Annotated in this window: 193 protein-coding genes and 3 tRNA genes (2 of these 196 running past the window's edge); 121 read left to right on the top strand and 75 right to left on the bottom strand. The window is 67.9% G+C overall.

Annotated features, from left to right (window positions below; all coding sequences use genetic code 11):
- The 12 genes from ACFQ9V_RS01225 to msuE form a co-directional block, all read left to right on the top strand.
- On the top strand, positions 1-332 hold the end of the coding sequence (locus ACFQ9V_RS01225; protein ID WP_382457364.1) for a malate:quinone oxidoreductase. 1,171 nt of this gene lie to the left of the window's left edge; 332 of the gene's 1,503 nt are visible here — the last part of the coding sequence; the start codon falls outside the window, past its left edge; its stop codon occupies positions 330-332.
- Between the two features lie 259 nt (positions 333-591).
- Positions 592-2,226 carry an ABC-F family ATP-binding cassette domain-containing protein gene (locus ACFQ9V_RS01220; RefSeq protein ID WP_382457363.1) on the top strand — a complete coding sequence of 545 codons (1,635 nt, stop codon included), beginning with the start codon at positions 592-594 and terminating at the stop codon, positions 2,224-2,226.
- Positions 2,227-2,257: 31 nt separating this feature from the next.
- Positions 2,258-3,367, top strand: a complete 1,110-nt coding sequence (locus tag ACFQ9V_RS01215) for an Rv2578c family radical SAM protein (protein WP_382457362.1) — start codon at positions 2,258-2,260, stop codon at positions 3,365-3,367.
- 152 nt (positions 3,368-3,519) lie between these two features.
- Positions 3,520-4,710, top strand: coding sequence for a sensor histidine kinase (locus tag ACFQ9V_RS01210; RefSeq protein ID WP_382457361.1), 1,191 nt, complete (start codon positions 3,520-3,522; stop codon positions 4,708-4,710).
- On the top strand, positions 4,707-5,918 hold the full coding sequence (locus ACFQ9V_RS01205) for a hypothetical protein (protein WP_382457360.1): 1,212 nt from the start codon (positions 4,707-4,709) through the stop codon (positions 5,916-5,918). The genes ACFQ9V_RS01210 and ACFQ9V_RS01205 overlap by 4 nt, the downstream gene beginning before the upstream one ends.
- Complete coding sequence (locus ACFQ9V_RS01200) at positions 5,915-6,595, top strand: response regulator (RefSeq protein ID WP_382457359.1); 681 nt, start codon at positions 5,915-5,917, stop codon at positions 6,593-6,595. Before ACFQ9V_RS01205 ends, ACFQ9V_RS01200 begins: the two co-directional genes overlap by 4 nt.
- A 28-nt stretch (positions 6,596-6,623) precedes the next feature.
- On the top strand, positions 6,624-7,298 hold the full coding sequence (locus ACFQ9V_RS01195; RefSeq protein ID WP_345836861.1) for a thymidine kinase: 675 nt from the start codon (positions 6,624-6,626) through the stop codon (positions 7,296-7,298).
- Complete coding sequence (locus tag ACFQ9V_RS01190) at positions 7,298-8,605, top strand: UDP-glucose dehydrogenase family protein (protein ID WP_382457358.1); 1,308 nt, start codon at positions 7,298-7,300, stop codon at positions 8,603-8,605. Before ACFQ9V_RS01195 ends, ACFQ9V_RS01190 begins: the two co-directional genes overlap by 1 nt.
- Before the next feature lie 74 nt (positions 8,606-8,679).
- Positions 8,680-10,557 (top strand): DUF4012 domain-containing protein, encoded by a 1,878-nt coding sequence (locus tag ACFQ9V_RS01185; RefSeq protein ID WP_382457357.1) that lies wholly within the window; start codon positions 8,680-8,682, stop codon positions 10,555-10,557.
- A 54-nt stretch (positions 10,558-10,611) separates the two neighbouring features.
- Entirely contained in the window at positions 10,612-11,157 is a 546-nt protein-coding gene (locus tag ACFQ9V_RS01180) for a hypothetical protein (protein ID WP_382457356.1), read from the top strand.
- A 66-nt stretch (positions 11,158-11,223) separates the two neighbouring features.
- Positions 11,224-12,240, top strand: coding sequence for an LLM class flavin-dependent oxidoreductase (locus ACFQ9V_RS01175; protein ID WP_382457355.1), 1,017 nt, complete (start codon positions 11,224-11,226; stop codon positions 12,238-12,240).
- A 168-nt stretch (positions 12,241-12,408) separates the two neighbouring features.
- Positions 12,409-13,002, top strand: coding sequence for an FMN reductase (msuE, locus tag ACFQ9V_RS01170; RefSeq protein WP_382457354.1), 594 nt, complete (start codon positions 12,409-12,411; stop codon positions 13,000-13,002).
- A 52-nt stretch (positions 13,003-13,054) separates the two neighbouring features.
- Here the strand turns inward: msuE and ACFQ9V_RS01165 are convergent.
- The 3 genes from ACFQ9V_RS01165 to ACFQ9V_RS01155 form a co-directional block, all read right to left on the bottom strand.
- Positions 13,055-13,128 (bottom strand) — tRNA-Pro (locus ACFQ9V_RS01165).
- Positions 13,129-13,187: 59 nt separating this feature from the next.
- On the bottom strand, positions 13,188-14,144 hold the full coding sequence (locus ACFQ9V_RS01160) for a metallophosphoesterase (protein WP_382457353.1): 957 nt from the start codon (positions 14,142-14,144) through the stop codon (positions 13,188-13,190).
- Positions 14,145-14,170: 26 nt separating this feature from the next.
- Positions 14,171-16,696, bottom strand: coding sequence for a transglycosylase domain-containing protein (locus ACFQ9V_RS01155; RefSeq protein WP_382457352.1), 2,526 nt, complete (start codon positions 16,694-16,696; stop codon positions 14,171-14,173).
- An 82-nt stretch (positions 16,697-16,778) separates the two neighbouring features.
- Between ACFQ9V_RS01155 and ACFQ9V_RS01150 the strand changes: the two genes are divergently transcribed.
- The gene (locus ACFQ9V_RS01150) at positions 16,779-16,946 is read left to right on the top strand and encodes a DUF4177 domain-containing protein (RefSeq protein WP_219732693.1); all 168 of its coding nucleotides are present in this window, start codon (positions 16,779-16,781) and stop codon (positions 16,944-16,946) included.
- Entirely contained in the window at positions 16,946-17,416 is a 471-nt protein-coding gene (locus ACFQ9V_RS01145) for a RidA family protein (protein WP_382457351.1), read from the top strand. The genes ACFQ9V_RS01150 and ACFQ9V_RS01145 overlap by 1 nt, the downstream gene beginning before the upstream one ends.
- A gap of 78 nt (positions 17,417-17,494) precedes the next feature.
- Here ACFQ9V_RS01145 and acs read toward each other — a convergent pair whose 3' ends face one another.
- On the bottom strand, positions 17,495-19,444 hold the full coding sequence (acs, locus tag ACFQ9V_RS01140) for an acetate--CoA ligase (RefSeq protein WP_382457350.1): 1,950 nt from the start codon (positions 19,442-19,444) through the stop codon (positions 17,495-17,497).
- 359 nt (positions 19,445-19,803) lie between these two features.
- Between acs and ACFQ9V_RS01135 the strand changes: the two genes are divergently transcribed.
- The 5 genes from ACFQ9V_RS01135 (at position 19,804) to ACFQ9V_RS01115 (ending at position 22,957) form a co-directional block, all read left to right on the top strand.
- Positions 19,804-20,850, top strand: a complete 1,047-nt coding sequence (locus tag ACFQ9V_RS01135) for a TadA family conjugal transfer-associated ATPase (protein WP_382457349.1) — start codon at positions 19,804-19,806, stop codon at positions 20,848-20,850.
- Positions 20,843-21,838, top strand: a complete 996-nt coding sequence (locus ACFQ9V_RS01130) for a type II secretion system F family protein (RefSeq protein WP_382457348.1) — start codon at positions 20,843-20,845, stop codon at positions 21,836-21,838. The genes ACFQ9V_RS01135 and ACFQ9V_RS01130 overlap by 8 nt, the downstream gene beginning before the upstream one ends.
- Before the next feature lie 117 nt (positions 21,839-21,955).
- Positions 21,956-22,135 (top strand): DUF4244 domain-containing protein, encoded by a 180-nt coding sequence (locus ACFQ9V_RS01125; RefSeq protein WP_382457347.1) that lies wholly within the window; start codon positions 21,956-21,958, stop codon positions 22,133-22,135.
- Between the two features lie 133 nt (positions 22,136-22,268).
- Positions 22,269-22,571: a hypothetical protein gene (locus tag ACFQ9V_RS01120; RefSeq protein ID WP_382457346.1), complete on the top strand. Its 303-nt coding sequence runs from the start codon at positions 22,269-22,271 to the stop codon at positions 22,569-22,571.
- Positions 22,568-22,957: an Rv3654c family TadE-like protein gene (locus tag ACFQ9V_RS01115; protein ID WP_382457345.1), complete on the top strand. Its 390-nt coding sequence runs from the start codon at positions 22,568-22,570 to the stop codon at positions 22,955-22,957. The genes ACFQ9V_RS01120 and ACFQ9V_RS01115 overlap by 4 nt, the downstream gene beginning before the upstream one ends.
- A 29-nt stretch (positions 22,958-22,986) precedes the next feature.
- Here the strand turns inward: ACFQ9V_RS01115 and ACFQ9V_RS01110 are convergent, their stop codons facing one another.
- Positions 22,987-23,238: a hypothetical protein gene (locus ACFQ9V_RS01110; RefSeq protein ID WP_382457344.1), complete on the bottom strand. Its 252-nt coding sequence runs from the start codon at positions 23,236-23,238 to the stop codon at positions 22,987-22,989.
- A 229-nt stretch (positions 23,239-23,467) separates the two neighbouring features.
- Here ACFQ9V_RS01110 and topA point away from each other — a divergent pair, with 229 nt between their 5' ends.
- The 8 genes from topA (at position 23,468) to ACFQ9V_RS01070 (ending at position 32,764) form a co-directional block, all read left to right on the top strand.
- Positions 23,468-26,299, top strand: coding sequence for a type I DNA topoisomerase (gene topA, locus ACFQ9V_RS01105; RefSeq protein ID WP_382457343.1), 2,832 nt, complete (start codon positions 23,468-23,470; stop codon positions 26,297-26,299).
- The gene (gene tmk / locus ACFQ9V_RS01100) at positions 26,296-26,925 is read left to right on the top strand and encodes a dTMP kinase (RefSeq protein ID WP_382457342.1); all 630 of its coding nucleotides are present in this window, start codon (positions 26,296-26,298) and stop codon (positions 26,923-26,925) included. Before topA ends, tmk begins: the two co-directional genes overlap by 4 nt.
- A gap of 68 nt (positions 26,926-26,993) precedes the next feature.
- Positions 26,994-28,184, top strand: a complete 1,191-nt coding sequence (locus tag ACFQ9V_RS01095; protein WP_382457341.1) for a DNA polymerase III subunit delta' — start codon at positions 26,994-26,996, stop codon at positions 28,182-28,184.
- Entirely contained in the window at positions 28,181-29,737 is a 1,557-nt protein-coding gene (locus tag ACFQ9V_RS01090; protein WP_382457340.1) for an alpha/beta hydrolase, read from the top strand. Before ACFQ9V_RS01095 ends, ACFQ9V_RS01090 begins: the two co-directional genes overlap by 4 nt.
- 75 nt (positions 29,738-29,812) lie before the next feature.
- On the top strand, positions 29,813-30,511 hold the full coding sequence (locus tag ACFQ9V_RS01085) for a TetR family transcriptional regulator (protein ID WP_382457339.1): 699 nt from the start codon (positions 29,813-29,815) through the stop codon (positions 30,509-30,511).
- Between the two features lie 87 nt (positions 30,512-30,598).
- Positions 30,599-30,674: transfer RNA gene (locus tag ACFQ9V_RS01080), tRNA-Thr, on the top strand.
- Positions 30,675-30,789: 115 nt separating this feature from the next.
- The gene (locus tag ACFQ9V_RS01075; protein WP_382457338.1) at positions 30,790-32,058 is read left to right on the top strand and encodes a tyrosine-type recombinase/integrase; all 1,269 of its coding nucleotides are present in this window, start codon (positions 30,790-30,792) and stop codon (positions 32,056-32,058) included.
- 109 nt (positions 32,059-32,167) lie between these two features.
- Entirely contained in the window at positions 32,168-32,764 is a 597-nt protein-coding gene (locus ACFQ9V_RS01070) for a hypothetical protein (RefSeq protein ID WP_382457337.1), read from the top strand.
- Positions 32,765-32,989: 225 nt separating this feature from the next.
- On the opposite strand, the gene ACFQ9V_RS01065 is transcribed toward ACFQ9V_RS01070, so the two are convergent.
- The 7 genes from ACFQ9V_RS01065 to ACFQ9V_RS01035 all read right to left on the bottom strand — a co-directional run bounded on the left by ACFQ9V_RS01065 (position 32,990) and on the right by ACFQ9V_RS01035 (position 36,829).
- Complete coding sequence (locus tag ACFQ9V_RS01065) at positions 32,990-33,199, bottom strand: hypothetical protein (protein WP_382457336.1); 210 nt, start codon at positions 33,197-33,199, stop codon at positions 32,990-32,992.
- 37 nt (positions 33,200-33,236) lie between these two features.
- The gene (locus tag ACFQ9V_RS01060; protein ID WP_382457335.1) at positions 33,237-33,839 is read right to left on the bottom strand and encodes a hypothetical protein; all 603 of its coding nucleotides are present in this window, start codon (positions 33,837-33,839) and stop codon (positions 33,237-33,239) included.
- 327 nt (positions 33,840-34,166) lie between these two features.
- Complete coding sequence (locus ACFQ9V_RS01055) at positions 34,167-34,556, bottom strand: hypothetical protein (RefSeq protein WP_382457334.1); 390 nt, start codon at positions 34,554-34,556, stop codon at positions 34,167-34,169.
- A 2-nt stretch (positions 34,557-34,558) separates the two neighbouring features.
- Entirely contained in the window at positions 34,559-35,080 is a 522-nt protein-coding gene (locus ACFQ9V_RS01050; protein ID WP_382457333.1) for a hypothetical protein, read from the bottom strand.
- Between the two features lie 12 nt (positions 35,081-35,092).
- Positions 35,093-35,299 carry a ribbon-helix-helix protein, CopG family gene (locus ACFQ9V_RS01045; protein WP_382457332.1) on the bottom strand — a complete coding sequence of 69 codons (207 nt, stop codon included), beginning with the start codon at positions 35,297-35,299 and terminating at the stop codon, positions 35,093-35,095.
- A gap of 25 nt (positions 35,300-35,324) precedes the next feature.
- The gene (locus tag ACFQ9V_RS01040; protein WP_382457331.1) at positions 35,325-35,474 is read right to left on the bottom strand and encodes a helix-turn-helix domain-containing protein; all 150 of its coding nucleotides are present in this window, start codon (positions 35,472-35,474) and stop codon (positions 35,325-35,327) included.
- A gap of 32 nt (positions 35,475-35,506) precedes the next feature.
- A complete protein-coding gene (locus ACFQ9V_RS01035; protein ID WP_382457330.1) occupies positions 35,507-36,829 on the bottom strand; it encodes a hypothetical protein in 1,323 nt (440 codons plus the stop codon).
- A 1,639-nt stretch (positions 36,830-38,468) separates the two neighbouring features.
- Between ACFQ9V_RS01035 and ACFQ9V_RS01030 the strand changes: the two genes are divergently transcribed.
- Entirely contained in the window at positions 38,469-38,954 is a 486-nt protein-coding gene (locus tag ACFQ9V_RS01030) for a hypothetical protein (RefSeq protein WP_382457329.1), read from the top strand.
- A gap of 259 nt (positions 38,955-39,213) precedes the next feature.
- A complete protein-coding gene (locus ACFQ9V_RS01025; RefSeq protein WP_382457328.1) occupies positions 39,214-40,230 on the top strand; it encodes a TIR domain-containing protein in 1,017 nt (338 codons plus the stop codon).
- Positions 40,231-40,436: 206 nt separating this feature from the next.
- Here ACFQ9V_RS01025 and ACFQ9V_RS01020 read toward each other — a convergent pair whose 3' ends face one another.
- The 3 genes from ACFQ9V_RS01020 to ACFQ9V_RS01010 all read right to left on the bottom strand — a co-directional run bounded on the left by ACFQ9V_RS01020 (position 40,437) and on the right by ACFQ9V_RS01010 (position 43,031).
- On the bottom strand, positions 40,437-41,081 hold the full coding sequence (locus tag ACFQ9V_RS01020; RefSeq protein ID WP_382457327.1) for a hypothetical protein: 645 nt from the start codon (positions 41,079-41,081) through the stop codon (positions 40,437-40,439).
- 595 nt (positions 41,082-41,676) lie between these two features.
- Positions 41,677-42,150, bottom strand: coding sequence for a hypothetical protein (locus ACFQ9V_RS01015; protein WP_382457326.1), 474 nt, complete (start codon positions 42,148-42,150; stop codon positions 41,677-41,679).
- Positions 42,151-42,224: 74 nt separating this feature from the next.
- Positions 42,225-43,031 (bottom strand): hypothetical protein, encoded by an 807-nt coding sequence (locus tag ACFQ9V_RS01010; protein ID WP_382457325.1) that lies wholly within the window; start codon positions 43,029-43,031, stop codon positions 42,225-42,227.
- A 183-nt stretch (positions 43,032-43,214) separates the two neighbouring features.
- On the opposite strand from ACFQ9V_RS01010, the gene ACFQ9V_RS01005 reads away from it, so the two are divergent.
- From ACFQ9V_RS01005 to ACFQ9V_RS00980, 6 genes are all read left to right on the top strand, one after another.
- Entirely contained in the window at positions 43,215-44,801 is a 1,587-nt protein-coding gene (locus tag ACFQ9V_RS01005) for a type I restriction-modification system subunit M (RefSeq protein ID WP_382457324.1), read from the top strand.
- Between the two features lie 185 nt (positions 44,802-44,986).
- On the top strand, positions 44,987-46,012 hold the full coding sequence (locus tag ACFQ9V_RS01000; RefSeq protein WP_382457323.1) for a restriction endonuclease subunit S: 1,026 nt from the start codon (positions 44,987-44,989) through the stop codon (positions 46,010-46,012).
- Positions 46,009-46,743 (top strand): TIGR02391 family protein, encoded by a 735-nt coding sequence (locus tag ACFQ9V_RS00995; protein WP_382457322.1) that lies wholly within the window; start codon positions 46,009-46,011, stop codon positions 46,741-46,743. Before ACFQ9V_RS01000 ends, ACFQ9V_RS00995 begins: the two co-directional genes overlap by 4 nt.
- Positions 46,740-49,877: a type I restriction endonuclease subunit R gene (locus ACFQ9V_RS00990; protein WP_382457321.1), complete on the top strand. Its 3,138-nt coding sequence runs from the start codon at positions 46,740-46,742 to the stop codon at positions 49,875-49,877. The genes ACFQ9V_RS00995 and ACFQ9V_RS00990 overlap by 4 nt, the downstream gene beginning before the upstream one ends.
- Entirely contained in the window at positions 49,874-51,484 is a 1,611-nt protein-coding gene (locus tag ACFQ9V_RS00985) for an ATP-dependent endonuclease (RefSeq protein ID WP_382457320.1), read from the top strand. Before ACFQ9V_RS00990 ends, ACFQ9V_RS00985 begins: the two co-directional genes overlap by 4 nt.
- A complete protein-coding gene (locus ACFQ9V_RS00980) occupies positions 51,485-53,167 on the top strand; it encodes a UvrD-helicase domain-containing protein (RefSeq protein WP_382457319.1) in 1,683 nt (560 codons plus the stop codon).
- A gap of 468 nt (positions 53,168-53,635) precedes the next feature.
- Here the strand turns inward: ACFQ9V_RS00980 and ACFQ9V_RS00975 are convergent, their stop codons facing one another.
- A complete protein-coding gene (locus tag ACFQ9V_RS00975; RefSeq protein WP_382457318.1) occupies positions 53,636-53,851 on the bottom strand; it encodes a hypothetical protein in 216 nt (71 codons plus the stop codon).
- Between the two features lie 399 nt (positions 53,852-54,250).
- Between ACFQ9V_RS00975 and ACFQ9V_RS00970 the strand changes: the two genes are divergently transcribed.
- Positions 54,251-54,601 carry a hypothetical protein gene (locus ACFQ9V_RS00970; protein WP_382457317.1) on the top strand — a complete coding sequence of 117 codons (351 nt, stop codon included), beginning with the start codon at positions 54,251-54,253 and terminating at the stop codon, positions 54,599-54,601.
- A 658-nt stretch (positions 54,602-55,259) separates the two neighbouring features.
- Here the strand turns inward: ACFQ9V_RS00970 and ACFQ9V_RS00965 are convergent.
- The 6 genes from ACFQ9V_RS00965 to ACFQ9V_RS00940 all read right to left on the bottom strand — a co-directional run bounded on the left by ACFQ9V_RS00965 (position 55,260) and on the right by ACFQ9V_RS00940 (position 65,362).
- Complete coding sequence (locus ACFQ9V_RS00965; RefSeq protein ID WP_382457316.1) at positions 55,260-56,174, bottom strand: hypothetical protein; 915 nt, start codon at positions 56,172-56,174, stop codon at positions 55,260-55,262.
- A gap of 64 nt (positions 56,175-56,238) precedes the next feature.
- The gene (locus tag ACFQ9V_RS00960) at positions 56,239-56,946 is read right to left on the bottom strand and encodes a hypothetical protein (RefSeq protein WP_382457315.1); all 708 of its coding nucleotides are present in this window, start codon (positions 56,944-56,946) and stop codon (positions 56,239-56,241) included.
- Positions 56,894-57,367 carry a hypothetical protein gene (locus ACFQ9V_RS00955; protein WP_382457314.1) on the bottom strand — a complete coding sequence of 158 codons (474 nt, stop codon included), beginning with the start codon at positions 57,365-57,367 and terminating at the stop codon, positions 56,894-56,896. Before ACFQ9V_RS00955 ends, ACFQ9V_RS00960 begins: the two co-directional genes overlap by 53 nt.
- A 117-nt stretch (positions 57,368-57,484) precedes the next feature.
- Positions 57,485-58,984: a restriction endonuclease gene (locus ACFQ9V_RS00950; protein ID WP_382457313.1), complete on the bottom strand. Its 1,500-nt coding sequence runs from the start codon at positions 58,982-58,984 to the stop codon at positions 57,485-57,487.
- A 25-nt stretch (positions 58,985-59,009) separates the two neighbouring features.
- Positions 59,010-63,263, bottom strand: a complete 4,254-nt coding sequence (locus ACFQ9V_RS00945; protein ID WP_382457312.1) for a DEAD/DEAH box helicase — start codon at positions 63,261-63,263, stop codon at positions 59,010-59,012.
- 98 nt (positions 63,264-63,361) lie between these two features.
- Positions 63,362-65,362 (bottom strand): hypothetical protein, encoded by a 2,001-nt coding sequence (locus tag ACFQ9V_RS00940; RefSeq protein ID WP_382457311.1) that lies wholly within the window; start codon positions 65,360-65,362, stop codon positions 63,362-63,364.
- Between the two features lie 113 nt (positions 65,363-65,475).
- Between ACFQ9V_RS00940 and ACFQ9V_RS00935 the strand changes: the two genes are divergently transcribed.
- The 10 genes from ACFQ9V_RS00935 (at position 65,476) to ACFQ9V_RS00890 (ending at position 77,125) form a co-directional block, all read left to right on the top strand.
- Positions 65,476-66,561: a hypothetical protein gene (locus ACFQ9V_RS00935; protein WP_382457310.1), complete on the top strand. Its 1,086-nt coding sequence runs from the start codon at positions 65,476-65,478 to the stop codon at positions 66,559-66,561.
- A 1,186-nt stretch (positions 66,562-67,747) separates the two neighbouring features.
- A complete protein-coding gene (locus tag ACFQ9V_RS00930) occupies positions 67,748-68,278 on the top strand; it encodes a hypothetical protein (protein WP_382457309.1) in 531 nt (176 codons plus the stop codon).
- A gap of 786 nt (positions 68,279-69,064) precedes the next feature.
- Positions 69,065-71,629, top strand: a complete 2,565-nt coding sequence (locus ACFQ9V_RS00925) for a hypothetical protein (RefSeq protein ID WP_382457308.1) — start codon at positions 69,065-69,067, stop codon at positions 71,627-71,629.
- A 58-nt stretch (positions 71,630-71,687) separates the two neighbouring features.
- On the top strand, positions 71,688-73,346 hold the full coding sequence (locus ACFQ9V_RS00920) for a DNA polymerase (protein ID WP_382457307.1): 1,659 nt from the start codon (positions 71,688-71,690) through the stop codon (positions 73,344-73,346).
- Between the two features lie 140 nt (positions 73,347-73,486).
- On the top strand, positions 73,487-74,101 hold the full coding sequence (locus tag ACFQ9V_RS00915) for a hypothetical protein (RefSeq protein ID WP_382457306.1): 615 nt from the start codon (positions 73,487-73,489) through the stop codon (positions 74,099-74,101).
- Positions 74,102-74,112: 11 nt separating this feature from the next.
- On the top strand, positions 74,113-74,274 hold the full coding sequence (locus ACFQ9V_RS00910) for a hypothetical protein (protein ID WP_382457305.1): 162 nt from the start codon (positions 74,113-74,115) through the stop codon (positions 74,272-74,274).
- Positions 74,275-74,375: 101 nt separating this feature from the next.
- Entirely contained in the window at positions 74,376-74,633 is a 258-nt protein-coding gene (locus ACFQ9V_RS00905; RefSeq protein WP_382457304.1) for a hypothetical protein, read from the top strand.
- Positions 74,634-74,645: 12 nt separating this feature from the next.
- A complete protein-coding gene (locus tag ACFQ9V_RS00900; RefSeq protein WP_382457546.1) occupies positions 74,646-75,086 on the top strand; it encodes a PhzF family phenazine biosynthesis protein in 441 nt (146 codons plus the stop codon).
- Between the two features lie 435 nt (positions 75,087-75,521).
- Positions 75,522-75,974 (top strand): hypothetical protein, encoded by a 453-nt coding sequence (locus ACFQ9V_RS00895; RefSeq protein WP_382457303.1) that lies wholly within the window; start codon positions 75,522-75,524, stop codon positions 75,972-75,974.
- Positions 75,975-76,423: 449 nt separating this feature from the next.
- Complete coding sequence (locus ACFQ9V_RS00890) at positions 76,424-77,125, top strand: hypothetical protein (protein ID WP_382457302.1); 702 nt, start codon at positions 76,424-76,426, stop codon at positions 77,123-77,125.
- A gap of 552 nt (positions 77,126-77,677) precedes the next feature.
- Here the strand turns inward: ACFQ9V_RS00890 and ACFQ9V_RS00885 are convergent.
- Positions 77,678-78,514: an alpha/beta hydrolase gene (locus tag ACFQ9V_RS00885; protein WP_382457301.1), complete on the bottom strand. Its 837-nt coding sequence runs from the start codon at positions 78,512-78,514 to the stop codon at positions 77,678-77,680.
- Between the two features lie 344 nt (positions 78,515-78,858).
- Between ACFQ9V_RS00885 and ACFQ9V_RS00880 the strand changes: the two genes are divergently transcribed.
- Together ACFQ9V_RS00880 and ACFQ9V_RS00875 are read left to right on the top strand one after the other, a co-directional pair.
- Positions 78,859-79,464 (top strand): TetR/AcrR family transcriptional regulator, encoded by a 606-nt coding sequence (locus ACFQ9V_RS00880; RefSeq protein WP_382457300.1) that lies wholly within the window; start codon positions 78,859-78,861, stop codon positions 79,462-79,464.
- Between the two features lie 36 nt (positions 79,465-79,500).
- Positions 79,501-81,174 carry an MDR family MFS transporter gene (locus ACFQ9V_RS00875; protein ID WP_382457299.1) on the top strand — a complete coding sequence of 558 codons (1,674 nt, stop codon included), beginning with the start codon at positions 79,501-79,503 and terminating at the stop codon, positions 81,172-81,174.
- 343 nt (positions 81,175-81,517) lie between these two features.
- On the opposite strand, the gene ACFQ9V_RS00870 is transcribed toward ACFQ9V_RS00875, so the two are convergent.
- Positions 81,518-82,243, bottom strand: a complete 726-nt coding sequence (locus ACFQ9V_RS00870) for an NADPH-dependent F420 reductase (protein ID WP_382457298.1) — start codon at positions 82,241-82,243, stop codon at positions 81,518-81,520.
- 203 nt (positions 82,244-82,446) lie between these two features.
- On the opposite strand from ACFQ9V_RS00870, the gene ACFQ9V_RS00865 reads away from it, so the two are divergent.
- Together ACFQ9V_RS00865 and ACFQ9V_RS00860 are read left to right on the top strand one after the other, a co-directional pair.
- Complete coding sequence (locus ACFQ9V_RS00865) at positions 82,447-83,775, top strand: glycoside hydrolase family 32 protein (RefSeq protein ID WP_382457297.1); 1,329 nt, start codon at positions 82,447-82,449, stop codon at positions 83,773-83,775.
- Between the two features lie 651 nt (positions 83,776-84,426).
- On the top strand, positions 84,427-84,564 hold the full coding sequence (locus tag ACFQ9V_RS00860; RefSeq protein ID WP_382457296.1) for a hypothetical protein: 138 nt from the start codon (positions 84,427-84,429) through the stop codon (positions 84,562-84,564).
- A gap of 339 nt (positions 84,565-84,903) precedes the next feature.
- On the opposite strand, the gene ACFQ9V_RS00855 is transcribed toward ACFQ9V_RS00860, so the two are convergent.
- The 3 genes from ACFQ9V_RS00855 to ACFQ9V_RS00845 form a co-directional block, all read right to left on the bottom strand.
- A complete protein-coding gene (locus tag ACFQ9V_RS00855; protein WP_382457295.1) occupies positions 84,904-85,491 on the bottom strand; it encodes a TetR/AcrR family transcriptional regulator in 588 nt (195 codons plus the stop codon).
- 93 nt (positions 85,492-85,584) lie between these two features.
- Positions 85,585-88,017, bottom strand: a complete 2,433-nt coding sequence (locus ACFQ9V_RS00850) for a beta-glucosidase (RefSeq protein WP_382457294.1) — start codon at positions 88,015-88,017, stop codon at positions 85,585-85,587.
- Between the two features lie 28 nt (positions 88,018-88,045).
- Positions 88,046-90,724, bottom strand: coding sequence for a family 78 glycoside hydrolase catalytic domain (locus ACFQ9V_RS00845; RefSeq protein WP_382457293.1), 2,679 nt, complete (start codon positions 90,722-90,724; stop codon positions 88,046-88,048).
- A gap of 292 nt (positions 90,725-91,016) precedes the next feature.
- Here ACFQ9V_RS00845 and ACFQ9V_RS00840 point away from each other — a divergent pair, with 292 nt between their 5' ends.
- The 4 genes from ACFQ9V_RS00840 to ACFQ9V_RS00825 all read left to right on the top strand — a co-directional run bounded on the left by ACFQ9V_RS00840 (position 91,017) and on the right by ACFQ9V_RS00825 (position 95,635).
- On the top strand, positions 91,017-92,327 hold the full coding sequence (locus ACFQ9V_RS00840; protein ID WP_382457292.1) for an MFS transporter: 1,311 nt from the start codon (positions 91,017-91,019) through the stop codon (positions 92,325-92,327).
- Positions 92,328-92,394: 67 nt separating this feature from the next.
- Positions 92,395-93,327 carry an alpha/beta hydrolase fold domain-containing protein gene (locus tag ACFQ9V_RS00835; protein ID WP_382457291.1) on the top strand — a complete coding sequence of 311 codons (933 nt, stop codon included), beginning with the start codon at positions 92,395-92,397 and terminating at the stop codon, positions 93,325-93,327.
- Positions 93,320-94,327, top strand: coding sequence for an alpha/beta hydrolase (locus tag ACFQ9V_RS00830; RefSeq protein ID WP_382457290.1), 1,008 nt, complete (start codon positions 93,320-93,322; stop codon positions 94,325-94,327). The genes ACFQ9V_RS00835 and ACFQ9V_RS00830 overlap by 8 nt, the downstream gene beginning before the upstream one ends.
- Before the next feature lie 18 nt (positions 94,328-94,345).
- Positions 94,346-95,635 carry a glycoside hydrolase family 1 protein gene (locus ACFQ9V_RS00825; RefSeq protein WP_382457289.1) on the top strand — a complete coding sequence of 430 codons (1,290 nt, stop codon included), beginning with the start codon at positions 94,346-94,348 and terminating at the stop codon, positions 95,633-95,635.
- Between the two features lie 435 nt (positions 95,636-96,070).
- On the opposite strand, the gene ACFQ9V_RS00820 is transcribed toward ACFQ9V_RS00825, so the two are convergent.
- From ACFQ9V_RS00820 to ACFQ9V_RS00805, 4 genes are all read right to left on the bottom strand, one after another.
- Positions 96,071-96,691: a GDSL-type esterase/lipase family protein gene (locus tag ACFQ9V_RS00820; protein WP_382457288.1), complete on the bottom strand. Its 621-nt coding sequence runs from the start codon at positions 96,689-96,691 to the stop codon at positions 96,071-96,073.
- Between the two features lie 8 nt (positions 96,692-96,699).
- A complete protein-coding gene (locus ACFQ9V_RS00815) occupies positions 96,700-98,148 on the bottom strand; it encodes an NAD-dependent epimerase/dehydratase family protein (RefSeq protein ID WP_382457287.1) in 1,449 nt (482 codons plus the stop codon).
- A 339-nt stretch (positions 98,149-98,487) separates the two neighbouring features.
- Positions 98,488-98,877 carry a nuclear transport factor 2 family protein gene (locus ACFQ9V_RS00810; protein ID WP_382457286.1) on the bottom strand — a complete coding sequence of 130 codons (390 nt, stop codon included), beginning with the start codon at positions 98,875-98,877 and terminating at the stop codon, positions 98,488-98,490.
- Complete coding sequence (locus tag ACFQ9V_RS00805; RefSeq protein WP_382457285.1) at positions 98,878-99,660, bottom strand: SDR family NAD(P)-dependent oxidoreductase; 783 nt, start codon at positions 99,658-99,660, stop codon at positions 98,878-98,880. It lies immediately after the preceding gene.
- Positions 99,661-100,062: 402 nt separating this feature from the next.
- Between ACFQ9V_RS00805 and ACFQ9V_RS00800 the strand changes: the two genes are divergently transcribed.
- Genes ACFQ9V_RS00800 through ACFQ9V_RS00785 form a run of 4 tightly spaced genes read left to right on the top strand, consistent with a single transcriptional unit; the run spans position 100,063 to position 105,219 of the window.
- A complete protein-coding gene (locus ACFQ9V_RS00800; protein ID WP_382457284.1) occupies positions 100,063-101,583 on the top strand; it encodes an ABC transporter substrate-binding protein in 1,521 nt (506 codons plus the stop codon).
- Positions 101,584-101,643: 60 nt separating this feature from the next.
- Positions 101,644-102,582: an ABC transporter permease gene (locus ACFQ9V_RS00795; RefSeq protein WP_382457283.1), complete on the top strand. Its 939-nt coding sequence runs from the start codon at positions 101,644-101,646 to the stop codon at positions 102,580-102,582.
- Positions 102,579-104,345, top strand: coding sequence for a dipeptide/oligopeptide/nickel ABC transporter permease/ATP-binding protein (locus tag ACFQ9V_RS00790; protein WP_382457282.1), 1,767 nt, complete (start codon positions 102,579-102,581; stop codon positions 104,343-104,345). The genes ACFQ9V_RS00795 and ACFQ9V_RS00790 overlap by 4 nt, the downstream gene beginning before the upstream one ends.
- Entirely contained in the window at positions 104,338-105,219 is an 882-nt protein-coding gene (locus tag ACFQ9V_RS00785) for an ATP-binding cassette domain-containing protein (protein ID WP_382457281.1), read from the top strand. The genes ACFQ9V_RS00790 and ACFQ9V_RS00785 overlap by 8 nt, the downstream gene beginning before the upstream one ends.
- A 216-nt stretch (positions 105,220-105,435) precedes the next feature.
- Here ACFQ9V_RS00785 and ACFQ9V_RS00780 read toward each other — a convergent pair whose 3' ends face one another.
- Genes ACFQ9V_RS00780 through rhaI form a run of 5 tightly spaced genes read right to left on the bottom strand, consistent with a single transcriptional unit; the run spans position 105,436 to position 111,781 of the window.
- Positions 105,436-106,686 (bottom strand): alpha-hydroxy-acid oxidizing protein, encoded by a 1,251-nt coding sequence (locus ACFQ9V_RS00780; RefSeq protein WP_382457280.1) that lies wholly within the window; start codon positions 106,684-106,686, stop codon positions 105,436-105,438.
- Complete coding sequence (locus tag ACFQ9V_RS00775) at positions 106,680-108,134, bottom strand: rhamnulokinase family protein (protein WP_382457279.1); 1,455 nt, start codon at positions 108,132-108,134, stop codon at positions 106,680-106,682. Before ACFQ9V_RS00775 ends, ACFQ9V_RS00780 begins: the two co-directional genes overlap by 7 nt.
- Positions 108,131-110,167: a bifunctional aldolase/short-chain dehydrogenase gene (locus ACFQ9V_RS00770; protein ID WP_382457278.1), complete on the bottom strand. Its 2,037-nt coding sequence runs from the start codon at positions 110,165-110,167 to the stop codon at positions 108,131-108,133. Before ACFQ9V_RS00770 ends, ACFQ9V_RS00775 begins: the two co-directional genes overlap by 4 nt.
- Positions 110,164-110,580 carry a hypothetical protein gene (locus ACFQ9V_RS00765; protein WP_382457277.1) on the bottom strand — a complete coding sequence of 139 codons (417 nt, stop codon included), beginning with the start codon at positions 110,578-110,580 and terminating at the stop codon, positions 110,164-110,166. Before ACFQ9V_RS00765 ends, ACFQ9V_RS00770 begins: the two co-directional genes overlap by 4 nt.
- Positions 110,581-110,617: 37 nt before the next feature.
- Positions 110,618-111,781 carry an L-rhamnose isomerase gene (rhaI, locus tag ACFQ9V_RS00760; RefSeq protein ID WP_382457276.1) on the bottom strand — a complete coding sequence of 388 codons (1,164 nt, stop codon included), beginning with the start codon at positions 111,779-111,781 and terminating at the stop codon, positions 110,618-110,620.
- 1 nt (position 111,782) lies between these two features.
- On the opposite strand from rhaI, the gene ACFQ9V_RS00755 reads away from it, so the two are divergent.
- From ACFQ9V_RS00755 to ACFQ9V_RS00745, 3 genes are read left to right on the top strand one after another with little or no spacing between them, the layout of a single operon-like run.
- Positions 111,783-112,898 carry a LacI family DNA-binding transcriptional regulator gene (locus ACFQ9V_RS00755; protein WP_382457275.1) on the top strand — a complete coding sequence of 372 codons (1,116 nt, stop codon included), beginning with the start codon at positions 111,783-111,785 and terminating at the stop codon, positions 112,896-112,898.
- Positions 112,895-113,071, top strand: a complete 177-nt coding sequence (locus ACFQ9V_RS00750; RefSeq protein ID WP_382457274.1) for an FCD domain-containing protein — start codon at positions 112,895-112,897, stop codon at positions 113,069-113,071. Before ACFQ9V_RS00755 ends, ACFQ9V_RS00750 begins: the two co-directional genes overlap by 4 nt.
- A 38-nt stretch (positions 113,072-113,109) precedes the next feature.
- The gene (locus ACFQ9V_RS00745; protein WP_382457273.1) at positions 113,110-113,841 is read left to right on the top strand and encodes a haloacid dehalogenase type II; all 732 of its coding nucleotides are present in this window, start codon (positions 113,110-113,112) and stop codon (positions 113,839-113,841) included.
- Between the two features lie 366 nt (positions 113,842-114,207).
- Here the strand turns inward: ACFQ9V_RS00745 and ACFQ9V_RS00740 are convergent, their stop codons facing one another.
- Positions 114,208-114,411, bottom strand: a complete 204-nt coding sequence (locus ACFQ9V_RS00740; protein ID WP_382457272.1) for a hypothetical protein — start codon at positions 114,409-114,411, stop codon at positions 114,208-114,210.
- Positions 114,412-114,714: 303 nt separating this feature from the next.
- Here ACFQ9V_RS00740 and ACFQ9V_RS00735 point away from each other — a divergent pair.
- The 11 genes from ACFQ9V_RS00735 to ACFQ9V_RS00685 all read left to right on the top strand — a co-directional run bounded on the left by ACFQ9V_RS00735 (position 114,715) and on the right by ACFQ9V_RS00685 (position 128,256).
- A tRNA-Thr gene (locus ACFQ9V_RS00735) sits at positions 114,715-114,784 on the top strand.
- A 173-nt stretch (positions 114,785-114,957) separates the two neighbouring features.
- Entirely contained in the window at positions 114,958-117,474 is a 2,517-nt protein-coding gene (locus ACFQ9V_RS00730; RefSeq protein WP_382457271.1) for a PKD domain-containing protein, read from the top strand.
- A 129-nt stretch (positions 117,475-117,603) separates the two neighbouring features.
- A complete protein-coding gene (locus ACFQ9V_RS00725) occupies positions 117,604-119,238 on the top strand; it encodes a D-alanyl-D-alanine carboxypeptidase/D-alanyl-D-alanine-endopeptidase (protein ID WP_382457270.1) in 1,635 nt (544 codons plus the stop codon).
- Positions 119,239-119,269: 31 nt separating this feature from the next.
- The gene (locus ACFQ9V_RS00720; RefSeq protein ID WP_382457269.1) at positions 119,270-119,842 is read left to right on the top strand and encodes an isochorismatase family protein; all 573 of its coding nucleotides are present in this window, start codon (positions 119,270-119,272) and stop codon (positions 119,840-119,842) included.
- 520 nt (positions 119,843-120,362) lie between these two features.
- A complete protein-coding gene (locus ACFQ9V_RS00715; protein ID WP_382457268.1) occupies positions 120,363-122,558 on the top strand; it encodes an MMPL family transporter in 2,196 nt (731 codons plus the stop codon).
- A gap of 93 nt (positions 122,559-122,651) precedes the next feature.
- Positions 122,652-123,440: a thiamine pyrophosphate-dependent enzyme gene (locus tag ACFQ9V_RS00710; RefSeq protein WP_382457267.1), complete on the top strand. Its 789-nt coding sequence runs from the start codon at positions 122,652-122,654 to the stop codon at positions 123,438-123,440.
- A 29-nt stretch (positions 123,441-123,469) separates the two neighbouring features.
- The gene (locus ACFQ9V_RS00705) at positions 123,470-124,195 is read left to right on the top strand and encodes an alpha/beta fold hydrolase (protein WP_382457266.1); all 726 of its coding nucleotides are present in this window, start codon (positions 123,470-123,472) and stop codon (positions 124,193-124,195) included.
- A 51-nt stretch (positions 124,196-124,246) separates the two neighbouring features.
- Entirely contained in the window at positions 124,247-124,708 is a 462-nt protein-coding gene (locus tag ACFQ9V_RS00700; RefSeq protein WP_382457265.1) for an Lrp/AsnC family transcriptional regulator, read from the top strand.
- A gap of 49 nt (positions 124,709-124,757) precedes the next feature.
- On the top strand, positions 124,758-126,221 hold the full coding sequence (locus ACFQ9V_RS00695) for an NAD-dependent succinate-semialdehyde dehydrogenase (protein WP_382457264.1): 1,464 nt from the start codon (positions 124,758-124,760) through the stop codon (positions 126,219-126,221).
- 48 nt (positions 126,222-126,269) lie between these two features.
- Positions 126,270-127,454 (top strand): thiolase family protein, encoded by a 1,185-nt coding sequence (locus tag ACFQ9V_RS00690; protein ID WP_382457263.1) that lies wholly within the window; start codon positions 126,270-126,272, stop codon positions 127,452-127,454.
- A gap of 22 nt (positions 127,455-127,476) precedes the next feature.
- Positions 127,477-128,256, top strand: a complete 780-nt coding sequence (locus ACFQ9V_RS00685; RefSeq protein WP_382457262.1) for a 3-hydroxyacyl-CoA dehydrogenase — start codon at positions 127,477-127,479, stop codon at positions 128,254-128,256.
- A gap of 107 nt (positions 128,257-128,363) precedes the next feature.
- Here ACFQ9V_RS00685 and ACFQ9V_RS00680 read toward each other — a convergent pair whose 3' ends face one another.
- On the bottom strand, positions 128,364-129,821 hold the full coding sequence (locus ACFQ9V_RS00680; RefSeq protein WP_382457261.1) for a helix-turn-helix domain-containing protein: 1,458 nt from the start codon (positions 129,819-129,821) through the stop codon (positions 128,364-128,366).
- 116 nt (positions 129,822-129,937) lie between these two features.
- Here ACFQ9V_RS00680 and ACFQ9V_RS00675 point away from each other — a divergent pair, with 116 nt between their 5' ends.
- A complete protein-coding gene (locus ACFQ9V_RS00675; protein ID WP_382457260.1) occupies positions 129,938-131,863 on the top strand; it encodes a phosphoenolpyruvate carboxykinase (GTP) in 1,926 nt (641 codons plus the stop codon).
- 76 nt (positions 131,864-131,939) lie between these two features.
- Here the strand turns inward: ACFQ9V_RS00675 and ACFQ9V_RS00670 are convergent, their stop codons facing one another.
- Complete coding sequence (locus ACFQ9V_RS00670; protein ID WP_382457259.1) at positions 131,940-133,901, bottom strand: ABC transporter ATP-binding protein; 1,962 nt, start codon at positions 133,899-133,901, stop codon at positions 131,940-131,942.
- 27 nt (positions 133,902-133,928) lie between these two features.
- Here ACFQ9V_RS00670 and ACFQ9V_RS00665 point away from each other — a divergent pair, with 27 nt between their 5' ends.
- A complete protein-coding gene (locus ACFQ9V_RS00665) occupies positions 133,929-134,099 on the top strand; it encodes a hypothetical protein (protein WP_382457258.1) in 171 nt (56 codons plus the stop codon).
- Between the two features lie 127 nt (positions 134,100-134,226).
- Positions 134,227-134,673 (top strand): DUF2269 family protein, encoded by a 447-nt coding sequence (locus ACFQ9V_RS00660; protein WP_382457257.1) that lies wholly within the window; start codon positions 134,227-134,229, stop codon positions 134,671-134,673.
- A gap of 16 nt (positions 134,674-134,689) precedes the next feature.
- Here ACFQ9V_RS00660 and ribH read toward each other — a convergent pair whose 3' ends face one another.
- Genes ribH through ribD form a run of 4 tightly spaced genes read right to left on the bottom strand, consistent with a single transcriptional unit; the run spans position 134,690 to position 138,139 of the window.
- A complete protein-coding gene (gene ribH / locus ACFQ9V_RS00655; protein WP_382457256.1) occupies positions 134,690-135,166 on the bottom strand; it encodes a 6,7-dimethyl-8-ribityllumazine synthase in 477 nt (158 codons plus the stop codon).
- Positions 135,163-136,458 (bottom strand): GTP cyclohydrolase II, encoded by a 1,296-nt coding sequence (gene ribA, locus ACFQ9V_RS00650; protein ID WP_382457255.1) that lies wholly within the window; start codon positions 136,456-136,458, stop codon positions 135,163-135,165. Before ribA ends, ribH begins: the two co-directional genes overlap by 4 nt.
- Positions 136,455-137,129, bottom strand: a complete 675-nt coding sequence (locus ACFQ9V_RS00645) for a riboflavin synthase (RefSeq protein ID WP_382457254.1) — start codon at positions 137,127-137,129, stop codon at positions 136,455-136,457. Before ACFQ9V_RS00645 ends, ribA begins: the two co-directional genes overlap by 4 nt.
- Positions 137,130-137,131: 2 nt before the next feature.
- A complete protein-coding gene (gene ribD, locus ACFQ9V_RS00640) occupies positions 137,132-138,139 on the bottom strand; it encodes a bifunctional diaminohydroxyphosphoribosylaminopyrimidine deaminase/5-amino-6-(5-phosphoribosylamino)uracil reductase RibD (protein ID WP_382457253.1) in 1,008 nt (335 codons plus the stop codon).
- Positions 138,140-139,506: 1,367 nt separating this feature from the next.
- Here ribD and ACFQ9V_RS00635 point away from each other — a divergent pair.
- On the top strand, positions 139,507-139,833 hold the full coding sequence (locus ACFQ9V_RS00635; RefSeq protein WP_382457252.1) for a hypothetical protein: 327 nt from the start codon (positions 139,507-139,509) through the stop codon (positions 139,831-139,833).
- A 46-nt stretch (positions 139,834-139,879) separates the two neighbouring features.
- On the opposite strand, the gene ACFQ9V_RS00630 is transcribed toward ACFQ9V_RS00635, so the two are convergent.
- Complete coding sequence (locus ACFQ9V_RS00630) at positions 139,880-140,887, bottom strand: sugar-binding transcriptional regulator (RefSeq protein WP_382457251.1); 1,008 nt, start codon at positions 140,885-140,887, stop codon at positions 139,880-139,882.
- Positions 140,888-141,025: 138 nt separating this feature from the next.
- Between ACFQ9V_RS00630 and ACFQ9V_RS00625 the strand changes: the two genes are divergently transcribed.
- The 4 genes from ACFQ9V_RS00625 (at position 141,026) to ACFQ9V_RS00610 (ending at position 146,674) form a co-directional block, all read left to right on the top strand.
- Positions 141,026-142,765: a glycerol-3-phosphate dehydrogenase/oxidase gene (locus ACFQ9V_RS00625; RefSeq protein WP_382457250.1), complete on the top strand. Its 1,740-nt coding sequence runs from the start codon at positions 141,026-141,028 to the stop codon at positions 142,763-142,765.
- A 129-nt stretch (positions 142,766-142,894) separates the two neighbouring features.
- Positions 142,895-143,674, top strand: a complete 780-nt coding sequence (locus ACFQ9V_RS00620; RefSeq protein ID WP_382457249.1) for an MIP/aquaporin family protein — start codon at positions 142,895-142,897, stop codon at positions 143,672-143,674.
- Between the two features lie 71 nt (positions 143,675-143,745).
- Entirely contained in the window at positions 143,746-145,260 is a 1,515-nt protein-coding gene (gene glpK / locus ACFQ9V_RS00615) for a glycerol kinase GlpK (protein WP_382457248.1), read from the top strand.
- A gap of 130 nt (positions 145,261-145,390) precedes the next feature.
- Positions 145,391-146,674: an LCP family protein gene (locus tag ACFQ9V_RS00610; RefSeq protein WP_382457247.1), complete on the top strand. Its 1,284-nt coding sequence runs from the start codon at positions 145,391-145,393 to the stop codon at positions 146,672-146,674.
- Between the two features lie 55 nt (positions 146,675-146,729).
- On the opposite strand, the gene ACFQ9V_RS00605 is transcribed toward ACFQ9V_RS00610, so the two are convergent.
- The 4 genes from ACFQ9V_RS00605 to ACFQ9V_RS00590 are packed head-to-tail and all read right to left on the bottom strand — an operon-like array spanning position 146,730 to position 149,952.
- Positions 146,730-147,473: an HAD family hydrolase gene (locus tag ACFQ9V_RS00605; protein WP_382457246.1), complete on the bottom strand. Its 744-nt coding sequence runs from the start codon at positions 147,471-147,473 to the stop codon at positions 146,730-146,732.
- Entirely contained in the window at positions 147,470-148,069 is a 600-nt protein-coding gene (locus ACFQ9V_RS00600) for a GNAT family N-acetyltransferase (protein WP_382457245.1), read from the bottom strand. Before ACFQ9V_RS00600 ends, ACFQ9V_RS00605 begins: the two co-directional genes overlap by 4 nt.
- On the bottom strand, positions 148,069-149,079 hold the full coding sequence (trpS, locus tag ACFQ9V_RS00595) for a tryptophan--tRNA ligase (protein ID WP_382457244.1): 1,011 nt from the start codon (positions 149,077-149,079) through the stop codon (positions 148,069-148,071). Before trpS ends, ACFQ9V_RS00600 begins: the two co-directional genes overlap by 1 nt.
- A gap of 33 nt (positions 149,080-149,112) precedes the next feature.
- Positions 149,113-149,952 carry an exodeoxyribonuclease III gene (locus ACFQ9V_RS00590; protein WP_382457243.1) on the bottom strand — a complete coding sequence of 280 codons (840 nt, stop codon included), beginning with the start codon at positions 149,950-149,952 and terminating at the stop codon, positions 149,113-149,115.
- Positions 149,953-150,101: 149 nt separating this feature from the next.
- Here ACFQ9V_RS00590 and ACFQ9V_RS00585 point away from each other — a divergent pair, with 149 nt between their 5' ends.
- Positions 150,102-151,709: an RCC1 domain-containing protein gene (locus ACFQ9V_RS00585; RefSeq protein WP_382457242.1), complete on the top strand. Its 1,608-nt coding sequence runs from the start codon at positions 150,102-150,104 to the stop codon at positions 151,707-151,709.
- A 37-nt stretch (positions 151,710-151,746) separates the two neighbouring features.
- On the opposite strand, the gene ACFQ9V_RS00580 is transcribed toward ACFQ9V_RS00585, so the two are convergent.
- A complete protein-coding gene (locus ACFQ9V_RS00580) occupies positions 151,747-152,991 on the bottom strand; it encodes a YihY/virulence factor BrkB family protein (RefSeq protein ID WP_382457241.1) in 1,245 nt (414 codons plus the stop codon).
- A 152-nt stretch (positions 152,992-153,143) separates the two neighbouring features.
- On the opposite strand from ACFQ9V_RS00580, the gene ACFQ9V_RS00575 reads away from it, so the two are divergent.
- Both ACFQ9V_RS00575 and ACFQ9V_RS00570 read left to right on the top strand, forming a co-directional pair.
- Entirely contained in the window at positions 153,144-154,475 is a 1,332-nt protein-coding gene (locus tag ACFQ9V_RS00575; protein ID WP_382457240.1) for a hypothetical protein, read from the top strand.
- Between the two features lie 122 nt (positions 154,476-154,597).
- Entirely contained in the window at positions 154,598-155,632 is a 1,035-nt protein-coding gene (locus tag ACFQ9V_RS00570) for a hypothetical protein (protein ID WP_382457239.1), read from the top strand.
- 75 nt (positions 155,633-155,707) lie between these two features.
- On the opposite strand, the gene ACFQ9V_RS00565 is transcribed toward ACFQ9V_RS00570, so the two are convergent.
- The 5 genes from ACFQ9V_RS00565 to ACFQ9V_RS00545 form a co-directional block, all read right to left on the bottom strand.
- Positions 155,708-156,469: a succinate dehydrogenase iron-sulfur subunit gene (locus ACFQ9V_RS00565; RefSeq protein WP_345836804.1), complete on the bottom strand. Its 762-nt coding sequence runs from the start codon at positions 156,467-156,469 to the stop codon at positions 155,708-155,710.
- Positions 156,469-158,289, bottom strand: a complete 1,821-nt coding sequence (gene sdhA / locus ACFQ9V_RS00560; protein ID WP_382457238.1) for a succinate dehydrogenase flavoprotein subunit — start codon at positions 158,287-158,289, stop codon at positions 156,469-156,471. The genes ACFQ9V_RS00565 and sdhA overlap by 1 nt, the downstream gene beginning before the upstream one ends.
- Before the next feature lie 18 nt (positions 158,290-158,307).
- The gene (locus ACFQ9V_RS00555; protein ID WP_370056507.1) at positions 158,308-158,751 is read right to left on the bottom strand and encodes a succinate dehydrogenase hydrophobic membrane anchor subunit; all 444 of its coding nucleotides are present in this window, start codon (positions 158,749-158,751) and stop codon (positions 158,308-158,310) included.
- 1 nt (position 158,752) lies between these two features.
- The gene (gene sdhC, locus ACFQ9V_RS00550) at positions 158,753-159,169 is read right to left on the bottom strand and encodes a succinate dehydrogenase, cytochrome b556 subunit (protein ID WP_179607700.1); all 417 of its coding nucleotides are present in this window, start codon (positions 159,167-159,169) and stop codon (positions 158,753-158,755) included.
- A gap of 137 nt (positions 159,170-159,306) precedes the next feature.
- On the bottom strand, positions 159,307-160,428 hold the full coding sequence (locus ACFQ9V_RS00545) for a mannose-1-phosphate guanylyltransferase (RefSeq protein WP_382457237.1): 1,122 nt from the start codon (positions 160,426-160,428) through the stop codon (positions 159,307-159,309).
- Positions 160,429-160,502: 74 nt separating this feature from the next.
- Here ACFQ9V_RS00545 and ACFQ9V_RS00540 point away from each other — a divergent pair, with 74 nt between their 5' ends.
- From ACFQ9V_RS00540 to ACFQ9V_RS00490, 11 genes are all read left to right on the top strand, one after another.
- On the top strand, positions 160,503-161,672 hold the full coding sequence (locus tag ACFQ9V_RS00540; RefSeq protein ID WP_382457236.1) for a glycosyltransferase family 4 protein: 1,170 nt from the start codon (positions 160,503-160,505) through the stop codon (positions 161,670-161,672).
- Between the two features lie 72 nt (positions 161,673-161,744).
- Entirely contained in the window at positions 161,745-162,878 is a 1,134-nt protein-coding gene (locus ACFQ9V_RS00535) for a magnesium and cobalt transport protein CorA (RefSeq protein WP_382457235.1), read from the top strand.
- A 207-nt stretch (positions 162,879-163,085) separates the two neighbouring features.
- Positions 163,086-164,168, top strand: coding sequence for a BMP family protein (locus ACFQ9V_RS00530; protein WP_382457234.1), 1,083 nt, complete (start codon positions 163,086-163,088; stop codon positions 164,166-164,168).
- A 110-nt stretch (positions 164,169-164,278) separates the two neighbouring features.
- Positions 164,279-165,817: an ABC transporter ATP-binding protein gene (locus tag ACFQ9V_RS00525; protein WP_382457233.1), complete on the top strand. Its 1,539-nt coding sequence runs from the start codon at positions 164,279-164,281 to the stop codon at positions 165,815-165,817.
- Positions 165,814-167,142, top strand: a complete 1,329-nt coding sequence (locus ACFQ9V_RS00520; RefSeq protein WP_382457232.1) for an ABC transporter permease — start codon at positions 165,814-165,816, stop codon at positions 167,140-167,142. Before ACFQ9V_RS00525 ends, ACFQ9V_RS00520 begins: the two co-directional genes overlap by 4 nt.
- On the top strand, positions 167,139-168,434 hold the full coding sequence (locus ACFQ9V_RS00515; protein WP_382457231.1) for an ABC transporter permease: 1,296 nt from the start codon (positions 167,139-167,141) through the stop codon (positions 168,432-168,434). Before ACFQ9V_RS00520 ends, ACFQ9V_RS00515 begins: the two co-directional genes overlap by 4 nt.
- Positions 168,431-168,865: a cytidine deaminase gene (locus ACFQ9V_RS00510; protein WP_382457230.1), complete on the top strand. Its 435-nt coding sequence runs from the start codon at positions 168,431-168,433 to the stop codon at positions 168,863-168,865. Before ACFQ9V_RS00515 ends, ACFQ9V_RS00510 begins: the two co-directional genes overlap by 4 nt.
- 64 nt (positions 168,866-168,929) lie before the next feature.
- The gene (locus tag ACFQ9V_RS00505) at positions 168,930-170,234 is read left to right on the top strand and encodes a thymidine phosphorylase (protein ID WP_382457229.1); all 1,305 of its coding nucleotides are present in this window, start codon (positions 168,930-168,932) and stop codon (positions 170,232-170,234) included.
- Positions 170,235-170,334: 100 nt separating this feature from the next.
- Positions 170,335-171,456, top strand: coding sequence for an adenosine deaminase (locus tag ACFQ9V_RS00500; RefSeq protein ID WP_382457228.1), 1,122 nt, complete (start codon positions 170,335-170,337; stop codon positions 171,454-171,456).
- A 24-nt stretch (positions 171,457-171,480) separates the two neighbouring features.
- Positions 171,481-171,942 carry a PTS sugar transporter subunit IIA gene (locus tag ACFQ9V_RS00495; RefSeq protein WP_382457227.1) on the top strand — a complete coding sequence of 154 codons (462 nt, stop codon included), beginning with the start codon at positions 171,481-171,483 and terminating at the stop codon, positions 171,940-171,942.
- A 13-nt stretch (positions 171,943-171,955) separates the two neighbouring features.
- The gene (locus ACFQ9V_RS00490; RefSeq protein WP_382457226.1) at positions 171,956-172,228 is read left to right on the top strand and encodes a PTS sugar transporter subunit IIB; all 273 of its coding nucleotides are present in this window, start codon (positions 171,956-171,958) and stop codon (positions 172,226-172,228) included.
- Positions 172,229-172,236: 8 nt separating this feature from the next.
- Here the strand turns inward: ACFQ9V_RS00490 and ACFQ9V_RS00485 are convergent, their stop codons facing one another.
- Positions 172,237-173,937 carry a phospho-sugar mutase gene (locus ACFQ9V_RS00485; protein ID WP_382457225.1) on the bottom strand — a complete coding sequence of 567 codons (1,701 nt, stop codon included), beginning with the start codon at positions 173,935-173,937 and terminating at the stop codon, positions 172,237-172,239.
- A complete protein-coding gene (locus ACFQ9V_RS00480; protein WP_382457224.1) occupies positions 173,934-174,767 on the bottom strand; it encodes a purine-nucleoside phosphorylase in 834 nt (277 codons plus the stop codon). Before ACFQ9V_RS00480 ends, ACFQ9V_RS00485 begins: the two co-directional genes overlap by 4 nt.
- A gap of 84 nt (positions 174,768-174,851) precedes the next feature.
- On the opposite strand from ACFQ9V_RS00480, the gene ACFQ9V_RS00475 reads away from it, so the two are divergent.
- From ACFQ9V_RS00475 to ACFQ9V_RS00460, 4 genes are all read left to right on the top strand, one after another.
- A complete protein-coding gene (locus ACFQ9V_RS00475) occupies positions 174,852-176,288 on the top strand; it encodes an NAD(P)H-quinone dehydrogenase (RefSeq protein ID WP_382457223.1) in 1,437 nt (478 codons plus the stop codon).
- A gap of 15 nt (positions 176,289-176,303) precedes the next feature.
- A complete protein-coding gene (locus ACFQ9V_RS00470; RefSeq protein WP_382457222.1) occupies positions 176,304-178,178 on the top strand; it encodes a cation:proton antiporter in 1,875 nt (624 codons plus the stop codon).
- 115 nt (positions 178,179-178,293) lie between these two features.
- Positions 178,294-179,628 carry a hypothetical protein gene (locus ACFQ9V_RS00465; RefSeq protein WP_382457221.1) on the top strand — a complete coding sequence of 445 codons (1,335 nt, stop codon included), beginning with the start codon at positions 178,294-178,296 and terminating at the stop codon, positions 179,626-179,628.
- A 196-nt stretch (positions 179,629-179,824) separates the two neighbouring features.
- Complete coding sequence (locus ACFQ9V_RS00460) at positions 179,825-180,652, top strand: type IV toxin-antitoxin system AbiEi family antitoxin domain-containing protein (protein ID WP_382457220.1); 828 nt, start codon at positions 179,825-179,827, stop codon at positions 180,650-180,652.
- 91 nt (positions 180,653-180,743) lie between these two features.
- Here ACFQ9V_RS00460 and ACFQ9V_RS00455 read toward each other — a convergent pair whose 3' ends face one another.
- Together ACFQ9V_RS00455 and ACFQ9V_RS00450 are read right to left on the bottom strand one after the other, a co-directional pair.
- Positions 180,744-182,504: an acetyl/propionyl/methylcrotonyl-CoA carboxylase subunit alpha gene (locus ACFQ9V_RS00455; protein WP_382457219.1), complete on the bottom strand. Its 1,761-nt coding sequence runs from the start codon at positions 182,502-182,504 to the stop codon at positions 180,744-180,746.
- Positions 182,505-182,602: 98 nt separating this feature from the next.
- A complete protein-coding gene (locus tag ACFQ9V_RS00450) occupies positions 182,603-183,238 on the bottom strand; it encodes a Maf family protein (protein WP_382457545.1) in 636 nt (211 codons plus the stop codon).
- Between the two features lie 24 nt (positions 183,239-183,262).
- Here ACFQ9V_RS00450 and ACFQ9V_RS00445 point away from each other — a divergent pair, with 24 nt between their 5' ends.
- Genes ACFQ9V_RS00445 through ACFQ9V_RS00430 form a run of 4 tightly spaced genes read left to right on the top strand, consistent with a single transcriptional unit; the run spans position 183,263 to position 187,551 of the window.
- Entirely contained in the window at positions 183,263-184,552 is a 1,290-nt protein-coding gene (locus tag ACFQ9V_RS00445) for a class I SAM-dependent RNA methyltransferase (RefSeq protein WP_382457218.1), read from the top strand.
- A 41-nt stretch (positions 184,553-184,593) separates the two neighbouring features.
- Positions 184,594-185,253 carry a response regulator transcription factor gene (locus ACFQ9V_RS00440; protein WP_345836774.1) on the top strand — a complete coding sequence of 220 codons (660 nt, stop codon included), beginning with the start codon at positions 184,594-184,596 and terminating at the stop codon, positions 185,251-185,253.
- Positions 185,240-186,520 carry a sensor histidine kinase gene (locus tag ACFQ9V_RS00435; RefSeq protein ID WP_382457217.1) on the top strand — a complete coding sequence of 427 codons (1,281 nt, stop codon included), beginning with the start codon at positions 185,240-185,242 and terminating at the stop codon, positions 186,518-186,520. Before ACFQ9V_RS00440 ends, ACFQ9V_RS00435 begins: the two co-directional genes overlap by 14 nt.
- Positions 186,517-187,551 carry a hypothetical protein gene (locus ACFQ9V_RS00430; RefSeq protein WP_382457216.1) on the top strand — a complete coding sequence of 345 codons (1,035 nt, stop codon included), beginning with the start codon at positions 186,517-186,519 and terminating at the stop codon, positions 187,549-187,551. The genes ACFQ9V_RS00435 and ACFQ9V_RS00430 overlap by 4 nt, the downstream gene beginning before the upstream one ends.
- A gap of 443 nt (positions 187,552-187,994) precedes the next feature.
- On the opposite strand, the gene ACFQ9V_RS00425 is transcribed toward ACFQ9V_RS00430, so the two are convergent.
- Together ACFQ9V_RS00425 and ACFQ9V_RS00420 are read right to left on the bottom strand one after the other, a co-directional pair.
- Positions 187,995-188,249 carry an acyl-CoA carboxylase epsilon subunit gene (locus tag ACFQ9V_RS00425; protein ID WP_382457215.1) on the bottom strand — a complete coding sequence of 85 codons (255 nt, stop codon included), beginning with the start codon at positions 188,247-188,249 and terminating at the stop codon, positions 187,995-187,997.
- Positions 188,246-189,859, bottom strand: a complete 1,614-nt coding sequence (locus ACFQ9V_RS00420) for an acyl-CoA carboxylase subunit beta (protein WP_382457214.1) — start codon at positions 189,857-189,859, stop codon at positions 188,246-188,248. Before ACFQ9V_RS00420 ends, ACFQ9V_RS00425 begins: the two co-directional genes overlap by 4 nt.
- A 76-nt stretch (positions 189,860-189,935) precedes the next feature.
- Between ACFQ9V_RS00420 and ACFQ9V_RS00415 the strand changes: the two genes are divergently transcribed.
- Positions 189,936-190,697 (top strand): biotin--[acetyl-CoA-carboxylase] ligase, encoded by a 762-nt coding sequence (locus tag ACFQ9V_RS00415; protein ID WP_382457213.1) that lies wholly within the window; start codon positions 189,936-189,938, stop codon positions 190,695-190,697.
- Between the two features lie 8 nt (positions 190,698-190,705).
- Complete coding sequence (locus ACFQ9V_RS00410) at positions 190,706-191,254, top strand: PH domain-containing protein (protein ID WP_382457212.1); 549 nt, start codon at positions 190,706-190,708, stop codon at positions 191,252-191,254.
- Here ACFQ9V_RS00410 and ACFQ9V_RS00405 read toward each other — a convergent pair.
- Entirely contained in the window at positions 191,216-191,785 is a 570-nt protein-coding gene (locus ACFQ9V_RS00405; protein ID WP_382457211.1) for a GtrA family protein, read from the bottom strand. The two genes, ACFQ9V_RS00410 and ACFQ9V_RS00405, sit on opposite strands and share 39 nt — an antisense overlap.
- 69 nt (positions 191,786-191,854) lie before the next feature.
- Between ACFQ9V_RS00405 and ACFQ9V_RS00400 the strand changes: the two genes are divergently transcribed.
- From ACFQ9V_RS00400 to ACFQ9V_RS00390, 3 genes are all read left to right on the top strand, one after another.
- Positions 191,855-193,045, top strand: coding sequence for a 5-(carboxyamino)imidazole ribonucleotide synthase (locus ACFQ9V_RS00400; protein ID WP_382457544.1), 1,191 nt, complete (start codon positions 191,855-191,857; stop codon positions 193,043-193,045).
- Between the two features lie 77 nt (positions 193,046-193,122).
- Positions 193,123-193,626: a 5-(carboxyamino)imidazole ribonucleotide mutase gene (purE, locus tag ACFQ9V_RS00395; protein ID WP_382457210.1), complete on the top strand. Its 504-nt coding sequence runs from the start codon at positions 193,123-193,125 to the stop codon at positions 193,624-193,626.
- A complete protein-coding gene (locus ACFQ9V_RS00390; RefSeq protein WP_382457209.1) occupies positions 193,623-194,981 on the top strand; it encodes an LCP family protein in 1,359 nt (452 codons plus the stop codon). The genes purE and ACFQ9V_RS00390 overlap by 4 nt, the downstream gene beginning before the upstream one ends.
- A 36-nt stretch (positions 194,982-195,017) precedes the next feature.
- Here the strand turns inward: ACFQ9V_RS00390 and ACFQ9V_RS00385 are convergent, their stop codons facing one another.
- Together ACFQ9V_RS00385 and ACFQ9V_RS00380 are read right to left on the bottom strand one after the other, a co-directional pair.
- The gene (locus ACFQ9V_RS00385) at positions 195,018-195,623 is read right to left on the bottom strand and encodes a hypothetical protein (RefSeq protein ID WP_382457208.1); all 606 of its coding nucleotides are present in this window, start codon (positions 195,621-195,623) and stop codon (positions 195,018-195,020) included.
- Positions 195,620-196,261, bottom strand: coding sequence for an RNA polymerase sigma factor (locus ACFQ9V_RS00380; RefSeq protein WP_382457207.1), 642 nt, complete (start codon positions 196,259-196,261; stop codon positions 195,620-195,622). The genes ACFQ9V_RS00385 and ACFQ9V_RS00380 overlap by 4 nt, the downstream gene beginning before the upstream one ends.
- A 114-nt stretch (positions 196,262-196,375) precedes the next feature.
- Between ACFQ9V_RS00380 and ACFQ9V_RS00375 the strand changes: the two genes are divergently transcribed.
- Together ACFQ9V_RS00375 and ACFQ9V_RS00370 are read left to right on the top strand one after the other, a co-directional pair.
- On the top strand, positions 196,376-198,424 hold the full coding sequence (locus tag ACFQ9V_RS00375) for an acyltransferase family protein (RefSeq protein ID WP_382457206.1): 2,049 nt from the start codon (positions 196,376-196,378) through the stop codon (positions 198,422-198,424).
- A 91-nt stretch (positions 198,425-198,515) separates the two neighbouring features.
- Entirely contained in the window at positions 198,516-199,736 is a 1,221-nt protein-coding gene (locus tag ACFQ9V_RS00370; RefSeq protein WP_382457205.1) for an acyltransferase family protein, read from the top strand.
- A gap of 20 nt (positions 199,737-199,756) precedes the next feature.
- Here ACFQ9V_RS00370 and ACFQ9V_RS00365 read toward each other — a convergent pair whose 3' ends face one another.
- Genes ACFQ9V_RS00365 through rfbB form a run of 3 tightly spaced genes read right to left on the bottom strand, consistent with a single transcriptional unit; the run spans position 199,757 to position 202,753 of the window.
- Positions 199,757-200,905, bottom strand: coding sequence for a glycosyltransferase family 4 protein (locus tag ACFQ9V_RS00365; RefSeq protein WP_382457204.1), 1,149 nt, complete (start codon positions 200,903-200,905; stop codon positions 199,757-199,759).
- Positions 200,877-201,764, bottom strand: coding sequence for a dTDP-4-dehydrorhamnose reductase (gene rfbD, locus ACFQ9V_RS00360; RefSeq protein ID WP_382457203.1), 888 nt, complete (start codon positions 201,762-201,764; stop codon positions 200,877-200,879). Before rfbD ends, ACFQ9V_RS00365 begins: the two co-directional genes overlap by 29 nt.
- Positions 201,764-202,753 (bottom strand): dTDP-glucose 4,6-dehydratase, encoded by a 990-nt coding sequence (gene rfbB / locus ACFQ9V_RS00355; RefSeq protein ID WP_382457202.1) that lies wholly within the window; start codon positions 202,751-202,753, stop codon positions 201,764-201,766. Before rfbB ends, rfbD begins: the two co-directional genes overlap by 1 nt.
- A gap of 96 nt (positions 202,754-202,849) precedes the next feature.
- Between rfbB and ACFQ9V_RS00350 the strand changes: the two genes are divergently transcribed.
- The 5 genes from ACFQ9V_RS00350 to ACFQ9V_RS00330 all read left to right on the top strand — a co-directional run bounded on the left by ACFQ9V_RS00350 (position 202,850) and on the right by ACFQ9V_RS00330 (position 210,741).
- Entirely contained in the window at positions 202,850-204,712 is a 1,863-nt protein-coding gene (locus tag ACFQ9V_RS00350; RefSeq protein WP_382457201.1) for a cell wall-binding repeat-containing protein, read from the top strand.
- Positions 204,713-204,721: 9 nt separating this feature from the next.
- The gene (locus tag ACFQ9V_RS00345; RefSeq protein WP_382457200.1) at positions 204,722-205,327 is read left to right on the top strand and encodes a dTDP-4-dehydrorhamnose 3,5-epimerase family protein; all 606 of its coding nucleotides are present in this window, start codon (positions 204,722-204,724) and stop codon (positions 205,325-205,327) included.
- 16 nt (positions 205,328-205,343) lie between these two features.
- Positions 205,344-206,207, top strand: coding sequence for a glucose-1-phosphate thymidylyltransferase RfbA (gene rfbA, locus ACFQ9V_RS00340; protein ID WP_382457199.1), 864 nt, complete (start codon positions 205,344-205,346; stop codon positions 206,205-206,207).
- 104 nt (positions 206,208-206,311) lie between these two features.
- Positions 206,312-208,621 carry a cell wall-binding repeat-containing protein gene (locus ACFQ9V_RS00335; protein ID WP_382457198.1) on the top strand — a complete coding sequence of 770 codons (2,310 nt, stop codon included), beginning with the start codon at positions 206,312-206,314 and terminating at the stop codon, positions 208,619-208,621.
- An 11-nt stretch (positions 208,622-208,632) separates the two neighbouring features.
- Positions 208,633-210,741 carry a cell wall-binding repeat-containing protein gene (locus ACFQ9V_RS00330; protein WP_382457197.1) on the top strand — a complete coding sequence of 703 codons (2,109 nt, stop codon included), beginning with the start codon at positions 208,633-208,635 and terminating at the stop codon, positions 210,739-210,741.
- A 21-nt stretch (positions 210,742-210,762) separates the two neighbouring features.
- Here ACFQ9V_RS00330 and ACFQ9V_RS00325 read toward each other — a convergent pair whose 3' ends face one another.
- Positions 210,763-211,605 (bottom strand): glycosyltransferase, encoded by an 843-nt coding sequence (locus ACFQ9V_RS00325; protein ID WP_382457196.1) that lies wholly within the window; start codon positions 211,603-211,605, stop codon positions 210,763-210,765.
- Between the two features lie 4 nt (positions 211,606-211,609).
- Positions 211,610-214,105 (bottom strand): glycosyltransferase, encoded by a 2,496-nt coding sequence (locus tag ACFQ9V_RS00320; protein WP_382457195.1) that lies wholly within the window; start codon positions 214,103-214,105, stop codon positions 211,610-211,612.
- A 136-nt stretch (positions 214,106-214,241) separates the two neighbouring features.
- Here ACFQ9V_RS00320 and ACFQ9V_RS00315 point away from each other — a divergent pair, with 136 nt between their 5' ends.
- From ACFQ9V_RS00315 to ACFQ9V_RS00290, 6 genes are all read left to right on the top strand, one after another.
- Positions 214,242-215,369: a glycosyltransferase family 2 protein gene (locus ACFQ9V_RS00315; RefSeq protein ID WP_382457194.1), complete on the top strand. Its 1,128-nt coding sequence runs from the start codon at positions 214,242-214,244 to the stop codon at positions 215,367-215,369.
- 77 nt (positions 215,370-215,446) lie between these two features.
- Positions 215,447-216,373, top strand: coding sequence for an ABC transporter permease (locus ACFQ9V_RS00310; RefSeq protein ID WP_382457193.1), 927 nt, complete (start codon positions 215,447-215,449; stop codon positions 216,371-216,373).
- Between the two features lie 22 nt (positions 216,374-216,395).
- Entirely contained in the window at positions 216,396-217,640 is a 1,245-nt protein-coding gene (locus tag ACFQ9V_RS00305; RefSeq protein WP_382457192.1) for an ABC transporter ATP-binding protein, read from the top strand.
- A 19-nt stretch (positions 217,641-217,659) separates the two neighbouring features.
- A complete protein-coding gene (locus ACFQ9V_RS00300; protein ID WP_382457191.1) occupies positions 217,660-219,336 on the top strand; it encodes a hypothetical protein in 1,677 nt (558 codons plus the stop codon).
- Positions 219,333-220,304: a glycosyltransferase family 2 protein gene (locus ACFQ9V_RS00295; protein ID WP_382457190.1), complete on the top strand. Its 972-nt coding sequence runs from the start codon at positions 219,333-219,335 to the stop codon at positions 220,302-220,304. The genes ACFQ9V_RS00300 and ACFQ9V_RS00295 overlap by 4 nt, the downstream gene beginning before the upstream one ends.
- Positions 220,305-220,388: 84 nt before the next feature.
- Positions 220,389-222,509 (top strand): hypothetical protein, encoded by a 2,121-nt coding sequence (locus ACFQ9V_RS00290; protein WP_382457189.1) that lies wholly within the window; start codon positions 220,389-220,391, stop codon positions 222,507-222,509.
- Positions 222,510-222,594: 85 nt separating this feature from the next.
- Here ACFQ9V_RS00290 and ACFQ9V_RS00285 read toward each other — a convergent pair whose 3' ends face one another.
- The 4 genes from ACFQ9V_RS00285 to ACFQ9V_RS00270 are packed head-to-tail and all read right to left on the bottom strand — an operon-like array spanning position 222,595 to position 226,093.
- Positions 222,595-223,569 carry a glycosyltransferase family 2 protein gene (locus tag ACFQ9V_RS00285; RefSeq protein WP_382457188.1) on the bottom strand — a complete coding sequence of 325 codons (975 nt, stop codon included), beginning with the start codon at positions 223,567-223,569 and terminating at the stop codon, positions 222,595-222,597.
- Positions 223,570-223,572: 3 nt separating this feature from the next.
- On the bottom strand, positions 223,573-224,025 hold the full coding sequence (locus ACFQ9V_RS00280; protein ID WP_382457187.1) for a GtrA family protein: 453 nt from the start codon (positions 224,023-224,025) through the stop codon (positions 223,573-223,575).
- Positions 224,022-224,990, bottom strand: a complete 969-nt coding sequence (locus tag ACFQ9V_RS00275; RefSeq protein ID WP_382457186.1) for a Gfo/Idh/MocA family protein — start codon at positions 224,988-224,990, stop codon at positions 224,022-224,024. The genes ACFQ9V_RS00280 and ACFQ9V_RS00275 overlap by 4 nt, the downstream gene beginning before the upstream one ends.
- On the bottom strand, positions 224,987-226,093 hold the full coding sequence (locus ACFQ9V_RS00270; RefSeq protein ID WP_382457185.1) for a DegT/DnrJ/EryC1/StrS family aminotransferase: 1,107 nt from the start codon (positions 226,091-226,093) through the stop codon (positions 224,987-224,989). The genes ACFQ9V_RS00275 and ACFQ9V_RS00270 overlap by 4 nt, the downstream gene beginning before the upstream one ends.
- An 85-nt stretch (positions 226,094-226,178) precedes the next feature.
- Between ACFQ9V_RS00270 and ACFQ9V_RS00265 the strand changes: the two genes are divergently transcribed.
- A complete protein-coding gene (locus ACFQ9V_RS00265) occupies positions 226,179-226,889 on the top strand; it encodes a UDP-N-acetylglucosamine acyltransferase (RefSeq protein WP_382457184.1) in 711 nt (236 codons plus the stop codon).
- A gap of 22 nt (positions 226,890-226,911) precedes the next feature.
- Here ACFQ9V_RS00265 and ACFQ9V_RS00260 read toward each other — a convergent pair whose 3' ends face one another.
- The 3 genes in view from ACFQ9V_RS00260 to manA are tightly spaced (at most 14 nt apart) and all read right to left on the bottom strand, a layout consistent with a single transcriptional unit that may run on beyond the window.
- Positions 226,912-228,201 (bottom strand): O-antigen ligase family protein, encoded by a 1,290-nt coding sequence (locus ACFQ9V_RS00260; RefSeq protein ID WP_382457183.1) that lies wholly within the window; start codon positions 228,199-228,201, stop codon positions 226,912-226,914.
- Between the two features lie 10 nt (positions 228,202-228,211).
- The gene (locus ACFQ9V_RS00255; RefSeq protein WP_382457182.1) at positions 228,212-229,561 is read right to left on the bottom strand and encodes an O-antigen ligase family protein; all 1,350 of its coding nucleotides are present in this window, start codon (positions 229,559-229,561) and stop codon (positions 228,212-228,214) included.
- A 14-nt stretch (positions 229,562-229,575) separates the two neighbouring features.
- Positions 229,576-230,686: the 3' portion of a mannose-6-phosphate isomerase, class I gene (gene manA / locus ACFQ9V_RS00250; protein WP_382457181.1), read on the bottom strand. The gene runs 47 nt beyond the window's last position; only the last 1,111 of its 1,158 coding nucleotides appear in the window; the start codon falls outside the window, past its right edge — the gene reads right to left on this strand; its stop codon occupies positions 229,576-229,578.

Below are 230,686 nucleotides of genomic sequence, written 5' to 3'. Positions count from 1 at the left end.
CCGGCCAGCGCGTGCAGGTGATGAAGAAGGACCCGAAGAAGGGCGGCGTGCTGCAGTTCGGCACCGAGGTGATCGCCTCCGCCGACGGCTCGATCGCCGGTCTGCTCGGTGCGTCCCCTGGCGCGTCGACGGCTGTGCCGATCATGGTCGACCTCCTGAAGCGCTGCTTCCCCGACCGCTACGAGGGCTGGCTGCCGACGCTGAAGCAGCTCATCCCGACGGTCGGCACCACGCTCAACGACCGCCCGAAGGAGGCCGAGCGCGTGCTCGCCGAGACCGCGGCGGTGCTCGACCTGGCGGAGAGCCCCGCCGGTCAGGTCGTCCGGGCCTGACCCCTGATCGTCCGCAGCCGATCCGTACCCTTCGGTACGGATCGGCTGGACAGTCGCGGGCGCGACCTGTTATCGTCGTCCTCGCTATGAAGTGATCACCTCCTCTCGTCCCGCGCCCGAGGCGCCGTCGATCGAGTGAGCGACCCCATAGGTCCTGCGCCGCCTGGTCATCCAGCACCGGGCGCTCCGGCGCACTCATCGCGGAAGTCCGCCCGGCGGGAGCCTGCTCCGTGATGGAGCGCCCGGAAGGTGGTCCACTTTGCCAACACTCACTCTCACTCCACTGCGCGCCGACGGTGTCTCCGTCAGCTACGGCGACCGGCGCGTGCTCTCGGATGTTTCCCTCACCGTGCCTCCCGGCGCCCGCCTCGGCCTGATCGGCGAGAACGGCGCGGGAAAGTCCACGCTGCTGCGTGTGCTCGCCGGCGCCGAGACCCCGGACTCCGGCGTCGTCCAGCGGCCGAAGCGGGTCGGCTTCCTCTGGCAGGAGGTCCGCTTCCGGCCCGACGAGACGCTCGCCACGCTGATCGAGGACGCCCTCACCGAGGTGCGCGCCATCGAGCGCGAGCTGGAGGCCGCGGCGGCGGCGCTCGCGGGGGACGACCCCGCTGCGCACACGCGGTACGACGCCGCCCTCGCGGCGGCCGAGCTCGCCGAGGTGTGGTCGATCGAGTCACGTCGCGACGCGCTCCTCGACGGTCTCGGGGTCGGCGCCATCCCGCTGGCCCGGCGACTGGACGAGGTCTCGGGAGGGCAACGCAGCCGGTTCGCGCTGGCCGCGCTGCTGCTCGGGCGGCCGGAGGCGCTGCTGCTCGACGAGCCGACGAACCACCTGGACGACGCGGCAGCGGCGTTCCTGGAGTCCCAGCTCCTCGGCTGGCACGGTCCGGTGCTCTTCGCGAGCCACGACCGCGCGTTCCTCGACTCGGCGGCCACCGGCCTCCTCGACCTGGACCCGACGCGCACCGGCACGACGGTGTTCGGCGGCGGCTACAGCGCGTACCTCGCCGAGAAGACGGCCGAGCGGCACCGCTGGGAGAAGCAGTACGCCGACGAGCAGGCCGAGCTCGCTGCGCTGAAGCACGCGGTCGACGTGACCGCGCGCTCCATCGCCTGGTCGGGCAAGGTCCGCGACAACGACAAGTTCGTGAAGTCGTACAAGGGCAACACCCTGGACCGCCAGATCAGCCGGCGCGTGCGCAACGCGGACGGGCGGCTGGAGGAGCTGACCAGCTCGCAGGTCCGCAAGCCGCCCAAACCGCTCGGCTTCTCCGGCATCCCCGCGGGGTTCCAGCCCGTCGGCGGGGAGGCCGGGTCGCTGCTGCAGGCGGACGACCTCCATGTTCCCGGCCGGCTGAGGCTCGACCGGTTCGCGGTGGAGGCGCAGTCGCGCGTGCTCGTGACCGGGGCCAACGGTGCCGGGAAGTCGACGCTGCTCTCGGTGCTCGCCGGGCGGATCGTGCCGCTCGTCGGGACGGTGCAGCGCCGGCGCGGCCTGCGAGTGGAGCTCCTGGAGCAGGACGTGCGTTTCGCGGATCCGACGCAGACTCCGCGGCGGATCTACGAGCTGGCGCTGGGGGAGCGGCGCGCGGAGGCCGTCCCGCTCTCGGGGCTCGGCCTGATCGCGCCGCGCGACCTCGACCGGGATGTCGGCGCGCTGTCCGTCGGGCAGCAGCGCCGACTGGCGCTGGCGCTGATCATGGCGCGGCCTCCGCACGTGTTCCTGCTGGACGAGCCGACCAACCACCTCTCGCTCACGCTGGCGACCGAGCTGGAGGCCGCCCTCGGCGGATACCCCGCCGCTGTCGTGGTGGCGAGCCACGACCGGTGGCTGCGCGAGCGCTGGACGGGGGAGGTGGTGTCGCTGCGGAGCGCCACGCTGCGCGACGCTTGACGAAGTTTCGAACATATGTTCGAATAGTCCCATGAGGTGGAGCGGGCAGGAGCTGGCGGTGGAGACGCCGTCGGCCCTGCCCGGTCTCGCCCGGCTGAACAACCTGGTGCGGTCGGTGCGCACGCCGGAGTTCGCGGGCATCACGTTCCACGAGATCCTCGCCAAGTCGGCGCTCAACAAGATCCCGGGCGGGGGAGGGCCGATGCCCTTCGGGTGGACGATCAACCCGTACCGCGGCTGCTCGCACGCCTGCGTGTACTGCTTCGCGCGTCCCACACACAGCTATCTGGAGCTCGACCAGGGCAAGGACTTCGACCAGGAGATCATCGTCAAGGTCAACGTGGCCGACGTGCTGCGCACGGAGCTGACGAAGCCGAGCTGGGGCCACCACCCGGTGGCGCTCGGCACCAACACCGACCCGTACCAGCGGGCGGAGGGGCGCTATGCGCTCATGCCCGGCATCATCGACGCGCTGACCGACTCCGGCACGCCGTTCAGCATCCTCACCAAGGGGTCGCTGCTCCGGCGCGACCTCGACCGGCTGGCGGAGGCGGCGAAGCGGGTCCCCGTCGACCTCGCGATGTCGATCGCTGTCTACGACGACGAGCTCCAGCAGTCGGTCGAACCGGGAACGCCCACGACCAAGGCGCGGCTGGCGACCGTCACCGCCGTCCGCGAGCACGGCCTCGACTGCGGGGTGTTCCTGATGCCGATCCTGCCGTACCTCACGGACACGCGGGCGCATCTGGACGATGCGCTGCGCCAGGCGAAGGAGGCCGGAGCCACCAGTGTCCTTTACACCGCGCTGCACCTGAAGCCCGGGGTCAAGGAGTGGTACTACCTGTGGCTGGGGCGGGAACATCCGGAGCTGCTGCCCCAGTACCGCAGCATGTACGGCCGAGGCACGTACGCGCCCAAGGAGTACCGCACGTGGCTTGCGGCGCGGATCAAGCCGCTCATCCGAGCACACCGGCTCGAGCGCGGGCGGGAGGATCCGCTGACCGGGGGCGTGCGGTCGTCGGCGCTCGGGATGCTGCGCGACGGCGAAGGGGAGCGGCGCGTGGCGGATCGGGTGGCGCCCGAGGAGGTCGCGCCCGAGTCGGCGCTGGTGACGCTCGGGGTGCAGCCGACGTTGTTCTGAGGGGTCACGCACTCCCACGGGGTACAACACGCCGATCCGCCCGGGGTACACAGCGGGCAGGGTTGCTGCCATAATCCCCACTGGGAGGCCGCCGACGCGCGATTTCCCACCGACGCCTCCACCGTCGGTCCCTCTCGCGCCGAAGGAGTCCGGTGTCGCTCGGCCTTCCCAGCCACCTCTCCAGGCAGGCGAACTCCCGCGCGCTGGCCACGGCGGCGCGCTGGGCCGCGCTGGTCTGCCTGGTGATGGCCGCGATCAACGTCGCCGTGTCGACGGTCGGCGGGACCACCGGCGCCGCCTCCTGGATCAGCACCCTCGTGCTGCTGCCGATGATCGCGCTGCTCCTCCTGCTGTCGCGCGGCCGGACCGTCCTGCTCACCCTCGTCTACCTGCTCGTCGGCGCGGTCTGCACCTACTTCTACGTCTACCTGATCTTCGACAGCACCCCGGCGTATCAGGACACCAACCTGCTCGTCGTCGCACTCCCCGTCGTCGCGATGACCCTGGTCGGCGGGACCGGCACCGGCTCGCTCATCGGCGTGCTGTGGGCCACTCTCGGGTTCGCGCTCGCGGAGACCGCCGTGTTCCTCGGGGCGACAGCGGCCGGGCGGGTCTTCCGGCCAGACGCTATCTCGCTGAGCGCCTACCTGCTGCTGGTCGGCGTGCTCGCCTTCGACGGGCTCACCCGCGGCTCGCGCTCGCGGACGCAGGGCGCCATCCACCGCGCCGTCCGCGACGCGCGGCTCGTCGACCTGCGGCGCGAGCTGCTCGCGGAGTCCACGGCCGACCTCCACGACACTGTGCTCAGCGAGCTCGTCGCCGTCGCCGCCGCGGAGCCGGGGGAGCTGCCCGCGCGGCTCCGGCAGCGCATCGAGTCCGACCTCCACCGGCTCGGCGGCGCCGGGATGCCCGCCGACGACCAGACGCCCACCGATGAGGACCCCTGGTACGACAGCGAACTGCGCCGGGCCATTGAGGACGCGCGCGACGAGGGCATCGCCATCGACGTCTCCGGAGAGCGGGAGGCCGTCGCGCTCCTGACCGTCGACGCCCGCCGTGCGGTGGGCCTCGCCGTCCGCCAGTGCCTGGTCAACGTGCTGAGGCACTCCGGCAGCGCGACCGCCGAGGTCGCGTTCTCCTGCGGCGACGCCTCCGTCTCGGTCATGGTCGTCGACGGCGGTCGCGGCTTCGCGGCGGCCGGCGTCCAGGGCGGCGACCGGCTGGGCCTGCGCCAGTCGGTGCACGACCGGATCAGCAAGGTCGGCGGCTCGGTCACCGTCTACTCCGCCGAGGACGTCGGGACGACCGTGATCATGACGCTCCCGGTCTCGGAGGCGGCATGAACCAGGTGCTGTCCGAGACCATCGTCCACTACCGGTCGCTGCCCGTCGAGCGCACGCCGCAACGCCTGGACCCGCTCGGCGTGCAGTCCGCCTGGCTCCTCGTCCCGCTGCTCGGCGCCGTCGCGGTCGCCTACGCGGTGTTCTCCACATTCCTTCACCACGCCCAGTTCCGCAGTCCCGCCCTCGCGGTCTGGGCCATCGCCGTGCTGCTCCTGGCCGTCGTCGTCGCGACGATCCGCACGCACCCCGGCCTCGCGCCGGTGGGGCTGTGGTCGCACCTGGCGATCATCGGCGTCGCCGTCGCCGCAGCCTGTCTCTTCGCCGCGTCGGTCTGGGGCCACAACCAGCGCATCCAGGACGACTGGGGTCAGATCGCTGTCGCCCTCCTGCTGACGGCGATGCCGCTGTACCGTCCCGTCGGCGAAGTGCTCACCGTCGCCGCCGTCGCCGCCCTCGTGCTCGGCGCGCTCGCCGCCGCGCAGGGGAGGTCGCTGCTCATCACGAACCACCCGCTCGTCTACGCGACCGTCGCCGCGACGCCGGTGCTCGCCCTGGCGTTCGGCGGCGCGGGCTACGCGTGGACGATGACCGGCGAGACGCTCCGCTGGCGGGAGGTCGCCAGGGCGGGTCAGCTCCGCCTCGAGGCGGAGCTGCGGCAGGTCGCCGCGCGGATGGTCGCGCAGGAGCGCGCGACGGCGCTGAACGCCGAGGCTGTCCCGTTCCTGACCGCACTGGCCGCCCGCGGTGTCATCACCGAGGAGGACAGGCAGCTCGCGCGCAGCATCGCTGAGCGGCTCCGCGCGTCAGCCGTGGAGGCCGTCGACCGCAGCTGGCTGGCCGAGACCGTCGCGCTCGCCCTCTCCCGGCGAGGCGCGGGCGCAGAGGCGGACCGCCGCTCCCGCGTGCACGACCCCGACCGGCTCGAACAGGTGCTGAGCGAGGAGCAGCGCGCGGTCGTCGGCGCGCTCATCGGGACCGTCGCCGACCTCCCAGGACTCGACGCCGACAGCCTGGCCGTGACGGTGGAGCAGCCAGGCGCCCCGGTCTTCCTCCTCACCGCCCAGGTCGCCGAGCCGCGGCGCCTGCTCCGCTCCGCCCTCGTCCCATACCTCAGCGCGCTGCAGTCGGTGTCGATGGTGGCGTCCATGCGCGTTCGCGCAGGCGGGCTCACCGTCCGCTTCGCCTATCCTGAGAGGCGAGCACCATGAGCACCAGCACAGCACATCCCGGATCCGCGGCGACCCCGATCCGGCTCGCCATCCTCGACGACCACGAGATCCTCCTCGACAGCCTCGCCGCCTGGATCGACCGGAACGCCCCCGACTTCGACCTGGTCGTGCGCGCGGGGAGCTGGCTGGAGCTCGTCCACAGCGACGCGTTCCCGACCGATCTGGTCATCATGGACCTCCAGCTCCGCGAGTCCGTGTCGATCGGCGCGCGCGTGCGCACCTGCCGGGCGGCCGGCGCGAAGGTGGTCGTTTTGAGCGCCGTCGACACGCAGGAGGACCGCGACGCCGCGCTCGCCGCAGGCGCGGTCGCCTACGTCACGAAGACGCAGCCGATGGCCGAGCTCATCGGCGCAGCTCTCTCCGCGATGGGCCGCGACAGCGCGTCGGGGCGGCAGGAGCCCGCGCCCGCCTGGCGTCCGCGCCCGACGGTCCCTGAGGCCTCCCGCCCCAAGCTCAGCGACGGCGAGCGGCAGGCGCTCGTGCTCTACGCCGACGGCCGCACGACCTCCGAGGTGGCCCGCGCGATGAACGTGCAGTACGAGACGGCCAAGACGTACTTGCGCCGCGTCCGCGAGAAGTACGGCAAGGTCGGGAGGCCCACGAGCTCGCGCGCGGACCTCATCCGCCGCGCCGCGGAGGACGGCTACCTCACCTGAGGCTCCGGCGCCCGCATAGGATTGCTCCGTGGCAAAACTGTATTTCCGCTACGGCGCGATGAACAGCGGCAAGAGCACCGCGATGCTGCAGGCGGCGTACAACTACGAGGAGCGCGGGCACAGGGTGCTGCTAGCCAAGCCGGCGATCGACACCAAGGGCGACATGGGCATCCTGTCGCGGCTCGGGGTGACCAGGCAGGTGGACTACCTGATCGCGCCGGAGACCGACGCGTACGGACGCTTCCAGCAGCACCGCGAGCGCACGCTCAAGCGCTTCGGCCGCGACGTCAGCGCGCTCCTGGTCGACGAGGCGCAGTTCCTCACCGAGGCGCAGATCGACGACCTGCTCCGGATCGCGCTGCTGGACGACGTGCCGGTGCTCGCCTACGGCATCCGCACCGACTTCCAGACGGTCGCATTCCCCGGCAGCAGGCGCCTCCTGGAGGTCGCCCACAGCCTCGAGGAGCTGAAGACCATCTGCCGCTGCGGCCGCAAGGCGATCTTCAACGCCCGCAAGATCGACGGCGTCTTCGTCTTCGACGGCGACCAGGTCGCCATCGACGGCGCCTCGGTCAGCTACGAGGCGCTGTGCGGCAACTGCTACCTCGACGAGAGCCAGGGCGTGCTGAACAACGGCCGCCGGCACTGGCCCGCCTCCACACCGACCGCCTACGACACCGAACCGGACCCGGACTTCACCTGATGCGCATCTCCGTCATCGGCGTCGGCTACCTCGGAGCCGTCCACGCCGCAGCCATGGCCGACCTCGGCCACACCGTCGTCGGCGTCGACGTGGACGAGGCGAAGATCGCCGCCCTCTCCGAAGCGCGCGCGCCGTTCTTCGAGCCGGGCCTTCCGGACGTCCTCGCCTCCGCCACCGCGAGCGGGCGGCTGCGGTTCACCACCGACTTCGCCGCCATCGCCGACTCCGACGTGCACTTCGTCGCCGTCGGCACGCCGCAGTCCGCGGAGGGCGACGCCGCCGACCTCCGATTCGTGGACGCCGCCTTCGACTCCCTCCTGGAGCACGTCTCGCCCGGCGACGTGATCGTCGGCAAGAGCACCGTCCCGGTCGGCACGGCCTCCCGGCTCGCGGAGCTCGTCGCCGAGCGCGTGCCCGGCGCGACGCTCGCCTGGAACCCGGAGTTCCTCCGCGAGGGCTTCGCCGTCAAGGACACCGTGAGTCCCGACCGGCTCGTCTACGGCGTGCCGGAGGGCGAGCAGGGCGCGCGGGCCGCACGGATCCTCGACGAGGTGTACGCGGCAGCGGTGGCGAACGGCACGCCGGTCATCGTCACCGACTACGCGACGGCGGAGTTGGTGAAGGTCGCGGCGAACGCGTTCCTGGCCACGAAGATCTCGTTCATCAACGCGATGGCCGAGATCGCGGAGGCCACCGGCGCCGATGTGACGCAGCTCGCGGACGCGATCGGTCACGATGCGAGGATCGGGCGGCGCTTCCTCAACGCGGGCGTCGGCTTCGGCGGCGGCTGCCTGCCGAAGGACATCCGTGCGTTCAGCGCCCGCGCCCGGGAGCTCGGCCGCGGCGACTCGGTCAAGTTCCTGGACGAGGTGGACAAGATCAACCTGCGCCGCCGCGAACGCGTTGTCGAGCTGGTGCGCGAGGAGACCGGCGCCCTCGACGGCGTTCGCGTCGCCGTGCTGGGCCTGGCCTTCAAGCCGCACTCGGACGACATCCGCGACTCGCCGGCCCTGGACATCGCCGTGCGGCTCGCCGAGGGCGGCGCGATCGTCACGGCGACCGATCCGGAGGCCAACGCGAACGCACGCCGCCGCGCTCCGCAGCTCACCTACGTGGGGTCGGCGGCCGAGGCCGCAGCGGATGCGGACATCGTCGTGCTGATCACCGAGTGGCCGGAGTTCACCGGGATCGACCCGGAGGAGCTGGGCGCGCTGGTCTCGCATCGCCGGGTCATCGACGGCCGCAACGCGCTCGACGCGGAGCGGTGGCGCGCTGCCGGCTGGCAGTTCCGCGGACTCGGACGCTGACACCGCCGACGTGCCCCCATTTGGGGTACGAAAGGGGCTGCTGAATAAACTGAGGATTTGTTACCTTTATCCTCATGGCGACTGGTCTCTCGCACCAAGACGCGCCGCCGCGACCCGCGGCCCCGCCGTTCGAGGCGCGCCGCCGCCGCCGGAGCCGCCGCGGTCGCAGCCTCATCCTCGCCCTGATCGTCGTCGCCGGCCTGGTCCTCCTCGCCATCGCGTGGATCGGCCTGAGGGGATTCCTGGCCCAGCAGGAGCTCAATGCCGCCGTGCCGGACGTGAAGGCCGTCCGTGCCGCCGTCGCGGAGAGCGACACCGCCGGGGCCGCGTCGGCCGCCGCCGAGCTGCAGAAGCACGCGCACGCCGCGGTGTCGCTCACCAGCGACCCCGTCTGGCAGCTCGCGGAGGGCATCCCGTGGGTGGGCGCGAACCTGTCGGCGGTGAGCACCATCTCCCGGGCCACCGACGCCGTGGCGTCCGAGGTCATCAAGCCCCTCGTCTCGATCGCGGGCTCGGTGGACCCGCGCACACTGCACCTGTCGAACGGCAAGCTGGACCTCGCGCCCATCGTGGCCGCCCAGCCCGTGATGGCCAAGGCGCAGACGGCCTTCGACACGGCCAGGAGCGACATCGGGTCGATCGACCGGAGCAGTGTGATCAGCCCGATCGGGTCGGCCGTCACCAAGATGCGCACCCTGATGGCGGAGGTCGCCCCCGACCTGCAGGCCGTCGACAACACCGTCCGGCTCCTGCCGGGGATGCTCGGAGCGGACGGCCCCCGGTCGTACCTGATCGTCGCGCAGAACCCCGCCGAGCTCCGTGCCACCGGCGGTCTCATCGGCTCGATCGCGCTCGTCAACGCGGACAAGGGCGCTGCGGCGCTGTCCACCGAGGTGGCCGGGACCTCCATCGGGCCGTGGCCGACGCCCGTCTTCGATGTGCCGGAAGCGACCTCCGGCCTCTACGGCCCGCTGGTCGGCCGGTACCTCCAGGACGTCAACTTCACCCCCGACTTCCCGCTCGCGGCGCGGACGGCCGCAGCGATGTGGGTGAAAACGCACGGCGGAGTGGTCGACGGCGTCATCACCGTCGACCCGGTCGTCCTGAGCGCGATGCTGAAGGCGACCGGGCCCGTCGCGCTGCCCTCCGGCGACGTGCTGACCTCCGCCAACGCCGTGCCGCTCCTCCTCAGCGGCATCTACGCGCGCTATCCCGACGCTCCGCAGAAGCAGGACGCCTTCTTCAGCAAGGCGGCGACGGCCGTGTTCGACCGCGTCATGAGCGGGGTCGACGGCGCGGCGCTGGTGAAGGCGCTCGCGGCCTCCGGGACCTCGCAGCGCATCCAGATCTGGAGCTCGCACCCGTCGGAGCAGTCGATCCTGCAGACCACGACGCTCGCCGGCGCCCTGCCGGTGTCGACGCCGGAGACCGCCGCCCTCGGCGTCTACTTCAACGACGCCACCGGCTCGAAGATGGACTACTACCTCCGTACGTCGGTGGGCGCGGGCGCCGCGGTGTGCCGTGCCGACGGGAAGGTGACCTCGATGCTGGAGGTCACCCTCACCAACAGCGCGCCGGCGAACGCCGCGACCGCTCTTCCGGCCTATGTCACGGGAGCCGGGTCCTATGGCGTCCCGCCCGGCGAGATCAAGACGCGGATCGCCTTCTACGGGCCCGATCAGGGGCTCCTCGCAGAGGTGAAGAGCAAGGGCGTGGACATTCCGTCCGTCGCGGGCACGGACAGCGGGCGCCCGGTCGCGGTCGTGGAGGTGCTGCTCGCGCCTGGCCAGTCGAAGACGGTCGACGTGCAGTTCCTCGGCACCGCGCAGTGGGCTCCCGGCTATACGGTCGACGTCACCCCGACGCTGAAGGGGGACGGCTCGACCCCCGATGTGGGGGCACGGCCCGCGGTCGCAAGGATTGCCGTGCCATGTTCCTCCGTCGTAAAGTGAGCATTAATCATTAATGCCCGACGCACTCGCCGGGCGAGGGGAAGGCGTACCCGAATGTTGAAGAAGATCCTGGCGGCGGCAGCCGTCACCGCGGCGCTGCTCCTCGCGGCGCCCGCGGCCGCGAATGCCGTGTCGTACCCGAGCGGCGCACCCTGCACGTTCGACGTGAGCGTCACCCAGGCCGGACACACCGCGACCCTCACGTGCATCCCGGGCACCTGGGCGGACGGGGAGAGCATCACCTGGGTCGGCAGCGGCTCGAACGGCTCCGGCATCGTCATGGCGAGCTCGGTGACGTTCAGCAAGCACTCCAACTCGGACGGCAGCGACGTGCTCCACGTCACTCTCCCCTCCGACGCGACGGGCGTGTACACGATCACCGGCACCGGCGCCACGAGCGGCCACGTCTGCTCCGCGTCGCTCACGGTGACGCCGGCCGACGCGACCTCCTCGACCATCAACGATCCGGGCAGCTCGGGCCTCGCCGACACCGGCTCCGTGATCGCCGAGTGGTCGATCTGGGTCGGCGGCGGCCTCCTGGTCATCGGCCTGGTGAGCGTCGCAGTCGCGGCGTGGATGCGGAAGGTGCGATCGTCCTGACCTGACCGGGCCCGTCCGTGACGGGCCCGCCGGAATGGCGGGAGGGCGGCAGCGGTTGCCCTCCCTGTGACCTCCACCAGCATCCCCCTCAACGTCCTCGACCTCGCCAGCAGGCCCGCCGGCGGCAGCAACGCCGACGCAGTAGCCGGGACGGTCCGCCTCGCACAGCAGGCGGAGCGTCTCGGCTATCGGCGTTTCTGGGTGGCGGAGCACCACGGGATGCCGGCGATCGCCTCAAGCGCGCCGGCCGTCCTGATCGCGGGCGTCGCAGCGGCCACCGAGCGCATCCGGGTCGGCTCGGGCGGAGTGATGCTCCCCAATCACGCCCCGCTCGTCGTCGCGGAGCAGTTCGGCACCCTCCGCGCGCTGTACGGCGACCGCATCGACCTCGGCATCGGCCGCGCGCCCGGCACCGACGGCGCGACCGCGATGGCCCTGCGCCGCAGCACGGAAGGCCTCGGGGTGGACGACTTCCCCCAGCAGCTCCTCGACCTGTTCGGCTTCTTCTACGGCGGCATGAGCGACGCGAACCCGCTGCACGGCATCACCGCTGTGCCGGGCCTCGGCGACGCCCCGCAGGTCTGGCTGCTCGGCTCCAGCGGCTACAGCGCCCAGGTCGCAGCGGCCCTCGGCCTCCCGTTCGCGTTCGCCCACCACTTCGCGGGAGAGAACACGGAGGCCGCCTTGGACCTCTACCGCTCGCGCTTCGAGCCGGGGGAGCAGCTCGCCGAGCCGCACGCCATGATCGCCGTGAACGTGGTGTCGGACGACGACCCGGAGCAGGTGCGAGCGCTGTCCCTGCCCGGCCAGCTCTCGTTCCTGCGGATGCGCCGCGGCCTCAAGCCGCAGCCGGTGAGCGTCGAGGAGGCTCTCGCCTACGAGTTCAGTCCCGCCGAGGAGGAGTTCATCGCCGCCCGCAACGCCCGCCAGGCGATCGGGACTCCGGACCACGTGAAGGTACGCCTCGACGCGCTGGTCGCCTCGACCGGGGCTGACGAGCTGATGGTCTCCTCGGGAGCAGCGACGGTGGAGGGCCGCATCCGCTCCCTGGAGATCGTGGCGGGGCTGTACCCGGCCGCGTGACGGCCTCCATGACCGCCTCCATGGCGGACCGTGACGGACCATGACGGCCCGAGGGGCGCTCTGGAAGGGCCGGGGGTAGCGTTGGGCCCGTTCCTGACCTACACAGCCCCGACCGACAGAGCCCCGACCCACACGGTCCCGACCCCACCCAGCGAAGGCGGTACCCCAATGGCACGCACACCCCACGTCGTCGGCGTGAGCGGCAGCCCCACCGCGCCCTCCCGCACGACGGTCCTCGTGGACGAGGTCACACGCTCGTTCGCGGAGGCGACCGGCGGGACCGCCACGACCATCGAGCTGGCGCCCCTGCTCGGCGAGCTGGGCGCCGCCCCGTTCCGCAGCGGCCTGAGCCCGCGGGTTCAGGAGGCGCTGCAGACGGTGGAGGCCGCCGACGTCATCGTGGTGGGCTCACCGGCCTACCGTGCCACCTACACGGGCCTCTTCAAGCTCTTCTTCGACCACATCGGCCAGTACGCGCTGGTCGACAAGCCGATCGTCCTCACCGCGACCGGCGGCAGCGACCGCCACGCCCTGCTGGTGGAGCACCAGATGCGCCCGCTGTTCGGCTTCTTCCAGTCGCTGACGCTGCCGCTGGGCATCTACGCGAGCGAGTCCGACTTCACGGACTACACGATCTCCTCCGAGGATCTCCGCGGACGCATCAACACGACGGTGTCGCGCACGCTGCCCCTGATCCGCTCGCACATCGACCCGGAGTCGCTGTACGCGACGGTGGATTTCGCGCGGCCTGACGCGTTTTGACCTACGGACGACAAGAGCCGGTTCGAATCATCGAACCGGCTCTTGTTTTGGGTCGGGGTGACAGGATTTGAACCTGCGGCCTCTTCGTCCCGAACGAAGCGCGCTACCAAGCTGCGCCACACCCCGGTGGCCCGAAGGCCTCATCTAGGATACACGAGCGCGGGGGGTGCGAATGACCACGAGGCTCACTCCGACGCCGTCAGTGTGACCAGCGTCGCCTCCGGCCGGCATGCGAAGCGCACCGGCGCGTAGATCGACGTCCCGAGCCCCGCCGACACGTTGAGGTAGGCCGCCCGGAACGCGTGCCGCCAGATGCTCAGCCCCTTGACCTGGGAACGCGGGATGTCGCAGTTCGTGACGAGCGCGCCGAAGCCGGGGACGCACACCTGACCGCCGTGCGTGTGGCCCGCGAAGATCATCGAGGCGCCGTACGTGACGAACGCGTCGAGCACCCGCCGGTACGGGGCGTGCACCACCCCGAGCGTGACCGTGGGGCGCTCCGTGCGCGGCTCGTCCGCCGGCCACATGGCGTCGTCGGAGTACGGGTCGTCCTCGCGCAGCTCGTCCAGGGCGCCGGGGATGGCCTCCACGCGGTCGGCCTGGATGTGCGGGTCGTTGACGCCGAAGAACTCGAGGTGCGTCCCGCGGATGTCGAGGGCGCCGGCGGCGTTGTTGAGGTTCAGCCAGCCGAGGCTCCGGAAGTACTCGGTGAGCGCCTTGTCGTCGAGGCGGGGAGCCGTCGACGAGTGCCGCTTCGACGGGCCCAGGAAGTACTTGAACGGGTTCTTGAGCTGCGGGCCGTAGTAGTCGTTCGAGCCGTGAACGAAGACGCCGGGGATGCCGTGGAACGCGTCGAACGCGGCGCGGATGCCCTCCAGGCCGTTCTCGTGGCTCAGGTTGTCGCCCGTGTCCACGATGAGGTCCGGCTGGAATCGCGCGAGCCGGCGCAGCCACTCCTGCTTGTCGGTCTGCCACGGCGCCATGTGCAGGTCGGACAGGTGCAGCACCCGGATCGGCTCGGCGCCCGCCGGCAGCACCGGGACGCTCACCTCGCGCAGCGTGAACGCGCGACGCTCCACAAGCGAGCCGTACGCGAACGCGGCTGCGCCCGCGCCGGCGAGCACCGCGAGTGCGGTGCCCACCGGCCGGAAGCGTGAAGCGCCGGGCACTAGCCGCCCGCTCCCGGTCCGGGAGTGGGGGTGCTCTTCTGCAGCGTGAGGGTGACCTGGGTGCCGGCCTTCGCGGCCGTTCCCGCACCGGGGTCCATCGCCTGGACGACGTCGTCGGGGGAGGCCCCGCCGCCGACCTTCGCGACGAAACCGGCCGCCGCCAGGGCCGCCTGCGCCGCCGACAGCTTCTGACCGATGACGTTCGGGATGGCGACGAGCGACCCGTTGCTGGTGTAGATCGTGATGACGGTTCCCTTGCCGACCTGGGAGCCCGCGGGCGGGTTGGTCGACGCGACCGTCCCTGCAGGTGCGGCGGAATCCTGCGGGCCGCCGTCCGCGCTATCCAGGCCAAGGCCGGTCAGGATGGTCTTCGCCTCGTCGGGCGACTTGCCGGTGAGGTCGGGGACTGCGACCTGGACGCCCTGCACGAGCTTGCTCGGCGGCGCCTTGAACGGGTCGCCGCCGTACTTGCCCACCGCGGCCGACATCATCAGCTTCATCACGGTCGAACGCAGTTCTGCGGGAGTCTTCCCGTGGGTCGGACGCGTGGCTCGCATGTCCTGGTGACCGGTGACGTTGCCAACCCAGTAGGCGCCTGCGACCTTGGTGGTGGCTGCGACAAGCCAGAGCTGCTCGTTGTTCTCCGTCGTACCGGTCTTGCCGAGCATGTCCTTACCGGTGACGTTCATTCCGCTCGCGGTGCCGCCGCCCTGAAGCGGTCCCTGGAGGCCCTTCGCCATCGCGTTGGCGATAGCCGGGTCGATCGACTGCGTGCACTTGCTCGCCGGCGCCGCGATCTCCTTGCCGTCGCCGCTCACGATCTTGTCGATCGCGATCGGTGTGCAGGTCATCCCGTTGTTCGCGATTCCGGCGAACGCCGTGGCCATCGTCAGCGGCGCGATGTTGTTGGTGCCGAGCACCGACGCGGGCGTGGTGCCCAGCGGTGTGCCGGTCGCGGTGTGGACGCCGAAGGCCTCCGCTTCATTTCGGATCTGGCAGAGGTCGAGCTGAGACGCCATCGCGATGAACGCCGTGTTGATGGAGTTCGTCGTCGCGTTCTGGACGGTGCGGATACCCTCCTCGCCCTGGGAGTCATTGGTCGGACGGTAGGTGCCGGTCCAGTCACCGTCGCACGTGTCCTTGAACTTCGTGTAGGTGCGGATGTTCGCGTTCACGGTCTCGTTGAGCGAGTGCCCCTGCTTGAGCCACTCGGCGAGCGTGAACACCTTGTAAGTCGATCCCACCTGGAATCCGCCCGAGCCGCCATAGGCGTAGTCGGTGGCGTAGTTGATGCTGGTGTACTGCGCGCCGGAGTTGAGGACCTCCGGGTCCTGGCTGTACTGCTTGTTCTGCGCCATGTAGAGCACGCGGCCGGTGCCCGGCTGGACGCCGACCAGCACGCCGCCGATGTCGACCTTGTAGACCTGCGGCACGTACGACGCGAGCGTGTCCTCCGCGACCTTCTGCAGGTCCATGTCGAGCGACGTGTAGATCTTGTAGCCGCCGCGGTTGAAGTTCGCCGTGCGGGTGTCCAGGTCCTTGCCGAACGACGGGTCGTTGAGGATGATCCTCTGCACGTAGTCGCAGAAGTACGCCGCCCCTCCCGCGGTCTGGCAGCCGCGCGCCGAGGGCGTGATCACCGGCTGGATCGGGGTCTTGAGCGCGACGTCGTACTGCGCCTTGGTCAGCTTCTTGTACTCGTACATCTTGCCGAGGATGTAGTCGCGACGCTCTTTGTTCTTGGCGTAGCCGTCCTTGGCGCCGTTCGTCTCGGAGTCGGGGTTGTCGATCTTCAGGCCGGTCGGCTCGTTGACGATCGCGACCAGGCTCGCGGCCTGCGCGGGGGTCAGCGCGGCGGCCGTGGTGTTGTAGTAGTAGCGGGCCGCGGCCTCGATGCCGTAGACCGAGCCGCCGAAGCCGGCGATGTTGAGGTAGCCCTCGAGGATCTGGTCCTTGGTATACTTCTTCTCCAGGCCGATCGCGAACTTCATCTCCTTGACCTTGCGGTCGGGGGTGACGCCCGTCGAGTCGTCGACGCAGGACTGGTACGCCTTCTTCTCCGCGTCGGTCTTGACCGGGAGGGCCTCGCACTTCTGCAGCAGCACGTTCTTGACGTACTGCTGGGTGATCGAGGAGCCGCCCTGCACTCCGCCGCCGGAGACCGTCGACAGCACACCGCGCATGGTGCCCTGGATGTCGACGCCGCCGTGGCTGTAGAACCGCGGGTCCTCACCGGCGATGGCGGCGTCCTTGACCGCCTGCGACATCTGGTCGAAGCCGACCGGCAGGCGGTTCTGGGAGTAGAAGGTCGCGAGTGCGACGTCGGAGCCGTCCGACGCCTTTGCGTAAATCGTGGTCGGCTGGGCGAGCTGACCGATCTGGAGGTACTCGGGAAGACTCTCGAACACACCGATACCGTTGTTGGCGGCCATGCCGGTCACGGCGATGGCGGGGGTGACGGCAGCGGTGACCAGAAGACCGGCCACGGCACTCATGCCGACGAACGCGCCGACTGCTCCGAGCACACCTCTAGCCTGTGGTTTTTGCGCAGACATAGGATCAGAGTAGGCGATGAAGCTGATAAACCCCCCGAATGAAAAGAGCACCATGCTGCGCTGGGAATACCTTACGACTCCTCTCATGATCCATAACACGGCCGCCATCCTCAACAACTGGGGTTCGGAGGGGTGGGAGTTGGTGCAGGTGGTGACCGGCCCCGAGGGTGGTCTGGTCGCCTACCTCAAGCGTCCAGTGCCGGCCGAGGACGCCGCCTGATGGGCGCCGTCGAGGCACGCCTGGCCGAGCTCGGGATCGACCTCCCGGACGTCGTGCCGCCCGTCGCCGCCTACACGCCGGCCGTCGTCGACGCCGGCCACGTCTACACCTCGGGTCAGCTCCCGATGGTCTCCGGCGCCCTCCCGGCGACCGGCAAGGTCGGCGACGGCCACGGCCTCGTCCCGGCCGACGACGCCAAGGAGTACGCCCGCATCTGCGCGCTCAACGCGCTCGCCGCGGTCAAGAGCGTCATCGGCTCGCTCGACCGCGTGACCCGGGTCGTGAAGGTCGTGGGCTTCGTCGCCTCCGACCCGTCGTTCACCGGCCAGCCCGGCGTGATCAACGGCGCGTCCGAGGTGCTCGGCGAGATCTTCGGCGACGCCGGCGTCCACGCCCGCTCCGCGGTCGGCGTCGCGGTCCTGCCGCTCGACGCGCCCGTCGAGGTCGAGATCATCGTCGCGTTCGAGTAGAAGCCGCGCAAACGGGAACCGCCGCGGATCGCACTGGTCCGCGGCGGTTCTTCGTGTCTGGTTCTGAGGCGGCGGCTCCTAGGTGAGCTTCGCCTGGATGGAGCTCATCACGGCCGTGTCGGCGAGCGTGGTCGTGTCGCCGACCTCCCGGCCCTCCGCGACGTCCTTCAGCAGGCGGCGCATGATCTTTCCGGAGCGGGTCTTGGGCAGCTCCGTCACGATGAAGATGTCGCGCGGGCGGGCGATCGCGCCGATCTGCTCGGAGACGTGCTTGCGCAGCTCCGCCGCGACGTCGATCGACTCGGCGGTCTCGAGCTGGTTCTGCTTGATGATGACGAACGCGACCACGGCCTGGCCGGTCGTCTCGTCCGCCGCGCCGACCACCGCGGCCTCCGCCGTGAGCGGGTGCGCGACCAGCGCGGACTCGATCTCGGCCGTGGAGAGGCGGTGGCCCGAGACGTTCATCACGTCGTCCACGCGGCCCATGAGCCAGATCTCGCCGTCCATGTCGTAGCGGGCTCCGTCGCCGGCGAAGTACTTGTCGCCGAACTTCGACCAGTACGTCTCCACGAAGCGGTCCGGGTCGCCCCAGATGCCGCGCAGCATGCTCGGCCACGGCTCGGTGACGACGAGGAGGCCGCCCTGATCCTTGCCGACCGGCACGCCCGCCTCGTCGAGGATGTCGATCGAGATGCCCGGCAGCGGAACCTGCGCGCTGCCCGGCTTGAGCGTGGTCACGCCGGGGAGCGCGGAGACCATGATCGCCCCGGTCTCGGTCTGCCACCAGGTGTCGACGACCGGGGTGGAGCCGCCGCCGATGACGTCGCGGTACCACATCCACGCCTCGGGGTTGATCGGCTCGCCCACCGAGCCGAGCACGCGCAGGCTCGACAGGTCGAACTTCTGCGGGTGCTGGCGCCCGATCTTCATGAAGGAGCGGATGGCGGTCGGCGCCGTGTAGAAGATCGAGACCTTGTACTTCTCGATGATCTCCCACCAGCGGCCGGGGTGCGGCGTCTCCGGGGTGCCCTCGTACAGCACCTGGGTGGCTCCGTTGGCGAGCGGACCGTAGACGACGTACGTGTGGCCGGTGATCCAGCCGACGTCGGCGCTGCACCAGTAGACGTCGGACTCCGGGTGGAGGTCGAAGACGTTCTTGTGCGTGAACGCGGCCTGGGTCAGGTAGCCGCCCGAGGTGTGCAGGATGCCCTTCGGCTTCCCGGTCGTGCCGGACGTGTAGAGGATGAAGAGCGGGTTCTCGGCGGGGAAGGCCTTGGCGACGTGGTCGGCGTCGACGAGTGCGATCTCGTCCTGCCACCACAGGTCGCGGCCCTCGGTCCAGGCGACCTCGTTCTCGCCACGCTTGACGACGAGCACGTGCTCGACCGTCGACTCGCCGTTCGCGAGCGCCGCGTCGACGGCGTCCTTGAGCGGGAAGACCCGGCCCTTGCGCCAGCCGCCGTCGGCGGTGATCACGAGCTTGGCGGAGGCGTCGTCGATGCGCGACCGGAGGGATTCGGCGCTGAAGCCGCCGAAGACGACGGAGTGGACCGCGCCGATGCGTGCGACGGCCAGCATCGCGATGACGGCCTCCGGGATCATCGGCAGGTAGATCGCGACGCGGTCCCCGGCCCGGATGCCCAGGCTCGTGAGCAGGTTGGCCGCCTTCTTGACCTCCGCGGTCAGCTCGGCGTACGTGATCGAGCGGGTGTCGCCCGGCTCGCCCTCCCAGTGGATGGCGACGCGGTCGCCGTTGCCGGCGATGACGTGGCGGTCGAGGCAGTTGTAGGCCACGTTGAGCTCTCCGTCGTCGAACCACTTCGCGAAGGGAGGGTTCGTCCAGTCGAGAGTGCGCGTGAAGGGGGTGTGCCAGTGCAGGAGGTCGCGCGACTGGTCGGCCCAGAATCCGAGCCTGTCGTCCGAGGCGCGTTCGTAGAGATCGGCCGTCGCCACCGCGTTCGCGGCGAACTCCTCGCTGGGCGCGAACCGCCGGGCTTCGTGCAGCAGATTGTCGATTGTGTTGCTCATGGGGAGTCTTTTCGCTCCTTCGCGATGCTGGTGTTCGAGTCGTGGCGCGACAATCCCTGACTCTACAACCAGCGGGTGACGGCCTCCGAGCAGACTTGCGTTTGCATTGATTCTGCGTAAACTAGGCAGCGGCCGAATGACAAATTCTGGCGTGCGGCGCAATCGATTCCCCCCAATCATGCGCCGCAGTGGCCGCACCTGTTCCCCCCAATAGGTGCGGCCCCCCTTTTTTTTAACCTGGCGACTCACGCTTGGTTCTTCTCGTGGACTTGTCCACGACCGGCTGTGGACGACGCGGGTTCTCCACCAATCTGCGGCGCCGGCCCCGGATGTTCTTCGGGCTTCGTAGCGTCGAGGTCATGAGGAATTCAAGCCAGTGGATCACGCCGTCGATCGCGACGGTCCCGCAGCCGTCACAGCTCGCCCCGCCCGTGCCGAGGACATCGCCGCCTCCCGTGCGCGCGGCGCCCGCCCCCGACATCTGGGACACGTTCGGCCCCCTCGCTCCGTACCTGATGCGCGAGGGCGTCACCGACCTCTTCGTCACCGGCGACGGCGTCCTCTGGTCCGACGGCGGCCCGCGCGGCCTCCACCGGGTCGACGGCTGGACGGTCGACGCGCACGCCGCACGCCGGCTGGCCACGCGGCTGATCGCCACCGGCGGCAGGCACATCGACGAGGCCACGCCGTTCGTCGACGTGAGGCTCTCCGGCGGGGTCCGCGTCCACGCAGTGCTCCCGCCCATCTCGACGGGAGGGACCCTGTTGTCGATCCGCGTCCCCGCACCCGCTGCTCTCACGATGGACGACCTGGTCCGGGCCGGTTCGCTGACCGCCGATGGCGCGACGCTGCTCCGAACGGCGGTGTCCGCCCGGACGAACATCCTGGTGACCGGCGCCGGTGGTGCGGGCAAGACGACACTGCTGGCGGCCGTCCTGGCGAACGCGCCGCCCGCCGAGCGCATCGTGCTCATCGAGGACGTCGCCGAACTCCGCGTCGCGCACCCGCACGTCGTCGGCCTGCAGACCCGCCAGCCGAACCTCGAAGGCGCCGGCGGCGTCGGACTCCGCAGACTGGTGCGGGAGGCGCTGCGGATGCGGCCGGACCGGCTCGTCCTCGGCGAGTGCCGCGGCGAGGAGGTCGCCGACCTGCTGTCCGCCCTGAACACCGGACACGACGGCGGCGCCGGCACCCTCCACGCCAACTCGCTGGGCGACGTCCCCGCCCGGATGGAGGCCTTGGGCGCGCTGGCCGGCCTGGACGACATTGCGACAGCGCGCCAGACGATCAGCGCGATCGGACTGATCGTCCACCTCGAGCGCTCGGGAGACCGCCGCCAGGTCGCCGGCTTCGGCCGGTTCACGACGACCCCGGACGGACGACTAGCGGTGCTGCCGCATGAGTGAGCGACGCCGGGCCGCCCGCGATCGAGCCGGCCGCCCCGCCGACGACCTCCTGTCGGGCTCGGTGGAGGCGCTCGCCGTGCTCCTCGACGCAGGCATCTCGCCCCGGTCGGCGTGGGAATACGTGGCCGCGGAGGCGACGCATCCCGCTGTCGTCCGGGCGGCGACGCTCGTCGCGGCGGGAGTCCCGCCGTCCGAGGCGCTGGCCGCGGCGGCCCGTCGGGGCCGGATGGGCGCTGGGACAGACGGGAAGGCTGAGATCGGCCCGGCCGGCGGCGGAGATGCCGGGGTAGCAGCCGTCGCGGCGGCGTGGGCCGTCGCGGAACACGCGGGCGCCTCGCTCGCGCCTGCGTTGCGCGGCGCGGCCGAGGCCCTGCGCGATCGGGCCGGAGCGGAACGCGACATCGCCACCGCGCTGGCCGGCCCGCGCGCGACGGCACGGCTGATGTCGTGGCTGCCGGTCGTCGGGGTCGTCATGGCCTACGCGATCGGCGTCGACGTGATCGGCACGCTGGTCACCGGACCGCTCGGCTGGATCGCGGCCGGGTCCGGGTGCGGTCTGCTCATCGCCGGGCGGTCCTGGACGCGCACGCTGGTCCGGTCGGCTTCGCGGGCCGGGCCGGTCTCGGGCATCCAGCACGACCTGACGGCGATCGCGCTCGCCGGGGGCATGTCGGTACCGGCCGCACGGGAGACGATCGAGCAGGTCGCGCGACGCATCGGCCTCGACGCGGTGGTGGACGACGACGCGTCCGTCGACAGGGTGCTCCGCATCGCGGAGCGGGCTGGAGCGCCGGCGATCGAACTCCTGTCCGCCGAAGCCCGGCAGCAGCGGCGGACCGCTCGCGCGGAGGGCCGGCGCCGGGCGGAACTGCTCGCCGTGCGGCTGCTGCTCCCGCTCGGCGTGTGCGTGCTGCCCGCCTTCGTGCTCCTGGGGGTGGTGCCCGTCGTCCTCGGGATGATGTCCTCCACCTTCGGCGGCCTCACCTGAGTTGTCCACAGATTCGGGAGCGCCGCCCACCCCGGAGACGCCGGACGAGACGATCGAGATGTGCCGCCGGAAGGCGGCGGGAACGACAGAAGAAGAACGAAAGAGAAGGGACCACACATGCGGGAGATCATCCACAGGCTGCGCTGGGAGGAACGGGGAGCGAGCACGGCGGAGTACGCCGTCACGACGATGGCCGCGGTGGCATTCGCCGGCGCGCTGCTGATGCTGATGCGGGGCGATGAGGTGAAGTCCATCCTCACCGACCTCGTCAGACGGGCCCTGACGGTCGATGGCTGAGGTTGCGAGAGGGAGCCGAACGCGCGGGGGGAGCTGGCAATCCGCGGTCGTCTCGAAGGCACGGAGCCGGCCGGGCGACGTTCTGACCTGGCCGGGCGGCATCGGGCTGGTCTCGACCGGCGAACGGGGGAGCGTGACGGCCGAGTTCGCGGCGGCCCTTCCCGCTGTGCTCGTGTGCCTGGCGCTCTGCGTCGGGGCGATCCAGGCGGGCGCCCAGCAGGCGCGGCTGCTCGATCATGCGGCGGCTGCTGCTCGGCTCATCGGTCGGGGGGACGTGGCACCCCCTCCGCCGGAGGGTGTGTCCCGTCTGGTCGGGTCCGGCGACGGGTTGCTGTGCGTGACCGTCACGGCGCCCAGCCGTGCGGGCGGCCTCGGCGCTCTCGGGCTCACCGTGTCGGCTCGCTCGTGCGTGCTGGACGACACGGAGGAGGGATGAACGCGGGTCAGCGCTCTGGCGTCACGCGCGATGCGTCCGCGCTTCCGCGGCGGCGGGAGCGCGGGGCCGGGACGGTGCTCGCGCTCGCCGTCGTCGCGGTCACGGTCACGCTCACGACCGCAGCGATCGGTGTGACGGGAGCCTGGGGCGCGCGTCAGAAGGCAGCGGTGGCCGCCGACGCCACCGCGCTCGCCGCGGCGGACGTGGCAGCGGGCAGGGCCAGCGGCGAGCCGTGCGCCCGGGCCGACATCGTGGCGCGAGCGAACGGCGCCTCCGTGACGGGATGCGTCGTCGCGGCGGTCGTCGTCAGCGTCGAGGTCTCCGTCCCGTACCTCGGGTGGGAGGCCTCCGCGGCCGCCCGCGCAGGGCCGCCGGGATCACGGTGATGCCGCTACCAGCGGCGCCCGGTTCCGCCTCAGTCGAAGACCGTCTCCACGTACCGGTACGCCACCGCGCTCGGGAGCGAGCCGCTCGGGTCGTCGGACGCGTACTCCGTCTCCGACGCGGAGCCGCGGACGTACAGGTAGTGCTTGCCGCCCGCCGCCGCGCGGAGTTCGAGGCGGGGTCGCGGGTCGCCCGAGTCGAGGAAGGAGGTCGAGATCGTCTTGCCTTCCAGAGGGCCGTCGATGAGCTTGGCGGTGTACGTCGTCATTGAGGTCGTTGCCATGTTCACATTGTCCTCCCGGGGCTCGGCGAGCAACAGGCCCCGCCGAACGAGCCGTCCGCCCGCGGCGAACGGGGCGGCCGCCGATTAGGCACACGAACGGCCTAGGTGTGTATGGTTTGCCTGTTGGGCCGTGCGGCCCACGCTCGCCGCCCTCTGCGCGGCGCTCGGGGGAGCGCGCTTCGGACCAGTGCGGTCCCCGCGAACACAGTTGCTATATAAGAGGAGTCACGTGTCTGGCACCAAGAAGCTCGTCATCGTCGAGTCTCCGAACAAGGTGAAGTCCATCGCCCAGTACCTGGGCGACGGCTACGAGGTCATGGCATCCGTCGGACACATCCGCGATCTGATCGAGCCCAAGAACCTCCCTCCGGAGCTGAAGAAGGGGTCGCTCGGCAAGTTCTCCGTCGACGTCGAGAACGAGTTCGCCCCCTACTACGTGGTGTCCGACCAGAAGAAGAAGACCGTCGCCGACCTCAAGCGCGCCCTCAAGGACGCCGACGAGCTCCTGCTCGCGACTGATGAGGACCGCGAAGGGGAGGCCATCGCGTGGCACCTGGTCGAGGTCCTCAAGCCCAAGGTGCCCGTCAAGCGCATGGTGTTCCACGAGATCACCCGGGAGGCCATCGAGAAGGCGCGGGACAACACCCGCGACATCGACACGGCCCTGGTGGACGCGCAGGAGACCCGCCGCATCCTCGATCGGCTCTACGGCTACGAGGTGTCGCCTGTGCTGTGGCGCAAGGTCGGTCCAGGGCTCTCGGCCGGACGCGTGCAGTCCGCGGCGACCCGGCTCGTGGTGGACCGCGAGCGCGAACGGCTCGCGTTCGTCGCGGCCTCCTACTGGGGGCTCACCGCGCAGCTCCTCCCGGAGGACGCCGCAGCCTTCGAGGCGCGGCTCGCCCGCCTGAACGGCGAGCGCGTCGCGACCGGACGCGATTTCGACGACCACGGCCTGCTGACCTCCGGCGCCACGATCCTCGACGAGACGTCCGCGCAGGCGCTCGCCGACGCCGTGCGGCAGCAGAGCACGGCTATCACCGTCGCGAAGGTCGACTCCAAGCCCTACTCGCGTCGACCGGCGGCGCCGTTCACGACCTCCACGATGCAGCAGGAGGCCGCCCGCAAGCTGCGCTTCTCCGCCCGCCAGACGATGAGCGTCGCCCAGACGCTCTACGAGAACGGGTACATCACCTATATGCGCACCGACTCCGCGTCGCTGTCGCAGCAGGCGACCAACGCGGCCCGCACCCAGGCGGCGAAGCTGTACGGCACCGAGACGGTACCGGACAAGCCGCGCACCTACGCCTCCAAGAGCAAGAACGCGCAGGAGGCGCACGAAGCGATCCGTCCCGCCGGCGAGGTCTTCCGCACGCCGGCCGAGCTCGAGAAGTCCCTGCGCGGACCCGAGCTGCGGCTCTACGACCTGATCTGGAAGCGGACCGTCGCCTCCCAGATGGCCGACGCGAAGGGCCAGACCGCCTCGGTCACGGTCGAGACGCGGATCGGCGAAGGAGAGCTGAGTGGCACGGTCGCCGAGTTCACCGCGAGCGGCACCGTGATCACCTTCCGGGGCTTCCTCAACGCCTACGAAGAAGGACGCGACGAAGAGCGGAACGCCGACGCCGCCGACGCGAAGCTGCCGGTGCTCACGCAGGGCCAGGCGCTCGGCGTCCAGGACGTCGCCGCGGACGGCCACGAGACCACCCCGCCGCCGCGCTACACCGAGGCGAGCCTCGTGAAGGCGCTGGAGGAGCTCGGCATCGGACGTCCGTCGACGTTCGCGAGCATCATCTCCACGATCATGGACCGCGGCTACGTCACGCAGCGCGGGCAGGCGCTCGTGCCGAGCTGGGTCGCCTTCTCCGTCGTACGTCTGCTGGAGGACTACTTCGGCGACCTCGTGCAGTACGACTTCACCGCCGAGATGGAGGACGACCTCGACCGCATCGCCGACGGTGAGGCCGAGCGCGTCGACTGGCTGAACAGCTTCTACTTCGGCAGCGACAAGCACAAAGGCCTGCGCCGGGTGATCGACAACCTCGGCGAGATCGACGCGCGCAGCATCAACTCGATCGCGATCGACGACGACGTGACGCTGCGTATCGGCAAGTACGGCCCGTACCTGGAGGTCCAGGAGGAGGGAGCCGCCGAGGACGCGACGCCCCGCCGGGTCAACCTGCCGCCGGACCTCGCCCCCGACGAGCTCACGCCCGCCAAGGCGAGGGAGCTCATCGAAGCGCCGGTCCAGACCGACCGCGAGCTCGGCACGAACCCCGAGAGCGGCAAGCTGGTTCTGGCCAAGGACGGCCGTTTCGGCCCGTACGTGACCGAGGCCGACCCCGAGCCGGAGCCCGAGGTGGACCCGCAGACCGGTGAGGTCGTCGAGCCGAAGAAGACCGCCAAGAAGACGGCGGCGAAGCCGCGCACGGCGTCGCTGTTCAAGTCGATGGACCTGTCCACCATCGAGCTCGACGCCGCGCTGCAACTGCTCGACCTGCCGCGCACCGTCGGGGCCGACCCGGAGACGGGCGCGGAGATCCAGGCGGCGAACGGCCGCTACGGCCCGTACCTGAAGAAGGGCACGGACACGCGTTCGCTCCCGAGCGAGGACGACATCTTCGGGATCGACCTCGCCGGCGCCCTCGAGCTCTTCGCGCAGCCGAAGTACGGCAACCGCCGGGCCTCCAGCGCGCTCAAGGAGTTCGACGCCGACCCGGTCAGCGGCAAAGCGATCAAGATCAAGGACGGCCGGTTCGGCGCGTACGTGACCGACGGCGAGACGAACGCGACCATCCCGCGGGGTGAGACGGTGGATGAGGTCGACTTCGCCCGCGCCGTGCAGCTGCTGGCGGACAAGCGCGCGAAGGGACCGGCCAAGAAGCCGGCCGCGAAGCGCACGACCTCGCGGGCGAGCACGACGAAGACGACGGCGGCCAAGAAGACGACGGCGAAGACGACCGCGGCCAAGACGACCGCGGCCAAGACGACCGCCGCCAAGACCAAGGCCGCCCCCAAGACCGGCACGTCGACCCGCGCGGCGGCGAAGAAGTCCGCCGAGTGAGCGAGTCCCGGACGGGCCTGTTCATCACTCTGGAGGGCGGCGACGGTGTCGGGAAGTCGACGCAGGCCGCCCTCCTGGAGGAGTGGCTGCGCGACCGCGGCCGCACCGTCGTGCGCACCAGGGAGCCCGGCGGCACCGCGGCCGGGGTGGAGATCCGCGAGATCGTCCTCCACCACCGCGGCGACATCGCGCCGCGCGCGGAGGCGCTGCTCTACGCGGCCGACCGTGCCCACCACATCGCGACCGTCGTCCGTCCGGCCCTGGAGCGCGGCGAGGTCGTCGTGCAGGACCGCTACATCGACTCGTCCGTCGCCTACCAGGGCGCCGGCCGCGTGCTCGACGCGGACCAGGTGCGCGACCTCTCGCTGTGGGCGGCCGAAGGGCTGCTCCCGGACCTGACGATCCTCCTCGACCTCGACGAGACCGCGGCGCGCGCCCGGCTGGACACGTCCCGCACGCGCTACGACCGGCTGGAGGCCGAGCGCTCCGAGTTCCACGCACGCGTCCGCGCGGCGTACCTCGGGCTGGCCGAGGCGGAGCCGCAGCGGTTCCTCGTGGTGGACGCCGCCCTCCCGGTCGAGGAGATCGCCGCCGACATCCGCCGCCGGCTCGAGGACCGCGTCTGACCGCCGCAGCAGCAGCCGTGGCCGCTCCCGCGCCCGCGCTGTCCTCCGTGCCCACTAGCCTGGAACGCATGGCGGTGTGGGACGACCTGACGGGTCAGGACGAGGCGATCGCCGTCGTCCGCTCCGCCGCCGAGGCGGCCACCGCCACCGGCCCCGCCGCCGAGGCGGCCCGCGGCATGACGCACTCGTGGCTCATCACCGGCCCTCCGGGGTCCGGCCGCTCCAACCTCGCCTACGCGTTCGCCACCGCCCTGCTCAGCCCGGGGAACCCGGAGGGCGACCTCGCGGCGCAGCGCCAGGTGGAGGCCCGCACGCATCCCGACCTCGCCGTCCTCAGCACCGAGCGCGTCATCATCTCCATAGAGGAGGTGCGGTCGCTGGTCGCGAGCTCCCAGTTCTCGCCGTCGGTCGGCCGCTTCCGGGTGATGGTCATCGAGGACGCCGACCGGATGACGGAGCGCACCTCCAACGTGCTGCTCAAGGCGCTGGAGGAGCCGCCCGAGCGGACCGTCTGGATCCTCTGCGCGCCGAGCGACGCCGACCTGCTTCCGACGATCCGCTCGCGCGTCCGCACCGTGCGCCTCAAGGTCCCCGGCGTCGCGGACGTCGCGCGCCTGATCGAGCGCCGCGACGGCGTGGACAGCGTCGTCGCCGAGCGCGCGGCGCGCCACGCGCAGAGCCACATCGGGATGGCGCACCGGCTCGCCACCAACGAGGAGGCCCGTCGCCGGCGCGCGCAGACCCTCGACCTCGCGCTCGGCATCCGCTCCGTCTCCGGGGCCGTGCTCGCCGCCGCCACACTGCTGGAGGTGGCCGGCGCCGACGCGAAGGCCATCACGGAGGAGCGCGACGCCGAGGAGCGGGAGCACGCCCTCCGCTCGCTCGGGATCGAGCCGGGCGGGGCCATCCCGCCCGCGCTGCGCGGCCAGCTCCGCCAGCTCGAGGAGGACCAGAAGCGCCGCGCGACCCGCAGCCTCCGCGACGGGATCGACCGCATCCTCACTGACCTGCTCTCGCTGTACCGCGACGTGATGATGCTGCAGCTCGGCAGCGGCAGCGAGCTCGTGAACGTCGAGCTGGGCGAGCGACTGACCGCTCTCAGCGCGCACACGAGTCCTGCGGCTACGCTCGCCGCGATGGATGCCATCACGGCCGCGCGCGAGCGGATCGACGGCAACGTCGCTCCCGCCCTGGCGCTGGAGGCCATGCTCACGACGATCCTGCGCGGGGGAGCCGCGCGAAAGGGGACAGACCTGTGACCATCCGAGAGGGCCGTCCGGCCCGCCGGCGGGCCGCTCGCACCGTCTTCGTCGCGATCGCCGCCGTTGTCGCGCTGACGCTGACCGGCTGCGTCACCTGGTTCATTCCTGCGAAGTCGTCCACCATCTCCACGCCGGCGCCCGAGAAGGTGGCCGCGGCCCTGCAGCCGTACTACCAGCAGAAGCTGGTCTGGTCCGACTGCTCCAGCGGCAAGCAGTGCGCGACTGCCAAGGCGCCGCTGACCTGGAACGACCCCTCCGCCGGCCAAGTCTCCCTCGCGCTCATCCGCCAGCAGGCGAAGGGCGCCAAGCAGGGCTCCCTCCTGGTCAATCCCGGAGGCCCCGGCGGCTCCGGTTACGACTTCGTCAAGGACTCGGTCGACTACGCGACCGACAAGACGCTGCAGAGCCACTTCGACATCGTGGGCTTCGACCCGCGCGGAGTCGGCCACTCAAGCGCAGTCAAGTGCTTCGACCCGAAGCAGATGGACGACTACCTCTACGGGATCACGCCGGGACAGCGCGCGTCCGACCAGTGGATCGCCGAGAACACGGCCATCTCCCAGCAGTTCGGCGCCGCGTGCGCCAAGAACACCGGCGCTCTGCTCGATCACGTCGACACGGTGAGCGCGGCGCGCGACCTCGACCTCCTGCGCGCGGTGCTCGGCGACAAGAAGCTCAACTACCTCGGCTACTCGTACGGCACCTACCTGGGCGCGGTGTACGCCGGCCTCTACCCCGGCAAGACCGGCCGGCTCGTCCTGGACGGCGCGCTCGACCCTGCGGCGAGCAACGACGAGGTGACGAAGGTGCAGGCCGTGGGCTTCGAGAGCGCCCTCCGCGCGTACCTGAAGAACTGCCTCACCCAGAAGAACTGCCCGTTCAGCGGCACGGTCGACGACGGGATGAAGACCATCTCCGAGCTGCTCGCGGCCGTGGAGCACAGTCCGATCCGCAACGCGGACGGTCGCGAGCTCGGCGCCAACACGCTCGTCACGGCGATCATCTACCCGCTCTACGACGCCACAGCGTGGTCGTACCTGAGCAGCATGTTCGCCAGCGTGATGAAGGGCAACGCCTCGGTCGCCTTCACCCTCGCCGACGGCTACAACAGCCGCAACAGCGACGGCACCTACTCGGACAACTCCACCGAGGCGTTCACGGCCATCAACTGCCTCGACTACGGCTACGACGCCGACCCGGCCGCGATGCGGGCGCAGGCCGCCCAGCTCGCGGTCGCGGCGCCCGTGATCGGCCCGTACATGGCGTACGGCGACATCGGCTGCGCCACCTGGCCGTACAAGAGCACGGTCCAGCGCGGCCCGATCGCGGCGAAGGGCTCAGCGCCCATCCTCGTCGTCGGCACCACGAACGACCCGGCCACCCCGTACGTGTGGGCGAGGAACATGGCGTCCGAGCTGGAGAACGGCCACCTGCTCACCTACAAGGGCGAAGGCCACACGGCATACAACAAGTCCAACTCGTGCGTGAACAACACGGTGGACGACTTCCTCGTGGGCGGCACGGTGCCGCCCAAGGGCAAGACCTGCTGACGCCGGAGCCCGGGATGCCGACGACACTGCCGCGGTGAGTGGTGCAATTTTGCAGACAGTGAAATAATCGAACTCGTGACTGTAGAAATCGGGACCGCGGAGAGCGAGCTGGGCCTCCGTGAGCGCAAGCGCATCGCGACGAGACGCGCCATCCAGCTCGCCGCGCTCGAGCTCGCCAGCGAGCGGGGCTTCGACCACGTCACGGTCGACGAGATCAGCCATGCGGCGAACGTCTCGCCGCGCACCTTCTTCAACTACTTCCCGTCGAAGGAGTCCGCGATCATCGGCGAGCTGCCGGAGCTCCCGGACGAGGCCAGCATCGAGCGGTTCATCGAGGCGGGCCCGGCCGAGCCGATCCTGGACGGGATGGGCACCCTCCTCATCGCCGCGATCGAGACCGGCGACCTGGACGGCGACCTCGGCGGTGGCGCCCACGCCGGCGAGAACGCGGCCAGCGCGAAGGAACTGCACGCCCTCCGCCGCGCGCTCCTGAAGGGCAACCCCGAGCTGTTCGCCCAGCGGATGGCGAGCATGCACAAGTTCGAGGACGCCCTGAGCGCCGTCGTGCAGCGCAGGCTCGCGCACGACGACCAGGAGCTCGCCGCCGACGAGGAGGCCCTCCACCAGCAGGCGCGCCTGGTCACCTACGTCGCCTTCGCCGGCATGCGGCACGCCTGGTCGTGCTGGGCCGATCACGGCGGCGTCGAGCCTCTCGCCGACCGCCTCCGCAGCTCGTTCGCCCAGCTCCAGGCACTGGGCGGGCAGCTCAACTGAGCCGCCGCGGCGACCTCGGCCGTGGTCGATAGCACCCTGCGGGATCGGGTAAGCTATCTGACTGTGCCCGGGCGCGAGCCCGGCCACGCCGCCCTAGCTCAGTCGGCAGAGCATCTCACTCGTAATGAGAAGGTCGTGGGTTCGATTCCCACGGGCGGCTCCATAAAACTCCTGGTCAGAGCCGTTTTCCCGTCCTCTCGTTCTGTGCCATTCACACCCTATGACACGCCTTGATATCGGGTGCATGTGGGCAGTGATGTGGGTAGTACGATCCGCTTATGCCAAAGAAGCGTCAGCACGGTGAAGGTGGACTGTACTTCAGCCAGTCCAAAAACCTGTGGATTGGTCGTGTTGACGATGGATTCCACCCTGATGGGCGCCGCAGGCAACGTGAAGTTACGAGCACCAAAAAAGAAATCGCCATCGGCAAGCTCCGACGGCTGCAAGCGCAGATCGACGCCGGCGAGACTCCAGCGAGCCGGATGACCTTCGCCCAGTGGGTGGAAGAGTGGTGGAAGGCCGGGCCGGACCTGAGCCCACATGCGGAACGTGATTACAGGAGCACTCTCAAGGTTCACATCCTCCCTGTCATCGGGAAGATCCCGCTAAAGGAGATCCAGCCGAACGACATCAAACGGGTGCGCAACGAGATTTACAGGCGGAAGCTCGGGTACGACACCGCCCTCAAGGCTCATCGCGTCATGGGATCGATCTGGACCGACGCAATCATCAACCAGAAAGTCAAAAGGGACATCTTCACTCTGGCGAAGATGCCGAAAAGGCCAGAAGGAAGCGTCTCTAACCCGAAGCGGCGTGCGTTCACTCCGGACCAGGCAATCGCCGTCCTCGACGCAGCTATGGCACGTGAGGACTACGCTAGGTGGCTTCTGGGGTTCATCTATGGGGCGCGACCAGCTGAGGTCTTCGGCTGTGTTCTGGAAAACCTGGAACCCGACCTCACCGGGCTCACCCTGGAATGGTCGGTGACAGAAGCAAATTTCACCCACGGGTGCGGCGCCGATGGAGGGCAGCCCACGTGCGGGTACGCCAGGACAGGCAACTGCCCCGACAAGGAGTACAAGCTCCCAGCTGGTTTCGAATACCGACCGCTATCGGGCCGGTTTCTGTTGAAACGCCCCAAGAACGGAGCGACTCGGTATGTCACGCTGATCGAGCCAGTGGCGCTCGCCGTCCAGGAACAGCTCGGGCGGCTCGAGTCTCTGCCGAATCCGGACGGCCTGCTGTTCCCGATGTCCAACGGGTGGCCTCGGTTCCACAAAGCCGACAACGAGGCCTGGCAGGACATCATGCTCTCCGCCGGCGTGCTGACACCTGAGCAGCTAGCGGATCCGAAAAAGCGGCCTACCCCCTACTGGATGCGGCACTCGAGCGTGACGCTGATGCGGCGACTCGGCGTACCTGACACCACCATCGGTGCCATCGTCGGCCACAGCGCATCCCGTGTCACCGACATCTACGACGACCAACTCGACCTCAGAGGTCGCGCTGAAGCAGCTGAGAAGCTCGGCGCGTCCTTGTCGCGGTAAGCCACCCCCCGTCACTGTGCCCGGTTCTGGGGTGCCTGCCCAACACGGTGGTTGGCCCGGCGGCTACTAGCCTCGACGAGGCAACACCGCCGGAAGAAAGAACTGACTGATGACCAACCCAACCCCCACGACCCCCGAGCTTCGCGCCGCAGCCGAGGCGTACTTCTGCCACCAGAGCCGACTGCAGTATCGGCTGGGCCGCGATGAGGTCACTGGGCTGCCGGTCGTTGTCCGATCCCCTCGTAGCCGCGCCCGGTCCCGAGGTGCACAGCTGGTCGCATCGAAACTCAAGGCGTTTGACGCGCTACAGGCCGACACGGACGCCGCCCGTCGGGACCTGGTCGATCAGTGGGCGCGGGATGTTGAGGCGGCAGAAGCGGACCCGTCCGCTGACCGGCTTCTTCGCATCAACGGGTTGCAAGACGCTTGGTGGCTTGAGGAGACGGAACGGGTCCGAGTGAACCTGCCGTTGTTCGCAGCGATCGTGGAGGCGTGGCGGGAGGCGGACGGGGAACTTTACCCGGAAGAGGTCGTGGAGATCTGCCTCGAACGTGGGACGGAGTACCCGGAGGACGACGACATCGCCGCTGTCCGAGCGACATTCCGACCGGTCCTAGAGACTGTGTGGGACATCACCCGACGCGCGGCTGCGCTCTGGGACACGTTTGAGCGCCCCGGTGCCGCTGCTGAGGTTGCTTCCAACTAACCAGCCACCGCCTGCAGCTCACCCCCGGCGTCCCGTCACGATGGCGGGACGTCAGCCGGCGGGCTGGTCAACATGGCGGGGCTCTGCGTCGACGCCGGCCGAAGGTCGGGGGGAGGAGAAGCGTGACGGTGAGCGATCGGACGCGTAAAGCCCTTGAGCCGCGCGTTGGGTCGTCTTGCCACCTCCGCTGTCCGCTGGCTGGGGTTGTAACCGCCAGGCCTCCGCTTACTCGGTGTTGGGGCGGGTGGCAGATTCGAGTGCGACGACAGCCCCGACAATCGCTGTCACGGCGTCGCCCAGATCCAAGATGTTGCCGGGGGTGACCTCCATCGCTGCGAGTAGATCTTGGACGAGGTTGCGGCTGATCGGCTGCGTGCGGTCCAAGCGGCGAAGGATGCCTTGGAGATCGGCTCTGAGCTCGTCGTCGTACGTCATGGGCCGAGTGTAGGGCCGCCGACCCGCCGCTGAGGTCCTATCGAGAGAACCCGAAGACGTGGACGCGATCTGTCTCCAACTCGCTCATAATGCAAACCAGCAACTCGTCACGGTCAGCTAGGCGGACCGAGTGATGGTTCAAAAGGGTCGTCAGCTTCCCTATGACTTCGCGTCCAAAGTTGGCTCCTTCGACAGGCGTCGGCATGGCCTTGAAGGGGTTAGTCGCGTGAAGCCATGCGCTAAGCCGGCCCCAGGTCGGCTTGTATTCGTCTTCTGTGAGGTAACCCGTCGTGATCGGCCACATTCGCATCAGATTCGTCTCGGTGTCTAGGCGCTGTTCGCTTGGTTGGGGCCAAAAACTGGGGTTTGCCTCCTTAGCGAGCGCGAGCGCCTTTTTATAGTCCTTCTGAGCAAACGAGGACGTGACGCGCTCGATGGCACTCCGGTTGGATACGAGCGATGACATGACCACGGTTTCAAGCGCCAATCGAAGTTGCAGCAGGCCGGCCTCAACGGATGGGTAGGCAGGCGGCAGCGCGAAGAACCCTAGCGCCGCGTTTACGCGCGCCTTCACTTGCTCCATTTGTGCCGCGTACAGTTCGAAATCGTCCTGGGAAAGCGACACAAATTCGGCGGCCATGCCCTAAGCATGCACCACGAGCGCTCCCCGGTCGGATGACTTCGCTGCCGGCGTGTGCGTGGCCGTACCGACATGGTTCGCCTGTCTGTTCGCCCGTCTGTACGTCCGTACGTCCGTACGTCCATCTGTCTGTCTGGACAGATTTATCCGGAGGAAGGAAACGGCCTCGGATTCACGCTGTCACCGACGCCACGCACTATCAAGCCGGGACCGTGTTTGCTGTCCGAGCGGACCGTTCACGTGTCGCCGCCGTTGCGGTGTCGAGCACTGCTTCGGGTACACCGGCGACAGAAGCTGGGCGCCCGGCTCAGGTCGAGCCCAGTGCACTTACCCGATATAGGCGAAGTCCGTCGCCGCGGCGAGCACCTTTCGGCCAGCCTCCGTCGGGTCACCCTCGCGGAGCAGTTGCGCCGGGGCCACATCGTCGAGCGACGCGTTCCGGCCCTTGAACCAGGTCTGGACGGTCACGGCGTCGTAGCGGTCCCGTAGCAGCTCGGTCACCTGATACGCACAGCGCAGCCGTTCCTGAACCGCGTCTCCGGGTGTGCTGTGGCCGTCAGCCCAACTCGACACCTCGCTCGCCGTCGTCACATTACCGATAAGCCCGACGAGCCTTACGCCCAGGCTGTGGCGGAGGCGCGTCGTGAGCTCGTCGAACGGCAGCCGGAGCGAGTCCTCATGAGCGCGAAAGCCCGGCCGCTGATCGGAATCGGACATGGTCAGTGGGCCAGCCGGTTCGCGTCGTCGCGCGCCGCCGCGAGCACGGGTTCCGGGTCGCCGGCGAACAGCACCTGCGCGGCGGTCCGTCCATGGAACCGGCTTGGGCTGGGCGTGTTCAGCCACCTGGCGACGGTCAGCGGGTTGGGCAGCGCCGGGTCGAGGACGCTCCGGACCTCCGCGAGGTGAGGGAGAGGCTTCCCCGAAGGCGAGATCTGAAAAGCGGGAAAAAGCCGTCGGCCGGCGTCTGTTGTGACCGAGAGCAGGTCGCCGGCTGCCTCCATCCGGTCGATCTCGTCCGCATCCGCGTTGAGCCACGCGCTGAGGCCACCAGACTCGTAGAAAGGCCCTGCCTTGGCATCCCAGTCTCGGTAGTGAGACCAGCGGGCGGCGAGCATGCGCGCGGCGACGTGTGCGGCCGGTTCGTCTGGGGTCAGGCGAAGATCGTCGTCCTCGATATCGGATAGCAGCCGCCGGAGCTCCTCCAGCACCTGCTCGAAGTACGGCGACAATTTATGCGCCACGCTCAGCCTCCCTTACGCGTCCTCTAGCCGAGCAAACAGAGTCTTGTCGCGGGCAAGTACGTCGTTGACGACACGGTCCACAGCAGCCTGCCGCGTGTAACGGGCGACGAGAATCTCCGCCGCCTCCACCATCAACGCGGCCTTGGACGTGTGCATCCTCTCGGCGAGCTCAGCAATCTGCGCATCGAGCTGCTCTGGCAAACGCACCGTCATGGCCATACTCCGGATGGTACCGCCTACGCGCTCATCTCACCCGGCGAACCGTGCGCGGGGAGCAGCCGAAGAGTTCCGCTATCTCCGCGGCGGTTCGCCCTTCCGCGCGGAGTCTGATCGCCTCGCGACGCTGAGCAGGGGATAGGGCGGGTGGTCGCCCGGCTTTTGCGGCACTTACCAAAATCTGCTGGTCAGGTGGATAGCCCTCCCGAGTTACCGCTGGCCCAGCGGTAACCCCAGCCGGCGAGGTGGACGCGCAGCGCCAGCGACGCCTTTAGCTGCGCCGAGCTGCAGTCCCACCGCGGAGTTCGGGCGGGCAGGCTTGGGGGCCGGGATGCCCTTGTAACCGGCAGCCGAGACCGCTATCTGCCACAGCTCGGGGCCGAGACCGGTCCGCAGCCAGTGGGGCACACCACCGAGGGCGTTGGCGTTGTCCAGGATCGCCAGCGCGCGTCCCGGCTCACCCGGTTGGAACGGCATGCTGAAGATGTCCAATGCAGAAGCGGTCTCCCAGAGCGCCCCATACGGTCCAGTGGGACGGACGGCGTCAAGGCTCAGGAAAGTCGGCGACACCACGCCGGGGGCCGGAAACCAGTCCGCCCAATCGGCGACGAGAATACGTTCAGCAGTCCGGTCGAAGGACACCCCCGGATAGCTGGATACCGCTCGAGCGATAGTCTGTAGGACCTTGGTGCGCAAAGCGCCACGGTTGGTTTTCCGGTCTGGGCGTTGAGCAATCACGAACATCACCGTTAGGCCGCTGTCCGCCAGTCGCAGTCGGGAAAGGTCGGCTGCCCACCGGCGTACCTTCGCCTCGAATCTCTCCCCGACGCTCGCGGTCAATTCGACCGCGATACGCAGCCCATCTGTGCGGACGAGGGTCGCGTCGGCGGCGCGGGTGGTTCCCTTGACCGGCGGTCGGCCGATACCGGTCCCCGTGAGTAAGTCCGCGGCGGAGAGCTTCTCACCGAGGACGGTGCCGACCTCGCACCACTCCGCCACTCGCAGCGCGAGTTCGGCGGCAAGGACATTGTGGCGGTCGTACTGCGACGCGGCGGAGAATGGCCGGCCGCCGGTGACTGCAACCCATTCCGGGTAGGTGAGGTGCGGTGACACCTGGGTACGGAAAACATCTGTTGGGCTTGGCCGGTACAGGGTGGCGCGCGCCGCTTTTGCGGTCGAACGAAGCGCCGTCCGAACCTGGCCGACATCCGCGAGACCAAGCGCGAACTGCGCGGCCAACTGCGTCGACCGACCAGTCCTGATCGGTGAGATGCCGGTGAGCGCTGCAAGCTGTTCAGCGGTTAGAGTGCGCCACATGTCCATCGCCCCGAGCACCCGAAGGTGTTGGGGGAGACGCGAAGGTGTGGTCAGGTCATGCCAGGCGTCATCGGCGGACATCGACAGGTGTTGCGGGACGGTTGAAAGGCCGGCGGCGGACTGCCTGTCCGCAGCGTCGCGGGACACCCAGGACGCGCTCGCTCCGGACTCCCACAGTCCGTCCCAGAACGGGTCGAACCGGTGCGCAGCGGACACGGACCAATCTGGGCACGCGGACGGCACGTCCGCGAAGCGTCGGACGGACAACGTTGGGGGAGGTACGGACATAGCTTTAGCGTTCCAATCGGTTGTAGGCAGAAACTGCGTCCGGCAGGCGCGAACTGAAGCAGTTGCTCTACTCAATTAACATGCGGCGAAAACGTTCGATATCTGCGTCGTTCGTCAGTCGGCAATAGGGCGTTTATCGCCCGTGACGTCCGCCGCGGGCCGGCTCACCTCCTGCATGCAATTGGTGGGCCTGGTGGCTGAGTGAGTAAGAGTTTCCGTGGGGGCCCCGTTTCGGGGCATGCCACGGCGTACGGACATCCGCTGAGGACCTCCGCATTCCTGCCCCTGACCGACGACCTGAGTGAGTCGATGAAACGGTCACGAAGTCTTCATCGGACGCGGCCTGCGGAAAACCGGAGGTGCGCACCGCTGTGCGGCGAGGGAAGAAGGGCGAACGCGGCTGTCGTGCCACGACGGACGCGGAAACAAGCGTCGAGGTATTCGGGGCAGGCGAGTTGACGATCCCAGCGCTGCTCCATCAACTGCCGTTTGTCACAAGACGAAGGAAGGTGGACTTCGTCCGCCGACCCCGTCGCGCCGGTTGGACGTGAACGAACCGGGGTCGAGATGGGGGCCTGGAAACGTGACGTGGACAACTCGCCAACACCCCGGTGACGTCGGTTCGATCACCGGGTGAAGGGTGACCAGACCATTCCACACGTCCGGGCCGGACCCGCGACACACCCGCCGCGACGAGGACGAAGTCCGGCCTCGCCGCCCAGCACCTGACGGGTCCCAGGCGACGCTCCGTCAACGACATGAGGATGCGACGTGGACACGTGCTTCTTGAAGCAGGCGTACCCTCAACAAGCCAGTGGACACCGCGGAGCGCACGCGAGTGCCGACGAAGGAGGCGCGAGCTCTTAAGATGCGCGGCTACCGCCGGACCTCGAATCTCGCGTCGCGTCAGCCTTAGCCGGTGTTGATGTCGTCGAGCGTTCCGGCTTCGTCAAGCAGCACATCCCAGATTGCATCGATTTCCCGTTGCAGGTCGCCTAGCGTTTCTCGGCCGCCCTTCGTGGCTATCTCTCGAAGGTGCTCGCAAGGGCAGCGAACTTCGGCAGCAAAGGGGATCACAACGGTGCTACCTTGCGAGCCATGAAGGACCCGGACTACTTCCTACCTGCCGCTGCAGCGTTGCACGCCGTGTCCCTGAGCTCGCAATACACGAAGCGATCGACAAAGGGGAACTACGCACGGTCGTCTACCGCGGACAAATTCGGATTCCGGCAACGTCATTGTGGGAACTGCAACGGATGCGGGAACTGCGGCGCAAGCTACCTGAGCCGCCGTTCGCTGACGAATAGTGTCCGGCCACTTCGCTGGCCTCGGCTGCTCTTGCCGGGGTTCCACGGAGACGACATGCTGATGCTCGCAGCGGGCCAGTCGCGGAGAAGGGTTTCTCATGGGGATTGAGGATCAAGTCGAGCGCTTCTAGCGTGAGAAGCGTCAGGCGGCCCAGGACGCCGTCGATCGTCGCAACAAAGCCCGGCAGATGGCTCACGAAGGGCAGAAGCGCCTCGACGCGCTAGGTCGGGAGATGGTCGGGGAACTCTCCACTTCTGGTGTGCCCACACTGGTTCGGGTGACTTTTACCCCGAAGCGGACCAAGAAAGGGCAGTTCCACGTGCATCTCTCTGACGAGCGAGTGTGGGACATCGGGACGGTCGTCGTCACGATGGAGGGGAATATCTGCTGGGCCCAAAACGTGTGGCGCCCCGGCGGGATCGCGCCATACTCACCCCAGTCGCGGATGAGGACCGCAACGTGGCAGGAGCATCAGCGGCAGACCGAGGAGATCATGGAACTTCGAGGTCTGCTCCGACGAGCGCAAGCGGCCGGCATCTACCGCAGTCTCATAGCTGTGACTGTGTCCGGCACTCGACCGTCCGGCATGGTGAACCGCGACGACGAGCGATACGGCATTTGGTACGACGGGACGGGCATCCGTCACGGCAGAGGGCCACACGACACCTCATACAGCGAACACCTCACGACCGCCGCGGCAAACGCCATCGTCGAGGCGGCCAACCGGCCACGGCGGAGCCGCTAACGCCCTGGGCTGCCGTCGTTCAGGTTCGCGAATGGGCGCCGGCAGCAGTCGGTGGGCTGGTCTGCCCACCCGAAGTAAAAGCTCCTCGCAAGGCTGGCGCGCTTCAAACTGAGGGAGGTTGGATGCGGCCGGCGCACTTTGGCCATGTCTTGTCACACGAATGAGACCGATGGCGCGAGACAGAACTGACCGATGTCTCGACCCATCCCGGATGGTGGAGCGTGTGTGGGGAGGGGCCGGGGGGACTAACGCTCGTTTCATGTATCCACTCAGCGAGGCGCTATTTCAGCTCGTTCCATTGATGCCGACAGGCTTTGTGCGCCGCTACCTTTGGTGCATGCGGTTCGCCAAGGTCTTCTCCGGTCACGTGGTCATCGTCGAAGCGGGTCCCGATGGCCGTGACGCCGTCGAGTACTTCATCGAACGGCCGGAGTCGAAATGGCCGGTATCACTTGCGCTCAACAATGACGTCATAACCATTGCAGTTGGCGACTATTCACTCAGCGCAGCTTGGTTCGACGCTTGCGGCGGCTATAAGGGAACTGAGTCCGGGCCATTTGGAAAACAAGAGGCCTACGTCTTCGAGTTGGCAGAGGGTGAAATTGACTCGATCGACTTCGTCCGGCCCGTCTGGTTGTACGTGCCGAGCTCGGATGCGGGGGCGACTTCAAGCTCCTTCATTCGGCCTAACGCGTTACCGCTTTTCCGACAGGAAGGTACGCCGCAGTTAGTGGACCGTTTAGGTCACGGCACGTCGGAGCACGTCGTCACTGCGGAAGGCGACTTCTTCTTGTTGCTCCCGGCTCGTAGAGCTCACCGTGGCACGGGCTTCCAGAAAGACATATTCCTCGTTCACGGCCACGATGACGCCTCTCGAAACGAAGTTGAGAACTTCATTACGCGCTCGACCGGCGTTGTCCCCACGGTCCTAATGCTTGAAGCGAGTCGTGGGAGGACCATCATCGAGAAGTTTGAAAAGTATGCGGAGCATTCAGCGTTCGCGGTGGTGCTTATGACGGCGGACGACTATGGGGCTGCTATTGATCGACCGTCAGCTCCAAGGGCCCGACAGAATGTGGTATTTGAATTTGGCTACTTTGTAGCTGCCTTGACTCGCAGCAACGTCGTCGCGTTAGTCGCGGCAGGTGTGGAGAAGCCGTCCGATCTTGCTGGCCTCGTCTACGTCGATTTTGGAAAGGCAACGAACTGGAAATCGGAGCTGCGTCAGGAAATGCAGGCAGCTGGAATTCCCCTTCTGCAGCAGGGAGCTAATTAAACTGGTGCGGAAGGTATTCGCCGCCACAGCATGACGGCGGAATCACAACTGAAGTCGGAACGGCTGAACCCGCAGATCTAGCTGGCTCGGATCGGACCTCATTCGCGCGGGCTAGATCAAGAGCCGGCACGGGTGGAGCACCCCGCCCGAAGTGAATGTCACGGGCCTCTGACGAATACTCTCGTCACCCTCGGTGAAGCCTGATCCTAGGGATCAACGCGGTCAGGGTCTTCGCGCGATAGCATCGACCGCCGTATGACCGCGGGATCGATGGGCGGCGGATTCTCGGCCGGCCCATGCAGCGTGTCTGGACTCGATCGTCGACCCTCAAGCGCGTCGAAGAAGAAGGCTAGCGCGGCGGTGAAGCGATTGCGCACGTCGCGACCGGCGAGGTGCTCCTCGTATGCCGTGATCTGGTCTGTCACGCGCAGTATCGGTTTTTCCTGATGAATCTCCTCTGGTCGCTGAGGGAGGAAGCGCAGCCAGCGAAGCTGCAGTAAGGGGCTGGCTTCGGCATAGCTGCCCGTGTGCACCCCCCTTCCCCCTTCCACCTTGTAGACCGACATGGCAACCGGTACAAAGCCGACGACGCGGCGAAGACCGTGATGAGACGCGTTCCGCGCACCGATCAGGCCTTCGACGTAGTTCCCGAGATCTTCGTCGAGATCCGAGGGCCGACCATACCTGCCGTCGCTTCGAAGATGATCGTGGAGACTGTGCACCCACTCCAGTGCGTCAAAGACCGCAACGATTGCCTGCGCCGTAGGAGTCTCACTCGGTTTGAGGTTGTTCTCGTCTGGAAGTGTTGCCGGGAGGGCGCCCAACACGCGAAAGAGTCGGTCAATTGCCACCCAGAGTCCGTTGCGTCCGATCGCAAGGGGGTTCTCATCAGCGACGTGGCCGACCGGTGGATATATACGGGCTCTCCATCGACCCCAGCCCTGGTATATATCTGGTTCGAGGGCTCCACCCTCCCTGATTTCGGGCTCGATCCACTCCGGATCCCACTCTCGTCGAACTCCGGTCCGTGGCTGTAGCTCATATGGTGACACTAGGCCCGCACGGTTCGAAGCGACGACATGTCGTGGATGCTATGGGATTGAGACCGCAATACTAAGGCTGTCTGGGATGTGACCAAGCTCTCCGTCTGCGCAATCGTTGCGCAGACAAATTGTGCGGCTCAGATTAGTGCGAGTAGATAGGCGATAACGGCGCCAGCCGCCGCCCCAAATCCCGAGATTGTCATGTCGCGTGCGAACTTGCGGACTCTGGCCTGCTTTTTCTCCGTCGAATCTGAAGACCGGATGAAGCCTTCCACAGTCACAAATTCCGCTCTAAACGGAGCCGGTACTTGTTCGACGGAGAAGGGTTGGGAGCCAATGTTCACATCCCTTCCAGCCACGATATTGCCGTCACCTCGGACCGTGATCTGCGACGCGTCTTTCGCTACCACTGGGTCACATCCCGGCCGCCGATGGTGTTGTCGTTTCCGTAGTTGACGATCTTGGTTCCCGCCTGGCCTTTCTGTCCCGTCCACTCATCGAATGACATTGGGTCGCCTTGAAGAGCACGCCGAAGCACGTTCTCGATGGTGTGCCAGTTGAAATCTGAGTAGCCGATGAGTAAGTCTTCGAAGCTGCACCTGGACTTGGACGTTCCCACTCCCTGCATGGAAACTCCCAACACGCATCGATTGGAACTGTTCATGCCCATAAACCCGCCCGACGCTGAGGCGAAGATCACAGGGTAATAGAGGTCCCTACCCTGTTCGAATCGCATTGTCTCGAGACCCTGGGCGTTCGGAAATCGGCGGCAGATCTCTGCGATTTTCAACCGCAATTCGCGGTTGGACTTTTCCTGTCCACGCATATGGAACGCCGTGTCGTTGATGGCCTCGTACACTTCGATTGAGAAACTCATCGATCGACTCCTTGTTAGTTGAGGCAACGTCATGTTTTGGAGGAGTATATCGGCCCCGGCTACCTTGACGGGCGCTACCGTGCGAACAGCTTCCGAGCTTGTTTGAACGACAGGTCCTCGACCGGGATCGGCGCGCCCATCCGTAGCGCTTCCAGATGGGTATTTGTCTTCCCCCGGTAGAGATAGGGGAACGCTGCGACTGCCACGACCCCAACGTGTTGAGCTATGACGTCCAATAGGCGCCATGTCTGCAGCTGCGTCAAGACGACACCGTGAGCCATGTACGGCCGGTGTTCCACGAGGCCCAGCGTCGTCTCTTCATCGGTGAGTGGCGTGTTCAGGTTGAGCGCGTCAATGTGATCCTTGAGGTCCTTCCGTCCTTCGTCGGTCCGGAGGTCGTCGCGAAGATGAGCTAGTTTGTTGCGGATCCAGAGCACGGCTTCCATCCGGGGCGGTGCAACGTCAACGCCGACGTAGTGCGTGTAGAAGGCACGGCATTCGGGCCACCGCCATGAATCTTCCGTGTTCAGCGTTGCAAGTCGATGACCGGCACGGCCGAGCACATGGCTGGCGAGCATCTCCAGGAACACCTCGTACAGTGCGACCGCATCCTTGATGACCGCAGCCGACAACTGCCAGAAGTAGTCCGCGGGCCAAATGCCGATCTGATGCTGGTACAGCTCGGCGACGAGCCACTCAGCGTGGTACTTCGGATTGAAGACCTCAGCGGCGTTCTCTTCCGCAGCGTCCCACTGTTCGCGAAGCCAAAAATCCATGCCGCGGTTAGTTGTCCGCAAGAACGCTCGGATCTTCTCATCCTCCTGCTGCCAGAAGACGTAGTCCGCGGAGACCGACTGTGAGTCAAGGTAGGTGATCATCACCGTCATCCTGGCGTACCGACAGTTGCCGCGCCTTCTATGCGTCGTACCCAGGCCGCGCGCCAAGCCCCCCTCGGGCGAGTCCTCATCAGATGTCGCCTCTGCTGGCTACTCTGAGAGAGACGCCCAGGGGGAAGTCAATAACACGTTCGCGCGCACCGGCGCGCAGGAGGATCCGCTACGCCGATGGCACGACCCGCGAAACCGAAGCCACAAAAGACCCTTGAGCAGCGGCTCTGGGATGCCGCAGACGCCCTGCGCGGCAACCAAGAGCCGAGCGAGTACAAGCACGTCGTGCTGGGCCTGGTGTTCCTCAAGTACATCTCTGACCGCTTCGAGGAGCGGCGTCACGCGATCGATGTCTCGCTCGCCGATCCCGAATCGGACGAATACATCCCGAACCCGGATCGGCGTCCGAAATACTTGGAGGATCGCGGCGAATACACCCGCGCGAACGTCTTCTGGGTGCCGGCGGAGGCCCGGTGGGGAGCGATCCAGTCCCGGGCAAAGCTACCCAGCATCGGCCAGGACATCGACCAGGCGATGGACCTCATCGAGAAGGAGAACCCGAGCGTACGCGGTGTGCTCCCTCGGAACTACGGGCGGGAAGGGCTCGACAAAGGCAGACTCGGGCAGCTCGTCGACCTCATCGGCTCGATCGGCTTCACGGAGAGCGACGACCACGGCTCGGACGATGTCCTCGGGCGCGTGTACGAGTATTTCCTCGGCCAGTTCGCCGGCAAGGAGACCGGCAAGGACGCTGGAGCGTTCTACACGCCGCGATCAGTGGTGAAAACGCTGGTCGAGATGCTCGAACCGTACAAGGGCCGCGTCTACGACCCCGCTTGTGGCTCGGGCGGCATGTTCGTTCAGTCCGCCGAGTTTGTGAAAGCCCACGGCGGCAAGCGCAACGACATCTCCGTCTTCGGCCAGGAGTACACCGACACGACTTGGAAGCTCGCCAAAATGAACCTCGCGCTGCGAGGCATTGAGGCAGACCTCGGAAAAGGCTCGGGCGACTCGTTCACCAACGACCTACACCCGGACCTTCGCGCAGACTTCATAATCGCCAACCCGCCCTTCAACATCAGCAACTGGTGGGATGCGAAGCTCGCCGACGATCCGCGCTGGAAGTACGGCACGCCGCCCGAGAGAAACGCCAATTTTGCCTGGGTGCAGCACTTCATCCATCACCTTCGTCCTAATGGAACGGCGGGCTTTGTTCTGGCGAACGGGTCGCTCAGCTCGACTCAGAACGGAGAAGGCGTGATCCGTCGGAAGCTTGTCGAGGCCGATCTGGTGGATTGCATCGTGGCGATGCCCGACAAGCTCTTCTTCAACACTGGGATACCTGTCTCTCTCTGGTTCGTATCGAAGGGGCGGCATGGGAACGGACATCGCGACCGCCGTGGCGAGGTTCTCTTTATCGATGCGAGGAAGCTCGGCTCGATGGAGTCTCGCAAGCTTCGTGTCTTGACCGATGGTCAAGATGGCGATATCCAAAAAATCGCCGGGGTCTACCATGCTTGGCGTAATCACGGCGGTGGTTATGAGGACGTGCCCGGCTTCGCCAAGTCAGCAGCAATTCAGGAGATTGAGCGGCACAGCTTCGTCCTGTCGCCGGGGCGGTATGTCGGCACTCAGGAGGCCGACGTCGACGACGAGCCCATCGACGAAAAGATCATGCGACTCAGTGACGAACTGCTTGCGGCGTTCGATCACGGAGCCCAACTCGAGCAACTCATCCGTCGTCATCTGGAGGCAAAGCGTTGAGTGCCCTCGCACTCCTCGAGGTGCCCACTACTTGGTCCTGGCATCCGCTCGAAGACCTCTCGGTGGGCGTGTTTGATTGCCCGCACTCCACCCCGAAGTTGGATCCAGAAGGCCCCGCCTATCTCGCGCGAACCCCCGACGTCGCGGACGGAGTTTTTCGGTATGAGTCGGCTTCGCGTGTCTCGATGGAAACGTACGCGGCGCGGATATCCCGTGTCCAGCCCGCCTTCGGAGATCTGCTGTATAGCCGGGAGGGAACGTACTTCGGCTCAGCGGCAGAAGTGCCAAGCGGGTTGCCCGTTTGTCTCGGTCAGAGGATGGTACTCATTCGCCCCAACTCGGACATGATCAACCATCGTTTCCTCCGCTTCTGGCTAAATTCAGGCGCTATGGCGAGCTACGTTCAGGCGCACAAGGATGGTTCGGTGGCGCAAAGGCTGAACCTGCCGGTTATCCGGTCGATACCCGTTCCCCTTCCTCCGCGCGACGAGCAGGACGACATAGCGGAAACGCTTGGGGCTCTCGATGACAAGATTGAATCCAACCTGCGCCAGCGCGCCCTCCTACGGGCACTTGGCCTGGCAAGGCTCGATGCCGCACGTGCCGCCAGCCCGTCTGTGAGCAAGACGCTCTCGGAAGTGTCGCTCTCGATAGTGCGAGGAGTTACACCGAAGTACGCCGACGGCGACCAGTCTGCCCCGGTCGTCGTGAACCAGAAGTGCATACGTGGCGGTTTGGTGACCTTGGCATCTGCCAGGCGAATGGTTGACCGTGAAGTGGCCGCCACTAAGAAAGCTGAGTCAGGAGATGTTCTTGTCAACTCGACAGGTGTGGGCACACTGGGGCGGGTAGGTCGTTGGCATCGGGGCTCGCTATTCGTGGATGGTCACATCTCTGTCGTGAAACCCAACCGCGAAGCAATCGAGCCAACGGTTCTTGCGTATGCGATGTTCGAGCGAGAGGGAAACATCGAGAGCCTTGCTACGGGAAGCACGGGTCAGACGGAGCTGAGCCCGGCACGCCTGGGCTCACTCGTTCTGGAATTGCCGGGTAAGGAACAAGCGGCAGTCCTGGAGCCAGTCCTGCTCGCAATCGAGGATCGAATTGATCAGCTCGGGCGCGAGGTCCCCAGGCTGAAAGCGCTTCGGGATGCCCTTCTACCCGAACTGTTGTCCGGACGAATCCGCCGGCCCGTGGAGGCCGTCGCATGACTGGCCTCAATACTGAGTGGGCGATTGCCCAGCTCGACGACTTCGTCAGAGCTACCACCGTCACCTGCGTGCCTTCCCCGCCCGGCTCGATCGGTCTCCACAGCTATGAGACGGCCGAGTCTAAAGACGAGATCGTCAAGCGCGCCCAGGTCGTGGAGCATATTCTGGACCGAGTCATACCGGGCTGGCGCGAGGCGATCAAGGAGAAGGGCCGTCAGAAGTGGTCAATCCACTACGAGGCAGCTGTTCGGGCTCGGGAAGCGCTCGTTCGTGCTGATGAAATCCGGCAGAACCTTGGAGAGGATGCCCCTGAGATCTCGGCGGCGCATCTCCATCCCTGGGTTTGGAGTGGAGCTCGCTCGCTGTGGCAGTCTGGGCATTTCCGCTCGGCTGTTGAAGACGCGGCCAAGAAGGTGAACGCCGAGACGCAAAACAAGCTCGGACGCCGCGACCTCGGCGAGACCAAGCTCTTTCAAGAGGCGTTCACCGACAAGCCAGCCGAAGCAGGCAAGCCACGGCTTCGTCGAATGACCCCGGATTCCAGCGACACGTACAAGTCGATGCAGCGAGGAGCGATGGCGCTTGCAGAGGGCATCTACGCGGGAATTCGGAACCCGTTCAACCATGAGAGTCCCGAGGACATCGACCAACAGATTGCCCTGGAGTACCTCGCGGCGTTGAGCGTGCTTGCTCGCTGGGTCGATAGCGCAACGGTCGAGGTTCCGTCATGAGCGGCAACATGAACGAGAACATCGTGGAGCTCGCAGCCCTCGACTATTTCCGCCAGCTTGGCTATCACACCGGCTATGGACCGATGATGGCTCCCGGTGAGCTCGGGGAGGAGCGTGAGTCCTTCGAGCAGGTGTACCTGTACGAACGGCTCCGGGACGCTGCCCGCCGGATCAACCCCGGAACCGATCGAACACTAATCGACGAGGCCGTCAAACGCCTGGAGCGTGCCGAGTCCCAAAGCCCGGTCGACGAGAACGCCCGTGTCCACAAGCTTCTGACTGAGGGAGTGCCGGTCGAGTACCGCGACCGAGGCGGCGCAGTACGCACGACGCGCATTTGGCTGGTCGACTTCGATGAGCCCACCAACAACGACTGGCTGGCCGTCAACCAGTTCACGATCATTGAGAACTCCAAGAACCGCCGGCCCGATGTCCTGGTGTTCGTCAACGGACTCCCGCTCGGCTTGCTCGAGCTAAAGAACCCTGCCAGCGAGAACGCCACGCTCAAAAGCGCTTGGAACCAGATTCAGACCTATCGCGCAGACATCCCATCTGTATTCACTGCGAACGCGGTCGCCGTCATCTCCGACGGAACCTCTGCAGCCATGAGTTCGTTCACGGGCGGCTTCGAGCATTACGCTCCGTGGAAGACGATCGAAGGACGCGAGGTCGTGACGAACCGTCCGGCACTCGAGACCGCGATCAAAGGCGTATTCGATCAGGCACGGTTCCTCGATATTGTCCGAAACTTCGTCGTCTTTAGCGAGGAGACAGTCACCGATATGGCGACTGGCCAGCCGACCAAGGTCCTCGTCAAGCGTGTCGCCAAGTACCACCAGTACTGGGCCGTCAATGCCGCCGTAGAGTCGACCGTCGTGGCATCGAGCCCCGGTGGCGATCGCCGGGGCGGTGTCGTCTGGCACACCCAGGGATCCGGCAAGAGCTTCGAGATGGTCTTCTATGCCGCGAAGATCATGCGTGATCCGCGGATGAGTAACCCGACGCTCGTCTTCATCACCGACCGAAACGACCTCGACGACCAGATTTTCGGCGAAGTCTTCGCCCCAGCACGCATCCTGCCCGAGCGGCCGGTACAAGCTGACACCCGGATCGAGCTGCGCGAGCTGCTGCATCGTGCATCAGGCGGCATCGTATTCACTACGCTGCAGAAGTTCCGTCCCGGCGAGGACGGCGACCGTATGCCAGTCCTTACGGATCGTCGGAACGTGGTCGTCGTCGCCGACGAGGCGCATCGCTCGCAGTACGGCTTCGGCGAAAAGCTCGACTCCAAGGGTCAACTGCGTGCGGGCCTGGCCAAGCATCTTCGCGACGCGCTGCCCGGTGCGACCTATCTCGGGTTCACCGGCACGCCGATCGAATCGAACGACAAGTCCACTCGGGCGGTGTTCGGTGACTACATCGACGTCTATGACCTCACCCGTGCGGTTGAGGACGGCGCGACCGTCAAGATCTACTACGAGTCCCGCCTCGCCAAGGTCGAGCTCAGCACCCGCGACTACGAGGCTCTCGATGAGCTTGCCGACGAGATCACCGAGCAGGTCGAGGAATCCGAGGCGCTCAAGGCAAAGTCTCGCTGGTCGCGTCTCGAGGCGATCGTGGGCGCCGAGGAGCGTCTCGATATGGTGGCCCGCGACATCGTCGACCACTGGGAGAAGCGCCGAGACGCACTCTTGGGTAAGGGCATGATTGTCGTCATGAGCCGCCGCATCGCGGTACGCCTCTACGAAAAGATCGTCGCGCTGCGACCCGACTGGCATTCCGATGACCCTGCTGAAGGCAAGATCAAGGTCGTTATGACGGGCTCGGCCGCTGACCCGGCCAGCTTCCAGCCCCACATTCATTCCAAGGATGTGCGCAAGGAGTTGAAGGCGCGCGCGAAGAACCCAGACGACCCGCTCGAGCTGGTGATCGTCCGCGACATGTGGCTCACTGGCTTCGACGCACCGTCGATGCACACCATGTACGTCGACAAAACGATGCAAGGCGCCGGCCTCATGCAGGCCATCGCTCGGGTGAACCGCACCTTCCGCGACAAGCCTGGCGGTCTCATCGTCGACTACATCGGCGTCTTCTCAAACCTGCAGGAAGCGCTGCAAGAGTACTCGCCGTCAGACCGCGATCAGGCAGGCGTACCGATCGAAGAGCTCGTGGACGCGATGCTGGAAAAGCATGACGTCGTCCGCGGCATTCTTCATGGCTGCGAATACGACCCGTCGCCTGAACTCTCGCCTGCTGAGCGGCTGGCCCAGCACGCCAAGGTCCTCGACTACGTCATGGCTGACCCAGACCGGACGCCTCGCTTCAATGACCAGGTGCTCGCGCTGGCGAAGGTCTTCGCGCTCTGCGGCGCACGGGACGAAGCAGCCGCCATCCGGAACGACGTCCGCATGTTCAGCGACGTCCGCTCAGCCATTCTCAAGATCCTGAATCCGGACGCAGGTCGCGGGGGAGTTGGCGCCGTCGAGATCGACACCGCTATCGGACAGCTCGTCAACGAGGCTGTGGCCGCGGACCAAGTGATGGACATCTACGCCCTGGCCGGAGTCGAGACGCCTGAGCTTTCGATCCTCTCCGACGACTTCCTCGACTCGCTCGCTGGGAAGGACAAGCCGAACCTCCAGATGGGATTGCTCCGACGTCTGATCAACGACCAGATCCGCTCCATCCAGCAAACCAACCTCGTGCAGTCTCGGAAGTTCTCCGAACAACTCGAGGAGGCGATCAACCGTTACACAAACCGGTCGCTTACAACCGCCGAGATCATTGCCGAGCTGGTCAAACTCGCCAAACAGATGCGAGACAGCACAAAGCGCTACGAGGCGCTCGGGCTCCGCGAAGATGAGGTCGCTTTCTACGACGCCGTCGCTCAGAACGATTCCGCCGTGATGGAACTTGGGGATGAAGTGCTGAAGGAGATCGCACGAAAGCTTGTCGTGGCTGTGCGTCAGAGCGCGACGATCGACTGGAACCTGAAGGAGAGCGTTCAGGCCGAGATGCGCTCCAAAATCCGCAAGTTGCTCGATCGATACGACTACCCGCCGGACCAGGAAGAGAACGTGATCGAGCTCGTACTTCAACAGGCGGAGTTGTTTGCAACCGGGGAAGCCGCATGAAACTGACACGAATCAAGATCGAGAACTACCGCAGGCTCGAGGACAGAGAGATTTCGGTTCGCGACCACTTGGTACTCGTGGGCGCTAATGACGTCGGCAAGTCGTCACTTCTTCGGGCCCTCGACTTGGTACTTGGCGCTAGCACGGCTCAGCTGTACGCGAATCTCAGCGTCGACGATTTCCGCGATTCGACGCAGGAGCTCAGATTCGAGGTTGAGCTCGCTGAATTCTCTACGGAGGAAAAGGCGCTTTTCGCCGATGAGATATTCGTCGACCCTGCGACCAACGAGAGGTCGCTGACGATCCAGCTCACTGCCTCCGTCGATGCCAGCGAGTCACTCAGCATCACTCGCACGGGCCCTCACGCGGGGACAGGCCGCCAGCTATCTCGAGATCAGATCGGGGGGCTCGGCTGGAAGTTCCTGAGCGCCACGGCGCAAACTCGTGATCTCCGCGAAGATCGCCGCTCCGCACTCGATGACATGCTGCGTGCCGTAGACCTTGGCGCGGAGAAGGCAACCTTCGATGCAATCGCGACTGGCTTTCAAGATGCCCTCAACGCATCGAACACGCTCGGCGACCTCCGCAAGCAGCTAGCCGGCCAACTCTCAAGGGCGCTGCCCGAAAAGCTGCGGAAGAAGGATCTGTCCTTCGTGAGTGGCGCGTCTGCCGACGACGACGTCCTTAGCGACGTCCGGCTGCGTGTATCCAAGGGCGGCGTCGACCACGAGCTATCACAGCAGTCCGACGGCACACGGGCCCTGTACGCGATCGCGCTCTACGACCTCATGAGCGCGGGCGCGAATGTCGTGGGGATCGACGAGCCCGAAATTCATCTCCACCCCACCTCCCAGCGCAGTCTTGCTCGTCTCCTGCGCACAAGTAGTAACCAGAAGGTCCTTGCGACTCACTCATCGGACATTGTCGGCGCGTTCGACGCCGACTCCATCGTCGTCGTCCGGCCCGGCGGCAAGATCGTCCAGCCAGATGCAGGGTTTCTCGCAGCCGACGAACGAATGTTCGTGAAGTGGTGGGTAAGAGACAAGCTGGAACCGCTCACCGCTACGCGAGTCGTCACGGTGGAAGGACTTTCGGACCGCATCCTCCTGGAACGCGTCGCGGACCTCACCGACCGCAATCTCGACCGCCTCGGCGTTTCCATCATCGAGACCGATGGTGCAAGCGAGATCCTTCCCATCGCCAAGCTCTTCGGGGCTACCGGCTTCAAGCTCACCGTCACTCGCCTCATCGACGACGATAAGGCCAAGCAGGACGTAGCGAACGCACTCGGAATCTCGGTGGCCGACCTTCAGGCCAATTCTGTGTTTGTCTCGCAGCGGGATCTCGAAGACGAGTATGTTCGAGCACTTGGCGCCGCTGACGTCCACAAGGCGTTGGTGGCAGGCGGACATTTCTCGAAGAACGAGCTCACCAACTGTGTCGGAACTGGTCCGGGTGGGACACTGACCGACGACGATGTCGCTGAGTTCTGCCGCCACAACAAACGGAAGATCAGAGCAGCTCTGTCAGTGCTCCCAATCTTGACGGAATCAAACGCATCGGCGATCACCAGTATCAACGACCTACTCACGGAGATCGCCGGTTAAATGATTACGCCCACACCGTCGCAGGCTGCGATTCGTGATGCCGCCGCGCGCGATCTCCTTGTCATCGCTCCGGCAGGCTGCGGCAAGACCGAGGCGTTAGCGCTGCGCATTCAAGGGCTGCTCCAGCGCGGGGACGTGAGAGCCCCTCAGAAGGTCCTCGTTACAACCTTCTCAAACCGCGCCCGCGACAACATTCGCGAGCGACTCGGGGACTATCTCTCGTCGACAACGCTTCGGGAGCGTGTTTCCATCACGAATTTCCACGGACTTGCTGCGCGCCTGTTTCGAGCGCACGCCAATGTGATTGAACTCGACCCGGCCATGATTATCCCTGACGGCGACTGGGTCGGCGCCCAGTGCCGGGCGCAGGCGTTCGACTTCAATACCTCTGCCGCGGTGCAGAAGACACTACGCGTAGCTAAGCAGGAACCGCGGACGGACGAGGAGGTGGATGCGTATCTCAGCGCACCTGGGCGGGAAGCCGCTCTCGCAATCGAACGCCTGCGCCTCACCGAAGGACGACTGACCTACGATGATCTTCCGCGCCTGGCCGAACTCATCCTTGCAAATGATGCCGTCGCTGATCTTTATCGGGCGCACTTCGGAAGCGTGATTGTTGACGAATTCCAGGACCTCACGCCGCAGCAACTCCGGATCGTGAATCGCATCGGGTACAAGCAGACGACCTTCGCTGGAGACCTCGCGCAAGGCATCTATGGCTTCGCAGGAGCTAAGCCTGTGGAGATCTATGCTGCCATCCGCTCCGAGTGCACCGAAGTGATCAAGTTTTCGGAATCGCATCGGTCGTCACCTGCGGTGCTCGCGATGGTCAACGCTATGGCGCCGCTCACAGCCGGTACGGTGCTGACTTGCGCCGCCCCCTCCACTTGGCCCGGTGGAGGATTGGCCGTTTCCGTCGCACACCAAACCGCGGTTGCGGAAGGCGAGTGGGTGGCCAAAGTCGCCCAGACGCTAGTTGCGCACGTTCCCGGCCAACGGATCGGTATTGTCGCTCGGACGCTTGGTCGACGGCGTTTCGTGGAAGCCGGCTTGGCGGCAGAGGGTTTGTCTTTCTTTCGATGGGACGACGGTGTGCTGGACACCGATACTGCTAGTGCGATGAAGTCAATGCTCGCGCGCTTCGACACTCGGGGCCACGAAGCTGCACCGGACAAGCTGGTCTTCCTGCGCGAGGCGTCCGGTTTCGACTCCATTTCGGAGCCCAGCGGTCGCGAGAGCCTTCTCGATGCCCTGCATTGGTGCCACGACCTACTTAGGGCTGGCACGAGCGCCGCTGAGATCCGTTCGCGGATTCAGATCGGCGACGCCACCACGCTGATCTCGGCACCAGGCGTGCACTTGCTCACCGGGCATGTTGGCAAGGGGCAGCAGTTCGATTGGGTAGTCGTGGTCGGCCTCGAGGATGGCGTCGTTCCCGACTTTCGTGCGACCACAGCCGAGGAGAAGACGGAAGAAGCGAGGGTCTTGTCGGTCATGCTCTCCCGCGCGCGCCATGGCGTAATTGTGAGCCGGGCGGCCTCGGTCCCCACCAACGCCGGGAGTCCCATGAACCGTGCGGCATCGCCGTTCCTGACGCGGCTTGCATCCGCGAAACCCACGGACGCTCACGGTCTCGTCGAATGGTTCAAGTCGGCTGACTGGGCGGCAATCGCCGCGCGATAAACACCGCGAGTGAGGGATGTGCTTTGAGGGTAACGCTTCGTCGACTTCTCATTGAGCGGGTATCAATCCATCAGACGTGCTAGTGATCCGTCATGCCTACGTGCGTGAGCAGGAAGAGAGCCGTCGGGCCAGCGCCGCCGATGCGGGCCCCAGATCACCGTGGGTCGAGCCGCCCGCACCCCGGTGCGGAAGGCAGTTTGATCGGGAAAGAGCGAAGCGCCGCAGCCGAGGCCTTCGCCGACCACTCGTAGTGACTCCGGATTAACCGCTGCGAGCTCGGGTGTGCCAGCTCAGCGGGCTCGCCTGGTCTCCCTGTGGCCTCGCTGAAGCTGCGCCCTGAGCGTCTTCCGTTTGTCGGGCTATTCCGGTTAGGACCGGTCTCCGAACGATGGTCGCTTTAAGGCCAGACCGGATGCAGGAAGGATTGGGTCTTCGCTCGACCGGCTGGAGGCCGCGGACGTCCGCCCATTACCAGGGCACAGACACCCAGTACCGGTACAGGGCCATGGACATCGCCTCCCGGACTTTGCTGGCTGATTTACCGTGGTTGTCGATGGCGGCTTGCTCGGCGACGCGGCGCCCCTCGGCGAGTACGTCAAGCTGGTCGTAGATGGACGGCGGTGGTGGAGCTTCAAGGTCGTCGAAGAATGCGAGGTGGTGGTCGGCGGTCTCGGGGTCGGACATTTCGGTGTTCTCCTTTAGGTTTCGGATCCACTTGCTCCACCTGTTCATGCGCGGCACACCATCGGACCGCGAATATGTGCCTCAGGTCGACGTCGTCCGCGCTTAGCCGTGAGGAGGTCGGTGACGGCGCTGGTCGTCTATCGCGGATCCATGTCCGAGGCCGGGAGCCCCGACGGCGTCACCACATTCCTGCCATCCGTCGAAAGCCACGAGACACGATGCGGATTCTGGCGCGGCGGGCGCCCGGTCGACTCTGCTGTCGATGCCATGCCGGGGCGCACGACCGCGTCCCGTTACTGCCAGCGACGCGGCCGCGGCGATGCTTGACACCACGCACAGCGGTCGGCGCATAGAGAGTGAGGCGGCCGTCCGGGCTTCCAATCTCGAAAGTAAAGAGCCATGACCAGTCGCACAGTGGAGCCCATCGCTGTTTCGCCCCACGACTTCGATGCTGCGAAAGCGCAACTCACTAGTCGTTCCCACAAGGAGTTCGGCGGCGTCCCGTTCCGGTTTGACGGCGCGCAGCCGGTGGAGGAGTTCACGCGGCGATTCGGCTGGGGACGCCAGCCCACCCCGCTCGAGTATCAGGACCTTATCTACGCACTGCTGTGGCAGCTCGGGCGGGACGAGGACGCAATCGACATCATCCTCACCCGGTTCGACTGGCTCATCGCCGCCCTCGAGGCTGGAGCGGAACCCTTGCCAGACGCGGTGCACCTCGCCGCGGCATACGTCGAAGCCGGACTCTGACCTGCGGGGCCGAATACGGGCATACGGTGCGTCACCGCACGGCAACGCGGGTTGATTGCAAAACCATCAACGGCTCGCCCATCCCGCGTGAGTAGTGGGCTCTGAGCGGCCGATTTTGCGAGTAATTCTCGCATCCTCCACGGGTTTGCCAAGGATCCTCTACTTTTCCCGACCTTCTTCGGGTCCCAGATTTCCTCGCCGAGGTTCTCGGCAGGGCTTCCATGGGCCCGTTCAGTGCCGACTTAGCAGAGAGGAGACATGATGTCTCACGCACCATCCGTTACACCACTCGAGGCGCCCGTCGCGCTGACGCCTGAACAGGAGCGGTTCTTCCGCGAGGTGTCGGATCCGTCCGCGTCGACGAACCTCACAGAGCATCAGCGACGCAACATGGCGACTCTCCAGCGGTTCGGCGACTACTCGACCTGGTACCTTCGTCTGAATCGGCAACGCGGTACCGACCCATCTCCGCCTCGTCGGAGTGCGGCTCCGCCCAGAAGACTGGGCGTCTACCAGATCACTGTTGAGCTCGCCCGGGTTCTATGGGGCTTGGCCGCGCCGGCGGACTCTGCGGCTGCGGTCGTCTGGGATCTGTCTGGTGGCGGCGTGCTTCAGCCGGTAGCGACAACGCAGTTCGGACGGGCACCCGCTTCGTTCGTTAGACGGCGCGCAAATCCAGCAAGGTCTTCACCTGAGTTAGAGCTAGCTCGTGAAGTTTCGCACGGCCATCGGCGTGCCAGGCTGAGTCGTCGCGATGCAACCGCCGAAGCGCTGGCAGCACCTTCACCCAGATGTCATCAATCATTTTCGGGCCGAGATCACCTGAGTCCACGGCAAGGTTTTCGTAGTGCGTTGTCCGGAACGGCTGGAAGCCCCCGTCGGTGTGCAGTTCCACTTCGAACAGCGCATCGGGCGCGGTCGAGGTGATGCCCGTTTTCGCTGGCCCGAATGACGCTTTGCCGAGCGCGATCAGCGCCGCTAGCTCGATTCGGTCGATCGTTGCTTCCTTCGAGAATTTGGCGTTTCGGAACTGGCGGTCCTGCGATGAGAGCTCGTGCATAGCGTTGATGAGCAGGCCGCTTCCTACGTTCGCGGAGGTCTGGAACCGGTAGAAGAGCCAGAGGAAGAAGTCTTCGCTGAGGGCTTCTGCGAGCGTCTCCACGCGGAGTAGGACGCGGTCGTCGACCGATTTGGTGAGCGCCCTAAGCGCATTCGTCGCCATTCGGAACTGGGTGCCTTCTCGCGCTGTTGCGAGCCCGGTGTACACGCCGGGCCGCTCTTCATAGAGGAGGAGATCTGCGGCGAGGAGGACGCTGATGTCCTTCCAGTTGGCGCCGGTGCCAAAACGCCGCTTGGCTCGCGGGTCCGTCGCCTCCCAGTAGTAGCGCAAGCGCAGCCGGCGAGGCAGGCCATCCTCCGGCTCGAGGATGAGGGGGTCGTGGACGGTGAACTTGAGGACCGGCGCGAGGCCGACCACCATTCCCTCGTCAAGTGGGCTCCCCCAGCCGGGCTTGTCCTTGGAGGAATCGGGAACATATTTGTTCCGTTTGGCATGGGCGACCAGGTCCTCCATGGTCCCCCGGAACTCAAGGCGAAACGGCCGCGTCGCGATCTGACCGCTCGTCAATACCCCCACATCAACTCCTGACGTCTAACCCATCGATGCCACTAGTCATAGCAGCACGGCGCGGGTGAAAGCGATTCGACTGGTCACGCAGAGACAGAGCGAACTGGACCGCGTCGCGGCCACCCACAATTCCGACCGGTTGGAACGAACCAATCATTCTCGCCTGCCTCCAGCCGTGCTTTGTCTTGGTCAGCTGCAGCTGAATCGCCTCCGAACCATGGATCATTGCCACGCTTGCCGCGCCGGCGCGCTGCTGCTTGATGTTCACGATCCCGGGGGGCCCGAATTCCACGCAGGCGACCCAACCGTTTTTCACCATGCTGCGCAGGCTCAGCAGCCCGGCGAGGGAACGGTATTCGGCTACAAGGTCGACCTTGAATGCGATCTCTGGCCCGTTGAAGAGTGGATTCGGTTTTGTCAGGTCGACGAACGCCCACCCTTCTGTAAAGTCGTTCCCTTCGATCTGCCAGTTGAGCGTGAGGAGGGGCCTACCGAACAGCAACGATGGGAGGAACACTGCGGCGATGAAAGACAGCGCGACGCCAACGATCCAGGCGAGCACGTCGGCTCCGGGGATCAAGGAAGTGATGCCAAGACCCGCGGCGAAGACGAGGATCTCTACCAGCAGGTTCGCCGCGTCAAGCGCCTTGGCGACCCACTCCTCTTTAGTTCTCAGCAAGGATTGCCTTCCCGAGAATTTGGGTGAAGTCGCTGACATGGCCGGCTGCTGCATCGCCGAGGACGCGGACCTGTCCGTTCTGCGCGAGTCGGAACGCACCGAAGTCGTGGCTGACCATCGTGACTGCGAGAACTAGGAAGTCCGAGGGGTCGGCCGCAAGAAACTCTTCCGCCTCGGCGGTTCCTGCGTTCACGGCTTCCAGCAGGTCGGCGGTGAACTGTTCTGCTTCGTCGTCCTCGTCGGCGGAGGGGCTGAAGGCGTCAGCGACGGTTGCGTCTGTGGCGTGGAAGCCTTTGCTGACGAGGGCTGTGGCAAGGACAACCAGGTCGTGACTACCCCAGCGCGGGACGTAGGTGTGGTCCGCGGAATTGTCTGTGTAGGAGGCGCCTTCAGGTATCGGAACGGCGTCAATGTGCGCGCCGTCGTCGTCCCTGCGCTCCACAACCTGCAAGAGGGACATGCCTGCATTATGTGCCACGCGACCGACTTCCGTTAGTACCGCCGGGCGAACACCGTAACGGCGCGACGGCAGCAGAAGCGTTCCACGCCCGACGACTTGCCCAGACGTCGATAGTGACTACCCCAAGAGCCATGTGAACTCCGGCGGGACCCCAAACCTCGTGGCGCGAACTCCCGCGTCGTACACGGTGAACAGCGGCCATTCCGTTTCCGGGTGCAGCGCTCCCTCCTCGATGAGCTCCATCGCGACCCGGCGTGGCGGGCGGGTGAATCCGCGCAGCATTCGCGTTGCCGGGAAGTTGAAGATCTCATACGCCGTGTCGCGGGTGATGTATCCGTCGTTTCTCGCCGCTTCCGTAATCGTCTGTTTGTAAGCATCGGGAAGCCGGTTGAAGAGCTCTTCGATCGCCGCGCGTGTCCAGTACTCGGTGACCTCCTCGGAGTGCTGAGGCCGGTCGTCCTTCTCCGCCCGGAACGCCAGCCGTTTGTCGACGTTCCAGGCTCGAACGTCTTTCTCAGTGGTGCCGCGGGTACGTATTACGGGTTCGAAGTCGACCTCGAGCAGGTCGTCCTCGACGGCGATAACGACCGTGTTCTGCTGCTTTTTCCGTCGCCGAGGCTGGTCATCGCTGTCGCCGGTCAACAGGGTGTTGATCGCTGGGGAGTTCGCGAATCTGATTTGGGACCCGCGACCAGGGCCCGGGTCTGTTGTGACCAGCGTCCATTCACCAGCGGCTTCGTCGTCGCCGGCGAACGCGAGACGCGCATCGGCTCGTCCACCGGGCGCCACCCGCGGGTAGGCGCGTGCGCCGGGGATGTCGTCCTCGTCGGCTTGAAGGTCGTCGGAACGACCGACGAAGACAAACGCGGTGTCGTTGAACACGAAATAGAGTCGTTCGCTGAGCCTCTCACCAATCTCGGATGCGTCGGCGGCTATCGCCGCGAGAGCGTTAGCCGGTAGCTGCGAAGCGGTTTGCAGGCGGGCCGCACGGTCCTTCGCGTCGTCGAAGTAGCTGGGTGCGGCGCGCGGGTCGGTCGTCCACGTTCCGAACGCCTTCCGGAAAGCTTCCCTCATTTGGTTCACCGGGAACGAATCGACGTCATTCTTCTTCGCGAGATAGAGAAGCTGGTCAGCGATCCGGGAGACAAGTTTGATCAGGGGTTGGAACGCGGGCGCCCCGAGGTCGACCAGCGAGATCCGCTGGGCGAGCGCGTACCTTTCGGCGTCGCCGGTGAAGCCGGAAGTCGAGAAGAGGACGTAACGGTAGTCGTGGCGTCGCATTCCCGTGCTCGCGTGGACACCGGTGTAGTACTCGTTGACATCGTTAATCACCCCGAGAGCGTTACGCAGCTCTAGTAGTCCGATGGATCGTTTACGGCACTTCGCTTCGACAAACAGCCGAAGCGGATAGGTAAACGTTGGTCGCACCCGCAGTTCGCCTAGCACATCAGCCTGGTGCTGGGCGCCGCGACCATGAATCCGCAACCCGTTCGACCCGTTGATAAGCATCTCGGGGTCCTGGCTTGCGTCGACGAGGAGGTCATAGCCGCTGCCTTGGAGCAGTTTCGCGAGGACCTCCTCCAGCACGTATCCGCGGAGCGCGCCAATGCTGATCACTTCTTCTCCCAGGTGTTGATTCGTTCTAGCGCCAGCGCATGTCGACGGTGACCGTCTTCACCTGGCCGTCGAACTCATGAACGAACTCGACAGGTTGCTCGTACGCGCAGAACACGTCGACGAAATCCTTCAACATCTCGCTGGACCGGATGGTTTCCAGGTCCGAGCTGAGGTGAGCGATCAGTTCGCGGCTGGCGATAACGATCAGTTTCGCCCGCGGTCGAGTGGCGAGGACGTTGAACCTGTTCAGGTTGTGGAGGAACTCTTCCTCCTCGGCGACAGTGTCGGGGTCACCGACCGCGTAGGTGGCGATGATGATGTCCCGTTCCTGTCCTTGGAAACGTTCGACGGTGTCGACCGCTGCTGCGATCCAGTCGGCGGTTGCCGGGTCGGCGTTGGCTGTAGCGAACAGGGCGACCAATGTGTGAACGATGCGCGCGCGTTGCGCGCGGTGAACGGTGACGATGCCGACGCCTTCGGTCCAGAAGTACTTCCAGTCGATCGGGTCGTCGGGGCCGCCGTCGACACCTTGAGCGAGGGACAGCGCGTACCAGGTGACGAGTCGGACGACGACGTCGACCTCGAACGGGTTCCACTGACCGGACACACCTTCGGGGTACGTCAGCGACACCACGGGGCGGCCCGGATCTGCAACAGTGGGGATGGCGTCGGTGAACGGCAGATTCGCGGGCCAGTGCTGCGGGCGGGACACGGCGTCGCAACCAGTCCGGTAGCGGATCCGTCGGCCCGTGTGTTCGGCGACGAGTTGCGCAGGATAACCTGCGGTGGTTCCCAGCGCGACGATCTCCGCGTTCGACCGGTAATTCCGCAGCAGCGGCTTCTGCGCGACCCCGTGTTCGAGGTGGAAGAACTCGTAGATTGAACCGACAACGGCGGCGAGGTCGCGTGGTGGTTCCGCGTTGTGGATAGGGGGAAGCTGTTTCGGGTCACCGGCGACGATGACCTGGGCGCCTGGTCGGACGCCGGCCAAGGGAAGGACCGCGTGAGCGACATCGAGCTGTCCAGCCTCGTCGATGATGACGACATCGAACACGGCACCGGCAGGGCTGCCGGTCGCCGCGTTGACGACCTTGTGCAGCTGCTCGGACGGGCCAGCGAGGAGGAAGACCCCACCATGGGTGAGCTCGCCAGCCAGCCCGACCAAATCGTTGGAGTCGACATCCATTTGAGGTGCCGGCAACCAATCCGGGGTTTCCCGGGCGGAGGAACGCACGCGCCTGACCTGAACATGCGGGGCATGGGTCAACACTTCCGGGATCAGGGCCCTCAAGACGTTGTCGACCGCCGTATACGTTTGAGCGGTCACCGCGACGCACAGCGGTTGGAATGGCTCCGCCGTCAACGCTGCCAAGATCGCCCGAAGCGTCTGCGTCTTCCCTGTACCCGGTGGACCCCAGATCAGTGACAGGCGTTTCGATAGCGCCTGCTCCCACGCGGCCCATTGGCTGTCGTTGAGGGAATGCTTTCGGCCCTCAACGAGAGTCCGGAGACGGCCGAGGTCGCGCGGAATCGTTGCCGGAGCGGCAGCAGTGTTCGGCGCGTCCCACAGGAAATCCTGGACGGGGTGCGGTGCGCCGCTCTGTGGTTTACGGGTGACACCAGTGGCGTGCTGGATGCGGGGATCCCGGTTGGCCAAGGGAGGGTTCTTGATCGCTTTGACGGTGTCTGCGAGCTTCTTGACGAAGAACTCGACCGCGACTGGTTCCATCACCAGGTTCCGGTCAAGTTGAACAAGCCCCGCGTCAATGAGGGACTTGCGCTGTACCGGATGGTTCGGTCGGTAATGGGCGAAGTCGACCGTCATAAGCCCAGACGCCCGGTCGATATGCTGCACCGTCGCACCGAAGACGTCGTAGAGCTTTGCACGCGCCGCCCAGAAGTCGCCGGCCCACCGGTCCGCCAACTGGCCGCGGCCGACCGACTCGACGAAGCTCTTGAACGGGTAGTCGAGTTTCACCACCAGTTCCTCGGGGACGATCGTCCACCCGAAGTCTCCTGGCTTCGCGACCACGTCGATACTGCCCGGCGCCAGCTGGAACACGACCCGGTTCGGGTCAACAGTGAGGCCAGCAGTTTGCAAAGCCGCAGCCTCGGCTGCTCCGGTCAGCCGGTGGGTGATCCGTGCGGCACGGAACTTCGCCTCCTGCTCCTCCACGGGAAGGGCACGCAGCTGAGTCACCTCCAACGAGTCCAGAGCCCCGTTCAGTTTCGCGTGAGCGTGCAGGAGCACACCGAGCAGGCTGACACCACTGAGGTCCTCGGGTGGCCGCAGTTGGCTGATCTTTGGGGCGCGGCGGGTCAGTCGGCCGCGCAGCTCATCGGTGAGATGCCCTGTGACCTGTCCGAGAGCCCACAGTTTCGTCTTCACGGTGCGTTCAAGTGAGGCTACGAGTTCCGTTTGGGTCGGCGCTGCAGGTGAGCGTCGGGTTCGCCAGACCTGGTGTGCCCGCTCCGGAGGGATCTGATCAGTGAAAGGGTCCTCCCAGAACAGCGGAACTTTGAACTCGGAGTAGGCATAGTCGTCCTGATGGAACCGGCGCGCGGTCGCTAGGAGCGTGTAGGTGTGTGCGAGGTCCAAGCTCAGCAGCGCTTTCGCCGCGTCGCGTACGACACTCACCGCGGGGGTTGCCGCGAGAACTGCGCTGCCGACGACGTCGTCCGGTGGGAACAGCCATGCCAGTCGCTTCAACTTGTTCGTGCCAATGATCCTCGGGAGGTGGCGACCGATCACCCGGCTGAGGTGCTCAAGCGTGATCGAATCCCACACGTACACCTGGAACGTCGCGTCGGGGTCCTTCCGGGACGCTTCCTGGATGACCGCGTCGATGTCGTCGAGGAGCGCAGCGAGCGCGTCCCATTCTGCGTCGAACGTCTTCGTCTGGGTGTGGTGGACGCGGGTGCGGTTCGAGCTGACAGCGGTGAGCTTGTCACCTTTCACCATCCACGCCCAGTTCAGACCGAACGCGAGAGTGATCGCACTGCCAGGGTCAAAGTCAGCGGTGATGTGTAGGCGAAGCTTCGCGAAATTGGGGATCGCGGCGGAGGTGGCGTTGTCGCGCAACGCCGGAACGGTCTGACCGGACAACGCACGAGCGCGAGCGCCGACGATCTGGCGTTGCCCGCGAAGTCGGTGGTGGGCGTCGAACGACGGGTCTGTCGGTGCCAGCCCAGCCACCGACGGAACAGTCCCGTGTCCTTTCTCTTTCAGGATTTGGAATGCGCCACGGGATAAAAAGGGCAGGCGGGAAAGATGCTGCTCCCGTTTGGCTGTCGGCAGGCAATGCCGTGGATCCCAGTCGGAAGGGTTTGCTCCGGGCTGCGGGTTGAACTCCTGGCCGAGGTTGTCGCAACCCTGGCAGCCCGTCGTCACCGTCCACGGAAGGTCGTTGAACGGCGTCGAGAGTACCCGCGGGATCAGTGTGCGGAGTACACGCAGTGTCTCAGAGATGAAAACTCGTAGCGGTGCCACTTCGAGATCTTCATGGAACGCGCCGAGTTTCGTGGCCGTGTCCTGACCGGCGCGGGTCGCCGCGACCAGCAGCGACTCGTCTTCGCTTCCCGGCCACACCGCCGGGAACGCTGAGACCGCGAACCGGTCACTCAGGCTCCGGTCTTCGAGGAATGCTGCAAGGGTGAGGACGTAATAGGACAGTTCGGCGAAATAGTTCGGGCCGGGTTCGCTGGTCAACTTCACGTCGATCACCCGCAGAACCATGCGGCGGTCGCGGTTGTCTACAGCGACAATCGCACCGTCAGACAGGACGATACGGTCGCTGAGGTTCGGCACTCCGGCGGAGACAACTTCGATGACGTCAGGGCGGACCCGGGCAAGATCGAGGGGACCGTCAACGTCGGCGAACACGATCGCATCAAGGTTGTGGATGCGTCGAAACGCTGCGGTGTCCGCGTCGAATTCCGCCTCGATGAGGAACTGTCCCGGGTTCACTCCGGAGCGGAGCTTCTCCTCCAATTCGCAGGCGGCGAAGTCGAGGCCGGGCGCGGTTTCCCCTCCGGTGACTTTGCGGCCGCCGCCGATCAGGTTCGCGCCGCCGAACGCGGCATCCAGGTCATGAACTTTCTGATGACCCCATTCGTCACCGGCCCGGGTGATCTCGTTCAGCGCCGGGCGCACTTGCCGATGGGGTAGATTCAACCGTTCCCGCTCCGCTGCGTACTTGCCCGAGGTTGGATGCATCGAGAGACGCAGCTGCTTCTCACACCCGCTGGCAGCGAATTGAGTGATGCTGGTCTTTTCCACGCGCGGCATAGCGAATCTCCGGTCGGGCCCCGACTCCCCTTATCGGCGGCGTCGAAATCACCCTATTCGGGCCGATTGCGCTCAACTATCAAAAAGTCTCAACTGCCCCGAACTGGGGTCAACAGGTCGTCCGATGCCGCAGCGACACGTGCGGCAGCGATGTAAGCACGGCGAAGGTTTCCACGGTCAGCGTCGCCCAGCTGCGCCGCGTCGGCGACCAGATCTGCCGCTTCCGCTGCTGCACCATCAGTCACGGGGAAAGGGTGCGGTTGCTTTGCGAGCACGAACACCGCATCCCAGGTGATCGATCCTGGGCGACGGTGGAGACTCATGTCGCTGTCGCCACGCAAGGGGAACACCGTCACGACGTGCAACCCGGTGGAGATCAACGCATCAGCAAGCGCGTCCCACGCGGACATGGACTGATGTTGGAAGGTGAAAACCAGTCGGCCATCCGGTCTGAGGATGCGCGCCGCCTCGCGAAAGCACTCCGCAAGCCCCTCCATAAACGTCGCGGCATGAGTGTCCCGTCGGCCCTTCGCGGCCAGAGATCGTTCGGAGGGCCCGCCCGGATCAGTGATGATGCCCGCTGCGGCCAGCCAAGGGACGAAGAAGTCGGACAGTTCGCTGTAGTCGATGTTGTCCATATACGGCGGGTCAGTCAGGACGATGTCCGCAGAGGAGTCGGCAATCGTCGGCTGGTGGCGGCTATCGCCCTGCAGAACAGTGAAGGAACCCTCGGGCGGTAGCGCAACCGTTTGGAAGCCCGTTCCGGTCAGGGTCAACTCTTTTGGCGCTTTCGCGAAATTGATCGCGTTGGCGACCCGACGAAGCGCGTTCGGGAACGTGCCACGCCCGGTTCCCCGCAACCACGGGTTCAATTCCACCGGCCTGGCCGAGTGCGCGAACGCCCGCAGGGAGAACAGCGGGGTCACCTGCCGCCACCGTTCGGTGTACCTGGTGAGTACACAGTTCGACGTCAGATGATTCGACAGCGCGAGGGCATAGGACAGCTGCTGCGCTTCCGGGAGAGACGCGATCGTGTTCAGCAGCCATGTGGCGTGCAGCAGCTGGCGTGGGTTCAGAAGTTGTGAATATTCGCTGTACCCGTAACCGAGGATGCGGTTGTCGGATCGATTCTCGTTAGGGATTGCGCGGTTCGGGATGAAGCCGGCGAGCGGCCGCTGCAAGAGCTCAGCCCTATGAAGCGCATCAAGGTCGGCGGACGTCGGCCGGTGGAAGACCCGGGCCGTCATCGGTGCTGGGCGGGTGCTCGTGGAGACCGGGATCGATTCGATCGCGAACATCCGGAACTGGGGACGTTCGCCGGTTCGCCGTGCATAATGAATGAGGGCTTCCACATGACCGCAGTCGGGGCAGGTGGCTTTCCCACGCGCGAGCGGGGCGGCTCCAACCGCCGTCGCGCAGCCGCATTCGCACACGAACTCCCGCGCGCGGCCGCTAACGATCTGAACCTGGCCGCATCCACGGTCGGAGCACACCACCCACTGTTCATTGCCAGCCAGGGCGAGCCGGTAGCTAGGATGCGCGTCGAACGTTGCAGCGCAGCTCCCGCAACGGAGTTGCTGCACGTAAAAGAAGTGCAACCCGTCTCGGGTGTCACCGTCGGGCCCGATTGTCCGGTAAAGATTTCGCAGCGGCTCCGCTGTCTCGAACACCTCCGGGAAAACATCGAACGGATCGGGAAGATCACGGGCCCGCAATTCGAACTCGGTCACTGCGACGGCAACAGGGTCGATGTCCACCCCAGTGACGTCAGCACCGAGCCGTGACGCTTCATAGAGGCTGGTTCCTCCTCCGATGAACAGGTCCACAACGTGCTTGCCTGCCAACAGGTCGGAACTCAGAAACCCTGACCAGAAGTCGGCGCCGTTCTCCACCTGAGCACCGACCAAAAGCGCGCGCATCGCAGTTCCGTACCGGCGGGCGAACCATTTGTGGGCGGCGTACACCGGACGCGGACGATGCGACTCGCGGCGGGCAAGTTCGGCGAGCTCCTGAACCGGGAGGGTCCCGGCGTCGAGCACCGACAATGAGAGCTGTGCGCCGGCATCGGAAGTGCGGGGCTCGTCGCTCATTTGGTCGCTTCCATCGGTGCACGGTTGATACCGTTCATTGTCCGTCATGCTCCTCATATGCGCGGACCAGCCGTCTATTTGGTTCTCGCCGGCCCGCAGCGTAGGGAGACCAGATGCCAAACTCGCCCGTCCCCGAGCTTCCTCTCCCGCTCGGGCCGGATCCGCAGACCCAACTGCTCGCAGATGCTACCGATAGGTACCTGGCGGAGTGGCCGGACGCGCAGTTGACGATGTTCGAGGACAACAGCGTGGCTTTCCTCTTTGATGCGACGCCCGGCATCGACAGAACAGTTCTAGCCGTCGGAAACCCCCAAGGGCCGATCGTGCCACGGGACATCAACTACCAACGAGGCTACCCGCTCGCCAACCATGGGCCGCGGCGACTGGATCGCGGCCATTTTCTTCCCTACTCCGGCGGTGGCGGCTTCGGTCCGAACCTGTTCCCTCAAGACACCGCCCTCAACCGAGGTTGGTCGAAAGACGGCCGCGCGTATCGCGCGTTCGAACGGCGGGCCGTCATCGCCGGGCCCGATGGCCTCATGTTCTCGTACCCAACGTACATCGACGACACAACCACACCGGCGTTCATCCAACTTGGCCTCCTGGCCCGAACCGGAAACGAGACGCAGATCTTCCGGAATAGGTACGACGATGCCGCGCTGCTTGGGCAGGACCGCCTGACAGTCGAGCTGCACGGCGCCACCGATCATCAAATCGGTGGCCTCGGTGAAGAAACCGTCGGAGTCTTCCTCGAACGGGAGATGGGCGCACAAATCATCACGATGGGTGAAGCCGGGATGGAACGAACCGAAGGGCGGCAGGATCTTGACATCGTCGCAGAACTCGACGGCGTACTCATCGCGTACGAAGTGAAGACGATGTACACCTCCCGGCGTGCGGGGAAACTCAGCCGGGCAGGAAACCTGTCGCGACCGCGGCTGCGATACACGCAAGCCGGGGTCAGACAAGCGAGCCAAGCGTACGCGACCGACCGGCTCAGCAACACGATCGACACTTGCGGCGACTACCAGGGGATCGATGTCCAAATCGCCGTCGTCGATTTCGAATTGATGGCGCTACAGTTCTTCGACGTCGACGACTTCGGACGACGAATCACCCGTGCCGGACCAATCACGCCGTGCCGGAAATCCGCGGAAGAAGCGCTTCGCAACATTCTGAGCAACCGCGGACACCTCTGAACTCGCTATCGCGTGCAAGCCGCATCCACGCTCTCGCGAGAGGGAGGACTGAATCAACCTCATTCAGCGCCGAAAAATCGTCGCGCCCAACTCCTCGGGTGACTATAATTATCGCCAAGCGGGTGTAGGGCGTGCCTCAAAACGGTGGACTGGGATGCACTGACCGCGCGCGTCTCCTCTGGGATGAGCTCATGGCAAGCGGTCACCAGACGATCCTGGCTGCAAGGTAGTGGTCGGCGGCAGCCGAGAAAAATACGCAGGCGATTGTTGCCGAGATCGCTACTCGTTTCACCCGTCGACGCCGGCTGAACGATTGGTTCGGTGGTTCTCGGTCTGGAACGTTCACACTGCCCCCTCGGCATTTGCTGCCTGCCTTTTTTGTGAGCCCGAGTGGCCCAAAGGCAGGCGTCTTGACCTCAAGGTATGAGACGCAGAAAGACCCCGTAAATGCACCTAACGTCACATATCTTTGCCCGCAGCACCGACCGGCTCAGCTGGTCGCCTCTAGAGGAATTCGTCGGACGCCAGCAGCACCTTCACCTGGTCGAGGTCGGCTCTGATCCCGTCGACCAGCTCAGCCACCATCAGGACGCGCGCTCGAGAAGTTCCGCGACGAACTCGTCAACCCCGACACTGACGACGAACTTGAAACCTACTTCGACAAGAAGCACGCGACGAAGATGAAGCGCAAGTCCGAGGCAAAAATGCGCATCGGCTCGTGGAACAACTTCGCCGAACGAGAAGCCGAAGAAGACGCCGAGCTAGCCGCGGCCGGGCCACCAAGAACCTAGCCCGCAGGGCCGCCATCTGACACCAGTACCCGCAACACCAGGCGCTTCAGCCTGCCCCGAATCGCAAGAACCGGGCAGCTGAGGCGCCTTTCGCGTTGTCTGCGGCGAGCGCCGTTCGTCAGAACCGATCGTAAGAGGGCGGAAACGACTCAGGCGCCCGATTTCTCGGGCGCCTGATCTGTTCGCCAAGGGTATTGCAAACAATTCCGCCAGGAACTGCAACCAACCCAACGCGCCCCGTCCCGCGCACAACCCCTTCCGACGCTCGCAATCACATCCGAGCGTCGGACGGGACACTATCCCGCTTAGTCCAGTCGCTTCAGGCCCAAACCCGACGCCGCGAGTATTGCGTCCTCGCTAGCCCGGCTTGAGGCGACCAGACTCCCCACATCCGCGTGGATCGCGACCAGAGTCCCAATGCGAGATCTCGCGTCGCGCTCCAGTGCTACCGCTTCGGCGCTTTCGACTTCGTCGGCGGGTCGCGCCTCCTGGGGGTGGAGGCGCAAGCATTCGAGCTGCTCGAGGTCGTGGTTCCAGCGAACGCCGACCCGAACGATTCGATGATCCTGGTCTCGGTACCACAACATGCCGGATGGCCGGCCCTGATCCAGAATCAGGTCGGCGCCGGTGAGCGTGAACCCGGGGGCGCGCTTGCTGGGGTCCCACGCTTGGACGGTCATCGCGCCGCGGCCCATCTGCAGGCCGGGAATCAATTTTCTATCCGTGCGGTGCGCGAGGAACACGGTGCATTGTTGCCTGCTGTCATCCTCGCCAGTGTCAACGGTTGGAAGGTCAGCCGGTCAAGCCGTGGTGGGCTGGCTGCGCTGGGGGTCCTCGTCGCCGTGTTGCATGTGCTCGTGTTTCGTCATTCTTCTCCTCGGCGTGGAGCCCGCTGCTCTGCGCGCGCTTCAGTGCTGTTTCCGTGATCACCTTCTTCATGCGCGGCATGGCGCAACTTCGGTGTGACGCTGGGCCGGCCGCCGATCACGGATCGCGACTCTTGCCCGCGAGGGGAGGAACCCGCCCGCTGGCGGCCCAGGTCGCCGCCAGAGCCGAAATGAGTTTGGACGAGCTGGCTGTGGCAGTCACCCGGTGAGATCGGCTTGCCCGTGAGCGTCCTGGGGAGTGCTGGTCATGCCGCGGACGGTGATGCTGTTCCGCAAGCCCGCGTCCGGCTGCGTCTCACGCTCCGCCAGCGCGGATTCCGGCGCGGCCGCTGCGATCGGGGCGGGTTCGCTAGGCCGCCGGTCCTTCCGGGACACCATTGGCACTGCGTCATGGCCCGCTCCATCCACCACAGAGACCTCCTGCTTCCACCGGTGGAAGTAGAGAACTGCTCTGGATCCCAATGAAATAGCGGGTCTTGTCTGTGTTGCTTCCTTACTTCCTTGTTTCCAACCGATCACTGCTCTTAAGGGCGATGCACTCCAGAGCATCGGGCCACTCTTTCCCAACCCGTGCATATGCGTGTTCGTCGGCCACACGCACTCACCGTCTGGAAACAGGGAAATAGCGGAAGTACCGCGGCGGACCGCCAGATTGCGCGGATTTCGGGGGCGGCGTTACTTCCAGGCGTGGAAGTAGGGGAAGTTACGCCGCGGATCGGCGTGGCCAGGGACGGTCGCAAGGTCCGGTGCATTCTTCGCCGCATGTCTTTTCGGCGGACGCGGAACCCCGCGTTGCGACACAGTCCGGAAAGGCGACCACAGCACATGAACACCACCCACCCCCACGACGACACCCCACAGAGCGACCGAAAATTCGCCCCTGTCCCCGGCGCCGTGCCGACACCGCCACCGTCCGCCGGCGAAGGAACCGAAAGCGTCCCGGCGACGGCCAGTACCGGCAGCCGACAGCCGACAGCCGGAGGGGAGATGGTGGGGTCGCCGGGCGCGACGCCGCTCCATATCACCGAGGCCCACATCGCACTCAGCGGTTCAGGCCAAGCCGCCCATGCTGTGCTGTTCACCGGCGGAGCCGACGTCGCGATGATCAGTGCGATCGCTCCTGACGGTGTGGTGGTGGCAGCGCTTGACACCATCTTCGCCTGGCACGCCGGGGGCGAGCGGGCACTGAAGGAATTGAAGCTGGTGGCTAGGGCCGGCGAGGTCAAGCTCGCGCTCGAAGCCCCGATAACCTCCGGCGAGGACTGGGATGCGGTGACGGCACTGATCGGCGCTATCAGACTGCGGGGTGCAACGAAGGTGACCGTGCTGGAGGCTAAGGATCTGGCTCGCCTGATTGCCGAGGAAGACGCAGAAGACCGGGCCGAGCTCTTCGTTAACGCGCTCCGCGACGCGAAGCTGCTCACTGGGCGGCGGCCGGCGAACGCGGTGGACCGGAAGGCGGAGCTGGCGAAGAAGCGCGCGGCGTTTGACGTTGCCGGGGCGAAGGTCGATTTGGAGAAGCGGCTGATCGGTGTCCCGATCTTTAACGAGGATGGCAGCGAGCAGCTGCGCCCGCTGATGAGCGCGGCCGCTTACCGCAGGGTCACCCGCACCACGTTCGATGACCGTAATGGCGGCGAGGACGTGGCGGTGTCCCAGGACCACGACATCGAGGTCAGCTGGTTCGACCACCAGGGGATCCCGCGTTCGGCGGTGATCAAGCACGTCTCGGAGGATGACCTTCCGTACCCGCGGAGGTGGCTGAAGAGGCTCCCAGGCGGGCACGGAGCGAACATCATTGTCAACGACCCGCGGCGCAACGGCGCCACGATCGCGGAAGCGATCCGGGCCACCGACCAGGAGTTGCTGGAAATGCGGCAGGGCCGCAAGCGTACCGGCTGGATCGAATTGGAGAACACGCAGGACGGGTTTACCGGTACCGAGGTGGGGTATCTGCATGTCGGCGGCGCGATCACCGAGAACGGCAACACACAGTTCGCCAGCTCCGTCCTCCCTGGCCAGGAGGGAACCGTCTACCCGGACCCGTGGGACGTTACGCCGGAGCGTGAGCGCATGGTGGCTCGCAACGTGTTCGAGGCGGTGATGGAGATGCAGCGGCCGATCCAGTTCGGAGCAGCGCTCGGCGGGGCCGTGCACTCGTTGGCGGGCCTCGGGGTGCGCGGGATGCTGAACATGTGGGGGCCGCCGGGTTCGGGGAAGACCACCTGTGTGGCCGGGATTGCCGGGTTCGCCGGCATCGGGTACGGGTTCGGCGGCCAGCTGATGAGCAAGTTCGATGGCTCCCCGGCCTCGCTGCGCCGTATCGGTCGCGGCCGTCACGACAACCTCGTCACAGTCGACGACCAGCGCCCTAAGGAGGACCCGAAGCGGCAGCTGGATGTCCTTGCCGCGGTCGACGACATGAGTCGTCGAGGCTACGAGGGAGGAGCCGCCGGTTTCCAGGTTTCGGTCAAGGTCGATGACGAGTGGACGAACTCCCCACCGGATAACTCCGATGTCTTCTTCATCAGCGCGGGCGAGGGCCGGCTGCCGGGCTCGTTAAGTACCAAGGAGCGGGTCTTCGAGGTCGAACTTCCGGCCAAGGTCGCGTACCGCTCCGGTGACGCGAGGCGGTTCAAGGAGCTGCTCGGGAAGGAGGTCACCCCGTATCACGCCGCATGCCTAATCCGCTGGCTGGCGGGCATGATCAACGCTGCCGGCGGACTGGCCCCGTGGAGGGCTTTTCAACTGGCCGCCCGAGAACAGATCGAACTGGAGCTGCGCCCGCTGGTGAACTCCACCCGCTTCGCCGAGGTCGGGTCCGTGTTCGTGTTGGGTTTCAGGATCTGGCTGGACTATGTCGAGTCGATACACGCAATCACTGCCGAGGAGCGCTCAGAGCTCGAGGCGGCGTTCCGTACCCACCTGGAGGAGAACATCGTCGAGAACGAGAAGGCGGCAGAGGCAGGCGACGTGACCTGGGGCGACGTCATCACCACCCTGAAGCAGGTGCTCGCTTCAGGAGAGACCTACCTGATTGGGGACCCCCGCGTCAACGTGAGTCTCGAGCTCCCCGTGGGGGCGGACCGCCGCCCGCCGATGGGCAGGTGCTGCGAGGGACGCGGCGGACGCGAAAACTACGTCTTCATTAACCCGGTCGTCGCACTCGATGCCCTCCGCAAGAGGTTCGGCAACCGGATCGCTGACACAACGGCACTCGCGAAACTGTTTTCCCCGATCTCCTACCGAAGGGAGAACCGGCTCACCCTGCAGTCAAAGATTCACGGAAACACGATCGAGGGCATCGCCATCCCAGTCAGTTACTGGGAACACAACGCAGCTGAGGCCGCCGACGACTCCGAGTTCCTTGGCCTCGAGGCCAACACATGATCGGGGCGAGCACAGTCGGATCACCGCGAGCATCGTCATCACCACCAGGAGAACGCTCATGAACACCATCACCGAACAGACGCTGACCGAGTTTTCGCAGTGGCTGGCGGACAGGCGTGTCATCGGGGCCAGCATCGCTGGCGAGGCACTGTACCTGGCTGACGGCACCCCAACAGCCACCTGGATCATTGATCTGCGAAACCGGGCCGTCACGGCCGCCGCATTCAAGGTCCTCGCCGACTCGGGAAGGAAAGTATGGTGTGGCCGGGTCACGAGCACGCGCTACACCGGCACGCACCGCACGGTTCGTGCAGAGCATGCCGGCCCATACGCCATGAGGCTGACCGGTCAGCGGGCCGAGGCGCATTCCTGGCTGTGGGACGCGTCAACACTGCTGCACACGTTGCGCCCGTTCTCCACCACCGATAACCGGTGGGAACGCGACCCGCGCATTGACCCGCTCGGGTTCACCGCGACAAGCCCAGCGGATGCAGCAGTCCTCACCGCCCGGCTGGTGACCGAACTGCACACCGGCTCCCCGGCGGCTGCGCGGAAGGTCGCATTGCACTCCTGCCAGCAGCAGGCGATGTGGCGTCACCGGGAACAGATCGGCTGGCGCGTCGACGTGGACAAGCTGCGGGCGGAGATCGAGAGTTGCTACACCAGCAAGCGGCAACTGACTGACGAATTCGGTATCGACCTTGTCACCGCGGCCACGGCCGCTGACCGTGCCCGCATTCACAACTGGCTCGCCGGCTACGGGATCGAGATCCGAGACCAGCACGGCGACCCCACCCTCGCCCGCAACGCCATCGACGAGGTGAATCTGACCGACCTGACGAGCGAAGCCCGGGACGCCTGGTGGAAGTTCCGCCGGGCCCGGTCGAACTACTCGCGGATGGCAAAGCTTTTGGAGATCAAGTCCGCGCTGCAGAACGGGCGGATCTACACCCACCTGCAACTGCGAGCCACGATCACCGGGCGTTCCACCTCCGCCAGGCCGGCGCTGCAAAACATCCATCGCGACCTGCGCGGTCTGCTGATTGCCGACCGCGGCAAAGTGCTGGTCAGCCTAGACCTCAGCACAATCGAGCCTCGCATCGCTGCCGCGCTCTCCGGCGACCAACGCCTCGCAGCGGACATCGCCAGCGGTGACCTATACACCAGCTTCGCGCGCCGGCTCTGGGGCGCCAGCGCGTCCGACGAGGCAGGCGGGATCATCCAGGAACATCGAGACATCGCCAAGACCGCAATGCTTCAAACCTTCTACGGATCCGGCAGCGCCACTCTGGCGCAGCGGCTCGGGCCAGACACCACCGTCGCGACCGCCCAGCAGCTGATCGACGGGTTGTGGGCCGCATACCCTCAACTCAGGTCGTTCAGGGATCAACTGAACGCCGCCGCCCGCCGCCGCCGACCCGATCCCTACGCCAGCGGCCGTCCATCCGCCTACTCACCGCGCGGGGACCACGCCGCCCTCAACATCCGCATACAGGGCGAAGCGGCCGACGCGTTCCTGGAGCTGAGCTCCGCGGCACTACACCGGCTCGGCCCCCGCGCCGCATGGCTGAGCGTGTTCGACGAACTCGTCGTCGAAGTTCCCGAGGCGCACGCTGAACAGGCTAGACAGATCCTTCAAGAGACGATGTGCGCCCAAATCAACGGGATCCCGCTAACTGGGCAAGCACAGATCCTTGGCGCTGCCTGGCGGAAATAACAGCGCTAGAGCCGCGCAATCCGCCGAACGCATCCGCACCACCTCGCCGGCGAGAAGGCCGCGGAACCGGCTGCGAGTTTTCGCCGCATGTCGATAAGTAACGACGCCAAGCCTTGGCGCTCTAAACCGAAGGGAAAGAGATGGACACAGACATCCAGAACGACGCGAGCACCGCTTCCGGAGGTTCCGGGGGCGAATGGGGGAGTGGGGCAGGTGTGCTGCTCCTGCGGGCGTTGGCCAGCACAGACGGGTACGTGCCCCGCGTCGACACCGACGGGCTCATCATCATTGAGACCCCCGGCGCCCTCACCTGCCTGGAGACCGGTCACCCGTTCAGTCGGGCAGACCTGGAGCGGCCCGACCCGTACCGGGAACTGTTCGACGCGGCACGCCGTGAGCATCAGTCAGCGCTCGAGGAGCGCTTGGAAACGCTGATGTTCAGCCTGGACGCCTCCGGCAGCGACCTCCTCATCCGGTTCTACAAGGAGCCAGAGGCGTGCTACTGCGCCAACCACGCGCCCTCCTACTGCGCCCCACCGCCGAGTGACTCGCGCAGCGCGGCGACGGAGGAGAAGAGCGGCTGGGCGGGACGCGTCACAGTCCGCATCTCCGAATCGGACGGACACACGCTCATCCGGGCCAACGATGCGCGCGCAAATGTCGATCTCGCCGACACCACCGTGGACCTCACCGACTGGATGGATGAGCTCATCAGCGCGGTCCAATCAGCCAGAGACCATGTGGACTTCTCCTAACTGGGCTGTGGATGAACGAGACGTGGGCGTTTCTCGACGAGCCGTCCGCTGCCAAATACGGAAGGGGCTTGACCGCGCTTCTGCGCCCGCTGACCGCCAGTATGGTCATTGGTACCTGCAACTGGACCAGCAACACTGAGCACTTCGTCGGACTCGTCGAAGTCAAGCGGTGACTCGAGCGCACTCGGCAAAGATTCCGCCGGACGTAATGCGAGCGTGCGGCGGATCGTACGACCGCCCACGGTAAAATGCTCGCAGGGAATCGGAGGTGGGAATGGCTGCTCGCACCACGACGACCGCGGGCCGCCGCCGGCCGGACACCGACTTCTCCGGGGTCCAGACGGCCTTGGGCGACCTCGGCTACCGCCTAAGCGTCGACGAGGTCAGACGTGTCGTGGATCTCGTTCTGAAGGAACGGGCGGAGCGGTTGGGTGCCGCTGGCGGCCACGCCGAGCACGAGGCCGACGCGGAGAGTGCGCGCTTCGAGACACGTCGAGGCGCTCTCGACGATGACGAGGAGTCGCCGACATAGGCTGGCCGGCTCCTGCGTGCGCTTGGCCTGACCCGGGCGGACCTCGACCCCTATCTGCCGCCGGCTCTCATACGGGTCGGCAATCCTTATCCCGTCCTCCGGGTGACCGCGGACGCTTTGGAACGGCTCGACCACGACGCCGACGAGGTCCTCCGGAGCCAGGATCAAGGGGGTTGGGACGGGACAGTCCCCGTCGTGCACCGCGTGTCGCGGGCGCTCTTCGGCAGCAGGAGCCCGTTCTCGCGCGGAGCCATCCGGGAAGACCCCGCGACAGGGTCGGCCGCAGCCGACCTCGGCGCATACCGTCGGTGGGGAGGCCATATCGCCACCCCTGCTACGGTCGCGATCAAGCAGGGGGGCGACGGGGGTGGCCCTGCCTCCTCAGCGTCAGTGTCCCGCCGCAGGGGAGGGGTTCGTGTGAGCGGGACGGTGGCGCGCTTTGACTCCGATTGAGCCTGACGGAGCTGTACTCAAACGGCGGCGCGAGCTCAGGCGGTGAGCCGCGCGGGCATCGCGGAACGGTCGTTGCTCGTGGTCCTCGGGATCATCTACGTCGCGACGTTGCCCCACTAATTCGGCCGGTCGCATCACCGGAGGGCGATCGCTGGTCACACGGCGACGTCGTCCTCCCGCCGTTCCTCCTACTCTTGCGTGGTCCAGCTCGCGCGAGGGGGCCGGCTCAGCCGACTCCGGGTCTTCTGGCGCGCCCGGCGTCGCGCCGCCGGTGGTACGCGCAGGCCCCTGCTTCGCGGGGTAGCCATCTGTGATGCCGGCTGGGTGGAGGTGCAGATCGCGCAGCGCTTCGCGAACACCAGGCCGAGTCGCCGCCGCATAGAGCGAATGTCGGCGGGATTCCGACGGCAAACCCAACAGGGCCTAAGTCCCAGAATGGAAGAGAACACCGTGAAGAGTTTCAAACTGTATAACGAGCCGGTGCTCGCCGACCTGCAGACCCGTATCGAAGAGGTGGAGGGGCGTGCCCGGGAGCGAACCCTGCAGGCAACCGACCTTCTCCGGTTCGCCACGAGGGTGGAGGCTACCTTCACCGCGCTGGGAATCCCTCTCGCGGCGCGGGTCGGGGCGGTCGTCGAGGTCAGCGGGATGACCAATCGAGTAGCCAACTCGTATCGAGGAGTCCCCTATGCGACCGAGGCGCGGCTGCAGCGGAACACGCGCGGCTGGCTGGTCACAGACATCGACCGGGCGCCTGGCCGCGCATTCGCAGACGGATATCGCATCACCCTCGCGAACGTCGACCCGCAAGGACTGCTGAACTCCATCCTCACCAGCCAACGAATCACCCTCGAATGCCATCGAGGCGCCGCGGGGCGGCTTGGGTAAAGGACAGGCACGGTAGCTCAACAGAGCAGCCCACCGTTTTGAACCCACCGTTGGCCGGCGGGCCACCGCAGCAAAGGTTTACACCGGGCGCGGCCGAATCAACGCTCGGTGCCCGCCCGCCGACGATTGTTCCAGCGCGGGTACTGGTCGCGCCCGAGTACGGTAGCGACCCAGCCGTGGCCCCCGACGGCGGTCGATGGCTAGCCAGATGTGAGGCGGCTGAGCCTGCCCCGTCGGCCGGGCGGGAGGTTTTCAGCGAGGGAAGAGGTGTGGTCGAGCGCGGTTGTTGGTTCCTGCCGCGCATAGACGCGGAGAAGGGAGCGATACCAATGACTACACCATCGCCAAAGCCTGATTCCGAATCGAAGCCGCCCGCACGAACCGGCGCTAGAAACAAACGTCCCCGGCGGCCCGGAGAAGTAACGCCCCGTCCTGCGCTGTACCGGGAGATGAGTCGAGCCATACGAGAACGTGACCTCGACGGCATCCTTGCCGTTGTCGACAGCCGAAGTGAACGAGACGAGGCCTCGGGTTGCCTGATCTGGAAGGGCAACTCGAACCGCAACGGTTACGCGTACGTATTACGTAACCCGGGCGTCTACGTGCATCGCGTCGTCTGCTGGGCAAGCAACGGCTTCCCCGGAGACCTCAGTAGCTTCCCTCCCGTGCATCATCTTTGCGGCAACACAATGTGCGTGAACGGTCCGCATCTCGCGCCCGCCACAGCGCTCACCAACACCATCGAGGCCTCCGCGCGGACCACGCTTCTGCGACGGATCAAGGCCTTGGAGGCAGAAATCAATCGCTTGGACCCGAACAACCCTGTAGTTCGGGACTGGCCGGCCATCGAGGGCGGAGTTCCCGCCGGCCAGATTCGCGTGTGGCGACAGAAGAACATGTCCATGGGGGAGTCCCTGCGTCTGCAGCGGCGAAGGGAAGCCCACGCTGCATCCATCCGAGAGCGCAAGCAGATGCGATTCGAGCAGGTTCTCCAAGTGCGGCGACTGCTCGCGAAGGGACTAACCAAGAAAGACGCGACGAATCGCGTCGGGATCTCTTACAGCACATACGACGACTGGAACCGTAGATACCAAGATGAAATTGAAGCTGCACCCCACAAGTTTGTGAAGCCGCGAACCGAGCCCGATTGAACACCTGGGCGCCCGCTTAGACGTTTACCCAGGAGCGCGCACGCGCGCCGCGAGCAACGGCTCGTTGAAACGCATTTGGGCTCCGGGACGCATTTTGTCGACCTCGATCAGCGCAGCCGCCTGGTCCAAGGTCAGCTGGTGCTCCTGGATTGCGGAGGCTGCCACCTGGTCCTCGGCGACCGTCGACCAACTCCGAAGTGGGCGACGCCAAATCGTGGGACGTGGCTTGTGCCTGGATCCTAGTTTCGGCCCTGGCGGGTTTTGGAAGTGTTCGAAGGAAGGCCGGGGAGGGTTTCGACTTCGGTACAGCTGAGCCGTCGGCTGTGAGGTCGTGTGCCGATCAGGTACAGCGGTCCGGGAACCGTGCGGAACGGCGACCCAGCCGACCCCGTCAAAGGCCTGCGTGCAGGCCAGGCGAGGAGAAACCGTCGCAGCGTGAACGCCGTGCGCGGTTTTCGAACGGACAGCCTTTTGAACCGGTATTCGACAAGTGTCCTGAGTTTTTGATCAGCGCGCCGGATCTCCAGGACGCCCATGGTCGTGAGTGGCTACTCAGGCCCTGCGGTGCCCGTGAATGAACCGCCTGATCTCCTCTTGCAGTTGCAGGTCTTCCGGTGTCCCACCGCTGAAGCCAGCGTGCGGCATCGCCTCGAACACCACTAGGTCCGCTAGCACTCCTGCATCACGTAGCTTGCAATGCATGCGCACAGTGGTGGAGAGGAAGATATCGCGCGTGCCGGAGGACAGCAACGTGGGCGGGAAGCCTGAGACGTCGCCGAATAGCGGGGAGAGGTACGGATGTGTGAGATCCTGCCCGGCGGCATAAAGCTGGTTGACGTGTTTCAGGCTTGCAAGCGCTCGGTCGGCGTCAGCGAGGGTCTGGAAGGTGTCACCGGACTCTGTCAGGTCGAGCTCGGGGGTTCCGAGGTAGAGCGCAGCTGGCATCGGAAGCCCCTCGTCCTTGGCCAGCAACAGTGTCGCCGCTGCGATGTTGCCACCGGCCGAGACGCCGGAGACGAAGATGTCCTCAGGGTCCTTGGTCGCGACTAGATGCCGATAGACGGCAACGCTGTCGTCGAGCCCGGCAGGGAACGGGTGGATCGGCGGCATTCTGTAGTCAACGCTCCACACTTCCATACCCATCGACAAAGCGCTTAGAGCGCCGATCCGTCGACAAACCTCGCCTCCCATGTTGATGAGCCCGCCCGGATGGAGGCTCAGGTAGATCGGGCCGCCTTCAACAACGTCGGGAGCGCGGTGAACGTAGACCGTGGCACCCTCGATTTCGAGAACTTCCTCGTCGACACTCTCAGGAACCGACGGAATGAATGCCAGGGACGCGTCATCGCCTGCCTTGATGTATTCAAGCCAACTGGTGGTATCGCTCACCGGCGGATAGGTCGGCCGAGTCACTGGTGCAGCGAGAATCGCTTGTGCCTCGAGGCTCACACTGGTCGGAACAGGGAAGGGCGTCGTTGCGGAGTCCGTCACTTCGTCAGACTCTCACGCGGGGCACTTGCTGTGCAACATGTGTTGTATTGAGGTCTCGTGAAGGAGGGTCGTTTCGCCGAGGCGACGTGGGTCGTCATCGAAATTGGCAAGACTCGGTTCCCGTAGCTGCATTGACCTAGCTGGTCCTTCACCGGCGTCGGCCGGCGGAAATGGGCGTCAGTATCGTCCGCGCAAGAATACTCACATTGCACTTTCAGCTCAGCAGTGCAAACTTGCACTCTATGACCTCAGGTGCAATCTCTACCCGGGAGCGGCGCAAAGCCGAGACAGCCCAGGGACTCAAGGACGCGGCCCGCCGGCTCACCATCGAGCACGGCCTCACCGGCTTCACGATCGAGGAGCTGTGCGACGAGGTTGGCGTCTCGCGGCGCACCTTCTTCAATTACTTTGCGTCCAAGGAGAATGCGGTCATCGGCGTCTCGGTCGACCTCGACGAGTCCGGCGCGGCCGAGCGGTTCGCGGCGGCAGGCGCCCGCGGCATCCCGCGCCTCGTCGACGACCTGATCGCGCTGCACCTCGAGCGCTGGTCGTTCGGCGGTATCACGGCGGCGGAGGTCGCGCAGCTTATCCAGGCGTTCGAGCGCGAGCCGCGGCTGATCGGGCACATGCTCCAGCTCGCGGGGCAGGGCGAGCGCGGCGACATCGAGCTCGTCGAGCGCCGGGAGGGCCTCCCGGTCGGTGACCTCCGGGCGGCGGCCGCCGTGCAGCTCGTCGGCGCGGTCATGCGCACGAGCATGGAGCAGTACTTCAAGCACGACGCCGACTCCAGCGACGACTTCCCGACTATCGTGCAGGGCCGTCTCGCGGCCGTCCGCGAACTCTTCTAGTCAGCACCCGACAACCCCCAGGAAGGAACGGACACCATGACTACCGCTACCGCCGCCCCGCCAGCTCCGATGCTGCTCACCAAGCGCCGCATCTGGATCATCTTCAGCGCCCTGATCGCCGGGATGCTGCTCTCCAGCCTCGACCAGACCATCGTCTCCACGGCCATGCCGACCATCGTCGGCGACCTGGGCGGCGTCTCGCACCAGGTCTGGATCACCACCGCGTACATCCTCGCTACCACGATCGTGATGCCGGTCTACGGCAAGCTCGGCGATGTGCTCGGGAGGCGGTGGCTGTTCATCGGCGCCATTGCGATCTTCACGGCGGCCTCCGTCGGCTGCGCTTTCGCCGGCGACTTCTGGACGTTCGTGGTGTTCCGCGCGCTGCAGGGTCTCGGCGGCGGCGGGCTGATGATCCTGTCGCAGGCGATCATCGCCGACATCGTGCCCGCCAACGAGCGCGGCAAGTACCTCGGCCCGCTCGGCGCGATCTTCGGCCTCTCGGCCGTCGCCGGCCCGCTGCTCGGCGGGTTCTTCGTCGACCACCTCACCTGGCAGTGGGCGTTCTACATCAACATCCCGGTCGGGATCGCCGCGCTCGTCATCGCGATCTTCGCGCTGACGCTGCCGACCAAGAAGGCGACGCAGCCGATCGACATCCTCGGCATCGTGTTCCTCTCGATCGCGACGACCTGCCTGGTCTTCTTCGCCGACTTCGGCGGCGACAAGGCCTACGGTTGGGGGTCGCTCGCGACCTGGGCGTGGGGCGTCGGGATGCTGGCGGCGGCGGTCGCGTTCGTGATTGCGGAGGCGAAGGCGAAGGACCCGATCGTCCCGCTGAGCCTGTTCAGGAACCCGATCTTCATCAACGCGACCGCGATCGGGCTCGCGCTCGGCATCGGCATGTTCGCGGCGATCGGCTTCGTGCCGACCTTCCTGCAGATGTCGTCGGGCACCTCCGCCGCGGCCTCCGGCCTGCTGATGATCCCGATGATGGTCGGCCTGATCGGCACGTCCATCCTGTCGGGCGCCCTGATCACCCGCACCGGTCGGTACAAGCTGTTCCCCATCGTCGGCACGATCCTCACCGGTATCGCGATGGTGTGCATGACGACGCTCGCGGCCTCCACCGCGATCTGGCTGATCTGCGTGTACCTGTTCGTGTTCGGCGCCGGCCTCGGCCTGATCATGCAGGTCGTCGTGCTGGTCGTGCAGAACGCCGTGCCTGCAGCCCAGCTCGGCACCGCGACGTCCACGAACAACTACTTCCGCGAGGTGGGCGCCGCTCTAGGTACCGCGGTGTTCGGGACGCTGTTCACTGCGCGCCTCACCGACAACCTGGCGGCGGTGTTCACGAAGGCGGGTGCCTCGGCGTCCGACGCGGTGGGCGCGACATCCACGCTGAGCCCGGAGGCGCTGAACAAGCTCCCGGAGGCCATCCACACGGGCGTCGTGAACGCCTACGCGGACGCGCTCGCGCCGGTGTTCTGGTATCTGCTGCCGTTCATCGCGGTCGCGTTCCTGCTGGCTCTGTTCCTCAAGCAGATCCCGCTGTCGGACCAGTCGGGCTTGGTGGCCCGCGGCGAGGCGATCGGCGGCGAGGAGGCCGAGCGCCTGGAGGCCGAGCAGCGCGGAAAGGCTCCTCGCAAAGCCGCCGCCCCAGACCTCGACGTCGACACGTTCCGCGACGCGGACCCGGTCGGACGATGAGGAAACCCGCGGGAGACGGGCGACACCCCGCCTCCCGCGGGTGCGAGCGTCCACAGCACCTGAAGGACTCGCGCAGGGTCGGCCTCGCAAAAGACGCAGTATCTGCTCAGTGACTCGAGCCGGCCAGCCAACTGGCCGCGCGCCTCTTAGCGCACGATTGAGAGCCGGTTGGGCTACGCGAAAAGGTGCCCGATTCTCTGATCAGATATTGAAGATCTTCGTCGCGGGCTCTTGTGACGATCGGCCAAGTTCTCGAACGCCTCCGGCACGGGCCGTAGAGGAAGGGCTGCCGGCATCGACCTCGGCCTGCGGCCCTCACCAGCCAGGACTGACTTGCGCGTGATTACGACTGGACGGGATTCGTCCGTTCCGCGTCGGCGAGTAGCGATCGCAGCAGCGACCTGGACACAGGAACAGGCCTCGCCCCGATAAGACGCTCGTAGAAATTCTCAGCCTCGCCTTCGAAGCTCATGTATGGCTCAACGTAAGCAGGGGAACCTGGCTCAATTCGCCAGCTCTCGCTCAGATCGCCAATATATTCGGGATCGAACCCGATCTTCTCCATGAAGGCGCCAACTGTTCCGACTCCCTCCTCGGTATCTCCCGCCACGGGAAGGGCTGTTCGCTCAGGGTGGCCGTCGGGGCGCGCAAGTGCGCTAAGCCGGAGAAAGTCGATGTTGTTGAATGCCTTTACTACGACCGATTCGCTGAGGTGGCTCTGAACGAGCGCGGTCGCAGTGGTCTCACCTGAGTCAAGCGCTGGCATCTGCCCATCCCGTGATGCGAAGTAATTCATTGCGTCCACCACGACTTTGCCCGAGAGTGCTGAGGGGGGCAGGCTCGCATACTTGCCGAAGGGGATGGCAACTACGACGAGGTCGGACTCTTGACCGACCGCCGTGATGTCCGCGGCGGAAGCGCGAGACCCGAGTTCTTCGACGATGGGGGTCAATGATTCGGGACCTCTGGAGTTCGCTAGGAGGACGTCAGCCCCCGCAGCGACACAGAGCCTGGCCAGATTCGAGCCAAGGTATCCGACGCCGACGATTCCCACGCGAGTCGTTGTCATCGAGCGCTCCAAGAAAGCGTAAGCCTACCGATCGGCCCCTCTGCAACAGTTGTCACTTAGTCATCATCTCACAGCTCGACTCTGAAACCTTCGCTGAGCGGAATAGCAATGCGACAGGTGTTGTATAGTCTGGTTGGCGAATGGATGCTACCGATCCGACAAATCGGCTCGATGTCCTTCGTTCACTTGTTCAAGGAGGAACGATGTCCGAAATTCTCGAGCCGGTGGCGATTCCGAGCGCGGGCGCGCGAGCGGCCAATAGTCATCTTCCGGCACCGAAACAACTGAGCGAGCTCCTGAGGCCGAAGCTGCATTTCACGCCACGGGCAGGATGGATCAACGATCCGCACGGAGTGACCTTCCATGAAGGTGCGTATCACGCGTTTTACCAGTACGTGCCCGAGAAGACTGTTTGGTCGGTCGAATGCCACTGGGGGCACGCGGTTGGGCGTGATCTGCTCAGCCTCACCGAGGTCGAGCCGGCGGTTTTCCCCGGAGACGGGGATGACGGTATCTGGAGCGGGTCGCTGGTTGTGGCCGACGGTCAAGCGACGATCTTCTATACCACTGCCACCGCACCTGACTTCTCGCAGGCTCGGATACGGAGCGCCCAGCCCGCTGACGAAGACTGGATGCAGTGGCAGAAGGGCCCCGTCCTTGTGGAGGCGCCTCGGTCGCTCGACTTGGTCGGCTTCCGTGATCCGTACGTCCACCGCGACACAGACGGATGGAGGATGGTAGTAGGGGCCGGAAGGAGTGATGGGACCGCGATGGCCATCTCGTATACGTCGGCGGACTTGGCGAGCTGGGAGTACGACGGCATCGTTCTGGAGCGGTCAGGCAACGAGAAAGATCCGGTCTGGACGGGCGCTCTGTGGGAATGCCCCCAAGTTTTCGAAGTCGACGGCCGCGCGGTAATCCTCACGTCCGCTTGGCAGGACAACCGCCCCTTCCACGTCGTGTACGCGATTGGGAGCTATCAATCAGGGGTGTTCGAGCCGGAAACTTGGGGACGGCTCACGTATGGCGACAGCTACTACGCCCCGACGTTCTTCCTCGACGCCGCAGCACGGCCCTGCGTGACCTTCTGGTTGCGCGAGAACCAGGAGCCGGAAGAGGGGTGGGCCGGAGCTCACAGTGTGCCGTTCGTGCTTTCCCTTGAGAACGACCGACTGGTCGCCGCGCCGCATCCGGATGTCGCGGCGCACCGAAGTGAGTCGACTCCTAGCGGGATGCTGCCCGAGTTCGCAGCGGATGTACTGTGGGACGTCGACGACGATGACGAACTTGTCGTTACCTCTGGGACCGAGCAGATCATCTCGCTCGTCCGGAAGAGAGGGGAGGTACAAGTGACTGTCGGCAGTAATGTCAGGGTGGTGCCTGCCGCAGGGCCGATTCGCGTGATTCTCGATGGTCCGATCGTCGAGATGGCAAGTTCGGCTGGGTTGTTCTCCACGCGCATTTACCCGAATGGTCAGCCAACGCGAGTGCAGACGCGGAGCGAACAAGCGGTGGTGTACCCGCTCGTGTGATGTCCCCAGCGGCTGCAACGGCCGACGCGCCTCTTCTCTGGTGTGAGCGCTAGCTTCCGTTGCGTACACGAACGGCCGATTGGACGTCATCCCGACACGCCCGCGTGAACGTGCCGCGACGACCCGGACTCCGGCGTGTGGAAAACGGACTCCGTAAGAACTTCACTGAAGCCCACCGCTCGGGCCCGGGGTGCCGCCGGTACGAATCTGCCTGCGCTCGTGACCGGCCAAACCGAGCCGCTTACAGGCGAGACGCGAGCGTGACTCAACCACCTTCTATTCCCAAGTGGTGCGTGCTCCGATCAAGAACGCCTCTGCTGCCTCGACGGCTAGCGTCGATATCCATACGGCAGCGGAGCTGGACTCCATGTCGATTTGAGCTCTGCCGATGGAAGTCGTCATCAAACGAGTCATCGCGCGATGTAGCAGGCAGGACGTCGCAGCTGAGACCGCCCGCCGCCACGATGACGGGCCGCCCGTACCGGCGCCGGTACCGCGGACGATCGCGAAGCGATTCAGCTTGAGCGAGGTGCTAGTGGCCGATTCACCGGTAGTCACCCCCGTCTCCGTTACGCGCAGCGTGGTCGCGCCGTCGTCTTCCTCCGCGTCGGCGGATACGTGCACCCCGTCTCGACTGCGCAATGGAACGCCGTGACGCAGTGCGCGATTGCTGCCGAGATCGACGCGGTCGTCCCGCTCTACGAGGTCGCCTCCTTTGGAGACGCCACCCGCGCACCGGCATTCGTGGCGAAGGTCCTCGCCGAGACGATCGCCCAGCGAGGTGCATAGGAGATCTCCTGCTGGCTCAAACGCTGGACGCCTACCGTCGCCTGCGACGGGCAGGCAACAGCGGCCGCTTCACCTACGCCCCCGATGCGATTCACGCCGTGAGGTTCAGCCCGCGGCCACCCCGGAAGCGAGACGAGTACACGACGAGTTCGTCCGCATCCTGCGATCCTGATCACAAAGAAGGTACGCGTGCAGGCCAATCCTGCAACAGACCCAGGGCACCGCCGCCCTCGACTGCGTGGGCCGATCACGGCCTGGACCCTTTCGTCGTTGGCGGCGCCTGCCATTCACCTTCGTGGCGAAGGTGACACTCCAGTTGCGCCGCGTGCGCAGCAATTCCTAAGCCACGATGCGGTGGAGACGCTGGTCAGAGATGTCGAGGATGCGCGCGGCCAACTCCTCGGCTGAAATTGACGGCTTGTCGGTCGAGAGCCAGTGAACGCAAGCGCCGAGGATACCCCCTGACGCGAACGACGCTCTGAACGCCACCTCTTCTTCGGACAGGGTCGGATCTAGCTTATGGAGCTCAAATGCCACCCCGATTGCGGAGCGTTCCAGCAGCGCGTGAAGCGTTTTGGCGCTGCCGTTGGGACCGAGCGCCCATCGATAGAGCGCCCAGTTCTCCTCAACATGCTTCAGATAGATCACAAAGATAGCGGTCGACTCGTCTAGCTGACTCCCGCTGCCGGTCGAGGTCGCCTCCCATTGACGGTTCGCCTGATCGGCGAGGTCTCCCAAGGCGTCCGCGATGAGGTCGTCCATGGTCGCGAAATGCCGATAGAAGGTCGCCCGGTCGATCCCAGTCCGCTCGCAGATCGCGGAAACAGTGAGCGTTTCGGGGTCCTCGTGAGCAAGCTCGAGGAACGCCGCACGCAATTTGAGGCGCGAGCGAACATATCGCGGATCGGTGTTCTCAATCTGACTCATCGCGGACATCTCGCTTCTTTTGTGCATGCCACCCTATGTCGGCACGCGATCAACGCTACTGCAACGAACGCTGAATAGGGTGGCATGCCGATCTCACCGCCGCGTGATCGTGGGAAACAACGGTCGACTCTTCGACCAGTCCGCCGCCGTGCCGATGACCTCGATGATTTCCCGCAGCCGAATGTCCTCGGAGGTCGACCCCACGCTGAGTTCGAGCTCGCCCGGGTCGAAGATGAACTCGCCGTCGCGGCCGAGGTAAGCCAACTGTCCGGTCGAGAATGAGAATTCGACGGTCGCCGATTCACCCGCGGCCAGCTCGAGTCGATAGAAGCCGACCAGTTCCTGCACCGGCCGCGTTACAAGCTCGGCTCGGTGCGAGGCATAGAACTGGACGATCTCCGTGCCATCGCGGTCGCCCACGTTGGTGATGGTCACACTTGCGGCGATTGAATCGCTCGTGCTGATCAGGTGGTCGGCAACGACCAGATCCGAGTACTCGAACTGGGTGTAGCTGAGTCCGTGTCCGAACGGGAAGAGCGGAGTGGAAGGCATGTCGGTGTACGCCTTATGTGCGTCCGTGGCCGTACGCCGGTACCCGGTTCCGAGGTGCTGCCCGTGGTGGAGCGGAACCTGACCCGAGTGTCGCGGCAGACTCAACGGCAGCTTGCCAGATGGGTTCACGTCACCGAAGAGGACTTCTGCGACTGCCTGCATTCCCGCCTGACCGCCGTAGAAGGGGTAGACAAGGGTTGGTAGCACTTCGGCGAGCTCGCCCAGCGCGAACGGGCGGCCCGTGAAGACGACGCCGACGGTAGGTGTGCCGGTCGCTGCGATCGCCCGCGCGAGTTGGACCTGAATCGCTGGCAGATCGATATTGGCCCGGTCGCTTCCTTCGCCTTCTGTCACTCGAGACCCGAACCAACCGGGCCGGCCCCCGAGTGCCAGGATCACGACGTCGGCTCGCCGGGCAGCCGCCGCGGCAGCGTCGATGTCCGCCGGCTCGTCGTCGAGGATCCCGCAGCCGGCCGTGACTGTGATCTCCGCGTCAGGGCTGACGACTCTGAGTGCGTCGGTCAACGACATGGCGCCGTAGGTCTTTCGCGCGAACGTGTCGAGTCCGTCGGCGAGGATCGGTCCGAGCTGTGCGCCGAGCGCTGCCATTGTGTCGGGGTTGAGGGCTGCCTCGCCGGAATCCTCCGCGCCGGCCATGTTGGACTGCTCGCCGGCAGCAGCGCCTGCCATCATGGCGAGGGCTGCGAAGTAGGTGTAGCCGGGGAAACTGACGTCGATCGTTTCGGCGTGCGGGCCGACGACGACGATCCGCTGCTTTGTCTTCGCGAGCGGGAGGACGCTCCTGTCGTCGCGCAGGAGCGTGACCGACTCACGTGCCAGCTGCGCTGCGAGCTCGCCACCTTCGGTCGCAACCGCGTTGATCACTTCAGGATCTTCGGAGACGAACGGGTTGTCGAACAGGCCGAGCGCGAACTTGTCGCGGAGCACGCGAAGCACGGACCGGTCAACGAGCTCTTCGGATACAAGGCCCTCGCGGACCGCCTCGACGAGGGTGGGGCCGTACGCCTTGGTGTCCGGCAGCTCGACGTCGAGGCCTGCTTCGAGCGCGAGTCGTCCGGCGTCCTTCAGGTCCTTGGCGACGCCCTGTCGGTCGGCGAGGTTGGCGATGGTGCCATAGTCGGAGACCACTGTGCCCTCGAAGCCCAGGTCGTCACGCAACAGTTGCTCCAGGATGCCGCGGTTCGCGCCGACCGGAATGCCGTCGACGGTGGAGTAAGAGTTCATGATCGAGCCCAGCTCCGCTTCGCGGATTGCTGCTTCGAACGGGCGCGCATACACCTCGCGCAATTCCCGGCCCCCGACAGTGGTCGCCGCCATGTGCTGGCCGCCGTCCGTCATTCCGAAGCCGAGGAAGTGCTTGCCGGTGGCCAGGGCGCCCGTGGTCAGGTCGTCTCCTTGGAGGCCACGCGTGTATGCCACGGAGAAGGCTGAGACCAGGTACGGGTCCTCGCCATAGGACTCGTGGACGCGGCCCCAACGAGGATCGCGGGCAACGTCCATGACGGGGGAGAGCGCCTGCGCATGCCCCACGGCGCGCATCTGCTTGGCGAGAATCTGTGCCATCTGCTCGACACCGGCCGGGTTCCACGTCGCCGCAAGCCCCAGCGCTGTGGGGAAGGTGGTGAATCCCCGCGCCACGAGACCATTCAGCGCCTCGAGGTGGATGATCGCGGGGATGCCCAGCCTGGTGTTCTCCACCAGGTAGCGCTGGATGGTGTTCGCCGTGCGAGCAAGCTCCAGAGGAGGAAGATGGCTCATCATCGAGAACATGCTGATCTGGCCGATCCCGCCGGCCAGCTCGTTCTGGAGCTGTTCCGGGGTCGGTCCGGCCACATTCAGCAGGCCGAACGGCATGATCGCTGTTAGCTGCTGAGCCTTCTCTTCGAGGGTCATCTGGGCGAGGAGTTCGGTCGCCCGCTCAAGTGCGGTGGCGGTCGTCGGGGTGGAAGTCATCGGCGGTTCCTCTTCGTCGATAGGTCTGTCAGATGGAAATGGTGTCGGAGACGCGCGAAGCGCGGAGTTTGTGGGTTCCAGGACCCACGTCAACGCGCTGATCGCCCCAGACGAGGGTCGCGCTGCTGCCACCGGGGACCTCGACGCGCAGCGCGCCGTCCTCGTCGCCAAGTTCCCAGGCGATGTCGATGCGACCCTGCGGGCTGTCGAAGTAGCCCGATGCCCAGGTCATTCCTTCCGGGATGACGGGCTGGACGGTGAACGACTCCCATGCGATCGAGTCCTCGTTGGCCTGCAGGCCGAGGATGTGCGAGTGGAGATAGCGGATCACTGCGCCTTTGCTGTAGTGATTCAGGGAGGCGTGAGCGTTGCCATTGCGGTCCACGCCTTCCCATTCCTCCCAGATGGTCGTCGCGCCGCGGTCGATCATGCCGAGCCACGACGGCGAGGTGCGCTGCTGAAGCAACTGGTGGGCAAGGTCGGCGTGACCATTGTCGGCGAGAACCGGAAGTAGATCGGCGGTGGAAAGGAATCCGGTGCCGAGGTGCACGTCGGCCGCTTCGATCAGCTCGACAAGCCGCTCTACCGCTTGCGTCTTGACGTGCTCGGGCACCAGGTCGAACGCGAGCGCGCGGACGTAGCTGGCCTGCTTGTCATCCGGTGTGCGACCGTCACTGTTAATGAATTCGAGTTGCCACGCGTTGCGGATCTTCTCGGCAAGATCGCGGTAATGGGCGGCGTCATCATCGCGGCCAAGGATCTGCGCGGCCTTGGCAAGGACCGAGACCGACCGGAAGAGGTACGCGGTGCCGACCTCGCCCTTGTCCGCCATCGCCCAGGCGATGGGGTCCGGCATGGTGGAGCCAGGAGTGCCGTCCTCGGCGATCGGCGTCGGCTCGAGCCACTCGCCGAAGTGGAAGGTCCCGTCCCAGACGTACTTCTCGTGGGGCTGCGGCTCAGCGGAGCGCGCGACGCGAGAAGGATGGCGGTTTTCCGCTGCAGCCTTCAGCGCGAATGCGACCCATCGGGTCATGGCTTCCCAGCTCTCGGCGAGTACCGCGGTGTCGCCGTACGCCTTGTAGAGCTCCCAGGGGACGATGGTGATCGCATCGCCCCAACCTGCGGATCCGGTGGCGAAATCGACGCCCGGGTCCGGGATCGTGCGCAGTCGTGAGTTGTCGGGGGAGATGTTTACGATGCGACCATCGTCCATCTGATCGTCACGCACAGACTGAAGCCATTTCCTGCTGAAACCATCGACGTCGTACAGCCGAACTGCGGTGGGAAGGAAGATCTGATAATCGCCAGTCCAGCCGGCGCGCTCCCTTGTCGGGCAGTCAGTCGGGATGTCGACAGCGTTGCCGCGGAAGCTCCACTTGGCCACGTCCCAGAGCCGGTTCAGGGCGGTATCGCTGCTGGCAAATCCGCCCACCTCACGTAGGTCACTGTGAAGGACCTGCATCTTGATGTCTGCTTCGTTGAGCTTCAGGCCCTCGCGGTGGATCTGGGCGTACTGGAAGCCGTGCACTGTGTGATGCGGTTCGAACCGAGAGCTGCTTCCATCGGATATCACGGAGTCCTGCTGGATGAACTCGACGAATTCACCGTCGGGTGCGTTGGTGCCGAGGTGCTTTAAGGTCAGCTTTCCATCCTGGCCAACGTGCTCGCCGAATTCGAGGGTCGTCTTAGAGCCTGCCTCACCGAGGGACGCCAACGAAACGCGTCCAGAAGCGTTCTGACCGAAATCGACAACGATGTCGTCGTCTCCGACTTGGGCAATCGACACCGGCTTCAGCTCGGCGACCACGCGCACAGGCGGGGCGGGAGACCAGCTGATCGAAGGCGGGAGCTCAGACGACGGTACGGCCAGGCCGAGCTGCCGCGGGGGAGTGAGGAAGTCGTTGACCTGCCCGTCCATCAGATCGGCCTGCCGAACAGGGCTCTCGAACACCGACCAACCCGTGCTGGTGCGTGCGACCACGCTTGTCACTCCATCAGCGTCCAGATGAAGCTCCGCCCGGATGGCCGTTTCGGTGCCCCACAGGGCCTCTTTGCGGAAGGCGCCGGCGCGACCGCGGAACCAACCGTCCGATAGTCGGATGGTGAGGGTGTTTTCTCCGCGAAGCGCATCTGTCACGTCGATGGCCTGGGCGTAGAGAGTTCGGTCATAAGACTGTGTACCAGGGGCGAGCTCCGTAGTCCCGACGCGCACCCCGTTGACGAATGCCTCGTACACGCCGAGAGCTGCAACGTAAAGGCGAGCACGGACGGCGTGGCCTTCCAGCTCGAAGCGGGTGGAGAAGTCGAAGGCCGGGCGGTTACCGACCGATGCCTCAGCCCCACCGGGTGCCGAGATCCACTGCCCGCTCCAGTCCGCCTCGAACAGACCGGCCTCAAAATAGGCCGTCTCCGACCATGGGCTCATCCCGCCAGAGTGACGCACTCGGACCCGCCATCTCACCGGTTCGGTGCTGGCCAAGGCTCGCCACGGCCAGGTGATGAAGCGATGCTGGGCACCTTTGCTCGCGTAGGAGAGCGCCTCATCACCAATTGTCGCCTCCAGCTCGAAGCCGAGTTGCTCCCGGACGTACTGCGGCACCTTCCACGACAGCTCAGGGCGTGCCTCGGAGACGGGGAAGGTGTCTCCGCCGGTCTCGACCACCAGGTCATAGGGAGCGGCTTGGTTCGTGCGAGCGACGTCGTTCATTGAAGTCTCCTGTTTCAGGCCCAGCGGCTTGGGGCGCTCTAAGAGCGGCCGTTTCTCGGAGGCTGCCAGCGCCGGACGCCGAACGGCTCACCCTCGAACCCACCTAAGTTTCACGTTCGCTCGAACTGTACAACAGGTGCAGCATAGATTGCTGGAGGTACACCGAGAATGCAGCAGCCGTCGCATTGCGACTGTGCAACGATCGTTGTATAGTTCTCAACTAGCGCGCACCAGAGCGCTCAATGACGCAGCCGACAACGACTGTCGAGACCTGTTCGAGGAGGAACAACCCGTGTCAGAAGTAATCCGCCCGGTCGCCGGCGCAGCCCTCCCGGAGGAGCCCGTGGTGGAACACGAGCTTCCCGCTCCCACGAAGCTGCGTGCGCGCGTCGTCGTCGCCCTGGCCATCAGCCAATTCGGTTCGGCTATCCCCGCTGTCTCAATGGTCCTTGTCTCGTGGCCGTACACCATCGGCGCCCTAGACGCTGCGAACAAGGCGTTCTTCCTGAGCCTGCTGACCGGTCTATTCGCGGTCGTGGGAATTGTCGTGGCGCCAGTGGCCGGTGTGCTCAGTGACCGCTGCACCTCCCGGTTGGGAATGCGCAGGCCGTTCCTACTCGTCGGCGCCGCGATTGGCGTAGTCGCGATGGGGGTCATGGGTCTCGCGCCCAACATTCTTGTTCTGATCCTCGGTGCAATGCTCTACGCGGTTGGTACAGGAATCTACACTGGCGGCAACTCGCCGCTGGTTCCAGATCAGATCCCCGAGAAGCACCGCGGGCGCGTGATGGGTCTGATCCAGGTGATGCTGGTCCTGGCTGGGCTGATCGCCGCGATCATCCTGCCCCAGTACCTCGGGCACCAGTTCATCGTGTTCGCTATCCCCGGCGCCGCCTTCGGCATCGCCGCGCTGATCACGGTGTTCATGATCAAGGACCGTCACCAGACCAAAGCGGAGGTGGGCGGACGCCTCTCGGTCGTCGGCATCTTTGCCCAGTTCAAGGTGAACCCTCGAACGATCCCCGACTACTCCTGGGCCTGGATCGGGAAGGCGATCACCACGCTCGGCACCGTCCTGACGACCGTATACGGCTTCTACTACATCACCGATCACCTCAAAGTCACGCCCGCTCAGCTTCCGGCCGTCGTGTCGCTCACCGGCATCGTCGGTCTGGCCACCGCGATTCTCGGTGCGGCGCTCGGATCGTGGATCAGTGACAAGTTCCGCATCCGCAAGAAGATGGTGCTCTACACCTCAACGATGATCCTGATCGGCGCTGTCATCGCTGCCTTCGCCCCGAGCGTGAGCGTGTACATCGTTGCGCTCGTGATCATGGGCCTTGGGACCGGCGCCTACTTCCCCGTCGATGGTGCCGTCATGATCGACGTCCTCCCCGGTGAGGGCCGCGAGACGGGCAAGTATATGGGTCTCATGACGCTTGCCGACCAGGCTCCTCGATCCCTTGGCCCGTTCCTGGCCGCAGGCGTGCTTGCACTCGGAAACCTGATCCCCAACGGCGGTTACCCAGCCGTGTTCATCACCGGTGGCATCATCGCCGTCATCGGAGCGCTGCTGATCCGCAAGGTCAAGGGCAGCGTCTGACAAGCAGCGCGCGGTCGGACCCGGCGCGATCCGGCCGCGCGCTTCCACCCTGCGCCGAAGGAAAGCCATGCCTCTCGACCCCTACCTCGCCAGCAAGCTTCACTTGATGGAGAACATGAACTTCCATCAGATGGACGAGGACATGATCGCCCGGATGACCGAGTTCTACCAGGACTCCGAGCCGTGGCGGCTGCCAGCATCCCTCGACATCGTCGACGCGAGCATCCCCGGCCCTCATGGCCCGGTTCCGTATCGTCGCTACGTCCCAGAGAGCCCCACCGGGACCGCGCTCGTGTGGGCCCACGGCGGCGGGTTCGCCACCGGCGACCTGGACATGCTCGAGGCCCACCTTGTCGCAGCCGAACTTGCCGTGCGCGCCCAGGCCATCGTATTCAGCGTCGACTACCGGCTCGCTCAAAACGATGTCCGATACCCGGTCCCTGTCGACGATGTGCACGCCGTCCTCATCGCCGCACTACAGGGCGAAGTGGAGACTCCGAAGCCGCTGAGCAAAGTGGCGATCGGCGGCGCCAGCGCCGGCGCAGCCCTTGCCCTCGCCGCGGCGCTGCGGGCCAAGAGTGACGGAGCGCCCGCGGTATCGGCGATCCTCCTGGCGTACCCGCTGGCCCATTTCCCGTCTCCCGGTCTTAGCACTGAGATCAGTGCCGAGCTTGCGGTACTGCCGGAGTCGTTGCGGATACCTGCCGGCAATGTCGAGTGGATGGTCCAGAATTACCTCGGCCGCATTACGTGCGTTCCCGCGGATGCGATTCCCGGCGCGGCTCAGCTCGCTGGTCTTCCCCCCGTTTCGGTCGTGGCCGCCGAATACGACGACCTCCGCGCTTCGGCTGAATTGCTCGATCGTCAGCTTGAAGCGAGCGCCGTGCCCGTGAGATTTTATCTGGCGGCGGGGATGGTGCACGGGTATCTGAACCGGTCTACGAGTTTGTCCGAAGTCGTGAAGTCGTTGGATTTCTTCGCGGAGGCGCTCAATGGTTGAACGGCTCGTCGGACCCAAGCCGGCACTCGATCCGGAGCTTGCGGGGCCGCTGCGTGCGATGCGAGAGGCGATTCCCGGCGGCATTCCGTCGCTCAGCGCGGAAATCCTTCAGATGGTCCGCGGCGGATTCCCTGGCATACCTGCGCCCGCGCAAGAACACTTCAGCCGCAACGGGCGATTCACCGTGGAGGAAGTTGTCGTCCCAGCGGGAGGCGGCCAACCTGACGTGCCGCTGCTCATCTGCCGTCCAGGCGGGGGCCCCGTTCGAGGGCTAATCTACTACATCCACGGCGGCGGGATGGTGCTCGGCAGCAACGTTAACGGCGTCGACGAGATGCTCGACTATGCCGACAGTCTTCACCTGGTGGTGGTGTCGGTTGACTACCGTCTCGCACCGGAGAACCGGCATCCCGCGCCTGTCAGCGATTGCTACGCGGGCCTTACCTGGGTTGAGACACACGCCGTTGAGGTCGGCGCTCCCGCGTCTCCGCTGATCATCGCCGGGGAGAGCGCAGGGGGTGGCCTGGCCGCCGGAACCGCGCTCATCGCTCGGGACCGGGGAAACCCTCGACTCGCCGGCCTGCTCCTCATCGCTCCGATGCTTGATCATCGCAGCGACACGCCCTCAATACATCTCCTCCGCGATGGCGGGATGTGGGATCGGGAGTCGAACATTTTCGGCTGGTCCGCTCTGTTGGGCGACACACCTCAAGACGACGTCTCCCCGTACGCGTCCGCGGCACTCGCGACTGACCTGTCTGCCATGCCCACCACCTACATCGATGTCGGGGGTGCCGACGCGTTCCGTGACGAAGCCTTGACCTATGCGAGTCGGCTCAGTGAGGCCGGCAACCTCGTCGACCTCCATCTGTGGGGCGGCGCATACCACGGCTTCGACGGCATCGCCCCAGACGCAACCGTGTCCAAGACCGCCCGAGCAACCCGCCATGCCTGGCTTTCGCGCGTGATCAACCAGGCCGAGAAGTTCACCAACGAGTAAGAACCGCAAGGAGCCACCATGCCCACCTTCCCCGATAATTTCCTCTGGGGCGCCGCGACCGCCGGCCACCAGATCGAAGGCAACAACCTCAATTCGGACATTTGGGCGATGGAGCACGTTTCCAACGCCCCGTTCGCTGAGCCTTCCGGCGACGCATGCGACAGCTACCACCGCTACGAGGAGGACATCCAACTTCTCGCGAACTCCGGCCTGGACAGCTACCGGTTCAGCATCGAATGGTCTCGCATCGAACCGGAGCGCGGCCAGTTCTCCCGCGCAGAGCTCGAGCACTATCGCCGCGTCATCCTCGCCTGCCGTCAGCGTGAGGTCACTCCGATCGTGACACTGAACCACTTCACCGTCCCGGCGTGGTTCTCCCGCGATGGGGCCTGGGGTCAGGAAGGCGCTGCCGAGCTCTTCGAGCGCTTCACGCGGTATGTCGTCGGCGAGCTTCACGCGCTGGTGGACTGGTGGATCACCTTCAACGAACCGAACGCGGGAGCCTTGCTGCTCTCGACAGGGGCACTCCCGCTCGGTGCATCGGCGGACGATCTCGCCGCCGCACAGGCGGTGCTGATGGAGCAGTTCGCTGCCCGGGTCGGCGGAGTTCCCGGTGTGGCCTCGATGGCTATCCCTGTCCTTGCGCCGCATGCGGTCGAGAACGTCTTCGCGGCGCATCGATTCGCTCGCGCCGCGATCAAGGAAATCGCTCCCGCTGCAAAGGTCGGCTGGTCGATCGCAGTGCACGACTTCCAGGCCGAATCCGGCGGCGAAGCACAGCGCGAGGCCATCCTCGCGCAGGCGATCCACCCGTTCTGGGCCGCGGCGCGCGAAGACGACTTCATCGGCGTGCAGACCTACACCCGCGAGGTGTACGGCCCCGAAGGCCGGATCTACGCCCCGGAGACTCCTGACACCATGCTTACCGGGTGGGAGTTCTACCCGCCCGCACTGCCGCACACCGTCGCCCAGGCGCACGCCTATACCGGTGTTCCCGTGCTGGTCACCGAGAACGGCGTGGCCACCTCCGACGACGAAGCGCGGATCCGCTACACCCGCGAAGCCCTACTGGGATTGGCAGAGCTGATCGCCGACGGCGTACCCGTTCTCGGCTACATGCACTGGTCACTCATCGACAACTGGGAGTGGCACTCGGGGTTTGCGATGACGTTTGGCCTCATCGCTTTCGACGCGCGCACGTTTGAGCGGACCGCGAAGCCGAGCCTGGGCTGGCTAGGACGGGTCGCCGTCACCAACGGGGACAGCCTGGACGACGAGCTCGTTCCAGCCTTCGCCGGCCAGGACTGAAAGCCACCCGTGCAGAAGAGGCGGGACACGGCTCTCGCTTCTCCTGTACGGCGACTCTTCTGAAGGAGCGGTCATGTTCGACCTCAACCGCTCTCCTCGACGATGATCCTGTGTATCGGGTGCTCGGCGCCGCGTGTATCACCCCGACCCCCACTGCTCCGGCCGGCGCAGCTCAGCCTGATGGGCCAGCCTTTGGCCTGTGTTCCTGGGGTGACGGCGCTGCTCAGGGACGCTCGAGCGAGGTGCCACTGAGGGAACGCGCGTCCGGAGATCCGTAGAAGGCTCGTTCAGCTCCAGATGTCGGCAGTGTCATCACGCAAAGCTCGACCCAGATGAGCCCAAGGCCGGCCCAGGCCGTTGGGGACAGACTCTCACCGACGACTGCGACCGCGAGCACGGCCGCCACCGCCGGCTCGCAGAGCGGAGGGCTGCTGTCTATGTCGAAGGACCGTTGGTCGCGCTCAACGCCTCAGCAAGCGCGGGTCGTAGTACCTTGAGCCAGCGCTGGTAGCCGGCGCCGGTTAGATGGATCCGGTCACGGGTGAACTCCGGACGCAGCTGATCGTGAGTGCCTCGGAGCTGAGACCAGGCGTCCACATAGTGCATCCCTGCAGCAGCCGCCATCTCGGAGATCCGAACGTTGAGCTCTCGGACTCGGCCCGCCATCAACCGATCGCGAGGCAAGATACTGTTCAGCAGCACTGGCGCATCGGGGAGCGCGTGACGTATGGCCGCGACCAGCTCCTCGTAGTGTTCGACGATGTCGGCGACCTTGCGTGAACGTCCGAATCCGGTGAGATCGTTAGTGCCAACCAGCACAGAGACGGCTCTCGCGCCGGGAAGCGTTCGGGGCACTCGGGCGGTGACCTCTTCGACTGTTTCGCCTCCTACTCCGCGGTTCAGCAAACGCAGCTCAGGAAACCATTCGTCCCATAACCCATGCTCGGTAATGCTGTCGCCGAGAAAAATGACATGGTCAGCTGGTGCTTCCCCAACCTCAAACCGCGAACGCCGCATCTCCTGAGCCGGGCGCATGGTCCGGCCGATCAGCCTCATGATTCCCATCAGAGTGCGTCAACCCGGGACGCGTTCGCGAACTCGATCTGCGCGAGAAGTTGGTTCTTCTCTGCCTGGCGTTTGTAGTTCTTCGAATCGCGCACGCACTCCGGGCACCAATGTCCTGCGCTTAGTACCAGACGTGGACTGCCATTGAAGGTGTGGCCATATTGGCAGTCCCAGTGAAGGGACGTTGCCACATCGCCCGTGCGCACATCCTTCGAAAGCAGCCTGCCGCCTCGGAAGTCTGCGGCTGCTCGGTAGTCGTCCGCGGCCCAGGATGTTCTCGGCTTCGATTCGTCGAAGCCGAGATCGAGTTCCAGGGGCGTTCGGCTCGGTCGTGGTGGCCAGAAGGTGCTCCAGTCTCCGATCTCGTGCCACTGCTCGTGCGAGCCGAAGAAGGCGTTGATGCCGTCTTCGTCGTGATCGCGGAGGTAGGCCATCGTGCCGCGGGGCTTACGGGTGAGGGGTTCGATGACAAGCTTCTTGATCAGCGCGGCCGGGACTCGGCCGGCCATCTTGAGGCCCGGGTTGGCGCGAATTGCGCGGTCAAGCGCGCCTTCGAAGGTGTCCCTACGAAACGGGACCAGTTGCTCGAGTCTGTCGGAGTCGGTGTACCACATGCCATGGAAGTTGCGGGTGGCAAACCAGTTGCGGTCGTACCCCTTGCGGACGTCCTTGACGCCGAGCGCACCGGTCATCCGGATCTGAAGATCCCAGTTCGTCAGACGCCAGCTCTCGCCTCCGCCGATGTTGTAGACCTCGTTCCAGAACTCCTCTGGAACTTCCGGCTCGCAGATGCTCACCATCAGGCGCGCTGCATCTTCTACCGAGACCCACTCCATGACGCCCTCGAACGGAGAGTGCGTCATGATCGGGTCTCGGATCTCCAGCACTCCCGGGTGGAAGATGCCCGTCTGGCGCAACCACGCCCAGCGTGGCAGACCCGAGTCGACGAGCTCCTTCTCAGCGATGACCTTGCTCTGCCCGTACTCGTCGAAGACTGAGACTCGGAGCGGATCACCGACACGGCCCCAGTGATTCGGCGGGTTGCGGTCACCGGACTCGGCAATCGTTCCGATCCCGACAACGCTGATCTTTGACGGATCGGGCTGCGACTTGACCGCGCGAACGATGTTGCGGATGCTGCCCACGTTCACACGCATCGCGAGACCGGGGTTATCGTCGGTCGCCGGCGAGACGGCGGCCCCGACGTGCAGGATGTAGTCGGCGCCGCGCACGCAGCGCTCCACGGCGGCGTAGTCCGTCAGATCGCCGAACACCACCTCCAGATTCGACATGTCCTCGTACCGGCGGATCGCCGCGACGTCCCGAGGGTTCGGTAGCACCAGCGCAACTACGTCGAACCGGTCGGATCGATCCCGGAACTCATCGAGGATCCGCGTCCCCCAACTGCCGGCTGCTCCGGTCAAGAACACGCGTGCGCGATCAGTCATCTTGTGCTTCCTCTCCGCGGACCCTTTGCCGCAGCCGAGGATCATCATGGCTTCGCGAGGCGTTCTATGCAACACACGACGCATATCGTCCGACGATTTGGAGCAAGTCAGAAGGTTGGCGCTCTCGTAGCTGGAGGCCCTAGACGCCGGTCGCGGAGCTATCTTTCGTCCGCAAGCACCTGTTCCATGCCGAGAGTGAAGACTCTTGGGCTCAGTTCCAGCTGGCTGTCGCCGAGTGCGTAACCGCAAATTGTATGAACGGGTCGACCGAACATACGGAAGAAGGGCCGGACGAATCGCCGGGCCCTTCTTCCGTGAGATTGCCGGCTGCCTAGTACTTCATGCTCGGGCGGCGATACCCGTCATTACGATGTCCTCATTTGACCAAACTGCTCGCATGCTTGTGATCAGGCCGTCCTGGCTGAATGTCATCACATCGATCGGTTCGACCACAATCGTCAGGGCGTCGCTCGTGGTTGTGACACGGAAGTGGAAGGCAGCGGTGTTCGCCGCGACTCGAAGTGTTAGCAACTCGATTGTTCTGCGATCGGCACGTAGGGAGTCGTAGAAGGCCGCAATATCCTCAGCACCGCGACGCACCAAGGAGCCAGCCGGGTCTTCCACTGTGGCGTTTGGCGAGAAAAGGCTCGCAATCTGCGCTCCTGTTCCTTGCGCGGCCAGTCCGAGGTACTTCTCGACGGTTGCCCGTATGACATCAGACTTGCTCATTCAGACCTCGGGAGATCCAGGAAGCCCTGAATGGTAGTGGCCGGAGCTCCATCCGCCGTCGACCGCGATTTCGGCCCCTGTCATGTAGCTCGCGTCGTCGCAGGCGACGAATGCAGTCACGCGGGCGATTTCGGCTGGTTCGCCAATGCGACGCAATGGGACTCGGGCGTAGCCGGCGTTCACTTCCTCCTCGCCAGCGCCGGTTGGGTTGCCCATTGGTGTATTGACCCCGCCGGGATGGATGGACACAACGCGGATGGCCGGCCCGAGCTCGAGTGCTTGCGCCTTTGTGACACCGCGCACAGCCCACTTGCTGGCGACGTAGGGACTCATGCCGTTGACTCCGCGTAGGCCGTCCAAGGATGAGATGTTAATGATGACGCCGGCTCCAGCTTCCCTCATCGCAGGGGCCAGGGTCTTCACCCCGAGCATGCCACCCAAGATGTTGATGGAGAACAGCCGCATAACCTTGTCTGCTTCGATTTGATCGACGCCCACGAAGTATCCGACGGCGGCGTTATTGACGAGCACATCTATCCGTCCAAACTTGTCGAGTGTGCGCCCACGCACGTCGCGCCAGTCATCCTCGCTACTGACATCCAGCGGAACGAAGATGGCTCGGTCCTCGCCGAGCTCGTGCTCCAGCGCCCGCCCTGCCTCGTGGGCGACATCTGCGAGAACTACCCTCGCTCCTTGCGAGACGAACTCGCGCGCGGTGGCGGCGCCCATACCCTGCGCGGCGCCCGTGATGACAGCTACCTTGTTCTCCAGTCTTCCCGTCATGAGGGCGCCACTTCCAACCTAACGGGCCGCCGGAAGTTCGGCTTATCAGGCTTCCTCACTTGATTTCCTCCGTGTCGTCTCTCATCCCGGGTGTCGACGTCTCTTTCGGCTGGGCAAGACCCCGTCGTCGTACTTGACTGGTCGCGTCTGGCCCGATGCCGACTGGCGCACTTCCGCACAGAGTCGACGCTGTCCGCTTCACGGATCATTTGGGGCGACAAAGAGCGGCCGTTCGGCTCTCCGGGATCAGTTGCGCTGTCTGCGCAACAGTTGTAGCATACCGTTTACACCCCAACTATGCGACAGATGGCGCATAGTGTTTGCCGCTGAGGCTTCCGGGAGGTGTAGGTCAGAGCCTGCGCCGCTTCGGATCCTCAATCAACGAAGATAAAGGGAAACAAAATGAAACGACTCAGTGCAGCATTGGTGGGTGGAGTAAGCGTTCTCGCGCTCGCCCTCACGGGCTGCAGCGCTGCCGCATCGCCGAAGGCCTCATCCGGGGGGACCCTTACGGTTGCGACGTCGTATGGCCCGAACTCGCTCGCTCCGGGCGACCTATCCGGCGGTGGCGAGGGCACCTATTACTGGACGCCCGTTTTCGACACGCTGCTGAAGACTCAGCCGGATGGCACGCCGACCCCTGGTCTGGCGACCAAGTGGAGCTACAACAAGTCGCTGACCCAGCTGACGCTGACCCTGCGCAAAGGCATCAAGTTCAGCGACGGAGAGGTGCTGGACGCCGCGGCGGTCGAAGCGAACATCAAGCACACACAGAGCGGATCCGGATCTGACGTTTCCGAGCTGGCAGCGGTCAGCCAGGTCCATGTTCCGGACAGCGACACCGTCGTCCTCGACCTCAAGACTCAGGATCCCGGGCTCCTCCGTTCCTTGGGTGGCCCTGCAGGAGCGATCGGAAGCCCGCGCTCACTCACGAGCAAAGATGTGGCAACCAGTCCTGTTGGATCGGGCCCGTACGTTCTGGACAAGTCACGTACGACCAACGATGCAGAATACGTCTACACTCGCCGCCCTGGCGCCTACTGGGATGCAGCCTCCTGGAAGTACGACACGATCGTATTGAAGGTCACCACTGACGAGACTGCTCGCGTGAATGCCCTCAACTCCGGTCAGGTCAACGCCGCCTACATTCTCCCGCCAGAGGCAAAGCAGGTGACGAACGCCGGCAACAAGATCCTCGCTAGCCCGAACGGGTTCTCTGGTCTCGGCATCTTCGACCGCGAAGGCAAGATCCAGCCAGCGTTCAAGGACGTGCGCGTGCGTCAGGCCATCAACTACGCCATCGATCGCAAGCAGATCCTTCAAGCCACGGCGCTTGGTTATGGAAAGCTGAGCCAGCAGTTCTTCGCGGATGGCCAGCTCGGACATGTCGATTCGCTCGATAAGACGTATAGCTATGACGTCAAGAAGGCCCGCAGCCTGATGGCGGCCGCTGGATATGCCAACGGTTTCGACATCACCATCCCGTTGATTGGCTCCGGTAACGCGACTACCGCGCTGATCCAGGAGGCGCTCGGCAAGATCAATATCAGGGCCACCTACAAGACGATTGCCCCGACCGACATCTACAGCGCGCTGTTCGGCGGTACCTATCCCATGTTCCTGATGGGCGGCGGCGGGGGCTCATGGCAGCTCATCAAGGGTGACCTGATGCCGGACTCGATCTGGAACATGCTCCACGCATCCGATCCAGAACTCACCGCTCTGATCGCGACTGCTCGGAAGGCGCCGGCCGACCAGCAGCAGGAGGCCTTCGCCGCGGTGAACAAATGGGTCGTGAAGAACGCCTGGTTCGACATCATGTGGCAGGCCGAATCCCTCTACGCCGTCGATTCCAAGACCACCGCCAAGACGGGGGGCGCGCTCGACACCCCACCGCTCTGGACATTCGCTCCCGCGAAGTAATTCTGGGCGCCGGGGGCGGCAGAGAACCGCCGCCCCCGATCTTATTTTCGTGGAGAAGTCATGACCTTATTCTTGCTACGTCGCCTGGGCTCGGGTGTGGTGCTCGTTGTTGTGGTGACAGCAATCACAGCGCTGCTGATGTTCAGCAGCGGAAACAACATCGCACGCAATATCCTCGGCGTCACGGCCACACAGGCCCAGGTGACCCAACGGGCACACGAACTGGGTCTCGACCAGGCGCCCCTCATCCAGTACTTCAACTGGTTCAGCGGCGCCATTAGAGGAGACCTCGGGCGTTCCTTTCTCAACGGCGCGCCAGTCGTCGAAGCCCTGAGCAATCGGGTACCAGTCACCCTCTCGATCGTCATCGGCGCAGTGTTCTTCACCGCCGTCCTCAGCTTGCTCCTTGGAGTCCTCGCCGCAGTGCGCCGAGGCTGGATCGATCGACTGGTGCAGGTTTTCAACGTCGTCGGTGGAGCTCTGCCAACCTTCTGGGTCGGATTGGTGCTGGTCGAGCTGTTCGCCCTTAACCTCAGAATCTTCCCCGCGACCGGTTACACGCCACCGACCGTCGACCCGGGGCAATGGGCGGTCGGGCTGGTCTTGCCGGTGGCCGCCCTGGTGATCGGCGCCCTGGGCGCGGCCTCGATCGTTCGGTCCAGCGTGATCGACGTTCTCAGACTCGATTTCGTTAGGACTCTGCGCGCACACGGGCTCTCCGAGCGCGAAATTCTATTCAGGCACGTACTTCGGAACGCGTCGGGCCCCTTTCTGACGATCATCTCCCTCCAGTTCATCGGGCTGATGGGAGGCGCCGTGGTGATCGAACGGGTCTTCGCCATTCCGGGCATGGGGCTCCTTGCGACGCAGGCGACCCAGACGGGTGATGTTCCGACAGTGCTCGGCGTAGTCACGGTGGCTGTGATCGTCATCGTCATAGTCAATCTGATCGTGGACATCCTCAACGGATGGCTCAACCCGAAAGCGAGACTCCAGTGACCATCGAGGCGGCGCCCGTAAACGCGCGCGCGACCCGTCCCCACGTGGTGCGACGCTTCCTTCGCAACCCGTTGGGAGTGATCGCCGCGTCCGTACTGGTCGTGATCATCGTGGCAGCGATCCTCTCCCCGTGGATCATGCCGCACAACCCCGTGACTCCGGTCTTCAATCAGATCAATCGCGGGCCAAATGCAGCGTTCTGGCTCGGTGGTGACGGAAGCGGCCGAGACATCCTGAGCCGTCTTCTGTCCGCCAGCCGGCTTACACTCCTGGGCACGGCTGCGGTCGCGATCGTCGCCATCGTGGTCGGCGTCAGCTCTGGCCTGCTCGCGGGGTTCGTCGGCAAAGGTGTCGATGGAGCCCTCAGCTGGGTGAACAACGTGATCATGGCCGTACCAGCCATCATCATCCTTGTGGCGATGTACTCGGTGATCGGCCCGAACACCATCGTCACGATGGCGGCTTTCGGCGTGTTGCTTTCCCCATTCCTCTTCAGGCTGGTTCGAGGGCTGGTCATATCGGTACGGCAAGAGTTGTACGTCGATGCCGCTCGTGTATCCGGGCTGTCTGAGACACGAATTTTGCTCCGTCATGTGCTTGGGGCGATTCGCGGTCCGATCATCTTGCTGGTTGCCGGCATCGCCGGTGCGGGCATCCTGATCCAGGCAGGGTTGGAGTTCCTCGGACTCGGAAGTCCCACCCAGCCGACGTGGGGAGGAATCCTGCAGGATGCGTTCCAGAACGTGTATCAGTCGCCGATCGCAGTCCTGTGGCCGGGGCTGGCCATCGGCCTGACTACCGGCAGTCTTGCTCTTATCGCCAACGCCCTTCGGGACGCCCTCGAAGAGACGGCACCCACAGTCTCGCGCCGGACCCGGCTCGAGGCGTCCCGCGCGGCGACAAGACAACCGGCGTCGCCCCAGCTGGTCGACGACAAATCGCTGTTGCGCGTCGACGGGGTGACGATCAGCTATCCGACGTTCGATGGTTCGCTGAAACCGGTCGTTGAATCCGTCAGCCTGGCGATCCGGCGAGGTGAGATCCTAGGCCTGGTCGGCGAGAGCGGCTCTGGGAAGACGCAAACGGCGTATTCGATTCTCGGACTCCTTCCCCCGGAAGCCACACTTGCATCCGGTCAGATCCAGTTCGACGGGATGGATCTCGCGCACGCTACCGGCCAGCAGATGACTCAGGTTCGCGGGCGTCGGATCGCCTACGTCCCCCAGGAGCCGATGTCCAACCTGGATCCGACCTTCACCATCGGCTACCAGCTGACACGCCCCATGGTCCGTATGCTCGGTATCTCCAAGAATGACGCGCAAGATCGAGCGCTTCGCTTGCTCGCGCGGGTGGGGATCGTCGACCCGGTGCGGACGATGCGCAGCTACCCGCACGAGGTCTCTGGAGGGATGGCGCAACGAGTACTGATCGCCTGCGCAGTCTCCGGAGACCCCGAACTGATCATCGCGGACGAGCCGACCACTGCACTCGATGTGACCGTCCAGGCCGAGATTCTGGATCTGCTGCGCGAGCTGCAGGCTGAGCGGAACATGTCGATGCTGCTGGTCACCCACAACTTCGGTGTTGTCGCGGATCTCTGCGATCGTGTCGCCGTCATGCAGCGCGGAAAAGTGGTCGAGGTGGGCGACGTGGAAGACATCTTCGATCACCCTGAGCATCCCTACACCCAGATGCTCCTCTCCTCGACGCTTGAGGATATGGCTTCACGCACTACTCGAGACAGGAGCTACTCCGTTGTCTGAACCGCTCCTCTCTATCAAAAACCTCTATGTCGAGTACGGGGCCCGCAGTTTTCGCCGGCGCCCCAACCAAGTCCTGAGGGACGTCTCCCTCGACCTGCAGCAGGGAACCACCCTTGGACTGGTCGGCGAAAGCGGCTCGGGCAAGACCACGCTGGGACGTGCAGTACTCGGGCTGGTTCAGCCTGCCGCGGGCACGATCAAATTCGACGGGAAGGACATCACGAATACGCGGGGTAGGGCTCGCCGGGGTCTCGCTCGGGATATCCAGGTCGTGTTCCAGGACCCCTATTCGTCCCTGAACCCGTCGATGACGATCGAGAACATCCTCAGCGAACCGCTCCTGGCTGTAGGAGTAGCGCGTAGCGAAGGTCGCCAGCGGGTCCGCGGGCTACTGGAGAAGGTCGGCCTGCCCGCCGACGCCGCCAATAGGCTCCCTCGCGAGTTCAGTGGGGGGCAGCGTCAACGTATCGCGATCGCCCGCGCAGTGGCGTTGGACCCTAAGTTGATCATCTGCGACGAACCGGTCAGCGCATTGGACCTGTCGACACAGTCGACGGTTCTGGACCTCCTCATCGACCTCCAGCGGACTACAGGCGTGACCTATCTCTTCATCTCGCACGACCTCTCCGTCGTTCGCTACATCTCGCATCGCGTTGCGGTGATGCGCGGTGGAGAGATCGTCGAGAACGGTCCCGCGGAAGAGGTCACGGAGAATCCTGAACACCCGTACACGCGCAAGCTGCTGCTCGCGGCGCCGGTCCCGAACCCGCTCAAGCAGGCCCAGCGGCGTGCCGACCGCCTTCGGTTCCAGGAGTCACTTGAGGAGATGAACCGTCAGGCGCTGCTTGAGCCGCAGAGCCAAGCAATCGTCTGATTTGGACACCAGACTGCGACCGCCGGCGCCCCCCACGCCGGCGGTCGCTTTGTCTACCGGCTATGTTCGCCGATTGACGAATTGCGATGACAACGGAAAAGGACCTCCCTGCGCGCATCTCGGTAGTTTTCGCGACGGCGGGGGCCGCGCACGCCTGGGGAGACAGATGGCGGGCGGCTCCGATGCAACACCTACGCGCATCGAAGCAGTGTGAGATCACGGAGCGAACTGGCCACTCGGCATGGGTACCAATCGCTGCAGCTGGGTGACGTGCGCGGGGGTGAGGTCGGCGAGGGTCGGCACCTCCAGCAGTTTCATGGTGCGGACGACCTGGTCGCCGAGGATCTGGATGGTGCGGTCCACGCCGGCGCGGCCGCCCGCCATCAGCCCGTAGAGGTAGGCGCGGCCGATCAGGGTGAACTTCGCGCCGAGCGCGTAGGCGGCGACGATGTCGGCGCCGTTCATGATGCCGGTGTCGATCGCGACCTCGGTGCGGTCGCCGACGGCCTCCACCACCTTCGGCAGCAGGTGGAAGGGGATCGGTGCGCGGTCGAGCTGGCGGCCGCCGTGGTTGGAGAGCACGATGCCGTCGACGCCGAGGTCGACGAGCTTCTTCGAGTCCTCGACGTTCTGCACGCCCTTGACCACGATCTTGCCGGGCCACATGCTCCGGATGACATCGAGGTCGGCGAAGCTGATCGACGGGTCCATCGCGGCGTCGAGCAGCTCGCCGACGGTGCCTCCGGTGGAGGACAGCGACGCGAACTCCAGCTTGGGCGTGGTGAGGAAGTCGTACCACCACCACGGCCGCGGGATCGCGTTGATCACGGTGCCGAGGGTGAGCTGTGGCGGGATGGAGAAGCCGTTGCGCTTGTCGCGCAGCCGCGCACCGGCGACCGGGGTGTCGACCGTGAAGAACAGGGTGTCGAAGCCGTTGGCCGCGGCACGCCGGACGAGCTCGTAGGAGATCTCGCGATCCCGCATGACATACAGCTGGAACCAGTTGCGACCCGTCGGGTTGGCCGCCTTGACACCCTCGATGGAGGTCGTGCCCAGTGTCGACAGCGTGAACGGGATGCCCGCGGCGCCCGCGGCTCCCGCACCCGCGGTCTCGCCCTCCGTCTGCATCAGCCGGGTGAAACCGGTCGGTGCGATGCCGAAAGGCATCGCGGAAGGTCCGCCCCAGATCTCGCACGAGGTGTCGACGGCGGAGACGTCGCGCAGGATCGACGGATGGAACTCGATGTCCTGGAACGCCTGCCGGGCGCGGGCCAGCGACAGCTCGCCCTCCGCCGCGCCCTCGGTGTAATCGAAGGCGGCCTTCGGCGTGCGTCGCTTCGCGATCGCGCGGAGGTCCTCGATCGTGAACGCCGACTGCAAGCGGCGCTTCTTCCCGTTGAGTTCGGGCTTCTTGAACTGCATCAGCTCCAGCAGCTCAGCCGGCCTTGGGAATTGACGATTCAACATGAGGGCGTTCCTAACGAAGGGTTGTACCGGACGATCTGAGAGGTGCGGGCCACCAGGGCGCGAAGCGTCTCCAGGTCGCCCGAGAGGAGACCGACGGCGCGCGCCTGTACCAGTACGTTGCCGATGGCGGTGGCCTCGACGGGACCGGCGAGCACGGGAAGTCCGATGCGGTCGGCAGTTGCCTGGCACAGCAGGGCATTCCGAGCGCCGCCGCCGACGATGTGGATGGCCTCGACGCCGACGCCTGTCAGCTGTGCGGCAGTGCGCACGGTCTGCGCGAACGCGGCGGCGAGGCTCTCGACGATAATGCGGACGACGCCGGCGGGGGAGGCCGGCACACGCAAGCCGCGTTCTGAGAACCAGGCACCGATGCGGGAGGGCATGTCTCCCGGCGCGAGGAAGCGCGGGTCCTCCGCGTCGAACACGTCGCTCGGGCGCGGAAGCTCCGCCGCCTCCGCAAGCAATCCTTCGAGATCTACGTGGAGACCGCGCCGCTGCCATTCGCGTATGGACTCGCTGAGCAGCCACAGACCCATGACGTTGTGCAGGTAACGGACGCGACCGTCGACACCGCCCTCATTGGTGAAGTTCGCCTCGCGCCCTTCGTCCGTGACCACGCGGTGCTCCAGTTCGACGCCGACGAGGCCCCAGGTGCCACAGGAGATGTACGCCGCTCGGGACGCGTCCATCGGTACAGCGACCACAGCGGAGGCGGTATCGTGCGATCCCACGGCGGTGACCGTTGGGCCACTGGCTGCGAATCGGAGGTCCGTGGCGAGCGACGGAAGCAACGGGCTGATGGCAGTACCGGCGTCCACCAGCTCCGGGAACACCGAGCGGTTGAGTCCGAGGCGGGCGATCAAGCCGTCATTCCATGATCCGTCGCTGGAGAGGAGACCGGTCGTCGACGCGTTGGTGCGCTCGGCCCTCTGCCGCCCCGTCAGCCAGTACGTGATGAGATCCGGGATGAGGAGGAAGCCGTCGCCTGTCTCCAGCGCCCCGTCAGCGGCGTCGGCGGCCAGCTGGTACAGCGAGTTGAACGGGAGGAACTGGAGGCCCCCCTCGCGGTACAGCTCGCTCGGCTCGACCACGGCATGCACCAGCTCGACACCGCGCTGGGTGCGCTCGTCGCGATAGTGGTACGGCTCGCCGCGCAGCCGGCCACGTTCAAGGAGCCCGTAGTCGACCGCCCAGGAGTCCACGCCAATGCTCGCAAGGCCCGGTTCACTGCGGGCAACCGAGCCGAGGCCCTCAAGCACTCTGGTCCAGAGGCCCGCGACGTTCCAATGCAGCGCGGCGCGCTCACCTTCCCATAAGCGCACAGGCGTGTTGAGGAAGCGTGCGACCTCGCTCAGCTCGAGCGTGTTCGCGCCGATGCGGGCGTGCATGACCCGGCCGCTCGTCGCGCCGAGGTCGACGGCCGCGACCGCGCCTGCCGTCGCGCTCATCGCAGGAACGCCGCCGCGACGCCCGCATCGACCGGGATGTGCAGGCCCGTGGTGTGGTCGAGGTCGCTGCTGCACAGCACGAACACCGCGTTCGCGACGTGTTCCGGCAGCACCTCCCGCTTGAGGAGGGTGCGCTGGGCGTAGTACTGGCCCAGCTCCTCCTCGGGCACGCCGTAGACCGCGGCCCGCTTGGCGCCCCAGCCACCTGCGAAGATTCCGGAGCCGCGGACCACGCCGTCCGGGTTGATGCCGTTGACGCGGATGCCGTGGTCGCCGAGCTCGGCGGCCAGCAGGCGCACCTGGTGGGCCTGGTCGGCCTTCGTCGCCGAGTAGGCGATGTTGTTCGGCCCGGCGAAAACCGAGTTCTTGGACGAGATGTAGACGATGTCGCCGCCGAGCTTCTGGTCGATCAGCACCTTCGCGGCAGCTCGGGAGACCAGGAACGAGCCCTTGGCCATGACGTCGTGCTGGAGGTCCCAGTCGGCCGTCGTCGTCTCCAGCAGCGGCTTGGAGATGGACAGGCCAGCATTGTTGACGACGAGGTCCAAGCCGCCGAACGCGAGCAACGCGTCCTGGATCGCTGCGCCGATGGCCCTCTCGTCGGTGACGTTCGCGGCGACGCCGATCGCGACGTCCGCGTTGCCGATTTCCGCGGCGGCAGCCTGCGCCTTCTCGAGGTCGAGGTCGGCGATGACGACGCACGCGCCCTCCGCCGCGAGCCGGGTCGCGATGGCCTTACCGATCCCGGAGGCCGCACCGGTGACGAGCGCGATGCGGCCGGCGAGCGGTTTGGGCTTGGGTAGCCGTTGCAGCTTGGCCTCCTCCAGCGACCAGTACTCGATGTTGAACTTCTCGGCGTCCGAGATGGGCGCGTAGGTCGAGACCGCCTCGGCGCCGCGCATCACGTTGATGGCGTTGATGTAGAACTCGCCGGCAACTCGGGCGGTCTGCTTGTCCTTGCCGTAGGAGAACATCCCGACGCCCGGGATGAGCACGATGGCCGGGTCGGCGCCGCGGATCGCGGGGGAGTCGGCGGTCGCGTGTCGGTCGTAGTAGGCCTGGTAGTCGGCGCGGTACTGCTCGTGTAGCTCTCCGAGCCGCGCGACCGAGTCCTCAATGGACGCGTCAGCGGGAAGATCGAGCACGAGTGGCTTGACCTTCGTGCGCAGGAAGTGGTCGGGGCAGCTCGTGCCTAGGCCGGCGAGTCGCGGGTGCTCGGAGGACGCGAGGAAGTCGAGCACCACTTCGTCGTCGGTGAACGAGCCAACCTGCGCCCGGTCGGTAGAGGCGATGGCACGCAGGTTCGGAGCGAGAGCCGCGGCCTTCGCCCGGCGCTCCTTCTCAGGAAGAGGCTCGTATCCGGCCAATGATGGCCCGAACGGCTCCGGGCGGCCGTGAGCCTCGATGTAGTCGGCGGCGGTCTGGATGATCCACAGCGAGTTGGCCTCGGCCTCCTGGCTGGTGTCGCCCCACGCGGTGATGCCGTGGCCGCCGAGTACGGTGCCGATCGCGTCCGGGTTCGCCGCCTTGATCGCCGCGATGTCGAGGCCGAGCTGGAAGCCGGGGCGACGCCACGGCACCCACACCACGCGACCTCCGAAGATCGTCGACGTCAGCGCCTCCCCGTCCGCGGCGGTCGCGATGGCGATGCCGGAGTCCGGGTGCAGGTGGTCGACGTGCGCCGCGTCCACCAGGCCGTGCATGGCCGTGTCGATCGAGGGGGCCGCGCCGCCCTTGCCGTGCAGCGTGTAGTCGAACGCCGCGACCATCTCGTCCTCACGGTCCACACCCGCGTACACGTTCTGCAACGCGCGCAGCCGGTCCAGCCGCAGCACTGCCAGCCCCTGCTCGGTCAGGGTGCCGAGGTCGCCGCCGGAGCCCTTCACCCACAGCAGCTCGACCGGCTCCCCGGTCACCGGGTCGGTCTCCACGCCCTTCGCGGACGTGTTGCCCCCGGCGTAGTTCGTGTTCTTCGGGTCGGCGCCCAGGCGGTTCGACCGGGCCAGGAGGGCCGCGACGGTCTCGTTCGTCATTCGTCGATCGCTTTCTTCGTTGGTTCGAATAGGTTGATGATGAGGGTTCGCAAGCCCCCACGAGTTGCCAGGTTCAGGTTGCGAGCAAGCTCGGCTCGCGATGCGACGAGCAGCTCGAAGCTAAGCGCGTCCATGCAATGCACCCTCATCGTCGTCAGCCAGAAAGCGTTGTCTCGAATAACGGTGCTGAAGAAGCTCACGAGCACGGTACGGAGCTGCTTTTCCGAGATGGACTCGACGGTCTTGAGGTCCCAACAGGTCACATCCGTCGCCGCATCTAGCTGTATCTGACGTGCCGTGTCATCCCACGACGCGAGTATGTCAAGTTGAGCGGCCCGAGCGTTCGCACCTGCACGCTGCCTCGCCCAGATTCCTTCCCGCCTTCCGGCCGGAACGTAGTGGAGCTGCACCACCGGGTTTGGGTCTCGTTCACGGGTGCGATTGCCTAGACTAAGCCGCCCAGCTCGCCTGGGTGCCGCCGACACGTTCGGTCTCGATCTTCTGCTGGTAGCCGGAGGCCTTGTAGGCGGCCATCGGGTCGGCGGGGAGGCCGCGGGTCTCGCGCCAGGCGGCCAGGTCGGCGCGGACGTCCGTGTTGAAGGCGTCCATGAACACCGTGTTGGCCGCGAGCACGTCGCCTGCGGTCTGCGCGGCGGCGAGCGCCTCGGTGTCGACCAGCAGCGCCTTGGCGGTGGCCTCCTGCACGTTCAGCACCGAGCGGATCTGGCCCGGGATCTTCGCCTCCAGGTTGTGGCACTGGTCGAGCATGAACGCGACGTCCGGGTTGGCGTAGCCGCCGCCGCGGATGACCTCGAACACGATCCGGAACAGCTGGAACGGGTCGGCGGCGCCCACGATCAGGTCGTCGTCGGCGTAGAACCGGCTGTTGAAGTCGAACGAGCCGAGCTTCCCGAGGCGCAGGAGCTGCATCACGATGAACTCGATGTTCGTCCCCGGCGCGTGGTGGCCGGTGTCCAGGCACACCAGCGCCCGCTCGCCGAGCGCCGCGGTCTGCACGTAGCTGGTGCCCCAGTCCGGAACATCCGTGTGGTAGAACGACGGCTCGAAGAACTTGTACTCCAGCACCAGTCGCTGGCCCTCGCCGATGCGCTCGTAGATCTTCTGGAGGCTGTCCGCCAGCCGGTCCTGCCGGGCACGCAGCGAGTCCTGACCCGGATAGTTCGTGCCGTCCGCGAGCCAGATCTTCAGGTCACGCGACCCGGTCTCGTCCATGATGTCGATGCACTCGAAGTGGTGATCGATCGCCTTCTGCCGGATCCGGTCGTCCCAGTGCGTGACCGACCCGAACTTGTAGTCGTCGTCCTGGAACGTGTTCGAGTTCACCGTGCCGAGCTCCACGCCGTTGTCCTCGGCGTGCGAGCGGAGGTCGGAGTACGACGAGACCTTGTCCCACGGGATGTGCAAGGCGACCGTCGGCGCGAGACCGGTGTGCTTGTTCACCTGCGCCGCGTCCGAGATCTTCTCGAACGGGTCGCGAGCCGTGCCCGGAGTGCCGAACACGCGGAAGCGCGTGCCCGAGTTGCCGAACGCCCACGAAGGAAGCTCGATCGCCTGCAGCGCCAGCTGATTCTGAATTGTCGCGAAGTCGGCCACGATGTCAAACCTCTCGGAAGCGCCGATGAATAGGCTATTGAAACGATACAAGAACTATGCCACAATTGTTGCGTATCGTCAAACTCGGTTTGGATTGAACACCGCGAGGAGCCTCATGCCATCGGTAAGCATTCGAGAGGTTGCGGCGACCGCACGTGTATCGGTCGGGACGGTATCGAATGTCCTTAACCGGCCTGAACGAGTCTCGGAAGCGGCTTTAATGAGAGTTCGCCAGGCAATCGATGACCTGGGCTTCGTGCGGAACAATGCGGCTCGACAGCTCAGAGTGGGTCGCAGTGCCGGGGTCGGGATGGTTGTCCTCGATGTGGGGAACCCATTCTTCGCTTCTCTCATCCGAGGCGCCGAGGACCGGGCAGCCGAGGATGGGCTCTCTGTGTTGATCGGCAACTCGGACGAGAACGAGGAACGCGAGCGTGCTTACTTGACCATGTTCGAGCAAGAGCGCCTTCGTGGAGTACTCATCTCGCCGGTGGGAGAAGCCGCTTCACGGCTACATCGTCTGGCCGAGCGCGGCATTCCGGCCGTGCTCGTCGACAGGACGAGCTTTGATCCGTCATTCAATTCCGTCACCGTTGATGATCGAGCGGGTGGCCGGCTCGCCGCTGAGCATCTGGCAGGCCAGGGGCGCCGTCGCGTTGCCTTTGCGGGCGGACCTTTCAGCATCGCCCAGGTCGCTGACCGCTACGACGGAGCGAGCGAGATTCTCGGCCCAGGCAAGGTCGAGCGACTGCAGACCGAGAACCTCACGATCGAAGCGGGCAGCAAAGTTGGCTCCTTGCTGGCCGACCGATTGCCACAGGATCGCCCGGATGCCGTCTTCGCGGCGAATGACCTCATCGGTATCGGGCTGTTGCAGAGCCTCGCACACGCCGGCATCCGCGTCCCGGATGACATCGCGCTGATCGGATACGACGATATCGAGTTCGCTTCGGCAGCAATGGTCCCCCTTTCCTCCATCAGGCAACCAAGTCGCGAGATCGGCTTCACTGCGATGGACCTGCTCCTGCGGCTAGAGACCGATCCCGACGGTCCTGCTGTGCACAAGAAGTTCCAGCCCGCACTGGTAGCGCGAGCGAGCAGCCTCGTCCACTCATGATCGGGCTGCTCCGATCGCGCTACGCCAGCCTCACCGAGCTATACGAGGAGCACGCGGCGCTGCTGGGTGCACTTCAGTCCGGCGACACCGAGGAGGCGCTCTCCCTCTGGCGAGACCACATCGACGACGCCGAGCGCTACCTCGTCGCGTCGCTCTCAGAGGAACCCTCCTGAGCGCGACCATCCCGCACTCATATCAACGAAGGAACACCATGACCATCAACCTGACCGATTACGACGCACTCAGCTTCGATTGCTACGGGACGCTCATCGACTGGGAAGCGGGGATCGCCGCTGTGCTGGGTCCGTGGGCGCGAAGCTTCGACCCATCGATCACCGATGAGGATGTCCTCGTGGCCTACTCCGAGCACGAAGCCGCCGTTGAGGAGGAGGCGCCGACGACGCTCTACCCCGACGTCCTCCGGAAAGCGTTCCGCCGCACCGGTCGAGCGCTCAGATTCGAAGTGACCGCCGCCGATGCCGACGCGCTCGGAAACTCGGTGCCCGACTGGCCCGCGTTCCCTGATTCCGCAGAGGCGCTGGCGCGGCTGAAGAAGCACTACAAGCTCATCATCCTCTCCAACGTGAACCGGGACGGGTTCGCCGGCAGCAATCGCAGGCTGGGCGTCGAGTTCGACGAGATCCTCACCGCCCAGGACATCGGAACCTACAAGCCGAACCCGGCGAATTTCGACGCTCTCCTCAAGCGCGTCGATGAGATCGGCGCCACCGGGAGGCTGCTCCACGTGGCACAGTCACTCTTCCACGACCACGTCCCCGCACGAGAAAAGGGGATCCCCGGTGTCTGGATCAACCGGCGCCACAACCAGCCCGGCTGGGGCGCAACCCCCGACCCTCGCGTGGCCGTGAAGCCCGACCTGGAGTTCCCGTCCCTGGCCGCATTCGCTGACGCCGTCGACGCTGCGTTCGCGAAAGCCGCCTGACACCGACCGGTCGCCCCTGCCGACCCTCAATCGTGGCGAGACACGGTAGGGGTGACCATCCGAAGTGGGGCACCCGCAGTCATGCCATACGACCACACGACCCACAATCCTGGTGGCGCGAGGCTTGAGCCCCGCTCAAACCGAAACGGCCCTCGCTACATAGGATCTGCGCGTCCGAGGGCTCGTCGGTGGACGCACCTTAAGGCTGTCCAAGTGAACTCGGCCGCGGTCTGCAGTTCGGCCCCCGGAGTGAGCGCAGGATAGCCGCCGTCCACCATGGGGGCATTGTCGGCGCAAAAGATGCGCGCGGGTGACGAGGCCCGCATCCAAAGATGGAGCGTGCTCGCCGCCCGCGCCCTGGGTTCGTTAGAGCGCGCGTCCCCGCGTGGGGAGGTTTGAGAAGAACGTTCTCAGGTCCTCAAGGGCGAAGAGAGGCTTCGTGCCGGAGAAGCGCGGGGTGATGTCTCCGCGGCGCACGTGGAGCCGAAACATCGACACCGACATGCCGAGCAGGCGCGCGGCGGTGTCGGTGTCGACGCCAATCGGCTGCACGCAGAGTGAGACGTTCACGTGCGGTGCGAGAGTGGCTTCGATGGCGGGGCTAGTTGAAGTCATGGGATTCTCCGCCGGCGATGCTGCGCCGACAACCAGACCTGGGCGTTTATGCCCTGGCCAGAGTTCTATGCGGAGACTTGGAGGGCTGATGTGAGAACACGGCCGACGCCGCTTCAACGCGGAACGTCGAGGCGGCAGAACCGCCGCGGGTGGCCCAATAGCCTCCCGGAACGGGCGTATGGCGTCAGGGGAATGTGGGGAGTTATGTGGGGAGTAACCCCTAGTTTGACCATTTGGCCCGGAAATCCAGGGGTTTCTGCCGCGTTCTCGCTTGTAATATTTCTCACTCGTAATGAGAAGGTCAAGGGTTCGATTCCCTTGGGCGGCTCCGTTTCGGTCCTTCTTTCTTCCGTGTTTCTGCAAGTCTGCGGAGACAGGTCGTTCCTCTGTGCGCGCGGGGGTCGTCCGGCGTAGACTCAACGGCAAATTGAGGATTAGTCAGTTTGCCTTGGGGATGTCATGGAAACGACACGGGGACCTCGTCGGGCGCGTGTGCTCGGCATGTTGACTGCAGCGGCGAGCGCGCTGCTGCTGATCGGGGGAGGGGTGTCGCTGGCCGCGCCGGCCTCGGCCGACACGATGCCGCCGAATCCCAGCGACCCGGCCTCGCCGCCGACAGTGGGCGCGACGGCGCTCCCGACCACCCAGATGGACGGCGTCGCCTGGGACCAGTGGGTCGTCGGCGACAACGTGTACGTCGCGGGCAAGTTCAACAACGCCCGGCCGGCCGGGTCGCCCGCCGGATCGAACAACACGCCGCGCAGCAACTTCCTCGTCTACAACGTCACCACCGGCGTGCTGAACACGAGCATCAACGTGCCGCTCAACGCCCAGGCGCTCGCGGTCGCGCCGTCGCCTGACGGGTCCCGCGTCTACCTCGCCGGCGACTTCACCACGGCGGGGGGAGCCAGCTACTACCGGATCGTGGCCATCAGCACCGCCACCGGCCAGGTCATCAGCTCGTTCCGCCCCGCGATGGCGAGCCAGGTGCGCGCGCTGGCCGTGACCAACACAGCCGTCTACGCAGGCGGGACCTTCACCAGCGTCAACGGCACCGCCACGGGCTACATGGCGAAGCTCGACCCGACCAACGGCTCGCTGATCACTGCCTGGAAGGCGTCCGCCGACTATGTGGTCGACGCGATGGCGGTCAGCCCGGACGGGAGCAGGGTTTACGCCGGCGGCCGGTTCCAGCATGTCAACGGCGAGAACCACTACGGCCTCGTCATGCTGGACGGCACCACGGGCGCGACCATGCCGTTCCCGGCGAACAACATCATCAAGGATGCCGGGATCAACGCCGGGATCACCGCCCTCTCCGCCACCTCGACCAACGTCTACGGCTCGGGCTACGTGTTCGGCTCCGGCGGCAACTTCGAGGGGAGCTTCTCCGCCGACGCGGTGACCGGCGCCCTGTACTGGATGGAGGACTGCCACGGCGACACCTACACGGTGCAGCCCCTGGGCGGCGCGCTCTACGTCGCGGGCCATCCGCACGACTGCACCAACGTCGGTGGCTTCCCTGAGACGAATCCGCGCTCGTACCACCACACCCTCGCATTCTCGCTCGCCGAGACCCACCTGCTGACCAACAACGGCAACCGCTCGTACGCGAACTTCAAGGGCCAGCCGGCCCCGACGCAGCAGACCTGGTTCCCGGCCTGGACCACCGGGTCGTTCACCGGGCAAGGGCAGGCGGTGTGGAGCCTGGCGGGCGACAGCCGCTATCTGGTGGCGGGCGGCGAGTTCCCGTCGGTGAACGGCCAGGCGCAGTACGGCCTCACCCGCTTCGCGTTCGACAGCGTCCAGCGCAGCACCACCGGACCGAACAACAACACCGCGCTGACGCCGACGGCGACCTCCTCGACGTCCGGGCAGGCCAAGATCGCGTGGACGTCGACGTTCGATCAGGACAACATCCAGCTCACCTACGCGCTGTCCCGCGACGGCGACACCGCCCACCCGGTCTACACCGCCGTGAAGAGCAACAACTTCTGGAACACCGGTCCGATGGGCTTCACGGACAGCGGCCTGGCGCCGGGCAGCGCGCACACCTACACGCTGACCGTGACCGATCCGGACGGGAACTCGATCGCGCGGGTCGGCAACAGAGTGGTGATCGCCGGAGGCGGAACGAACCAGCCGCCGGTCGCTTCGTTCAGCTACGGGACGAACGGTCTGACGGTGAGCGTCGACGGGACGGCCTCCAGTGATCCGGACGGCACCATCGCCTCCTACGCCTGGACCTTCGGCGACGGCGCGACGGCGACGGGCTCGACCGCCAACCACTCCTACGCGTCAGCGGGCACCTACACGGTGACCCTCACCGTGACCGACAACCAGGGCGCGACGAACTCCCAGTCGAAGTCGGTGACGGTGACGGCGAGCACCGGCAACACGCTCGCGCAGGACAACTTCGCCCGCACGTCGGCGAGCGGCTGGGGCGCGGCGCAGACCGGAGGGTCGTGGACGGTCTCCGGCACCGCAGGCTCGTATACGGTCGGGTCCGGCACCGGCAACATGAACGACCCGGCGGGCACCACCCGCACGGCGACGCTGAACTCCGTCTCGTCCAGCCGCACGGACAACACCGTCACGTTCACGAGCGACATCGCTCCGACCGGAGGGGGCCTCTACGTCTCGGCGCTCGCGCGGCAGGTCGGCTCGGTCGCGTATGAGGGCCGGGCGTGGATCAACTCCAGCGGCGCCGTGCAGGTCCAGCTCTTGCAGAGCGGAACGACGCTGACCTCCGCGGTCGTGAGCGGAGTCGCCTACACCCCCGGCATGCAGCTGAACCTGCGCGTCCAGGCGGTCGGCACCTCGCCGACGACGCTGCAGGCCAAGGTCTGGGCGGCCACCCAGACCGAGCCTGCGTCGTGGCAGGTGAGCCTCACCGACTCCACCGCCGCCCTGCAGTCGTTCGGCAGCGTCGGGCTGCGAGCCTACCTCTCGGGAGCGGCGACCGTGTCGCCGATCACCGTGAAGTTCGCCAACTACCAGGTGCTCGCCGTGCCGTGAGCCGCCATCGCTTCCTCGACTCCTCCCGCGACGCGCCGGGTGCGTGCGGGAGGAGCGCGGGAGTGATGGCCCCAGGCGCTGCGGAACCCGCGGACTGGCGCTCTCAGGGAACGCCGGTACGATACCCGGATGCGCGAACCGGACCAGCGCGACTCCGGTGCAACCGACGGCACCGGGTCTGAATCGACGAACCCCTCGAACTCTGTTCTCCCCACCGGGGACTCCTCTGCGACGAGCGAGCCCGGGGCGGGAGCGACCCCTTCCGGCCGTCGCTCGGCCGCCGGGGCGGGTGCGGGCGCCGCGGTGATGGGCGCTGTCAGCGGCGCCGTCGCGGGGGTCATGTCCGCCATCCGCACGCACCCGAAGGCCTGGATCGTCGCCGGCGCCACCGTCGCGTTCGTGCTCCTCGGCGCGGGCAGCGTGGCTCTCGGTGCGACGGTCGGGTTGGCGCCGGCCGGGGCCGCGGCCGCCGCGCCGCCGACCCATTCCGCGACCCGCACGCCCACCCCGACACCCACCCCCACCGCCGACCCGGCGCGCCCGGTTCCTGCCGCGCAGCCGGCCGCGAGCCGCATCCGCACCTGCTCGGTGGCCTCCCTGGCCCAGGACGGCCGGCTCGGCAACCTGGAGGCTCAGGTCGTCGACGCCAAGACCGGTCAGGTGCTGTTCGACCGGAACGGCGGCAAGCCCGGCCCGACCGCGTCCGTGCTCAAGACGCTGACCTCCGCCGCCGCCCTCGCGACCCTCGGCCCGGACTACCGCGTCCAGACCACGGTCGTCGCGGGCAGCGTGCCCGGCCAGGTCGTCATCGTCGGCGGCGGAGACGTGACCCTGTCGCGCCTCCCGGGAGGCCAGGGCGCCTTCTACACGAACGCGCCCTCCATCCAGGACCTCGCCGCCCAGACCAAGCAGGCGCTCGGCGGAGCGCCCGTGACCTCGATCGTGGTGGACGCGTCGCTGTTCGGCGGCCCGCTGTGGCAGCCGAGCTGGGACGAGCACGAGGAGCGCGTCGTCGAGGGCTCGACGCCGTACATGTCCGCGTTGATGGTGGACGGCGACCGCAACGACCCCGGCGCCGTCGAGTCGCCGCGCAGCACCGACCCGGTCGGCCGCGCGGTGCAGTACTTCCAGCAGTACCTCGGCACCAACGTCCCTGTCACTTCCGGCACCGCCCCGGCGGGAGCCCGCCAGCTCGCGGCGGTCCAGTCGCAGCCGGTGACCACGCTGATCGACCAGGCGATGACGTACTCCGACAACACGATCATGGAGGAGCTCGCCCGGCTCGTCGCCATCAAGACCGGCGCGGGCAACACCTTCGCCGCCGAGAACGCGGGCGTGCTGGCCGGGCTGAAGACCTACGGCATCGACACCACCGGCATCCACATCGCCGACGGCTCCGGGCTGAGCGGCGACAACGCCGTGCCGCCGTCGTATCTGACGCAGCTCTTCATCAAGGTGCTCAACCGGCAGAACGGGCTCGGCGTGGTCTACGACGGGCTGCCGATCTCCGGCCGGACCGGGACGCTCGGGCCGGGCTACAGCCGGTTCACCGGGGCGAGCTCGGTCGCGGACGGGTCCGTGCACGCCAAGACCGGCTGGATCAACAACGGCTACACGCTCTCGGGGATCATCGACGCGGCGGACGGAACGCAGCTCACGTTCGCTGTGTACGCGCTCGGCCCGGTGAGCGACAATGCCAAGCAGGCGATCGACACGCTGACGACCGGCTTCTACAAGTGCGGGGACAACCTCACCAACGGCTGAGCCGGGCGTCGGCCGAGCAGGGGAGGCGGCGATGGGCAAGGCGCTGTTCATCATCGACGTGCAGAACGACTTCACCGAGGGCGGAGCGCTCGGCGTAGATGGGGGAGCGGCGGTGGCGGCGGCCATCACCGAGCACCTCCGCGCGCACTCCGACGAGTACGCGATCATCCTCGCGAGCCGCGACTGGCACGACCGCGACAACGACAACGGCGGCCACTTCGCGACCGACGCCGAGCCGGACTTCGTGAACACCTGGCCCGCGCACTGCGTCGCGGGCACGGACGGCGCGGAGTACCATCCCGCGTTCGACACGTCCCGCGTCGGCTACCACATCCGCAAGGGGCAGGGCGTCCCGGCCTACTCGATCTTCGAGGGGCGCACGGACGCCGGCTCGACGGTCCACAACCTCCTGGACGAGCACGGGATCGACACGGTCGACGTGGTGGGGATCGCGACCGACTACTGCGTGCGGGCGTCCGCGCTGGACGCGCTGAGCCACGGCCAGCGCGTGCGCGTGCTGACCGAGCTCGTGGCGGGGGTCGCGGCGGAGTCGTCGGAGGCGGCTCTGGCGGAGCTGGCGCACGCGGGGGCGGAAGTCGTCTAGCTGGAGTGCCCAAGGATGCCGGTCTGGCATGAGCAGCCAAAGACCACCGGCGAAGCTTCAGCACGTTGGACGCGTAAGCCCTCGGCATGGGGTTGGGCGTCTCCGTCTTCTCTCGTAAACAAAGCGGGCGTACGGTTTGCAGCGGGTAATGACGCCCACCGATCGGAAGGCAGCGAAATGTCCAACGAGTACCACACCATCACTCCCGAAAAGAATCCGCCGACGCGCACCGATGTTTGGCATGACAACGACGCGTGCCCGGAGGGCAAGCGGATTTCTCCGCAGAACCGTCGAGAAGGTCGCGGGGGCGCTACCCGTCGCTGCGACGAGTGCTAACCGGCTCACAAAGCAGCAAGAGCCCCCTTCGTTTCGGACGTGGGGGGCTCTCTTGCGTGCACTGACAACGCACTCAACGAATCGAGTCGGGTGTCTTTTGTGAGAATCGTTCCCGGCTGGCGTGATCCTTCTCATGCGCGCTAGGCTGATTACTAACCAGGCTAGCTAATCCGGAGGCGCGCAGATGAAGACCCGATCCGACTGGACTCCGGCCCGCTGGCTGCGCATCGTGCTGCCCACCGTCGTCATCGTGATCTGGTTCGTCGCCGGGAGCCTCGGCGGACCCACTTTCGGCAAGCTCTCCGGGGTGTCCAGCAACGACCAGGCCGCATTCCTGCCGGCCAGCGCCGAGTCGACCGCGGTGCAGGACTGGCAGAAGCGCTTCACCGACTCGCAGGCGGTGCCCGCGATCGTGGTCGTCCAGTCCGACTCCGCCATCCCGCCGAGCGACCTCGCCTCGTTCGCTGTCCTCGGCGCGAAGCTCGGGGACGTGACGGGCGTGCAGGCTCCGGAGTCCGGCCAGAGTACGAGCGTCGCAGGTCCCATCCCCTCGCAAGACGGCCGCGCGGTCGAGTTCATCGTCCCGGTCGCGGACACGAACAACGTGAAGACCGTGGTCGCCGACCTGCGCAGCGTCCTGAAGAGCGAGCTGCCCTCCGGGACGCAGGGCTGGGTCACCGGACCGGCCGGGCTGACCGCCGACCTGGTCAACGCGTTCGGCGGCATCGACGGCATCCTGTTGCTTGTGGCCGTGGGCGCCGTGTTCGTGATCCTGCTGCTGGTGTACCGGGCGCTGCTGCTGCCGGTCCTGGTGCTGCTCACCTCGGTGTTCGCGCTGTGCGCGGCCATCCTCGTCGTCTACTTGTTCGCGCTGTGGGGCTGGATCAAGCTCAGCGGCCAGAGCCAGGGCATCCTCTCCATCCTCGTGATCGGCGCGGCGACCGACTACTCGCTGCTGCTCGTCGCCCGCTACCGGGAGTCGCTGGAGCACGACGAGTCGCGCTGGACGGCGATCGTGAAAGCGTGGCGGGCGGCGTTCGAGCCGATCCTGGCCTCCGGGGCAACGGTCATCCTCGCGCTGCTCTGCCTGCTGTTCTCCGACCTCAACTCGAACAAGAGCCTCGGCCCGATCGCCGCGATCGGGATCGTCTTCTCGCTGCTGTCGGCGCTGACGCTGCTGCCGACCCTGCTCGCGGTGTTCGGGCGGGCGGCGTTCTGGCCGTTCCGGCCGAAGTACGCAGGCGGCGAGCACGCGCACGACCACAAGCACGAGGGCACGGAACGGGTGGCCGGGCTGGAGGGCTTCCGCGGCGTCTGGCGGCGCGTCGGCCTCCTCATCGCGCACCGGCCGCGCGTGACCTGGATCGTGTCGTTCGTCGTGCTCGTCGCGTGCGCGTTCGGACTGACGCAGCTCAAGGCGAACGGAGTCGAGCAGACCGCGCTGGTGCTCACCCAGTCGGACGCGGTCGACGGCCAGAAGGTGCTCGCGAAGCACTTCGACGCCGGGTCGGGGGCGCCGGTCGTCATCATCGCGAAGGAGGCCGACGGGGACGCCGTGCTCGCCGCCGCGAAGAAGAACGACGGCATCTCGGCCGCGACCCTCTACGCGGGGAACGTGCGGCCGGCCCAGCCGGGCCAGAGCGCGCCGCCGCCGGTCGTGAAGGACGGCCGCGTCCTCATCCAGGCGACCCTGAAGGCGCAGCCCGACTCGGCCGCGGCCGAGCAGGTGGTCCGCGACCTGCGCCGCGACCTCCCGTCGGCAGTATCGGGGGCGGGGCCCGGCGTGCTCGTCGGCGGCGCCACCGCGATCGCCCTCGACACCAACGACACGGCGCAGAGGGACCTGCTGCGGATCATCCCGATCGTGCTGCTGGTGATCCTGCTGGTGCTGATGCTGCTGCTCCGGTCGATCCTCGCGCCGGTGCTGCTGATCGGCAGCGTCGTGCTGTCGTACGCGGCGGCGCTCGGCGTCTCCGCGCTGGTGTTCGACCATCTGTTCCGGTTCCCTGGGGCCGACGCGAGCGTGCCGCTGTTCGGCTTCGTGTTCCTGGTCGCGCTCGGTGTGGACTACAACATCTTCCTGATGACGCGCGTGCGGGAGGAGTCGCTGCGGCTCGGCACCCGGCCCGGCATCCTGCGCGGGCTCGGGATGACCGGCAGCGTCATCACATCGGCGGGCGTGGTGCTCGCGGCGACCTTCGCGGCGCTCGCGGTCATCCCGATCCTGTTCCTGGTGCAGATCGCGTTCATCGTCGCGTTCGGCGTGCTGCTCGACACCGTGCTGGTGCGCTCGCTGCTCGTGCCCGCGGTGTCGTACGACGTGGGTCGCGCGATCTGGTGGCCGTCGAAGCTGTGGCGGGCGCCAGGGCACTCTGTATAGCAGGAGACGGCCGGCCGCTGCTCGGATGAGCAGGATGCACGCCGTGTCGACGGCGCGTTGCCGCCTCCGCGACGGTCGGTCAGAGTGGCCTGCATGACCCCCACGATCCTCGAGCCGACTCTCGGCGCGTCGATCGGCGGACCGGGCGCCGACGTCGCCGCACTGCTCCGCCGGCTGTACCGGACCCTGGCGACCGTCCGGCGCCTCGATCGCGAAGCGGTCGTCCTGCGCGGCCACGGCGTCCTCCCGGGCTATGTCGACTCCCGGGGCCGGGAGGCGGTGCAGGTGGGCGCGGCGCTCGCCCTGCAGACCTCCCGCGACCGGGCCTTCCCGACCGCCCACGAGCCGGGGATGTCGATCGCCCTCGGCGCCGACCCCGCGGCCGTGCTGCGTTCCCTGCGCGGCGCCGACGCCGTCGAGGGGCCGGTGACCCACGCCGTCGGCTGGGCGCTCTGCGCGAAGCTCGACCGCACAGGAGGGTGCGCCCTCATCCCGCTCGGCGCCGGGGCCGGATCGGCGGCGGAGCTGCGCACCGCGGTGACGACCGCGCGAGCCGCCACCCTGCCCGTGGTGTTCCTGTCCAGCTCCGGCCGCACCGAGGGGGCCGGGATGCCCGTCCTGCTGGTCGACGGCGCCGACGCGCTCGCCGTCCACGACGCCACCGTGAAGGCGCTGGACCTCGCCAGGTCCGGCGCGGGCCCCGTCCTGATCGACGCTGTGCTGCCCGGTCCGTCCGCCTGGCCCGCGCGCGACCCCCTCGTGGTCTGCGAGCAGCGCCTGCGCGCGACGCGGACGGTGGACGACGGCTACTTCGCCGAGGTCGCCGACACCGCGGACGCGCTCGCCGACCGGCTGCGCGCCCGGCTCACCGTCGGAGCCTGAACCCGGCCGCGATCGGCGAGGATGGGACCATGCGCATCCACGTCGAACGCCATCCCGGGGCCGACCCCGTCCTGCTGATCCACGGCTTCGCCACCACCGGCGCGCTCACCTGGGAGTCCACCGGCTGGGTCGCCGCGCTCGCCGCGGCGGGCCGCGGCGCGATCGTTCCCGACCTGCGCGGCCACGGCGCCTCCGACGCGCCGCACGACCCGGCAGCCTACTCGCCCGACCTGCTGGCGGAGGACCTGCTGACCGTGCTGGACGAGCAGGGCCTCGACCGCGTCGACGTCATCGGGTACTCGATGGGGAGCTGGGTGGCCCTGGCCCTCGTCGGCCTGGCGCCGGAGCGCGTCCGCCGCCTCGTGGTCGGCGGGGTCGGCACGGTCGAGCAGTTCGCCCACTGGGGCGTGGAGGCCGTGCGGCGGGCGATCCTGGAGGGCGCGGACAGGCTGCCGGCCGACGCCCCGCTGGCGCCGCTCCTGGCCTCCCTGCGCGAGGCCCCCGGCGTCGACCGCGAGGCCCTCGCCGCGTGCGCTGCCGGGATGGCGCAGCATCCGCTGCCGCTGGCCTCGACGGTGCCGACCCTCGTGGTGGCGGGCGACGCCGACCCGGTCGCCGGGGACGCCGACGAGGCGGCCCGGCTGCTCGGCGCCGAGCTGGTGCTGCTGCCGCGCCGCAACCACATCACGGCACTCAGTGCCCGCGCCTTCAAGCAGGCTGCTCTTCCCTTCCTGGGAGCTTCGGTCAGCCTGTAGGAGACGCGACCGGCGGGTCGTACGATGTGCGAGGAGCGAAGGAGTGCCCGCATGATCGACAGGCTGGATGCCGACCTCATCGCGTTGCTCACGGAGGAGCCCAGGCTCGGCGTGTTCGAGGCCTCGAGGAGGCTCGGCGTCGCGCGCGGCACCGTGCAGGCCCGGCTCGACCGGCTGCAGCGCACGGGGGTGATCAAGGACTTCGCGCCGACGATCGACAGCCTCCGGCTCGGCTTCCCCGTCACGGCGTTCATCACCGCGGAGATCGCCCAGAGCGACCTCTCCGTGATCGACCACCTGCGGGGCATCCCCGAGGTCCTGGAGGTGCACACCGTGACCGGGGCAGGGGACCTGCTGATCCGGGTCGTCGCGCGCTCGAACGCCGACCTGCAGCGGGTGATCAGCGGCATCCTCAGCGAGCCGGGCATCAGCCGCACCTCCACGGTCATCGCGCTGGAGACCACGATCGAGCACCGCAGTGTGCCGCTGGTGGAGTCCGCGGTGGAGGAATGAGCGCAACGGCGGGGACACCCGACAGCACGACACGAGACGAGGAGTGACGATGGACGAGAAGACCCTGCTGGAGCGTGTGCCCGACCGCCTGTTCATCGGAGGCGAGTGGCTGCCGGGATCGAACGGCACCCTGAAGGTCTACGACCCGGCGACCGGCGACCTCATCCGCGAGATCGCCGACGCGTCGGTGGAGGACGGCGCGCGGGCACTCGACGCCGCGGTGGCCGCCGCCGACGCGTGGGCGGCCACCCCGCCCCGCGCCCGCGGCGAGATCCTGCGCCGCGCCTTCGACCTCCTGCAGGAGCGCCGGGAGGAGTTCGCCCTCCTGATGACGCTGGAGATGGGCAAGCCGCTCGCGGAGTCCAACGGTGAGGTCACCTACGGCGGCGAGTTCCTGCGCTGGTTCTCCGAGGAGGCCGTGCGCATCGCCGGCCGCTACGGGACCAACCCCGAGGGCACCGGCCGCATGATCGTGTCGCAGCACCCGGTCGGGCCGTGCTTCCTGATCACGCCGTGGAACTTCCCGCTCGCGATGGCGACCAGGAAGATCGCGCCGGCGCTCGCCGCGGGCTGCACCGTTGTCGTGAAGCCGGCCGAGCTGACTCCGCTGACGACGCTGTACTTCGCCCGCCTGCTGGAGGACGCCGGCCTCCCCGCCGGCGTGCTCAACGTGATCACGACCTCCACCTCTGGGAAGGTCTCCGCCCCGATCATCGCCGACCCGCGCCTCCGCAAGCTGTCGTTCACCGGCTCCACCGAGGTCGGCCGCAGACTCTTGCAGCAGGCGTCGGAGAACGTCCTGCGCACCTCGATGGAGCTCGGCGGCAACGCCCCGTTCGTGGTGTTCGACGACGCCGACCTCGACCGGGCGGTGGACGGCGCGATGCTCGCGAAGTTCCGCAACATCGGGGAGGCCTGCACGGCCGCCAACCGGTTCATCGTGCACGAGGACGTCGCCGACGAGTTCGCCCGCCGGGTCGCAGACCGCGTGAAGGCGATGAAGATCGGCCGGGGCACCGAGGCCGGCGTCACGATCGGCCCGCTCATCAACGCGGACGCCGTCGACAAGGCCGCAGAGCTGCTGGAGGACGCCGTCTCGCGCGGCGCCCTGGTGCTCGCGGGCGGCTCGCGCGTCTCCGGGCCCGGCACGTTCTTCGAGCCCACCGTCGTCACCGACGTGCGCGCGGGCAGCGAGATCCTGCGGCAGGAGATCTTCGGCCCCGTGCTGTCGATCGTGCGCTTCCGCGACGAGGACGAGGCGGTGCGGATCGCCAACGACACCGAGTTCGGGCTCGTGTCCTACGTGTTCACGAAGGACCTCGCGCGCGGCCAGCGGATGATCGACCGGCTGCAGACCGGCATGATGGGGCTCAACGTGGGCGTCGTCTCCAACGCCGCTGCGCCGTTCGGCGGCGTGAAGCAGTCGGGGCTGGGGCGCGAGGGAGGCCTGGAGGGCATCCACGAGTACCTCAGCACCAAGTACACCCTGACGCCGGACCCGTTCAGCGTCTGATTCCCGCCACCGAGCCGATTCCATCACCGAGCCGAGGAGCGCACCATCATGGCCACCGAAGCCGTCATCGTCGACGTCGTCCGCACGCCCTCCGGGCGCGGCAAACCGGGCGGTGAGCTCTCCGACCTCCACCCGGCCGACCTGCTCGCCGGGGTCCTGGCCGAGCTCGTGCACCGCAACGGCCTCGACCCCGCTCTCGTGGACGATGTGATCGCCGGGTGCGTCACGCAGTCGGGGGAGCAGGCCGGCAACATCGCGCGCACGGCCCTCCTGAGCGCCGGCTTCCCCGAGACCGTGCCGGGGGTGACGATCGACCGGCAGTGCGGCTCCAGCCAGCAGGCCGCCGCGTTCGCCGCGCAGGGGGTGATCGCGGGCGCCTACGACATCGTGATCGCCTGCGGGGTGGAGTCGATGAGCAGGGCGCCGATGGGCTCCAACCTCGGCGGCGCGTCCCTCGGCGGCGAGCTGCTGCACGCCCGCTATCCGGAGGGCCTGGTGAATCAGGGTGTCTCGGCGGAGCTGATCGCCGAGCGCTGGGGGTTCCCACGCGAGGAGCTCGACGCGTTCGCCGCCGAATCGCACCGGCGGGCGGCGGAGGCGGCGGCCTCGGGCGCGTTCGAGAGCGAGCTCGTGCCCGTGCCGACGCCGGACAGCGGGAGCGTCGTCGCGGACGAGACCATCCGGCCCGGGACGACCGCGGAGAAGCTGGCGGCGCTGTCGCCGTCGTTCCGCACCGACCGGCTCGCCGCGCGCTTCCCGCAGCTCGACTGGCGGATCACGCCGGGCAACTCGTCGCCGCTGACCGACGGCGCCTCGGCGGCGCTGATCATGAGCGCGGAGGCTGCGGCGCGGCTGGGACTGCGGCCGCGCGCCCGCTTCCACTCGTTCGCCGTGGCCGGCAGCGACCCGCTGTTCATGCTCACCGGCATCCTCCCCGCGACGCGCAAACTCCTCGACCGCAGCGGCGTGAAGCTGGAGGACATCGCGGCCTACGAGGTCAATGAGGCGTTCGCGCCGGTGCCGCTGCTGTGGCTGCGCGAGTTCGGCGCCGACCCGGCGCGGATGAACCCGCGCGGCGGTGCGATCGCGCTGGGCCACGCACTCGGCTCGTCCGGGACGCGCCTGCTCGGCACCCTCCTGAACGAGCTGGAGGCCTCCGGCGGCCGCTTCGGCCTCCAGACCATGTGCGAAGGCGGCGGCACCGCCAACGCCACCCTCATCGAACGCCTGTAGCACCCTCTCGAAAGGATCACCCATGCAGATCGACGGATGTTCGGCGCTCGTCACCGGCGGCGCCAGCGGCCTCGGCAACGCCACCGCCCGGGCGCTCACGGAGGCCGGCGCGCGCGTCGTCATCCTGGACCTGCCCAGCTCGGAGGGCGAGAAGGCCGCCGTCGCGCTCGGCCCGCACGCCCGGTTCGTCGCCGCCGACGTCACGGACGAGGAGCAGGTGCAGACCGCCGTGGACACCGCAGGCTCGCTCGGCCCCCTGCGGATCGTGGTGAACTGCGCCGGCATCGCCACCGCCCAGAAGGTGCTCGGCCGCGACGGCGTCCTCCCGCTGGAGAGCTTCGAGCGCGTCATCCGGGTCAACCTGATCGGCACGTTCAACGTGGTGCGCCTCGCCGCGGCCGCGATGGCGGAGACCGAACCGCTCGGCCAGGATGTTCCCGGCGGCCAGGAGCGCGGCGTCATCGTCAACACCGCCTCCGTCGCCGCGTTCGACGGCCAGATCGGCCAGCCCGCCTACTCGGCGTCGAAGGGCGGCGTCGCCGCGATGACGCTGCCGCTCGCCCGCGAGTTCGCCCGCAGCCTGATCCGCGTCGTCACCATCGCGCCCGGCATCTTCGAGACGCCGATGATGGCCGGGCTCCCGCAGGCCGCGCAGGACTCCCTGGCGGCCCAGGTGCCGCACCCGTCGCGGCTCGGGCGCCCCGCGGAGTACGCGCAACTCGTGCGGTCGATCGTGGAGAACCCGATGCTCAACGGCGAGACCATCCGCCTCGACGGCGCCATCCGCATGCAGCCGAAGTAACCGCGCGCGATTCGTCACGAATCGTCGCTCCGCCAAGAAACGACATTCGGCACGAATCGTCGTTCCGGCGCGGCGAAAGGCGACATTCGGCACGAATGTGCCGGCGGTCAGATCCCGGAGTGCGCCTCTAGGAACGTGTACACGTCGGAGTCGTCGACCCCGGGGAACGACCCCGACGGCAGCGGCGACAGGATGTGCGCGTGCAGGCGCGCGCTCGGCCACGCCTTGCCCGACCAGTGGCCGGTCAGCTCGGTCGCCAGCCGCTTGCAGCACGACTCGTCCGGGCAGCGGGACTCGGCCCGCGCCGTCGTCTCCCTGCCGCGGAACCACTTGGCCTGGTCGAACGGCACGCCGACGCTGATCGAGTAGCCGCCGTCGGCCGTGCTCCCGGTCTGGGTCGAGCACCAGTACGTCCCGGCGGGGGTGTCGGTGTACTGGTAGAACTCCGTGGTGCGGTTGGTGCGCGCGAACGCGTTGCGGGCTCCCCACTTGCGGCAGACCGTCTGACCCTCAATGGAGCCGGTGACGTCGGTCGGGAGGGGCAGGCCGTCGTTCTCGTAGCCCTTGTAGAGCGTGCCGTCGTCGCCGACACGGAGGAAGTGCAGGGGCATGTCCAGGTGTCGGGTCGCCAGGTTGGTCAGGCGCAGCGCCGCCGCCTCGTGGGTGACGCCGAACGCGTCGCGGAAGTCCTCGACCGCGAGGTCCTTCTCCTTCTTGGCCTGCTGCAGGAACGCAACCGCCGCGGCCTCCGGCATCAGCGCGCACGCCGCGAAGTAGTTGATCTCCAGCCGCTGCCGCAGGAAGTCCGCGTAGCTCGCTGGGCGCTCGTGGCCGAGGAGCCGGTGCGCCATCGCCTGCAGCGCCATCGAGCGGAGGCCGTGGCCGCCCGGGATGGAGGCCGGCGGCAGGTAGATGCGGCCGTTCTCCAGGTCCGTGATCGAGCGGGTGGAGCGCGGGAGGTCGTCCACGTAGATGAGCTCGAAGCCGAGCTCCTCGGCCATCACGCTGACCTCGCGGTGCGTGAGCGCGCCGCGGACGTGGCCTGAGGCGCGCACCTGCTCCTCGGCGAGCTTCTCGATGTCGGGGATGTAGTTGTCCTGCGCGCGCATCCGCTCGCGCAGCTCGGTGTTCGCCCGCCTGGCCTCCTCGGGGGTCGCGATCGCCTCGCTGGCGCGGCGGGCGAGTTCGCGGTGCAGGCCGACCAAGGCCTCCAGCGTCTCCGTGGGCGTGCCCTTCGTCGGCTTGACCGCGGGGAGGCCGAGCGAGCCGTACAGCGAGCCCTTCTGGGCGCGGGAGAGCTCGATCTCCAGCCCAGCGCGGGCGTCCGGCGGCTCGGCCGACAGCAGCTCCGCGAGCGGGACGCCGAGCGCGGCGGCGAGCGTGCCGAGCAGGGAGACGCGCGGCTCGCGCTTGCCGTTCTCGATCAGCGAGAGCTGGCTGGCGGCGACGCCGGCGGCGGCGCCGAGCTCATCCAGCGTCAGACCGCGTTGCGTGCGGAAGTGCCGGATGCGGTGCCCGAGGGTGGCGACGTCGGCGGTTGCTGCTTCGGTGGCGAGGGAGTCCATCCCTTCACAATAGCGAAAGAATCGCGATTCTTTACGTGCTGATTCTCACCCGCGGGCATGAATCCTGCTCGATCCTGGATTCACGCACCGATCTTTCCAACCGAGAGGACGACGGAATGTCCATCGCCGAGCTCCCGCTGACCGACCAGGCACACGACGCCGACGCCGACCACGAGACGCACGCGTACCCTGCGGCCTCCACCCCGGCCGCACGCCAGACGCCTGCACCCGCCACCGCACCGAACCGCCCGACCGGCCTCGCCGGCCTCCGCGCCTGGGTCGCCCAGATCGCCGAACTCACCGAGCCCGAGAGCATCGTCTGGTGCGACGGCACGCCAGGGGAGGCCGACCGGCTGACCAAGGAGCTCGTCGCCGAGGGCAAGCTCATCCGGCTGAACCCGGAGTGGCGCCCGAACAGCTTCCTCGCGCGGACCGACCCGGGCGACGTCGCCCGCGTCGAGGACCGCACATTCATCTCCTCCCTCAAAGAAGAGGACGCCGGCCCCACCAACAACTGGCGCGAGCCGGAGGGCATGCGCGCCGAGCTGCGCGGGGTCTTCGCCGGCAGCATGCGCGGCCGCACGATGTACGTCGTCCCGTTCTCGATGGGCCCGCTCGGCGGTCCGATCTCGCAGGTCGGCGTCGAGCTGACCGACTCCGCGTACGTGGCGGTCAGCATGGGGCTGATGACCCGCGTGACCAGCGCGGTGCTGGACCTCATCGACGCCGGGCAGCCCTGGGTGCCGACCGTGCACAGCGTCGGCGCGCCGCTGATCGACGACGCCGGTGTGCGCCACGACGACGTGACCTGGCCGTGCAACACCACCAAGTACATCGTCCAGTTCCCGGAGGCGCGGGAGGTCTGGTCCTACGGCTCCGGCTACGGCGGCAACGCCATCCTGGCCAAGAAATGCTTCGCGCTGCGGATCGCGTCGGCGATGGCGCGCGACGAGGGCTGGCTGGCCGAGCACATGCTGCTGGTCAAGGTCACCTCGCCCGAGGGGCGCCCGTTCCACTTCGCGGCGGCGTTCCCGTCGGCGTGCGGCAAGACGAACCTCGCCATGCTGCAGCCGACCATCCCGGGCTGGAAGGTCGAGACCATCGGAGACGACATCGCCTGGCTCCGGCAGGGCGCTGACGGGAGGCTGCGCGCCATCAACCCCGAGGCGGGCTTCTTCGGCGTCGCGCCGGGGACAGGCGAGTTGACCAACAAGACCGCGGTCGAGACCCTCTGGGGCAACACGATCTTCACCAACGTGGCGCTCCGCGACGACGGCGACGTGTGGTGGGAGGGCCTCACCGAGACCCCGCCCGCGCACCTGATCGACTGGCAGGGCAACGACTGGACACCCGAGAGCGGACGCCCGGCTGCGCACCCGAACTCCCGGTTCTGCGTGTCGGCCGCGCAGTGCCCGAGCATCGCGGACGACTGGGACGCGGTCGACGGCGTGCCGATCGACGCCATCCTGTTCGGCGGCCGCCGCGCCACCAACGTGCCGCTCGTGGCGCAGGCCCGCGACTGGAAGCACGGAGTGTTCATCGGCGCGACCATCTCGTCCGAGAAGACGGCTGCGGCCGAGGGCACGGTCGGCGAGCTGCGCCGCGATCCGTTCGCCATGCTGCCGTTCTGCGGCTACAACATGGCGGACTACTGGGGCCACTGGCTCGAGGTGGGCGAGAAGCTCGGCTCGAACGCGCCGGCGGTGTTCCAGGTGAACTGGTTCCGCAAGGGCGACGACGGCCGGTTCCTGTGGCCAGGGTTCGGCGAGAACTCGCGCGTGATCGAGTGGATCGCCCGCCGGGTGGAGGGCACGGCCGGCGCCGCGTCGTCGCCGATCGGCCGCCTCCCGCTGGTCGAGGAGCTCGACCTCGACGGCCTGGACCTCCCGGCCGAGGACGTCGCCGAGCTCTTCGAGGTCGACCGCGCGAGCTGGCTGGCCGAGTGCGACCTCACCGAGGAGTACTTCGACCGCTTCGGCACCCGCGTCCCCGCCGCCCTCCGCGCCGAGCTCGCCTCCCTCCGCTACCACCTCCACGCGTAACCCCAACAATCTCTTCCGGACTTGTGTACGCCTGCGACCGGCGTGTCGCGTACATAAGTCCGGGAGAGATTGAGGGTCAGACGAGGAGTTGGTGCTTCGCTAGGTCTCGGTAGAGGGGGGTGCTGGAGACGAGTTCGGAGTGGGTTCCCACTCCGACGACGCGGCCGTGGTCGAGGACGACGATCTGGTCGCTGTCCACGACAGTGGAGAGCCGGTGCGCGATCACCAGGAGGGTGCGGTCCTCGGCGACGGCGTCGATCGCCTCCCGCATGAGTTGCTCGTTGCGGCCGTCGAGGCTGGAGGTCGACTCGTCCAGCAGCAGCACCGGGGGAGCGGCGAGCAGCGCGCGGCCGATCGCGAGCCGCTGACGCTCGCCGCCGGAGAGCATGATCCCGTCCTCGCCGACCGGCGCGTCCAGGCCGAGGTCGCTGCGCTCCAGCACCTCGGTGAGGTTGACGGCGTGGAGGACGTCGACGCACTCCTCGTCGGTCGCGTCCGGCGTCGCGAGCTTCAGGTTGTCGCGCAGCGAGCCGGCGAGCACCGGAGCGTCCTGCTCGACGTAGCCGATGTTGGAGCGCAACGCGACGCGGTCGAGCGTCCGGATGTCCATCCCTCCGAAGCGCACCTGCCCGGCCTCCGGGTCGTAGAACCGCTCGATCAGCGCGAGGATGGTCGACTTGCCCGCGCCGGACGGGCCGACCAGCGCCGTGCGCTTGCCACGCGGCACCGTGAAGCTCACGCCGTGCAGCACTCCGCCGTGCGTCGCGGCTGCGGTGTCGGCGCCGAGCCCGGCCGCCGTCTCCGCCTCGGCGACCACGTCGACGCCGCCGAACGCCCCGAGGGCGATGCGCTCGGCGTCGGCGGGGGCGGGGGCGACGACGGACGGCTCGTCGCGCTCCGGCGACGACGGGTAGGCGAACTCCACGTCCACGAACTCGATCGCCGGCGCGTGCGGCGCGAGCCCCTCGTTCGCGACGCCGACGGTCATCCCGAGCGGCGCGATCTCGCGGTCGTGCTGGTCCTCGGTGGGGAGGTCGAGGATCTCCTGGATGCGGCCGAGCGCGCCGAGCGCCGAGTTGACGGCGGTGATCGCGCCGAACGCCTGGCCGAGCGGCAGGATCATCATGAACAGGAAGAGGATGAACGCCACCAGGTTCGCGACGGTGATCGCACCGCTGGCGACCCGGAAGCCGCCGACGCCGAGCACCACCAGGAACGACACCTGCATCGCGATGCCCGCGACCGGCACCACGAGCGCGGAGATCTTGGCGACCTGGATGCCCATCTTCCAGGCTCCGGTCGCGTCGGCGTCCACCGCCGCGAGCTCCCGGTCCGTCGCGTTCGCCGCGCGGATCGTCCGCACCGAGCTGATCGCGCGCTCCACCGCGGCGGCGAGGTCGCCGACCTTGGTCTGCGCCTTCTGGCTGGCGACCCGGATGCGACCCGACAGCAGCGTGACCACGACGATGGAGACGGCGACCACGAGCACGGTCAGCCCGAGCAGCACCGGGTCGATGATGAGCATGGCGATGAGCGCGCCGATGAACGTCAGCGCGCCGCCGATGGCCTCCACGAGTCCCTGGGTGAGCACGGCACGCAGCAGCGTGGTGTCCGAGCCGACGCGCGACACCAGGTCGCCGGTGCGCCGGGTGTCGAACTCGCTGATCGGCAGGCGCAGCATCCGCGCCACCAGCTTGCGGCGCGACGACAGCACGACGCCCTCGCCGGTGCGCTGCAGGAGGTAGTGCTGGTAGCCCGAGATCAGCGCGGAGACGACGACGAGCGCGACGAGCCCCCAGACGATCCCGCCCAACGGCTCGCCCTTGCCCACGATGGTGATCACCTGGCTGACCAGCAGCGGCTGGGCCAGGCTCGCCGCGGCGCCGAGCACGCTCAGCACGACGACGAACGAGAGCACGCCGCGGTGCTCGAGCAGGTAGGGGAGGAGCTGGCTGAACCGCGCGCGCGGTCCGCTGTCCGCCTCCCGCCGGGCGAAGGGCGAACGGCGGCGCGGAGCGGCGGTGGTGTCGGTGCTCATGGGGGGTCCTTCGACAGGAGATTCGGGATGCTGCTTCGACCGTACTTCCTGCGGGCTGCCGGTTTGCTGACACTGCGGCAAAGTCCCTGGTGCGGGCTACAGTGCTGGATTATGCCGACGTCTGTCATCACCGCCGCCGACCTGGTCAAGAAGTACAAGGACTTCCCCGCGGTCGACGGCATCAGCTTCCTCGACTGAGCACGCGCGAGGGGCACGTTGTTGTCATTTTTCGCGTGCGGAAGTGACAACGACGTGCCCCTCGATAGAGCCGGGACGCGTGGCCCGGCCGAATCGGGGCGCTCGCGCCGCTCGATAGGCTGAGGGCATGGAAACCCTCTTCGCCGTCCTGCACGTCGTGTCCGCTGTGTTCATCGTGGGGCCGATGGCCATCCTGCCGATGACGGCGATGCGCGCCGTGCGCGCGGGCAACGCCGGCCAGGTGGAGGTGCTCGCCAAGTCGACCAACCTGATCTCGCTGCTGTCGCTGCTCGTGGTCTTCTTCGGCTTCGGCGTCATGGGGCTGGCCGACAAGAAGTACGACCTCACCATCGTGACGCCGTGGATCCTCTGGTCGATCGTCCTCTACGTGATCGCGCTCGGGCTGACGCTGTTCCTCGTCGTCCCGACCATGCGCCGCGCCGCGGAGTCGCTCAAGGCCGCCGACACCGCGCAGGGCGGCGAGGCCTCGACGTATCCCGCCATCGCCGCCGGCTCCGGCGTCGCCAGCCTGCTGCTGGTCGCCGTGGTCGTGCTCATGGTCTGGAAGCCGTAGCCTCCGGCACGAACCCCTACGCGCGCAGCTCCCGCAGCGCGATCGCCGTCGCGAGCGCCGCGTGCGCGGCCTCCTCGCCCTTGTCCTCCTTGGAGCCGGGGAGGCCGGCGCGGTCGATGCCCTGCGCCTCGTCGTCCAGCGTGAGCACGCCGAAGCCGACCGGTTTGCCGGTGTCGAGCGCCACCCGGGTGAGGCCGTCGGTGGCCGCCGCCGAGACGTACTCGAAGTGCGGGGTGCCGCCGCGGATGATCACGCCGAGCGCGACCACCGCGTCGGCGCCGGACTCCAGCGCCGCCTTGCTGACGACGGGGAGCTCGAAGCTGCCGGGGACGCGGACGAGCGAGTAGTCCGCTCCCGCGGCCTCCAGCGTCCGGGTCGCGCCCGCGATCAGGCCGTCCGTGATCTGCTCGTGCCAGGTACCGGCGACGATGACGACCCGCAGGCCGCTCCCGTCGACGGCCTCGGTCGCCTTCGGCGCTCCGGCTCCGCTCATCGTGCTGTCCTCTCCGCCGCCACGGCGGCTGCGCCCGGCTCGTCGTCCGGGTCGATCTCGTCGATCACGTGACCCATGCGGTCGCGCTTGGTCTCCAGGTAGCCCTCGTTGAACACGCCGACGCCGACGACGAGCGGCACGCGCTCCTCGACCGTGATGCCGTGCTCCTCGAGCTGGCGCACCTTCTCGGGGTTGTTGGTCAGCAGGCGCACCGACTCGATGCCGAGGTCCTGCAGGATGGCCGTCGCGGCGCCGTAGTCGCGCGCGTCGATCGGCAGGCCCAGCGCCAGGTTGGCGTCGAGCGTGTCGAGGCCGTCCTCCTGGAGCTTGTAGGCGCGCAGCTTGTTGATCAGGCCGATGCCGCGGCCCTCGTGCCCGCGCAGGTAGACGACGACGCCGCCCTCCCGCTGGATGGTGCCGAGCGCCGCGTCGAGCTGCGGTCCGCACTCGCACTTGAGCGAGCCGAACGCCTCGCCGGTCAGGCACTCCGAGTGCACCCGGACGAGCGTGCCCTCGGCCGCGGGTGTGCCCGAGACGATGGCCACGTGGTCGGCGCCGGTCATCCGGTCGCGGTAGGCGCGCATCCGGAACGTGCCGTTCGTGGTGGGGACGGTCGTCTCGACCTCGAAGATCACCCGCGACGACTCCGGGATGGGAGCGGGGGAGGCGAGCTGCTGGTCGCAGTGGAACTCCTGCAGGTACGCGATCAGCGCCTCGATGGTGATCACCAGGACGCCTTCGCGCTCGCCGAGCTCCAGGAGGCCGGGGAGGCGCATCATCTCGCCGTCGTCCGCGACGATCTCGGAGATCGCGCCGACGGGGTTCAATCCGGCGAGCTTCAGCAGGTCGACCGCGGCCTCGGTGTGGCCGTCGCGCTCCCGCACGCCGCCGTCCACCGCGCGCAGCGGCATGATGTGGCCGGGGCGGTGGAGGCTGGCGGGCGTCGACTCGGAGTCGGCGAGCACGCGCAGGGTGTGCGCGCGGTCGGCCGCGCTGATGCCGGTGGAGAGCCGGTTGGCGGCGTCGACGCTCACCGTATAGTTCGTGCCGCGGGCGTCCTCGTTGTTCGCGACCATCACCGGCAGTTCGAGGCGGTCGGCGATCTCGTTCGTCATCGGCGCGCAGATGAAGCCGGACGAGTTGCGCACGGTCCAGGCGATCCACTCCTGGCTGGCGAGCTCGGCGGCGATGACGACATCGCCCTCGTTCTCGCGGCTCTCGTTGTCGACCACGATGACGGGCCGGCCGGCGCGCAGCTCCGTGAGGGCCTCGGGGATGGTGGCGAGCGTCATGACGCACTCCGTTCTGTCAGCGTCTGGGTGGCTGCTTCGGTGTCGGGGGAGAAGCGGGCGGCGAAGTCGGGCTCGAGCGCGAGCATCCGCTCGACGTGCCGGGCGAGGATGTCGGTCTCGATGTTCACGCGGTCGCCGGGGACCCGGTCGCCGAGCGTCGTGGCGGTGAGGGTCTCCGGGATGAGCGAGACCTCGAACCAGCCCTCTTCGCGCCCGCCGCCGACGTCGCTCACGGTGAGCGAGACGCCGTCGATGGCGATGGAGCCCTTGCGCGCGACGAGCGGCGCGTGCGCGGGGTCGAGGCTGAGCCGGACCACGCGCCACGCGCTGCCGTCCTCGATGGAGAGCACGGTCGCGGTGCCGTCGATGTGGCCCTGGACGATGTGGCCGCCGAGCCGGTCGCCGACCTGCGCGGCGCGCTCCAGGTTCACCCGCCGGCCGGGCGTGACGTCGTCGAGCGTGCTCATCACGAGCGTCATGGCCATCACATCGGCCGTGAACGTCTCGGCGTCCTGGCCGATCACGGTGAGGCAGACGCCGCTGACCGCGATGGAGTCGCCGTGCCCGGCGTCGCTGACGGCGAGCGGGCCGCGCACGGTGATCCGCATCGCGTCGGCGTCGCGCTCGACGGCGACGACCTCGCCCAGCTCTTCGATGATTCCGGTGAACACGCTCACGCCTCCTGGTGGGTGGTCGGGACGGGCACGGCCCGCAGGTACAGGTCGACGCCGAGTCGTTCGACGTCGAGGATGCGCAGCTTGCGCTGGTCGCCGATGGTCTCGGCGCCGATGTCGCCGAGCGCGAGCTTCGGGCCGCCGAGCAGCGACGGCGCGAGGTAGATGGCGTACTCGTCCACGAGCCCCGCGGCGACGAACGCGCTCGCGAGGGTCGGGCCGCCCTCCACGTAGACCCGGCGGAAGCCGCGCTGGTGGAGGTCCGCGACGACTTCGTGCAGGTCGTGGGTGCCCTCGAAGATCACGGGGTGCGGGTGCCGGAACACCGCGGCGTCCTTCGGCACGGCGCGCGTCCCGACGACGACGGGCGTCGGCTGCGTGGCGAGCAGCTCGCCGGCGTCGCCGCGCGCGGTCAGGCTGGGGTCGTCGGCCAGGACGGTGCCGGTGCCGACGACGATCGCGTCGGAGGCCTCCCGCTGCTCGTGCACCCGCTGCCGGGCAGCGGCCCCGGTGATCCAGCGGCTGGTGCCGTCGGCGGCGGCGGTGCGGCCGTCGAGGGTGCTGGCCCACTTGACCGTGATGTGCGGCCGGCCGAGGCGCGCGGCCGTCAGCCAGTCGCCGAGGAAGAGCTCCGCCTCGTCCGCGAGCACGCCGCCGACCACCTCGACCCCGGCCTCCCTGAGTCGCTCGGCCCCTCCGCTGGAGTGGCGGCCCGGGTCGGCGACCGCGTACACGACGCGGGCGACCCCGGCGGCGATCAGCGCCTCCGAGCACGGCCCGGTGAGGCCCCAGTGGTTGCACGGCTCCAGCGTCACGACGGCGGTCGCGCCGCGCGCGCCGCCCTCGGGGAGGCTGCTGAGCGCGTCGACCTCCGCGTGCGCGGTGCCCGCGCCCCGGTGGAAGCCCTCCGCGATCGTGCGGCCCTCGGCGTCGAGGATCACGCAGCCCACGCGCGGGTTCACGCCGGTGGCGGGGCCGCCCTCGGCGAGCCGCAGCGCGGTGCGCATCGCGGCTTCCCATTCTCCAGTCCGGGTCATCCGGGCGTCGTCCTGTCTCTCGTTGCCGTCGAGACGTGGTGCCGGGGTCACTGAAGCGGAAAGCCCGCGTTCGCGACGGTCGTCACCGACCGCCGACGTGCGCCTCCCATCCGGACTGAGCGCCCAGACTCTCGCCTGCACGCATTACCGTCGGTGCCGGAATTCCACCGGCTCGGCAGGGGGCCCTCGCCTCCCGCTCGCGGACTGTCACCGCCGGTTCGGACTCTCACCGACCCCGGAGCACGTTCTTCTGTTGTCGAGTCTAGATCAACGCCGGATGGCGCGAACTATTCCCTGAGTTCTGTGACGACGTGGCATCCGGACGTCCTGGATATTGACATTCCTTCGAAGGGTTGCGGCGGGTCCGAATCCAAACGCCGGTCGATGGTCAAGCCGACGACATGGGAGAGCCAGCGATTCCTGCGGCCGGTGACTCAATCGCTCTGCGACACGCTGGCTCGACAGGAGGGATTACAGCGCTGGGCCACGTCCTCTTCGCCTCGCTTGCCGAAAAGAGCCTCGGTCCACACTGGATCGAACTATCTGTCAAATTCGACGAGATCTTTCTGTCTCGTCCGGTGAGGTGGCCGGACCTACACCGCGTGGGATGGAAGGGACCGCTTGGGTCCCGCTCTTTGCAGGCTATGCCTGACGACTTCTTTCTGGCGCTTCGCACCGCCATGCGCCGCGGCCGCTCCGCTGCGTTCAAGCGCAGGTGGGGCATCTCAGTGGGTGATGTCGTGCGAAGGTCGGAATTGCATGATCGATTCGGTGGGGATCGGTCCGGTGCGATAAGCCGATCGGCATTGACTCCTCACGTCTTCGTCTTCGGAACAGAAAGACGAGGCTTCAATGGCCTCGCGTGGACAGAAGACGGTGCCCTCGCGGTTCTGGGGATGGCAGAGCGATCCGAAGAAGAGCTGAGAGAACCTCGCAATCGTGCTCTCGTAGCTCAGCTACGCGAAGGTAGAGCTCTGCGTGTATTCGAACCAATTGGATCCGGAAGGTTTCGCTACCTGGGTGAATTCGTGCTCGATCAATTCGACCCGCTGGTAGGCGTGCATCCCACGGGACGTTTGGCTCGTCGAAATCCCGTCCCTCGCGGTCGCCCTGACGGTGCCCCGGCGGTTCGTCCCGAGTTATGGCTACCGGTTTTCCGGGTCTGGCCCATCGGAGATGTTTACGCGCGCCACTCCTTACAGCAACAAGTGGGCCGTGCGTACTGCGGAGCGGATATGCAGTTGGTACCGCGACCGCGAACGGTTGCTGACTCTAGGCACCTGCAGTCGGACGCTTACGGTCGGGGGCTGAGAGCACATCGCAGGATAGAGCGAGCGGTGGCCGATGCCGCTCTCTCTCGCGGAATCGTCCCGTTGAGCCCGCGGGCATCTGACGTGCCTTTCGATGTTGCCTGGATTGACGACGATGTTCTCGTTCTGGTTGAAGTGAAGAGCCTGACGCTGATGAACGAACGAGATCAACTCCGGTACGGGCTTGGTCAACTTGCGGAGTACGCGCACCACTACCGTGCCGACGACAGGTCTGTGCGGCTTTTCCTAGTTGTTGAAGGGCAAGCTCCTTCGTCTCGCTGGTCCGCGGTCGCGCGATCCGTCGGGGTTGAAGTGGTGGGGGAACACCAACTCGATGGGCTGTTCGTAAAGTGATAGCGGTTGATGCATGCGTGCATAGCAATGCCATGCATCGGATTCGTCAAGCTGCGACCGGGGCCTCCGGCTCCAGGGGATCAGCCACATCGGCCAGCGCACGGGCGGTGCCCTCGTCCACGATCAGGTCGGTGATGAGCCCGGCCGCCAGCGCGCCGCGCAGGCTGTGCACCTTCGACGGTCCGGAGACGATGCACACCCGGCGCGGCACGCGCTTGATGAGGTCGATGTCCGGCCCGCTGGCCCGCTCGTTCAGCGGGATGCCGTGGTGGCTGCCGTCCTCGCGGAAGAACACCGTGGCGACGTCGCCGACGACCCGCGACGTGTCCAGCGACGCGTAGTCGTCCGCGTCGAGGTAGCCGCCGGCGTAGACGTGCGAGCGCACCTCGGAGAACGGCGAGCCCAGGCCGAAGAGGGCGACGTCCATCCGCTCCTGGATGTCGAGGATGCGCCGGGTGCTGCGCTCGCGCCACATGGCCTGCTTGGTCTGCGGGTCGTCGAACAGCGCGGGGACCGGGAACTCCTGGATCGTCCCGGAGTAGGTGTCGCCGAAGCGGCGCAGGATCTCCGACGCGTAGAGCACACCCGTCGTATAGGTGTTGCCCGCCCCGTTGAGCTGCACGAACTCCACGTTGTGCAGATCCTTCGGGATCAGGTGCCTGCTCAGCGCGCTCATCGTCGAGCCCCAGGCGACCCCGACGGTGGTGTTGGAGTCGATGAAGCGGTCGAGAATCCGTGCAGCCGAGATGGCGACGCGCTCCAGCCGGTCCACGTCGCTGATCGCGCTCGGCATCGGGACGATGTGCGCTCCGATGCCGTAGCGGGCGTGCAGGTCTTGCTGCACGCGCGTCGCGCCCTCGTGCGGCTGGGCGATCTGGATGGTGACCAGCCCGGACGCGCGCGCATAGGAGAGGAGGCGGGAGACGCTGGACCGCGAGGTGTGCATCTCGTGGGCGATGGCCTCCATCGTCAGGTCCTGCATGTAATAGAGGTGGCCCGCCTTGAGGGCGTCGCGGACCTTCTCGGGGAGGCTCTGGGTGTCGGGCGCGGACATTCGGGGACCGCCTTCCGGGTTCGGGCGAGTGTTGGAGGTGGCGCTGCACGTATGTGCATCCGGCTTGATCGAAGTTGTGCCGGCATCGAAGACTATAGCGAAACCCACCGCCGTTCAGTAGAAGTTCCAGGAGTAACCGTGACGACGAAGTCGAATGTCCGCCCCGAGATCCAGCAGCTGCGCGAGCGCCCGAGCGCGCAGGTCGTCGTCGTGGGCGGCGGCATCAACGGGCTCGGCACGTTCCGCGACCTCGCCCTGCAGGGCGTCGACGTGGTGCTCGTGGAGCGCAACGACTTCGTGTCCGGCGCCTCCGCGGCCTCCAGCCACATGATCCACGGCGGCATCCGCTACCTGGAGAACGGCGAGTTCCGGCTGGTCAAGGAGTCGGTGACCGAGCGGAACGGCCTGCTGAAGATCGCCCCGCACTACGTCAAGCCGCTGCGGACCACCATCCCGATCTACTCCACCTTCTCCGGCATCCTCGCTGCGCCGTTGCGCTTCCTCACCCACAAGCAGGGCAAGCCGAAGGAGCGCGGCGCGTTCCTGATCAAGACCGGCCTGACTATCTACGACACGTTCTCGCGCGAGGGCGGCAGCGTGCCGCGGCACAGCTTCCACGGCCGCCGGAAGTCGCTCGAGACCCTCCCGAAGCTCAACCCGGGCCTGAAGTACACGGCCACCTACTTCGACGCCTCGGTGCACGACCCGGAGCGGCTCGCGCTCGATGTCCTCGCCGACGGACTGGCCGCGGGCCCGCACGCCCGTGCGGCCAACTACCTGGAGGCGGTCGGGGCGCAGGACGGCGGCGTGCTGGTGCGCGACCGGGAGACCGGCGACGAGTTCACCATCGCCGCCGACGTGGTCGTCAACGCCTCCGGCCCCTGGACCGACCTCACCAACGCGGCCCTGGGCCGGCCGACGCAGTTCATGGGCGGCACCAAGGGCTCGCACATCGTGCTCGACAACCCCGAGCTGCTGGAGGCCTGCGACGGCCGGGAGATCTTCTTCGAGAACAACGACGGCCGCATCGTCCTCATCTACCCGCTGAAGGGCAAGGTCATGGTCGGCACCACCGACCTCGAAGCCGACCTGTCGGTCCCCGCGGTGTGCACCGAGGAGGAGATCGACTACTTCATCGAGCTGGTCTCGCACGTTTTCCCAACGATCCCGGTCACCCGCGAGCAGATCGTCTACAGCTTCTCCGGCGTGCGCCCGCTGCCGCACCACGACGACACCGCGCCCGGCTTCGTCTCCCGCGACTACCGGATCGTGGCAGGCACGATCGCCGGCCTCGGCGACACCACCGTGCTCAGCCTCGTCGGCGGCAAGTGGACGACGTTCCGCGCGCTCAGCGAGCACCTCGCGAACGAGACGCTGGAGGCCCTGGGCATGCCCCGCACGGTCGCCACCCTCGGCCTGCCGATCGGCGGCGGCGCCGGCTTCCCGACCACCCCGCAGGCAGAGCGCGACTGGGTCGCCCGCTACGGCGCCGACGTGGGCGCCGCCCGCGCGAGCGTGCTGCTGCACCGCTACGGCACCACGGCGGCATCGGTCATCGACGCGATCACGGCCTGGGAGGGCGCCGACGCTCCGCTCGCCGCAGCGCCCGAGTACTCCCGCGCCGAGCTCGACCACCTCGCGCGCACCGAGCGGGTCGCGCACCTCTCCGACGTGTTCCTCCGCCGCACGAGTCTCGCGTTCACGGGATCGGTCTCGATCCCGCTGGTCCGCGAGGTCGGCGAAATCGTCGCAAACGCGCTCGCATGGTCGCCAAATCGGCGGTCGGAGGAGGAAGATGCGTTCCAAGCGGAACTGGCAGCCGCCCACCGGGTGAACCTGACGTCGGGGGACGGGAGCGAGGCCGCGGCGCTCCGATAATGCACGAACGTGCATAGAACGGTCCTTGCCCAGGCGGACCCGACCGCAATAGCGTTCGAACGCCCCCTGGCGAGAGCCAACACCATCGCACGACAGGGTGCGGGTCAACTGAACAACTGGAAGGTCAACGTGGACAATATCGGTATTGATTTCCTGTCAGAGTTGTGCGGAACGGCAATGCTGGTGCTTCTCGGTACCGGTGTCGTCGCGAACGTCGCCCTGATCAAGAACAAGGGCTTCAACGGCGGGTTCCTCCTGGTGAACTTCGGCTGGGGCATTGCGGTCTTCGCGGGTGTCAATGTCGCCTACAACTCGGGCGCGCACCTGAACCCCGCCGTGACGCTCGGCCTGGTCGCCAACGGAGCCAAGGCGTTCGGAAGTGCAGCCGCGCACACTCTGGTGCCGGTCAACTTCGTGACAGTGCTGCTGTACATCGTCGCCCAGCTGGTCGGCGCGTTCATCGGCGCCTGCCTGACGTTCCTGGCGTACAAGAAGCACTTCGACGAGGAGCCGGACCCGGGCAACAAGCTCGGCGTCTTCTCCACCGGCCCGGCGATCCGCAGCTACGCCTGGAACCTCGTGACGGAGATCATCGGCACCTTCGTGCTGGTGTTCGTCGTCATCGCCTTCGGCCACCAGCCCGGCACCGCTGCCGGCCTCGCCGCCCTCGGAGCCCTGCCCGTCGCCCTCCTCGTGGTCGGCATCGGCGCCAGCCTCGGTGGTCCGACGGGGTACGCGATCAACCCTGCGCGTGACCTCGGCCCGCGCATCGCTCACGCCGTCCTGCCCATCCGGGGCAAGGGCCCCAGCGACTGGTCCTACTCCTGGATCCCGGTCGTCGGCCCGATCATCGGCGGTCTGCTGGCCGGCTGGCTCGCACTGCTGCTGCTCCCCATCCTCACCAAGTAACACCCGGGGGCCGGCCGGGGGAGACCCCGACCGGCCCTCTTCAGTCCCACCCCCAAACAAAGGAGTTACGTATGGCCGACTACGTCGTCGCTATCGACCAGGGCACCACGAGCACCCGAGCGATCATCTTCGACAAGTCCGGGTCGATCGTGTCGAGCGGACAGCTGGAGCACGAGCAGATCTTCCCGAAGGCGGGATGGGTCGAGCACAACCCGGTCGAGATCTGGAACAACACGCGCGAGGTCATCGGCCAGGCGCTGTCCAAGGCAGACCTCACCCGTCACGACATCGCCGCGGTGGGCATCACCAACCAGCGCGAGACCGCGGTGGTCTGGGACAAGAACACCGGCGAGCCCGTCTACAACGCCATCGTCTGGCAGGACACCCGCACGCAGCCGATCGTCGACCGCCTCGCCGCGGACGGCGGGGTCGAGCGCTTCAAGCAGGATGTCGGCCTCCCGCTGGCGACCTACTTCTCCGGCACCAAGATCACCTGGATCCTCGAGAACGTCGAGGGTGCGCGCGAGCGCGCCGAGCGGGGCGACCTGCTGTTCGGCAACACCGACGCCTGGGTGCTCTGGAACCTGACCGGCGGTCCCGACGGCGGCGTGCACGCCACCGACGTGACCAACGCCTCCCGCACCATGTTCATGGACCTGGAGACCCTCACCTGGCGCGACGACATCCTCGAGGCGTTCGGCGTCCCGCGGTCGATGCTCCCGGAGATCAAGGCCTCCTCCGAGGTCTACGGCACGGTGGAGGCGTCCAGCCTGCTGCGCGAGGTCCCCGTCGCGGGCATCCTCGGCGACCAGCAGGCGGCCACGTTCGGCCAGGCCGCGTTCGATCCGGGCGAGTCCAAGAACACCTACGGCACCGGCAACTTCCTCATCTTCAACACGGGTGAGGAGATCGTCCACTCCAAGAACGGCCTCCTGACGACGCTCGGCTACAAGCTGGGCGACGACAAGCCGCACTACGCCCTGGAGGGCTCGATCGCCGTCACCGGTTCGCTGGTGCAGTGGCTGCGCGACAACCTCGGCATCATCTCCAGTGCCCCCGAGATCGAAGACCTGGCGAAGACCGTGGAGGACAACGGCGGCGCGTACTTCGTGCCGGCGTTCTCCGGCCTGTTCGCGCCGTACTGGCGGGCGGACGCGCGCGGCGCCCTCGTGGGCCTGACGCGCTACGTCAACAAGGGCCACATCGCCCGCGCTGTCCTGGAGGCCACGGCCTTCCAGACCCGCGAGGTGCTGGACGCGGTCAACGCCGACTCCGGTGTCGACCTGCAGGAGCTGAAGGTGGACGGCGGCATGATCGCCAACAACACCCTCATGCAGTTCCAGGCCGACATCCTCGGCGTGCCGGTCGTGCGCCCGGTCGTCGCGGAGACCACCGCCCTGGGCGCCGCCTACGCCGCCGGCCTCGCGGTCGGCTTCTGGAGCGACCTGGACGACCTGCGCAAGAACTGGCAGGAGGACAGCCGCTGGACGCCGAAGATGGAGGCCGCCGAGCGCGACCGCCAGCTGCGCCTGTGGAAGAAGGCCGTCACGAAGACGTTCGACTGGGTCGACGACGACGTGAAGTAGTCCCTGCGCAGTGCCACCGAGCGCCGTCCGGCTCCCGCCGGGCGGCGCTCGCGCGTGGTGCGTGAGGATCCTTGCAGACTCCTCACCTGCGGGAAAGGTTTCGCGCAGACTCCACCCCTACCGTGGAAGGATGAGGCATTCTTCGGTCGAGAGGCCGCTTCCGGTGCGGCACGGCCGACTGTCGAAGCGGCGCGCGCGCGGACCCGTCATGCGCCTGCTCGCCGCGGCAGTGGCCGTGTTCGTCATCTCCGCCGGCGCCGTCGGCGCGTACGCCGTGCAGGACACCGTCCGATCGCTGAAGCCGTCCATCCACCTCGTCTCCGCGGCAGGCAAGGCCGTCACCGTGCCCAGTGTCGGCGCGGAGTCCGGCGCGGTCAACATCCTCCTCGCCGGCACGGACACCCGCACCGGCCAGGGCGGCCAGTTCTCCAGCTCGCAGGAGCTCGCGGGCAGCTCGGGCGCCGGCAACAACGACGTGACGATGATCCTGCACCTGTCGGCGGACCACCAGCACGCCACGGTCATCAGCATCCCGCGCGACCTGATGGTGCCGATCCCCTCGTGCCCGACGTCCGGCGGCGGCTCCACCTCGCCCCAGGACAGCGCGCAGTTCAACACCACGCTCTCGACCGGCGGACTCTCGTGCGTCGTGCTGACGGCGGAGGCGCTCACCGGCCTCAGCATCCCGTACGCGGCGGAGATCAGCTTCGACGGCGTCTCGGCGATGTCCAACGCCGTCGGCGGCGTCACCGTCTGCCTCGCGACGCCGCTCACCGACCCGTACGTCGGCCTCAATCTGCCGGCCGGCCAGCAGACCCTCGTCGGCAGCCAGGCCCTCGCCTTCGTCCGCAGCCGCCACGGCGTCGGCGACGGCAGCGACCTCGGCCGGATCAGCAACCAGCAGTTGTTCCTCTCGTCGCTGCTGCGCAAGGTGACGAGCGCGGGCGTGCTGAGCAATCCGCTCACGCTCTTCACGCTGGCGAAGGCCGCGACCTCCAACCTGACGCTCTCGGACACGCTCTCCTCGCCGACCACTCTGGTCTCCATCGGTCTCGCGCTGAAGAGCGTGCCACTGAGCGACTTCGTGTTCCTCCAGTACCCGGCGATGACGGACCCCAGCAACGTCAACCGCGTCGTCCCCGAGCCGACGGGCGTGGACGCCCTCAAGCAGGCGCTCGCCAACGACACCCCGGTCCAGCTCACCGGAACGACCGGCAACGGCACGGAGTCGGCCACCCCGACCCCGTCGGCGTCGCCGTCGAGCACACCGAGCACGCCCGCGACGCCGGCGCCGAGCGCGACGTCCAGCGCCGCGAGCGGCAGCACGCCGGCCCCGACCTCCTCGGCCGTCAGCCTCCCGTCGAACGTCACCGGTCAGACGGCCGCGCAGCAGACCTGCACCAAGGGCAACTAGCCCATCTATCTGACAGGACACGCCGCCGAGCACGCCCGCCGGACGGCGTGTTCTGTCAGTTCGTTCCGGCGACGAGTGCGTTCGGGGCGGCGGCGAGTGAGGTCAGGGTGAGGACGCCGACCCGGGCGGCCTCGGCCGCGTCCTCGGGCGTCGGGACGTCGCCGCGGCGGTTCAGCCATACGCCGGTCAGGCCGGCCGCGGCGGCCCCGATCGCGTCGGTGCGGAGGCGGTCGCCCACGTAGGCCGCGTCGGACGGCCGCACGCCGAACACCGAGCAGGCGTGCTCGAAGATGCGCGGGTCCGGCTTCGCGACGCCGACCTCGCCGGAGGCGATCAGGTGCTCCATGCGGGTGTCGAGCCCGACCGCCTCCACCTTGCGGCGCTGGAAGGCGAGGTCGCCGTTGGTGATGAGCCCGAACCGCACGCCCGGGATCACGGCCGCCAGCGCGTCCAGGCAGGGGAGGGCGTCGTCGTGCAGCGACCAGGCCGCGACGTAGTGCTCGAAGTAGTCCGCGAACCAGGCGCTCGCCTCGGCGTCGCTCAGCTCGACGCCGTGCCGGGCGGCGAAGTCGCGGGCGCGCGCCTGGCGCTGCCCCTCGAAGTCGAGCCGGCCCGCGAGGTAGGAGTGGTAGTGCTCCTCCTCCAGGTCGTGCCAGAGCGTGGTCAGGTCGGCGGCCTCCATCGTGCCGTACGGCTCGCCGAGCAGGCCCGCGTAGCGCTGGATGCCCACCGACACCGCGGCGCGGTGCGCGAACAGGGTGTCGTCGAGGTCGAAGAGCACGACGCGCGGAACGGTCACCGCGCCGCCTGCGCGGCCGTGAACGCCGGCCAGCCGTCCGCCGGTCGCCGCGGGTCGGCGGGGAGGAGCGCGGCCTGCCAGTCGTCGCGCCGGACGCCGCGGTGCTGCACGCCGTGCCGGGCGACGCCCTCCCACTGGAAACCGGCCCGCCGGGCGACGGCGGCGCTCGCGACGTTCCCCGCGTAGGCGTGCCAGACGACGCGCTGGAGTCCCAGCCCAGCCGACGCGTCGAACGCGTAGTCGAGCACCAGGTCGAGCGCGGCGGCCATCCAGCCGTGCCCGCGCGCGGCGGCGGACAGCCAGTAGCCGACCTCGCCCTCGCCGTCGTGGAGGTGGTGAAGCCCGATCATCCCGTGCAGGAGGCGCGTCTCCGCGTCGCGGAGTGCCCACGTGCACTCCCGCCCGCTCGCCCAGCCGTCCGGGACGATCCCGGTCACGAACCGCTCCGCGTCGGCGCGGTCGTACGGCGAGGGCACGGTCGTCCAGGCGGCGACCTCCGGATCGCGGCAGAACTCCGCGATCCGGTCGACGTCGGCCTCCGCCGGCGCCGACAGGACGACAGGGCCGCCCGCCAGCTCCACCGGGGCCGGAGGCATCAGTGCGCCCGTCGCAGCAGGCCGATCGCGTTGTAGGCCTTCGCCAGCGTCCGCTCGGCGACCTCGCCTGCCCGCTGCGCGTTGCCGGCGAGGATGCGGTCGAGCTCGGCCGGGTCGGAGAGCAGGTCGAGCGCGCGCTCCCGGATCGGGCCGAACGTCTCCACCACGACCTCCACGAGGCCCTTCTTGAAGTCGCCGTAGCCCTTGCCGTCGTACTCCAGCTCGATGTCGGCCACGGCGCGGCCGGTGAAGGCGGAGTAGATGCTGAGCAGGTTGGAGATGCCCGGCTTGCCCGCGCGGTCGAAGGACACGACGCCGTCGGTGTCGGTGACCGCGCGCATGATCTTCTTGCGCGTCACGTCCGGTTCGTCGAGCATCCAGACGATGCCGGCGCCCGACTCGGCGGACTTCGACATCTTCGACTCCGGGTTCTGGAGGTCGTAGATGCGCGCGCCGTCCTTGAGGATCATCGCCTGCGGCACGACGAACGTCTCGCCGAACCGGCTGTTGAAGCGCTCGGCGAGGTCGCGGGTCAGCTCGACGTGCTGGCGCTGGTCGTCGCCGACCGGCACTATCTCCGTGTCGTAGAGGAGGATGTCGGCGGCCATCAGCACCGGGTACGCGAACAGCCCGACCGAGGTCGCGTCCGCGCCCTGCTTGGCCGACTTGTCCTTGAACTGGGTCATCCGGGAGGCCTCGCCGAACCCGGTGATCGTGTTCAGCACCCAGGCGAGCTGCGCGTGGGCGGGAACGTGCGACTGCACGTACAGGGTGGAGGCAGACGGGTCGATGCCCGCGGCGATGTACTGCGCAGCGGTGCGGCGCGTCTTCTCGCGGAGCTCGGCCGGGTCCTGCGCGACCGTGATCGCGTGCAGGTCGACGACGGAGAAGAACGCGTCGTGCGTGCTCTGCAGCTCCTTCCACTGCAGGAGGGCGCCGACGTAGTTGCCGAGGTGGAGGGAGTCCGCCGACGGCTGCATGCCGGAGTACAGGCGGGGGAGTGTGCTCATGTCACTGCTTTCGGGTCGAGAGGGGTGCGGATGCTAGACGCCGTAGTCGACGACCACGGGGGTGTGGTCCGACCATCGCTCGTCATAGGCGGCCGCACGGTCCACCGCGTAGTTCTTCACCGTCGCCGCCAGCGCGGGGGAGGCGAGCTGGTAGTCGATGCGCCAGCCGGTGTCGTTGTCGAAGGCCTGCCCGCGCCACGACCACCAGGTGTACGGGCCGTCGACCTCGCCCGCCGCCTTGCGGCCCACGTCGACCCAGCCGAGGCCGGCGCCGTCGTTGTAGCGCGCGTCGTCCTCCGCGCCCAGGATGCGGTCGAAGTATGCGCGCTCCTCGGGGAGGAAGCCCGCCTTCTTGACGTTGCCCTTCCAGTTGCGGATGTCGAGTTTCCGGTGGCCCACGTTGAGGTCGCCCATGACGACCGCGTGCTCGCTGTGCTTGACGAGCTTCGGGAGGCGGGCCTCCATCGCGTCGAGGAAGGCGTACTTGGCGTCCTGCTTCCCGGTGCCGGCCTCGCCGGAGTGCACGTAGGCGCTCACGACCGTGATGACCGTCGAGCCGACCTCGTAGTCGGCCTCCAGCCAACGTCCGGCGCTGTCGAAGTCGGGCGCGCCGAGCTCGACGCGGTGGATCTCCGCCCGCGGATGCCGGCTGGCGATCGCGACGCCCGCGCGCCCCTTGGCGGTGGCGGGGTCGTGCACGATGTCCCACTCGTCGCCGAGGAGCCCCTGGAGGTCTTCGGAGGAGGCGCGCACCTCCTGCAGAGCGAGGATGTCGACCTCCCGGCTGTCGAGCCAGGCGCCCATTCCCTTGCGGAAGGCGGCACGGATGCCGTTGACGTTCACCGTCGCGATGCGCAGGGGTTTCGAGGGCATGCCTCCAGCCTAGCGGCGCGCACCGACGGCCCCGCGATTCGAGGATCAGACTTCCGATGGATGCGTGTGATATCTCAGACGGATACATTAGCAGGACATTCCCGGGGCATCAGCAGCACGACAATTTCCGCAGAAAAAGGAGCGACCGAATGAACGAACCCCTGAATCCCCTGACCGCCCCGTCCCGTCGCACGATCGTCAAGGGCGCCGCGTGGGCGGCGCCCGCCATCGCGCTGACGGTCGCCTCTCCCGCCTTCGCCGTCTCCACCCCCGTGTCCGTTCTGACGGTCGAGTTCACCCAGCCGTTCTACACCACGACGCCAGGCGGCCAGTTCAGCTCCCCCGTCGTCGCGGCGAAGGTCTGGGACGCGAGCGGGCCCGTGGCGAACGCCGCCGTCACCTTCACGATCGCGTCGATCGAAGACACCGAGGAGCTGGAGACCGAGGGTGACGACGCTTTCGACGGCGTGGATGTCGTCGCCGCTTTCGGCCGTCTCGGCGGCCCGCCGGCGAACACCGTCATGTCGTCGGCCACGGGACGGGCCACTCCTGATGTCATCTACGCGGGTGAGGGCGTGGGTGTTCTTCGTGTCACGGCGACCGCCGTGGTCACGCGCGACGGCGCCGTCGAGACCGCGACGGCGGAGACCTACATCCGGATCTTCGCCTTCACGACCACGACGGTGCCCTTCTCCGCCGGTTACCGCGGTACGTCCGCGCTGGGCACGGGCAGCAAGACCAACAATCCGGTCCCGGCCGCTGTCGCGATGCCGTCGTCTGCGGCTGACATCACCCTGCTCGGCGCCGGACTGTACCGTGCGGGATTCGCTCTCGACGCGTCGGGGACCGTGTGGAGCTGGGGCTCCGACTACTACCGCACCCAGGCGGTGCGCAAGACCCAGCCGATCCCGGTGCCGTTCACGAAGATGCCGAACGACATCGTGCAACTCGAAGGCACGTACTACGCGATGTTCGCGCTGACCAGGAGCGGAGAGGTCTGGGGCTGGGGCTACAACCTGGAGGGCCAGTTCGCCGATGGGTCGACCATCGGCACGTTCAAGGAGACTCCGTTCCGCATCCCCAATCTCGGTCCGGTGAAGAAGCTGGCAGGCGGCCATTACAACATGCACGCCCTCCTCGAAGACGGGACGCTCTGGAACTGGGGGTACGGCCGGTACGGCAGCCTCGCGGACGGCATCACCACCGTCCACCGCGCCACCACCCCGACGCGGGTGACGGGATTCCCGGCCGATCGCCTCGTGGTCGACGTCGCGGGCCGGAACGACGGCGCCTCGGCCGTCCTCGACGACGGCTCCGTCTGGTCGTGGGGCCGCAACGGCGAAGGCCAGATCGGCGACGGAACGACCTCGCACCGCTACGTCCCGACCCGGATCACCTCGCTCAGCGGCGCGACGGCGGTCTACTCCAATTACTGGAACGTCGGCGTCGTCCTCGCCGACGCCACCTGCCGGCTCTGGGGCTACGCGGCCTACTACAACCTGGGCAACGGGTCGACCACCAATCCCCGCGTCCCCGTCGATCCGGGCCTGGCGAACGTGGCCGAGCTCTCCTGGGGGCTCCAGACCGGCCACGCGCGCCTCACCGACGGAAGCGTGCACGGCTGGGGCTACAACGGGAACTACGAGACGGGAACCGGCGTGCGCGGGGCCATCAAGACACCGCTGCGCGTCCCGGGCATCGGTCCGGTGAAGCAGATCGCCCAGTCGCAGTACTCGACGTACTTCCTGCCGGCCTAGCGGGCGATGACACCTCCTCGACAGCGGCGTCGGCGCGCTATTGCCGCGCGCCGACGCTGCTGTCGTCGAGGAGGTCGTTGAGCCGGTGCTCGGCCCGTTCGACCCTGCGCTGGGCGCCGAGCCTGGCGAGGAACCGCGCGTGCGCCAGCTCGTCCCTCGCGGTCTCGAGCTCGGCCTTCGCGACCAGGACCCGCGCCTCGTACTCGGCGGCGGCGCGCTCGGCGGCGGCCTGCTCCGGCGAGATCATCCGCGGCGAGATGCCGCGGTCGAACATCCCGACCGCGATCCAGGAGGCGGAAAGCAGGATGACGCGCGAGACCAGGTTGAACCAGATCAGCAGACCGACGAACACCGCGAACGTGGCCAGGAGCGGGTTCTTCGAGGCGCCCGTCAACAGGAGGCCGCCGAGCGCGCTCAGCCCCGCGAGCACGCACGAGCCGAGCAGGACGCCGAAGAACAGGTTGCGCCACGGGATCGCGACCCGCGCCATCACGCGGAACATCGCGCCGAGCGTGAAGATGTTGAGGACCACCGAGATGAGCAGGCCGGAGAACCGGGTGAGCGCGTCCGTCCAGAACGTGTCGGCGCTGAGTCCGATGAGATGGAGGAAGAACGTCAGCGCCTGTGTGCTGATGATCGAGATCAGCGCCGAGAACACCAGCACCAGCCCGAACCCGAGCGCCAGGAACAGGTCGCGGATCTTCTGGAGCACGTAGTTGGTCGTGTCGCGGCTGAGCCCGAAGACGGCGCGCACCGCCTGGCGCGTGTAGTAGAGCCAGCCGATCGCCGTCCAGAGCAGGCTGATGGCTGCGACGATGCCCGACCAGCCGAATGACGTCGCCGACTCGAGCTGCTCGGAGTTGATGACTCCCGGCGTCGTGGCGGTCGAGATGAGCCCGGGGATCGCCCGGTTGATGATCTCGACCAGTGACTCGTAGATGTCGTTGTTGCCGCTGAGCCAGACGCCCGCCGCCGAGAAGCCGAGCCAGACCGCCGCGAACACGGCGAAGAGGGACTGGAAGCCCATCCCGGCGGCGCGGAGGTTGCCGTCGGAGTGCGAGAAGTTGATGTAGACGCGGTACGGGCGCAGGGCCTGGACCCACTTGGCCCAGCGGGAGACCCGGGCGACGGGCTTCTCGAGCCGCTCCTTCAGCGGTTCGGTCGCGTCGAGGATGCGCTCCTTCAGCGTCTCCTCCGGTTCGACGGTGCCCTCGGCGCGCTGGAGCGCCGGATCGGGCTGCGCCGTCACCGTGCCCTCCCCGCGTCGCGACTTCCTGGCCACGCGGCAAGGATATCGACTCCGCCCGCACCACCGGGACTCTCCATCCTGCGGGACCGGGCGCAGCGGGTTGGACGTAGGCAGGTCGATCAGCTAAGATTGGCGTGAAACATCTTACCTTGTTCCATGAAAAGGCCCCTTCTTCTATGAATGAAATGCTCGACTCCACACCGAACTCGAAGACCATCAGCCGACGGACGATCGCTAAGACCGCCGCCTGGGCTGCTCCCGCAATCGCGCTCTCGGCCGCCTCGCCGGCATTCGCGACGTCCACAGAGAACAAGGTCGCGATGATCCTGTTCGACGAGCCCACGTATGACGTTCCGGCCCCCGGCATCATCACGATCACCGGAACGCTGGTCCCCATCACGGGGCAGAAAGTTCCCGCCGATATCAAGTTCGACCGGACCTTCCCCGGGGCGACGGGCTGGTACGCCTCCCAGCCGGTTGTGTCGGGCAACACCTTCACGATGACGGTGCAGGCCTATGCGAACGCGACACCGGGCGCGACGTTGAGGATGTCATCCCCGAACTACTCGGCCTACACGCCGGGCACGACCACGGTGAATGCGATCGGCGCCCCCGTCCCCGTGGCGAGCGGCGAGATCAACTTCGACTACTCGCTCTACCTGCTGCCCCGTGGCGGCGAAGTCGAGCTCTCGGGAGTCCTCGTGCCCGCGGACGGAACGTCCGTCCCGGCCGACATCGCTCTCGTGGCCGACGTCGCCAGCGCCGACTACGTGGTGTCCGAGAAGCCGGTGGTGACCGGCGACACGTTCACGATGAAGGTCACCAACGCGTCGTCGACCACCATGCCCATCGCGGTCTCGGTCCAGAGCCCGAACTACCCGTCGTACACGGCCGCGACGACGCAGCTCTCGCTGAACGCGCCGGGCTTCATCGAGGCCGGATACGGGATGCTTCCGATCGCGAACACCTGGGTTGCGAGCACGTCGGCGGCGACCGCGGGACGGGACAAGGCGGTGCGCTGGTTTCGGCCGGCGGCGAGCACCCCGATCATCGTGACTTCGGGGATGCTCGGCAAAGCGTGGCTCGACCTGAGGGCCTCCCTGCAGAACCAGTCGGTCTTCACGGACAACTTCAAGACCGCGCCGTTCCAAGTGCCGGAATACTCGGGCGCCTTCCCCGACAACTTCCCGAATCTCGCCGTCCGCACGGAGGCCAATGTGGTCAGCCTGACCGTCAACGGCGTGGCACAACAGGTGGGTCACGGCATCGGTCTGCGGCTCGGTGGATCGACGGTCAGCGGTCCCGGGGCGGTCGGGGGGTCGGCCCGGCCCGCGGTCGCCTTCTGGCCGAGCCACGACTCGTCCGGCAACGCAACGACCAACGGCAACGTCTACGCCTTCTTGCCGGCCTCGCTCCCGAAGGGCTCCGTCGGCAGAGTCGAGATCGTGACCACGGTCGCCCGCCCGGACGGCGCTGCGACGAAGATCGGCTTCGTCGTCGACTACTACTACAAGTGATATTCAGCGTCCGAAGGCGCCCCGGATACCGGGGCGCCTTCGGCGCAGTAGTGATATGCGTGGGTTCACAGGTTACCTGCTAAGATCTGAGTGAAATACTTTGCTCTGATCGGAAGTGATCCATGAACGACTCGAACAACGAAAACCCTCGGCTCATCACGCGGCGCACTGTCGCCAAGACGGCCGCGTGGGCGGCCCCCGCCATCGCGCTCGCCGCGGCCTCCCCGGCGTACGCCGCATCGACGGGGGAGGCTGCGATGATCGTGTTCGACGCACCCTCCTACGAGGTGCCGGAGGGTGGCACGCTCACCATCACGGGAATGCTGATTCCTGCCACGGGCGGGACTGTGCCCGCGGGCATCAAGCTCGACGCGAGCATGTCCGGAGGGTCCGGCTTCAACGTGCTCTCGCCTCCGGTCGTGACGGGAAACACCTTCACCATGACCGTCAAGGCCGGCGCGGGAGCGTCCGCGACGACCCTGAAGGTCTCCAGCTGGAACTACGGGGTGTACACACCGGGTACGGCCGCGCTGACCGTCGGCGCGCCTGCCGGCGTGATCCTCGTCGGCCAGCCGTCCTACAACGTCCCGCAGGGCGGTGTCCTCTCCGTGAAGGGAACCCTGCAGGCCCCGCAGGGCGGAACGCTCCCGGCGGACATCCAACTGGTCGCCTCCAGCACCGACGGTTTCGACGTGCTGATCCAGCCCGTCGTGACGGGAAACACGTTCGAGCTGGTCGTCAGTGCGACCTCGGCGCCCGGCGCCACGGGAACCCTCACGGTCTCGAGCTCGAACTACCCTGCGTACACACCGGGTACGGCCGCACTGACGGCAGCGGCCGGCAACGTCTCCACCGGGGGGCCGGCAATCGAGTGGGATGAGCAGGTCTTCACTGCCCAAGCGGGCGCGTCGACCACGATCACTGGAAAGATCATCCTGCCGCCCGGGATGACGGAACTGCCGTCCGACTTCACGCTCGTCGCGCAGTCCGCGGTCAGCGGCTGGAAGGTCAGCGGGACCCCGGTGATGACCGGGCCCGACACCTTCGCGGTGACTCTTTCGGCGCCGGTCGAGCGAGGGATGACGCTGATGCTGGTCTTCAGCCCCACACACCCTGAGTTCGGTGCCGCGACGGCATACGTGAAGAACTTCGCCTAGACGTCGGCGAAGAGAACGACGAAGGCGCCCCCGGAGACCGGGGGCGCCTTCGTCGTTCGTGCAAGTGCGTTCCGCTCAGACCTTGCCGCGCATGATGGCCTGCTTGACCTCGGCGATGGCCTGGGTCACCTGGATGCCACGGGGGCAGGCGTCGGTGCAGTTGAAGGTCGTGCGGCAGCGCCAGACGCCCTCCTTGTCGTTGAGGATGTCGAGACGCACCTGCGAGTTGTCGTCGCGCGAGTCGAAGATGAAGCGGTGCGCGTTGACGATCGCCGCCGGGCCGAAGTACTGGCCGTCGGTCCAGAAGACCGGGCAGGACGACGTGCACGCGGCGCACAGGATGCACTTGGTGGTGTCGTCGAAGCGGGCGCGGTCGGCGACCGACTGGACGCGCTCCTTGCCCTTCTCCGGCTTAGAGTTGGCGACCAGGAACGGCTGCACCTCGCGGTAGCTCGCGAAGAACGGCTCCATGTCGACGATGAGGTCCTTCTCCAGCGGCAGGCCCTTGATCGCCTCGACGTAGATCGGCTTGGAGATGTCCAGGTCCTTGATCAGCGTCTTGCAGGCGAGCCGGTTGCGGCCGTTGATGCGCATCGCGTCCGATCCGCAGATGCCGTGGGCGCACGAGCGGCGGAACGTCAGCGAGCCGTCCTGCTCCCACTTGATCTTGTGGAGGGCGTCGAGGATGCGGTCGGTCGGGTAGAGCTCCACGTCGAAGTCCTGCCAGCGCGGCTCGGTGTCCACGTCCGGGTCGAACCGGCGGATGATGAGCGTCACGGTGAACGACTGGATCGGGGCCTCGGGGGCCGGGGGAGTCTCGAGCACGGCGCTGGACATCAGTACTTCCTCTCCATCGGCTGGTAGCGGGTCACGACGACCGGCTTCCAATCGAGCGTGATGTGGTCGGCCGCGTCGGCCGAGTGCGGGTCGCCGGTGAGGTAGGCCATCGTGTGCTGCATGTAGTTCTCGTCGTCGCGCTTCGGGAAGTCGTCGCGCATGTGACCGCCGCGCGACTCCTTGCGGTTGCGGGCGGAGAACACCACGACCTCGGCGAGGTCGAGCAGGAAGCCCAGCTCGACGGCCTCCAGGAGGTCGGTGTTGAAGCGCTTGCCCTTGTCCTGCACCACGATGTTCTTGTAGCGCTCGCGCAGGCGGTGGATCGTTCCGGTGACCTGCTCGAGCGACTCGTCGGTGCGGAACACCTGAGCGTTCCGGTCCATCTCGTCCTGCAGTTCCTTGCGGATGGCGGCGATGCGCTCGGTGCCGGTGCCGTTGCGGAGCCCGGCGATCAGGTCGCGGACGGCCTTGGCCGGGTCCTCAGGCAGCGGGACGGCCGTCGCGGTCTTGACGTACTCGACCGCGTTGTTGCCTGCGCGCTTGCCGAACACGTTGATGTCGAGCAGCGAGTTGGTGCCGAGGCGGTTGGAGCCGTGCACCGACACGCACGCGCACTCGCCGGCGGCGTAGAGGCCGGGGACGACGGTGGTGTTGTCGCGCAGCACCTCGGCGTTGTTGTTGGTCGGGATGCCGCCCATCGCGTAGTGCGCCGTCGGCATGACCGGCACAGGCTCCACGACGGGGTCGACGCCGAGGTACGTGCGGGCGAACTCGGTGATGTCGGGGAGCTTGGTCTCCAGCACCTCCGCGCCCAGGTGGGTGCAGTCGAGGAGGACGTAGTCCTTGTGCGGGCCTGCGCCGCGGCCCTCCGCGACCTCCTGGACCATGCAGCGGGCGACGATGTCGCGCGGCGCGAGGTCCTTGATGGTCGGGGCGTAGCGCTCCATGAACCGCTCGCCCGACGCGTTGCGCAGGATCGCGCCCTCGCCGCGGGCGCCCTCGGTGAGGAGGATGCCGAGGCCGGCGAGGCCGGTCGGGTGGAACTGGAAGAACTCCATGTCCTCCAGCGGGAGCTTCTTGCGCCAGATGATGCCGACGCCGTCACCGGTGAGGGTGTGCGCGTTGGAGGTCGTCTTGTAGATCTTGCCGAAGCCGCCGGTCGCGAACACGATCGCCTTCGAGTGGAAGACGTGCAGCTCGCCGGTCGCCAGCTCGTAGGCGACGACACCCGCGGGCTGGTCACTGGGCCCATTACCGTCGTTGGCGTCCACCTCGTTCATGATCACGTCGAGGACGTAGAACTCGTTGAAGAAGTTGATGCCGAGCCTGACGCAGTTCTGGAACAGCGTCTGCAGGATCATGTGGCCCGTGCGGTCGGCCGCGTAGCAGGCCCGGCGGACGGGCGCCTTGCCGTGGTCGCGGGTGTGGCCGCCGAAGCGCCGCTGGTCGATCTTGCCCTCGGGCGTGCGGTTGAACGGCAGGCCCATGTTCTCGAGGTCGATGACCGCGTCGATGGCCTCCTTGGCGAGGATCTCCGCAGCGTCCTGGTCGACGAGGTAGTCGCCGCCTTTGACCGTGTCGAAGGTGTGCCACTCCCAGCTGTCCTCCTCCACGTTGGCGAGCGCCGCGGCCATGCCCCCCTGCGCCGCGCCGGTGTGGGAGCGGGTGGGGTAGAGCTTCGAGATCACCGCGGTCTTCGCGTGCGGCCCGGCCTCGATCGCGGCACGCATCCCGGCGCCGCCTGCGCCGACGATGACGATGTCGAACTCGTGATAGTGGACGCCGTCGATGACGGTGGATTCAGTGGTTTCAGTTGTCACAGCTTTGGTTTCCGTCAATCACTTGGCCGGGCAGAACGAAGGCAGGTCGGCCGCGTGGGCTCCCGCCGGGCACGGGTCGAAGGTGAAGATCACGAGCGTGCCGAGCACGATGAGCACGACGACCGCCGCCAGGACCGCCCACTTGAGGATGCGGTTGACCATGACGTTGTGCGCGTAGTCGTTGATCAGCGTGCGCATGCCGTTGCCGCCGTGGATGAGCGCGAGCCAGAGCATGAGCAGGTCCCAGACCTGCCAGAACGGCGTGGCGTACTTGCCGGCGACGAAGGCGAAGTCGATCTGCTTGACGCCGGCGCCGAGGACGAGGTTGATCAGCAGGTGGCCGAAGATGAGGATCACCAGCACGAGGCCGGAGGCCCGCATGTAGATCCAGCCCCACTTCTCCCAGTTGACGCCCTTGCGGGCCGGACGGGCCGGCGAGCGCGGAGCCTCGATGGTCGTCACGTCAGTTCACCTCCGAGAAGATGTGGATGAGCTGCGTCGGGACGAAGCCGGCCATGAGGATCACCCAGAGTGCGATGACGATCCAGAACATGACCTTCTGGTACTTGACGCCCTTGCTCCAGAAGTCGATCAGGATGATCCGGATGCCGTTGAAGGCGTGGAAGATGATCGCCGCGACGAGCGCCATCTCCCCGAATCCCATGATCGGGTTCTTGTAGGTGCCGATCACCGCGTTGTACGCCTCGGGGCTTACCCGGACGAGCGAGGTGTCGAGGATGTGGACGAGAAGGAAGAAGAAGATGGCGACGCCGGTGATGCGGTGAAGCACCCACGACCACATGCCCTCACGGCCGCGGTACAGCGTGCCGCCCGGCCTCGACTTCGTCGGTTGCAGGGTCCCTGCCGCTTGCTCTGGCACGAACAACCCTCCCTGGTTGCGATCGCTGAAAGATGGCGCACGAAGTGCGTGGCAAGTCTATGCCGCAGGGCCGTTCCGCGCTGCTTAGGGTGACCTTGGTTATCTCGACGTCGAGATAAATCGGGATCACCCGCGCGTCAGAGCACGTCGGTCGAGCCCGTGACCTTGAGCGCGTCCACCACCGACTTCACCCGCTGGGCGTTGTCCGTCGTCGTGACCAGCAGTGCGTCGGGCGTGTCGACGATGACGATGTCCTTCACGCCGATCAGGCTGATGACGCGCTTGGTCTGGGTGACGACGATGCCGCTGGAGGCGTCGGCGAGCACGCGGGCGTTCTCGCCGAGGATGGCCAGGTCCGTGGTGCGGCCTCCGGAGTTCAGCTTGGAGAGCGAGGCGAAGTCGCCGATGTCGTCCCAGTCGAAGTAGCCGGGAATGACCGCGAGCCTGCCGGCGACCGCCGCGGGCTCGGCGACGGAGTAGTCGATCGCGATCTTCTCCAGGTTCGGCCAGATCCGGTCGACGGCGGGGCCGCGGGTGGCCGGGTCGTCCCAGGCCTCCGCGAGCTCGAGCAGCCCGGCGAGGAGTGCCGGCTTGCTGCGCCCGATCTCCTCCAGGAGCAGGTCGGCGCGCGAGATGAACATGCCGGCGTTCCAGAGGTACGAGCCGCTGTCGAGATAGCTCTCGGCGGTCGGCAGGTCGGGCTTCTCCACGAACGCCTTGACCTCGAGCGCGCTCGGGGCGCCCGTCACGGTCAGCTCGTCGCCGCAGCGGATGTAGCCGAACCCGACGGCGGGCTCGGTCGGCTTGATCCCGATCGTCGTGATGTAGCCGGCGTCGGCCGCGGCCACGGCCTCCTTCACGGTGGAGGCGAACAGCCGGTTGTTGCGGATGACGTGGTCGGCGGCGAACGACCCGATGATGACACCGGGCTCGCGGCGCTGCAGGATGGCCGCGGCCAGCCCGATGGCGGCAGTGGAGTCCCGCGGCTCGGACTCGAGGACCACGTTGGCGTCGGCCAGCGCCGGAAGCTGCGCCTCGACGGCGGCCCGGTGGGCTCTTCCGGTGACGACCATGATCCGCTGCTCGCCGGAGATGGGGGCGAGCCTGTCCCACGTGTTCCGCAGCAGCGTCTGCCCCGACCCGGTCAGGTCGTGCAGGAACTTGGGGGCGTCCGCCCGCGACAGCGGCCACAGCCGGGAGCCGATCCCGCCCGCCGGGATGATGCTGTAGAACCGGTCGAGCGCGCCACGTGAAGTCATGACGAAAGGATAGCGAGCGGTTCTGTCCACCTTCCGTTCACAGTCGGGACATTCCCCGACGGGACACTGTGGTCATGCGGGTCGCCGTCGTCAGCGAGAGCTTCCTCCCCACAGTGAACGGGGTGACCAACAGCGTCCTCCGGGTGCTCGATCATCTGGCCGCGGAGGGCCACGAAGCGATCGTGATCTGTCCGGAGGCCGGGGCTCCGGAGGAGTACGCGGGGTACCGCATCCACCAGGTGCCCTCCATCGCGTACCGGCAGTTCCCGGTCGGGCTGCCCAGCCCGCAGGTGCAGCGGATCCTCGCCAGGTTCGAGCCCGATGTGCTGCATGCGGCCTCTCCCTTCTTCCTGGGGGCGCAGGCCATCGCCGCCGCCAACCGGGTCGGCGTGCCGTCCGTCGCCGTCTACCAGACCGACGTCGCCGGGTTCGCCCGGCGCAACGGGCTCGGGATGACCGCCGCCATCGCCTGGAAGTACGTGCGATGGGTGCACGAGGGCGCCGATGTCACCCTCGTCCCCTCGTCGGCCAGCGAGTACGACCTCCGGGAGGCCGGGGTCCGCCGGCTGGCCCGCTGGGGACGCGGCGTCGACCTGGAGCGGTACCACCCGAACAACCGGCGCACGGCCGGGGCGGCCGCCCTGCGGGAGCGGCTCTCGCCCGACGGGGAGGTCGTCGTCGGCTACGTCGGCCGGATCGCGCCGGAGAAGCAGGTCGAGCGGCTGCGGGTGCTGCGCGGGGTGCCGGGGGTCTCGGTCGCGATCGTGGGGGACGGGCCGGCGCGGGAGGCCGTCGAGCGGCAGCTCCACGGCGTCCCGACCACCTGGCTCGGCCGGCTCGGGGGCGCCGACCTCGCCGCCGCCTACGCGGCCTTCGACGTGTTCGTCCACACCGGCTCGGAGGAGACGTTCGGGCAGACGGTGCAGGAGGCGCACGCCTCCGGCCTCCCGGTGGTCGCGCCGCGCGCCGGCGGCCCGATCGACCTCGTCGAGCACGGCGTCGACGGGCTCCTCTTCCCTCCGGCCGACGACCGCGGACTGCGCGCCGCCGTCTCCATGCTCGCCACCGACGCGCCGCTCCGCCTGCGGATGGGGGAGGCCGGCCGCCGTCGCGTGCTCGGCCGCGGCTGGGACGTGCTCTGCTCCGAGCTCGTCGGGCACTACGAGCAAGTGATCCTCGACGCCTGCACCGACGTCCGCCGCGGCGGCGCGGAGCGCGCCGACGGGCTGCGCGCGTACAGTTAGGTGGCGCTGCCGCCCGGTCGCCGGGCGTTGCACGGGCCACCTCACGTTTTTCCGCGCACCAGGAGGTGAACCTTGGCGAACCTGAACCGTCGCGGCATCCCGATGCCCTTCGTGTCCCGAGCCCGGCGGGTCGATCCTCCCAGTTCGCCTGCGCCCGTCCTGACCGAGCCGCAGCGTTCGGCCCGCTCCAGCATGGTGGACAGCGCGATCTACGCGGACGGCGTGCGGGTCGCCTCGCCGCGCACCCTGGCCGAGACCTACCGCGCGCTGGACGACACCCCCGGCGGCGTCGCCTGGATCGGGCTGTACCGGCCGACCGAGCAGGAGCTGATGTCGCTGGCGGAGGAGTTCAGCCTCCACCCGCTCGCGATCGAGGATGCGATCGTCGCCCACCAGCGGCCGAAGCTGGAGCGGTACGACTCCGTTCTGTTCGTCGTGCTGAAGGCGGCCAGCTACCTGGACGTGCCGGAGGAGGTCGACTTCGGCGAGCTGCACCTCTTCGTCGGGCCGAACTTCGTCATCACCGTGCGGCACAGCGAGTCGCCCGATCTGTCCACGGTGCGGCACCGGATGGAGCGGGAGCGCGACCTCCTCGCGCTCGGCCCGCAGGCCATCCTCTACGCGATCATCGACGCCGTCGTTGACGCGTACAGCCCGGTCGTCGCCGGGCTCGCCAACGACATCGACGAGATCGAGACGCAGGTCTTCGGCGGGGACGTGCTGGTCTCCCGGCGCATCTACGAGCTGTCGCGGGAGGTCATCGACTTCCAGCGGGCGACCCATCCGCTGTCGTCCGTGATGGTCGCCCTGGAGCGCGGCTCGGCGAAGTACGGCGTGACCGAGGAGCTGGAGCGGCGCCTGCGCGACGTGGCCGACCACCTCACACAGGTGAACGAGCGGGTCGACGGCTTCCGCTACCTGCTGCGCGACATCCTGACCGTGAACTCGACGCTGGTCTCCGAACGCCAGAACGAGGAGATGACGCGGCTGGCGCACTCCACGCACCGCCAGGGCGAGGAGGTCAAGAAGATCTCGTCGTGGGCGGCCATCCTCTTCGCGCCGACGCTGATCGCCGGCATCTACGGGATGAACTTCCACAACATGCCGGAGCTGGCATGGCCGCTCGGCTACCCGCTGGCGGTGCTCGCGATGGTGGGGTTGAGCACGCTGCTGTACGTGGTTTTCAAGAAGCGCGGGTGGATGTAGCCGGCGTCCACACCCGCACGAGGGGCAGGGTTCGGCGGGTCCGCCGATTTTGCTCAAATGCGCAGGTGCCAAACAGCCGCGCATTTGTAACGCTTGCATGAAGAAGCCGGATTCGACCACAGTGCGGTTCGTCATATTCGGTAACGTGCACTGCATATCCTTGCCCGTTTGCACCCGAGCGGGCACTGCATCTTGGAGGACAAAACCTTGACAATCACAGCCCGTAAGGCCGGCCTCACCGGCCTTGTCGCAGCCGGCGTCGTCGCGCTGCTCGCAGCCTGCGGTTCGGCGCCCACGTCGACCAGCACCGCCGCGAACTCGAAGTACCTGCCCTGCATCGTCTCCGACCAGGGCGGCTTCAACGACCGCTCGTTCAACCAGCTCGGTCTGGAGGGCGTCCAGGAGGCCGCTCAGAAGATCGGCAGCTCGTACAAGTCGGTCCAGTCGAAGAGCGCCAACGACTACCTTCCCAACATCAAGAGCCTGATCCAGCAGGGCTGCAACATCATCGTCGCCTCCGGCTTCAACCTCGTCGCGCCCGTCAAGCAGGCGTCCGCGGAGAACCCGAAGGTCAACTTCGTGATGGTCGATGACAACAGCATCAAGGCGGACAACGTGAAGCCCGTCGTCTTCAACACCGACGAGGCCGGCTTCCTGGCCGGCTACGCCTCGGCGAGCTTCTCGAAGACCGGCGTGATCGGCACCTACGGCGGCCAGAAGCTGCCGTCGGTCACCATCTTCATGGACGGCATCTCGGACGGCGTGAAGTACTACAACCAGCAGAAGGGCGCCACGAAGAAGGTCATCGGCTGGGACGTCGCGGCGCAGGACGGCCAGTTCGTCAACAGCTTCGTCGACCTGAACACGTCCAAGACGATCGCGCAGACGATGCTCGGCCAGAACGCCGACGTGCTCGCCCCGATCGGCGGCCCGATCTACCAGGGCGCCGCCTCGGCGATCAAGGACGGCGGCAAGAACGTCGCCCTGATCGGTAACGACGCCGACGTCTTCCTGACCGACCAGAACGGCTACAACAGCCTGTTCCTCACCTCGATCATGAAGAACATCAAGCCGACCGTCTCGACGATCGTGCAGCAGGCCGCCTCCGGCAGCAAGTTCGACAACTCGCAGTACGTCGGCACGCTGAAGAACAACGGCGTCGGCATCGCCCCGTTCCACGACTTCGCCTCGAAGGTCGACTCCGGCCTGCAGGGCGAGCTCGACAAGATCAAGGCCGGCATCATCGACGGTTCGATCAAGGTCGAGTCGCCGTCGGCGTTCTCGGAGTAATCCCAGCGACACCCCGGGAGGCCGGCCTCGTGCCGGCCTCCCGAGGGTCCGGACCCTCCACCTCGTCCGTCACGGCCGACGCACCGCCCGACACCCACAAGGCCCCCCACATGAAACTCGAACTCCGCGGTATCACCAAACGCTTCGGCGCGCTGGTCGCCAACGATCACATCGACCTGACGGTCGAACCCGGCGAGATCCACTGTCTGCTCGGCGAGAACGGCGCAGGCAAGTCGACCCTCATGAACGTCCTCTACGGCCTCTACCAGGCCGACGAGGGCGAGATCCTCCTGGACGACGTCGTCCAGGCCTTCGCCGGACCCGGTGACGCCATGAAGGCGGGCATCGGGATGGTCCACCAGCACTTCATGCTCATCCCCGTCTTCACCGTCGCGGAGAACGTCATGCTCGGCCACGAGCAGACCACGTTCGGCGGCAGGCTCGACCTGAACGCCGCTCGCGCGAAGGTGCGCGAGATCTCGGCCCGCTTCGGGTTCGACCTCGACCCGGACGCCCTGGTCGAGGACCTCCCGGTCGGCGTGCAGCAGCGCGTCGAGATCATCAAGGCGCTCTCCCGCGACGCCAAGGTCCTCGTCTTCGACGAGCCGACGGCGGTGCTGACGCCGCAGGAGACCGACGAGCTGATGACGATCATGCGCCAGCTCGCCGAGAGCGGCACCGGCATCGTCTTCATCACCCACAAGCTGCGCGAGGTGCGCGAGGTCGCGACCCGCATCACCGTCATGCGCCTCGGCAAGGTGGTCGGCGAGGCCGTGCCCACGGCCTCCAACGCCGAGCTCGCGTCGCTGATGGTCGGCCGCAGCGTCGAGCTGAGCGTCCACAAGGAGGCGCCGACGCTCACCGAGAACAGCCTGCGCGTGCGCGACCTCACGGTCTCCGACCCGGCGGGCATCGTCCTCGTCGACAACCTCAACTTCGAGGTCCGCGGCGGCGAAGTCCTCGCCATCGCCGGTGTTCAGGGCAACGGCCAGACCGAGCTGACCGAGGCCCTCCTCGGCCTGCAGAAGCGCGTCGCCGGCTCCGTCGAGCTGGACGGCAAGGAGATCCTCGGCCTGTCGGTGCGCAAGGTGCTCGACGCCGGCGTCGGGTTCGTCCCGGAGGACCGCAACGTCGACGGGCTCGTCGCCGAGTTCACGATCGCCGAGAACCTGATGCTCGACCGCTCGAACCGCCGCCCGTTCGTCAAGGGCTCCAACCTCCAGCTCAAGTTCCGCGACACGTTCGCGGAGGAGAAGACGAAGGAGTTCGACGTCCGCGCCCAGGGGATCACCACCCACGTCGGCCGGCTCTCCGGCGGCAACCAGCAGAAGGTCGTGCTCGCCCGCGAGCTCAGCCGCGAGCTGCGGCTGTTCGTGGCGGCCCAGCCGACCCGCGGCCTGGACGTCGGGTCGATCGAGTTCGTCCACGAGCAGATCATCGCCGCCCGCGACTCGGGCGTGCCAGTCATCGTCGTCTCCACCGAGCTGGACGAGATCGTCTCGCTCGGCGACCGGATCGCCGTCATGTACCGCGGCGGCATCGTCGGGATCGTCCCGGCGTCGACGCCCCGCGAGATCCTCGGCCTGATGATGACGGGCGAGGCCCCGCCGGCCGAATACCTCGTCGACGCCCAAGGAGCCTCCGCATGAGCGACCAGATGCCCACTGCCGATGTCGAGGCCGCCGTCGGGGAGACCCCCGTCGACGCTCCGGCACTCGACCAGATCCCCGAGGAGCAGCGCGCGACCGAGCCGCCGGCTCCGGAGATCTCCAAGACCCACCGCATCCTGCGCGAGATCGCGTCGGGGAGCGTCGTGCTCTCTATCTGCGCCATCATCGTCGCGCTGGTCGTCGGCGGCGTGTTCATCGCCCTGACGAACCAGCAGGTGCAGCAGGCGCTCGGCTACTTCTTCGCGCGGCCCGGCGACACGTTCGCCGCCATCGGCAACGCGGTGGGCGGCGCCTACGCCGCGCTGTTCCAGGGTGCGATCTACAACACGCACGCGCCCGACTTCGCCACCGGCATCCAGTCGCTGTCGACGACGCTCACCTTCGCCACGCCGCTGATCGCGGCCGGCCTCGGCGTCGCCCTCAGCTTCCGGGTCGGCCTGTTCAACATCGGTGGCCAGGGGCAGATGCTCATCGCCGCGCTGTTCGCGGGCCTGGTCGGCTTCAAGCTGCCGATGCCCCCGGGCATCCACCTGCTGATCGCGGTGATCGCCGGCCTCGTCGGCGGCGCGATCTGGGCGGCCATCGCCGGTGTCCTGAAAGCGTTCACGGGCGCCCACGAGGTGATCGTGACGATCATGCTCAACTACATCGCGCTCAACCTGCTCAGTTACCTGCTCACGACGTCGTTCCTGCGCGCGCCGGGCGCCAATGACCCACGAACGCCGCCGACCCTGCCGACGGCGGTGTTCCCGAAGCTGTTCGGGAACAACTACTCGTTGGACATCGGCATCATCCTGGTGGTGCTGGCGACCATCGCGGTCTGGTGGCTGCTCGAGCGCTCGAGCCTCGGCTTCCGTTTCCGCGCGGTCGGCGAGAACCCGAACGCGGCGCGCGTCGCCGGCATCTCGGTCCGCTCGATCTACGTCTGGGCGATGGTCATCTCCGGCGCCCTCGTCGGCCTCGCCGGCGCGACCCAGGTGCTCGGCCAGATCACGACAGGCTTCGGCAGCGACATCGACGCGGGCATCGGGTTCTCGGCCATCACGGTCGCGCTGCTCGGCCGGTCCCGGCCGTTCGGCGTGCTGGTCGCCGGCATCCTCATCGGCGCGTTCCAGGCCGGTGGATTCGCGATGCAGGCCGCGGACAACGTGCCGGTCGAGGTCATCGCGATCATCCAGTCGGTCACCGTGCTGTTCATCGCCGCACCGCCGCTGGTGCGCGCCATCTTCCGGCTGCCCGCCCCGGGCAGCGCACCGCGCCGTCGCCGCTCGGCGACCCGCACGAAGGGAGCGGTCGCCCGATGACCGTCATCACCCAGCCCCCTGCCTCCGCCCCGGCACTGGCCGACGGCGAGACCGCCCGCGTGGTCGTCCGCCACTGGCGCCTGCCGATCGTCTTCGCGGTGTTCAGCGTGATCGCGATCCTGCTCTTCCTGGTGTTCCCGCGCCCGGGGACCACGGTCTACACGTTCAGTACGAAGGGCGACTTCTTCACGGTCCCGAACGTGGCGATCCCTGCCATCGCGACCGGGATCGTGGTCACCGTGATCGCGCTCGTCATCACGGCGGTCGCGTTCGTCCTGGTCGCCCGCGGCCGGAGCGTCCCGCTCTGGCTGAGCGCGATCTTCGCAGTGGCGCTGCTGGTCGGCTTCATCACCTGGTCGGTCGGCGACGGCACGGTCCCCGTGGCCGGACTCCTCGCGGGGGCCCTCGGCCTCAGCGTGCCGATCATCTACGGCGCGATGGGCGGTGTGCTCTCCGAGCGCGTCGGCGTGGTCAACGTGGCGATCGAGGGTCAGCTGCTCGGCGGCGCCTTCACGTCGGCGATGCTCGCGACGATCACCCACTCGGTGGTGGTCGGCCTGATCGGCGCGGCCGTGGCCGGCATGATCGTGTCGTTCATCCTCGCCGCCTTCTCGATCAAGTACCTCGTCGACCAGGTGATCGTCGGCATCGTGCTGAACGTGCTGGTGTCCGGAGTGACGGGCTTCTTCTACACGGCCGTCATGGCGAACAACACCGCCGCGTTCAACCTGCCGCCCACCCTGCCGAACCTGCCGATCCCGCTGCTCAGTCAGATCCCGGTCATCGGCCCCGTGCTGTTCAACCAGACGCTCATCGTCTACGTGATGTACATCGCGGTCGCCGGTGTGTACTTCTTCCTGTTCCACACGCGCTGGGGCCTCCGGGTCCGCGCAGTCGGCGAGCACCCGAAGGCGGCGGACACCGTCGGCATCAAGGTGAACTCCACCCGGTTCTGGACCGTCATCATCGCCGGCGCGATCGCCGGCTTCGGCGGGGCGTACTTCACTATCGGCGGCGTCGGCGGCTTCGTGAAGGACATGACGAGCGGCCTCGGTTATATCGCGCTCGCTGCGGTGATCTTCGGACGCTGGGACCCGATCCGGGCGACGCTCGCGGCGTTGCTGTTCGGCTTCGCCGGTGCGCTGCAGAGCCTCCTCGGCCTGCTGCACGCGCCGATCCCGAGCGAGTTCCTGCGCATGCTGCCCTACCTGGTGACCATCTTCGCGGTGGCCGGTCTGGTCGGGCAGTCCCGTGGGCCTGCGGCGTCGGGCAAGCCGTACATCAAGTCATGACCGACGCCATCGACTGGCCGGCGCTGCGCGCCGCGGCGAACGAGGCGATGACGCACGCCTACGTGCCGTACTCGCAGTTCCCGGTCGGCGCGGCGGCGCTGGTCGACGACGGCCGCGTCGTCAGCGGCTGCAACGTCGAGAACGCCAGCTACGGCGTGACCCTGTGCGCTGAGTGCGGCCTGGTGTCGTCGCTCGCGATGACCGGGGGAGGGCGCCTCGTCGCGTTCACCTGCGTGAACGGCGACGGCGACACCCTGATGCCGTGCGGCCGCTGCCGCCAGCTCCTCTACGAGCACTCGGCCGAGGGGATGCTGCTGGAGACGGTCTCCGGCATCCGGACCATCGACGAGGTGCTGCCCGACGCGTTCGGGCCGCGCCAGCTCGCCGCCTACGCGGAGGAGCACGGCGCCGCCGAGCGCGACGCCGGCTGACCGAACGACCACCGACCGAACGACCACCGACCGAACGACCACCGAGCAAGAGGGTTACATCTTCGTGAGCACCGCAGCAGGGGTCGAGGCGTTCGACGCCGTCGACCTGATCCACACCAAGCGCGACCGTGGCGAGCTGACCACGCCGGAGATCGACTGGCTGGTCGACGCGTACACGCGCGGCTACGTCGGCGACGAGCAGATGGCGGCCATGACGATGGCGATCTTCCTGAACGGGATGACGCGCCGCGAGATCCGCGACCTCACGCTGGCCATGATCGCGTCGGGCGAGCGGATGGACTTCTCCGGTCTCGGCAAGCCGACCGCCGACAAGCACTCCACCGGCGGCGTCGGCGACAAGATCACCCTGCCGCTGATGCCCCTGGTCGCGTCCTTCGGCGTCGCGGTGCCGCAGCTCTCCGGCCGCGGCCTCGGCCACACCGGAGGCACGCTCGACAAGCTGGAGAGCATCCCGGGCTGGCGGGCGAACCTCAGCAACGAGGAGATGCTCGCCCAGCTCCGCGGCCCCGGCGGCGTGATCTGCGCCGCCGGCTCCGGGCTCGCGCCCGCCGACGGCAAGCTGTACGCGCTGCGCGACATCACGGGGACCGTGGAGGCCATCCCGCTGATCGCGTCCTCGATCATGTCCAAGAAGATCGCGGAGGGCACCAGCGCCCTGGTGCTGGACGTCAAGTTCGGCTCGGGCGCCTTCCTCAAGGACATCGACAAGTCGCGCGAGCTCGCCCGCACGATGGTGGAGCTCGGCAAGGACGCGGGCGTCGCGACCTCCGCCCTCCTCACCGACATGAACGTGCCGCTCGGCCTCGCCATCGGCAACGCCAACGAGGTGCGCGAGTCGGTCGAGGTGCTCGCCGGCGGCGGCCCAGCCGACATCGTCGAGCTGACCGTCGCGCTCGCCCGCGAGATGCTGGCGCTCGCGGGGCAGCCGGACGCCGACGTGGAGGCCGCGCTGAAGGACGGCCGCGCGATGGACAAGTGGCGCGAGACCGTGCGCGCGCAGGGCGGCGACCCTGACGCGGCGCTGCCCGTCGCCCGCGAGACGCACACCGTGGTCGCGGAGTCGGACGGGATGCTCGTGGAGCAGCAGGCGCTGCCGTTCGGCATCGCCGCCTGGCGGCTCGGCGCGGGCCGCGCCCGCAAGCAGGACCCGGTGCAGCACGCCGCCGGCGTCGACCTGCACGCCAAGCCGGGCGACGAGGTGCGCGCGGGCCAGCCGCTCTTCACCCTGTCCGCCGACGAGCCCGCCCGCTTCGAGCGCGCCCTGGAGGCCCTCGAGGGCGCCTACCGCCTCGCGCCCGTGGGCACCCCCTTCACCCGCACCCCCCTCGTCGCCGAGCGCATCGGCTAGTCGAAGCGGCACAAAATGGGGCTGAAACCGGCGAGACGGCGGATTATGCGCCGTCTCGACGACTGCCTGCGGGAGTCGGCAGGCCAGTAGATTGGGAGATATGAGCTTGAACGAGAACAGCAGCTACACGCTCGCCGACGGGACCGACATCGGGGCGCTGCCCAAGGTGTCCCTGCACGACCACCTGGACGGCGGCCTGCGGCCGTCGACGGTGCTGGAGCTCGCGGACGGCATCGGCCTCCCGCTCCCGGCCGACGACCCGGTGGCGCTCGGCGCCTGGTTCGCCGAGAAGTCCAACTCGGGCTCGCTGGTCGAGTACCTCAAGACCTTCGACATCACGACCGCCGTCATGCAGACCCGCGAGGGCCTCAGCCGCGTCGCCCGCGAGTTCGTGCAGGACCTCGGCGCCGACGGCGTCGTGTACGGCGAGATCCGCTGGGCGCCCGAGCAGCACCTCACCCGCGGCCTCACCCTCGACGAGACCGTGGAGGCCGTGCAGGAGGGCCTGGAGCAGGGCATCGAGGACGTGCGCGCCGCCGGCGGCCGCATCCGCGTGGGCCAGCTCGTCAGCGCCATGCGCCACACCGACCGCAGCCTGGAGATCGCCGAGCTGGCCGTGCGCCACCGCGACCGCGGCGCCGTCGGCTTCGACATCGCCGGTCCGGAGGCGGGCTTCCCGCCCGCGAACCACCGGGCGGCGTTCGACTACCTCGCCTCGCAGTTCTTCCCGGCCACCGTGCACGCGGGGGAGGCCGACGGGCTCGACAGCATCCGCAGCGCGCTCCTCGACGGGCGCGCCCTGCGCCTCGGCCACGGTGTGCGCCTGGCGGAGGACATCACGATCGAGCGCCAGGACGAGGAGAACACCTACGTGACCCTCGGCACGCTCTCGCAGTGGGTCAAGGACCGCGAGATCGCGCTGGAGACCAGCCCGACCTCCAACCTGCAGACCGGCGCGATCGCGGCGTGGGGCGACGACATCCTCGACCACCCGTTCGACCTGCTGTACCAGCTCGGCTTCCGGGTCACGGTCAACACCGACAACCGGCTGATGAGCGGCACGACGCTGACGCGCGAGCTCAGCATCCTCGCCGACGCGTTCTCGTACGACCTCACGGACCTGGAGATCTTCCAGCTCAACGCCGCGGCCGGGGCCTTCCTCCCTGTCGAGCAGCGTGAGGAACTGGCCGAGATCATCACAGCAGGTTTCGAGGGTTCGTGACCCGCTAACGCGTACGCTGGACCCATGCCGCTGCCACTGTTGCCCGCCACCGCTGTGACCGTCGGAGCCCACGCGGCCGACTGGCGCGAGGCGGTCGAGCTCGCCGGGGAGGCGCTGGCGCGCTCCGGCGCGACGGAGGAGTCGTACGGCGCGCGGATGATCCAGGTGATCGAGGAGTTCGGCGCCTACATCGTGATCGCGCCCGGCCTCGCCCTTGCGCACGCGCGACCGGGGCCGGACGTGGTCCGCGACGGGCTGTCGGTGGTCACCCTCGACGAGCCCGTGGTGTTCGGCCACCCGCACAACGACCCGGTGTCCGTCGTGATCGGCCTCGCCGTGACGTCGCCGGAGGCGCACGTGTCCAGCGTCGCCGAGTTGGCGAACGTCTTCAACGACCCGGACGCGATCCCGGCGCTGGCCGCCGCGGGCGATGTCGCGGAGGTGCAGCGCATCCTCACGCTCAGCGAAGAGGAAGCGGCGCGATGAACAGGATCACGCTTTGAAGATCGTCGCCATCTGCGGTGCAGGGATCGGCACCTCGGGCATCCTGAAGGTGAACGCCGAGCGCGTGCTCGACCGCCTCGGCCTCGACGCGGACGTGACCGCGGCCGACGTCGCGAGCGTGGGCTCCGCGTCGAGCGACGCGCAGATCATCCTCACGTCGCCCGAGCTGGTCGACCGGATCGGCCCCACCAACGCCGACGTGATCGTCGTCCAGAACTACTTCGACCTCGACGAGCTGGAGCAGAAGCTCGACGAGGCGCTGGGCTGACCCGCGCGCTACGCCGTGAGCGCGCGCATCGCGTCCGCGAGAGCGGCGACGCGGGCCGTCGCCGTCGCCTTCCGCGCCGGGACGTCGCCCTCGTCGCTCGAGGCGTCGATGTAGATCTTCAGTTTGGGCTCGGTGCCGCTGGGGCGGACCATGACGCGGGAGCCGTCCGACAGGACGATGCGGAGGACGTCGCTCGGCGGGAGGGCGCCGAAGCCGTCGCGGAGGTCGTCGATGTGGTCGACGGCCACCCCGCCGAGGCTGCTCGGCGGGGTCGAGCGCAGCGCGGCCATGATCTCCCCGATGCGGGACAGGTCGGTGACCCGGATCGAGATCTGGTCGCTGGCGAAGTAGCCGAAGCGCTCCGCGAACGCGTCCAGGTGGTCCGCGATGGTGCGGCCGGAGGCCGCGAGCTCGTTCGCGAGGTCGAGGAACGCCGTCGCGGCCGAGATGCCGTCCTTGTCGCGGATGGTCTGCGGGTTGACGAGGTAGCCGAGCGCCTCCTCGAAGCCGAAGATCAGGCCGGGGGCACGAGACACCCACTTGAACCCGGTGAGCGTGTCGGCGAAATCGAGGTGGTAGGCGGCGGCGACGGCAGCCAGGGCCGGCGACGAGACGACGGAGCAGGCGAGGACGCCGAAGGCGGCCCCGGCGGTCGACGTGCGCTCGGCGAGGTCCGCGGCACGCCAGCCGAGCAGGGCGCCGACCTCGTTGCCGCTCAAGCGGCGGAAGCCGTCGGCCGAGTCGTCCGGGATGGCGACAGCCAGCCGGTCGGCGTCCGGGTCGTTCGCGATGATGAGGTCCACGCCCGCGGCGCGCCCGGTCGCGTAGGACAGGTCCATCGCTCCCGGCTCCTCCGGGTTCGGGAACGACACGGTCGGGAAGGCGGGGTCGGGGTCGCGCTGCTCGGCCACCACGACGGGCGTGGAGAAGCCGACGCGCTCGAACACCGCCTCCGCCGTGCGCCAGCCGACGCCGTGCATCGCGGTGTACGCGAACGTGACGTCGTCGCGCGGGGAGGTCGTGGTCGCGACGGCGGCGGTGGCCTCGATGTAGGCGGCCTCCACGTCGCCCGACGCGATCTCGAACTGCTCGGAGCGCGGGAGGTCGCCGATGTCGCCGCGCGCCACCTCCAGGATGTGCGCCTCGATCTCCGCGTCCGTCGGCGAGACGATCTGCGAGCCGTGGTTCTCGCCGCCCAGGTACACCTTGTAGCCGTTGTCCCGCGGCGGGTTGTGGCTCGCCGTCACCATGACGCCTGCACTGACGCCGAGGTGCCGCACGGCGAACGCCAGCACCGGGGTCGGCAGCAGCCGGGGGAGCAGGACCGCGCGCACACCGGCGCCCGCCATCAGCTCGGCGGTGTCGCGCGCGAAGACGTCGGAGTTCTTGCGGCCGTCGTAGCCGATGACGACGGACGGCTGCTCACCCTCGGCGTGCGCCAGCAGCCAGTGCGCGAACCCGGCCGCGGCCTGGGAGACCAGCACGCGGTTCATCCGGTTGGGCCCGGCGGCGATCTCGCCGCGGAGGCCGGCGGTGCCGAACTCCAGGCGGGTGTCGAAGCGCGCGTGGAGGTCGTCGACCGCTTCCGCGGAGCCCGCCTCGGCGGCCACGATCAGCGAGTCCAGCTCGGCGCGGGTCTCCGGGTCGGGGTCCTGCGCGAGCCAGGCGCGTGCGTCCTCGAGGAGCCGAGGCGTGTCCTGTGTGCTCACAGCGCCTCCACGATCCGGGCCAGCAGGGCGCTGATCACCGGCTCGGCCTCCCGGCCGGCCTCGATGACCTCCTGGTGGCTGAGCGGGGTCTTCTGGATGCCCGCGGCGAGGTTGGTGACGAGCGACATGCCGAGGATCTCCATGCCGGCCTGACGGGCGGCGATGGCCTCCAGCGCGGTCGACATGCCGACGATGTGGCCGCCGATCGCCTTGGCCATCTGCACCTCGGCCGGGGTCTCGTAGTGCGGTCCGCGGAACTGCGTGTACACACCCTCGTCGAGGCTCGGGTCGATGGACTTCGCGAGCTCGCGCAACCGTGCCGAGTAGAGGTCGGTGAGGTCGATGAAGGTGGCGCCCTCCAGCGGGGAGTCCGCCGTCAGGTTGATGTGGTCGCTGATCAGGACGGGCGTGCCCGGCTTCCAGTGCTCCTTGATGCCGCCCGCGCCGTTGGTGAGGACCATCGTGGTCGCGCCGGCGGCCGCGGCGGTGCGGACGCTGTGCACGACCCGGCGGACGCCGTGGCCTTCGTAGTAGTGGGTGCGCGCGCCGATGACGAGCGCGTGCTTGCCGTTCGCGAGGCGAAGCGAGCGCAGGGTGCCGGCGTGGCCCTCCAGGGCCGGCTTGCTGAAGCCGACGATCTCGTGGGCCGGGATGACGGCGACGGTCTCGCCGATCAGGTCGGCGGCCTTGCCCCAGCCGCTGCCGAGGGTGAGGGCGATGTCGTGCTTCTCGACGCCGGTCTTCTCGGCGAGCTGGCGCGCCGCTTCCCTGGCGACCTCGAACGGGTCGGTCGAGGGGTCGTCGAGCGGGTTCTGGGTGGTTTCGAGCATGAGGCAACTCTACTGAGCGGCTCCCCGCGGTACAGCGTCCGCGGGGGTGCGCATCCGTGTACCGGGATACGGAAGAATGAGGGCATGGCCTATGAATTCGAGCGCAAGCAGCGCATCGCCGTCCTCGGCGGAGGACCCGGCGGTTACGAGGCGGCGCTCGCCGGCGCGCAGCTCGGCGCGGTCGTCACGATCGTCGAGCGATCGGGCGTCGGCGGCTCGGCCGTCATCACCGACGTGGTGCCCTCCAAGAGCCTCATCGCCACTGCGGAGGCGACCAACTCCATCGCGGAGGCGACCGACCTCGGCGTGCAGTTCTTCTCGCGCGGCGAGGGCGGCAAGCCCGTGCGCCCGGAGATCGCGGTCAACCTCGCCGCGGTCAACAAGCGCCTGATGGGCCTGGCCCGGCAGCAGTCCGAGGACATGCGCGCCGAGCTCGTCCGCGCCGGCGTGCGCATCATCACCGGCGAGGGCCGCCTCGACGGCGACGGGGCGATCATCGTCTCGACAGGCACGGGCGACTCCGGCACCGACTTCGACCGGGTGGAGGCCGACACGATCGTGATCGCGGTCGGCGCGAGCCCGCGCATCCTGTCCTCCGCCGTGCCGGACGGGGAGCGCATCCTCACCTGGACCCAGCTCTACGACCTCTCGACGGTGCCAGAGCACCTGATCGTGGTCGGGTCGGGCGTCACCGGCGCGGAGTTCGCCTCCGCGTACACCGCGCTCGGCTCGAAGGTCACGCTCATCTCCTCGCGCGACCAGGTCCTCCCCGGCGAGGACGCCGACGCCGCGAGCGTCATCGAGAACGTCTTCCGCCGCAACGGCATGCAGGTGCTGTCCAAGTCGCGCGCCGAGTCGGTGGTCCGCACCGAGAAAGGCGTCGTGGCGACGCTGACCGACGGACGCACCGTGGAGGGCAGCCACTGTCTGATGGCGGTCGGCTCCATCCCGAACACCGCGGGCATCGGCCTCGAGGAGGCCGGCGTCCAGCTCACCCCGTCGGGCCACATCCGGGTCAACCGGGTCGCGCGCACCTCCATCCCGAACATCTACGCGGCTGGGGACTGCTCCGACCTGCTGCCGCTGGCCTCCGTCGCCTCCATGCAGGGGCGCACCGCCGTCTTCCACGCGATGGGCGACGCGGTGAACCCGATCGAACTGCGCAACGTCACCTCGAACATCTTCACCCAGCCGGAGATCGCGACCGTCGGCTGGAACCAGAAGCAGATCGAGGACGGCATCGCGCAAGGCGACATCTACAAGCTCCCGCTGAAGTCCAACCCGCGCGCCAAGATGCTCGGCATCCGCGACGGCTTCGTGAAGCTGTTCGCGCGGACCGGTTCGGGTACTGTGATCGGCGGCGTGATCGTCGCGCCGCGGGCCTCCGAGCTGATCTTCCCGCTTGCGCTCGCGGTGGAGCACCGGCTGACGGTGGACCAAGTGGCGAGAGCGTTCACGGTGTACCCGTCGCTCTCCGGATCGATCTCGGACGCCGCGCGGGCGATGCACATCGTGCTCTAGGCAGGAGGCCGAGGCGTGGAGGAGGTCCTGGTCGTCGGCGTCCTCGCCGTGCTGATCATCGCGGCCTCCGCGGTCTACGGGCAGCGTTTCGGGGTGGCGTCGCCGCTCATCCTCGTGGTCGTCGGCATCCTGGTCTCCTTCCTGCCGTTCGTGCCGGTGCTGGAGGTCCAGCCCGAGTGGATCATCGCGGGCGTGCTGCCGCCGCTGCTCTACTCGGCGTCGGTGTCGATGCCGTCGATGAACTTCCGGCGGGAGTTCGGCGCGATCGGCGGGCTCTCGGTCGTGCTCGTGATCGTGAGCTCTGTGCTGCTCGGGATCTTCTTCGCCTGGGTCATCCCGGGGCTGGGGCTGGGGTGGGGCGTCGCGCTCGGCGCGATCGTGAGCCCGACCGACGCGGTGGCGACCGGCATCGTCAAGCGCGCAGGGGTCTCGCCGCGCGTCGTCGCCATCCTGGAGGGCGAGAGCCTGCTCAACGACGCCACGGCGCTGGTGCTGCTGCGGGCGGCGGTCGCGGCCGCGGCGGTGGCCTCGTTCACCCTCGGCGCTGTGACCCTGTCGTTCCTCTACTCGGTGGTCGTCGCGGTCGTGTTCGGCTGGATCGTCGGGCGGGTGAACCTGATCGTGCGGGCGCGGGTGAAGGACGCGACGGTCAACACCGTGCTCTCGTTCACGGTGCCGTTCCTGGCCTCCATCCCGGCCGAGGCGCTGGGCGCGTCCGGGCTGGTCGCCGCGGTGGTCGCCGGCCTGATCACCGGCAGCCGCGCACCGCGGGTGCTGTCGCCGGAGCACCGGCTGTCGGACACCCAGAACTGGCGGACGGTCGAGCTCGTGCTGGAGGGCATGATCTTCCTGACGATGGGCCTGGAGCTGTTCGGCATCGTCCAGAAGGTGCAGAACGACCACTCCGGCGTGCTGCCGGCGGTCGGCATCGCGGCGGCCGCGCTGCTGCTCACGCTGCTCGTGCGGGCAGCGTTCGTGGCACCGCTGCTGGCGCTGCTCGCCCGCCGCGGGCGCCGGCGCGAGCGGATGCGGCCGGCGCTGACCAAGCTGCAGGAGAGGCTGGAGGACCCGGAGGCCGCGCGGCGGCTGCTCGAGCAGGGGCCGCCTCCACCCGATGCGATGCCCGCCCTGCCGGAGGGAGTCGACCCGGCGGACGACCCGGAGGCGCACGCGGACGTGCTGGCCGCCGACCCCGTCGCCGCGCATGCGGAGGTGGCGAAGGTGGCGGGGGTCCAGGAGGCCGCGGGTGCCACGCGCGACCGGCTCGCGACGCCCTCGGGCTGGCGCGGCCGGCTGATCCGGCGGCAGCGCCAGCGGCAGCGGGCCTGGACGGTCGAGAACATCACGCGGTTCGGCACGCGGCTGCGGCGGGTGCTGGCGGACATCGACTACTTCACCGGGACGCCGCTCGGCTGGCGCGAGGGCTCCATCGTGGTCTGGGCCGGGATGCGCGGAGCCGTCACGGTCGCGGCCGCGCAGAGCCTCCCGTCGAACACGCCTGGACGCTCGGTGCTCGTGCTGATCGCCTTCCTGGTGGCCGCGGGGTCGCTGCTGCTCCAGGGCGGGACGCTCGGGCTGGCGCTGCGCCTGGTGAAGCCGACGGCCTCCGACCCTCAGGCCGAGAAGGAGGAGCGCAAGCGGCTCCTGGAGCTGCTGCACGAGGCCGGGCAGGCGGTGCCGATGCCGGAGACCACGGAGCGGACCCCCGAGGCGTTCAACCAGCACAAGTCCGCGCGGCTGAAGCGCATCCGCGCCCAGCGCGACGCGCTGCTCGACGCGCGTGACGACGGCACCTTCAGCGCCGACGTGCTCGCCGGCGCCCTCAGCAACCTCGACGCCGACGAGATCAGCATCGACCTGAAGGGCGACCCCACCGAGGCGACCGGCTGACCGCGCCCGCGGCGGGCCGCGGAAATACAAGTGTTGCCGACGCCTGCCTGCCGGTTCTACGCTGTGGTTCGCCGCCGACCGGAACGGGCCGGTCGGGGGAGCAAGGGGGTGCTCCATGTTCTCCGTCACGACGGGCAAGATCGACATCACACCGAGTGTGGGCTATCCGCTGGCCGGCTACGGCGTGGACTCACCGCGGCTGGCCACCGGCACCAACAGTCCGCTGTACGCGCGCTGCACGATCATCTACGACGGCGCCGTGCCGCACGTGGTCGTGACCGCCGACGTCCTCGGCTTCCGGCGGGACACCCACCAGCAGATCCGCGCGGCGGTGACCGGACTCGGCATCCCGCCGGAGGACTTCGTCCTCACGGCGACCCACACGCACAACGGGCCGGTGCTCACCGAGGGGCTGGATCCGTTCATCGCCTACGACCTCGAGAACCTCACCTCGGTCGGGACGTACACGGCCTGGCTGGTCGCCACCATCACGACGCTGGTCGCGCAGACCAAGGCCGCGCCGAGCACCCCGTGCACCCTCGACTACGTCGTGCTGTCGGCGGGCTTCTCGTTCAACCGCGAGGACCTGCCGTACGTCGAGACGGACGTGCCCTGTCTCGTCGCCCGCGGCGGCGACGGGACGCCGCGCGCCGTGCTCTTCGGCTACGGCGCCCACCCGGTCGCGGGCGGCACCCAGACCGTGTTCGACGGGGACTATCCCGTGCCCGCGATCAACGCGATCGAAGGGCACTGGCCGGGATGCTTCGCCCAGTTCATGACGGGACCCGCCGGCGACCAGAACCCGAACGCCGCCGGCTCGTTCGCGGATGTCGACACGTTCGGGAACGAGCTCGGGACGACCATCGTGGAGGCGATCGCGACCCCGGGGCGCCCGCTGACCGGCCCGATGACCTCCGCCTACGGGGAGGTCACGCTGCCGCTCGATGTGTCGCTCACCGCCGGGAACGTCGCCGCCGTCCGCGCGGAGTACCTCGCCAGGAGCGACAACCCCGCCGTCGCCGGCTACGAGCGCCGGCACGCCTTCAGCATGACCCAGCTCATCGACACGACGCCGCTCGCGGACCTGGAGCAGAGCGTGCCGCTGCCCGTGCAGAGCTGGACGATCGGCGGCGCCGAGCGGCTGGTCATGCTGTTCTGCGGAGGCGAGGTCGTCTCGGGATTCGCCGTGGTCATCCGCCAGGAGAACGGCGGATCGGACGGCGTGTGGTTCCTGGCGTACTCGAACGAGATCCCCTGCTACATCCCGAGCGACGAGCTGCTGCAGAAGTCGACCTACGCCGGAGGCTGGGACCCGGACTATCCGGGCATCGCCTCCGCGTCGATGGCCGTGTACGACCACTGGGCGCACTTCCTGCGCGGGAGCGCAGGCGTGGACGGCGTCGAGCAGGTCTTCCTGGCGCGTCTGCGGCAGGTGATGGCGGCCGCCTGACCCCCCGCCCCCGCCGCCCCACCCTGCTAACGGAGGACATCCACCCCCACTCACACCCCGATCTCCTCCGCCGGCTGCTGTTCTCGGGCGTGTCGAAGCGGATGTCCTCCCCTCACAACAGCGACCTCGTGAGCAGTTCTCCACAGATTCCGGCAGTCCCGGGGCCCACGGCTCGAGGACCAGCAGAGTTGGGGGCATGAGCTGGCAGAGAGTGATCCGTGAGCGTGGCGGAGCGGTGACACGGCAGGAGTTGCGGAAGGCCGGAGTCGGAGATCGCGTGCTGACCGCGGCGGTCGAGGAGGGGCGTCTGATCCGACCGCGTCGCGGTGTCTACGCGCTGCCGGGGCTGGCCGCCGAGGGCCGCGCGGCCCTGGCGGCAGGCGGGAGGTTGTCCTGCGTGTCCGCGGCACGGAGCTATGGACTCTGGGGAGGTCAGGATGGGCGGTTGCATCTCCGCGTGCACCCGCATGCCGGGCGCACCGCCGACGACGCTGTGCGTCACTGGGAGGCTCACGACGGCAGCGCCGAGCTGTGGCGGGTGTCGCCGGCGGACTGCCTGCGCTCGGTGGTCGCCTGCGCGGACGAGGAGACCGCGATCGCCGTCCTCGACACCGCGCTGGCGGCGCGCCTGGTGACCATGATCGGACTGCGTGGGATGTTCGCGCAGGGCTCCGCGGCTGTCCGCGCGGTGGCGGCGTGCGCGCGCCCCGGCTCGGACTCGGGGGTGGAGTCCATCCTCCGCCAGCGGTTGACCGCGCGCGGGCACCTCGTCGAACAGCAGGTCGCCGTCTCGGGTGTGGGGCGCGTGGACGCGCGCGTGGACGGTGTGCTGTATATCGAGATCGACGGCTTCGCGTTCCACAGCAGCAGGGAGGCGTTCGAGCGCGACCGGACGCGCGACACCGCACTCGCGCTCCTCGGTTCGCGCCGGCTCCGATTCCCCGCGCGGGGCATACTCGCGGACGCGGACGCGGTCGTTTCGACGATCGAGGCCGTGTTGGCAACGGAGGAGATCAGGGTGTGAATCCGGCCGAAACGCAGTTGACGGAGGAGATCGTGGCCCTGGTAAGGGGGGTCTCCTCCGTTGGCTGCGGGAGCGGAGGGGGGACGCCGGTCTACAGGATGTTGAGGAGGAGGTGGCCGGAGGAGACGGTGTCGCCGACGGTGGCGTTGATGCCGGCGATGGTGCCGTCCTTGTGGGCGGTGAGGGGCTGCTCCATCTTCATGGCCTCCAGCACCAGCACCAGGTCGCCCTTGACGACCTCGTCGCCGTCCGCGACCGCGACCTTCACGACGGTGGCCTGCATGGGCGCGGTCACCGAATCGCCGGTCGCGGTGTCCACGGCGTGCGCGCCGGAGCGGCGGCGCGGGGCGGGAGCCGCGGCCTCCGCCGGGCCGCCGCCGGTGAGCAGGCGCGCGGGCAGCGACACCTCGATGCGCTTGCCCTCGACCTCGACCACGACGTTGCTGCGGCGCTCGGCGGGGGTCTCGCCCAGCTCGCCCGACCACGGCTCGACGCCGCCGGCCCACTCGGTCTCGATCCAGCGGGTGTAGATCGAGAACGGCTCGCCGTCCTGCGGGGCGAAGGCGGGGTCGCGCACGATCGCGCGGTGGAAGGGCAGCACGGTCGGCAGGCCGGCGACCTCGAACTCGTCCAGGGCGCGGCGGGAGCGCTCCAGGGCCTCCTCGCGGCTGGCGCCGGTCACGATGAGCTTGGCGAGCATGGAGTCGAACGCGCCGGAGATGACGTCGCCCGCCTGGATGCCGCTGTCCACGCGGACACCGGGGCCGCCCGGCGCCTTGAAGACGTGCACGGGGCCGGGGGAGGGGATGAAGTTACGGCCGGCGTCCTCGCCGTTGATGCGGAACTCGAAGGAGTGGCCGCGCGGCGTCGGGTCGGCGTAGTCGAGCTCGCCGCCCTCGGCGAGGCGGAACTGCTCGCGCACGAGGTCGATGCCGGTGACCTCCTCGGAGACCGGGTGCTCGACCTGGAGACGGGTGTTGACCTCCAGGAACGACACCGTGCCGTCCTTGCCGATCAGGAACTCGCAGGTGCCCGCGCCCTGGTAGCCGACCTCCTTGAGGATGGCCTTGGACGCGCTGTAGAGCTTGTCGAGCTGCTCCGGGGTGAGGAACGGCGCCGGCGCCTCCTCCACCAGCTTCTGGTGGCGGCGCTGCAGCGAGCAGTCGCGGGTGGAGACCACGACGACGTTGCCGTAGGCGTCCGCGAGGCACTGCGTCTCGACGTGGCGCGGCTGGTCGAGGTACTTCTCCACGAAGCACTCGCCGCGGCCGAACGCGGCGATGGCCTCGCGGGTGGCGGAGTCGAAGAGCTCGGCGACCTCGTCGCGGGTGCGGGCGACCTTGAGGCCGCGGCCGCCGCCGCCGAACGCCGCCTTGATGGCGACCGGGAGGCCGTACTCGTCCACGAAGTCGAGAACCTCGGCCGCGTCGGCGACCGGGTTGAGGGTGCCGGGGGCGAGCGGCGCGCCGACCTTCTCGGCGACGTGGCGTGCCGACACCTTGTCGCCGAGGCGCTCGATGGCCTCCGGGGACGGGCCGATCCAGGTCAGGCCGGCCGCGATGACGGCGCGGGCGAAGTCGGCGTTCTCGGCGAGGAAGCCGTAGCCGGGGTGCACGGCGTCGGAGCCGGAGCGGCGGGCGATCGAGAGGATCTTGTCGATGACCAGGTAGGTCTCGGCGCTGGTCGTGCCCTCGAGGGCGTACGCCTCGTCGGCGAGCCGCACGTGGAGGGCGTCCCGGTCCTGGTCGGCGTAGACGGCGACGGAGCCGATCCCGCTGTCTTTCGCAGCACGGATGACGCGGACGGCGATCTCGCCGCGGTTGGCGATGAGGACCTTCGAGATACGGGGCACAATTCCCTAGCCTATGCCGGGATACGAACCAGCTTTTGGACGATCCCCACAAAAAAACATTTGCACGGCTTCAGAGAGTCGACAAATGACGATCCGGATCAGCCCCGGTTCCACAGCTCCGTCCACTCGACGCCCAGGCGGCGCACCAGGTCGCGCAGCGTCGACAGCGACAGCCCGACAACGGTGCTGGGGTCGCCCTCCACGCGGGTGATGAACGGCCCGCCGAGGCTGTCGATGGTGAAAGCGCCTGCGACCTCCAACGGCTCGCCGCTCGTGACGTACGCGTCGATCTCCGCCTCGGAGACGTCGGCGAAGGTGACGGCGGCCACCGCCGCCGCGCCGACCGCGCCGTTCTCGCGCCCGTCGCGGTGGTCGATCAGCCAGTGCCCCGAGTGGAGCATGCCGGTGCGGCCGCGCTGCTGCAGCCAGCGCTCGCGCGCGACCTCCGGGAGGTGCGGCTTGCCGTGGATGCGCCCGTCGATCGCGAACGCGGAGTCGCCGCCGAAGATCAGGCCGTCGATCGGCTCGCCGTCCAGCGTGCCGCGCACGGCCTCCGCCTTGAGCCGCGCGAGCAACTGCACCATCGCCTGCGGCGACAGCGGTCCGTGCTCGGCCTCCGCCGCCGCGACGGCCGCCGGCTCGTCCACGTGCGAGGGCACCACGATCGGTTCGACGCCGGCCGCGCGCAGCAGTGCGAGGCGGGCGGGGGACGTGGAGGCGAGGTAGAGGCGCATGGTCACCTGTGGGATGCTCGAAGGATGCCCCAGAAGGACGAGGTCGAACTCGACATTATCAACGTCGCGCACGGCGGCGTGTTCGTCGCCCGCCACGAGGGCCGCGTGGTCTTCGTGCCGGACACCATCCCGGGGGAGCGGGTCCGGGCGCGGATCGCGGATCAGGCGCACGACCGGTTCTGGCGCGCAGAGCTGCTGGAGGTCGTTGAGCCGGCGGCCGAGCGGCAGGAGCACGTCTGGGGTGCGGCGTCCGTCCAGCGCGCGCCCGAGCGGCGTGCGGGTGGCGCCGAGTTCGGCCACATCCGGCTCGACCACCAGCGCGAGCTCAAGCGGCGCGTGATCGTGGACGCCCTCCAGCGCACGGCGAAGCTCGACGCCGCCGCCATCGAGACGCTCGGCGCGGGCTCCGGCCCCGTCGTGGAGGCCGTGGCCGGCGAGACCGAGGACGGCACAGGCTGGCGCACGCGCGTCAGGCTCCAGGTCGGCGAGGACGGCGCGATCGGGCCGTATGCCGCCCGCAGCCACACGATCGTCCCGGTCTCCGACCTCCCGCTGGCGACGGCGGCCGTCGAGGAGTCGACCCCGTTCGGCCAGCGCTTCTCGGGCGCGGAGTCCGTCGACGTCGTCGCGACCGGCGGCGGCGCGACCCATGTGCTGGTCAACGACCTCCCCGAGCGGCGCGGCAAGCGGCTGGTCCGGCCGCGCCGCCGCCCGGTGCCGATCCGCGAGCGGGTGGGCGAGCGCGAGTTCCGGCTCGACGCGCGCGGCTTCTGGCAGGTGCACCGGCAGGCGGCGGCGACGCTCACGGAGGCCGTCCGCTCCGCGGTGGACGAGGCGCTGTTCGACCCGCGCGCGGCGAATCTCGACCTCTACGGCGGGGTCGGCCTTCTCGCCGCGGCGCTGGGCGACCGGTTCGGCTCCACGCTGCGCATCACTTCGGTGGAGGCCGACGAGGCCGCGACCGACGACGCAGCGGAGAACCTGGCCGAGTGGGTCGGCGCGAGCGCCGTGACCGCCCGGGTGGAGCGCTTCGTCACCGGCCTGGCCGCGGAGGCCACCGCGGCCGAGCGCGCCCGGCTGCGCGCGGCCACCGTCGTGCTCGACCCGCCGCGCTCCGGCGCCGGCCGGGAGGTCGTCGAGGCCGTCGCCGCGATGCGTCCGGCCCAGATCGTCTATGTCGCCTGCGACCCCGTCGCCCTCGCGCGGGACGTCGCCTACTTCGCCGAGCGCGGCTACCCGCTGCGCACGCTGCGGGCCTTCGACCTGTTCCCGAACACCCACCATGTGGAGGCCGTCGCCACGCTGACTCCGTGATCCGACCGGAATACATGTACCCGCACACTACGATGGTCAGCATGGTGCGAGTGGCAATCGTCGACGATCACGAGTCCGTGCGGCTCGGGCTCAAAGCGGCCTGTCAGGACGCGGGCTACGAAGTGGTGGTCACCGCGGCGACGGTGGACGACTTCGTGCAGCAGCTCGGCACGCAGGAGTGCGATGTCGTCGTCCTCGACCTGTCGCTCGGCGACGGCTCCAAGGTGACCGACAACGTCAAGCGCGCGCAGGCGACCGGCGCCGCCGTGCTCGTCCACAGCATCGCCGACCGGGTCGCGAGCGTGCGCGAGGCCCTCGCCGCCGGCGCCGCCGGCGTCATCCCCAAGTCCTCGCCGACCACGACGGTCATGAACGCGATCGAGACGGTCGCGCGCGGCGACGTGCTCAACAACCTGGAGTGGGCCACCGCGATCGACGCGGACAGCGACTTCGCCAAGGCCCAGCTCGGCCGCCGGGAGCGCGACGTGCTCCACCTCTACGCGTCCGGCCTGCCGCTCAAGGCGGTCGCCGCCCAGCTCGGCATCGCCAACTCGACGGCGCGCGAGTACCTCGACCGCATCCGCGTGAAGTACGTGGAAGTCGGCCGTCCGGCCCCGACGAAGGTGGACCTCCTGCGTCGCGCGGTCGAGGACGGCATCCTGCCCGGGCTCGACCCCGACACGGGCAATGAGCGCGCCTAGCGTTCCGCGCTCCGCCGCCGGAGCACCCCGCGAGTCGGCCAAGCCGCGCAACCCGCTCAGCAGAGCCAGGATCGAACGGATCTCCGACCGCACGGTGTCGGCGTTCGGCCTCGTCTTCGGGCTGCAGACCTTCCCCACGGCGCTCGGGCAGCTCGGCGCCCTGCGCAGTCCGTGGGGCCTCATCGTCCTGGTGGTGGTCTTCGGCGGCCTCGCGCTGACGGTGCTGCTGGCGATCTTCGCGCAGCGCGTCGTGAAGGTCACGATGGGCGTGCTGTCGCTCGTGTACTTCGCCGCGATCGTCACCTGGCCGCTGCTCGCGGCCGACCCGAAGGCGTTCGCGTCGGACAAGCCGTGGGTCTGGTTCCTCTGCTCGGTCTTCACCGCGTTCGCCGCCGTCGCCTACCCGCTGTGGCTGGCCATCGCCTACACGGTCGTGACCCCGATCGCCTACGGGGTCGTCCGCGCGCTGCCCGCGGGCGGGGGAGTCGGCGCGGAGCTGGCCGGCCTGGACGCGGTCTACGCGATCATCCTCGGCGGCGTCATCCTCGCCATCATCGCGATGATGCGGCAGGCGGCGTCCGCCGTCGACGTCGCGCAGAGCCAGGCGCTCGCCAAGTACGGCAACGCGGTGCGCCAGCACGCGACCGAGGTGGAGCGCGTGCAGGTCGACGCGATCGTGCACGACAGCGTGCTGACCACCCTGCTCTCGGCCGCGAGCGCCCGCACGCAGGAGCAGAAGGACCTCGCCGCGCGGATGGCCGCCGACGCGATCGGCCACCTGCACGCCGCGGAGGCGTCCGGTCCGGAGGACCAGACGCAGGTCGGCGTCGAGCAGCTCTCCGATCGGCTGGTGACGGCCGCGCGGGCGTTCTCGTCGCCGTTCGAGGTGGACGCGCGCGACCACGACGAGCTGCACACCCTCCCGGTCAACGTCGCGGAGGCCGTCTACTCGGCGGCCGTGCAGGCGATGGTCAACAGCATGCAGCACGCCGGCGGCGACGAGGTGCGGCGCAGCGTCGTCGTCCGCGGCGGCGAGCACGGCGCGGCGGTCAGCGTGACCGTGACCGACGACGGCCGCGGCTTCGATGCCGCAGAAGTCCCCGCCGAGCGGCTGGGCCTGCGGGTGAGCATCCGCGAGCGGCTGGCGAAGGTCGGCGGCCGCGCGAACGTGGTCTCTGCGCCCGGCGAGGGCACGACGGTCAGCATCGTCTGGCCTGCGGGCGAGCGCGGCTCGGTCGTGGAGCGCGAGCAGGAGGCCGCCGGATGATCACCCTCAACCGCGTGCTCTTCCTCGGCCTCGGCGCACTCTTCTCGGCCTACCACCTGTTCCTCGGGCTCTCGTCGCTGTCGATCCCGGGCTCCCCGGGGCCCGCGATCGTCGCGATGGCGCTGTACGCGGTCGCGACCGTGATGAGCCTGTGGCCGACGAGCCCGACCAAGATGCCGCTGTGGCTCGCGTCGTTCGACCTCGCCGTCTGCGTCGTCATCCCGATCCTGGTCACCAGCGAGCTGAACCCGGCGAAGGACAACGGCTACGCGACCTGGTACGTCGCGGCGGTGGGCACGCTGATGACGATCGCCGCCGTGCGCCGCCAGCAGTTCGTGGCGTGGGTCGGAGTCGGCTTCCTGGCGGTGCAGACGGTGGTCTGGGCCGGGCCAGGCGCGCTCGCCGGGCTGGGCGTCATCGGCTCGGTCGTCTGGGTCGGCGTCGCCGTCGTCATCTCCGGCTCGCTGGCCAAGGCCGGCCGCGACGCCCTCCAGTTCGCCCGGGCCGAGCGGGAGGCCACCGAGTGGCAGGCCGCGCAGGAGGCGCACGTCATGGAACGACAGCTCCGCCTGCGCCAGACGTACCGCGTGGCCGCGCCGATGCTCGCCGAGATCGTGCGCCGCGGCGGCGACCTCACCGAGGCGGAGCGGCGCGAGTGCCGCTACCTGGAGGGCGCCATCCGCGACGAGATCCGCGGCCGCCGCCTGCTCAACGACGATGTGCGCCGGGAGGTCATGGACGCCCGCCGGCGCGGCGTGGTCGTGAGCCTGCTCGACGAGGGCGGCATCGACGACCTCGACCAGTCCGGGCTGGAGGCTGTGCTGCGCCGGCTCGCCGACGCGATCCGCGGCACCACGACGGACAAGCTGATCGTGCGGACGGTGCCGCGGTCGTCCAAGACCGCCGTGACGGTGGTGGGCCTACGGATGTCCGACGACGGCGCCGCCAACGCCCTGGGCGCCGACTCCGAGGACGACGAGGTCGACCTCTGGCTGGAGATCCCGCGCCCCCTCGTCGTCGCCGCTTCCTGAGCCGCGGGCGCCCGCTCCCGAGGGGCACGTTGTTGTCACTTCTGGCGCCCAGAAGTGACAACAACGTGCCCTTCGGCGGCTGTTAAAAGGGGAAAGGGGCCGACACCCGAATTTGTCGGCCCCTTTTCAAACCCCGAGTCAGGACGACAACCCGAATATCGTCCTGACTCGCCCCCAAAGCACTCGCCCGCTTACCCTAGTCGGCGAGTGACTGGCGGTGTAACTCACGAGGAGAGACACCTAGCAATAACAATATTGTCGGGCCGGCCGATAAATACATAGTCGTCATTTTGGGGGACCCCAGGGGGACACTTTCCGGGCCTCGCCGAGCGCGCGTGGCGGATTGTCGCCTGTCCCGCATGTGGGGGACACCCCGGCCGGGGTACAAAACCGGTTTCGGGGTACGCGCGCCCGGGGGATCAGGCGGGGGATCAGGCGCAGGGTCAGCCCGAGAACGAGCGCCACACGCCTGGACCCGGCGTGAGCGGCTTGCGGAGGCCGCGCTGCGTGCGCTCCCAGCCGTCCGGGCCGTGCTGCGGCCGGGCGTCCCGTGCCGCCGCAGCGGCCTCCGCCGCGGCCGTGGCGAGCACGGCGGTGACGGCCGCGACCTCCTCCGGGGTCACGCCTTTGGTGAGGAATCGCAGCTGCGACGGGTCGAGCGGGGAGGGGCCGTCCGACGCCTCGTGCCTGCCGCTCACAGCGGGATGTTCCCGTGCTTCTTCGGCGGCAGCGACGCGCGCTTGGTGCGCAGCGCCCGCAGCGCCTTGATGACCGAGATGCGCGTGGCGGCCGGCTCGATCACGCCGTCCAGCTCTCCGCGCTCGGCAGCGAGGAACGGGCTGGCGACGTTGTAGGTGTACTCGCTGGCGAGGCGGGCGCGCACGGCGGCGACGTCCTCGCCTGCCTCCTCCGCGCGCTTGATCTCGCCGCGGTAGAGGATGTTGACCGCGCCCTGGCCGCCCATGACCGCGATCTCGGCCGTCGGCCAGGCGAGGTTCATGTCGGCGCCGAGCTGCTTGGAGCCCATGACGATGTAGGCGCCGCCGTAGGCCTTGCGGGTGATGATCGTCACCAGCGGCACGGTGGCCTCCGCGTAGGCGTACAGCAGCTTCGCGCCGCGCCGGATGACGCCGGTCCACTCCTGGTCGGTGCCCGGCAGGTAGCCGGGCACGTCGACCAGAGTGAGGATCGGGATGCTGAACGCGTCGCAGAACCGAACGAACCGCGACGCCTTCTCGCCGGCGTCGATGTTGAGCGTGCCCGCCATCGCGCTGGGCTGGTTGGCGACGATGCCGACCGAGCGGCCCTCCACGCGGGCGAAGCCGATCACGATGTTGGGCGCGAACAGCGGCTGGATCTCCAGGAACTCGCCGTCGTCGACGATCCCCTCGATGATCGTGGTCACGTCGTACGGCTGGTTGGGGGAGTCCGGGATGATCGTGTCGAGCCGGCGGTCGGCGTCGGTGATCTCCAGCTCCGGCTCCGCCTCGAACACCGGCAGCTCCGCCAGGTTGTTCTGCGGCAGGTAGCTGAGCAGGGCGCGGGCGTAGTCGAGGGCGTCCTCCTCGTCGCTGGCGAGGTAGTGCGAGACGCCGGAGATCTTGTTGTGGGTGAGCGCGCCGCCCAGCTCCTCGAAGCCGACGTCCTCGCCGGTGACGGTCTTGATCACGTCGGGGCCGGTGACGAACATATGGCTCGACTTGTCGACCATGATCACGAAGTCGGTGAGCGCGGGGGAGTAGACCGCGCCGCCGGCCGCCGGGCCCATCACGATGGAGATCTGCGGGATGACGCCGGAGGCGGCGGTGTTGCGGCGGAAGATCTCGCCGTACTTGCCGAGCGCGACCACGCCCTCCTGGATGCGCGCGCCGCCGGAGTCGAGGATGCCGATCATCGGCACGCCGGTCTTGAGCGCGTGGTCCATGACCTTGATGATCTTCTCGCCTGCGACCTCGCCGAGGCTGCCGCCGAAGATGGTGAAGTCCTGGCTGAAGACTGCGACGTTGCGGCCGTGGATGGTGCCGACGCCGGTGACCACCGCGTCGCCGTACGGCCGCTTGGCCTCCATGCCGAACGCGTGAGTGCGGTGGCGGACGAACTCGTCGAACTCCACGAAGGATCCGTGGTCGAGCAGCAGGTCGATGCGCTCGCGCGCGGTCAGCTTGCCCTTCGCGTGCTGCTTCTCGATCGCGGCCTCGCCGCTCGCGGTCACGGCCTCGTGGAACCGCTCCTTGAGGTCGGCGAGCTTGCCGGCGGTCGTGAAGGGATCGGGGGTCTGACGTGCTTCGGTGTCGGTCACGCCGTTCACTCTACCTGCCAGCCGAATAGCGATGCCGTCTACGGATTCCTACAAATCCGGGCCCGTTCGCTGGCAGAATTGAGCAATGAGCTTCCGTCGCAGCCGGGCTGTCGTCCCCGTCCTCGAGGTGCTGCCGGAGGCGGCGTCCACCAACGACGTGCTGCAGGCGCGCGCGGGCGACCTCCCCGACCTCGCCGTCGTCGTCACCGACAACCAGACGGGCGGCCGCGGCCGGCTCGGGCGGGTCTGGGTCTCGCCTCCCGGCAAGGCGCTGGCCATCTCGGTGCTGCTGCGCCCGGAGGGCCTCGCCCCGGAGGCGCTCGGCTGGTTCCCGCTGCTCGCCGGGGTCGCGATGAGCCGCGCGCTCTCGGGCTTCACGAGCAGGGAGGTCGCGGTCAAGTGGCCGAACGACGTGCTGATCGACGAGGCCAAGGTGTGCGGAATCCTGTCGGAGCTGCTGCCGGGCATGGACGGGGTGATCGTCGGCGCCGGGGTGAACCTGACGCTGGAGCACGACGAGCTGCCGACCCCGACCTCCACCTCGCTCGCCCTCGCCGGTGCGAAGGACATCGACCCTGACGCCGTGCTGGCCGCGTACCTCACCCAGCTCAGCGTGCTCTACCGCGAGTTCGTGGCCGCGGGCGGCGACCCGGTGCGCAGCGCCCTGCGCGACGAGGTCGTGGAGGCCTGCCACACCATCGGCCGATCGGTGCGGGTCGAGCTCCCGGGCGGCGGCGTGCTGCTCGGCACCGCGACGTCGATCGACGAGTCCGGCCGGCTGATCGTGGACTCGGATGACGGTCCGACGGCGGTGGCGGCGGGCGACGTGACGCACCTGCGGTATTAATGGGACACATGAGCAACACGCCGGAGGATACGCCCGCGCCACCTCCCGAGCGGGTCATCGCCCGCCTGCGGTCGAACGCGCGCGCGATGTTCTGGCCGAGCCTCGCCCTGATCGCCGCGGCCGGCGGCGTCGGATTCTTCGCCGGACGGATCTCCGAGGTGTGGGAGGTCGTGCTGCTGTGGAGCGCTGCGGCCGCCGTCGTCCTCCTGCTGTTCCTGCTGCCGCTCGCGGTCTGGCTGAGCAGGCGCTACACGATCACGACGCGCCGGCTCATCATCCGGCACGGGTTCTTCGTGCGGGTGCGCCAGGAGCTGCTGCACAGCCGCGGCTACGACGTCGCGGTGCGGCGCACCTGGCTGCAGAGCATGTTCCGCTCGGGGGATGTGCGCATCAACTCGGGGCTGGACCACCCTGTCGTGCTGCGGGACGTGCCGAAGGCCGATCAGGTGCAGCGCGCGCTGAGCGAGCTGATGGAGCGCACGCAGACCGTCGTCGCGGTGCGCCGGCAGCAGTCGGAGTCAGTCTCCGACGAGACCACTGTCTGGGGTTCGCGCTAGCGTCGAGCCCGTCGTGGTGGCCGGCTCCGGCGCGGTGAACGCGTCGTCGGCCGTGCCGGCCTTCGCGTTCGCGCGTGCGGTGCGGGCCGGGGAGAACACCCACCAGCGGTAGAGCGCGAAGCGGAACAGCATCCCGACCGCGAGGCCGACGACGTTCGCCGAGATGTTGTCGGCGACCGGGCCCACCATGCCGAGCAGGTAGTGCGACACCCACACGCAGAGCAGCGGGATGCCGGTGCCGGTGACGAGGCTGACCGCGAAGAACTCGACGCCCTCCCGTGCGGCGTTGTCCTGACGCTGGCCGGAGAACGCCCAGTAGCGGTTGCCGATCCAGTTCGTCAGGATGGCGATGACCGTCGCGATGATCGTCGCGTAGATCGTCCGGTGCTCGACGTTGCGCAGCACGATGAGCAGCATCACGTTGAAGACGACGAGGTTGACGCCGAAGCCGACGGCGCCCACCGCGCCGAACTTGATCAGCTGCGGGAGGAAGCGCGCCGTGCGGTGCGCTGTGGTCGTCTCGGTCGTCATGCTCCAGCCTGGCTATGCGGGAAGATAGGAAGTGCGTTCGCCACATTACGCGGCCCGGGTGTCCGGTATCTGGGAGTTGCCCGCGCACCGTGTGAAGAGTATCGAGGAGAGACATCGGAGATGGCCAGGAACAAGGTCGGTGTGATCGGCGGCGGACAGCTGGCCCGGATGATGATCCCTCCCGCGGTGGAGCTCGGCATCGACATCCGCGTGCTGGAGGAGGCCGAGGGGATGAGCGCCGATCTGGCGGCGACCGGCGTCGGCGACTACCGCGACCTCGACACCGTGCTCGCGTTCGCCGAGACGGTCGACGTCGTGACCTTCGACCACGAGCACGTTCCTCCGGCGATCCTGCGTGAGCTGGTCGGCCGCGGCATCCCGGTGCACCCCGGCCCCGACGCGCTGCTCTACGCGCAGGACAAGCTGCACATGCGCGCCAAGCTGAGCGAGCTGGGCCTGCCGGTGCCGGACTGGGCCGCGGTGGAGTCCGCCGACGAGCTCGGCGCGTTCCTCGCCGACCACGGCGGCCGTGCGGTCGTGAAGACGGCGCGCGGCGGCTACGACGGCAAGGGTGTGCGCGTCGTGTCGGAGGCCTCCGGCGCGGACGACTGGTTCCTCGCGCTCGCCGAGGACGGCCACGGCGGCGCGCTCCTGGTCGAGGAGCTGGTGGACTTCCGCCGCGAGCTGGCACAGCTCGTCGCGCGCCGCCCGTCCGGCGAGATCGCCGCGTGGCCGGTCGTGGAGACGGTGCAGCGCGACGGCGTCTGCGCCGAGGTGATCGCTCCGGCGCCGGGCTCGGTCGGCCGCGTGGCGCAGGTCTCCGCCGACATCGCCCGTCAGGTCGCCGAGGGTCTCGGCGTCACCGGGGTGCTCGCGGTGGAGATGTTCGAGACGACCGACGGCCGGGTGCTGATCAACGAGCTGGCCATGCGGCCGCACAACAGCGGCCACTGGTCGATCGAGGGCGCGGTCACGGGCCAGTTCGAGCAGCACCTGCGCGCGGTCCTCGACCTCCCGCTCGGCTCGACCGCGCCGCGCGAGGAGTGGTCGGTGATGGTCAACATCCTGGGCGGCCCCGCCGAGGGCACGCTGCAGGACCGCTACCCGGCGGCGCTGGCGGCGCATCCGGAGGCGAAGTTCCACGGCTACGGGAAGGCCCCGCGGCCGGGCCGCAAGGTCGGCCACGTCACCGTGGGCGGCGACGACCTGGATGATGTGGTCTACCGGGCCCGGGCGGCCGCAGCCTTCTTCGAAGGCTGACCCCCGCGCGCAGGACTTTCGCCCCTCGCGGCGGGCCTAACCCGGTCCCGCTGCGCCCCGCCCCTATCCTGGGTCGCATGCCCGCACAGTCTCAGCCCGTCGTGTCCGTGATCATGGGCTCCGACTCCGACTGGTCCGTGATGGAGGAGGCCTCGAAGGTGCTCGCCGAGTTCGGTGTGGCCCACGAGGTCGAGGTCGTCTCCGCGCACCGCACTCCCGAGAAGATGATCGCCTTCGGCAAGGAGGCCGCCGGCCGTGGCGTGCGCGTCATCATCGCCGGAGCCGGCGGGGCCGCGCACCTGCCCGGGATGATCGCGGCCGTCACCACCCTCCCCGTCGTCGGCGTGCCGGTGCCGCTCGCGCGGCTGGACGGGCTCGACTCGCTGTTGTCGATCGTGCAGATGCCCGCGGGCGTCCCCGTCGCGACGGTCTCCATCGGCGGCGCCCGCAACGCCGGGCTGCTCGCCGTCAAGATCCTCGCCACCTCCGACCCGGAGCTGTCTGCCGCTCTTGCGCGCTTCGCCGCCGACCTCGAGGCGAGCGTGGAGGAGAAGAACCGGGCGCTGCAGTCGCGGCTATGAGCCTGCGGACCCCGCTGCGGAACCCCGACGCCTCGTCGCCGGGGGAGATGACCGCGCGCGGATGGTGGCTGGTCGGCCTCAACATCCTGCTGCCAGGCACGCCCCAGCTCGTCGCGGGCAACCGCGCCCTCGGTCGCGGGGGGATCTACGCGACCCTGGCGCTCTGGCTGCTCGGGCTCGTTGCGCTGATCCTCGCGATCGCCTCGCCGTCGTCGCTGTACACGTTCGCGACCCAGGCGGCGAGTCTGACCGTCGTCCAGATCCTGCTCATCGCGTACGCCGTGCTGTGGGTGGTGCTCACCCTCGACACCCTGCGGCTCGTCCGGCTGGTCAAGGCGCGGGCGAGGATGCGCGGCTGGATCGCCGCGTTCTCCGTGCTGGTGCTGGTCGGGCTGGCCGGCACCGCGGCCTACGGCTCCGCGGTCGCGGGCTCGGCCCGCGGCGCGCTCGGCGACATCTTCGCCGACAGCGCCCCGGTCGCGCCGGTGGACGGCCGCTACAACATCATGCTGCTCGGCGGCGACGCCGGGCCCGACCGGCAGGGGCTGCGCCCGGACAGCATGTCGATCGTCAGCATCGACGCGAGCACGGGCAAGGCCGTCACGATCGGCCTGCCGCGCGACCTCAACCCTGTGCCGTTCTCCGCGAAGTCGCCGATGCAGACTGTCTATCCCGACGGCTACGGCTACCACGACAAGTGCGACGTCGACGTCTGCCAGCTCAACTCCATCTACACCGAGGTCGAGCTCTACAAGTCGGAGCTGTACCCGAACGCGAAGAAGAATCAGAGCGAGCCGGGGATCGAGGCGATGCGCGACGCCCTGGAGGGCGCGACCGGGCTGACCATCCAGTACTACGTGCTCATCGACATGCAGGGCTTCGCCGACCTGATCGACGCGCTCGGCGGGGTCGACATCACCGTGACGGAGAAGGTGCCGATCGGCGGCGACGAGAACCTCAACGGCGTCGTCGAGTGGATCCAGCCCGGCCAGCACCACATGGACGGCTACCACGCCCAGTGGTACGCGCGGGCACGGCACGGCACCAGCGACTACGACCGGATGGCGCGCCAGCGGCAGCTGCAGGACGCGATCCTCAAGCAGTTCAATCCGCTCAACGTCGTGACCAAGTTCCAGGACATCGCCCACGCCGGCGCGCAGGTGATGAAGACCGACATCCCGCAGTCGATGCTCGGCTACTTCGTCGACCTCGGCATGAAGACGCGCGCGCAGCCGGTCGACAAGCTGGAGCTCGTGCCACCCGCGATCGACCCGACGAAGCCGGACTACACGCAGATCCACCAGCTCGTGAAGACGGCGCTGACCCCGGCGACGCCGAAGCCGTCGGCGCCCTAGCCGGCGGCGCCCTAGCCGGCGGGGCCCTACAGGCTGTCAGTCCAGTGTTCGGAGGTACTGGACAGTCGGCGTCGCTGTGTCGCCAGAGGCCACGCAGACTGCTGAGAACCCGTGCGTCTGGTCCGACATGTACGTCACAACCACATAGATCGCGTTGGGGTCGCCGTTGGTGTGGTCGGCCGTATACGGGTCGCTGCTTGCGATCCCGAACGACCCAGCATTCGGCGGTTGGGGCGACTGTGGTTGGCCGCCGCCCCAGGTGTCTGCGGGCACGGCTGCGTTGCACGCCTGGTAGACGCTGTCAAGATCGAAGCCGTTGAGTCTCGGGACCTGTGCCGATGGAGGTGCAGGAGTGGAGTCTGTTGGCGTTGGCGTCGGCGTTGGCGTTGGCGTCGGTGTCGTTGCCGGCGGGGTCGTGGCGGCCGGCGGGGCGGGTGGCGGAACGAAGGGGAGCCGTCCCGTGAGCGCGAGTGCGGCACCGCCTGTGGAGACCAGGACGGCGGTGACGATCAGTGAGACGAACAGCGCGATGCGGGGAGGCCGTCTCGGGTCGGGTCGTCGAGCGGCGTGTTCGACGAGCATGGTCGTGATCGCGTCGATGCGTTCGCGGTCGAACGGCGACAGGTCGTCGGCGTTGTTCATCGTGTGCCTCCGGAGATCGAAGTCGGGTCCTCGAGAGCGGCCGTCAGCTCCGCCAGTTTGGTCTTCGCGCGGGAGAGCCGGGACTTGACCGTCCCGGCAGGGATCCCGAGCGCTGCGGCGGCGTCCGTGTTCGTCATCCCCTGGATGACGCAAAGCGACACCACGTCCTGTTCGGCTGCTGACAACCGTGCGAAGGCTGCACGGACGGCCGCGCGACGCGGTTCCGTATCCAGGCGGTCGTTGACGCCGGGCGCGAAGTCGTCGTGATGCCGCGCGGCTGGGAGACTCCGCATCGCGCGGCGGTGACGATGAAGCGAGCGGGAGAAGTTGCGGGCCACGTAGTTCGTGGTGACCAGAAGCCACGGCAACACCGATCCGTTGACGGTCCGGACCGAGTCCTTCTTTCGCCACGCCTCGAGGAAGACGAGCGCGGCGATGTCCTCGGCGTCATGGAACGAGCCGACCGACCGCATCGCGTGCCAGAGGACCCGGGAACGGTGCGTCTCGAAGAGCGCGCCGAAAGCGTCGGGATCCCCGGAACGCACGCGCGCCCATTCATCGGCATCGTCGGCGCCGAAAGCTGAAGACGTCATACCCCATACTGTCCGCAACCCTGGAAACGGTTCCAAATCGACCACAACACGCCCTAGCCGCCGGCCCCCTCTTATTGGGGCTGCCCAGGCGGCGTCCTCCTCGCTCGGCGTTTCATAGACTGGACGGCGGTCCACGGCACGGATGCGGAAGGGGAGCCGATGAGCGCCTCGTCCCGCACCGGTGCGCGCCGGATGCGCCCGGAGATCCAAGCGCTGCGCGCCATCGCCGTCGGGCTCGTGGTGATCTTCCACTTCTTCCCGACCCGGTTGCCGGGCGGCTTCGTGGGCGTCGATGTCTTCTTCGTCATCAGCGGCTTCCTGATCACCGGCAACCTGCTGCGGGAGGCCGGCCGTACCGGGCGGATCCGCTACGGGCGGTTCCTGCTCCGGCGGGCCAAACGCCTCCTGCCGGCCTCGCTGCTCGTGACCGTCTCGGTGTCGCTGGCGATCGCGCTCTGGGTCCCGCGCCACCTGTGGGACCAGTTCTACAGCGAGGTCGTCGCCGCCACCCTCTACGTGCAGAACTGGCTGCTCGCGGCGAACTCGGTGGACTACCTGGCGGCCAACAACGACGCGTCGCCCGTGCAGCACTTCTGGACGCTCTCGGTCGAGGAGCAGTTCTACCTGGTGATGCCGCTGCTGCTCATCCTGACGATCGTCCTCTTCCGTACGCGCTGGCGCGCGGCGGCCGGCTGGTGCCTCGCGGCGATCTTCGCCGGGTCGCTCTGGTACTCGGTCGTGCTCACGGCGAACGACCACGCGGTCGCCTACTTCTCGACGGGCACGCGGGCGTGGGAGTTCGCCGCAGGAAGCCTGCTGGCCGGCCTCGGCTGGCGGGCGCCCGTCGGCGTGCGCACCGGCGTCTCCCTCGCCGGCATGGTCGTGATCGGCTCGTGCGGGCTCCTCATGAACGGCCAGCTGCCGTTCCCGGGGCTGTACGCGGCCATCCCGGTCGCGGGCACTCTGCTGGTGCTCTGGGCCGGGATGCCGTCCACCGCGCTCGGCGCCCTCTACCGGCTGCGGCCGGTGCAGTGGCTGGGCGGCGTCTCCTACTCGCTCTACCTCTGGCACTGGCCGGTGATCGTGCTGTTCCCCTTCGTGTTCGGCCACAAGCCGGTCCTGCCGCAGACGCTGACGCTGATCGCCTTCTCCGTCCTGCTCGCCGCAGGGTCGAAGTACTTCGTCGAAGACCCCTTCCTCGGCATCAAGCACCGGTATCAGCACGCCATCACGCTCGGAACGGCGTGGGTGGGCGTCGTGGCCGTCCTGGTGGTCGCGACGGGTTTCACCGCGACGGCACGGGCGGACACGCGGGCGGCGGCGGCCTCCACGCTGGCCGAGCTGAAGGCGCACACCGGATGCTTCGGGGCGATGTCGATGCGGCCCGACGCGCACTGCGACCCGGCCAAGGCCCCACCGGTGGATCCGGCCTTCGCGAAGAACGACGCCCACGGGATCGAGAGCGGCACCTGCGCGGGCGGCACGGTGCTCGAGCAGATCTCCGACGGCAAGGCCTGCGTGTACGGGGACCCGAAGGGTGCGGAGTCGATCGCCGTGGTCGGCGACTCCCACGCGCGCCAGTGGGTCGCTCCGCTCGACGACATCGCCCGGTCCCGGCATCTGAGGCTGGTGACCTACGTGCACCCGTCGTGCCCGATGGCCGACTCCCCGGTGATCTCGTCGGACGGCGTGGCAGATGCGTCCTGCGCCGCGTGGGTCGCCGGTTCCCTGCGGAGCATCGCGGCGCTCGCCCCGGCGGCGGTCATCGACGCCGCGCTCGTTCCGGCCGGGTACACCGCGGTGGGTCTGTCGCAGGGATCCTACGAGAGCCAGGTCGCGGCGCATCGGGCGGCGATGGAGGCGTTCATCCACGACGGGGCGAAGGTCGTCGCGATGGCCGACACGCCGTACGAGCCGCAGGACGTGCCCGACTGCGTCGCCGCGCATCCCGAGGACCGGTCGGAGGCGTGCGCGGGGCCGCGGCCGACAGCGCTCGACGGGCGGCCGCAGCCGCTGCTCGACGCCGCGAAGGGTGTTCCCGGGGTGATGGTGATCGACCTGAGCCCGTACTTCTGCACGCCCGCCGAGTGCCCCGTCGTGATCGGCGGCGTGATCGTCTACAAGGATCGGCAGCACCTGACGCAGACGTACGCGAAATCGCTGGCTCCGTTCATCGAGACCGCCCTGGCGCGCGACCTGATCGTCTGACCCTGCCTTCCAGGTGACCCCTGAACAGGTCACAGGAACCACCCAGCGCCCGCCGGTACCGTCGCCCGCCTATGACGGGTACAGGTGGAACGTGGACGAGAAGACGCTGACGAAGAGCACTGCACGCCTGACGGCCCTCGACGGGCTCCGCGGCCTTGCGGCGGTCGTGGTCGTCTTCCACCACGCGCTCTACACCAACCCCGAGTTCCCCGGCGCGCCGGGCGGCGGCCACGCCCCGGCCGGCTCCTTCATGTGGTGGATCAGCTACACGCCGCTCAAGCTGGCCTCCGCCGGTGTGGAGTCGGTGATCGTGTTCTTCGTGCTGTCCGGGCTGGTGGTGACGCTGCCCGTGGTGCGCCGGCGCGGCTTCGACTGGGTCGCCTACTTCCCGCGCCGCGTGGTGCGGCTCATGGTGCCGGTCGCGGCGTCGGTCGTGCTCGCAGCGGCGTGGGTCGCCGCCATCCCGCAGATCAGTACCCAGCCGGGCGGGACGTGGCTCAGCAACTCCTCGACGCCGAACTTCTCGTGGGAGTACATCGTCAAGGCGATCGACCTGCTCGGCGGCGACGGCCAGATCAACAACCCGCTGTGGTCGCTGCGCTGGGAGCTCGCGTTTTCGCTGCTGCTGCCGGTGTTCGCGATCGCGGCGCTCGCCGTGCGCAAGTGGTGGATCGGCGGCCTGGCGCTGGCCTGCGCGCTGACCTGGCTCGGCGCGCACGCCGGGTCGGGCGAGCTGGAGTACTTTCCGGCGTTCTTCGTCGGCGCGATCATCGCGGTGCGGCTCGACGTCGTCCGCGACGCCGCCGCGCGGATCAACACCCGCTGGTTCCGTCATCCGCTGTGGGCCGGGCTCACGGTCGGCAGCGCGCTGCTGCTCATCGCGCCGTGGCTGGTCGGCCCCGGCGTCGGGAGCATCCCGGAGCTCGACAACGTGCTGAAGGGGCTCGTCCCGCTGGCCGCGGCCGGGCTCGTGGTCGCCGCGCTCGGCTGGACGCCGCTGCGCGTGGTGTTCGAGTCGCGGCCACTGCAGTTCCTCGGCGTGATCTCGTTCAGCCTGTACCTGGTGCACGTGCCGATCATCCTGTTCAGCACCTACCTGTTCGCCGGGCAGGCCTGGTACGTGCCGCTGCTGTTCGCGCTCCCGCTGGCGGTGCTGGTCGCGGTCGGCTTCACCTGGCTGATCGAGAAGCGCAGCCACGGCTGGTCGAAGGCGGCAGGCGAGTGGGCCTCGGCCCGCTACCGCGCCTGGTTCGGCCCCGAGGACGAGACGCGGGAGTCCGAGAAGGCTCGCGAGGGCGTCGCCGCCCGCTGAGCGTCGCCGCTCGCTGAGCGTCAGAGGTCCGCGTGAAGTTGCCAGACGCGCTCGGCGGAGTCGCGCCAGCTGAAGGCGCGGGCGCGGTCGGAGGCGAGGACCCCGATGCGGCTGCGCAGCTCGCCGTCGTCGAGCACGCGGCCGATCGCGCCGGCGAGGCGCTCGCTGTAGCCGGCGTCGTCCTCGGCGGAGGCAGGCCGCTCCACGACCAGGCTCGCGCCGGCGGCGACCTCCACCAGGGCGGGGTCGTCGGAGTGGATGACCGGGAGGCCGAACTTGAAGGCCTCCACGATCGGCAGGCCGAAGCCCTCGGCGAGGCTCGGGTAGACGAACAGCGTCGCCCGGTCGAGGACGACCGCGAGGTCGGCATCGTCCAGCCTGCCGAGCGCGCGCACGCGGTCCTCCGGCAGGCCGGCAGCGGCGGCGACACCGGTCGCCGTGCCGTCGCCGTAGCGGTCGGGGCCGGCGATGAGCAGCGGGATGTCGTGGGCCTCGGGCAGGGCGATGGCGCGGATGAGCGGCGCGATGCCCTTGCGGGGCATGATCGAGCCCAGCGTGAACGCGTAGACCGGCGGCAGGCCGAGCCGGGCCGCGCGCTCGTCGGCGTCGGCCGGGAGCCGGAGCGTCGTCGCGGGGGCGCCGCCGATGACCCGGATGCGGTCGCCGAAGTCGAGGGACTCGGGGAGGCTGTTCGCCACCGCGTGGGTGGGCACGACGATCGCGTCGGCGTGCTTGCGGGCGCGCTTGGCCATCGACTTCGTCCACATCACCGACGTGGCGCCGAGCGACTCGGGATGCGTCCAGGCGAGGGCGTCGTGGATGGTCACGGCGACCTGGTCGCCGTCGTTCAGGGTGTCGTGCTTGCGGAGCGGAGCTAAAAGGCTCGGCGCGTGCAGCATCCCGCGCACGCCGCCGACGGCGATGCCGGACTGCCAGGCGAGCGCGAGCTCGCGGCGGGCGAGCGGCAGTCGCACCAGGTCGGCGAGGCCGGGAAGCGCCGCGCGCAACTCGGCGAGCTGCTCGTCGGGGACGTTGGAGACGTACGCACGCACCTCGCAGCCCGCGGGTGCGGTGACGATCAGCTGACGGGTCAGCTCCTCGGTGTACCGGCGGGCTCCGCCGGTCTCGGCCGAGGTGAGCTCATCGACCACCACGCTGAGTGTCGTCATTCGTCTCCAGGTCCAGGACTCCCTGCCGTGCGGCGTCTGCCAGGGCGGCCTCCCACGACCGCATCGGCGCGAGTCCGGCCTTCGCCCAGGCACCGTGCGCGAGCACGGAATAGGACGGTCGGGGTGCGGGTCGGACGAACGTCGCGCTGTCGGTCGGTGTGACCCTATCAGGGTTCAATCCGGCGGCGCTGAAGACCGCCTTCGCGAACTCGAACCAGCTCGCCTCGCCCGAGTTCGTGCCGTGGTAGACCCCTGCGGGGGCGTCGGACTCCAGGAGGGAGACGATCTGCTCGGCGAGGTCGCCGGTCCACGTCGGCTGGCCGAGCTGGTCGGCGACGACGCTCACCGTCTCGTGGCTGCCGGCGAGTTTCACCATCGTCTTGGCGAAGTTCGGGCCGCCTGCGCCGTAGAGCCACGCGGTGCGCACGATGTAGGCGCCGTCCGGGTGGGCAGCGAGCGCGAGCTCCTCGCCGGCCGCCTTGGTGCGGCCGTAGGCGTTGATCGGGTCGCGCGGGGTGTCCTCGGCGTACGGCTCGGTGGCGTGGCCGTCGAACACGTAGTCGGTGGAGACGGTCACGTACCTGGCGCCGGCCTGCGCGGCGGCGACGGCCAGGTTCTCGGTGCCGAGGGCGTTGATCGCGTAGGCCTCGTCCTCGTGCGTCTCGGCGTCGTCCACCTTGGTGTAGGCGGACGCGTTGACGACGGCGTCGTGGCCGGCGGCCGCGGCGACGGCCGCCTCACGGTCGGTCACGTCGAGCCCGGCGCGGCCGAGGGCCGTCACCTCGTGCCCGTGCGCGGCCAGCGCCTTCTGCAGGTCCTGGCCGAGCTGTCCGTTCGCTCCGGCGACGAGGACGCGCATCAGTTGTCCAGCGCGGCGCGGGCCTTGAGCGGCTCCCACCAGTCGCGGTTGTCGCGGTACCACTGCACCACGTCGGCGAGGCCCTGCTGGAACGGGACCAGCGGCTCGTAGCCGAGCTCGTTCTGGATCTTGGAGATGTCGACGGAGTAGCGCAGGTCGTGGCCGAGCCGGTCGGCGACGCGGTCGACGTACGACCAGTCCTTTCCGGTCGCGTCGAGCAGCAGCTGAGTGAGCTCCTTGTTGGTGAGCTCGGTGCCGCCGCCGATGTTGTAGATCTCGCCGGCGCGGCCGTTCACGAGCACCATCGCGATGCCGCGGGTGTGGTCGTCGACGTGCAGCCAGTCGCGGATGTTGTTGCCCTCGCCGTACAGCGGGACGTGCTTGTCGTCGATCAGGTTGGTGACGAAGAGCGGGATGACCTTCTCGGGGAAGTGGTACGGGCCGTAGTTGTTCGAGCAGCGCGTGATCGACAGGTTGAGCCCGTGCGTGCGGAAGTAGCTGCGGGCGAGGAGGTCGCTGCCGGCCTTCGACGCCGAGTACGGCGAGTTCGGCTCCAGCGGGCGGTCCTCGTCCCACGAGCCCTCCGCGATCGAGCCGTAGACCTCGTCGGTGGACACGTGCACGAAGCGCTCGACCTTGTTGCGCAGCGCGGCGTCGAGCAGCTGCTGCGTGCCGAGGACGTTGGTCTCCACGAAGATCGACGCGTCGCGCACCGAGCGGTCGACGTGCGACTCGGCGGCGAAGTGCACCACGGCGTCGATCGTCGGGAACAGCTCGTCCAGCAGGCCGCCGTCGCGGATGTCGCCCTTGACGAAGGTGTAGCGCGGGGAGGCAGCGACCGGGGCGAGGTTCGCCAGGTTGCCCGAGTAGGTCAGTGCGTCGAGGACGACGACCTCGGCGCCCTCCAGGCCCGGGTAGGCGTCCTGCAGGGTGCGGCGGACGAAGTTGGAGCCGATGAAACCGGCGCCGCCGGTGACGAGAATCTTCATAGGGGGTATGACCTGCCTTGGGAGATCGGAAAATGTCCGCCGCCGATTCTACCGGGTCGTTGACGGGAGACCGCTGACGACCGCTATCCTGCAGAGATGGTCTCTGGGGGGAAGCGGACTGCGGTCCGGCTCATCGTCACGTCCGTCATCGCGCTCGCGGTCGCCGTGGGCACGGCTGTTCCGGCCACGGCCGCGAACGACGCCGGGGGCGGAAGCGGTGGAGGAGGGTTCGACCAGCCGAGCGCCGCGCAGCTGCAGAAGAACCTCCAGGAGGGGCTCCGCGACTCGTTCTCGCCGTCGTCGGCCGTGGATGCGGACCTGTCGAAGTTCGTGGACGGCGACCTGATCAGCGACGTTGTGTTCTACAACGGGAGCGCGTGGAATCAGGCGCGCATCCAGTCGTTCCTCGACATGAAGGCGACGAACAACGGGTGTGTGACCGGGACCGACGGCTCGCCGTGCCTGAACGTCTTCAGGACGACGACGCCCTCGAAGGCCGGCGGCGCGGCGTGCCAGCCGTACACCGGGGTGACGAACGCCTTGGCCTCACAGATCATCTCCGGCGTCGGCGTGGCCTGCGGTATCAACCCCGTGGTGCTGATCGCCATGATCCAGAAGGAGGAGGGGCTCGTCTCCACGGGCTCGCCCACGCAGTGGATGTACGACCACGCCACGGGCTGGAACTGCCCGGATGTGGGCGCCGACCCGTCCTGCGACTCCTCGCCGACGTCGACCGGGTTCTTCAACCAGGTCTACGGCGCGGCCTGGCAGTTGAAGGAGTACGGCGTCGACACGGCGACCTTCAACCACTACCCGGTCGGCAAGGTGAGCCCGGTGCTCTACCACACTGACCCTTCCAACTGCGGCTCGAAGCAGGTCGCCATCCAGAACAAGGCCACCGCGGCGCTCTACTACTACACGCCGTACACCCCGAACGCTGCGTCCCTCGCGAACTACCCGGGTGAAGGCGACGGCTGCTCCGAGTACGGCATCCGCAACTTCTGGTACCTCTTCAACGCCTGGTACGACGGCCCGTCGACCGCGGGCTCCGTGCCCGCGATCAGCCGGCTGTCCGGCGCCGACCGGTTCGCCACCTCCGTCGCGATCTCGCAGGCGGCGTTCCCGACGCCCGGCGCCGGCATCCCGGCCGCCTACATCGCCAGCGGCTACACGTTCCCCGACGCGCTCGCCGCGGCCCCCGCTGCGGTCGCCAAAGGCGGACCGCTCCTCCTGACCGGGTCGGACACCCTTCCCACGTCCGTCTCCACGGAGCTCCAGCGGCTGAACCCGCAGACGATCTACGTGGCGGGCGGACCCGCCTCGGTCACCGACGGCGTCGTGGCAGCTCTCCGAGCAGCCGTGCCCAGCGCGACGGTCACCCGCATCGCGGGAGCCGACCGCTTCGAGACGTCCCGCGACATCGCCTCCGATGCGTACCCCACCGTCTCCACGGCCTACCTCGCCTCGGGGATGAACTTCCCCGACGCCCTGTCCGCGGGCGCGGCCGCAGGCGCCCAGCACCTGCCGGTGATCCTCGTCGGCGGCGACGCACCGGACGCCGCGATCATCGCCACCCTGCACAGCATGAACGTCACGACGGTCAAGCTGATCGGCGGGACAGCGGTCATTCCCGACTCCTACGCCTCCGGGCTGAGCTCGGCCGGGTTCACGGTCACCCGCGTGGCCGGCGCCGACCGGTTCCGCACGAGCCTCGCGGTCAACGCCGACGCGTTCCCGTCCGCGACCGCGAAGACGCTGTACGCGTCGGCCGCGGTCTTCCCCGACGCGCTGTCCGGGGCGGCGTACGCCGGCAGGATCGGGAGCCCGCTCCTGGTCACCCCCGCCGACTGCGTCATCTCCGGGGCGGCGGAGCTGTCGCTGCGGTCGTCGTCGATCGGCCTGCTCGGCGGCACGGCGTCGCTGACCGACGCGGTGGGGGCGCTCAGCATCTGCCAGTAGACTCCCCGGGTGCAGATTCGAGAACTCAACATCCCGGACGCCTACGAGATCACCCCCCAGCAGCACCGCGACGACCGCGGCGTCTTCATGGAGTGGTACCGGTTCGACCGCCTCGAGGAGGCGGTGGGGCACTCGCTCGACCTCAAGCAGGGGAACACCTCGGTGTCGCGCCGCGGCTCCGTCAGGGGAGTCCACTTCGCCGACATCCCGCCGAGCCAGGCCAAGTACGTGAGCGCCAACCGGGGCGCCGTCCTCGACTTCGTGATCGACATCCGCGTCGGCTCGCCGACATTCGGCCAGTGGGACTCGGTGCTCCTGGACGACACCGACCGCCGGTCGATCTACGTCGCGGAGGGCCTCGGGCACTGCTTCGTCGCGCTGACCGAGGATGCGACCGTGAGCTACCTGGTGACCGACGTCTACAATCCGGGACGTGAGCACGGGATCAACCCGCTGGACGGCGACATCGCCCTCGAGTTCCCCGTGCCGGCGGACGAGCTCCTGCTGTCCGCCAAGGACACCGACGCCCCCGGCCTCCTGCAGGCGAAGGAGAGCGGGCTGCTTCCCACCTGGGACGCGGCGCGCGCCTTCTACGCTTCGCTGGACGAGAAGTAAGGACGACCACTACCTCATGCGCGGAATCATCCTCGCCGGCGGCTCCGGCACCCGGCTGTGGCCCATCACCAAGGGCATCTCGAAGCAACTCATGCCCATCTACGACAAGCCGATGGTCTACTACCCGCTGTCCACGCTGATGATGGCCGGGATCAACGAGATCCTGATCATCACCACCCCCGAGTACAACGAGCAGTTCCGCGCCCTCTTCGGCGACGGGTCGCAGCTCGGCATCCGGCTCGAGTACGCGGTGCAGCCCTCGCCCGACGGCCTCGCGCAGGCGTTCATCATCGGCGAGGAGTTCATCGGCGACGAGTCGGTCGCACTGGTCCTCGGCGACAACATCTTCCACGGCACCGGTCTCGGCTCGTCGCTGCGCCAGCACGCCGACATCGACGGCGCCCTCATCTTCGCGTACCAGGTCAGCGACCCGACGGCCTACGGCGTCGTCGAGTTCGACGACAACTTCACCGCGGTCTCCATCGAGGAGAAGCCGGTCAAGCCGAAGAGCAAGTACGCGGTCCCCGGCCTCTACTTCTACGACAACTCCGTGGTCGAGATCGCCAAGACCATCGAGCCGAGCGCGCGCGGCGAGCTGGAGATCTCCACGGTCAACGAGCGCTACCTCCAGGCGGGCAAGCTGCAGGTGCAGGTGCTCGACCGCGGAACGGCGTGGCTCGACACGGGGACGTTCGAGTCGATGATGCAGGCGTCGGAGTACGTGCGCGTCATCGAGGACAGGCAGGGCTTCAAGGTCGGCTGCGTCGAGGAGGTCGCCTGGCGCGCCGGCTGGATCGACGACGAGCGACTCGCAGAACTCGCCGGCCCGCTGGTCAAGAGCGGCTACGGCCACTACCTGAACACGCTGCTGGAGCGCTGAGCGAGCACGGCCGTGACCCCCTATCGGGGTTAGAGGGGCCCCTCGATCCGGTCGACGCCCGAGGTTAGGGTGGAGAGCGTCTGTCGGAAGGGGGGCTCCACGAGATGTTCAGCGCCAGAGCGGCATCGGCCGCGCTCGCGGCCGTCGCCCTTGTGGTCGGCGTGGTTTCCGCAGCAGCTCCCGGAGCGTCCGCTGCCGAACCGCCGAGCCACGGAACCCCCGTCGGGCACATGGGCGACTACGCGCCGTCGCGCTTCGCCGGCCCGGCGGCCGAGCTTCCGCACGGCCTCGCCGACGCGGTCCAGCGCGATCTCGGGCTGACCCCGACCGACTACCTCAGCCGTGCCGCGGCCGCGCAGGACGCGGGGCGTCTCGTCGCGAAGCTGAAGGCCGAGGGCGTCCACGTCGCCGACGCCCAGCTGGACGGCACCCGGCTGAGCTTGCGGGTGACTTCCGCGGCCGATGTCGCGGTCGCACAGTCGACCGGCGCGCAGGTGACGGTCGGCCAGGCGCCGCCGTCGACGTATGCGCACCGCGACTTCTCCGCCGCCAACAGCAACGCCGTGGGCGGGACGGCCTGGGGGTACCTGACCGGGAACACCGGCATCCGCTGCTCCATCGGCTTCAACGGCGTCGGCCCGGCGCAGCGGGTGGACTTCGTGACGGCAGGGCACTGCGTCGCGGGCTACTCCGGAAGCGTCAGCGGCATCCAGCAGGCGATGCCGAGCGACCCCAACGCGTACTGGGGCGCACAGCTCGGGAACGTCGCGGGGACCGTCCAGTACGGCGGCGGCTCCGACACGGCGCGCGTCAACGTCACGAACCCGGCGTATTCGTCCGGCCCGGCGGTCTCCACCTGGGGCGGCGGCGCCGGCGCGCCCGAAGCCAGCCAGCTCGCCGTGCGCGGCGACACCGCAGGCGTGGCGGGCGCCCCGATGTGCAAGTCCGGGTCGAGCAGCGGCTGGACCTGCGGCACCATCCTCGCCGTCGACACCCCGGTGACCGTCGGCGGCCAGAACGTCAACGCCGTGGTGACGAGCGCCTGCGTCATCGAGGGCGACAGCGGAGGGGCCGCCCTCGTCGGCTCGTTCGCTCTCGGCACCACCTCGGGGAGCTCGCAGAGCACGAGTTGCGGCAGCGGCGAGATCGGCGTCTTCTTCCCGATGGTGTCCGCCGCCGCGCAGCCGAGCGTGACCAGCATGCAGCCCGACTGGGAGCTCGGGGTCGGCGTGTCCACGCCCGCGACTGCGGTGCCCAGCGGCGGCGCGTACTTCACCGGCGGCGCGTTCACCGGCACGGTCGCCGGCGCGGACCCGCAGACGACCGTCGCCGTCTACTGGGACGGCCGGACGGACGCGCAGGGGCCGAGCGCGACCACCAACCCGGACTCCAGCGGCGCCTGGTCGGTCCCGTCGCCGGCCGTCGGCACGCACAGCTACCGCATCCGGGCGACGTGGGGCACCTACTCGAAGTCGCCGGTCACCAGCGGCACCGTCACCCTGGTCGCCGCGCCGGCCGTGAGCAGGATCTCCGGCAGCGACCGCTTCGACACGTCGGTGCAGGTGTCCAAGCAGGCGTACCCGAACCCCGGCTCGGCACAGGTCGTCGTCGTCGCGAGCGGGATGACCTTCCCCGACGCACTGAGCGCGGGGCCGGCCGCGGTCAAGCTCGGCGGCCCGCTGCTGCTGACCGGGACGACCGAGCTGCCCTCGTCGGTCTCCTCCGAGATCCAGCGGCTCGCGCCGCCCAAGATCATCGTGGTCGGCGGCACGGCGGCCGTCTCCGACGGCGTCTTCGCCCAGCTCCAGCAGCTCGCGCCGCAGGTGCAGCGGGTGTGGGGCGCCGATCGGTACCAGACCTCTCGGGCGATCGTGCAGCAGGCGTTCGGCTCCGCGAGCAAGATGTACTTCGCCTCCGGCGGCAACTTCCCCGACGCGCTGTCGTCCGGTGCGGCCGCAGGCAGCGGGTCCTCCCCGGTGGTCCTGGTGCCGGGCGTCGGCACCGTCGACTCCGCCACCGCGCAGCTCGTCAGCGGCCTGCACGCGTCGACGCTCGACATCGTCGGCGGCGCCGCCGCGATCACGGATCAGTACGCCTCGTCGCTGAGCGGTCTCGGGACGGTCCAGCGGCTCCAGGGCGCCGATCGCTTCGCGACGGCGCAGGCGGTCAACCAGAACGCCTTCGCCTCCAGCACGCAGCTCTACCTGGCGTCCTCCGCCACCTTCCCTGACGCGCTCTCCGGCTCCGCCCTCGCGGGGGTGAGCCGGCACCCGCTGTACATCGGGCCGGCCACCTGCATCCCCCAGACCGTGGTGACCGAGGTCGCCCGCCTCGGCGCGACCGGCCTCGTGCTCGTCGGCGGCACGGCGGCCCTCGGTGGGTCGGTCGCCGCCCTCTCGGTCTGCAGCGGCTAGGGTCGGTTCCTGTGAAGACGTTCAGACACCCGCCGCTGTACGCCATCGTCGCGATGGTCGTGGCGCTCGTCTGCGGCGACGCGCTGGCAGCGGGGGCGGCGTCGGCTGCCCCGCCTGCCGCGGTGCGCGAGAGTCCGAGCGGCATCGTGAAGACGGTCGTGGGGTCGTCCTTCGATCCCGGCTACATCATCAGCGACTTCAACTTCTACAACGGCCAGGCGCTCGACGCCGCGACGATCCAGGGCTTCCTGAACGCGCAGGTCCCCACCTGCCGGGCCGGCTACACCTGCCTCAAGGACTACCGCGAGAACACGGTCAGCCGTCCGGGCGACGCGATGTGCACGCCGTACACCGGCGCGGCGGGGGAGTCCGCGGCGACCATCATCGCGCGGGTGGGGGCCGCCTGCGGCATCAGCCAGAAGGTGCTCCTCGTCCTGCTCGAGAAGGAGCAGAGCCTGGTCACCGACGACTGGCCGTCGACCGGCCAGTTCCTCAAGGCGACGGGATACGCCTGTCCGGACACGTCCGCGTGCAACACCCTCTACTACGGCTTCTACAACCAGGTGTACATGGCGGCCTGGCAGTTCAAGCGCTACGGCAACCCGCCGGGCACGAGCAACAGCTTCACGTGGTACCCGGTCGGGGCGACGAGCTCCATCCGGTACAGCCCCACCGCGTCCTGCGGCTCCAGTCCGGTGCTGATCCGCAACGCCGCGACGGCCGCGCTCTACTACTACACGCCCTACCAGCCGAACGCCGCGGCGCTCGCGAACCTCTACGGCACGGGAGACGCCTGCTCCGCCTATGGCAACCGCAACTTCTGGCGCCTGTACTCCGACTGGTTCGGCCCGACCACCGGCGGCGTCGCCCCGATGGGCAGCTTCGACCAGGCGAGCCTGTCCGCGTCGACGTTCGACGTCCGCGGCTGGGCGCTCGACAAGTCCCTCATGCGCACGTCGATCGACGTCCTCGTGACGTACAACACCCCGGCCGGCCTCGCGAGCCGGACGGTGACGGCCAACCTGGACCGGCCCGACGTCGGCGCCGCGTATCCGGGCGCGGGCAACGCCCACGGCTTCTCCGTCAGCATCCCGCGCAGCGGCGACGGGCAGTACTACGCGTGCGTCACCGCGCTGCCCTCGCCGGGCAACGGAGCGGGGAGCACTCCGCTCGGCTGCCTCAGCGCCTTCTACTCGTCCGCCATCGGGGGAGCCCCGTCCACCGCCCGGCTCCAGGGCGCCGACCGGTTCGCGACCTCGGCCGCCGTGTCGCAGGCCACCTACCCGTCCACGACGGGCGGCACGGTCTACATCGCCTCCGGGGTCGACTTCGCCGACGCCATCTCGGCGGCGCCGGCCGCGGCCGCTCAGAAGGCCCCGCTCCTGCTCGTCGGACAGAATCAGCTCCCGGCGTCGGTGGCCACCGAACTGCGGAGGCTCGCGCCGAAGAGCGTGATCGTCGTCGGCGGCCCCGCAGCGGTCAGCGACGGCGTCCTCAGTGCGATCGGGTCGCTTCAGACCCTGGTCGTCCGTGTCGCGGGGGCCGACCGTTTCGAGACCTCCCGGAAGGTCGCCGACTTCGCGTTCCCCGGTGCGACCGGAGCGTACCTCGCCTCCGGGCTGAGCTTCCCCGACGCGCTCTCCGCGAGCTCCGCCGCCGGGTCGTCGAAGCGTCCCGTGATCCTCGTCGACGGACGGAGCCCCGCGCTCGACCCGGCGACCAAGACCTACCTGGCAGGCAAGCCGATCTCCACCCTCGTCCTCGTCGGCGGGACGAGCGTCGTGCCGGACGGCATGCAGACCGAGCTGACCGGGATGGGCCGGTCCGTCACGCGACTCGGCGGCGCCGACCGGTTCCAGACCAGCCAGGTCCTGAACGCCGCGGCGTACAAGACGGCCCAGACGGCCTACCTCGCCACGGGATGGAGCTTCCCCGACGCGTTGTCGGGGGCCGCCGCGGCCGGAGCCCAGGGAGCACCGCTGTTCGTCGTGCAGGGCGGGTGCGTGCCTCGGAGCATCGGCAACACCCTGGTGAGCATGGGGGTCAAGAAGATCGTCCTCCTGGGCGGCACGTCGGTGCTGACGTCGGACGTCGGCGCGATCGTCCCGTGCTCCCCCTGATCCGCTAGCGGCGCAGCGGTCTCAGCGGGAGATCCACCAGAGCCGCCCCCAGAGCCCGAGGCGCAGCGCCAGGCGCAGCGGAGCGAAGTACCAGGCCGAGTAGCGGCGGGAGAGGTAGCGGTAGGCGCTGTCGTGGTGTGCGCGCTCCATCCGCTTGACCTCGCGGGAGGCCGAGTGGGCGCCGGTGTGCGTGATGACGGCATCCGGCACGTAGATGTTCCGCCATCCCGCCCGGCCGAGGCGGTCGCCCAGGTCGACGTCCTCGAAGTACATGAAGTAGCCGAGGTCGAAGCCGCCGACCTCGCGCCAGGCGGTCGTGCGGATGAGGACGCAGGCACCGGAGAGCCAGCCGGCGGCGCGGCGACGGTCGGTCTGGCCTTCGGCGCGATAGGCGACGGACCACGGGTTCGACGGCCAGACCCGGCCGAAGAGGCCGTGTGCGATTCCGGTGCGCAGCGAGGGCAGCCGGCGGGCCGACGGGTACACATCGCCTTCGGCCGTCAGGATCCGCGGCCCGAACGATCCGCCTCCCGGCATCTCCTCCGCTGCGCGGACGAGCAGGTCGACGGCCCCTTCGGCGAAGACGACGTCCGGGTTGACGACGAGCAGGTAGTCGTACTCGTCCTCGATCGTGGCGAGCGCGGCGGCGACCCCGCCGCCGTAGCCTCTGTTGCCGCCGGCGTCCACGAAGCGGGCCCCCGCGGCGAGGGCGAGCTCGCGGGTCACCGCGGCGTCGGGGGAGGAGTTCTCCACCACCACGGTCTCGGCGATCGACGCGCCTGCCCCGGTCAGGGACGCCAGGAAGGCGGGGAGGACCTCTGACGACGCGTAGGTGACGGTGACGACGAGGACGCGAGGCGACATCGAGTCAGCTCTGGGCGTCGCGGCGGCGGACCGCGCGCGCCCGGTACCGCTCCACGACAGCCGTCGGACCGCCCTCGCGGAGGTAGTACATCGCGCGCTCCACGTCCCGGCGGATACCGGTGCTCGGCACACGCTTGGCGGTCGTCTTGACGGCCTTCTCGCGCTTGGCGGACGCCACCTTCTTATCGGCGGCGTGGACCGGGGCCTTGCAGAACTCGACCAGCGCCGCGAGGGTGCGCGACCAGCGGAAGTCGTCGCGCACGCGGGCGACGTTCTCGCGGGCCGCTGCGACCTTCTCGGGGTCGTAGAGGTAGGTCTCGAGGGCGTCGACGAGTGCGGCCTGGTCGCGCTCGGGAACGGCCGCGCCGAGGTTCTCCGCGGCCACCAGGTCGCCGAACGAGTCGCCCTCCGTCGTCACGATCGGCAGGCCCGACCAGAGGTAGTCGAGGATGCGGGTGCGGAACGAGAAGGTGGTCTCGACGTGCTGGAAGTGGGTGGAGACGCCGAGGTCGGCGTCGAGCAGGAAGTTCTGGCGGTCGTCGAAGTCCACCCAGTTGTCGTTGAAGAAGACGTTGACTCCGAGCACACCGAGCTGGGCGGCGAGCGCGCGGGAGGTCGCGACGATCTCCATCTCGGGCACATCGGGGTTGGGGTGCTTGACGCCCATGAAGAAGAGACGGACGTCGTCGTGGCGCTTCGCGACCTCGGCGACGGCCCGGATCAGCGTCTCCGGGTCGAACCAGTTGTAGATGCCGCCGCCCCAGACGATCACCTTGTCGTCCGCGCCGATGCCGGGCACCTGGCCGCGGATGGCGTGCCGGCTCTGGACCGGTTCGTCGCTCGAGATCCCGAAGGGGGCGATGGCGATGAGCGAGTCGAGCTCGGAGTCGCGGGAGTACGTGTACGCGTTGACGCGGCCGAGCGCGGCGAGCTGGCCCAGCCAGAAGTGCCGCTGGCGGTCGCTGGCGCAGAGGAAGAAGTCACCGAGCAGGAGCTGGTGGTTCAGCGTCGAGGTCGCGTCCGAGATCTGCTTGTCCCAGGCCTTGATCGCCTGGCCACGACCCTGCTCGAGCTGTTCGAGGTGCATCGGATCGTAGACATCGACGACGAGGACCTTCTCGGTCTTCGCAAGGGCCGGGAACAGCGCGATGCCGTTGCCCTGGGCGATGATGACGTCGGCCCACGCCTCGTGCTCGTTGACGGACGACGGGTGGTGGTGGGAGATGACCGCGGTCTCGAAGGGGATGCCGTCCAGCTTCTCGACCCGCGTGTAGCTCACCAGACGCACGTCGTGCTCGGACGAGAGCTCCTTGGCGATGTGCCAGGCGCGGATCGCCGGGCCGGCCATCTTGCCGCCGATCGGGTCGCCGGTCACGACGAGGATGCGCCGTTTCGCGGTCGCCGAGAGCACGTCGAGCTGGGTCACGATCTTCTCGTAGCCCGCGAGATAGGACTCGATCGGGTACGCCGGCTCGTCGACCTTCCCGAAGAGCCGGATCAGCTCGCGGTCCGAGCGCACGCGCGTGCTCTGGACCTTCTCGCGCTCGGCGGTGGCCTCCGGGAGGTGCTCGACGAACTGGTCGATGGCGAAGATCCCGGCGAGCGTCGACTTGTCGACGGGCGATTCGCGCTGCGAGTCGTCGCCGGGGTTGCGCAGGTCGAGGGAGGTGGAGTCGAGGCGACCGCGCGCCACCGCGCGCCGGACGGCGAGCAGGAGGGCGCCGGCGAAGACGTCGCGGAGCGACTCGTCCTCGAGGTTCTTGTAGAGCGTGTACAGCGCGTTGCGCTCGAGCAGGTACTCCTCGCGGAAGTTGCCGAACTTGTTCATCGACGCGTGGTGCTTGTGGAAGGCCAGCGACTTCGGCTGGAACCGGAAGCGGTAGCCCAGCAGGTTGAGGCGCCAGCCGAGGTCGACGTCGTCGTAGAACATGAAGTAGTTGTCGTCGAATCCGCCGAGCTCCTCGAAGACCTCCGCGCGGATGAACATGGCGGCGCCGGTGCCGAAGAGGACGTCCTTCTCGACATCCCAGGTCCCGCGGTCCTTCTCGCCGGCGTGCGGCTTGTATCCCATGCCGTACCAGGTCACCGAGCCGTCGACGAAGTCGACGTCGACGCCGTCCCAGTCGAGGACCTTGCTGGCGACCGCGCCGATCTCGCGGCCGCCGTCGAAGGTCGCGATCGCCTCGGAGATCCAGTCGGGGTGCGGCTTCGCGTCGTTGTTGAGGAACGCGACGAACTCGCCGTTGGAGTGCTCGACCCCGAGGTTGCAGCCTCCGGTGAAGCCGAGGTTGGCGCCGGAGTCGATCAGGATGATGTCGTCGCCGAGCGCCTTCAGCTTCTCGAGGCTGTCGTCACCGGAGCCGTTCTCGACGACGACGATCTCCAGCCGGTCGGACGGCCAGTTGAGCTCCCGAAGACCGCGCACGCATTCGATCGTGTCGTCGGCCCCCCGGAAGTTGACCAGGACGACGGAGACGACTCCGTTGCGGCGCTTCTTCATTCGTTCCGAACCCCTCGACCACTCTGCTCTGCTGATGAACCCACCGAGTCTACAAGGTAGCTCCCGGGAAAGGTCCGGACGACGATTCGCGCTATGGCATGATTGTGTGAATTCCCGAATAGTAGTGAGGAAACCCGTGAGACTTGCCGTCACGCTGATGGTCCGCGACGAGGCGGACATCGTGGGACCGGTGATCGACAACCTGATCGCGCAGGGCGCGGACGCCATCATCGTGACCGACAACGGATCCGTCGACGGCACGACCGAGATCCTGGAGTCCTACGGCGATCGCATCGACCTCCGTCACGATCCCGTCCAGCGCAAGCAGCAGTTCAGCGTGGTCACCGGAATGGCGCGCGACGCCGCGACGGTGCACGGCGCGGACTGGGTCATCAACGCCGACGCCGACGAGTTCTGGCTTCCGAAGGCGGGTGGCGCGACCGTGCGCGACGTCCTCTCCGAGATGCCGGTGTCGCTGCGCACGTTCCCGGTCGAGGTCATCGACATGATCGGCGATCCTGCTGCCCGTGGAACGGGCCTGCAGCGGCTCACCCTGCAGGACAGGCGCCCGGTCGAGCGGATGAACGCGCTCGGCATCCACGCGCACGCGACGGCCGACGCAGTCCACATCGGCTCGCCCGACATCGAGGTCGCGCAGGGCAACCACTTCGTCAACCTCGAGCGGCAGGGCGAGGTCCCGGCGGAGCTGGCGCTGGAGGTGCTCCACTTCCCGTGGCGCTCCTGGGAGCAGTTCGAAGGCAAGGTCGAGAAGTCGGGACGTGCGTACGCGTCGAACCCCGACCTCCAGCCCAGCCCGAACCACCACGGGATGCGCGAGTACCGTCGCTACCTGAACGGCCTGCTGTTCGCCTACTACGTGCTCCGTCACCCGGACGCCGCCGAGGTCGAGGCGGCCGTCGCCGACGGGACCCTCGTGCGGGACCTCCGCGTCGCAGAGGCCTTCGAGTCCCCGGTCGCCGATGTGCCGCTCGACGGCGCGGAATTGGCGTCGGCGCGCCGCTGGGCGCCCTCGATCGCGCGACTCGAGATCGAGCAGCGCCAGGCGCAGGCCGCGGCGGACGCGCGGACCGCGGAGCTGCTCGGCTACATCGACGAGGGCAAGCAGCGCATCGACGGTCTGCTCGAGGACGTCCAGGCGGTCGAAGCACGGGAGGCGCGGCTCTACGAGGAGATCGACCACCTCCGGTCGCGCAAGGTCGTGCGCTGGAGCGACGCCGTCGTCCGGCTCCGCCCCGGCCGCTGACCGCCTAGAGCCGCACAGCCGGGAACGGTTCGCTCAGCCGGGGTTCAGGAGGGCGCAAGCTATGCTTGCTTCTGCTCATGGCCAATCAAAGACTCTCCGATCGCGAACTGCGCGACGCCCGTTTCGCTGCGCTCGCCGACGCGCCCCTTGTCCGCACCGGCGCGAAGGGCGGCGCCCTCGGCGGGAGCTGGGCGTCGCTGCGCGAGATCCTCGGCCAGCGCGAGATGCTCGGCCTGCTGGTCCGCCGCGACCTCAAGGCACGCTACAAGGACAGCACGCTGGGCTTCCTCTGGTCGCTCGTGCGGCCGCTGACCCAGCTCGTCATCTACTACGTGGTCATCGGACGCTTCCTCGGCGCCGCGCGCGGCACGCCCGATTTCGCGATCTACGTCTTCACGGGCCTGACCGCGTACACGCTCTTCAGCGAGATCGTGGCGGGAGGCACCTCCTCCATCGTCGGCAACTCCGGCCTGATCAAGAAGATCTACCTGCCACGCGAGATCTTCCCGCTCGCGAGCGTCGGCTCCGCACTGTTCAACTTCCTCATCCAGTTCGGCATCCTCGTGATCGCCACGCTGGTCCTGCGCAAGTTCCCGATCCACCCCGGCATCGTCTACCTCGTCCCGGCGTTCCTGCTGATCCTGGTCTACGGCACGGCATTCGCGATCCTGCTCTCGGCGGCGAACGTGTACCTGCGCGACATCCAGTACCTGGTGGAGGTCGGCCTGATGATCCTGATGTGGGCGTCGCCGATCGTGTACCCGTGGCACACCGTCCAGACCGCGCTCGGCAACGGGGTAGCGCTGGACATCTACACGAACAATCCGATCACCCTGGCCGTCCTCGGCTTCCAGAAGGCCATGTGGGTGAGCGGGGACACCCAGCCGTCGCCCGAATGGCTCCTGCCGCGAATGCTGATCGCGATCGTCATCGGTCTGATCATGCTGGTCGGCTTCCAGCGGGTGTTCGCGCGCCTGCAGGGCAACTTCGCGCAGGAACTGTGATCAGAAGGCTATGACGAGCAGCATGACTACACCAGTGACCAGCGCTTCGACTGCGGAGGAGACCGGGCCGGAGATCATCGTCATCGACGATGTCACCAAGCGCTTCGTCGTCCGCAAGGACAACTCCCTCAAGGAGCGCCTCACCGGCTTCGGCCGCGGCCGCAAGCACCGCGAGGACTTCTGGGCGCTCAAGGGCGTGACGGCGCACATCACCGCGGGCACCACCGTCGGCCTCATCGGCCACAACGGCTCGGGCAAGAGCACGCTCCTCAAGGTGATCGGCGGGATCCTCGAGCCGACTGCCGGCTCCGTCAGCCACCGCGGGCGGATCGCTGCGCTCCTCGAGCTCGGCGCGGGCTTCCACCCCGACCTGACCGGGCGGGAGAACGTCTTCCTGAACGCATCGATCCTCGGACTCTCGCGCAAGGAGACCGAGGAGCGCTTCGACGAGATCGTCGCCTTCTCCGGCATCGCTGACTTCATCGACACGCAGGTCAAGTTCTACTCGTCCGGCATGTACGTGCGGCTCGCCTTCGCGGTCGCCGTGCACACCGACCCGGACATCCTCCTCGTCGACGAGATCCTCGCTGTCGGCGACGAGGCCTTCCAGCGCAAGTGCCTCGACAAGATCCGGTCGTTCCAGGAGCAGGGCCGCACGATCATCCTCGTGACCCATTCCTCCGGCCAGGTGACCGAGCTCTGCGACTGGGTCATCCTCCTCGACAAGGGCGAGGTCAAGTACGAGGGCGAGCCGAACAGGGGCGTCGCGCTGCTGCGCGAGAACCTGGAGGAGCGGCGCCAGGCCGCCGAGGGCGACAACGTCGACGAGATCATGGGTCGCGGTGTGATCCACGACGTCCGGGTCTTCCCGGCGGGCGGACGGCCGGGCGACGAGGTGTCTCCCGGGTCGGACCTCGTGGTCGAGATGGACGTCGAGCACTACGACGGGCTGGACGACTGGATGGGCGCCATCCAGATCGACAACACGATGGGACAGGCCGTCTACGGAACGACCACGAAGCGCATCGGGCTGCGTCTCCCGACCCTGCGCGAGGAGCGCACGGTCCGGTTCACGTTCAAGGACGTCCGGTTCGGCACGGGGAAGTACTTCCTCAACGCCTCGCTGATGGACTTCGCCGGCCGGCACATCCACGACCTGCCGCAGGTGACCTCGTTCGACGTCCCGTACTACGAGTTCGCGGTCGGCGCGGTGTACGCCGAGCCGACCGCCGAGGACCTCGGCGAACGCAGCGGCCGTCCGGCCTGAGCCCGAACGGGGGAACGATTTGGGGATCACGCTCGCCGTCCACGTCTCGCCGGCCGATGCCGACCTGATCGCAGCGACCGTCGACCATCATCGGGTTCAGGGGGTCGACCGCGTCGTCCTCATCGACCCGTCCGGCGATCCTGCGCTGCGGTCGGCGATCGAGAGCAGACTGGCGCCGGGAGCGGTCGAGCTCGTGGCGACCTGGGCTCCCGAGGGCGACGACTGGGTGCTCGACGCGGCAGGCGGCGAGTTCTGGGTGGCTGCCGACCCGTCGACCCTGCTCGTCGACGCGCTGCGGGCGTTCGATCGCACGGTCGCGCGCATCGATGCGCCGGTGACGGACCTGACCGGGCCGGCGGCGGCCGCGGGCGCCGGGTTCGATCGGCTCGTCCAGAGGGACACGCGGGACCGGGACCGGCTGCGGTCGCTCGGCATGCCGGTGGACCCGGTGACGCGCACGGCGCGACGTCCCGGCCCCGACCTGCCGGCCGAGCAGTCGAGTGTCGAGGTGCTCCGGCTGGGCTCGCGCTCGCTCGCGCAGCGGCTGACCGCGTCCGGAGGCGCTCCGCTCGCGACCGCCCGGTATCTGGCCGGCACCCCGACGGCCGGTGAGCTGGAGTCCGCGGGCTTCGCGCTCGATGACCGGCTCCGCGGCCTCCGGACCGCGGCGGACACCCCGATCGACGCTCCGCAGGCGGTGGAGCGGGAGGCCCTGCGGGTCGCAGTGGCGGAACAGCTCGCGCTGGCGGGACGGCTGGCGCACGCCGAGCGACGGGCCGAAGCCGCGGAGGCCGCCCTCGCAGCGCAGCGCTCGCGGCGCATCGTGCGCGTCGCCGACCGCGCGGGAGCTGCCGTGCACGGCGTGACCGGACGCGTCGCCCGCACGGCCGGCTCGGTGCGGGACGACCGCGACCGGCGTCGCGTCGCTCAGGCCGAGGCGCGCCGCGCGCGAGCGGTCCACGACCTGATCGCCGCCCCGATCCAGCCGCTCATGACCCTCGGCGAGGTCACCGACGGCGCCGTCCCGGTCGTCATGTGCCTCTACACGCGTCCGGCCCGGCTGCCCGAGATCATCCGGATGCTCGCGCTGCAGAAGACCGATCGGCCCCTCCGGCTGATCCTCTGGAACAACCACCCCGCGAACACCGAGCTCTACCGACGGGTGCTGGAGGACGCGCGGCTCGTGAACCTCGCCTCGGTCGAGCTCTACGAGTCGCCGCGCAACATCGGCGGAATAGCCCGGTTCGTCGTCGCGCGCTGGCTGTGGCAGGCCGGTGTGCGCGGCCCGTTCGTCATGCTCGACGACGATCAGGACGTGATGCCCGACTTCGTCGCCACCCTGCTGTCCGAGTACCGGCCGCACACCGTCAGCGCCTGGTGGGGCTTCGCCAATCACGGCAGCCACTGGCAGCGGTCGGAGGTCGCCGCGGGCGAGGCCCTGGACTACGCGGGAACCGGCGGAACGATCGCCGATCTCGAACTCGTCTCCGAGCCGGGCTACTTCGACCTCCCCGCGCGGTTCCTGATGCTCGAGGACCAGTGGATGACCTCGCGAGCACTGCGGCACGGCTGGCAGGTGCGGAAGTCCGCCGTCCTGATCGGCCAGGTCATGGAGGAGGAGAGCGGCAACCAGTACCACGCTCTCCGCGACCGCAAGGACGAGTTCTACGACTACCTGCATCAGGACGCCGAGTGAGGATCTCGGTCGCGTTGTGCACGCACAACGGCGCTCGGTTCGTCGGCGAGCAGGTCGCGAGCATCCTGACCCAGGCGCGGCTCCCCGATGAGATCGTGCTCTCGGACGACGCCTCCGCCGACAGCACTGTCGCCATCGTCGTCGAGGCCGTCCGGACCGCCGGAGCCGGTGCGCCCGCGTTGACGGTGATCGAGAATCCCGTCGCCCTCGGAGTGGTGCGCAACTTCGAGCAGGCGATCCAGGCGACCACGGGCGACCTCATCGCCCTGTGCGACCAGGACGACGTCTGGGAGCGGGATCGGCTGGAGGCTCTCGCCCGGCGCTTCGAAGCCGACCCCGGACTGCTCTGCGTGTTCACCGACGCCACGATCATCGACGGCGACGGCGCCCCGACCGGTGCGACCCTGTTCCAGAGCCTGGAGCTCCGTGCGGACGAGCTGAACGCGGTGCGCGACGGCCGCGGGTTCGGAGCGCTCCTCCGTCGGAACCTGGCGACCGGGGCGACGATGATCTTCCGGCGCTCGCTGCTGGGGGCCGCCGCTCCCTTCCCCGCGGAGTGGGTGCACGACGAGTGGCTCGCGATCGTCGCGGCGGCGCGCAGCGGGCTGGCCGTCGTCGAGTCCCGTCCCACCCGCTACCGGATCCACGGCGCGAACGCGATCGGGGTCATCGAGCCGACGCTCCGCTACAAGCTCGGCAGGATGCTCGAGCCCCGCGGCGACAGGAACCGCACGCTCGCCAGGCGTGGCAGCGTGCTGGCCGAGCGGCTTCCCGCGATGGGCGCGACTGCCGACCTGGTGGCGGCTGCCCGTCGCAAGGCGGTCTTCGAGTCCAGGCGCGCCCGGATGCCGCGCAACCGCCTGCTGCGGGCCGTGCCCGTCCTGCTGCTCGCGGTGACGGGGGCGTACGGCCGCTACGCGAGCCGCGGCCTCCAGGACATCGCGCGGGACCTCGTCCAGCCTGCCTAGGCGCGCCGCGAGATCAGCGGAAATCCAGCGCCCGTCAAGTATGCTCGGGGCTGCCATCACGCCATACACCCAAGGAATGAAGAAGTGAACTCTGCCGTCGGTGAGAAACCGGTCGAAGCCGCCACCGGCGACCAGGAACAGGTCGCCGGACGACGCCGTCGCCGCCGTTCCGTCGTCGCGCGCTGGCGCGCGGCGGTCGCACCGACGCAGGTCGGCCTCCCGAACTGGCGTGTCGTCGTCGCGTTCCCCGCGGTGCTGTTCATCCTCCTCGTCGTCTTCGTCGGACTGGGTATCACGGGCTCGTCGACGGGCTTCCTCCACCAGTTCTTCGCCACAGGGGCCGACTCGAGCCTCATCGCAGGCGAGCCCGAGGCGATCCGCAGCGACGAGTGGTCGGTGCAGACGGCCTGGACCATCTCGCAGGTGGAGCAGGGCCTCCCCGTCGTCAACCACACCTTCCCGGGCGGCATCGACTCCACCGTCCAGTCGGACCTGCCGTCGTGGGACTGGTCAATGGTCTTCCGGCCGCACCTCCTCGGCTTCTGGTTCCTGCCGCTGGACAACGCCATGGCGCTGAAATGGTGGCTTCCCGGCTTCGCCCTGATGGCGGCCGCGTACCTGGCCGCCGTCACCTTCCTGCCCCGGCGTCCGGTGACCGCGGCGGCTATCGCGGTCGGATTCTTCTTCGCCCCGTTCTTCCAGTGGTGGTACCTGCCCGTGACGTTCTGGCCGGCCTCGTGGGCGTTCGCCACGATCGCGGCCGTCGTCTGGCTGATCAAATCCCGCAGTCGCTGGCAACGCTGGACCTGGGTCGGCGTCGTCGGCTACCTGACGGTGACCATGGGGATGGGCGTCTACGTCCCGTTCATCGTGCCTGCGGTGTTCGTCGTGCTGTTCGCGGGCGTCGGCCTGCTGCTCGGGCGCAGGCCGCTCGCCTTCGAGGAGGGCGTCAGGTACGACGGCTCGATCCGGACACGCGTCCGGTCGCTCCTCCCGATCCTCGTCGGGGGCGCCGCCGGCGTCGCCGTGCTGCTCGTGTGGATCGTGACCAGGTGGGCCACGATCCAGAAGTTCCTCGACACCGTCTACCCGGGGCAGAGATTCGAGCACACCGGCCAGACGAACAAGGACGGCCTGATCGCGCTCTTCGCCGCACCGGTGACGCGCAACCTCGGCGTGGTCGGCGGGCAGCCGCTCGGCGGGAACGCCTCGGAGGCCTCGACGTTCTTCCTGATCGGGCTGTTCCTCGCCGTCCCCGCGATCTGGCTCATCGTGCGCGACCGCCGCGCCCAGCGGGGGACCGACTGGCTCCTCGTGGCCCTGCTCGCGGTCACCGCGCTCTTCACTCTCTTCCTCGTCGTCCCGGGCTGGGACGCGATCTCGCACCTCATCCTGCTCGACCGGACGACGGACGGCCGCCTGCGGATGGGCTTCGGGCTCGTGTCCGTCGTCTTCGCACTGGTCATCGCCCAGCGCGCCGACGCCATCCGCCGCGAGAAGGGCAGGATGCCCGTCATCGCCACGGTCCTGGCCGGCGTGCTCGCCGCGGGCTCCGTCGCGATCGTCGCCGTCCACCTCTTCCACCTCGGCTCGCCGCTGGTGCTGCAGTCGTGGTCGTGGCCGGTCGTCGGCGTGCTCTTCGTGCTCTCGGTCGTGGCCTACTCGTCGGGCTGGGCGCTCATCGGCAGCGTCTGCTTCCTCGCCGTCTCCCTGATCGGCTCGATGGGCGTCAACCCGCTCTACCGCGGGGTGTACGACCTCAACAACACGGCGGTCGCCAAGAAGATGCACGCGATGCAGGCGGCCGATCCCGGGAGCTGGGTGGGCGTCGGGGACTCGCGTCTGCCGAGCGCTGTGCTCGTCCAGTCGGGACTGCCCGGCTACAACGGCTTCCAGGGTGCGCCCCCGGCGGAGATGTGGAAGCAGATCGACCCCTCACACACGCACGAGCTGAACTGGAACCGCCTCGCGAACCTGAGCTGGGTGGCCGGCCAGGGCGCCCCGGACCCGCACAACCCCGCGGCCGACGCGATCGTGATGACGTTCGACTCCTGCTATTCGTTCGCGCAGAAGCACGTCAGGCACGTCATCTCCGACGCGCCCGTCGATCAGCCCTGCCTCGCCGAGCAGGCGACGATCAGGCAGGGGCCGACGACCTTCCACCTCTACTCGGTGACGCCGCTGACGGTCCCCGCCGCGCCCTGACGGACGACGGGTCGCCGCACTGCGCCCTGACACACGAAGGCGGCCACCGCATCGCGGTGGCCGCCTTCGTCCGTTCGGAGCCCGATCAGGTGATGTCCGGCTCCCGTTCGAACGGGAGGTAACTCGGCGTCGACGGACTCGCCTGGATGTCGAGTTGCAAGGCGCTGATGAGCATCTGCGTCCCCAGCATCAGCGGCAGTGCCGCGAGCATGACCGTGGCGGCCGTCGCGACCACGGAGGCGGCGACCTGGAAGCAGACCCAGATGGCGACGCCGAATCCGAAGAGGAAGAGGATCATGCCCAGGACCAGGAGCAGCGCGATGGGGGAGAAGGACCAGAGCACGTAGCGGTACCAGATCCGCCGCCAGAAGCCGCGCGTGAGGAGGCTGAGCAGCTCGGGGACCACGCGGCCGAGGCGGATGCTGGACACCTCTTCGCCGTAGACGGCGGGGATGGGCACGTCGACCGCGGGCACCTGGAGGATGTTCAAGTGGATGAGGAGGTCGTTCTCGAAGCTGTACCGCCGCGCGACGTTGTCCAGCGGGACCCGGCGCAGCACGTCCGTGCGGATCGCCGTGTAGCCGTTCTGCGGGTCGAAGAGGTGCCAGTAGCCCGAGGCCAGCTTCGTCATGAACGACAGGACGATGTTGCCGAAGATCCGGTAGCGCGGCATCCCGTGGAAGGACTCCGGGGCGAAGAACCGGTTGGCCTTCGCGAAGCCGTAGCCCTCCGTCGTCACGTGGTCGAGCAGCGCCGGGAGGTAGGCCGGGTCCATCTGCGCGTCGCCGGCCATGATGACGTTCACGTCGGCGCCGAGTTCGATCGCCGCGCGGTGCCCCGTGATGATCGCGCCGCCGACGCCCTGGTTGACCTCGTGGCGGATCAGCACGACGCGGTCGTCGGTGCTGGCCTGCACGACCGCGCTCGTCCCGTCCGGGCTGTGATCGTCGATGATCACGATGTGATCCACGAATTCGGGCATCGTGTCGATGACCTCGGAGATCATCTTCTCTTCTTTGTAAGCGGGCACCACAGCGGCGATTCGTGCGCCGTTGTACATAGTTCAGTCCTCTCCGGGCTCCGGCTCGACGATGGCCGAGCGCGGCGATGCGAACACCCAGTATTTGTAGGCGAAGTAGTTCCACACAGTGGTCACGGCGGTGGCGATCACCTTTCCGCCGGCCCAGGAGAGCGCGGATTGGTCGACCAGCCCGACGATGATCGCGGTCGCCAGGGTGTTGAAGGCGACCAGCAGAGTGTACTTGATCAGGGCCTTGCCATGCGGCGCGGTCGACTCGAACGAGAAGACCCGCTGGATGAAGTACGTGAACCCGAAGCTGAGGATGAAGGCGGCGCCGGCGGCCAGCCAGGTGACCCAACCGAAGACCTCGTGGAAGAGCGCCAGGAGCCCGAAGTCGACGATGAAGGCGACGCCGCCCGCGAGCAGGTAGCGCACCATAGGCTTCTGGAGCAGCGCGGGCATCCGTCGCTCACGGCGCCCGGTGGACGCGCTCATGCCGCGGCGCTCGGCCTCTGCGAGATGACCTTGTCGATCACGCGGTGCGCAGGGAGGAAGCTCGCGCGCTCCGCCGCGGCGTCGATGCGGCCGTCGATGACGTCGAGGAACCGGGCGAACTGCGTGGTCAGCGGCTCCTGCGAGCTCACGAGCTCGGGGATCTCGATGACCGTCTGCTGGCGGTAGCCGCGGCCGTCGTCGACGGAGTTCTCGGAGACGTGACGGTAGACGGTGACATCGCGGCGCAGCAGGTCCACCTCGATGAGGCGGTCCCGCTCGTAGATCGAGAGCTGGCGGATCTTGCGCTGGCCGATGCGGCTCGCGGACACGTGGGCGATGGCGCCGCCCGGGAAGTCGAGGATCGTTTCGGCGACGTCCTCCGCGCCCTGGAGCGACTCCGGGTGGAAGTAGCCGAGCCGGGACTCGGCGGCGACGGGCGCAGCGCCGACGAAGCCGATGGCCAGGTCGACGTCGTGCACGAGCAGGTCCCACGCGACGCCGGTGCGGATGCGCGGGGCGTACGGCGAGTGCCGGGACGCCGTGATGTGGATGGGCTCGCCCATGATCCCGCGGGCCGTCATGACAGCGGGGTTGTAGCGCTCGAGGAGGCCGCACATGAACGGGATGTCGCGCGCGTCGGCGAGGGCGATGACCTCTTCGGTCCGCGCCAGGCTGTCAGCGACCGGCTTCTCGACCAGCAGCGGCACGTCCTGGCCGAGCACGCGCGTGGCCAGGTCGTAGTGGGCCTCGGTGGCGGCGGCCACGACGACCGCGTCGATCCCGTCGAGGTCGGGCAGCTCGGGGAGCCAGGTGGCGCCGAAACGCTCGGCGACGCTCGCTCCGACCGCCTCGCGGGGGTCGATGAGCAGCGCCAGCTCGGCGCCTGCGGACTGCGAGATCACGCGCGCGTGGTGGCTTCCCATGGTGCCGGCGCCGACGAGCGCGACACGCTTCAAGGCGGTCACCGGCGTCCGCCCGCGACGGCGGCGACGGTCTCGACGATGGTGTCGAGGTCCTCGTCGCTCAGCGAGTTGTGGACAGGGAGCGAGACGACCTGGCTCGCGACCTGCTCCGCCACCGGGGCGTCGCGCTTGATCACGTTGGGGTGGTCGCGGTAGGCGTCGTAGTCCCACAGCAGACGCGGGTAGTAGACGCCTGCGCCCACGCCCGCCTCGCCCAGCTTGGCGACGAACTCGTCACGGCTGACCGCGGCGTCCTCCGTCACGCGGACGGTGAACTGGTGCCACACGTGGGAGCGGCCGGGGAGCTCCTGGGGCGTCACGATGCCGGGCACGCCGGCGAGGCCCTCGATCAGGCGTGCCGCGTTGCGCTTGCGCGCCGCGACGATCGACGCGTACCGCGCGAGCTGCGGGATGCCCAGCGCTGCCTGGAGGTCGGTCAGCCGGTAGTTGTGACCGGCCATCTCGTAGACGTACCTGGCGCGCATGCCCTGGTTGCGCATCACGCGGAGCGTGTCGGCGATCGCGTCGTCGTCGGTCGTGATCAGGCCGCCCTCGCCCGTGGTCAGGTTCTTGGTCGCGTAGAGCGAGAAGGAGCCGAGGCCGTAGCTGCCCGCGTAGCGGCCGTTGTACGTCGCGCCGTGCGACTGCGCGGCGTCCTCCAGGATGCGGAGCCCGTTCTGCTCGGCGATCGCGGCGATCGGCTCCATGTCGGCCATCTGGCCGTAGAGGTGGACGGGGAGCAGGACCTTGGTGCGCGGCCCGACGGCGGCGGCGACGGACTCGGGGTCGACGTTGAAGTCGTCGAGGCGGATGTCGGCGAAAGTCGCGGTCGCGCCGGTCTCCAGGATCGCGTTCAGGGTCGCGACGAACGTGAACGGCGACGTGATCACCTCATCGCCCGGACCGAGGCCGAGCGCCTGCAGCGATGCGACCAGCGCGGTCGTCCCGTTGTTCACCGCGATCGCGTGCTTCGCGTCGTGCATGCGGGCGAACTCGTCCTCGAGCTGAGCCACTTTCGGACCCTGGGCGATGGAGCCCGAGCGGAGGACTTCGAGGACCTCGCGCTCTTCTTCGGGACCGAACTTGACCGTCGTGATGGGAATCATTGAGCCTCGTGGGTATAGTGCTGTGGGCGTAACGGGAAAACGTGCGCTCCCACCTTACCTTGTCCTCTCCGTTCGATCGGTCTGCATGAGCGCCCAGCCCAATTCCATCCATCCCACCGCGGTCGTCTCGGGCGATGTGCGCCTGGGGGAGGGCAACACGATCGGCCCGTTCGCCGTGATCACCGGCCCCGTGGAGCTCGGCGACGGCAACTGGATCGGCGCAGGCGTCGTGATCGGCGCGCCGCCGGAGGTCCGTTCGTGGGAGCACCCGCGCGACGTCGCCGACCTGTCGAGCGGCAACGGGATCCGGATCGGCGACCGCAACGTGTTCCGCGAGTACGCGCAGGTGCACCAGGGCTGGCACGCGCAGACGGTCATCGGCGACGACGCGTTCGTGATGAACCAGGTCTACATCGCCCACGACTGCCGCCTGGGCGACGGCGTGACCCTGGCCTCGAGCGTGCTCCTGGCGGGTCACGTCCGGATCGGCGACGGCGCCAACCTCGGGCTCGGGACATCGGTGCACCAGCGCCGTTATGTCGGCCGCGGTGCGATGGTCGGCATGGGCTCCGTGGTGACGCGGGACGTGCCGCCGTGGGCGAAGGCGTTCGGCAATCCGGCGCGGGTGCGTGGCGCGAACACGGTCGGCATGAGCCGTTCGGGGATCGGCCCGGACGCGGTGGACGCGGTCGCCGCGCTCTACGCGGACGACTTCGAGCCGGCAGCGCTCGACCGCCTCGACCACGAGGAGCTCGCCGCGGCGATCGCGGAGTGGCGCGAGGCGACGGCGGGCTGAGGCCGGCCCGACCGCACTCCGGTCACGCCCCGTCCCGATGCGGCAGCCGCAGCCGCCAGCTCATCCCCTGCGACGCCTTCACCGTGCAGATCACCATCAGCATCCAGCCGGACTCGATCAGGATCGAGCTCTCGAAGACGCTCGTGACCAGCAGCGCGACGAGCACGAGCGGCGCCCAGGCGTAGACCACGCTGCGGCGGTTGGAGGCGAGCAGCCAGGAGCGGCCGAACGCCAGGGCGATGAGCGCGACGAAGATCAGGAGGCCGATGAAGCCGACCTGGAGGTACACGTCCAGGTAGGCGTTCAGGCCGTCCGGGTGGTACGTGCCGGTGGCGTCCTGGATGGCGTTGAACGGGTAGAGGTCGGTCGGCCAAGCGCCCACCCAGCCCCAGCCGGCGATCTGGTTGATCGGGATGAGCTCCCAGATCTGGATCCAGAGCTTGTAGCGCACCTGGAAGTCCGCGCGGGCGTTGAGCAGGTCGATCACGCGGGTGCGGTAGATCCACCCGGTGACCAGGATGGCGATAGTCACGACCGCGAGCGCCCACTGCACCAGCGTCCGGCGGTGGGCAGGCACCTTCCGCAGCAGGTACAGCGCGAGCGTGGCGAACCCGACCACCACCGACACGGCGGCGATGACGGGGGAGTGCGCCAGCAGGATGCAGAGCGCGGCGAGCGTGATCGAGAACGCCGCCACCGTGGGCCGCACGGAGCGGGTGCGCAGCTCGACCAGGAACGTGACGAACGCGATCAGCGCGACGATGCTGAGCTGGTTGCGGGTGCCGAACAGGCCCTGGATCGGGCCGCCGGCCGCGATGTTGCCCGCGATCCCCAGGAAGCGGATCGGCAGGTCGAGCAGCAGGCCGCTCAGGACCTCCAGCGCGAGCGACACGGTCAGCAGCACGCGGAGGGCGTCGCCGACCACCCGGACGATCTGGATGGCGTCGCGCACCAGGGCGATGTAGACGGCCAGGAACGCGAACAGGAGCTGGTAGAAGACCCCGCCGATCGTCGCCCACTGGTAGTCGCTCCAGATGATGGACAGCGCGCACCAGCCGACGAACAGCAGCGCGGAGATCGGCAGCAGGCCGTGCCACTCGATGAGCTTGCGCTGGGCGATGAACGACAGCGCCGCCAGGACGGCGATGGTGCCGAGCACGCCGATGAGGCCGGGCCAGCCCATCAGCGCGCGGATCGCGTGGGTCGAGAATCCGGTCACCACCGCCAGCAGCGCGAGGGTCGAGTTGAATCTCGCCGATCCGAGGAACTCGGTCACCGCGGGCGGCACCAGGGTTCGACGTGCTTCGGCCATGAACAGAATCCTACGTGGCGGACTGCTTGGTCTTCAGGGCGAGCAGCGCGAGGAGCGCCCAGCCCCCTTCGATCAGCATGCGGCTCTCGGCGAGGCTCTGGGCGAGCAGGGCGGCCAGCAGCAGCAGCGGCAGGAGGGCGAGCGCGGTGTACGGCAGGTCGTCGGCGACGGCCACCCGCGGCCGGTCCACGGCCAGGAACCAGGTCCGCCACAGCGTGCTCAGCACCAGGAGGGCGAAGATCACCAGGCCGACGATCCCGAGCTGCAGCCAGACGTCGAGCCAGGCGTTGTGCGCCTGCAGGTAGACGACGCCGCTGCGCACGGCGAGGTCCTTGAACGGCGACACCCAGGGCGCCCAGTAACTCACCCAACCCCACCCGAACGCCGGGCGCTCCTGGGCGAGGTGGATGACCGAGTTCCAGATCGTCAGCCGGCCGGTGAGATCCTCGCTCTTGCCGAGCAGCACGGGGATGCGGGAGGCGAACAGCACGACGGACACGACGACAACGACCGTGAGCGCCGCGGCGGTGAGGTACACCGGCCGCCTCCGCTCGGGGCCGGCGCGGCGCGTCCAGAGCGCGAAACCGAGCACGACCGCAGTGAACACGGCGGCGACGAACACGGTCGAAGAGCGGGTCAGCGCGAAGGTCGCGACGGCGACGACGATCCAGGTGATCGCCGTCCCGCGGCGGACGCTGCGATCGGCGAGTTGGATGCCGAACACGACCAGCCCGAGCAGCGCGACCATCGCCAGCAAATTGCTGTTGCCGACGATCCCCTGGATCTGGCCGCCGTGGAAGAGCAGGTCGCGGCTCCAGTAGAAGGCAGACGGGATGTGCGACGACGGCGCCGGCTGCACAGGGGTGAGCGGGAGCACGGGCCTGCGCACGAAGACGGAGACGATCAGCTCGAACAGCAGCGAGAGCCCGAGGATCCAGCGGAACGCGTTCGCCAGGGCCGTGAGCAGCGCCTGCCAGCTCAGGCAGAACGCGAGGAACAGCGCGGCGCCGGTCGTGGCGAACTGCGTGACCAGCCCGAGCGCGGTCGCTCCGGGATACGCCGACCAGGCCAGGGAGACGACCGCGAACGCGAGGAAGAGCACTAGCGACTTCGGCAGCTTGCGCCGGCGCACGGCCGGCCTCAGCCGCACCAGGAGGACGACGCTCCCCACCGCCAGGACGCCGGCGAGCACGAAGTAGCCCGGCCAGCTGATCAGGTTGCGCCAGAAGTCCCCGGCGAACAGCGTGAACAGCAGCAGAACCGCGAACACCGAGACCCCGGTGCCGGAGGCGCCGCGGGCGGCGTCGACGCGGTCACGCAGCGGGTTCGATCCGCGCGCGGAAGGGGAGGGCCTGCTCACCCCCGAAGGATAGCTCACCGGTTCGGCGTCGCCAGGAAGAGTGTTCCCGCGCCGGCATATACGGTCAGTGTGCCCTCGTCCGCCGTCACCACGGCCGCCTCGCCGCGGGCGAGCCGCACCGAGCCCGTGGCGCCGCGGAGCTCGACATCCCCGGCTGTGCAGAGCGCGATCGCGGTGCCGGGCAACTCGACCGTGGTGGACGGCACGTCGCCGCCGACCTCCACGCGCGCCAGCCGGAAGTCCGGCACGTCCGGCACGAACTCCTCGACGCCGGGTGCCGGCCGCTCCCGGACCATCGGGGTCACGGCGAACGGCGCGAAGTCGAGGATGCTCACCAGCTCCGGCACGTCGATCCGCTTCGGGGTCAGCCCGCCGCGCAGCACGTTGTCGGAGGCGGCCATCAGCTCGACGCCGAGCCCGCGGAGGTAGGCGTGGATGTTGCCGGCCGGGAGGTAGAGGGCGTCGCCCGGGCGCAGCGCGACCCGGTTGAGCAGCAGCGCGAGGACGATCCCCGGATCGCCGGGGAAGGCCTCCGCGAGCATCCGGACGGTGTCGGCGTCGACGCCCTCCGCGGTCCTGGCCGCCTCGACCACGGCGTCGACGACCGCCGCCACCTCCGGCGCTCCGCCCAGCAGCCACTCGGTCGCGTGGCGCAGCGCCTGCTGCGGGTCGCCGTCGAGAGTGGCGGCGAACGCCGCGACCGCGGGGTCGCCGCCCGCCAGCCGTTCGAGCGCGGCACGGCTGTCGGCCGGCTCCCGGAAGCCGCAGAGCGCGTCGAACGGGTCGGACAGCGCGAAGATCATCTCCGGCTTGTGGAACGGGTCCTTGTAGTTGCGCTCGGGGGAGCCCGGCGCCAGGCCCTCGGCGTTCTCGCGCTCGAACCCGGCGCGCGCCTGCGCGGACGACGGGTGCGCCTGCAGCGACAGCGGACCCGCCGCCGCGAGCACCTTGAGCAGGTAGGGGAGCTTCCCGGCCGTCTCGCTCCAGTGCGCAAGGTCGGCGGCTCCTCCCGCCTCCGCGGGGTCGAGGATGCGGGAGGGTGAGCCCGGGTGCGCGCCCAGCCAGAGCTCCGCCTCCGGGGCCCCGCTCGGCGTCGTGCCGAGGAGGTGGGCGATCGCGGTGGTG

This window comes from Leifsonia sp. NPDC056665, from assembly GCF_042791795.1.
Classification (GTDB): Bacteria; Actinomycetota; Actinomycetes; order Actinomycetales; family Microbacteriaceae; genus Leifsonia.
Note: the sequence above shows the minus strand (reverse complement) of the source record. Positions and strands in the feature narration are given on the sequence as shown.

Coding starts and splice junctions, on each gene's coding strand:
- ACFQ9V_RS01215 (WP_382457362.1), top strand. CDS start 2,258: ATGAGGTGGAGCGGGCAGGAGCTGGCGGTGGAGACGCCGTCGGCCCTG.
- ACFQ9V_RS01205 (WP_382457360.1), top strand. CDS start 4,707: ATGAACCAGGTGCTGTCCGAGACCATCGTCCACTACCGGTCGCTGCCC.
- ACFQ9V_RS01200 (WP_382457359.1), top strand. CDS start 5,915: ATGAGCACCAGCACAGCACATCCCGGATCCGCGGCGACCCCGATCCGG.
- ACFQ9V_RS01190 (WP_382457358.1), top strand. CDS start 7,298: ATGCGCATCTCCGTCATCGGCGTCGGCTACCTCGGAGCCGTCCACGCC.
- ACFQ9V_RS01185 (WP_382457357.1), top strand. CDS start 8,680: ATGGCGACTGGTCTCTCGCACCAAGACGCGCCGCCGCGACCCGCGGCC.
- ACFQ9V_RS01180 (WP_382457356.1), top strand. CDS start 10,612: ATGTTGAAGAAGATCCTGGCGGCGGCAGCCGTCACCGCGGCGCTGCTC.
- msuE (WP_382457354.1), top strand. CDS start 12,409: ATGGCACGCACACCCCACGTCGTCGGCGTGAGCGGCAGCCCCACCGCG.
- ACFQ9V_RS01150 (WP_219732693.1), top strand. CDS start 16,779: ATGCTGCGCTGGGAATACCTTACGACTCCTCTCATGATCCATAACACG.
- ACFQ9V_RS01145 (WP_382457351.1), top strand. CDS start 16,946: ATGGGCGCCGTCGAGGCACGCCTGGCCGAGCTCGGGATCGACCTCCCG.
- acs (WP_382457350.1), bottom strand. CDS start 19,444: ATGAGCAACACAATCGACAATCTGCTGCACGAAGCCCGGCGGTTCGCG.
- ACFQ9V_RS01135 (WP_382457349.1), top strand. CDS start 19,804: ATGAGGAATTCAAGCCAGTGGATCACGCCGTCGATCGCGACGGTCCCG.
- ACFQ9V_RS01130 (WP_382457348.1), top strand. CDS start 20,843: ATGAGTGAGCGACGCCGGGCCGCCCGCGATCGAGCCGGCCGCCCCGCC.
- ACFQ9V_RS01125 (WP_382457347.1), top strand. CDS start 21,956: ATGCGGGAGATCATCCACAGGCTGCGCTGGGAGGAACGGGGAGCGAGC.
- ACFQ9V_RS01115 (WP_382457345.1), top strand. CDS start 22,568: ATGAACGCGGGTCAGCGCTCTGGCGTCACGCGCGATGCGTCCGCGCTT.
- ACFQ9V_RS01110 (WP_382457344.1), bottom strand. CDS start 23,238: ATGGCAACGACCTCAATGACGACGTACACCGCCAAGCTCATCGACGGC.
- ACFQ9V_RS01095 (WP_382457341.1), top strand. CDS start 26,994: ATGGCGGTGTGGGACGACCTGACGGGTCAGGACGAGGCGATCGCCGTC.
- ACFQ9V_RS01075 (WP_382457338.1), top strand. CDS start 30,790: ATGCCAAAGAAGCGTCAGCACGGTGAAGGTGGACTGTACTTCAGCCAG.
- ACFQ9V_RS01070 (WP_382457337.1), top strand. CDS start 32,168: ATGACCAACCCAACCCCCACGACCCCCGAGCTTCGCGCCGCAGCCGAG.
- ACFQ9V_RS01065 (WP_382457336.1), bottom strand. CDS start 33,199: ATGACGTACGACGACGAGCTCAGAGCCGATCTCCAAGGCATCCTTCGC.
- ACFQ9V_RS01060 (WP_382457335.1), bottom strand. CDS start 33,839: ATGGCCGCCGAATTTGTGTCGCTTTCCCAGGACGATTTCGAACTGTAC.
- ACFQ9V_RS01055 (WP_382457334.1), bottom strand. CDS start 34,556: ATGTCCGATTCCGATCAGCGGCCGGGCTTTCGCGCTCATGAGGACTCG.
- ACFQ9V_RS01045 (WP_382457332.1), bottom strand. CDS start 35,299: ATGGCCATGACGGTGCGTTTGCCAGAGCAGCTCGATGCGCAGATTGCT.
- ACFQ9V_RS01025 (WP_382457328.1), top strand. CDS start 39,214: ATGTATCCACTCAGCGAGGCGCTATTTCAGCTCGTTCCATTGATGCCG.
- ACFQ9V_RS01015 (WP_382457326.1), bottom strand. CDS start 42,150: ATGAGTTTCTCAATCGAAGTGTACGAGGCCATCAACGACACGGCGTTC.
- ACFQ9V_RS01005 (WP_382457324.1), top strand. CDS start 43,215: ATGGCACGACCCGCGAAACCGAAGCCACAAAAGACCCTTGAGCAGCGG.
- ACFQ9V_RS01000 (WP_382457323.1), top strand. CDS start 44,987: ATGGAAACGTACGCGGCGCGGATATCCCGTGTCCAGCCCGCCTTCGGA.
- ACFQ9V_RS00995 (WP_382457322.1), top strand. CDS start 46,009: ATGACTGGCCTCAATACTGAGTGGGCGATTGCCCAGCTCGACGACTTC.
- ACFQ9V_RS00990 (WP_382457321.1), top strand. CDS start 46,740: ATGAGCGGCAACATGAACGAGAACATCGTGGAGCTCGCAGCCCTCGAC.
- ACFQ9V_RS00985 (WP_382457320.1), top strand. CDS start 49,874: ATGAAACTGACACGAATCAAGATCGAGAACTACCGCAGGCTCGAGGAC.
- ACFQ9V_RS00980 (WP_382457319.1), top strand. CDS start 51,485: ATGATTACGCCCACACCGTCGCAGGCTGCGATTCGTGATGCCGCCGCG.
- ACFQ9V_RS00975 (WP_382457318.1), bottom strand. CDS start 53,851: ATGTCCGACCCCGAGACCGCCGACCACCACCTCGCATTCTTCGACGAC.
- ACFQ9V_RS00970 (WP_382457317.1), top strand. CDS start 54,251: ATGACCAGTCGCACAGTGGAGCCCATCGCTGTTTCGCCCCACGACTTC.
- ACFQ9V_RS00965 (WP_382457316.1), bottom strand. CDS start 56,174: ATGGAGGACCTGGTCGCCCATGCCAAACGGAACAAATATGTTCCCGAT.
- ACFQ9V_RS00960 (WP_382457315.1), bottom strand. CDS start 56,946: ATGTCAGCGACTTCACCCAAATTCTCGGGAAGGCAATCCTTGCTGAGA.
- ACFQ9V_RS00955 (WP_382457314.1), bottom strand. CDS start 57,367: ATGTCCCTCTTGCAGGTTGTGGAGCGCAGGGACGACGACGGCGCGCAC.
- ACFQ9V_RS00940 (WP_382457311.1), bottom strand. CDS start 65,362: ATGAGCGACGAGCCCCGCACTTCCGATGCCGGCGCACAGCTCTCATTG.
- ACFQ9V_RS00935 (WP_382457310.1), top strand. CDS start 65,476: ATGCCAAACTCGCCCGTCCCCGAGCTTCCTCTCCCGCTCGGGCCGGAT.
- ACFQ9V_RS00925 (WP_382457308.1), top strand. CDS start 69,065: ATGAACACCACCCACCCCCACGACGACACCCCACAGAGCGACCGAAAA.
- ACFQ9V_RS00920 (WP_382457307.1), top strand. CDS start 71,688: ATGAACACCATCACCGAACAGACGCTGACCGAGTTTTCGCAGTGGCTG.
- ACFQ9V_RS00915 (WP_382457306.1), top strand. CDS start 73,487: ATGGACACAGACATCCAGAACGACGCGAGCACCGCTTCCGGAGGTTCC.
- ACFQ9V_RS00910 (WP_382457305.1), top strand. CDS start 74,113: ATGAACGAGACGTGGGCGTTTCTCGACGAGCCGTCCGCTGCCAAATAC.
- ACFQ9V_RS00905 (WP_382457304.1), top strand. CDS start 74,376: ATGGCTGCTCGCACCACGACGACCGCGGGCCGCCGCCGGCCGGACACC.
- ACFQ9V_RS00895 (WP_382457303.1), top strand. CDS start 75,522: ATGGAAGAGAACACCGTGAAGAGTTTCAAACTGTATAACGAGCCGGTG.
- ACFQ9V_RS00890 (WP_382457302.1), top strand. CDS start 76,424: ATGAGTCGAGCCATACGAGAACGTGACCTCGACGGCATCCTTGCCGTT.
- ACFQ9V_RS00880 (WP_382457300.1), top strand. CDS start 78,859: ATGACCTCAGGTGCAATCTCTACCCGGGAGCGGCGCAAAGCCGAGACA.
- ACFQ9V_RS00875 (WP_382457299.1), top strand. CDS start 79,501: ATGACTACCGCTACCGCCGCCCCGCCAGCTCCGATGCTGCTCACCAAG.
- ACFQ9V_RS00870 (WP_382457298.1), bottom strand. CDS start 82,243: ATGACAACGACTCGCGTGGGAATCGTCGGCGTCGGATACCTTGGCTCG.
- ACFQ9V_RS00865 (WP_382457297.1), top strand. CDS start 82,447: ATGTCCGAAATTCTCGAGCCGGTGGCGATTCCGAGCGCGGGCGCGCGA.
- ACFQ9V_RS00855 (WP_382457295.1), bottom strand. CDS start 85,491: ATGAGTCAGATTGAGAACACCGATCCGCGATATGTTCGCTCGCGCCTC.
- ACFQ9V_RS00850 (WP_382457294.1), bottom strand. CDS start 88,017: ATGACTTCCACCCCGACGACCGCCACCGCACTTGAGCGGGCGACCGAA.
- ACFQ9V_RS00845 (WP_382457293.1), bottom strand. CDS start 90,724: ATGAACGACGTCGCTCGCACGAACCAAGCCGCTCCCTATGACCTGGTG.
- ACFQ9V_RS00835 (WP_382457291.1), top strand. CDS start 92,395: ATGCCTCTCGACCCCTACCTCGCCAGCAAGCTTCACTTGATGGAGAAC.
- ACFQ9V_RS00830 (WP_382457290.1), top strand. CDS start 93,320: ATGGTTGAACGGCTCGTCGGACCCAAGCCGGCACTCGATCCGGAGCTT.
- ACFQ9V_RS00825 (WP_382457289.1), top strand. CDS start 94,346: ATGCCCACCTTCCCCGATAATTTCCTCTGGGGCGCCGCGACCGCCGGC.
- ACFQ9V_RS00820 (WP_382457288.1), bottom strand. CDS start 96,691: ATGAGGCTGATCGGCCGGACCATGCGCCCGGCTCAGGAGATGCGGCGT.
- ACFQ9V_RS00815 (WP_382457287.1), bottom strand. CDS start 98,148: ATGACTGATCGCGCACGCGTGTTCTTGACCGGAGCAGCCGGCAGTTGG.
- ACFQ9V_RS00810 (WP_382457286.1), bottom strand. CDS start 98,877: ATGAGCAAGTCTGATGTCATACGGGCAACCGTCGAGAAGTACCTCGGA.
- ACFQ9V_RS00805 (WP_382457285.1), bottom strand. CDS start 99,660: ATGACGGGAAGACTGGAGAACAAGGTAGCTGTCATCACGGGCGCCGCG.
- ACFQ9V_RS00800 (WP_382457284.1), top strand. CDS start 100,063: ATGAAACGACTCAGTGCAGCATTGGTGGGTGGAGTAAGCGTTCTCGCG.
- ACFQ9V_RS00795 (WP_382457283.1), top strand. CDS start 101,644: ATGACCTTATTCTTGCTACGTCGCCTGGGCTCGGGTGTGGTGCTCGTT.
- ACFQ9V_RS00780 (WP_382457280.1), bottom strand. CDS start 106,686: ATGTTGAATCGTCAATTCCCAAGGCCGGCTGAGCTGCTGGAGCTGATG.
- ACFQ9V_RS00775 (WP_382457279.1), bottom strand. CDS start 108,134: ATGAGCGCGACGGCAGGCGCGGTCGCGGCCGTCGACCTCGGCGCGACG.
- ACFQ9V_RS00770 (WP_382457278.1), bottom strand. CDS start 110,167: ATGACGAACGAGACCGTCGCGGCCCTCCTGGCCCGGTCGAACCGCCTG.
- ACFQ9V_RS00755 (WP_382457275.1), top strand. CDS start 111,783: ATGTCAAACCTCTCGGAAGCGCCGATGAATAGGCTATTGAAACGATAC.
- ACFQ9V_RS00750 (WP_382457274.1), top strand. CDS start 112,895: ATGATCGGGCTGCTCCGATCGCGCTACGCCAGCCTCACCGAGCTATAC.
- ACFQ9V_RS00745 (WP_382457273.1), top strand. CDS start 113,110: ATGACCATCAACCTGACCGATTACGACGCACTCAGCTTCGATTGCTAC.
- ACFQ9V_RS00730 (WP_382457271.1), top strand. CDS start 114,958: ATGTTGACTGCAGCGGCGAGCGCGCTGCTGCTGATCGGGGGAGGGGTG.
- ACFQ9V_RS00725 (WP_382457270.1), top strand. CDS start 117,604: ATGCGCGAACCGGACCAGCGCGACTCCGGTGCAACCGACGGCACCGGG.
- ACFQ9V_RS00720 (WP_382457269.1), top strand. CDS start 119,270: ATGGGCAAGGCGCTGTTCATCATCGACGTGCAGAACGACTTCACCGAG.
- ACFQ9V_RS00715 (WP_382457268.1), top strand. CDS start 120,363: ATGAAGACCCGATCCGACTGGACTCCGGCCCGCTGGCTGCGCATCGTG.
- ACFQ9V_RS00710 (WP_382457267.1), top strand. CDS start 122,652: ATGACCCCCACGATCCTCGAGCCGACTCTCGGCGCGTCGATCGGCGGA.
- ACFQ9V_RS00705 (WP_382457266.1), top strand. CDS start 123,470: ATGCGCATCCACGTCGAACGCCATCCCGGGGCCGACCCCGTCCTGCTG.
- ACFQ9V_RS00700 (WP_382457265.1), top strand. CDS start 124,247: ATGATCGACAGGCTGGATGCCGACCTCATCGCGTTGCTCACGGAGGAG.
- ACFQ9V_RS00695 (WP_382457264.1), top strand. CDS start 124,758: ATGGACGAGAAGACCCTGCTGGAGCGTGTGCCCGACCGCCTGTTCATC.
- ACFQ9V_RS00690 (WP_382457263.1), top strand. CDS start 126,270: ATGGCCACCGAAGCCGTCATCGTCGACGTCGTCCGCACGCCCTCCGGG.
- ACFQ9V_RS00685 (WP_382457262.1), top strand. CDS start 127,477: ATGCAGATCGACGGATGTTCGGCGCTCGTCACCGGCGGCGCCAGCGGC.
- ACFQ9V_RS00680 (WP_382457261.1), bottom strand. CDS start 129,821: ATGGACTCCCTCGCCACCGAAGCAGCAACCGCCGACGTCGCCACCCTC.
- ACFQ9V_RS00675 (WP_382457260.1), top strand. CDS start 129,938: ATGTCCATCGCCGAGCTCCCGCTGACCGACCAGGCACACGACGCCGAC.
- ACFQ9V_RS00670 (WP_382457259.1), bottom strand. CDS start 133,901: ATGAGCACCGACACCACCGCCGCTCCGCGCCGCCGTTCGCCCTTCGCC.
- ACFQ9V_RS00665 (WP_382457258.1), top strand. CDS start 133,929: ATGCTGCTTCGACCGTACTTCCTGCGGGCTGCCGGTTTGCTGACACTG.
- ACFQ9V_RS00660 (WP_382457257.1), top strand. CDS start 134,227: ATGGAAACCCTCTTCGCCGTCCTGCACGTCGTGTCCGCTGTGTTCATC.
- ribH (WP_382457256.1), bottom strand. CDS start 135,166: ATGAGCGGAGCCGGAGCGCCGAAGGCGACCGAGGCCGTCGACGGGAGC.
- ribA (WP_382457255.1), bottom strand. CDS start 136,458: ATGACGCTCGCCACCATCCCCGAGGCCCTCACGGAGCTGCGCGCCGGC.
- ribD (WP_382457253.1), bottom strand. CDS start 138,139: ATGCGCACCGCGCTGCGGCTCGCCGAGGGCGGCCCCGCCACCGGCGTG.
- ACFQ9V_RS00630 (WP_382457251.1), bottom strand. CDS start 140,887: ATGTCCGCGCCCGACACCCAGAGCCTCCCCGAGAAGGTCCGCGACGCC.
- glpK (WP_382457248.1), top strand. CDS start 143,746: ATGGCCGACTACGTCGTCGCTATCGACCAGGGCACCACGAGCACCCGA.
- ACFQ9V_RS00610 (WP_382457247.1), top strand. CDS start 145,391: ATGAGGCATTCTTCGGTCGAGAGGCCGCTTCCGGTGCGGCACGGCCGA.
- ACFQ9V_RS00600 (WP_382457245.1), bottom strand. CDS start 148,069: ATGCCTCCGGCCCCGGTGGAGCTGGCGGGCGGCCCTGTCGTCCTGTCG.
- trpS (WP_382457244.1), bottom strand. CDS start 149,079: ATGAGCACACTCCCCCGCCTGTACTCCGGCATGCAGCCGTCGGCGGAC.
- ACFQ9V_RS00590 (WP_382457243.1), bottom strand. CDS start 149,952: ATGCCCTCGAAACCCCTGCGCATCGCGACGGTGAACGTCAACGGCATC.
- ACFQ9V_RS00585 (WP_382457242.1), top strand. CDS start 150,102: ATGAACGAACCCCTGAATCCCCTGACCGCCCCGTCCCGTCGCACGATC.
- ACFQ9V_RS00575 (WP_382457240.1), top strand. CDS start 153,144: ATGCTCGACTCCACACCGAACTCGAAGACCATCAGCCGACGGACGATC.
- ACFQ9V_RS00570 (WP_382457239.1), top strand. CDS start 154,598: ATGAACGACTCGAACAACGAAAACCCTCGGCTCATCACGCGGCGCACT.
- ACFQ9V_RS00565 (WP_345836804.1), bottom strand. CDS start 156,469: ATGTCCAGCGCCGTGCTCGAGACTCCCCCGGCCCCCGAGGCCCCGATC.
- ACFQ9V_RS00545 (WP_382457237.1), bottom strand. CDS start 160,428: ATGACTTCACGTGGCGCGCTCGACCGGTTCTACAGCATCATCCCGGCG.
- ACFQ9V_RS00540 (WP_382457236.1), top strand. CDS start 160,503: ATGCGGGTCGCCGTCGTCAGCGAGAGCTTCCTCCCCACAGTGAACGGG.
- ACFQ9V_RS00525 (WP_382457233.1), top strand. CDS start 164,279: ATGAAACTCGAACTCCGCGGTATCACCAAACGCTTCGGCGCGCTGGTC.
- ACFQ9V_RS00520 (WP_382457232.1), top strand. CDS start 165,814: ATGAGCGACCAGATGCCCACTGCCGATGTCGAGGCCGCCGTCGGGGAG.
- ACFQ9V_RS00515 (WP_382457231.1), top strand. CDS start 167,139: ATGACCGTCATCACCCAGCCCCCTGCCTCCGCCCCGGCACTGGCCGAC.
- ACFQ9V_RS00510 (WP_382457230.1), top strand. CDS start 168,431: ATGACCGACGCCATCGACTGGCCGGCGCTGCGCGCCGCGGCGAACGAG.
- ACFQ9V_RS00500 (WP_382457228.1), top strand. CDS start 170,335: ATGAGCTTGAACGAGAACAGCAGCTACACGCTCGCCGACGGGACCGAC.
- ACFQ9V_RS00495 (WP_382457227.1), top strand. CDS start 171,481: ATGCCGCTGCCACTGTTGCCCGCCACCGCTGTGACCGTCGGAGCCCAC.
- ACFQ9V_RS00480 (WP_382457224.1), bottom strand. CDS start 174,767: ATGCTCGAAACCACCCAGAACCCGCTCGACGACCCCTCGACCGACCCG.
- ACFQ9V_RS00475 (WP_382457223.1), top strand. CDS start 174,852: ATGGCCTATGAATTCGAGCGCAAGCAGCGCATCGCCGTCCTCGGCGGA.
- ACFQ9V_RS00465 (WP_382457221.1), top strand. CDS start 178,294: ATGTTCTCCGTCACGACGGGCAAGATCGACATCACACCGAGTGTGGGC.
- ACFQ9V_RS00460 (WP_382457220.1), top strand. CDS start 179,825: ATGAGCTGGCAGAGAGTGATCCGTGAGCGTGGCGGAGCGGTGACACGG.
- ACFQ9V_RS00450 (WP_382457545.1), bottom strand. CDS start 183,238: ATGCGCCTCTACCTCGCCTCCACGTCCCCCGCCCGCCTCGCACTGCTG.
- ACFQ9V_RS00445 (WP_382457218.1), top strand. CDS start 183,263: ATGCCCCAGAAGGACGAGGTCGAACTCGACATTATCAACGTCGCGCAC.
- ACFQ9V_RS00440 (WP_345836774.1), top strand. CDS start 184,594: ATGGTGCGAGTGGCAATCGTCGACGATCACGAGTCCGTGCGGCTCGGG.
- ACFQ9V_RS00435 (WP_382457217.1), top strand. CDS start 185,240: ATGAGCGCGCCTAGCGTTCCGCGCTCCGCCGCCGGAGCACCCCGCGAG.
- ACFQ9V_RS00430 (WP_382457216.1), top strand. CDS start 186,517: ATGATCACCCTCAACCGCGTGCTCTTCCTCGGCCTCGGCGCACTCTTC.
- ACFQ9V_RS00415 (WP_382457213.1), top strand. CDS start 189,936: ATGAGCTTCCGTCGCAGCCGGGCTGTCGTCCCCGTCCTCGAGGTGCTG.
- ACFQ9V_RS00410 (WP_382457212.1), top strand. CDS start 190,706: ATGAGCAACACGCCGGAGGATACGCCCGCGCCACCTCCCGAGCGGGTC.
- ACFQ9V_RS00405 (WP_382457211.1), bottom strand. CDS start 191,785: ATGACGACCGAGACGACCACAGCGCACCGCACGGCGCGCTTCCTCCCG.
- purE (WP_382457210.1), top strand. CDS start 193,123: ATGCCCGCACAGTCTCAGCCCGTCGTGTCCGTGATCATGGGCTCCGAC.
- ACFQ9V_RS00390 (WP_382457209.1), top strand. CDS start 193,623: ATGAGCCTGCGGACCCCGCTGCGGAACCCCGACGCCTCGTCGCCGGGG.
- ACFQ9V_RS00385 (WP_382457208.1), bottom strand. CDS start 195,623: ATGAACAACGCCGACGACCTGTCGCCGTTCGACCGCGAACGCATCGAC.
- ACFQ9V_RS00375 (WP_382457206.1), top strand. CDS start 196,376: ATGAGCGCCTCGTCCCGCACCGGTGCGCGCCGGATGCGCCCGGAGATC.
- ACFQ9V_RS00365 (WP_382457204.1), bottom strand. CDS start 200,905: ATGACGACACTCAGCGTGGTGGTCGATGAGCTCACCTCGGCCGAGACC.
- rfbD (WP_382457203.1), bottom strand. CDS start 201,764: ATGCGCGTCCTCGTCGCCGGAGCGAACGGACAGCTCGGCCAGGACCTG.
- rfbB (WP_382457202.1), bottom strand. CDS start 202,753: ATGAAGATTCTCGTCACCGGCGGCGCCGGTTTCATCGGCTCCAACTTC.
- ACFQ9V_RS00350 (WP_382457201.1), top strand. CDS start 202,850: ATGGTCTCTGGGGGGAAGCGGACTGCGGTCCGGCTCATCGTCACGTCC.
- rfbA (WP_382457199.1), top strand. CDS start 205,344: ATGCGCGGAATCATCCTCGCCGGCGGCTCCGGCACCCGGCTGTGGCCC.
- ACFQ9V_RS00335 (WP_382457198.1), top strand. CDS start 206,312: ATGTTCAGCGCCAGAGCGGCATCGGCCGCGCTCGCGGCCGTCGCCCTT.
- ACFQ9V_RS00325 (WP_382457196.1), bottom strand. CDS start 211,605: ATGTCGCCTCGCGTCCTCGTCGTCACCGTCACCTACGCGTCGTCAGAG.
- ACFQ9V_RS00320 (WP_382457195.1), bottom strand. CDS start 214,105: ATGAAGAAGCGCCGCAACGGAGTCGTCTCCGTCGTCCTGGTCAACTTC.
- ACFQ9V_RS00310 (WP_382457193.1), top strand. CDS start 215,447: ATGGCCAATCAAAGACTCTCCGATCGCGAACTGCGCGACGCCCGTTTC.
- ACFQ9V_RS00305 (WP_382457192.1), top strand. CDS start 216,396: ATGACTACACCAGTGACCAGCGCTTCGACTGCGGAGGAGACCGGGCCG.
- ACFQ9V_RS00285 (WP_382457188.1), bottom strand. CDS start 223,569: ATGTACAACGGCGCACGAATCGCCGCTGTGGTGCCCGCTTACAAAGAA.
- ACFQ9V_RS00280 (WP_382457187.1), bottom strand. CDS start 224,025: ATGAGCGCGTCCACCGGGCGCCGTGAGCGACGGATGCCCGCGCTGCTC.
- ACFQ9V_RS00270 (WP_382457185.1), bottom strand. CDS start 226,093: ATGATTCCCATCACGACGGTCAAGTTCGGTCCCGAAGAAGAGCGCGAG.
- ACFQ9V_RS00265 (WP_382457184.1), top strand. CDS start 226,179: ATGAGCGCCCAGCCCAATTCCATCCATCCCACCGCGGTCGTCTCGGGC.
- ACFQ9V_RS00260 (WP_382457183.1), bottom strand. CDS start 228,201: ATGGCCGAAGCACGTCGAACCCTGGTGCCGCCCGCGGTGACCGAGTTC.